At 63.5% G+C, this 227,119-nt stretch carries 210 protein-coding genes, 1 tRNA gene, 1 other RNA gene and 8 pseudogenes (1 of these 220 only partly in view); 82 read left to right on the forward strand and 138 right to left on the reverse strand.

Annotated elements, in window-relative coordinates:
- The 9 genes and pseudogenes from V5B44_RS06425 to V5B44_RS06465 form a co-directional block, all read right to left on the reverse strand.
- Positions 1 to 53: the 5' end (the start) of a site-specific DNA-methyltransferase gene (locus V5B44_RS06425; protein WP_332358259.1), read on the reverse strand. 1,606 nt of this gene lie to the left of the window's left edge; 53 of the gene's 1,659 nt are visible here — the first part of the coding sequence; its start codon is at positions 51 to 53; its stop codon lies beyond the left edge, outside the window.
- 44 nt (positions 54 to 97) lie between these two features.
- Positions 98 to 1,840, reverse strand: a complete 1,743-nt coding sequence (locus V5B44_RS06430; protein ID WP_332358260.1) for an AAA family ATPase — start codon at positions 1,838 to 1,840, stop codon at positions 98 to 100.
- Positions 1,841 to 2,829, reverse strand: a pseudogene (locus V5B44_RS06435) (DUF2130 domain-containing protein).
- Positions 2,826 to 3,179, reverse strand: coding sequence for a HepT-like ribonuclease domain-containing protein (locus tag V5B44_RS06440; protein WP_332358261.1), 354 nt, complete (start codon positions 3,177 to 3,179; stop codon positions 2,826 to 2,828). Before V5B44_RS06440 ends, V5B44_RS06435 begins: the two are co-directional and overlap by 4 nt.
- Positions 3,172 to 3,462 carry a nucleotidyltransferase family protein gene (locus V5B44_RS06445; protein WP_332358262.1) on the reverse strand — a complete coding sequence of 97 codons (291 nt, stop codon included), beginning with the start codon at positions 3,460 to 3,462 and terminating at the stop codon, positions 3,172 to 3,174. The genes V5B44_RS06440 and V5B44_RS06445 overlap by 8 nt, the downstream gene beginning before the upstream one ends.
- A gap of 19 nt (positions 3,463 to 3,481) precedes the next feature.
- Complete coding sequence (locus tag V5B44_RS06450) at positions 3,482 to 6,475, reverse strand: SNF2-related protein (RefSeq protein WP_434735410.1); 2,994 nt, start codon at positions 6,473 to 6,475, stop codon at positions 3,482 to 3,484.
- A gap of 47 nt (positions 6,476 to 6,522) precedes the next feature.
- The gene (locus tag V5B44_RS06455; RefSeq protein WP_332358263.1) at positions 6,523 to 6,912 is read right to left on the reverse strand and encodes a type II toxin-antitoxin system RelE/ParE family toxin; all 390 of its coding nucleotides are present in this window, start codon (positions 6,910 to 6,912) and stop codon (positions 6,523 to 6,525) included.
- Positions 6,913 to 7,080: 168 nt separating this feature from the next.
- A complete protein-coding gene (locus tag V5B44_RS06460) occupies positions 7,081 to 7,371 on the reverse strand; it encodes a type II toxin-antitoxin system Phd/YefM family antitoxin (RefSeq protein WP_332358264.1) in 291 nt (96 codons plus the stop codon).
- A 98-nt stretch (positions 7,372 to 7,469) separates the two neighbouring features.
- On the reverse strand, positions 7,470 to 7,760 hold the full coding sequence (locus tag V5B44_RS06465; RefSeq protein ID WP_332358265.1) for a hypothetical protein: 291 nt from the start codon (positions 7,758 to 7,760) through the stop codon (positions 7,470 to 7,472).
- Between the two features lie 160 nt (positions 7,761 to 7,920).
- Here V5B44_RS06465 and V5B44_RS06470 point away from each other — a divergent pair, with 160 nt between their 5' ends.
- Positions 7,921 to 9,360: a hypothetical protein gene (locus V5B44_RS06470; RefSeq protein WP_332358266.1), complete on the forward strand. Its 1,440-nt coding sequence runs from the start codon at positions 7,921 to 7,923 to the stop codon at positions 9,358 to 9,360.
- Positions 9,361 to 9,498: 138 nt separating this feature from the next.
- Here V5B44_RS06470 and ggt read toward each other — a convergent pair whose 3' ends face one another.
- On the reverse strand, positions 9,499 to 11,295 hold the full coding sequence (gene ggt / locus V5B44_RS06475) for a gamma-glutamyltransferase (protein WP_332358267.1): 1,797 nt from the start codon (positions 11,293 to 11,295) through the stop codon (positions 9,499 to 9,501).
- Positions 11,296 to 11,473: 178 nt separating this feature from the next.
- Here ggt and V5B44_RS06480 point away from each other — a divergent pair, with 178 nt between their 5' ends.
- The 4 genes from V5B44_RS06480 to V5B44_RS06495 all read left to right on the forward strand — a co-directional run bounded on the left by V5B44_RS06480 (position 11,474) and on the right by V5B44_RS06495 (position 17,418).
- On the forward strand, positions 11,474 to 12,454 hold the full coding sequence (locus V5B44_RS06480) for an efflux RND transporter periplasmic adaptor subunit (protein WP_332358268.1): 981 nt from the start codon (positions 11,474 to 11,476) through the stop codon (positions 12,452 to 12,454).
- 4 nt (positions 12,455 to 12,458) lie between these two features.
- Positions 12,459 to 15,680, forward strand: coding sequence for an efflux RND transporter permease subunit (locus V5B44_RS06485; RefSeq protein WP_332358269.1), 3,222 nt, complete (start codon positions 12,459 to 12,461; stop codon positions 15,678 to 15,680).
- Positions 15,681 to 15,785: 105 nt separating this feature from the next.
- A complete protein-coding gene (locus tag V5B44_RS06490) occupies positions 15,786 to 17,138 on the forward strand; it encodes an IS701 family transposase (RefSeq protein WP_332357861.1) in 1,353 nt (450 codons plus the stop codon).
- A 52-nt stretch (positions 17,139 to 17,190) separates the two neighbouring features.
- Complete coding sequence (locus V5B44_RS06495; protein WP_332358270.1) at positions 17,191 to 17,418, forward strand: YgaP family membrane protein; 228 nt, start codon at positions 17,191 to 17,193, stop codon at positions 17,416 to 17,418.
- Between the two features lie 180 nt (positions 17,419 to 17,598).
- On the opposite strand, the gene V5B44_RS06500 is transcribed toward V5B44_RS06495, so the two are convergent.
- The 4 genes from V5B44_RS06500 to V5B44_RS06515 all read right to left on the reverse strand — a co-directional run bounded on the left by V5B44_RS06500 (position 17,599) and on the right by V5B44_RS06515 (position 22,869).
- Positions 17,599 to 18,231 (reverse strand): LysE family translocator, encoded by a 633-nt coding sequence (locus V5B44_RS06500; protein WP_332358271.1) that lies wholly within the window; start codon positions 18,229 to 18,231, stop codon positions 17,599 to 17,601.
- Between the two features lie 32 nt (positions 18,232 to 18,263).
- Complete coding sequence (locus tag V5B44_RS06505) at positions 18,264 to 20,567, reverse strand: nitric oxide reductase activation protein NorD (RefSeq protein ID WP_332358272.1); 2,304 nt, start codon at positions 20,565 to 20,567, stop codon at positions 18,264 to 18,266.
- Positions 20,568 to 20,583: 16 nt separating this feature from the next.
- Positions 20,584 to 21,387 carry a CbbQ/NirQ/NorQ/GpvN family protein gene (locus tag V5B44_RS06510; RefSeq protein WP_332358273.1) on the reverse strand — a complete coding sequence of 268 codons (804 nt, stop codon included), beginning with the start codon at positions 21,385 to 21,387 and terminating at the stop codon, positions 20,584 to 20,586.
- A 102-nt stretch (positions 21,388 to 21,489) separates the two neighbouring features.
- On the reverse strand, positions 21,490 to 22,869 hold the full coding sequence (locus tag V5B44_RS06515; protein WP_332358274.1) for a ribulose-bisphosphate carboxylase: 1,380 nt from the start codon (positions 22,867 to 22,869) through the stop codon (positions 21,490 to 21,492).
- Positions 22,870 to 23,205: 336 nt separating this feature from the next.
- On the opposite strand from V5B44_RS06515, the gene tkt reads away from it, so the two are divergent.
- From tkt to V5B44_RS06560, 9 genes are all read left to right on the forward strand, one after another.
- Positions 23,206 to 25,191, forward strand: coding sequence for a transketolase (gene tkt, locus V5B44_RS06520; protein ID WP_332358275.1), 1,986 nt, complete (start codon positions 23,206 to 23,208; stop codon positions 25,189 to 25,191).
- A gap of 20 nt (positions 25,192 to 25,211) precedes the next feature.
- On the forward strand, positions 25,212 to 26,210 hold the full coding sequence (gene gap, locus V5B44_RS06525) for a type I glyceraldehyde-3-phosphate dehydrogenase (protein WP_332358276.1): 999 nt from the start codon (positions 25,212 to 25,214) through the stop codon (positions 26,208 to 26,210).
- A gap of 267 nt (positions 26,211 to 26,477) precedes the next feature.
- A complete protein-coding gene (gene pyk, locus V5B44_RS06530) occupies positions 26,478 to 27,917 on the forward strand; it encodes a pyruvate kinase (protein WP_332358277.1) in 1,440 nt (479 codons plus the stop codon).
- Positions 27,918 to 28,036: 119 nt separating this feature from the next.
- Entirely contained in the window at positions 28,037 to 29,101 is a 1,065-nt protein-coding gene (gene fba / locus V5B44_RS06535) for a class II fructose-bisphosphate aldolase (protein WP_332358278.1), read from the forward strand.
- Between the two features lie 55 nt (positions 29,102 to 29,156).
- On the forward strand, positions 29,157 to 30,479 hold the full coding sequence (locus tag V5B44_RS06540; protein ID WP_332358279.1) for a DUF3422 family protein: 1,323 nt from the start codon (positions 29,157 to 29,159) through the stop codon (positions 30,477 to 30,479).
- A 110-nt stretch (positions 30,480 to 30,589) separates the two neighbouring features.
- Positions 30,590 to 31,528, forward strand: a complete 939-nt coding sequence (locus V5B44_RS06545) for a phosphoribosylaminoimidazolesuccinocarboxamide synthase (RefSeq protein ID WP_332358280.1) — start codon at positions 30,590 to 30,592, stop codon at positions 31,526 to 31,528.
- 60 nt (positions 31,529 to 31,588) lie between these two features.
- A complete protein-coding gene (locus tag V5B44_RS06550) occupies positions 31,589 to 32,362 on the forward strand; it encodes a DUF2189 domain-containing protein (RefSeq protein ID WP_332358281.1) in 774 nt (257 codons plus the stop codon).
- 43 nt (positions 32,363 to 32,405) lie between these two features.
- Positions 32,406 to 34,511, forward strand: coding sequence for a M3 family metallopeptidase (locus V5B44_RS06555; RefSeq protein ID WP_332358282.1), 2,106 nt, complete (start codon positions 32,406 to 32,408; stop codon positions 34,509 to 34,511).
- A gap of 18 nt (positions 34,512 to 34,529) precedes the next feature.
- The gene (locus tag V5B44_RS06560) at positions 34,530 to 35,057 is read left to right on the forward strand and encodes a glutaredoxin family protein (protein WP_332358283.1); all 528 of its coding nucleotides are present in this window, start codon (positions 34,530 to 34,532) and stop codon (positions 35,055 to 35,057) included.
- A gap of 210 nt (positions 35,058 to 35,267) precedes the next feature.
- Here the strand turns inward: V5B44_RS06560 and V5B44_RS06565 are convergent, their stop codons facing one another.
- The 11 genes from V5B44_RS06565 to V5B44_RS06615 form a co-directional block, all read right to left on the reverse strand.
- The gene (locus V5B44_RS06565) at positions 35,268 to 36,995 is read right to left on the reverse strand and encodes a cation acetate symporter (RefSeq protein ID WP_332358284.1); all 1,728 of its coding nucleotides are present in this window, start codon (positions 36,993 to 36,995) and stop codon (positions 35,268 to 35,270) included.
- Complete coding sequence (locus V5B44_RS06570; RefSeq protein ID WP_332358285.1) at positions 36,992 to 37,309, reverse strand: DUF485 domain-containing protein; 318 nt, start codon at positions 37,307 to 37,309, stop codon at positions 36,992 to 36,994. Before V5B44_RS06570 ends, V5B44_RS06565 begins: the two co-directional genes overlap by 4 nt.
- 152 nt (positions 37,310 to 37,461) lie before the next feature.
- Complete coding sequence (locus V5B44_RS06575) at positions 37,462 to 38,358, reverse strand: hypothetical protein (protein ID WP_332358286.1); 897 nt, start codon at positions 38,356 to 38,358, stop codon at positions 37,462 to 37,464.
- A 19-nt stretch (positions 38,359 to 38,377) separates the two neighbouring features.
- Positions 38,378 to 39,490, reverse strand: coding sequence for a cell division protein ZapE (gene zapE, locus V5B44_RS06580; protein WP_332358287.1), 1,113 nt, complete (start codon positions 39,488 to 39,490; stop codon positions 38,378 to 38,380).
- A gap of 122 nt (positions 39,491 to 39,612) precedes the next feature.
- The gene (locus V5B44_RS06585; RefSeq protein ID WP_332358288.1) at positions 39,613 to 40,422 is read right to left on the reverse strand and encodes a LamB/YcsF family protein; all 810 of its coding nucleotides are present in this window, start codon (positions 40,420 to 40,422) and stop codon (positions 39,613 to 39,615) included.
- Positions 40,422 to 41,492: a biotin-dependent carboxyltransferase family protein gene (locus tag V5B44_RS06590; RefSeq protein WP_332358289.1), complete on the reverse strand. Its 1,071-nt coding sequence runs from the start codon at positions 41,490 to 41,492 to the stop codon at positions 40,422 to 40,424. Before V5B44_RS06590 ends, V5B44_RS06585 begins: the two co-directional genes overlap by 1 nt.
- Positions 41,489 to 42,256: a 5-oxoprolinase subunit PxpB gene (gene pxpB / locus V5B44_RS06595; RefSeq protein ID WP_332358290.1), complete on the reverse strand. Its 768-nt coding sequence runs from the start codon at positions 42,254 to 42,256 to the stop codon at positions 41,489 to 41,491. The genes V5B44_RS06590 and pxpB overlap by 4 nt, the downstream gene beginning before the upstream one ends.
- A gap of 102 nt (positions 42,257 to 42,358) precedes the next feature.
- A complete protein-coding gene (queD, locus tag V5B44_RS06600; RefSeq protein WP_332358291.1) occupies positions 42,359 to 42,802 on the reverse strand; it encodes a 6-carboxytetrahydropterin synthase QueD in 444 nt (147 codons plus the stop codon).
- 117 nt (positions 42,803 to 42,919) lie between these two features.
- The gene (locus tag V5B44_RS06605) at positions 42,920 to 43,618 is read right to left on the reverse strand and encodes a hypothetical protein (protein ID WP_332358292.1); all 699 of its coding nucleotides are present in this window, start codon (positions 43,616 to 43,618) and stop codon (positions 42,920 to 42,922) included.
- A gap of 72 nt (positions 43,619 to 43,690) precedes the next feature.
- Positions 43,691 to 45,115, reverse strand: a complete 1,425-nt coding sequence (locus V5B44_RS06610) for a pyridoxal phosphate-dependent decarboxylase family protein (protein ID WP_332358293.1) — start codon at positions 45,113 to 45,115, stop codon at positions 43,691 to 43,693.
- Positions 45,116 to 45,161: 46 nt separating this feature from the next.
- Positions 45,162 to 45,680, reverse strand: a complete 519-nt coding sequence (locus tag V5B44_RS06615) for a hypothetical protein (protein ID WP_332358294.1) — start codon at positions 45,678 to 45,680, stop codon at positions 45,162 to 45,164.
- A 181-nt stretch (positions 45,681 to 45,861) separates the two neighbouring features.
- On the opposite strand from V5B44_RS06615, the gene V5B44_RS06620 reads away from it, so the two are divergent.
- The 3 genes from V5B44_RS06620 to V5B44_RS06630 all read left to right on the forward strand — a co-directional run bounded on the left by V5B44_RS06620 (position 45,862) and on the right by V5B44_RS06630 (position 47,430).
- Positions 45,862 to 46,473 (forward strand): NUDIX domain-containing protein, encoded by a 612-nt coding sequence (locus V5B44_RS06620; protein ID WP_332358295.1) that lies wholly within the window; start codon positions 45,862 to 45,864, stop codon positions 46,471 to 46,473.
- A gap of 307 nt (positions 46,474 to 46,780) precedes the next feature.
- Positions 46,781 to 47,011, forward strand: coding sequence for a type II toxin-antitoxin system Phd/YefM family antitoxin (locus tag V5B44_RS06625; RefSeq protein WP_332358296.1), 231 nt, complete (start codon positions 46,781 to 46,783; stop codon positions 47,009 to 47,011).
- Positions 47,008 to 47,430, forward strand: a complete 423-nt coding sequence (locus tag V5B44_RS06630) for a type II toxin-antitoxin system VapC family toxin (RefSeq protein WP_332358297.1) — start codon at positions 47,008 to 47,010, stop codon at positions 47,428 to 47,430. The genes V5B44_RS06625 and V5B44_RS06630 overlap by 4 nt, the downstream gene beginning before the upstream one ends.
- Before the next feature lie 105 nt (positions 47,431 to 47,535).
- Here V5B44_RS06630 and V5B44_RS06635 read toward each other — a convergent pair whose 3' ends face one another.
- The 10 genes from V5B44_RS06635 to V5B44_RS06680 form a co-directional block, all read right to left on the reverse strand.
- Complete coding sequence (locus V5B44_RS06635; RefSeq protein ID WP_332358298.1) at positions 47,536 to 47,886, reverse strand: hypothetical protein; 351 nt, start codon at positions 47,884 to 47,886, stop codon at positions 47,536 to 47,538.
- A gap of 69 nt (positions 47,887 to 47,955) precedes the next feature.
- Positions 47,956 to 48,696: an SDR family NAD(P)-dependent oxidoreductase gene (locus V5B44_RS06640; RefSeq protein ID WP_332358299.1), complete on the reverse strand. Its 741-nt coding sequence runs from the start codon at positions 48,694 to 48,696 to the stop codon at positions 47,956 to 47,958.
- 664 nt (positions 48,697 to 49,360) lie between these two features.
- Complete coding sequence (locus V5B44_RS06645) at positions 49,361 to 49,915, reverse strand: hypothetical protein (protein WP_332358300.1); 555 nt, start codon at positions 49,913 to 49,915, stop codon at positions 49,361 to 49,363.
- Positions 49,912 to 51,333 carry a serine/threonine-protein kinase gene (locus V5B44_RS06650; protein ID WP_332358301.1) on the reverse strand — a complete coding sequence of 474 codons (1,422 nt, stop codon included), beginning with the start codon at positions 51,331 to 51,333 and terminating at the stop codon, positions 49,912 to 49,914. The genes V5B44_RS06645 and V5B44_RS06650 overlap by 4 nt, the downstream gene beginning before the upstream one ends.
- Positions 51,330 to 52,163 carry a Stp1/IreP family PP2C-type Ser/Thr phosphatase gene (locus tag V5B44_RS06655; RefSeq protein ID WP_332358302.1) on the reverse strand — a complete coding sequence of 278 codons (834 nt, stop codon included), beginning with the start codon at positions 52,161 to 52,163 and terminating at the stop codon, positions 51,330 to 51,332. The genes V5B44_RS06650 and V5B44_RS06655 overlap by 4 nt, the downstream gene beginning before the upstream one ends.
- Before the next feature lie 7 nt (positions 52,164 to 52,170).
- Positions 52,171 to 53,427, reverse strand: a complete 1,257-nt coding sequence (locus tag V5B44_RS06660) for a serine/threonine-protein kinase (protein ID WP_332358303.1) — start codon at positions 53,425 to 53,427, stop codon at positions 52,171 to 52,173.
- 29 nt (positions 53,428 to 53,456) lie between these two features.
- Positions 53,457 to 55,571, reverse strand: a complete 2,115-nt coding sequence (locus V5B44_RS06665) for an FHA domain-containing protein (protein ID WP_332358304.1) — start codon at positions 55,569 to 55,571, stop codon at positions 53,457 to 53,459.
- A gap of 315 nt (positions 55,572 to 55,886) precedes the next feature.
- Entirely contained in the window at positions 55,887 to 56,522 is a 636-nt protein-coding gene (locus V5B44_RS06670) for an ankyrin repeat domain-containing protein (protein WP_332358305.1), read from the reverse strand.
- A gap of 160 nt (positions 56,523 to 56,682) precedes the next feature.
- On the reverse strand, positions 56,683 to 57,252 hold the full coding sequence (locus V5B44_RS06675) for a tetratricopeptide repeat protein (protein ID WP_332358306.1): 570 nt from the start codon (positions 57,250 to 57,252) through the stop codon (positions 56,683 to 56,685).
- A gap of 349 nt (positions 57,253 to 57,601) precedes the next feature.
- Positions 57,602 to 59,671: a putative bifunctional diguanylate cyclase/phosphodiesterase gene (locus V5B44_RS06680; RefSeq protein WP_332358307.1), complete on the reverse strand. Its 2,070-nt coding sequence runs from the start codon at positions 59,669 to 59,671 to the stop codon at positions 57,602 to 57,604.
- 481 nt (positions 59,672 to 60,152) lie between these two features.
- Here V5B44_RS06680 and V5B44_RS06685 point away from each other — a divergent pair, with 481 nt between their 5' ends.
- Positions 60,153 to 62,006 (forward strand): PAS domain S-box protein, encoded by a 1,854-nt coding sequence (locus V5B44_RS06685; RefSeq protein WP_332358308.1) that lies wholly within the window; start codon positions 60,153 to 60,155, stop codon positions 62,004 to 62,006.
- Here V5B44_RS06685 and V5B44_RS06690 read toward each other — a convergent pair.
- The 6 genes from V5B44_RS06690 to V5B44_RS06715 form a co-directional block, all read right to left on the reverse strand.
- A complete protein-coding gene (locus V5B44_RS06690) occupies positions 61,993 to 62,658 on the reverse strand; it encodes a response regulator transcription factor (protein ID WP_332358309.1) in 666 nt (221 codons plus the stop codon). The two genes, V5B44_RS06685 and V5B44_RS06690, sit on opposite strands and share 14 nt — an antisense overlap.
- A gap of 159 nt (positions 62,659 to 62,817) precedes the next feature.
- Positions 62,818 to 64,833 carry a fused MFS/spermidine synthase gene (locus V5B44_RS06695; RefSeq protein ID WP_332358310.1) on the reverse strand — a complete coding sequence of 672 codons (2,016 nt, stop codon included), beginning with the start codon at positions 64,831 to 64,833 and terminating at the stop codon, positions 62,818 to 62,820.
- 124 nt (positions 64,834 to 64,957) lie between these two features.
- Positions 64,958 to 66,742, reverse strand: coding sequence for a mechanosensitive ion channel family protein (locus V5B44_RS06700; RefSeq protein WP_332358311.1), 1,785 nt, complete (start codon positions 66,740 to 66,742; stop codon positions 64,958 to 64,960).
- Positions 66,743 to 66,754: 12 nt separating this feature from the next.
- On the reverse strand, positions 66,755 to 68,206 hold the full coding sequence (gene tldD / locus V5B44_RS06705) for a metalloprotease TldD (protein WP_332358312.1): 1,452 nt from the start codon (positions 68,204 to 68,206) through the stop codon (positions 66,755 to 66,757).
- Positions 68,207 to 68,244: 38 nt separating this feature from the next.
- Positions 68,245 to 69,090 (reverse strand): carbon-nitrogen hydrolase family protein, encoded by an 846-nt coding sequence (locus tag V5B44_RS06710; RefSeq protein ID WP_332358313.1) that lies wholly within the window; start codon positions 69,088 to 69,090, stop codon positions 68,245 to 68,247.
- Entirely contained in the window at positions 69,071 to 73,075 is a 4,005-nt protein-coding gene (locus V5B44_RS06715; RefSeq protein ID WP_332358314.1) for a YhdP family protein, read from the reverse strand. Before V5B44_RS06715 ends, V5B44_RS06710 begins: the two co-directional genes overlap by 20 nt.
- A gap of 132 nt (positions 73,076 to 73,207) precedes the next feature.
- Between V5B44_RS06715 and glnE the strand changes: the two genes are divergently transcribed.
- On the forward strand, positions 73,208 to 75,952 hold the full coding sequence (glnE, locus tag V5B44_RS06720; protein ID WP_332358315.1) for a bifunctional [glutamate--ammonia ligase]-adenylyl-L-tyrosine phosphorylase/[glutamate--ammonia-ligase] adenylyltransferase: 2,745 nt from the start codon (positions 73,208 to 73,210) through the stop codon (positions 75,950 to 75,952).
- A gap of 70 nt (positions 75,953 to 76,022) precedes the next feature.
- On the opposite strand, the gene V5B44_RS06725 is transcribed toward glnE, so the two are convergent.
- The gene (locus V5B44_RS06725) at positions 76,023 to 76,571 is read right to left on the reverse strand and encodes a YaeQ family protein (protein ID WP_332358316.1); all 549 of its coding nucleotides are present in this window, start codon (positions 76,569 to 76,571) and stop codon (positions 76,023 to 76,025) included.
- Between the two features lie 219 nt (positions 76,572 to 76,790).
- Between V5B44_RS06725 and V5B44_RS06730 the strand changes: the two genes are divergently transcribed.
- The 4 genes from V5B44_RS06730 to V5B44_RS06745 all read left to right on the forward strand — a co-directional run bounded on the left by V5B44_RS06730 (position 76,791) and on the right by V5B44_RS06745 (position 81,854).
- Complete coding sequence (locus tag V5B44_RS06730) at positions 76,791 to 78,014, forward strand: diguanylate cyclase (protein WP_332358317.1); 1,224 nt, start codon at positions 76,791 to 76,793, stop codon at positions 78,012 to 78,014.
- Positions 78,015 to 78,221: 207 nt separating this feature from the next.
- Complete coding sequence (locus tag V5B44_RS06735) at positions 78,222 to 78,341, forward strand: hypothetical protein (protein WP_332358567.1); 120 nt, start codon at positions 78,222 to 78,224, stop codon at positions 78,339 to 78,341.
- A gap of 76 nt (positions 78,342 to 78,417) precedes the next feature.
- A complete protein-coding gene (locus V5B44_RS06740; RefSeq protein WP_332358318.1) occupies positions 78,418 to 79,485 on the forward strand; it encodes a GGDEF domain-containing protein in 1,068 nt (355 codons plus the stop codon).
- Positions 79,486 to 80,087: 602 nt separating this feature from the next.
- The gene (locus V5B44_RS06745) at positions 80,088 to 81,854 is read left to right on the forward strand and encodes a hypothetical protein (protein ID WP_332358319.1); all 1,767 of its coding nucleotides are present in this window, start codon (positions 80,088 to 80,090) and stop codon (positions 81,852 to 81,854) included.
- A 285-nt stretch (positions 81,855 to 82,139) separates the two neighbouring features.
- On the opposite strand, the gene V5B44_RS06750 is transcribed toward V5B44_RS06745, so the two are convergent.
- On the reverse strand, positions 82,140 to 82,385 hold the full coding sequence (locus V5B44_RS06750) for a hypothetical protein (protein ID WP_332358320.1): 246 nt from the start codon (positions 82,383 to 82,385) through the stop codon (positions 82,140 to 82,142).
- A 718-nt stretch (positions 82,386 to 83,103) separates the two neighbouring features.
- Between V5B44_RS06750 and V5B44_RS06755 the strand changes: the two genes are divergently transcribed.
- Genes V5B44_RS06755 through rarD form a run of 3 tightly spaced genes read left to right on the forward strand, consistent with a single transcriptional unit; the run spans position 83,104 to position 85,711 of the window.
- Positions 83,104 to 84,108 (forward strand): cytochrome-c peroxidase, encoded by a 1,005-nt coding sequence (locus V5B44_RS06755; RefSeq protein WP_332358321.1) that lies wholly within the window; start codon positions 83,104 to 83,106, stop codon positions 84,106 to 84,108.
- 29 nt (positions 84,109 to 84,137) lie between these two features.
- Positions 84,138 to 84,824: a DUF599 domain-containing protein gene (locus V5B44_RS06760; protein WP_332358322.1), complete on the forward strand. Its 687-nt coding sequence runs from the start codon at positions 84,138 to 84,140 to the stop codon at positions 84,822 to 84,824.
- On the forward strand, positions 84,821 to 85,711 hold the full coding sequence (gene rarD / locus V5B44_RS06765) for an EamA family transporter RarD (protein WP_332358323.1): 891 nt from the start codon (positions 84,821 to 84,823) through the stop codon (positions 85,709 to 85,711). The genes V5B44_RS06760 and rarD overlap by 4 nt, the downstream gene beginning before the upstream one ends.
- 33 nt (positions 85,712 to 85,744) lie before the next feature.
- Here the strand turns inward: rarD and V5B44_RS06770 are convergent, their stop codons facing one another.
- A complete protein-coding gene (locus tag V5B44_RS06770) occupies positions 85,745 to 86,482 on the reverse strand; it encodes a class I SAM-dependent methyltransferase (RefSeq protein ID WP_332358568.1) in 738 nt (245 codons plus the stop codon).
- Here V5B44_RS06770 and V5B44_RS06775 point away from each other — a divergent pair.
- Entirely contained in the window at positions 86,398 to 86,691 is a 294-nt protein-coding gene (locus V5B44_RS06775; protein ID WP_332358324.1) for a hypothetical protein, read from the forward strand. The two genes, V5B44_RS06770 and V5B44_RS06775, sit on opposite strands and share 85 nt — an antisense overlap.
- A 59-nt stretch (positions 86,692 to 86,750) precedes the next feature.
- Here V5B44_RS06775 and V5B44_RS26590 read toward each other — a convergent pair.
- A pseudogene (locus V5B44_RS26590) lies at positions 86,751 to 86,963 on the reverse strand (hypothetical protein); the annotation flags it as partial.
- Between the two features lie 733 nt (positions 86,964 to 87,696).
- Positions 87,697 to 88,404, reverse strand: a complete 708-nt coding sequence (locus V5B44_RS06785) for a glycosyltransferase family 9 protein (RefSeq protein ID WP_332358326.1) — start codon at positions 88,402 to 88,404, stop codon at positions 87,697 to 87,699.
- Positions 88,405 to 88,418: 14 nt separating this feature from the next.
- Between V5B44_RS06785 and V5B44_RS06790 the strand changes: the two genes are divergently transcribed.
- On the forward strand, positions 88,419 to 88,847 hold the full coding sequence (locus tag V5B44_RS06790; RefSeq protein WP_332358327.1) for a hypothetical protein: 429 nt from the start codon (positions 88,419 to 88,421) through the stop codon (positions 88,845 to 88,847).
- Between the two features lie 27 nt (positions 88,848 to 88,874).
- On the opposite strand, the gene V5B44_RS06795 is transcribed toward V5B44_RS06790, so the two are convergent.
- The 24 genes and pseudogenes from V5B44_RS06795 to V5B44_RS06910 all read right to left on the reverse strand — a co-directional run bounded on the left by V5B44_RS06795 (position 88,875) and on the right by V5B44_RS06910 (position 119,332).
- The gene (locus V5B44_RS06795) at positions 88,875 to 89,300 is read right to left on the reverse strand and encodes a glycosyltransferase family 2 protein (protein WP_332358328.1); all 426 of its coding nucleotides are present in this window, start codon (positions 89,298 to 89,300) and stop codon (positions 88,875 to 88,877) included.
- Positions 89,301 to 89,333: 33 nt separating this feature from the next.
- On the reverse strand, positions 89,334 to 90,926 hold the full coding sequence (locus V5B44_RS06800; RefSeq protein WP_332358329.1) for a hypothetical protein: 1,593 nt from the start codon (positions 90,924 to 90,926) through the stop codon (positions 89,334 to 89,336).
- Positions 90,902 to 92,695 (reverse strand): hypothetical protein, encoded by a 1,794-nt coding sequence (locus tag V5B44_RS06805; protein WP_332358330.1) that lies wholly within the window; start codon positions 92,693 to 92,695, stop codon positions 90,902 to 90,904. Before V5B44_RS06805 ends, V5B44_RS06800 begins: the two co-directional genes overlap by 25 nt.
- Before the next feature lie 2 nt (positions 92,696 to 92,697).
- The gene (locus V5B44_RS06810; RefSeq protein WP_332358331.1) at positions 92,698 to 94,671 is read right to left on the reverse strand and encodes an ATP-binding protein; all 1,974 of its coding nucleotides are present in this window, start codon (positions 94,669 to 94,671) and stop codon (positions 92,698 to 92,700) included.
- A gap of 13 nt (positions 94,672 to 94,684) precedes the next feature.
- A complete protein-coding gene (locus V5B44_RS06815) occupies positions 94,685 to 96,634 on the reverse strand; it encodes a hypothetical protein (protein ID WP_332358332.1) in 1,950 nt (649 codons plus the stop codon).
- A gap of 18 nt (positions 96,635 to 96,652) precedes the next feature.
- Positions 96,653 to 97,837 carry a hypothetical protein gene (locus V5B44_RS06820; protein WP_332358333.1) on the reverse strand — a complete coding sequence of 395 codons (1,185 nt, stop codon included), beginning with the start codon at positions 97,835 to 97,837 and terminating at the stop codon, positions 96,653 to 96,655.
- A gap of 1 nt (position 97,838) precedes the next feature.
- A complete protein-coding gene (locus V5B44_RS06825) occupies positions 97,839 to 100,481 on the reverse strand; it encodes a hypothetical protein (RefSeq protein ID WP_332358334.1) in 2,643 nt (880 codons plus the stop codon).
- Complete coding sequence (locus tag V5B44_RS06830; protein WP_332358335.1) at positions 100,478 to 103,513, reverse strand: phage tail protein; 3,036 nt, start codon at positions 103,511 to 103,513, stop codon at positions 100,478 to 100,480. The genes V5B44_RS06825 and V5B44_RS06830 overlap by 4 nt, the downstream gene beginning before the upstream one ends.
- Before the next feature lies 1 nt (position 103,514).
- Positions 103,515 to 105,773 (reverse strand): baseplate J/gp47 family protein, encoded by a 2,259-nt coding sequence (locus tag V5B44_RS06835; RefSeq protein WP_332358336.1) that lies wholly within the window; start codon positions 105,771 to 105,773, stop codon positions 103,515 to 103,517.
- A gap of 9 nt (positions 105,774 to 105,782) precedes the next feature.
- The gene (locus V5B44_RS06840; protein WP_332358337.1) at positions 105,783 to 106,178 is read right to left on the reverse strand and encodes a GPW/gp25 family protein; all 396 of its coding nucleotides are present in this window, start codon (positions 106,176 to 106,178) and stop codon (positions 105,783 to 105,785) included.
- Complete coding sequence (locus tag V5B44_RS06845) at positions 106,175 to 108,292, reverse strand: hypothetical protein (RefSeq protein WP_332358338.1); 2,118 nt, start codon at positions 108,290 to 108,292, stop codon at positions 106,175 to 106,177. Before V5B44_RS06845 ends, V5B44_RS06840 begins: the two co-directional genes overlap by 4 nt.
- Entirely contained in the window at positions 108,289 to 108,810 is a 522-nt protein-coding gene (locus tag V5B44_RS06850; protein ID WP_332358339.1) for a phage baseplate assembly protein V, read from the reverse strand. The genes V5B44_RS06845 and V5B44_RS06850 overlap by 4 nt, the downstream gene beginning before the upstream one ends.
- Before the next feature lie 203 nt (positions 108,811 to 109,013).
- Complete coding sequence (locus tag V5B44_RS06855; protein ID WP_332358569.1) at positions 109,014 to 109,934, reverse strand: phage late control D family protein; 921 nt, start codon at positions 109,932 to 109,934, stop codon at positions 109,014 to 109,016.
- A gap of 171 nt (positions 109,935 to 110,105) precedes the next feature.
- Positions 110,106 to 110,279: a hypothetical protein gene (locus V5B44_RS06860; protein WP_332358340.1), complete on the reverse strand. Its 174-nt coding sequence runs from the start codon at positions 110,277 to 110,279 to the stop codon at positions 110,106 to 110,108.
- A gap of 10 nt (positions 110,280 to 110,289) precedes the next feature.
- Positions 110,290 to 111,237, reverse strand: coding sequence for a peptidoglycan-binding protein (locus tag V5B44_RS06865; RefSeq protein ID WP_332358341.1), 948 nt, complete (start codon positions 111,235 to 111,237; stop codon positions 110,290 to 110,292).
- Positions 111,230 to 111,718: a phage tail protein gene (locus tag V5B44_RS06870; protein WP_332358342.1), complete on the reverse strand. Its 489-nt coding sequence runs from the start codon at positions 111,716 to 111,718 to the stop codon at positions 111,230 to 111,232. The genes V5B44_RS06865 and V5B44_RS06870 overlap by 8 nt, the downstream gene beginning before the upstream one ends.
- Positions 111,719 to 111,722: 4 nt before the next feature.
- Entirely contained in the window at positions 111,723 to 112,040 is a 318-nt protein-coding gene (locus tag V5B44_RS06875) for a hypothetical protein (RefSeq protein ID WP_332358343.1), read from the reverse strand.
- Positions 111,971 to 114,394 (reverse strand): hypothetical protein, encoded by a 2,424-nt coding sequence (locus V5B44_RS06880; protein WP_332358344.1) that lies wholly within the window; start codon positions 114,392 to 114,394, stop codon positions 111,971 to 111,973. The genes V5B44_RS06875 and V5B44_RS06880 overlap by 70 nt, the downstream gene beginning before the upstream one ends.
- 3 nt (positions 114,395 to 114,397) lie before the next feature.
- Positions 114,398 to 114,607: a phage tail protein gene (locus V5B44_RS06885; protein ID WP_332358345.1), complete on the reverse strand. Its 210-nt coding sequence runs from the start codon at positions 114,605 to 114,607 to the stop codon at positions 114,398 to 114,400.
- On the reverse strand, positions 114,559 to 114,849 hold the full coding sequence (locus V5B44_RS06890; protein ID WP_332358346.1) for a phage tail protein: 291 nt from the start codon (positions 114,847 to 114,849) through the stop codon (positions 114,559 to 114,561). The genes V5B44_RS06885 and V5B44_RS06890 overlap by 49 nt, the downstream gene beginning before the upstream one ends.
- A 34-nt stretch (positions 114,850 to 114,883) precedes the next feature.
- Positions 114,884 to 116,919: pseudogene (locus V5B44_RS06895) on the reverse strand (phage tail sheath family protein).
- Between the two features lie 17 nt (positions 116,920 to 116,936).
- The gene (locus V5B44_RS06900) at positions 116,937 to 117,776 is read right to left on the reverse strand and encodes a hypothetical protein (protein WP_332358347.1); all 840 of its coding nucleotides are present in this window, start codon (positions 117,774 to 117,776) and stop codon (positions 116,937 to 116,939) included.
- Positions 117,773 to 118,384, reverse strand: coding sequence for a Pvc16 family protein (locus tag V5B44_RS06905; RefSeq protein ID WP_332358348.1), 612 nt, complete (start codon positions 118,382 to 118,384; stop codon positions 117,773 to 117,775). The genes V5B44_RS06900 and V5B44_RS06905 overlap by 4 nt, the downstream gene beginning before the upstream one ends.
- 606 nt (positions 118,385 to 118,990) lie before the next feature.
- Positions 118,991 to 119,332, reverse strand: coding sequence for a Fic family protein (locus tag V5B44_RS06910; RefSeq protein ID WP_332358349.1), 342 nt, complete (start codon positions 119,330 to 119,332; stop codon positions 118,991 to 118,993).
- Positions 119,333 to 119,857: 525 nt separating this feature from the next.
- Here V5B44_RS06910 and V5B44_RS06915 point away from each other — a divergent pair.
- The 3 genes from V5B44_RS06915 to V5B44_RS06925 all read left to right on the forward strand — a co-directional run bounded on the left by V5B44_RS06915 (position 119,858) and on the right by V5B44_RS06925 (position 121,160).
- Positions 119,858 to 120,160 carry a type II toxin-antitoxin system HigB family toxin gene (locus tag V5B44_RS06915; protein ID WP_332358350.1) on the forward strand — a complete coding sequence of 101 codons (303 nt, stop codon included), beginning with the start codon at positions 119,858 to 119,860 and terminating at the stop codon, positions 120,158 to 120,160.
- A gap of 18 nt (positions 120,161 to 120,178) precedes the next feature.
- Positions 120,179 to 120,550 carry a helix-turn-helix domain-containing protein gene (locus V5B44_RS06920; RefSeq protein WP_332358351.1) on the forward strand — a complete coding sequence of 124 codons (372 nt, stop codon included), beginning with the start codon at positions 120,179 to 120,181 and terminating at the stop codon, positions 120,548 to 120,550.
- Between the two features lie 169 nt (positions 120,551 to 120,719).
- The gene (locus V5B44_RS06925; protein WP_332358352.1) at positions 120,720 to 121,160 is read left to right on the forward strand and encodes a hypothetical protein; all 441 of its coding nucleotides are present in this window, start codon (positions 120,720 to 120,722) and stop codon (positions 121,158 to 121,160) included.
- 226 nt (positions 121,161 to 121,386) lie between these two features.
- Here the strand turns inward: V5B44_RS06925 and V5B44_RS06930 are convergent, their stop codons facing one another.
- Positions 121,387 to 121,917: a Fic family protein gene (locus tag V5B44_RS06930; RefSeq protein WP_332358353.1), complete on the reverse strand. Its 531-nt coding sequence runs from the start codon at positions 121,915 to 121,917 to the stop codon at positions 121,387 to 121,389.
- A 287-nt stretch (positions 121,918 to 122,204) separates the two neighbouring features.
- Here V5B44_RS06930 and V5B44_RS06935 point away from each other — a divergent pair, with 287 nt between their 5' ends.
- From V5B44_RS06935 to V5B44_RS06950, 4 genes are all read left to right on the forward strand, one after another.
- Entirely contained in the window at positions 122,205 to 123,338 is a 1,134-nt protein-coding gene (locus V5B44_RS06935) for a cyanophycinase (protein WP_332358354.1), read from the forward strand.
- Positions 123,339 to 123,402: 64 nt separating this feature from the next.
- Positions 123,403 to 124,782, forward strand: a complete 1,380-nt coding sequence (locus V5B44_RS06940; RefSeq protein ID WP_332358355.1) for a recombinase family protein — start codon at positions 123,403 to 123,405, stop codon at positions 124,780 to 124,782.
- A 191-nt stretch (positions 124,783 to 124,973) separates the two neighbouring features.
- On the forward strand, positions 124,974 to 125,144 hold the full coding sequence (locus V5B44_RS06945; protein ID WP_332358356.1) for a hypothetical protein: 171 nt from the start codon (positions 124,974 to 124,976) through the stop codon (positions 125,142 to 125,144).
- 9 nt (positions 125,145 to 125,153) lie between these two features.
- Positions 125,154 to 125,546: a hypothetical protein gene (locus V5B44_RS06950; protein ID WP_332358357.1), complete on the forward strand. Its 393-nt coding sequence runs from the start codon at positions 125,154 to 125,156 to the stop codon at positions 125,544 to 125,546.
- Positions 125,547 to 125,570: 24 nt separating this feature from the next.
- Here V5B44_RS06950 and V5B44_RS06955 read toward each other — a convergent pair whose 3' ends face one another.
- The 4 genes and pseudogenes from V5B44_RS06955 to V5B44_RS06970 all read right to left on the reverse strand — a co-directional run bounded on the left by V5B44_RS06955 (position 125,571) and on the right by V5B44_RS06970 (position 130,155).
- Positions 125,571 to 126,611 (reverse strand): DMT family transporter, encoded by a 1,041-nt coding sequence (locus V5B44_RS06955; protein WP_332358358.1) that lies wholly within the window; start codon positions 126,609 to 126,611, stop codon positions 125,571 to 125,573.
- Positions 126,612 to 127,200: 589 nt separating this feature from the next.
- Positions 127,201 to 127,824, reverse strand: a complete 624-nt coding sequence (locus tag V5B44_RS06960) for a CsgG/HfaB family protein (protein ID WP_332358359.1) — start codon at positions 127,822 to 127,824, stop codon at positions 127,201 to 127,203.
- A gap of 595 nt (positions 127,825 to 128,419) precedes the next feature.
- Positions 128,420 to 129,592 (reverse strand): hypothetical protein, encoded by a 1,173-nt coding sequence (locus V5B44_RS06965; protein WP_332358360.1) that lies wholly within the window; start codon positions 129,590 to 129,592, stop codon positions 128,420 to 128,422.
- 298 nt (positions 129,593 to 129,890) lie between these two features.
- A pseudogene (locus tag V5B44_RS06970) lies at positions 129,891 to 130,155 on the reverse strand (DUF6127 family protein).
- A 241-nt stretch (positions 130,156 to 130,396) separates the two neighbouring features.
- Between V5B44_RS06970 and V5B44_RS06975 the strand changes: the two are divergent.
- Genes V5B44_RS06975 through V5B44_RS06985 form a run of 3 tightly spaced genes read left to right on the forward strand, consistent with a single transcriptional unit; the run spans position 130,397 to position 132,547 of the window.
- Positions 130,397 to 131,779: an IS4 family transposase gene (locus V5B44_RS06975; RefSeq protein WP_332358361.1), complete on the forward strand. Its 1,383-nt coding sequence runs from the start codon at positions 130,397 to 130,399 to the stop codon at positions 131,777 to 131,779.
- Between the two features lie 34 nt (positions 131,780 to 131,813).
- Positions 131,814 to 132,275 carry a transposase gene (locus tag V5B44_RS06980; RefSeq protein WP_332358362.1) on the forward strand — a complete coding sequence of 154 codons (462 nt, stop codon included), beginning with the start codon at positions 131,814 to 131,816 and terminating at the stop codon, positions 132,273 to 132,275.
- A complete protein-coding gene (locus V5B44_RS06985) occupies positions 132,269 to 132,547 on the forward strand; it encodes a transposase (protein WP_332358363.1) in 279 nt (92 codons plus the stop codon). Before V5B44_RS06980 ends, V5B44_RS06985 begins: the two co-directional genes overlap by 7 nt.
- A gap of 123 nt (positions 132,548 to 132,670) precedes the next feature.
- Here the strand turns inward: V5B44_RS06985 and V5B44_RS06990 are convergent, their stop codons facing one another.
- The 20 genes from V5B44_RS06990 to V5B44_RS07085 all read right to left on the reverse strand — a co-directional run bounded on the left by V5B44_RS06990 (position 132,671) and on the right by V5B44_RS07085 (position 149,648).
- Positions 132,671 to 133,165 (reverse strand): hypothetical protein, encoded by a 495-nt coding sequence (locus tag V5B44_RS06990; protein ID WP_332358364.1) that lies wholly within the window; start codon positions 133,163 to 133,165, stop codon positions 132,671 to 132,673.
- A 503-nt stretch (positions 133,166 to 133,668) separates the two neighbouring features.
- Complete coding sequence (locus V5B44_RS06995; RefSeq protein WP_434735420.1) at positions 133,669 to 133,932, reverse strand: DUF6127 family protein; 264 nt, start codon at positions 133,930 to 133,932, stop codon at positions 133,669 to 133,671.
- A gap of 423 nt (positions 133,933 to 134,355) precedes the next feature.
- Positions 134,356 to 134,706: a DUF2793 domain-containing protein gene (locus V5B44_RS07000; protein WP_332358365.1), complete on the reverse strand. Its 351-nt coding sequence runs from the start codon at positions 134,704 to 134,706 to the stop codon at positions 134,356 to 134,358.
- Positions 134,706 to 136,910: a phage tail protein gene (locus tag V5B44_RS07005; RefSeq protein ID WP_332358366.1), complete on the reverse strand. Its 2,205-nt coding sequence runs from the start codon at positions 136,908 to 136,910 to the stop codon at positions 134,706 to 134,708. The genes V5B44_RS07000 and V5B44_RS07005 overlap by 1 nt, the downstream gene beginning before the upstream one ends.
- Positions 136,907 to 137,113 (reverse strand): hypothetical protein, encoded by a 207-nt coding sequence (locus V5B44_RS07010; protein ID WP_332358367.1) that lies wholly within the window; start codon positions 137,111 to 137,113, stop codon positions 136,907 to 136,909. The genes V5B44_RS07005 and V5B44_RS07010 overlap by 4 nt, the downstream gene beginning before the upstream one ends.
- Entirely contained in the window at positions 137,110 to 137,352 is a 243-nt protein-coding gene (locus V5B44_RS07015; RefSeq protein WP_332358368.1) for a hypothetical protein, read from the reverse strand. Before V5B44_RS07015 ends, V5B44_RS07010 begins: the two co-directional genes overlap by 4 nt.
- Before the next feature lie 12 nt (positions 137,353 to 137,364).
- Positions 137,365 to 138,162: a DUF2163 domain-containing protein gene (locus V5B44_RS07020; protein WP_332358369.1), complete on the reverse strand. Its 798-nt coding sequence runs from the start codon at positions 138,160 to 138,162 to the stop codon at positions 137,365 to 137,367.
- A gap of 4 nt (positions 138,163 to 138,166) precedes the next feature.
- Positions 138,167 to 139,849 (reverse strand): hypothetical protein, encoded by a 1,683-nt coding sequence (locus V5B44_RS07025; RefSeq protein WP_332358370.1) that lies wholly within the window; start codon positions 139,847 to 139,849, stop codon positions 138,167 to 138,169.
- 3 nt (positions 139,850 to 139,852) lie between these two features.
- Positions 139,853 to 140,653, reverse strand: a complete 801-nt coding sequence (locus V5B44_RS07030; protein ID WP_332358371.1) for a hypothetical protein — start codon at positions 140,651 to 140,653, stop codon at positions 139,853 to 139,855.
- Positions 140,654 to 140,694: 41 nt separating this feature from the next.
- Complete coding sequence (locus tag V5B44_RS07035; RefSeq protein WP_332358372.1) at positions 140,695 to 141,501, reverse strand: hypothetical protein; 807 nt, start codon at positions 141,499 to 141,501, stop codon at positions 140,695 to 140,697.
- Positions 141,501 to 144,011, reverse strand: a complete 2,511-nt coding sequence (locus V5B44_RS07040; RefSeq protein ID WP_332358373.1) for a phage tail protein — start codon at positions 144,009 to 144,011, stop codon at positions 141,501 to 141,503. Before V5B44_RS07040 ends, V5B44_RS07035 begins: the two co-directional genes overlap by 1 nt.
- Positions 144,012 to 144,051: 40 nt before the next feature.
- Positions 144,052 to 144,699 carry a DUF6441 family protein gene (locus V5B44_RS07045; RefSeq protein ID WP_332358374.1) on the reverse strand — a complete coding sequence of 216 codons (648 nt, stop codon included), beginning with the start codon at positions 144,697 to 144,699 and terminating at the stop codon, positions 144,052 to 144,054.
- 144 nt (positions 144,700 to 144,843) lie between these two features.
- Positions 144,844 to 145,296, reverse strand: a complete 453-nt coding sequence (locus V5B44_RS07050; RefSeq protein WP_332358375.1) for a hypothetical protein — start codon at positions 145,294 to 145,296, stop codon at positions 144,844 to 144,846.
- Positions 145,296 to 146,042, reverse strand: coding sequence for a hypothetical protein (locus V5B44_RS07055; RefSeq protein ID WP_332358376.1), 747 nt, complete (start codon positions 146,040 to 146,042; stop codon positions 145,296 to 145,298). Before V5B44_RS07055 ends, V5B44_RS07050 begins: the two co-directional genes overlap by 1 nt.
- Entirely contained in the window at positions 146,039 to 146,212 is a 174-nt protein-coding gene (locus V5B44_RS07060; protein WP_332358377.1) for a DUF7210 family protein, read from the reverse strand. The genes V5B44_RS07055 and V5B44_RS07060 overlap by 4 nt, the downstream gene beginning before the upstream one ends.
- Before the next feature lie 3 nt (positions 146,213 to 146,215).
- Positions 146,216 to 146,659, reverse strand: coding sequence for a hypothetical protein (locus V5B44_RS07065; RefSeq protein ID WP_332358378.1), 444 nt, complete (start codon positions 146,657 to 146,659; stop codon positions 146,216 to 146,218).
- Between the two features lie 9 nt (positions 146,660 to 146,668).
- Complete coding sequence (locus V5B44_RS07070; protein ID WP_332358379.1) at positions 146,669 to 146,953, reverse strand: head-tail joining protein; 285 nt, start codon at positions 146,951 to 146,953, stop codon at positions 146,669 to 146,671.
- Complete coding sequence (locus tag V5B44_RS07075; RefSeq protein WP_332358571.1) at positions 146,950 to 147,954, reverse strand: major capsid protein; 1,005 nt, start codon at positions 147,952 to 147,954, stop codon at positions 146,950 to 146,952. Before V5B44_RS07075 ends, V5B44_RS07070 begins: the two co-directional genes overlap by 4 nt.
- A gap of 17 nt (positions 147,955 to 147,971) precedes the next feature.
- Positions 147,972 to 148,349: a head decoration protein gene (locus V5B44_RS07080; protein ID WP_332358380.1), complete on the reverse strand. Its 378-nt coding sequence runs from the start codon at positions 148,347 to 148,349 to the stop codon at positions 147,972 to 147,974.
- A gap of 3 nt (positions 148,350 to 148,352) precedes the next feature.
- Complete coding sequence (locus V5B44_RS07085) at positions 148,353 to 149,648, reverse strand: S49 family peptidase (protein WP_332358381.1); 1,296 nt, start codon at positions 149,646 to 149,648, stop codon at positions 148,353 to 148,355.
- An 82-nt stretch (positions 149,649 to 149,730) separates the two neighbouring features.
- Between V5B44_RS07085 and V5B44_RS07090 the strand changes: the two genes are divergently transcribed.
- Positions 149,731 to 149,964: a TA system antitoxin ParD family protein gene (locus V5B44_RS07090; protein WP_332358382.1), complete on the forward strand. Its 234-nt coding sequence runs from the start codon at positions 149,731 to 149,733 to the stop codon at positions 149,962 to 149,964.
- Positions 149,961 to 150,242 carry a type II toxin-antitoxin system RelE/ParE family toxin gene (locus tag V5B44_RS07095; protein WP_332358383.1) on the forward strand — a complete coding sequence of 94 codons (282 nt, stop codon included), beginning with the start codon at positions 149,961 to 149,963 and terminating at the stop codon, positions 150,240 to 150,242. The genes V5B44_RS07090 and V5B44_RS07095 overlap by 4 nt, the downstream gene beginning before the upstream one ends.
- Here V5B44_RS07095 and V5B44_RS07100 read toward each other — a convergent pair.
- From V5B44_RS07100 to V5B44_RS07115, 4 genes are read right to left on the reverse strand one after another with little or no spacing between them, the layout of a single operon-like run.
- Positions 150,229 to 151,728 carry a phage portal protein gene (locus V5B44_RS07100; RefSeq protein WP_332358384.1) on the reverse strand — a complete coding sequence of 500 codons (1,500 nt, stop codon included), beginning with the start codon at positions 151,726 to 151,728 and terminating at the stop codon, positions 150,229 to 150,231. The two genes, V5B44_RS07095 and V5B44_RS07100, sit on opposite strands and share 14 nt — an antisense overlap.
- On the reverse strand, positions 151,728 to 151,934 hold the full coding sequence (locus V5B44_RS07105) for a phage head-tail joining protein (RefSeq protein WP_332358385.1): 207 nt from the start codon (positions 151,932 to 151,934) through the stop codon (positions 151,728 to 151,730). Before V5B44_RS07105 ends, V5B44_RS07100 begins: the two co-directional genes overlap by 1 nt.
- A gap of 11 nt (positions 151,935 to 151,945) precedes the next feature.
- On the reverse strand, positions 151,946 to 154,381 hold the full coding sequence (locus V5B44_RS07110) for a terminase gpA endonuclease subunit (RefSeq protein ID WP_332358386.1): 2,436 nt from the start codon (positions 154,379 to 154,381) through the stop codon (positions 151,946 to 151,948).
- Entirely contained in the window at positions 154,381 to 154,911 is a 531-nt protein-coding gene (locus V5B44_RS07115; RefSeq protein ID WP_332358387.1) for an elements of external origin, read from the reverse strand. The genes V5B44_RS07110 and V5B44_RS07115 overlap by 1 nt, the downstream gene beginning before the upstream one ends.
- Positions 154,912 to 155,019: 108 nt before the next feature.
- Here V5B44_RS07115 and V5B44_RS07120 point away from each other — a divergent pair, with 108 nt between their 5' ends.
- From V5B44_RS07120 to V5B44_RS07170, 11 genes are all read left to right on the forward strand, one after another.
- On the forward strand, positions 155,020 to 156,009 hold the full coding sequence (locus V5B44_RS07120; protein ID WP_332358388.1) for a DUF932 domain-containing protein: 990 nt from the start codon (positions 155,020 to 155,022) through the stop codon (positions 156,007 to 156,009).
- A gap of 91 nt (positions 156,010 to 156,100) precedes the next feature.
- Positions 156,101 to 156,643 carry a DUF3489 domain-containing protein gene (locus V5B44_RS07125; protein WP_332358389.1) on the forward strand — a complete coding sequence of 181 codons (543 nt, stop codon included), beginning with the start codon at positions 156,101 to 156,103 and terminating at the stop codon, positions 156,641 to 156,643.
- A gap of 15 nt (positions 156,644 to 156,658) precedes the next feature.
- Positions 156,659 to 156,889, forward strand: coding sequence for a hypothetical protein (locus V5B44_RS07130; RefSeq protein WP_332358390.1), 231 nt, complete (start codon positions 156,659 to 156,661; stop codon positions 156,887 to 156,889).
- Between the two features lie 66 nt (positions 156,890 to 156,955).
- Positions 156,956 to 157,168 carry a hypothetical protein gene (locus V5B44_RS07135; RefSeq protein ID WP_332358391.1) on the forward strand — a complete coding sequence of 71 codons (213 nt, stop codon included), beginning with the start codon at positions 156,956 to 156,958 and terminating at the stop codon, positions 157,166 to 157,168.
- Between the two features lie 166 nt (positions 157,169 to 157,334).
- Positions 157,335 to 157,550: a hypothetical protein gene (locus V5B44_RS07140; RefSeq protein WP_332358392.1), complete on the forward strand. Its 216-nt coding sequence runs from the start codon at positions 157,335 to 157,337 to the stop codon at positions 157,548 to 157,550.
- Between the two features lie 195 nt (positions 157,551 to 157,745).
- Positions 157,746 to 157,898, forward strand: coding sequence for a hypothetical protein (locus V5B44_RS07145; RefSeq protein WP_332358393.1), 153 nt, complete (start codon positions 157,746 to 157,748; stop codon positions 157,896 to 157,898).
- A 292-nt stretch (positions 157,899 to 158,190) separates the two neighbouring features.
- On the forward strand, positions 158,191 to 158,463 hold the full coding sequence (locus V5B44_RS07150) for a hypothetical protein (protein WP_332358394.1): 273 nt from the start codon (positions 158,191 to 158,193) through the stop codon (positions 158,461 to 158,463).
- A 159-nt stretch (positions 158,464 to 158,622) separates the two neighbouring features.
- Positions 158,623 to 158,943: an amine oxidase gene (locus tag V5B44_RS07155; RefSeq protein WP_332358395.1), complete on the forward strand. Its 321-nt coding sequence runs from the start codon at positions 158,623 to 158,625 to the stop codon at positions 158,941 to 158,943.
- 384 nt (positions 158,944 to 159,327) lie between these two features.
- Positions 159,328 to 159,525, forward strand: coding sequence for a hypothetical protein (locus tag V5B44_RS07160; protein WP_332358396.1), 198 nt, complete (start codon positions 159,328 to 159,330; stop codon positions 159,523 to 159,525).
- 100 nt (positions 159,526 to 159,625) lie between these two features.
- Positions 159,626 to 159,991, forward strand: a complete 366-nt coding sequence (locus tag V5B44_RS07165) for a hypothetical protein (protein WP_332358397.1) — start codon at positions 159,626 to 159,628, stop codon at positions 159,989 to 159,991.
- Positions 159,992 to 160,029: 38 nt separating this feature from the next.
- Complete coding sequence (locus tag V5B44_RS07170; RefSeq protein ID WP_332358398.1) at positions 160,030 to 160,356, forward strand: hypothetical protein; 327 nt, start codon at positions 160,030 to 160,032, stop codon at positions 160,354 to 160,356.
- Here V5B44_RS07170 and V5B44_RS07175 read toward each other — a convergent pair.
- The 16 genes and pseudogenes from V5B44_RS07175 to V5B44_RS07250 all read right to left on the reverse strand — a co-directional run bounded on the left by V5B44_RS07175 (position 160,249) and on the right by V5B44_RS07250 (position 175,734).
- Positions 160,249 to 161,595 carry a site-specific DNA-methyltransferase gene (locus V5B44_RS07175; RefSeq protein WP_332358399.1) on the reverse strand — a complete coding sequence of 449 codons (1,347 nt, stop codon included), beginning with the start codon at positions 161,593 to 161,595 and terminating at the stop codon, positions 160,249 to 160,251. The two genes, V5B44_RS07170 and V5B44_RS07175, sit on opposite strands and share 108 nt — an antisense overlap.
- Positions 161,592 to 163,013 (reverse strand): DNA modification methylase, encoded by a 1,422-nt coding sequence (locus V5B44_RS07180; protein WP_332358400.1) that lies wholly within the window; start codon positions 163,011 to 163,013, stop codon positions 161,592 to 161,594. The genes V5B44_RS07175 and V5B44_RS07180 overlap by 4 nt, the downstream gene beginning before the upstream one ends.
- A gap of 204 nt (positions 163,014 to 163,217) precedes the next feature.
- On the reverse strand, positions 163,218 to 164,759 hold the full coding sequence (locus V5B44_RS07185) for a sensor domain-containing diguanylate cyclase (protein WP_332358401.1): 1,542 nt from the start codon (positions 164,757 to 164,759) through the stop codon (positions 163,218 to 163,220).
- 694 nt (positions 164,760 to 165,453) lie between these two features.
- A complete protein-coding gene (locus V5B44_RS07190; protein ID WP_332358402.1) occupies positions 165,454 to 165,846 on the reverse strand; it encodes a DUF6362 family protein in 393 nt (130 codons plus the stop codon).
- Positions 165,839 to 166,048 (reverse strand): hypothetical protein, encoded by a 210-nt coding sequence (locus V5B44_RS07195; RefSeq protein ID WP_332358403.1) that lies wholly within the window; start codon positions 166,046 to 166,048, stop codon positions 165,839 to 165,841. Before V5B44_RS07195 ends, V5B44_RS07190 begins: the two co-directional genes overlap by 8 nt.
- Positions 166,045 to 166,542 carry a crossover junction endodeoxyribonuclease RuvC gene (locus tag V5B44_RS07200; RefSeq protein WP_332358404.1) on the reverse strand — a complete coding sequence of 166 codons (498 nt, stop codon included), beginning with the start codon at positions 166,540 to 166,542 and terminating at the stop codon, positions 166,045 to 166,047. The genes V5B44_RS07195 and V5B44_RS07200 overlap by 4 nt, the downstream gene beginning before the upstream one ends.
- A gap of 433 nt (positions 166,543 to 166,975) precedes the next feature.
- On the reverse strand, positions 166,976 to 169,132 hold the full coding sequence (locus V5B44_RS07205; protein WP_332358405.1) for an AAA family ATPase: 2,157 nt from the start codon (positions 169,130 to 169,132) through the stop codon (positions 166,976 to 166,978).
- A 39-nt stretch (positions 169,133 to 169,171) separates the two neighbouring features.
- Complete coding sequence (locus V5B44_RS07210) at positions 169,172 to 169,936, reverse strand: hypothetical protein (protein ID WP_332358407.1); 765 nt, start codon at positions 169,934 to 169,936, stop codon at positions 169,172 to 169,174.
- Positions 169,936 to 170,328, reverse strand: a complete 393-nt coding sequence (locus V5B44_RS07215) for a DUF6511 domain-containing protein (protein ID WP_332358408.1) — start codon at positions 170,326 to 170,328, stop codon at positions 169,936 to 169,938. The genes V5B44_RS07210 and V5B44_RS07215 overlap by 1 nt, the downstream gene beginning before the upstream one ends.
- Before the next feature lie 32 nt (positions 170,329 to 170,360).
- Positions 170,361 to 172,031 (reverse strand): DEAD/DEAH box helicase family protein, encoded by a 1,671-nt coding sequence (locus V5B44_RS07220; protein ID WP_332358409.1) that lies wholly within the window; start codon positions 172,029 to 172,031, stop codon positions 170,361 to 170,363.
- Between the two features lie 12 nt (positions 172,032 to 172,043).
- Positions 172,044 to 172,670, reverse strand: coding sequence for a hypothetical protein (locus tag V5B44_RS07225; protein ID WP_332358410.1), 627 nt, complete (start codon positions 172,668 to 172,670; stop codon positions 172,044 to 172,046).
- Positions 172,671 to 172,672: 2 nt separating this feature from the next.
- Positions 172,673 to 173,538: pseudogene (locus V5B44_RS07230) on the reverse strand (ATP-binding protein).
- Position 173,539: 1 nt separating this feature from the next.
- A complete protein-coding gene (locus V5B44_RS07235) occupies positions 173,540 to 173,824 on the reverse strand; it encodes a hypothetical protein (RefSeq protein ID WP_332358411.1) in 285 nt (94 codons plus the stop codon).
- The gene (locus V5B44_RS07240) at positions 173,818 to 174,300 is read right to left on the reverse strand and encodes a hypothetical protein (RefSeq protein WP_332358412.1); all 483 of its coding nucleotides are present in this window, start codon (positions 174,298 to 174,300) and stop codon (positions 173,818 to 173,820) included. The genes V5B44_RS07235 and V5B44_RS07240 overlap by 7 nt, the downstream gene beginning before the upstream one ends.
- Positions 174,297 to 174,578, reverse strand: coding sequence for a hypothetical protein (locus tag V5B44_RS07245; protein ID WP_332358413.1), 282 nt, complete (start codon positions 174,576 to 174,578; stop codon positions 174,297 to 174,299). The genes V5B44_RS07240 and V5B44_RS07245 overlap by 4 nt, the downstream gene beginning before the upstream one ends.
- Positions 174,579 to 174,786: 208 nt before the next feature.
- Positions 174,787 to 175,734 (reverse strand): hypothetical protein, encoded by a 948-nt coding sequence (locus V5B44_RS07250; RefSeq protein WP_332358414.1) that lies wholly within the window; start codon positions 175,732 to 175,734, stop codon positions 174,787 to 174,789.
- Positions 175,735 to 176,037: 303 nt separating this feature from the next.
- On the opposite strand from V5B44_RS07250, the gene V5B44_RS07255 reads away from it, so the two are divergent.
- The 4 genes from V5B44_RS07255 (at position 176,038) to V5B44_RS07270 (ending at position 178,723) form a co-directional block, all read left to right on the forward strand.
- The gene (locus V5B44_RS07255) at positions 176,038 to 176,265 is read left to right on the forward strand and encodes a hypothetical protein (RefSeq protein ID WP_332358415.1); all 228 of its coding nucleotides are present in this window, start codon (positions 176,038 to 176,040) and stop codon (positions 176,263 to 176,265) included.
- A 91-nt stretch (positions 176,266 to 176,356) separates the two neighbouring features.
- A complete protein-coding gene (locus V5B44_RS07260; protein ID WP_332358416.1) occupies positions 176,357 to 176,602 on the forward strand; it encodes a hypothetical protein in 246 nt (81 codons plus the stop codon).
- A 493-nt stretch (positions 176,603 to 177,095) separates the two neighbouring features.
- On the forward strand, positions 177,096 to 177,692 hold the full coding sequence (locus V5B44_RS07265) for a hypothetical protein (RefSeq protein WP_332358417.1): 597 nt from the start codon (positions 177,096 to 177,098) through the stop codon (positions 177,690 to 177,692).
- Entirely contained in the window at positions 177,689 to 178,723 is a 1,035-nt protein-coding gene (locus tag V5B44_RS07270) for a DUF262 domain-containing protein (protein ID WP_332358418.1), read from the forward strand. The genes V5B44_RS07265 and V5B44_RS07270 overlap by 4 nt, the downstream gene beginning before the upstream one ends.
- A gap of 396 nt (positions 178,724 to 179,119) precedes the next feature.
- Here V5B44_RS07270 and V5B44_RS07275 read toward each other — a convergent pair whose 3' ends face one another.
- Positions 179,120 to 179,995, reverse strand: coding sequence for a restriction endonuclease (locus tag V5B44_RS07275; RefSeq protein WP_332358419.1), 876 nt, complete (start codon positions 179,993 to 179,995; stop codon positions 179,120 to 179,122).
- Between the two features lie 1,556 nt (positions 179,996 to 181,551).
- On the opposite strand from V5B44_RS07275, the gene V5B44_RS07280 reads away from it, so the two are divergent.
- The 8 genes and pseudogenes from V5B44_RS07280 to V5B44_RS07320 all read left to right on the forward strand — a co-directional run bounded on the left by V5B44_RS07280 (position 181,552) and on the right by V5B44_RS07320 (position 187,835).
- Positions 181,552 to 182,262, forward strand: coding sequence for a response regulator transcription factor (locus tag V5B44_RS07280; protein ID WP_332358420.1), 711 nt, complete (start codon positions 181,552 to 181,554; stop codon positions 182,260 to 182,262).
- The gene (locus tag V5B44_RS07285; protein WP_332358421.1) at positions 182,259 to 183,905 is read left to right on the forward strand and encodes a sensor histidine kinase; all 1,647 of its coding nucleotides are present in this window, start codon (positions 182,259 to 182,261) and stop codon (positions 183,903 to 183,905) included. The genes V5B44_RS07280 and V5B44_RS07285 overlap by 4 nt, the downstream gene beginning before the upstream one ends.
- Positions 183,906 to 184,153: 248 nt before the next feature.
- Positions 184,154 to 184,357, forward strand: coding sequence for a hypothetical protein (locus V5B44_RS07290; protein WP_332358422.1), 204 nt, complete (start codon positions 184,154 to 184,156; stop codon positions 184,355 to 184,357).
- Between the two features lie 221 nt (positions 184,358 to 184,578).
- Positions 184,579 to 184,851 (forward strand): hypothetical protein, encoded by a 273-nt coding sequence (locus V5B44_RS07295; protein ID WP_332358423.1) that lies wholly within the window; start codon positions 184,579 to 184,581, stop codon positions 184,849 to 184,851.
- Between the two features lie 648 nt (positions 184,852 to 185,499).
- Positions 185,500 to 185,676, forward strand: a complete 177-nt coding sequence (locus V5B44_RS07300; RefSeq protein WP_332358424.1) for a hypothetical protein — start codon at positions 185,500 to 185,502, stop codon at positions 185,674 to 185,676.
- Between the two features lie 336 nt (positions 185,677 to 186,012).
- Positions 186,013 to 186,441, forward strand: coding sequence for a hypothetical protein (locus tag V5B44_RS07305; protein WP_332358425.1), 429 nt, complete (start codon positions 186,013 to 186,015; stop codon positions 186,439 to 186,441).
- A pseudogene (gene istB / locus V5B44_RS07310) lies at positions 186,438 to 187,182 on the forward strand (IS21-like element helper ATPase IstB). Before V5B44_RS07305 ends, istB (V5B44_RS07310) begins: the two are co-directional and overlap by 4 nt.
- A 347-nt stretch (positions 187,183 to 187,529) precedes the next feature.
- On the forward strand, positions 187,530 to 187,835 hold the full coding sequence (locus tag V5B44_RS07320; protein ID WP_332358426.1) for a hypothetical protein: 306 nt from the start codon (positions 187,530 to 187,532) through the stop codon (positions 187,833 to 187,835).
- A gap of 1,650 nt (positions 187,836 to 189,485) precedes the next feature.
- Here the strand turns inward: V5B44_RS07320 and V5B44_RS07325 are convergent.
- The 3 genes from V5B44_RS07325 to V5B44_RS07330 form a co-directional block, all read right to left on the reverse strand.
- Positions 189,486 to 189,785 carry a hypothetical protein gene (locus V5B44_RS07325; RefSeq protein ID WP_332358427.1) on the reverse strand — a complete coding sequence of 100 codons (300 nt, stop codon included), beginning with the start codon at positions 189,783 to 189,785 and terminating at the stop codon, positions 189,486 to 189,488.
- 695 nt (positions 189,786 to 190,480) lie between these two features.
- Complete coding sequence (locus V5B44_RS26595; RefSeq protein WP_434735421.1) at positions 190,481 to 190,729, reverse strand: DUF6794 domain-containing protein; 249 nt, start codon at positions 190,727 to 190,729, stop codon at positions 190,481 to 190,483.
- On the reverse strand, positions 190,693 to 190,860 hold the full coding sequence (locus V5B44_RS07330) for a hypothetical protein (RefSeq protein ID WP_332358428.1): 168 nt from the start codon (positions 190,858 to 190,860) through the stop codon (positions 190,693 to 190,695). Before V5B44_RS07330 ends, V5B44_RS26595 begins: the two co-directional genes overlap by 37 nt.
- Before the next feature lie 886 nt (positions 190,861 to 191,746).
- Between V5B44_RS07330 and istA the strand changes: the two genes are divergently transcribed.
- From istA to V5B44_RS07370, 8 genes and pseudogenes are all read left to right on the forward strand, one after another.
- Positions 191,747 to 193,246 carry an IS21 family transposase gene (istA, locus tag V5B44_RS07335; RefSeq protein WP_332358429.1) on the forward strand — a complete coding sequence of 500 codons (1,500 nt, stop codon included), beginning with the start codon at positions 191,747 to 191,749 and terminating at the stop codon, positions 193,244 to 193,246.
- Positions 193,236 to 193,989, forward strand: a pseudogene (istB, locus tag V5B44_RS07340) (IS21-like element helper ATPase IstB). Before istA ends, istB (V5B44_RS07340) begins: the two are co-directional and overlap by 11 nt.
- Positions 193,986 to 194,198 (forward strand): hypothetical protein, encoded by a 213-nt coding sequence (locus V5B44_RS07345; protein WP_332358430.1) that lies wholly within the window; start codon positions 193,986 to 193,988, stop codon positions 194,196 to 194,198. Before istB (V5B44_RS07340) ends, V5B44_RS07345 begins: the two are co-directional and overlap by 4 nt.
- A gap of 293 nt (positions 194,199 to 194,491) precedes the next feature.
- Positions 194,492 to 194,863 (forward strand): DUF2924 domain-containing protein, encoded by a 372-nt coding sequence (locus tag V5B44_RS07350; protein WP_332358431.1) that lies wholly within the window; start codon positions 194,492 to 194,494, stop codon positions 194,861 to 194,863.
- Positions 194,860 to 196,240, forward strand: a pseudogene (locus V5B44_RS07355) (recombinase family protein). The gene V5B44_RS07350 and the pseudogene V5B44_RS07355 overlap by 4 nt, the downstream one beginning before the upstream one ends.
- Entirely contained in the window at positions 196,240 to 196,602 is a 363-nt protein-coding gene (locus V5B44_RS07360) for a site-specific recombinase resolvase (protein ID WP_332358432.1), read from the forward strand. The pseudogene V5B44_RS07355 and the gene V5B44_RS07360 overlap by 1 nt, the downstream one beginning before the upstream one ends.
- Positions 196,603 to 196,611: 9 nt before the next feature.
- Positions 196,612 to 197,094 (forward strand): LacI family transcriptional regulator, encoded by a 483-nt coding sequence (locus tag V5B44_RS07365; protein ID WP_332358433.1) that lies wholly within the window; start codon positions 196,612 to 196,614, stop codon positions 197,092 to 197,094.
- Between the two features lie 797 nt (positions 197,095 to 197,891).
- Positions 197,892 to 198,557, forward strand: a complete 666-nt coding sequence (locus V5B44_RS07370) for a DUF2971 domain-containing protein (RefSeq protein WP_332358434.1) — start codon at positions 197,892 to 197,894, stop codon at positions 198,555 to 198,557.
- Between the two features lie 456 nt (positions 198,558 to 199,013).
- On the opposite strand, the gene V5B44_RS07375 is transcribed toward V5B44_RS07370, so the two are convergent.
- The 10 genes from V5B44_RS07375 to ffs form a co-directional block, all read right to left on the reverse strand.
- Positions 199,014 to 199,089, reverse strand: a tRNA-Phe gene (locus V5B44_RS07375).
- Between the two features lie 57 nt (positions 199,090 to 199,146).
- Entirely contained in the window at positions 199,147 to 199,575 is a 429-nt protein-coding gene (locus tag V5B44_RS07380; RefSeq protein WP_332358435.1) for a ClpXP protease specificity-enhancing factor, read from the reverse strand.
- 73 nt (positions 199,576 to 199,648) lie between these two features.
- Complete coding sequence (locus V5B44_RS07385) at positions 199,649 to 200,245, reverse strand: glutathione S-transferase N-terminal domain-containing protein (protein ID WP_287633798.1); 597 nt, start codon at positions 200,243 to 200,245, stop codon at positions 199,649 to 199,651.
- 102 nt (positions 200,246 to 200,347) lie between these two features.
- On the reverse strand, positions 200,348 to 201,058 hold the full coding sequence (locus V5B44_RS07390; RefSeq protein WP_332358436.1) for a cytochrome c1: 711 nt from the start codon (positions 201,056 to 201,058) through the stop codon (positions 200,348 to 200,350).
- Between the two features lie 13 nt (positions 201,059 to 201,071).
- Positions 201,072 to 202,391: a cytochrome b gene (locus tag V5B44_RS07395; protein ID WP_332358437.1), complete on the reverse strand. Its 1,320-nt coding sequence runs from the start codon at positions 202,389 to 202,391 to the stop codon at positions 201,072 to 201,074.
- A 3-nt stretch (positions 202,392 to 202,394) separates the two neighbouring features.
- The gene (petA, locus tag V5B44_RS07400; protein WP_332358438.1) at positions 202,395 to 202,991 is read right to left on the reverse strand and encodes a ubiquinol-cytochrome c reductase iron-sulfur subunit; all 597 of its coding nucleotides are present in this window, start codon (positions 202,989 to 202,991) and stop codon (positions 202,395 to 202,397) included.
- A 100-nt stretch (positions 202,992 to 203,091) separates the two neighbouring features.
- Positions 203,092 to 203,694 carry a recombination mediator RecR gene (recR, locus tag V5B44_RS07405; RefSeq protein WP_332358439.1) on the reverse strand — a complete coding sequence of 201 codons (603 nt, stop codon included), beginning with the start codon at positions 203,692 to 203,694 and terminating at the stop codon, positions 203,092 to 203,094.
- Positions 203,694 to 204,017 (reverse strand): YbaB/EbfC family nucleoid-associated protein, encoded by a 324-nt coding sequence (locus V5B44_RS07410; protein WP_287633803.1) that lies wholly within the window; start codon positions 204,015 to 204,017, stop codon positions 203,694 to 203,696. Before V5B44_RS07410 ends, recR begins: the two co-directional genes overlap by 1 nt.
- Before the next feature lie 28 nt (positions 204,018 to 204,045).
- Positions 204,046 to 205,671 (reverse strand): DNA polymerase III subunit gamma/tau, encoded by a 1,626-nt coding sequence (gene dnaX / locus V5B44_RS07415; RefSeq protein ID WP_332358440.1) that lies wholly within the window; start codon positions 205,669 to 205,671, stop codon positions 204,046 to 204,048.
- Positions 205,672 to 205,814: 143 nt separating this feature from the next.
- Positions 205,815 to 205,913, reverse strand: an RNA gene (gene ffs, locus V5B44_RS07420) — signal recognition particle sRNA small type.
- Between the two features lie 198 nt (positions 205,914 to 206,111).
- Between ffs and V5B44_RS07425 the strand changes: the two genes are divergently transcribed.
- From V5B44_RS07425 to ilvN, 3 genes are all read left to right on the forward strand, one after another.
- Positions 206,112 to 206,750: a histidine phosphatase family protein gene (locus V5B44_RS07425; RefSeq protein WP_332358441.1), complete on the forward strand. Its 639-nt coding sequence runs from the start codon at positions 206,112 to 206,114 to the stop codon at positions 206,748 to 206,750.
- 378 nt (positions 206,751 to 207,128) lie between these two features.
- Entirely contained in the window at positions 207,129 to 208,811 is a 1,683-nt protein-coding gene (gene ilvB / locus V5B44_RS07430) for an acetolactate synthase large subunit (protein ID WP_332358442.1), read from the forward strand.
- Between the two features lie 3 nt (positions 208,812 to 208,814).
- Positions 208,815 to 209,123, forward strand: a complete 309-nt coding sequence (gene ilvN, locus V5B44_RS07435; protein ID WP_332358443.1) for an acetolactate synthase small subunit — start codon at positions 208,815 to 208,817, stop codon at positions 209,121 to 209,123.
- Positions 209,124 to 209,176: 53 nt separating this feature from the next.
- Here ilvN and bioC read toward each other — a convergent pair whose 3' ends face one another.
- Entirely contained in the window at positions 209,177 to 210,064 is an 888-nt protein-coding gene (gene bioC / locus V5B44_RS07440) for a malonyl-ACP O-methyltransferase BioC (RefSeq protein WP_332358572.1), read from the reverse strand.
- A gap of 6 nt (positions 210,065 to 210,070) precedes the next feature.
- A complete protein-coding gene (gene bioB, locus V5B44_RS07445; RefSeq protein ID WP_332358444.1) occupies positions 210,071 to 211,060 on the reverse strand; it encodes a biotin synthase BioB in 990 nt (329 codons plus the stop codon).
- Positions 211,061 to 211,183: 123 nt separating this feature from the next.
- Between bioB and V5B44_RS07450 the strand changes: the two genes are divergently transcribed.
- Entirely contained in the window at positions 211,184 to 211,837 is a 654-nt protein-coding gene (locus V5B44_RS07450; RefSeq protein WP_332358445.1) for a ComF family protein, read from the forward strand.
- Between the two features lie 50 nt (positions 211,838 to 211,887).
- Here the strand turns inward: V5B44_RS07450 and V5B44_RS07455 are convergent, their stop codons facing one another.
- From V5B44_RS07455 to V5B44_RS07465, 3 genes are read right to left on the reverse strand one after another with little or no spacing between them, the layout of a single operon-like run.
- Complete coding sequence (locus V5B44_RS07455) at positions 211,888 to 212,784, reverse strand: adenylate/guanylate cyclase domain-containing protein (protein WP_332358446.1); 897 nt, start codon at positions 212,782 to 212,784, stop codon at positions 211,888 to 211,890.
- Positions 212,781 to 213,587 (reverse strand): tRNA 2-thiocytidine(32) synthetase TtcA, encoded by an 807-nt coding sequence (ttcA, locus tag V5B44_RS07460; protein WP_332358447.1) that lies wholly within the window; start codon positions 213,585 to 213,587, stop codon positions 212,781 to 212,783. Before ttcA ends, V5B44_RS07455 begins: the two co-directional genes overlap by 4 nt.
- A gap of 26 nt (positions 213,588 to 213,613) precedes the next feature.
- On the reverse strand, positions 213,614 to 214,351 hold the full coding sequence (locus V5B44_RS07465; RefSeq protein ID WP_332358448.1) for a pteridine reductase: 738 nt from the start codon (positions 214,349 to 214,351) through the stop codon (positions 213,614 to 213,616).
- Positions 214,352 to 214,479: 128 nt separating this feature from the next.
- On the opposite strand from V5B44_RS07465, the gene V5B44_RS07470 reads away from it, so the two are divergent.
- Together V5B44_RS07470 and V5B44_RS07475 are read left to right on the forward strand one after the other, a co-directional pair.
- Entirely contained in the window at positions 214,480 to 215,328 is an 849-nt protein-coding gene (locus tag V5B44_RS07470) for a hypothetical protein (protein WP_332358449.1), read from the forward strand.
- Positions 215,329 to 215,503: 175 nt separating this feature from the next.
- Positions 215,504 to 216,688, forward strand: coding sequence for a class I SAM-dependent methyltransferase (locus tag V5B44_RS07475; RefSeq protein WP_332358450.1), 1,185 nt, complete (start codon positions 215,504 to 215,506; stop codon positions 216,686 to 216,688).
- Positions 216,689 to 216,795: 107 nt separating this feature from the next.
- On the opposite strand, the gene V5B44_RS07480 is transcribed toward V5B44_RS07475, so the two are convergent.
- A complete protein-coding gene (locus V5B44_RS07480) occupies positions 216,796 to 218,034 on the reverse strand; it encodes an HD-GYP domain-containing protein (protein ID WP_332358451.1) in 1,239 nt (412 codons plus the stop codon).
- Positions 218,035 to 218,150: 116 nt separating this feature from the next.
- Positions 218,151 to 219,317, reverse strand: a complete 1,167-nt coding sequence (gene metK / locus V5B44_RS07485) for a methionine adenosyltransferase (protein WP_332358452.1) — start codon at positions 219,315 to 219,317, stop codon at positions 218,151 to 218,153.
- A gap of 219 nt (positions 219,318 to 219,536) precedes the next feature.
- On the opposite strand from metK, the gene V5B44_RS07490 reads away from it, so the two are divergent.
- Genes V5B44_RS07490 through V5B44_RS07510 form a run of 5 tightly spaced genes read left to right on the forward strand, consistent with a single transcriptional unit; the run spans position 219,537 to position 224,637 of the window.
- On the forward strand, positions 219,537 to 220,400 hold the full coding sequence (locus V5B44_RS07490; protein ID WP_332358453.1) for a lysophospholipid acyltransferase family protein: 864 nt from the start codon (positions 219,537 to 219,539) through the stop codon (positions 220,398 to 220,400).
- A gap of 52 nt (positions 220,401 to 220,452) precedes the next feature.
- Entirely contained in the window at positions 220,453 to 221,574 is a 1,122-nt protein-coding gene (locus V5B44_RS07495; RefSeq protein WP_332358454.1) for a glycosyltransferase family 4 protein, read from the forward strand.
- The gene (rfaP, locus tag V5B44_RS07500) at positions 221,571 to 222,395 is read left to right on the forward strand and encodes a lipopolysaccharide core heptose(I) kinase RfaP (protein ID WP_332358455.1); all 825 of its coding nucleotides are present in this window, start codon (positions 221,571 to 221,573) and stop codon (positions 222,393 to 222,395) included. The genes V5B44_RS07495 and rfaP overlap by 4 nt, the downstream gene beginning before the upstream one ends.
- Entirely contained in the window at positions 222,392 to 223,159 is a 768-nt protein-coding gene (locus V5B44_RS07505) for a lipopolysaccharide kinase InaA family protein (RefSeq protein ID WP_332358456.1), read from the forward strand. Before rfaP ends, V5B44_RS07505 begins: the two co-directional genes overlap by 4 nt.
- Before the next feature lie 41 nt (positions 223,160 to 223,200).
- On the forward strand, positions 223,201 to 224,637 hold the full coding sequence (locus V5B44_RS07510; RefSeq protein WP_332358457.1) for a lipopolysaccharide kinase InaA family protein: 1,437 nt from the start codon (positions 223,201 to 223,203) through the stop codon (positions 224,635 to 224,637).
- A 41-nt stretch (positions 224,638 to 224,678) separates the two neighbouring features.
- Here the strand turns inward: V5B44_RS07510 and msbA are convergent, their stop codons facing one another.
- Together msbA and V5B44_RS07520 are read right to left on the reverse strand one after the other, a co-directional pair.
- Complete coding sequence (msbA, locus tag V5B44_RS07515) at positions 224,679 to 226,490, reverse strand: lipid A export permease/ATP-binding protein MsbA (protein ID WP_332358458.1); 1,812 nt, start codon at positions 226,488 to 226,490, stop codon at positions 224,679 to 224,681.
- A gap of 288 nt (positions 226,491 to 226,778) precedes the next feature.
- The gene (locus tag V5B44_RS07520; protein WP_332358459.1) at positions 226,779 to 226,979 is read right to left on the reverse strand and encodes a hypothetical protein; all 201 of its coding nucleotides are present in this window, start codon (positions 226,977 to 226,979) and stop codon (positions 226,779 to 226,781) included.
- Positions 226,980 to 227,119 lie beyond the last annotated feature (140 nt).

Here is a 227,119-nt window from a genome sequence, read left to right on the forward strand (position 1 = left end):
TTCGGACGCACATCCTTGCCAATCCAAGTCAGTTCTAGCTTTTGTTTTTTCACGCGCTCTGATCCTTGCCGCCATACCCTACACGCAAGGCCATTCGTCACATCCCCACCGGTTTAGCGCGGGCAGCAACAGCGGCTATCGCATCAAGTTTTTCAATCACTTCTGGATCAATTTGTAGCTTCGACAAAAACCCAGCTAGCAGGTGATAGTCACGCTTTCGGAACGACAAAGGCAAACCGATTTCCTTGAAAAAAACTCGGAAAATGCGATCCAGAACCTCGTCCGTGGCTTTTACATCAGGAGACCAAGGTGATTTTTCGTCGATCTCCAACAGGTGCGTGACTTCGGCAATGGCCTTTTCCATTGCCTTCTGCCGGGTGACCCGTTCGGCAACACCAAACAGGTCATCCGCCACATCATGGACCGCCCAGGCAGTCAGTACCTGTCGAGTGCAGAAATAATTCTCGATTTCCCGCTTGACCCACATGACTTCATTCAGATTTTCGTTGGGCTGAAGTGCGCGGTCGAGGTGGTCAAACAGGGCAATGCCGACCAAATCGCTCTTGGCTTCACGCAGCCCGTTAAAGTGATCGCGGGATTTCTGCGGCAAGTTGGTTGCGACATAGTGGACAAAAGGCATGTCCAGCAGGGCCTGAGCGGGATGCTCCAGAATTCTGGCGAATGTCTTGAGAATGGCTAGGTCCGTTGAGTCTTCGACATACAACACCCAGCCGGTCTGTTCTGCCTGATAGTACTGATCCCAGCCCAAGTCCGTTAGCGCCTTCATCACTTGGCTGCCACGGTCATTCAATAAGTGTGGTCTGCCAACGAACGCGACTACCGTGCCGCGATTCGCCGCTTCGGTGAGCACAACCTCAGAATGGCTGGCAGCGACGATCTGTGAGCCTTTTTCTTCGGCAAGATCGTTGATGAGTTGGTAGGTTTGACGCTGTCGTAGCACTTCAAGATGTGCGTCAGGCTCGTCCAGCAACAACACCGTCCGCGGATTGGCATACAGGTGCGCAAGGATCAGCAAGGTTTGCTGCAAGCCTCTGCCGGAAGAGGATATGTCCAGACGTGTGCCGGATTTTTCTTCGTATTCCATAACAATTTCGCTGCGCTCGGCAACAAACTTTGGGTTAAGCAGTTTCACTCCGAACAGGCGGAATAACTGCGCCGTCAGCGTAATCCAGTCGCCAGACGGTTTGCCCGCTTTGTCGTCTGACCAGCAGACCCGGTAGCATAGATTGCGTAACACCTGTGCGGTTTGGCCTTGCCCGATCAACACGCCAATTTCCCCTGGCTGTTTGATGAACTCGCGATCCGTCAACCCGGACATCGGCGGCAGCAATGCCACTCTGACTTGGGTCGCCGGTTCCGGAATCGGCATGCGCTCGGGTTGTTTACCCTCCTCAAGCCGGAGTGGCCGGCAATAAAAGGATTCTTCGTTTGCATAATCGAATTCAAGTCCGCACGACCACGCTTGGTCATCGGTAATACCCTCAACCAGAATGTCGACGCGAATATTTTGCGTTTTTGGCGCTCCTGCTTGCCGGTCAATGTTACGTACATGCAGGTCGCGCCAAAGAAGATTGGCAACGGGGACTGGAAGCGCCACCAGATCGCGCCGATTGATGGCCACACCTTGTCTTTGGAGTGCAGTGGACTTACCTGTTCGCTTTTCAGTCCACCGGCGCAAACCAAGCTCCCAGAGGGCCAGCGCCTGAAGCGCCGTGGTCTTCCCTGAGTTGTTCGGTCCGATGAGAACGACTGACTTGCCCAGAACAACCTCAACCCCATCAAACCGCTTGAAGTTCTTGATGGTCAATTTAGTTAGCATTCATATCCCCTTAGGACTCAGAGCAAGCAAATCCAGCCCTTCCATTTCCTGCAAGGATTTTCCCGCAATCCCTTGCAGATCACCATACATGCCGACAGTGGACCCCATCACGCGCTCGATTTGTTCGTCGCGCTTGGCCCTCTGCTTCATGATCGCCTTGCGCTCCTTGTCGAGGTCTTCCTGCGTTGTCGAGAACGCTTCGACGATGGCCTCGACGCGATTCCGGAATCGTGGCCCGGTCAGGTCTTGGTAAATCATTTCGGTCTTGGTCTGCTAGCCTTCCGAAACCTGCCGCGCCATGCCGACCTTTGGCAGCGTGTGACGCAAGACAGTCGCCACCGGCAACGCCGCACGCGGGCTGGTCACCCATACGCCGTCAACGACATCGAAGGCTTCGACGCCTTTGGGAAGCACCTGGCTGACGAGGACGGAAATCTCGGCTTTGGCAGTACGCTGGTCCTCGCGGAACTTGACGAGCCAGCCGTCGCTCCAATCTTGGTGCGTTTACATTCCCAAAGGATCGTGCCAGCCTGCTGGCTGCTCTGGCTGACAACCCGTTGCAGGACATCGCCGCCGAATTCGCCCTTGGGGACCGGTTCGATGGAGTCAAACGGGTACTTGGAGCCCAGCAGGTTTTCAAGCTCAAGCTCCTGAACTTTACCCTGTAGCTGCTGGGAGCCTTGTTCGGCCTTCTGTTTGAGTTCTTCGATTGTTTGCTGCATTGAGGCGATGGTCTGGTCCTTTTCCATGACCTTCAGCTTCAGCTCTTTTTCTGCTTCGCACTTCGCCTGCTCGCGGACATCGCCGAGACCTTCCTGCACGCGCTTTTCAACGGTCAGTTCCAGCTCGCGCTTGGCGATCTCTTCATCCTTCTGCGATGGCTGTTGTTCGAACTGTTTTCTGGTTGCCGCAATCAGCGGAGCTGCCAGCGATTCGGTCAGCCGGATTTCGGTCTTGCAGTTTGGCCAGATGATGGTCGGTTCGGTCATGTCGTCCGATCCCGGAGTTCGCGCAGTTGTGGCAACAGGGCTGGAATGTCGCTTTGGATAATGCTCCACAAAATATCGTTGTCGATCCCCAGGTAGCCGTGGATCAGCCGGTTACGGGTGGCGATGACGAGCCGCCAAGGTAGCTGGGGGTTGGCGGCTCGGACAGCATCCGGGATGCGCGTTGCGGTCTCGCCGAACAGTTCGAGATTGCGCACGGTGGCGTCGTAATTCAGCCCGCTGGCAACGAATCGAGCCTGATCGAGTCCGTCGGTGTAAGCGATGACCTTTTCGGCGAAGCCGATCATGTCGTCGAGGTAGAAGCGCCATTCACGCGCTGCATGGTCAGACATGGACGGCCTCCTTTTCGACGAACGGACGCAGCTCGGGACGCAACGCTTTATCGGTCACGAGATCAATCGGCGCACCGAAGAGGTCTTCGAGGTAGAACTGAACGCCGAAGTAACGCTCGGATGTTGCCGGGCCATCAAAAGCGACGAGGATATCGACGTCGCTATCGCTCCGGGCGGCGTCGCGGACGGTTGATCCGAACAGTGCGAGATCCGTCACCCCGAAGCGAGCTGCCAGTTCGGGCTTGCTGCGGGTAAGCAGTTCGATGGCGGTTGTTCTGTTCATTACTGCCTCCAATCTATCATCACAGCAGCTCCCATTCCACGGCAAAGAGCCGGGTAGCCGTTACTTGCTGCCCCAACTGCTGCTCCAGTTCGTCGATCAGGCTGTCTCGCCGGGCCTGAACCTGATCCTGCCGGTCGAATAGTTCGCGCCGCTTCTTGTCTCGCTGCCTCTCAAGATCGCGTTGTTCCTTCGGCGCTTGCAGCTTGTCGGCCAGGGTAGCCGCGCGCTTGCTCCTGGTGCGCGCTTCCTTGATTTGCCGGTCAAGGTCTTTGATCTCCCGCTCAAGGCCGACCTTCAGATCGTCAGCCCACGCATCGAGTTTTTCCGTCTCCTGCGAGAAGAACAACAGGTTGCGCGACTCAAGGTCGCCAATCACCAGTGCCTGTTGCTGGTTGATCCGCTGTTGCAGCGCTGGCGGAATCGGCACATTGGCAGCGCCGAAATCGAGCATGTTCTGCTGCGCCGGGGCGAGATCGTCCGAGAGCGATTGCTGAAGCGGAGCACCGTCAACACGTGGCAACGGAACGGGAGACCCAGGCATGCCGAGCAGGCGGTCGGTTACCTCGGCATCGAAGACATTTCCATCGGCGTCAATGGCAGCAGCCAACAGATGCTCTTCGGTCGCGCCCAGGGAATGGATGCGCAGGTGCTGAACCATCAGCGTGCCAGTCTGGCCCCGCAAGGCCTCGATGACCGAGACCTTCGCCCCGTAGGCGTCGTAGTCGAGCACCAGCTTGCTGGGGGTCAGCGGCGCGCGCTGGGCATGGTCGATCAAGCCCTGTGCGAGAGGGTGCGCCATGCGGTAGATATGCGCGAGAACTTCCCATTGCGCGCTCCGGCGCGGTAACTCGTAACGCCCCAGGGGGATCGCGGTCGCGTTTCCATCCCGCAGGCCATTGGGCAGGCTGCTCAGCAGGAAGCCGCTATCGTCTTCGTCAAAAGTTGCATGCCCGTTGAGCGCGGCGCGGGTGAAGCGCATCAACAGGCGCTCCAGCCTGCCGAGGGAGGCACGGGCATCGCTGTTGCGCAGGCGCAGTCGCTCTTGCACGTCTTCGTCGAAGTTTTCCAGTAGCGCCCTGCGGGCATTGAGCATGGCGTCGGAGATCTCGCCCGCCAGGTCGAGTTGCAGTTGCTCGAAGGCCGTATGAATGGCCTCGGGGTGGCGGCAGGTCTGGTATATCTCGGCGATGCGGCGTTCGAAATCGACACCGGACTCCACCGCCCCCAGCACTTCATCACTGGCGCCGAAGAGGCCATCGAACAACTGGAACTTCTGGGCCAGCAACTCATAGACGCGCCGGTCGGCGTCGTTGTCGCGATTCAGGAAGTTGACGACAACCACATCGTGCTTCTGCCCGTAGCGGTGGCAACGCCCGATGCGCTGTTCGATCCGTTGCGGGTTCCATGGCAGGTCATAGTTGATGACCATCGAGCAGAACTGGAGGTTTATCCCTTCGGCACCGGCCTCCGTGGCGATCATTATGCTGCCGCCTTTGCCAGCATGGTCGCGGAAGTAGTCGACCAGCGCGGCGCGGGTATCGGCACTGCGTGAGCCGGATACCCGGTCGGTGCCGGTATGCCGGGCGATCCACTCCGCGTAGATTTCCCTGGCCCTGGCATCCGTGTTACTGCCATTGAAGAGGACCACGCCGGGGCCGTGATCGGTGCCTGCGAGCAGTCTCAGCAGGTAGTCCTGCGTGCGGCGGGATTCGGTAAAGACGATAGCCTTCTTCGCGGCGCCGAGTTCGTCCAGTTTTTTGAACGCAACATTGAGGGCTTGCAGCAATGCAGTGCCCTTGGCGTTTTCGGTAATGGAAATAGCCAGATTGCGGAACGATTCGAGTTCGCCGACTTCGGCCTGGATGGCGGCGATTTCGGCTGCGGTTGATACCTTGGTGCTGCCATCGGCGACGGCATCGAGTTCGTCTGCCAGTTCGTCGAGGGCTTCGTAATCCTGGTCAAGTTCGTCTGCAAGGTCGGTAGTCGCCGCCTTTTCGTCGAGGGTCTGGCCTAGTCGCTTGATGAGGGTTTCCAGCGCCCCAGCGATGGCGAAGGTGGAGGACGCCAGCAGCTTGCGCAGGACCAGTGTGATCAGTTGTCGCTGGCTGTTCGGCAGGGCATACAGTGATGGCCGTTGCAGGAATTCCGAGACGTAGTTGTAGAGCCTGGTTTCGTCGGCACCGGGTACGAATTCTTGCAGCATCGGAATGCGCCGGGTGTATTTGACGTAGGCCTCGACCTGTCGGCGCAGCGTGCGCTTGCAGATCGGTGCAATGCGGTTCTTCAACGCATCGAAACTGGCGGTGTCCTTGAGTTGCCCGAATTGGGCGCGGAAGCTATCCAGATCGCCGAATACGCGCTCGTCGACAAAGCTGACCAGTCCGTAGAGTTCCAGCAAGGAATTCTGGAGCGGCGTTGCCGTCAGCAAGACCTTGTGCGGCAGCGTCAGTGCATCGCGCAGGATGCGGGCGGTCTTGTTCTCCGGCTTATAGACGTTGCGCAGGCGATGGGCTTCGTCGATGACCACCAGGTCCCACGATACGGACTGTATGTCCTTGGCTTTGCCTGCCGCGAATTGATAGGAGCAGATGAGTACGGTGGCGCTGTTGCCTGCAAGGTCGAACGGATTTGTCGCACCGTCCTTGACGGCTTGCCGGTAGGACCTGGCTTCAAGGAGCGCGGCAGCGATACCGAACTTGTCTGCCAGTTCCTGGTGCCACTGCTTGCGCAGGTTGGCGGGGGTGATGACGAGAATGCGGCGTTTGCGCTCGGCCCATTTCTGAGCGATCAACAAGCCTGCTTCGATGGTTTTGCCGAGACCGACTTCGTCGGCAAGGATGGCACCCCTGGACAGCGGGTTGCTCGTCGCGAACAGGGCGGCGTCGATCTGGTGGGGATTCAAGTCGACTTGAGCATCCAGTAGCGCACCGGCCATGCGGTCCATGGAATTTGACGCGGGACGGCGGGTCAGTTGATACGCGAAATACGCTAGCTGGTGCGGGCTGTAGGTCATCGTTTGTTTTCTTTTACTGCTATGACGGATAGTACTCTGGCGTTGGCCTATCGTCGCCAATGTCCCTCGAAGTCAAACGATAGCTGCCGCTGGTGCCGGATCGCGAGCAGGCAAATCGTTTCGCCAATCAGCGCGTAGAGCAGCAGGTAGTCCTTGAGGACGTATTCGCGCAGGGCGTCCATGTCCTGCGTCAGCGCAGACAACTTTGTGCGGAGGCTTGCGAGTGCGTTGGTGGTCTCGACAGACCGCGGTTGGCGGGCCAAAAACGGCCTGCCCATTTCAGGGAAGCGCTCAAGGTTGGGGATCACCGTTTCGAGCAATTCATCCAGCAAGCCGTCGAGGGCCTGCGGTGCTTCCACTTCGGTCAGGAAAAGTTCGATTCCTTCGAGGTTGCGCTCGAAACTTGCAGTGAATTTGACGACAGGTTTTTTCGCCATGCTTATTGCCGGTCCTCGTCAGTATCCCAAGTTGTTCGGTAGGCATCGACGTACAACGCCGTCGCTGCCGGGTCAATGTCCCAGCTGCGCGATGCTCTCGGGTATCGGATCAACTGCCACGCCAACGGCCCATGAATACGGTTCCGCGAACCCGGTGATCTCGACCAGTTACGCGCTACGCCGACGCTTGAGGGCGGTAATGGCGCTGCGGGCGTCCTTCACCTTGCCAGCGGCCACATCGTCAAGTCCCTTGGAAGCGTCGTCGATCAGCAGCAAATGAATGCGCTCGCGCTCCAGCTGGTGGTAGTAGTCCAGACGGTTGGCGTCGATCAGGGCGATGTAGCTTTCACCGTTCTTGGTGATGATCTTCTCGGCGCCGCCCTTGACCTCTTCAGCCAGTTCGGAGAAGTTCGCTCGGGCGTGCGAGAGAGGAATTACGTCGCTTGCGGAAATACCCATGATGGCCTCCTGAGCCGCACAAGATGTGCAGTATTTTGTACATCATACGCTTTGGCAGTCACGGGCAAAAGTGGAGCCTGCGCGACTCCTTGGAGTGTCTAGCCGGGAAATGACGGCATGCAGCTGTGTCGCGATATGGCGATCCAGCGCGTCGAAGACATCAAACAGGCTGCGCGTGCGGCGTTGACTCGGCCTCCTGCACCGCACGGCGCGAGCATCTGCGTCTTGATCGGCGTCAGCGCTTCGTGTTTGAATGTCGGAGGCGCGTCGTCCGCTGCGTAACCCGCATGAACCTCGCGCTCCTTGGCGGGCCGAATGAAAATGTCCCCGGCGTCGGTGAGCCGCAAGAACAGTTGACCGCCGGGACGCAGCCCGGTGCGCTCAATCACGTACTGCGGCAGGAGTGAGCGAGTTGTGGCAGGAGGCGCAGTTCCACCCGCCGGTGGCGCCCTCGAGCCAGAGTCGTCCCGAAGCCGTTGGGCCGGGTGTTCACCGCGAACTGCGGCGCAAGGGGGTCACGCTCGACCGGCCGAATCGTAAGGAGATCCGATGACCAATCAGACCGCCGCCGAGCTTGTCGATTTCAAGTTGCTCGATGAGGCTTCCAGGAAGCTGCTGGGGTATTACGTCCATCGCAAGTTCAACATCCATCTCTCTTCAATTCTGGCCGCGCTGAACCGGCAATACCAGGACGGCATGAGCGAGGGCCTGACGCGGCCGACGCCGCTTGGCCGCCAGATGCTGCTCGATTTTCGCGCACTCGACTACAACGCTCTGATCGAGGTCGTTGGCGTCTGCATGTATGTACTTCTGTGCCACACGATCGCAAACTCGCGACTCCGGCATCGCGACGATGCGAAGCACGTGCTCTATCTGCGGGGCTACGACTTCGAGGCGGCCTTCACGACTGGCGTCGGCGTGGCGACGGGTATTTCGACCTGGGATACCACGGGTTTCACGCTGGATCTGCCGGCGCTGCTGGAGCGGCCGCTCTTGAAGGTGCTCAGTCCGAAGGAGGTCGATTCGGAGACGGTGACCGCAGAGCGGTACTACGCCAACCTGGACAAGATGATCCGGTGGATCCGCCAGCGCCCGGCGGCCATCTACCTCAACGCGCTGCACTGGCAACGCGGGGTCCTCGAACTGATTCCGCGGATGGACCATTTCATCGTCTACGTGTCATCGATCACCGAAAGTGCCCTGTGGGAGCTCGAACAACTGCACGACGAGCGATACCGCGACCGGGTGACGGTCGTGTTCGATGAAAAAGCGATCGAAAAGAAGGCATCGCAACTGGCCCTTCAGCAAGCCATGGACGGGAAGCTGGGTCGGACGATCTGGAGCAAGCAGGGAACGGCACCCTCGTTGACCGCCGCACAGGTCCGAGCGGGCCTTGCCGAGGTGTTCATGGTGATGAGTCCCGACGAGTTCAAGGCGAACATCGAAGACGTCAGGCGGCGCATCGACAACAACCATTCCGAACTCAAACCCGGGGAACGGGAGACCGAGCTCGATTTCGAGTTCTACCCGGCGGTCGAGGATAGCGATCTCAGGCGGCTGCAGGCGATGTCGCAGGCGCTGGCCAAGCTCGTCGAGGCCGGCCAGACCGGCTCGATCGACTGCCTGTCACTTTACGTCGCGCAGATTCAGCTCCTGATCCACGTGACCTTGCTTCTCGGCGACCATGAGGCGACGGGTCGTGCTCTATGCGCTTATTCGGCAGTGATGTGGAGCTCATCCAATCACTACGAGCCGACGGGTGAGCGGGCGGATGACTTGCCAGAGGAAAGTCGGGCGCAGTTGCTCGGGATGCTCGACAGCAACGGCGGATTTGCCGAGTACGCAGGCCGTCGACTGTTGGCCTACGGTCGAAACCACGAGCTCTCGGACCAAACCGGGCAAGTGGACGCGACCTGGAGCGCGATCTTCGAGGCCACCCGGAAGTCCGTCGACAACGTCTTCGCGGGTCGCCAACGGGCGACTGAATGAGCCTAACCCCGCTTAACCTTCAACCGAACCGGTCGTGCGTCTTGATTGGAACGTGCAGGTCCCAGGTGCTGGACATCCCGACAGGGGAGGGGAACAGGTCGCCGGCACCTGGCTGGCCCGGACCTCGTCGCTGGCGGCTTACTCACCCAGCACGCTGCCCTCTCTGCGCGGGTCGGCACCACCGGTGTACCCGTCGCGGTCTCTTGCGATGGCCTGGAGTCCGCTGCTCATCCCGACTTCCTTGACCTCATGGCCCCTGGCCCTGAGCGCTTCGATGAAAGACGGGGCAAAGCGACCCTCCTCGAGTAGCGTCGGGCCGTTCAGCGAGCCGAAGTTGGGCAGATCGATCGCCGGTTGCGGCGCGAAGCCCCAGTTCAGGGTCGCGTAGAGCAGTTTGGTCGTGTAGTGGATGATCAGGGCACCCCCGGGCGAGCCGGCGCTGATCACCAGTTCGCCAGTTTCCTGGTCGAAGACCAGCGTCGGGTTCATCGACGAGCGTGGGCGCTTGCCGGGTTCGACGCGGTTGGCGACCGGTACGCCCCGCTCGTCGGTCGGGGTGAAGGAAAAATCGCTGAGTTGGTTGTTGAGCAGAAACCCCCTGACCATCTGGCGCGCGCCGAAGGCATCCTCGATGGTGCTGGTCATCGCCAAGGCGTTGCCGTCGCCGTCCACGATGCTGAGGTGTGAAGTGCCGTACTCGACCTGTTCGGGCATCGGCGACTGCGCTGCAGCCTTGGGCGATGGCCTGCCCGGGCTCGCTACCTGCATGCTCTGCGGGCCGATCAGCCGTGCTCTCGCTGCCAGGTAGTCCGGCCCGATCAGCGACTTCCAGCTGCCTGCCGGGGCGGCAACAAAGTCGGGGTCGGCGACATACTGGGCGCGGTCGGCGAAAGCCAGGCGCGAGGCTTCGGTGTAATAGTGCATCCAGAGGGGATCCGAAAACGGCAGCGACGCGGCCTCGGTCTCATTCATGATGCCGAGAATCTGGGCAGTGGCGATCGCCCCCGAGCTGGGCGGGGGAAAGCCGCAGATCAGGTACGCCCGTCGGGGTACCACTTTTTCCGGGAGATAGGTGCTGCACAGCGGAGTGCGCCGTTGCGGCCGGTAGGCTGCCATGTCGGCCATGCTCAGCTGGCCGGGGTTGCCCGGATGCCGCTGCACCTTGTCGACGATTGCCTGCGCGATCTCGCCGGTGTACAAGGCCTGTGATCCTTCCCTGGCAATCCGGCGCAGGACGCTGGCCAGCTCGGGGTTGCGCAGGATGTGACCGACAGCCAGTGGCTGACCGTCCTGGTTGTAGAAATAGGCCGCGGCCGGCGCGTCTTTCCGCAGGTGTGGATCGGTGCTGAGCAAGGTGTGCAATCGCTGGCCGACCGGGAAGCCGTCCTCGGCCAGCCGGATCGCCGGCTGGAAGAGGCTCGCCCAGGGCAGTCGGCCATACTCGGCATGCGCCACCTCGAGCATCCGCACGACGCCGGGTACACCCACGGCGCGGCCACCGACGACGGCTTCATGAAACGCCATTGTCTTGCCGTCCGCCTTGATGAACAATCGCTCGTCGACCGACGCCGGTGCCGTCTCGCGACCGTCTAAGGCGACCGTTTCGCGGCCATCGTGGTAGAGCAGGAAGGCGCCGCCGCCAATGCCGCTCGACTGCGGCTCGACCAGTCCGAGCACCATCTGGGCGCCGATTGCCGCGTCGATCGCCGTCCCGCCGGCTCGGAGCAAGGCCACACCGGCTTCGCTGGCCAGCGGGTGCGCCGTCGCCACGGCAAACTTCCGCCCCTGCCAGCCAGTCTGAACCGTGTGCTCCGAGGTACCTTCCGGCTGGCGCGTGTCGGTGGCGCCGGGGGCGAGCGCTCGGGTGGTAGACGGGGAGTGACCGCAGCTGGTGACCAGCAGTGCCGTGACCAGGGCAAGGCAGAGGACTTTCATGGCTGGACTCCGATGGGCAGACCCCGGCTTTGTCTCATTCAGGTTGCCCGTGCGTCAAGAGGAATTGCCCGCGCAGTCCCCGATTGGCGCTGGCTGGTGCTTGTATTCGCACGTATATCAGTATATTCTTATACACATGTCAATTAATCCACAGGCGCGATCGATCAGGTGGCCGGCGATGGTTGCCGGCCTGGCTGCCGCCGCTTCCCTTGCCGTGCAGGCGCAGACTCTGCCGGACAGGGTGGTGCAGTCGCGTCCCGTCGATCTGACGCTGCCGGTGGAAGCGCTGGTCGAGGCGGTCAATCAGGCGACGCTGGCGGCGCAGGTCTCGGGCCGGGTAGTCGAAGTGCATGTCGACGCCGGGCAGGCAGTGAACAAAGGTGATCTGCTGATGAAGATCGACGCCCGTGAAGCGAGCGAGGTGGCGGCCGGCGCGTCGGCACAGTATGTCAATGCCCGCGCCCATTACCAGCGAATGCTCAGCCTGCGTCAGCAAGGCTTCGTCAGTCCGGCAGCGGTGGACAAGGCGAAAGCGGATCTCGATGCGGCGCAGGCGACGCAGGGGCAGACGACGGTCGGCGTCGGCCACGCGACAGTGCGCGCACCCGTGTCCGGTATCGTCGCGGAGCGCTTCACCGAGCTTGGTGAAATGGCGGTTCCCGGCAAGCCGCTGCTGTCGATCTACGAACCTGGTGGCCTGCGGGTCACCGGCAGCATCCCGCAGTACCGGCTGGCGCAAATGCGCTCGGTACGGCAGGCCAGGGTCGAGTTTCCGGAACTGGGAAGATGGGTCGACGCAACCACCGTCAGTGTTCTGCCGACCGCCGATGCGGCGACACATGTCTCGTCGGTACGCGTCGGTCTGCCGGCCGGAATCGCCGGGGTTGTTCCCGGCATGCATGCGCGGGCGCACTTCGTGATCGGTCGCGCCAACAAGCTGACGGTACCGCAGACAGCCGTCGTCCGACGTGGCGAGGTCGCTGCGGTCTATGTGCAGAACGAGCAGGGGGTGCTGAGCCTGCGCCAGTTGCGTCTCGGCGAAGTGGTCGCGGCCGGCGAGGTTGAGGTGCTGGCCGGGCTGCAGGCTGGCGAGCGTGTGGTTCTCGACCCGGTGAAAGCTGCAATCCAGATCAAATCCGCGCGGCAGCAGGGCAAGTAGCGCGATGGGCATTTCCGGCCGCATTGCCCGCTTCTTCGCCAGTTCGCAAATGACCCCGCTGCTGGCGCTCGTGGCGCTGTTGCTGGGCGTCTTCGCGACGCTGGTCACACCGCGTGAGGAAGAGCCGCAGATCGACGTGACCATGGCCGACGTGCTGATTCCCTTTCCCGGCGCGTCGGTGCGCGATGTCGAGAACCTGGTCGCGACGCCGGCTGAGCAGGTGCTGTCGCGCATGTCGGGAATCGAGCATGTCTATTCGGTGTCACGGCCGGGGCTGGCGGTGGTGACCGTGCAGTTCGCCGTTGGCGTCAAGTATGCCGATGCCGTCGTTCGCCTCTACGATACGGTGCATTCGCATCGCGACTGGCTGGCGCCGAACCTCGGCGTGCTCGAGCCAACGGTCAAGCCGAGAGGCATCGACGACGTGCCGATCGTCTCGCTGACCTTCTGGACGGCCGATCCGGCACGCTCCGCCTTCGACCTCCAGCAGGTAGCGCGTGCCGCCGAGACCGAATTGAAGCGGGTCAAAGGAACCCGTGATGTGTCTACCCTGGGTGGCCCCGATCACGTCGTGCGGGTGTTGATGGACAGCGAACGGATGAACGCCTACGGCGTTACGCCGCAGGATCTGGCGGCAGCGCTGCGCGTCGGCAACGTACTGCAGTCCTCTGGCAGCCTGGTCGCCGGCAACCGCGAAGTACTCGTCCAGACCGGTACCTACCTGGAATCAGCGGCCGACGTCAGGCAACTCGTGGTCGCGGTGCGCGGCAACCCCGGCGCGCGGAAGCTGGTGTTCATGGGCGATGTCGCGCGCGTCGAGGATGGGCCCGATCAGCCAGGCCGCTACGTCTGGCTGGGCAACCGTGATGGCGAGTTTCCGGCAGTGACCGTGCAGATCTCCAAAAAGCCGGGGGTCAACGCCGCCGACGTCGCCACCGCGGTGATCGAGCGCGTCGAATCGCTCAAGGGCACCCTGATTCCCGAGGGAATCGAGGTCACGGTGACCCGTAACTACGGCCAGACGGCGACCGACAAGGCGCAGAAGCTGATCGGCAAGCTGGTCTTCGCCACTGCTTTTGTCGTTGTGCTGGTGTTCTTTGCGCTCGGACGGCGCGAGGCGCTGATCGTCGGCGTCGCGGTCAGCCTGACGCTCGCGGCGACTCTGTTTGCCTCCTGGGCCTGGGGATTCACGCTCAATCGCGTCTCGCTATTCGCGCTGATCTTCTCGATCGGCATCCTGGTCGACGACGCCATCGTGGTCGTCGAAAACATTCACCGCTGGCAGATGCTGCAGCCCGGCAAGCCGTTGCTCGAGATCATCCCGCTGGCGGTCGACGAAGTGGGCGGGCCGACGATTCTTGCCACCTTCACCGTGATCGCCGCACTGTTGCCGATGGCTTTCGTGACCGGCCTGATGGGGCCGTACATGAGCCCGATCCCGATCAACTCGTCATTGGGAATGTTCATCTCGCTGGCCGTCGCCTTCGTCATCACGCCGTGGCTGGCGGCACGCCTGCTGGCCAGCCCGGCGCACGCGGCTGCGCATGATGCCGCCGCTGGCTCGCCGGCCGCTGGCCGGCTCGACCGCCTGTTCCGTCGCCTGCTGTCGCCCTTCCTCGACCCGCAGCACGGCCAGAAGGCGCGCCGCTGGCTGCTGCTTGCCATTCTGCTGTTGATCCTTGGCTCCGTATCGCTCGCCGCGTGGAAGCTGGTCGTGCTCAAGATGCTGCCCTTCGACAACAAGAGCGAGTTCCAGATCGTTCTCGACATGCCGGTGGGTACGCCGCTCGAGGAAACCGCGCGCGTGTTGCGGGAAATCGGCAGCGAGGTGGTGAAGGTCCCGGAAGTGAGCGATTACCAGGCTTACGCCGGTACCGCCAGCCCGATCAACTTCAATGGCCTGGTGCGCCAGTACTACCTGCGGGCGGCCCCGGAACTTGGCGACCTGCAGGTAAACCTGGTGGACCACAAGCAGCGCTCGCGGCAGAGTCACGAAATTGCCACGTCGGTGCGCGATGCGGTCGAGGCGATTGGTCGCCGCGCCGGCGGCAACGCGAAGGTGGTTGAAGTGCCGCCCGGGCCGCCGGTTCTGTCGCCGATCGTCGCCGAGGTCTATGGGCCGGACTACCGCGGCCAGATCGCCGTCGCCAGGGAAGTGCGCCGGTTGTTCGAGGCGGATCCGGATCTGGTGGCGATCGACGATTCGGTCACCGCCGACGGCAGCAAGACGATTCTGCATGTCTTGCAGAACAAGGCGGCGCTGCTCGACGTCGCACAGAGCGACATCGTCGACGTGGTCCGCATGGGCTTGGCCGGCGAAGACGTCACGCCGGTGCATAACACCGATTCGAAGTTCGAAATTCCGGTACGGTTGACCTTGCCCGCCGAGCAGCAGAGTTCGCTCGACGCGTTGCTGAAGCTGCGCGTCCGCTCGCGTGGCGGCCACCTGGTCCCGGTCTCGGAGTTGGTCGAAGTGCGCGAGCTGCCGCGCGAGAAAGCGGTCTACCACAAGGACCTGCTGCCGGTCGTCTACGTTGTCGCCGACATGGGTGGCAAGCTTGATTCACCGCTGTACGGCATGTTTGCTGCGCGCGGAGACATCGTCGGCCGGTCGCTCGACGGCCTCGAAGGCGGTGCCGGTACGCTTGGCGAATACTTCATCCGCCAGCCGGCCGCCCCCGACGCCGGCTACAGCATCAAGTGGGACGGCGAATGGCAGATCACCTACGAGACCTTCCGCGACATGGGCATTGCCTACGGCGTCGGGCTGATCCTGATCTACCTGCTGGTCGTCGCCCACTTCAAGAGCTATCTGGTGCCGCTGATCATCATGGCGCCGATCCCGCTGACCATCATCGGCGTCATGCCGGGGCATGCGCTGCTTGGCAGTCAATACACCGCGACCTCGATGATCGGCATGATCGCACTCGCCGGAATCATCGTCCGCAACTCGATCCTGCTGGTCGATTTCATACGCCAGCAACTCGCCGATGGAGTCGACCTGCGCGAAGCGATCATCCAGTCCGCCGCCGTGCGCGCCAAGCCGATCGCGCTGACCGCGCTGGCGGCGATGCTCGGCGCGCTGTTCATCCTCGACGACCCGATCTTCAACGGGCTGGCGATCAGCCTGATCTTCGGCATTTTCGTCTCCACCCTGCTGACGCTGGTGGTGATCCCGGTGTTGTACTACTTCTACTTTGTCAGATTCGTATTCGCCTTCCTGTGATCTGCGTTTGTCATGTGCTAGAATGCCATACGTCGTGATTGTTTAATCTATTCATGGAGTTGTAAATGACAATGTCAACTCCATTACGTCGATAGCATATCTTCGCTGGTCGCTTCGGCACTCGAGCACTTCGATTCGCACTTCGCGCCCTATCTCCATTGCTTTCGAAGCCGGACCCGTTCGGTAGAAGACACCGCGCGCCGGTATCTGCACGGGCTGTTCCAGAGTTCGCGCCGTAACCTGGAGTGCATGGCGGAAACCGTATCCGACAGCCGCTATCAGCCACTGCATCATATGCTTAGCGAATCCAATTGGGATCGGCGCGCGGTGCGTCGGCAACTGGTGGTCGATGCCAACGCCCACTTCGGCTATCCCAGCGCTCTACTCCTGGACGAGAGCGCGTTCGGGAAGAAGGGAAACATGTCCGCGGGCGTGGCGCGGCAGTGGAACGGTCGCTTGGGGAAGGTCGATAACTGTCAGGTGGGCGTCTTCGCGGCGGTGACGCGCGATGGCGTAGCAAGCGTGGTGGATGCCGACTTGTATCTGCCGGAGAAGTGGGCCAAAGATACGACACGTTGCGAGGCGGTGGGGGTGCCTGAGGAGGCGCAGACGTTCCGCACCAAGGGCGAGATCGCTCTGGACATGGTAATTCGCCTGAGGCGGGAAGGCTTGCACTTCTCTTTCGTCGCCTTTGATGGCGGCTACGGGCACTTGCCCTGGCTGCTCGGGGAACTGGATGTCGAGGGAGAGATCTTCTTCGCTGAGGTGCATTCGGATCAGGCGATCTATCTCCAGGATCCCGCACCCGCGGTGGCGGCTCGTCGTTCGTCGAAGGGTCGAGCGCCCCGTCGGCTGCGGACCACGGCGGTGCCCATGACGGTGGCCGCGTGGGCAGCCACGCAGTCGGCATCCGCCTGGGGGCGTCTGTCGATCCGTGACGGCGAGAAGGGCGAGGTGATGGCCGACTATCTCACCCAGCGGGTGTGGGTCTGGGACGGCGAGGCGCCGTTGGCGAGCCGTTGGCATCTCCTGGTACGACGGGAACTCGATGGGACGAAACTCAAATTCGGCCTGTCCAATGCCAAGCCCAGGGCGTCTTTGCGCCGCTTGGCGGAAATGCAGGGAGCGCGCCATTTCGTCGAGCAGTCCTTCCGAGAGGCCAAGAGCGCCTGCGGCATGGCCGAGTATCAGGTCCGCCGCTGGCAGGCGTGGCACCATCACATGGCCCTGGTCATGATCGCCACCATGTTCCTGGCCAAGGAGCGCCTGGCCCATCGCGAGACGGCTGAACTGCTCTCCTGCCGTGACTTGATAGAGATCATGCGCCATCGGCTGCCTACCAAGATCGTCACCGACGAAGACCTCGCGGCATCCATCATCGATAGGCATCGACGGCGGCACAAAGCCATGGAATCCGCCTACAGAAAGCAAGCCGCCATGCTCTCAGCATTAGATTGAAAGACAATCTGACAAAGTAGAACTACGCAGCCTTCAGAAAGGAGTACCCAGCATGACGACCGATCGTGCCGTACGCATCATGGCCGGCAGTTTCATCCTGATTTCACTCGCCCTCGGCGTGCCGGAGAGTCCGCTTTTCGTTTCGAAGTACTTCCTGTGGTTTACCGCCTTCGTCGGGGCGAACCTGTTCCAGAGCGGCTTCACCCGGTTTTGCCCGGCCGAGAGCATCATGGTCAAACTTGGCATCAAGCGCCTCGACGAATCGTCCTGCGGGCGCTGACGCGCCAGCCAGACTCGGTCCAGCAGGACTGGGTTGCAGACCGCGTGGTCGGGGGTGTTCCGAACACCGTTTCCCAGGGTGTTGAACCGGGCTTGGTCCGGCCGATCACGGGGCGCGTTCCCGACCGGCTCGGTCGAGAACTGTTCGCCGACGCAAGGCGCAAGACTCGGTAACACGGGCTCAGCGATTGCTCACCGTGCTCAGGGCAATACCCGCAGCCATGAACGATCCGCCCGCAAGCCGGTTGAGCAGGCGCTGTCGCCGCGGGCTGGTCAGCCATAGCCGGAGCGCGGCGCCCCCGTAGACGTAGGCCAGTTGCCAGCTGCTCTCGATGACGTAGAAAGTGACGGCCAGAGCCAGCCATTGCGGCAGTTGCGGCATGTCGGCACGGGTGAACTGCGGAAACAGGGCGGCAAAAAACACAAAGGCTTTCGGGTTACTCATCGCCACCAGAAAGCCCGTCCGAAAGCGCTGCCCGCCGCTGATCGGTGCATCCACGATGGCAGCGGGGGTGCAAGCGGTTTCCCCGACCGGCGCGCACCAGGCTTGATAGCCCAGCCATACCAGGTATCCGGCGCCGGCGTATTTCACCAGAGTAAACACCGTCTCCGACGCCGCCAGCAAGGCGCCCAGCCCGGCAACCGAGGCGGCCATGATCAGGCCCAGCGCGCACAACAGACCGGCCATCGTCGGCAAGGCGCCACGCACGCCAAAACGTATGCCATGGCTCATCGCCAGCAGCATGTTCGGGCCGGGGGTGGCGGAGACAAAAAATACGGTGACGACGAACAGCAGCCAGGTATTCAGATGCACGCACTTCTCCTTGCTATGGCGCAGGAAGCAGTCTAGCGCGTCAGCGCCATGAACAGCTCGGGCAGCTTCTCCGGCAGCCGCTCGATGTTGTCGATCACCGCGTATCGCCCGCCGAAGATATCATGCACGTACTCGTCGGCCTTGCGGTCGAGGCTGATGCAGTAGGTGAATATTCCCTGCTGTTCGAGTTCCCCGACAGACTTGCGGGCGTCTTCGATCAGCAGGCGTTCGTCCTGAACATCGACGTCCGAAGGTTGCCCGTCGGTCAGGATCAGCATCAGCTTCTTCTCGGCTGGCTGCGCCGCGAGATAATGCGCGGCGTGACGCATGGCAGCGCCCATTCGCGTCGAATAGCCCGCCTGCATCGCCGCCAGGCGGCGCTTGACGGGGTCGCCCCAGCCCTCGCTGAAGCCCTTGAGATGCAGGTAACGCACGTCGTGCCGGGTGTCCGAATGAAAACCCGCAATTGCCAACGGATCGCCAAGTTGTTCTATGGCCCAGGCCAGCAGGGACACCGCCTCCTGACTCAGTTCGAGCACCGTCTGCTCGCCGTTGCCAACCCTGACCTTGTCGCTCAGCGACTCGGAGAGGTCGAGCAACAGCAGCACGGCGAGGTTACGCCCGTTCGTACGATGGCTCATGTTGATCCGCGGGTCGGGCGTGGCGCCGCTCTTGAAGTCGATCAACGAGCGGATGGCAATGTCCAGATCCAGTTCGCTGCCATCCTCCTGGTAGCGGACGCGCAGCCTGTCCTGCGGGCGCAGCAGATCGAGCAGGCGTTTCAGGCGCCGCGCCAGCGCCGCGTGCTTGTCGAACAGGCGATCGATCAGCGCGGCCTCCCCCGACGGATGGAGCGATTCGTAAAGGCTGACCCAGTCGGGTCGGTAGGTCTGGCTCTGATAGTCCCACTCGGGGTAGTGGCGCGGCGGCAGCCGGTCGACTTCGGCCGCAGCGGTCGTTGGTCGCGGCTCGAACATCTCCTCGTCGTCGCTGAGTTCGTGGAATCGCCAGAGGTGACGGTTATCGTCGCGGTAGGTGATCACCGTGTCGGCGAAATGGACGTTCGCCAGCTGGTCGCTCTGCCGGCGGGTGCGCGCGACATAGGCGAGCGCGAGCGTGGCGACCGCCTCGCTGCTTGCTTCGCCGCTGGCCATCGTCTGCGCGAAGCGCTCGACAAACTCGCGCAGCGCCGCGTCCTGGTAGCCGTGCGCGGGGTCGAGGAGCGCGCGCGAGAGCATCGCCAGTCGATGGCGCAGGCAGGAATGCGTTGCGGCGTTACAGGCGCCTTCAACGGGTGTGGGGTGCAGGGCGAGAAAAATGCGGTGCAGCCCCGGGTATTGCCGCAGGATCAGCCTTTCGATGCGGCTGTCTTCGAACATCTCGATCGCCATGCGCTGCATCGGGCTGAAGTTGTCCGCGAACAGCGGTGTGCTCCAGCGGCGGTGACCAGCGATGTGCGCCAGGCTCGCCCGGTAGCGGTCGATCCCGCTCACGCCCAGGGCGTCGTCGAGGACGTCAGGCAGGCGAATTCCGGACGCGTCGTAGTAGGGGAGCAAAGGCGCAGACGCATCCGCCTGCGCTGAATGTCCGGTCGGGTCAGCGCTGCTGGCGTACGGTACCAGCTGGGCGCTGTCACCCCAGAGTCCCCGCAGGCAGAGGTCGAGCAGGTGTTCGTGATCGACCAGCAAGGTACCGTGCCGTTCGCGCTGGAAGACCGCGCGGCTGTCGGCTGACTGCAGGCTGAAGTAGGCGCGCTGGCGGTCGGGGTGGTTGCCGTAGTTGCGGATGCCGTAGTCGACCCAGTTCTGCAGTCCACCGATCGCCAGGCCGTTGAGCAGGATCGGTGCCTGCGCAAGGAAGTCGGGCAGGCCGTGGCTGGCGAAACTCTTGTGGATGCCGTGGATCGAGCCGCTGGTGCGCTCCATCAGATCAAGCGTGAGATCGAGGTAGTGCTGCATCTGCTCGCGCGAGGGAAGCCGGCGGGCGACCGCGGCCAGCGTCTGGAGGAAGGGGGTGATCGCCTTGCCGTTTGGCGATTTCCAGATCAGCTGGAGGGTGTGATTGATCGCCGGCAGCGCGTCTTCGCCAAGGATGCCGGCGGTCGACGGCCATTCTTCGAGGAAGGTGAGTAGCGGTTCGACACCACGCCCCATGCGGCCGAGGAAGCGCCCGCACTCGAGGTAGGCGCTGACGCCGGCGGGCGAGAGGACACGCAGCGCGTCGAGCAGGCAGGCTTCGAAGACTTCACCGACCTGCGGGAAACGGCAGTCGAGTTGCGCGCGGTATGCCGCCAGGCGTTCGGGCCAGGCGGCATCCGGGCTCTCGGGGGAGGGCATGGCAGCCGTTTGCGGCTCAGGCGAACGTGGCGTCGATCGCGTGATCGAGAGTGTCGCGGATGTCGCGGTCGTCGGTGATCGGTCGTACCAGTGCCATCCGGCAGGCGTCGTGCGGGGTAACGCCGCCCTTGATCAGCGTCGCCGCGTAGACCAGGAGGCGTGTCGAGATGCCTTCGTCGAGGCCGTGCCCCCGCAGGCGGCGGGCGACAGCGCCGATGCTTACGAGTTGCGCAGCGGTGGTCGCATCGATGCCGCTTTCGCTGACCAGGATCGTTGTTTCGAGGGCAGCATCGGGGTAGTCGAACTCGAAGGCGGCGAAGCGCTGCTTGGTCGACTGCTTGAGGTCCTTCATCAGGCTCTGGTAGCCCGGGTTGTACGAGATGACCAGCTGAAAATCGGCGTGGGCGTGGATCAGTTCGCCCTTTTTGTCGAGCGGCAGCGTCCGTCGGTGGTCGGTCAGCGGGTGAATCACCACCGTCGTGTCCTGACGCGCTTCGACGATTTCGTCCAGGTAGCAGATCGCGCCGATACGCGCAGCGGTGGTCAGAGGGCCGTCGAGCCAGCGTGTGCCGTTGGCTTCGAGCAGGTAGCGGCCGACGAGGTCCGAGGCGGTCATGTCTTCGTTGCAGGCAACCGTGATCAGCGGCTTGCCGAGTTTCCAGGCCATGTATTCGATGAAGCGCGATTTGCCGCAGCCGGTCGGTCCCTTGACCATCACGGGCAACCGCGCCGCGTAAGCGGCCTCATAGAGCGCCACCTCATTCCGCTGCGGCTGGTAGAAAGGTGCTTGAAAAACCTTGAACTGCTCCCTGTCGGTCATTGCCTGTCCCCTGTCTGCAGCGCTGCTAGGGAGCGTGCTCCCGACCGCTGTTCCCGGCCAACCACCCCTTGCTGTGCCCTTGAACCTGAAGCCTGGCCGCTTCTAGCGATGGACGCCGAGCTTCTCGCGCCAGCCCGGATAAAGCATGTCGGCGTCGCCCGGGAAGGACTCGAAAGCACGGGCAAATTCCTTGTGCTGCCTGGCCCACTCGATCGGGTCGGCACCCGCCTTCCAGCACTCGTAGGCCTGACGCAGCGAAATGGCCCCTGCCGCCGGGCTGTCGATGTGACCGTAAGAGCCGCCGCCGGAAGTGTTGATGACGTTGCCGTGGCCAAGATTGGCAAAGAAGCCGGGCAGACGCAGCGCGTTCATGCCGCCGGAGATGATCGGTGTGGTCGGCTTCATGCCGTACCATTTCTGATGATAGGCCGGACCCTGGTACTCGTCGCGCTCGATGACGTAAGCGATCGCGCGATCATCGGCGCTGCCCTCCATCTTGCCGTAACCCATCGTGCCGACGTGAATTCCCGAGGCACCCTGCAGACGCGACATCTTGGCCAGCACGTAGGCATCATAACCGCGCTTGGAACTCGGCGAGGTGACCGCGCCGTGGCCGGCACGGTGGTAATGCAGGTACTGGTTGGGATATTGCCGGCGCGCAGTGGTCACCATGCCGGGGCCGCCGACGTAGCCGTCAACCAGGAAGGCGACCTTGTCGGCATCGGGGCCAAAGGTCTCGAGAATATAGTCGGCACGCGCGCACATCTCGTAGTGGTCGTCGGCGGTGATGTTGGCCGAGAACAACTTGGCTTGTCCCGTCTCATCCTGTGCCCGCTTCATGGCGTCGTACACCAGGGGCATGACCTTTTTCATCGGGGCAAACACCTGGTTGCCTTGCGGTTCGTCATTCTTGATGAAGTCGCCGCCGAGCCAGAACTGGTAGGCAGCCTTGGCAAAGGGCTCCGGCCGCAGGCCAAGCTTTGGTTTGATGATCGTGCCGGCGATATAACCGCCGTCCTTGATCGGGCGACCAAGAATCCGCCACATGTCGGAGATATCCTTGGCCGGGCCGTCGAAGAGCTGGATGGCGCGTTCGGGCATGTAGAAATCGTAGATCTTCGCGTGCTCGATGTCGCCCATACCCTGATTGTTGCCGATGACCAGCGTCAGGAAGGAAACGATCATCATCCGCCCGTCGGTGACATTGCGGTCGAAGAGATCGAGCGGATAGGCGATGCGCATCTCTTCGCTCGGTTCGTCGATCAGATAGACCAGTGCGTCGACCCCGCGGGTGAAATCGTCGGTGGTGCATACCTCGACGTTTGTCCCGGTGGACGACTCGGCGGCAAAGTGGGCGGCGGCCTGCAGATAGTCATAGCCAGCTTTCGGCTTCATCTTGTAAGCCACCAGGATGTGCTTGCCACCCTTGATCAGGTCTTCTTCCCTGAGGCTGAGGTCGGCGTAACGATTCGATTGATCCATGCTTGTCTCCGAGTTAATGAGGGTGAAGAGGCTGCCTTGCCGGGTCGTGCGACAAGTTGCCCTTCTGAAGTCATCCCGTTCGCGTTGCAAGTTCAGTTGAGACAAGTGTAGGCAGCGTTATAGATTATTAAAAGTTAAACTTTTTTCTGCAGACCGTTAGCTTTGGTTTGTGTTATCAGTGGTCAAGGACAGGCGGGCCGGGATCCTGCTCGCTGCGGCCTGGCGCTGCTCGGTAGCCACCTCGACGGCACGGTAACGGGGAGTGGCAAACCGCCCTGTTTTAGCGGATAATTTGGCCATGCGACCAAACTTCCTTCCACGGACTGGCGAATCATCGTGCCCGCTACGTTTACCCCCCTGACCAGCGTCATTCGCGCCCTTGCCATGGACGCGGTCCAGCAAGCCAACTCCGGCCACCCCGGTATGCCGATGGGGATGGCTGAGATCGCAGAAGTTCTCTGGCGCCGCCATCTGCGCCACAACCCTGGGAATCCCTTCTGGCCAGACCGTGACCGTTTCGTACTCTCGAACGGTCATGGCTCGATGCTGATCTACACCCTGCTGCATCTCACGGGTTACGATGTCGCGATCGATGACCTGAAGAATTTCCGTCAGTTTCGCTCGAAGACTCCCGGTCACCCCGAAGTCGGTCACACCCCCGGCGTCGAAACCACCACTGGCCCGCTCGGCCAGGGCCTCGCCAACGCGGTCGGTATGGCGATTGCCGAAAAGGTGATGGCTGCCGAATTCAACCGCCCAGAACACGAGATCGTCAACCACTGGACGTATGTCTTCCTCGGTGACGGCTGTCTGATGGAAGGCGTTTCGCATGAAGCCTGCTCGCTGGCGGGGACCCTCGGACTCGGCAAGCTGATCGCTCTCTACGACGATAATGGCATCTCGATCGACGGTCATGTCGAGGGGTGGTTCACCGACGACACTCCAAAGCGTTTCGAGGCCTACGGCTGGCAGGTCATCGCAGACATCGACGGGCACGACAGCCAGGCCATCGACAAAGCGCTGCTCGACGCTCGCGCTGACAAAGGCCGGCCAACGCTGATCTGCTGCAAGACGCGGATCGGCCTCGGCTCACCGAACAAGGTCGGGACCCACGATGTCCACGGTGCGCCGCTCGGGGCGGCGGAGATCGCCGAGGCACGCAGCCACATCGGCTGGCAACATGCCCCCTTCGAGATCCCCGACGAGGTTTACGCGCAGTGGGACGGTCGCATGCGCGGCAACGTGTTCGAAAGCAACTGGAACGTCCGCTTCGCCAGCTATCGGGCCGCTTTTCCCGAGCTTGCCGCCGAGTTTTCCCGTCGCATGCGCGCTGAGCTGCCGGCTGACTGGACGGCGTACGCCGCACGGACGCTGGCCGAGATCGCCGCGAGGGGCGACAACATCGCGACCCGCAAGGCTTCGCAGAATGCGATTGAGGTTTTCGCACCGCACTTGCCAGAGCTGATTGGTGGCTCGGCCGATCTTGCCGGCTCCAACCTCACGCTCTGGAAGGGCTCGAAGGGGGTCAGCCGAAGTGAAGGTGGCAACTATCTCTATTATGGCGTCCGCGAATTCGCGATGACGGCGATTGCCAACGGCCTTGCATTGCACGGCGGCCTGATTCCCTACACCGCAACCTTCCTCGTTTTCTCCGACTACGCACGTAGTGCCATCCGCATGGCCGCGCTGATGAAGCTGCGCCAGATCATGGTCTATACCCATGATTCCATCGGTCTCGGCGAAGATGGTCCGACCCATCAGCCGATCGAACACGTGGCCTGCCTGCGTCTGATTCCCAATGTGGACGTCTGGCGTCCGGCCGACGCCAGCGAAACGGCCGTCGCCTGGGTGGCCGCGATTGAGCGCGCCGATGGTCCGACGATTCTCGCACTCTCGCGGCAGAACCTGCCGACGATCACCACCGGTGTGACACCCGAGCGTATGCGTTGCGGCGCCTACGTGCTCACCGACTGCGCAACGCCGCAGGTGGTGCTGATCGCAACCGGATCCGAGGTCAAGCTGGCCCTTGACGCCCGCCAGGCACTTGTTGCTGATGGCATGGCTGTGCGCGTGGTTTCGATGCCCTGCGCCGAAGTGTTCGACCGCCAGGACGCCGCATACCAGGAATCCGTCCTGCCGCGAGCGGTACCGCGTGTCGCCATTGAGGCCGGAGTGAGCAGTTTCTGGTCTAAGTATGTTGGACTCGACGGTGCCGTTGTCGGCATCGATCGTTTTGGAGAGTCGGCACCCGCCGGCCAGTTGTTTGACTTTTTCGGTTTCACGGTGGCCAACGTGGTCAAGACCGTGAAATCCCTGTTGTAATTTTTCAAGGAGACCGTTTCATGACAATCAAGGTTGGAATCAATGGCTTTGGCCGTATAGGCCGGATGGTATTTCGCGCGGCAGTTCAGGACTTCCCGGATATCGAGATTGTCGGTATCAACGACTTGCTCGAACCCGATTACCTGGCGTACATGCTCAAGTATGATTCGGTACATCGCCGCTTCCAGGGCACCATCTCGGTCGACGGCAACACGCTGGTCGTCAATGGCAAGAAAATCCGCCTGACCGCCGTCAAGGACCCGGCAGAACTGAAATGGAATGAAGTCGGTGCGGACGTCGTCGTCGACTCGACCGGCCTCTTCCTTACCACCGAATCGTGCCAGAAGCATATCGCCGCCGGTGCCAAGAAGGTCATCCAGAGCGCTCCGAGCAAGGACGATACGCCAATGTTCGTCTTCGGCGTCAATTCCGATAGCTATGCCGGTCAGACGATCATCTCGAATGCGTCGTGCACCACCAACTGCCTGGCCCCTGTCGCCAAGGTGCTGCATGACAACTGGGGCATCAAGCGTGGCCTGATGACCACGGTACACGCTGCGACGGCCACCCAGAAGACCGTCGATGGCCCGTCCAACAAGGACTGGCGCGGTGGCCGCGGTATCCTCGAGAACATCATCCCGTCCTCGACCGGTGCCGCCAAGGCTGTCGGCAAGGTCATCCCCGAGCTGAACAAGAAGCTCACCGGCATGGCCTTCCGCGTGCCCACTTCCGACGTATCGGTCGTCGACCTGACGGTCGAGCTGAGCAAGGAAGCCACTTACGAGCAAATCTGCGCCGCCATGAAGGCAGCCTCGGAAGGTCCGATGAAGGGCGTTCTCGGGTACACGAACGAAAAAGTGGTGGCCACCGATTTCCGTGGCGAGAGCTGCACGTCGGTGTTTGACGCAGAAGCCGGGATGGCCCTCGACGGAACTTTCGTCAAGGTTGTCTCGTGGTATGACAACGAGTGGGGCTACTCCTGCAAGGTGCTGGAGATGGTCCGCGTAATGACCAAGTAGCCAGCCAGGGGCGCCTTCGGGCGCCCCTGATGCGCTCGCTTCCCGATCGCGCGTTGGCCACGTCGCATCGTTGGCAGATTCTTCCGGTATTTTCTGCGTTGATGGAAACTACCGTACTTGCGCCCCTCCGGTTGGGCTCATAGAATCCGAAACCCACTCAAGCATTGCCGCAGAAGCAGACCGTGCACTCCCCGCTTTTTCGCGCTGATCAGGGCCGTGGCCACCCCCACCGCCCGCTCGAGGGAGTTCTGCAGGAATAGGAAACCCATGTATCGAGATACCAAGATCGTTGCCACCCTCGGTCCGGCGTCATCCAGCGCCGAAGTGCTGGAGCGCATGTTTCGCGCCGGCGTCGATGTCGTTCGCCTCAACTTTTCTCATGGCAAGCCGGAGGAGCATGTCGCGCGAGCACGACTCGTACGTGAGGTGGCCGCACGTATCGGGCGGCCGGTTGGCATTCTCGCCGATCTCCAGGGGCCCAAGATCCGCGTCGGGAAATTCGCCGACGGCAAGACCTGGCTTGAGCAAGGCGCTCACTTCATTCTCGATGCCCGATGCGATCTGGGCAATAACGAGCGCGTCGGTCTCGACTACAAGGACCTGACCCGTGACGTCTCGGCCGGCAGCGTCCTGCTGCTTGACGATGGTCGCATCGTGCTTGATGTGCAGCGAGTCGTCGGCTCGGAGATCTTCACCGTCGTTCGCCACGGTGGTGAACTCTCGGACAACAAGGGCATCAATCGCCAGGGAGGTGGCCTCTCGGCACCGGCGCTGACCGCCAAGGACATGGAAGACATCCGCACGGCAGCCAGCATCGAGGTTGATTTTGTCGCTGTCTCCTTCCCCAAGAGTGCGGCCGACATGTACATGGCCAAGCAACTGATCCATGCCGCCGGGGGGCAGGCGCAGACCATTGCCAAGATCGAGCGCGTCGAAGCCGTGGCGGCTCTCGAAGAGATCATTGCTTCCTCGGACGGCATCATGGTGGCGCGTGGGGACCTCGCGGTCGAAGTCGGTGATGCCGCCGTGCCCGCTCTACAGAAGCGCATGATTCACCTGGCGCGCGAAAAGAACAAGCTGGCGATCACGGCAACCCAGATGATGGAGTCGATGATTCTCTCGCCGGCCCCGACGCGAGCCGAAGTCTCGGATGTTGCCAACGCCGTGCTCGACGGAACGGACGCAGTCATGCTCTCCGCCGAAACGGCTTCCGGCAGGTATCCCGTTGAAACGGTCGAAGCGATGGCGCGGATCTGCCAGGCGGCAGAGCGGTCGGCTGAAGTGACGCTCGACAGCGCGTTTCTCAATCAGGTGTTCACGCGCATCGACCAGACCATCTCCCTGGCAGCGATCTGGACCGCGCATCACCTCAAGGTCAAGGCCATCGCTGCGCTCACCGAGTCGGGTGCGACCGCCCTGTGGATGAGCCGTCTCAACTGTGGCGTTCCGGTTTACGCACTGACCCCGCGATCTGATGCAGTGACCAGGATGAGCCTTTATCGGGCGGTGTTCCCCTTGTTCATGACCCAGCGTCCGACCACCCGCGATGAACTGCTGCACGACGCGGAGCAACTGCTGATGAATGCGGGAATCGTCGAAAAGGGAGATTTCATCGTGCTCACCGCCGGGGATCCGATGGGCACCAGCGGCGGCACCAATACGCTCAAGATCGTTCGCGTTGGCGATCAACAGCCCTACAAGGTCTAGGCCGAAAGCAGGGCGAGCGACCTGATCGCCCGGCTGTTGGCCAGAAATGCAGTTTTTGGGAAGAAGCGCCAGCCGCTTCCCGCGCTCGGGCAACCGGGCAATCACTGGAGAAAACACTCATGCCAATCGTATCGATGCGTCAATTGCTGGACCACGCCGCCGAGAACGGCTATGGTCTGCCCGCTTTCAACGTCAACAACATGGAACAGGTATGGGCCATCATGGAAGCCGCCGCTGAAGTCGACGCGCCGGTGATCATGCAGGCTTCCGCCGGTGCCCGCAAGTACGCCGGCGAGCCCTTCCTGCGCCACCAGATCTTGGCCGCGCTCGAAGCCTACCCTCAGATCCCGATCGTCATGCACCAGGATCATGGCCAGTCGCCCGCGGTTTGCATGAGCGCGATCCGCTCCGGCTTCTCGTCAGTGATGATGGATGGATCCCTCATGGCTGACGGCAAGAGCGTCGCCTCTTATGAATACAACGTCGACGTCACCCGCAAGGTGGTCGAATTCGCGCACGCCATCGGCGTCTCCGTCGAAGGTGAACTGGGGGTCCTTGGTTCGCTGGAAACCATGCGCGGGGACAAGGAAGATGGTCACGGCGCCGAAGGTCACATGACGCGTGAGCAACTGCTGACCGATGTCGAGCAGGCAGCAGACTTTGTCAAACTGACGCAGTGCGACGCGCTGGCAATCGCCATCGGCACCTCGCATGGCGCCTACAAGTTCACCAAGAAGCCGACCGGCGATATCCTCGCCATCGACCGCATCAAGGAGATTCACCAGCGTATCCCGAATTGCCACCTGGTGATGCACGGATCTTCATCGGTGCCGCAGGAACTGCTCGCCGAGATTCGCGAGTTTGGCGGCGACATGAAGGAGACCTACGGCGTCCCGGTCGAAGAGATCGTCACCGGCATCAAGCACGGTGTGCGCAAGGTGAACATCGACACCGACATCCGTCTGGCAATGACCGGTGCCATCCGCCGTTACTTCGCCGAGAACCCGTCGAAGTTCGATCCGCGCGACTACCTCAAGCCGGCTCGCGAGGCAGCCAAGAAGATCTGCCGCGCCCGGTTCGAGGCTTTCGGTACGGCCGGCCAGGCCAGCAAGATCAAGGTGATCCCGCTCGACAAGATGGCCGAGCGTTACAACAGCGGCGAGCTGAAGCAGACCGTTCGCTGATCGTTTGCCAGAGGCCGCGGCGCGCCAGCCGGGTGTCGCAGCCACTCCTGGATTCATGGTGAGCAACGCCGTCCACCCGAGAGTCGAACTCGCCGCACATCCACTGCGCGAGCTACTGAACGACGAGTTTCACGCCCGCCCGCCATTGCCGCTGACCAGTCCGGTGCTGGTTTCGCACCTGGTGTTAACGCAGGACTCGGCGGTATTGGCGGGCGAGCGGAACCGGCTCTGCCGACTCGCCCAGACCCATGCCGGCAAGCTGCTCACCAGTTCCGACACCTGCCTGGTTTTCGATGGCGGACCTTTCCTGCTCCGCTGGGAGTTGCACACCGAGTTTTCAAGCTACACTGTTTTTCGTTCGCTGCCGTCTGGCGAGCCGCGGAATGCCGAAGCAACCGCGCTCGACGTGCTGCCGACCGAGTGGCTGCGGACACTGCCGGGGCAGATGATCGTCGCTACCCATGTCGAGTTGCGTTCGAGCGGTGAGTTGTCCCCGCACTCGGTCACCGCCTCCCTGACGCCGACAGGACGCCAGATGGTCGCCGCGCAGGTGGCTGACCGAGCCGCCTGGGTGTTCACCGACTTTATTTTCGACCAGGGCTTTTCGCGCTTCGTCGTGCTCGATGTTTCACTGACGCAAAGGCAGGCCGGTCGGACGGTGCAGCGGCTGCTGGAAATCGAGACCTATCGCTTGCTGGCCCTGCTCGCGCTGCCAGTCGCCAAGGAAGTCGGCGGTTGGCTGACGGGCGCTGAGAAGCAGCTGGCTGAAATGGTTGATCATATCGGCCAGGCCAACTCGCCGGCCGATGAACGCGAGGTACTCGCCGATCTGACCCGACTCGCCGCCGAGGTCGAGCACTCGGTCGCCCGGACCACCTTCCGCTTTGGCGCGGCACGCGCCTACCATGATCTGGTGATGCAGCGCATCGACGAACTGCGCGAGATTCGTGTTGTCGGCTGCCCGACCTTTCACGAAATCATGCAGCGCCGCCTGCTGCCGGCGATGCACACCTGCATCGCGATGGCCAACCGCCAGGACGACCTGTCCGACCGTCTGGCGCGCACCAGCCAGCTCTTGCGAACCCGGGTCGATGTTGAACTCGAACGTCAGAATCAGGAGCAGCTGACGCAGATGAACCGGCGTGCCAGACTGCAGTTGCGCCTGCAGGAGACCGTCGAGGGTCTGTCCGTGGTCGCCATCACTTACTATGCTTCGCAACTCGTGCACTATCTTGCCAAGGGCGGCAAGATGCTGTTCCCGGAGATCTCGCCGGAAATCGCCGCCGCCGTCTCGATCCCGCTGATTGCCGGTTTTTTGATGCTCGGTATCCGGCGGATGCGCAGGAGACTGCGCCAAGCGGAAGACAGCGAACACTGAGCACTGGCGGCCAACGGGGTCAAGGCCCTCCGACCGGGCAGCGATCTGCCCTATAATCGCAGCGCTCCCGCCCCCTGTCTGAATTTCCTTTCTCTCAACGGATCAAGCACGTGACCGCAGCCCTCTTTGAATCGACGATCGCCAGTCTGCCTCTGCTCGGCCGCGGCAAGGTGCGAGATATCTATGCGATCGGCACCGACCGGCTGCTGATCGTGACCAGCGACCGCATTTCGGCCTTTGACGTCATTCTGCCGGACCCGGTGCCGGGCAAGGGCAAGGTGCTGACCCGGCTGGCCAGCTTCTGGTTCAGCAAGCTTGCCGCGATCGTCCCCAACCAGCTGACCGGCATCGATCCGGAAACGGTGGTCGCTGCCAGCGAGCGTGAGCAGGTTCGTGGCCGGGCTCTGGTCGTCAAGCGACTGCGGCCGCTGCCGATCGAGGCGGTGGTTCGTGGCTATCTGATCGGCTCGGGGTGGAAGGACTACCAGGCCAGCGGCAGCGTTTGCGGAATCCCTCTGCCGGCAGGACTCCGCCTGGCGAGCCGGCTGCCGCAACCGATCTTCACCCCGGCGACCAAGGCGGCAATCGGCGATCACGATGAAAACATCTCTTTCGCGCGCGCGCAGGCCGACTGCGCGGCTGTGCTCGCCGACCTTCTGGCGGCCAGTGGCAAGAGCGGCGAGGCGGTCGCCACGCAGGCGCGCGACGCCGCCATCGCACTGTACACTGCTGCCGCCGGGCATGCCGCTGCGCGCGGAATCATCATCGCCGACACCAAGTTCGAGTTCGGCCTCGACGCTGCCGGTACGCTGCACCTGATCGATGAAGCGCTGACCCCGGATTCGTCGCGTTTCTGGCCAGCCGACGACTATCACGAAGGCAGCAATCCGCCGTCCTACGACAAGCAGTACCTGCGCGACTATCTGGAGACGCTTGACTGGAACAAGCAGGTGCCAGGTCCCCGGCTGCCGCCCGCGGTGCTTGCCGGAACCCGTGCCAGGTATGTCGAGGCCTGCGAGCGCCTGACTGGCGAAACCTTCGTCGATTGAACGGCTTGCCAGTGCCACCACCACGAGACGTCCATCCACACCCCTCAGCAAGGAGAACGCATGGGTCTGGAGCCAACTCCCCCTGACCGCGGTCACGCGCCGCCCAAAGTCCGCAGCGTCTCGGTGGGTCGACCATTTGTCTGGTTGGCGGCCGGCTGGCGTGATCTTCGCGCCAACCCGATTGCCAGTCTGGCCTACGGCCTGCTGTTCGCGATTGCCGGCGACCTGATCACGATTTTCGCCTGGCGCAATGGACATTTGTTCATTGTCGCAACGTCGGGCTTTTTCCTGATTGCCCCGCTGCTGGCCGGCGGACTTTACGAGATCAGCCGGAGACTCGAAGCTGGGCAGTCGTCGACCTTCTTCGTCTCCCTGGCCGGTGGCCGGCGAAACAGCGTGGAGCTGGCCAAGCTAGGGCTGCTGTTGGGGGTCATTGGCTTCGCCTGGGAACGCATCTCGACGATGCTGTTCGCTTTCCTCGCACCGAACATTGCCCCCGATCTGCTCGCACTGCTGGCCGAGGTCCACCTGTCCACGGACCACCGCGACCTGCTGTTGATCTGGATCCTGACCGGCGGCACGCTGGCGCTGATGGTCTTTGCCATCACGGTGGTCTCGGTACCCCTGCTGCTCGATCGCAAGACCGACTTCATCACCGCCATGCGCACCAGTCTGCGCACCGTTGATGCCAACGTTCTGGTCATGATTTTGTGGGGTGCGATCGTGGTCACGCTGACCGCAATCGGTTTTCTCACCCTCTTCTTCGGACTGATCGTTCTCATGCCGCTGATCGGCCACGCTTCATGGCACGCCTATCGCGACCTTGTAGAATAGGCGCAAAGCCGTGCTCCGCTCTTCTCAAACCACGGACTCCCCGATGACCGTCAACCAACTGCAAGAAACCCCACTGCTGAACCCGCTGCTCGACTTCGCCGGCCTGCCTCGCTTCGACGCGATTGTCCCGAGCGACGTGCAACCGGCGATCAGCCAGTTGCTCGATCACTGCCGCGCCCTTGTGGCTCGCCTGAGCTCCGACGCCGTTGCTGCGACCTGGGCTGATTTCGCCGCGCCACTGGGCGATGGCTTTGAGCAATTGTCGCGCGCCTGGGGAATCGTCGGTCATGTTCACTCGGTTAACGACGTCCCGGCGTGGCGCGACGCCTACAACGGCATGCTGCCCGAGGTGTCCCGCTTCTACGCCGAGGTCGGCCAGAACGTCAAGCTCTTCGCGAAGTACAAGGCGATCGCCGGGAGCGCGGAATACGCTGGTCTGTCGGCCGCCCAGCGTCGGGTCATCGAAAACGAGCTGCGCGATTTTCGCCTCAGCGGAGCGGAGCTGGCCGAGGACAGCAAGCCGCGCTTTCAGGCGATTTCCGAGGAGCTGGCGCAGCTTTCGGCCAAGTTCTCCGAGAACCTGCTCGACACCACCAACGCCTTTGCCGAGCTGGTGACCGACGAGGCCGAACTCGCAGGCTTGCCTGACGATGCTCGGCAAGCCGCCCGCGAGGCCGCAGAACAGGAGGGCAAGAGTGGCTGGAAGTTCACCCTGCACATGCCTTCCTACCTGCCGGTGATGCAATACGCCGACAGTCGACGCCTGCGCGCTGCGATGTACCGGGCGTACGCGACACGCGCCGCCGAATTCGGCGCCGTCGAACTCGACAATACGCCGCTGATCCGCCGGATTCTTGAACTGCGCCGGGAGCAGGCGCAGATGCTCGGCTACGCCAACTTTGCCGAAGTCTCGCTGGTACCGAAGATGGCCGAATCGGTACCGCAGGTGCTGTGTTTCCTGCGCGATCTGGCGGTTAGGGCGAGGCCCTTTGCCGAGAAGGACGTTGCCGACCTGCGTGCCTTCGCCCGAGACCAGCTCGCTCTCGCGACGATGGAGCCTTGGGATATCGGCTACGTTTCCGAAAAGTTGCTGCAGGCACGTTATGCCTTCTCCGAGCAGGAAGTGAAGCAGTACTTCACTGAGGACAAGGTTCTCGCCGGATTATTCAGCGTCATCGAAAGCCTGTTCGGCGTTCACCTCAAGCCTGACTGCGCGCCGGTATGGCACGAAGACGTCCGCTTCTTCCGCATCGAAACGCCAGCCGGTGAGCTGGTCGGACAGTTTTACCTCGACCTTTATGCCCGTCCAACGAAGCGTGGCGGTGCCTGGATGGACGAGGCCATTGGTCGCCGCAGAATCAGACAAGAGTCGCTCGCTACCAGCAGTAAAGGCATTCAAAGGCCGGTCGCCTATCTCAATTGCAACTTCTCGCGACCAATCGGCGAGAGGGATGGCAAGGCGCGGCCTGCAATCTTCACACACGACGAAGTCAGTACGCTCTTCCACGAGACCGGGCATGGCCTGCACCACCTGTTGACGCAGGTCGACGAACTGGGCGTCGCCGGCATCCATGGCGTCGAGTGGGATGCCGTCGAGTTGCCATCGCAATTCATGGAGAACTACTGCTGGGAGTGGCGTGTTCTGGAGGGCATGACCGGCCATATCGATACCGGCCAGCCGCTGCCACGCGCCCTGTTCGACAAGATGCTTGCGGCGAAGAACTTCCAGAGCGGCCTGCAGACGCTCCGCCAGGTGGAGTTTTCGCTCTTCGACCTGCTGTTGCACAGCGACTACGATCCGGCAGGCGAACGCAGCGTGCTCGAACTGCTGGCCGACGTCCGGCGCGAAGTGGCCGTCCTGGTACCACCCGAATGGCACCGCTTCCCGAACAGCTTCGCGCACATCTTCGCCGGGGGTTACGGCGCCGGCTACTACAGCTACAAGTGGGCCGAGGTCCTTTCGGCCGACTGCTACGGCGCTTTTGAGGACGCCGGTAACCCGTTCGATCAGGCCACCGGACGGCGCTTCCTGAGCGAGATACTTTCGGTCGGCGGCAGCCGTTCGGCGATCGACAGCTTTCGTGCCTTCCGCGGCCGCGAGCCCCAGGTCGACGCCTTGCTCCGACACAGCGGCATGATCACTGCCTGATTATCGAGGACCTGCAGCATGTTCACTTCAGCTCCCACGCGCGTCGCCGGAATGGCCGCACTTGCCGCTCTCCTGCTGGCCAGCCCGGCCGTCAGCGCAGAGACCACTTACCGCTGGACCGACCCAAACACGGGCCGCACAGTGATCTCCGACCTGCCGCCGCCGCCGGGAGTCAGGCAGGTCACCAAGTACACGACGACCATCGGCGGTGGCGAGCGGCAACCCTCGTATGCCGTTCGCCAGGCGAGCGAGAAGTTCCCGGTGGTGCTCTATACCAGTGCCGGTTGCGGCGATCCGTGCAAGCAGGCGCGTGCCCTGCTCAATGCCCGTGGCGTTCCTTTCGCCGAGAAAGTACTGGAGAGCGAGGAGGATCTGACGGAACTCGGCCGGCAACTCGGCGGGGAAGCCCAGCTACCCAGCATCAGCGTCGGCCGGCAAAGCGCTCGGGGCTTCGAACCCACGAAATGGAACGATCTCCTTGACGCGGCCACCTATCCGGCCACTGCTCCCTATCGCGCCAGGACCCCGGAAAAGCGTCCTGAGTGATTTTCTCCCCTGAGACATGAGGCAACACGATTGAATCAGGGCGGAGAAGGCGCGCGATCCCGCGCTGCAACTGTACGCGGCAGCTGAGCGGTCTCAAACGTGGTTTCTAGCGCTCGGCGCCACTGCAAGAGCCCTGGCAGAAAATGAAACGGCCCGGAAGCATGCGCTCCCGGGCCGTTTGCCGATCAGGCCGTCGGAAGTAACTGTTGCTTAGTGACCCGATGCCGAGGAAGAGCCAACGCCCGTTTCCGAACGAACCTTCTGCGCCGGATAGAGCGAGCGCTCAAGCTGCGCCTGCTTGCTGTTGTCCATCTTGGAAACCAGATAGATCACCAGGAAAGCTGCCGTCATCGAGAACAGGGCCGGTGAAGAGTAGGGGAACAGCGCGCTGCCCTTCGGGTTGTGGAGGACCGCTTCCCAAACCGAGGCGGAAAGGATGGTCAGTACCACCGAAGCCACCAGGCCGACGATGCCACCCGCTACCGCACCCTTGGTCGTGCAATCCTTCCAGAGGACTGACATGAACAGGACCGGGAAGTTGGCCGAGCAGGCAATCGCAAAGGCCAGCATCACCATGTAGGCGACGTTTTCCTTTTCGAACGCGATGCCGAGGAACACCGCGACGATGCCGAGGCACACCGTGGTGATCTTGGAAACGCGCAGTTCGGAAGCCGAGTCCGCCTTGCCGTGCTTGAATACCGTGGCGTACAGGTCGTGCGACACGGCCGAGGCGCCGGACAGCGTCAGGCCGGCCACCACGGCCAGGATGGTCGCGAAGGCCACCGCCGAGATGAAGCCGAGGAAGACGTTGCCACCGACCGCATTTGCCAGGTGGATGGCGGCCATGTTGCCACCGCCCTTGAGGCCATCCCAAACCAGCTTCCCGTCAGCGCCGACGGCTTGGACACCATCAACCATCTTCGGCACGTAGTAGGCCTCCGGGCTCTGCGTCAGCATGACGATGGCGCCAAACCCGATGATGAAGGTCAGAATGTAGAAGTAGCCGATCCAGGTCGTTGCCCAGCCGACCGACTTGCGGGCTTCCTTCGCACTCGGTACGGTGAAGAAGCGCATCAGGATGTGCGGCAGACCGGCAGTACCGAACATCAAGGCCATGCCGACCGAGATCGCCGAAACCGGATCCTTGATCAGAGCACCCGGGGACATGATTGCCAGATGCTTGGGATGGACCTCGACCGCCTTGGCGAACAGCGCGTTGGGGTTGAAGCCGAACTGCCAGAGCACGGCCAGCGCCATGAAGGTCGCACCGGTAAGCAGCATGATCGCCTTGATGATCTGCACCCAGGTGGTGGCCGTCATGCCGCCGAAGAGCACATAACACATCATCAGCACGCCGACGATGATCACCGCGTAGATGTACTCCATGCCGAACAGCACCTTGATCAACTGACCGGCACCGACCATCTGGGCGATCATGTAGAAAGCAACCACAACCAGCGAGCCGGTGGCGGCAAAGCTTCGCATCGGCGTCTGTGAAAAACGGTAGGCAGCGACGTCAGCAAAGGTGAACTTGCCCAGGTTGCGCAGACGCTCGGCCATCAGGAAGGTGATCACCGGCCAGCCAACCAGCCAGCCGATCGAGAAGATCAGTCCGTCAAAGCCGTTGGCAAACACTAGACCCGAGATCCCGAGGAAGGAGGCTGCGGACATGTAGTCGCCGGCAATCGCCAGACCGTTCTGAAACCCGGTGATGCCGCCGCCGGCAGTATAGAAGTCGGCGGCTGACTTCGTCTTTGCCGCAGCCCACTTGGTGATCCCCAGGGTGATCGCGACGAAGATGGCGAACATCGCGATCGCCACCCAGTTGGTCGCCTGTTTCGTCGTATTCCCCAGGTCGGCACCGGCAGCGAGGACGCCACCGGCAGCGAGCAGGCCGAGAGTCAGGCCAATAATGTTACGCGTGGATTTGCTGATCATTTCTTGCTGGCCTCCCTGATGACCTCGGCACTCATGTCGTCGAACTCGGTATTGGCCTTGCGGACATAGACGTTGGTAATGACGATCGTGAAGATGATGACACCGACCCCCAGCGGAATGCCGATCGTCGTCACCACATCTGGCGTGAGCGGCGTACCCAGCCACTCCTTGTTGAAGGCAATCAACAGGATGTAGCCGTAATAGGCGATGATCATCAGGATGGACATGATGATGCTGTAAGTGGAGCGCTTGCGGACCAGTTCGTGGTACTTGGGATTGGCCTCAATCCGTGCAACGATGTCTTCGTTAGCCATCTCTTTCCTCTCAAATGGATCGATATTGAGTCACTTATCATGACTAGCCGCCGATCATAATGGCAATTACTTACTTGTCACTTACGGGGGGCAACCAGCTCGTGCGGCGAGCCAGTTGGCAACGGCCTGCCTGTGGCGGGCGCTGTCTCGCCTCAGGGCAGCTCCTCAACCTGTAACCAGACGCTGCGTCGGTCGCTGGCCTGGCTGCTCCCGCCGTGCAGATTGCCGCGCTCGCCGAAGTTGGCCTGCTGGCTGCTGCCGCCCAGTTCGAGCCACTCGCCCAGGCGACCCGACACGGTGGTTGACAGTCGCTGGGTCTCGATACTGCCGTAGCTCTGTTTGCCGGGCGAATCGAACTGCGGGCTGATCTCCAGTGTCACCCGATCACCGATCACCCGGGGTGCGGCGTAAAAACCCTGACCGAGATCACGGTAGACGATGCCTTCACTGACCACCACGCCGCGCGGCCCGAATGCCACCTGCCGCAGCGGGATCGGCAGCGACTGCCCGACATGGATCAGGGCGCGCCCGCCTTCGACCACCTGCACCATCTGTGTGCTGCCGCTGCTCTCCGTGCCCTGCCGGTCGTGGGCCTGAGCCGTGATGTTTGAAGCCCCGCGCCGGACCTCTATGCGCGTGTTTTCCTGGGTGCCAGACGACGGCTGGGTGATCCGCCCCCACTGGTCAATGACGATTTGCCCGGCCACCTCAGAGCCCTGCTGCCGGCTCTGTGCGTCACGGTTCTGGCTGACGCGGATCAGCAGGCGTCGCGCCGGGGTATCGATCGCCGCGAGCGCCTGTTTGATCTGTTCCCGGTTACGCCGCGAGGCACGCAGGATCAACTGGTCGTTCATCCCGGAAAGGCTGCCACCGGCTTCGAGCAGCGGCTGCAGGGCGGGCAGCACCTGGTCGAGCGTGCGATGCCGGAGGGCGATGATCTCCATCTCCTGCTGCGCAAGAGCGGACGCCGGCAGACAGGCGAAAAGCAGGGTCAGCAGGCAGCGCCTGATGGCCGCGGTGTTGAAGCAGGCCCTGCTTCTGCCGATCATCGACGGAGCGACGCGTCGCTCATGACAGGTGCGGCAGGCCGAGATACTCGCGCGAGCGCATCTCGGTCAGGCGGCTGGCCGTACGAAAGAACTCGCTGGCCTGCGTGCCCTGCGTGTACAGGCCGTCCGGGCCGCAGTCGGCGGTGGCGATCAGCTTGACCTTGTGGTCGTAGAAGATGTCGACCAGCCAGGTGAAACGCCTCGCCTCGGAGGACATGCTCGCCGACATCCGGGGAATCGCCGAGAGCAGCACGGTGTGATAGCCGCGCGCCAGCTCCAGGTAGTCGTTCTGCGAACGCGGCCCACCACACAGCGCCTTGAAGTCGAACCAGATGACGCCGTGACCGCGACGCTGCGTCGGAATCTCGCGCCCGAGGATCTCGATGCTGCCGCCCTGCATACCCTCGCCACCGTCCATGGCGCTGAAGTACTCGGCCATCTTGAGTTCGGCTGCGGCATCCGCCGGGAAATGAAAAATCTCCACCTGCTCGAGCGTGCGCAAGCGATAGTCGATGCCGGCGTCGATCTCCAGCACATCCAGCCGCGACTTGATCAAAGCAATCGTCGGCAGGAAGTTCTCGCGCTGCAGACCGTTCGGGTAGAGTCTCTCAGGCGGGTAATTCGAGGTCATCACGAACACCACGCCGCGCGCGAAGAGCGCTTCGAGCAGGCGACCGAGGATCATCGCGTCGGCGATGTCGGAGACGTGAAATTCGTCAAAACAGAGCAGCCGCACTTCGCTGGCCAGGCGTTCGGCCACCTTCAGGAGTGGATCGCTCTCGCCCTTGAGTTCGTTCAACTGGCGATGGACACCATGCATGAAGGCGTGAAAGTGGATGCGCCGCTTGCGACGGTAGGGCACCGCGTCGAAGAAGCAGTCCATCAGGAAACTCTTGCCGCGCCCGACGCCGCCCCAGAAATAAACACCACGCGGCACTTCCGGCGCCGCAAAAATACGCCGCAGGGCACTGCGACGCCCGACCTTGAACGACAGCAGATCGTAGTAAAGGCGCTGCAGACGGTCGGCAGCCGCCCGCTGCGCTGCGTCAGCGTTGAAATTTCGTGCCGCGAGCAGGCCCTCGTAGGCATCGATCATGCCCCGCTCGGGGACTTTGAGAATTCTATGAGGCATCAGCGTCTTTCCGCCATTCGGGCACAATTCCGCGTCCTGCGGTGGTTGGCCGGTGAGGCCGGCTGACCAGAACTGCTGCCTGGGCCGCGCCACCCGCCGCTCACCGCAGCGACGCCGGTATTCTAGACGATCGGCGGCAAAACGTCAGAATCGACCGGCGGCTGCAGCACTTGCGGCAGCGGCAGCAGGCTGATTCCCGAGGCAAGCAGCGCAGCACGAATCGCGGTCGCCGCGGCCACCGCTTGCGGTCCATCACCATGCACGCAGATGCTGTGAAACTCGGTCGGGATGACCTGCCCATCGACGCTGACGAGGCCGCCCGCGTCGAGCATGCGCTGCACGTGCGCGACGCATTCGTCGGCGGTAGGCAGAACCGCGCCGGGCTGACCGCGCGGGACCAGATTGCCGGCGTTGGTGTAGGCCCGGTCAGCAAAGATCTCGGCCGCCACGCGCAGTCCGGCTGCCGTCCCGGCCAACGCCAGCTCCGACAGCGCCGGCGCGAGCAGGATCAGCGATCGATCGAAGCGGCGGATGGCTGCCACCACGCTCCTCGCCAGTACCGCATCCTCGCAGGCCATGTTGTTCAGCGCGCCGTGCGGTTTGACGTGCGTCAGCCGACCGCCTTCGGCCTGCGCAATCCCGGCCAGGGCGCCGATCTGGTAGATCAGCAGCGCTTCCAGCTCGGCGGCGGGAAAATGCATCGCCCGCCGGCCGAAACCCTGCAGATCGGGAAATGAGGGATGCGCCCCCAGGCTGACGCCGGCGGCCAGCGCCTGCACCACCGTACGGCGCATCAGCAGCGGGTCGCCGGCATGAAAGCCGCAGGCGATGTTGGCCGCGCCGACAATCCGCAATAGCTCGTTGTCGCTGCCCGTTTGCCAGGCGCCGGAGCTTTCGCCGAGATCGGCGTTGAGATTGATCCTGCGCACCATCAGTTTCTCTCCCATGAGTAAGGCGCTGACGAGACCGGCGGCTCCTCGCCGCGCGCATCAACCACGCCACTGACCAGATTGGCGGCGTAGATCGCCTGCAGATCGAGCGTCCCCGCTTCCGCCAGCGGCCCGATGTCGGCGATCAGCGCGCGCAGTGTCGCTGCACGCGCCCGCGCTGCCTGCTCGGCAGCCACCACTGACATTGCCGCAAAGCGAACGATCTGCCCCGGCGCCATGACTGCCAGGCGCGGCAGATCGGCCGAGATAACCGTCGCGATCTTTGGATACCCGCCGGCGGTCTGGCCGTCGGCAAGCAGCACGATCGGCTGGCCCTGGCCCGGCACCTGGATCGAGCCCGGCACGGTCGCATCCGAAATGATCTCGCTGCCCTTCTCGGGGCGATGCCTGAGCAGCGGGCCGTCAAGGCGCATGCCCATGCGGTCGGCGGCGGCGAGAACGCGGTAAGGCTCGCTCAGGAGGCGGGCGATCGAGCCGGCGTCGAAGTAATCATCCTGCGGTCCGAGGACGACGCGAATTGCTGCCTTGGCATCAACCGGCGGTGTCCGCAGCCTCTTCTCGCCATTGCTGCCCGCGGTCGCGAGCAGCTGCGCTGCCGGTGTCAGCAGCCGGCCGTCGAGACCACCGAGGCGTGCGCGCGCATAGGTCGAAGCGCTGCCGAGCTGCTGCGGCACGCGGATCCCGGCCAGCGCGACATAGCCGACCCGGCCAGCCGACAGCATGCCACAGCGCAGCGTCTCGCCGGGCGCCAGGGTGACGCTGCGCCATGAGTCCACGCGGCGCTGCCCATCCGCGCCTGTCAGTACCGCCGAAAAATGACCCGCAAGAGCGATCTGCACCGGCAACTCCCGCGCCCGCAGCACCAGGCCGCCGGCCAGGAATTCGATCGCCGGCGCATCTTCGGCATTGCCCAGCAGGGCGTTGGCCAGCCGCAGCCAGCCGGGCTCCAGCGCGCCGGCGTGGGGGACGCCGATCCGGCGCAGTCCTGGCCGGCCGAGATCCTGGATCGAAGCCATCGCGCCCGGGCTGACGACTTCCAGGACGGCGCTCATCGCGGCGCCTCGTCAGTCAGTAGGAAAGCGCCAGGCGGCAGCGGCGAAGCGCTCATCGCCGGCATCTCGTCGCTCAGCGAGTGATACTCGGCGGCGTCAATTGCTCGCCAGCACACCCGGTCACCGGGCAGGAGCAGTGCCGCCTGCGGCCAGGCGACCGAAAACAGCGGCACTGGGCAGGCGCCGATCAGGTGCCAGCCGCCGGGGCTTTCCCACGGATAGATCGCGGTAAGCGTCCCGGCCGTCGCCACACTGCCCGCCGGCACGCGCGTCCGCGGCTCGCTGCGACGCACACGCGCGAGCACCTCCGGCAGATCGCCCATGAACGGAAAGCCGGGCAGGAAGCCGAGCATGTAGACCTCGTAGGTGCCGGTCGAATGCAGGCGAACCACTTCCGCCGGTGTCAAGTCACAGGCTTCCGCCAGCGCTTCGAGATCAGGTCCGCAGGTGGCGATCTGGTCGCCGTAACACACGGGCAGCTGCCACAGTCGCCCACGACGTACACTCACCGCAACAGCGGCGGCAACTGCCGCCCGGATGCCTCGCTCGATCTCGGCCCGACTGGTCAACAGGGGATCATAGATGACGGTCAGCGAGCGGAAGGTCGGCACCGTTTCGACGATGCCTGGCAGGTCACCGCCGGCGATTGCCTTTGCCAGCGCCTCATCGACTGCCGCCACTGCTGCCAGCAGGCGGCGGTCGAGACGATCGCCAAGCTCGATGGTCAGCGCCGTATCGCCGGCGTCGAGGATGCGAAAGTTCATGCCACCATCCCATCCAGTTCAGATTTCCGCGCCTACAGCCCGGCCGGGCGTCCGCCTGCCAGGCCACTGACGACCATCATGCGCAGCGGAACTCACGCGACGCTATTCGCGCATCGCCTCCGCCCAGCAGTTGGGCGTTTCGTAGAGACGCAGACGTTCGAGACGCAGGTGATTGCCGTAGGTATCACGATACGCCGCGTCGAGAATCGCGAACGCCTTCCGGGCAAGGTTTTCGGCGGTCGGCACACAATCGAGCAACACCGTTTTGTGATCCGGCAAGGACTGCAGGAAGTTTACCACCGGCAGATCACCGGCATAGGCCAGGAAGGCATGATCCCAGGCATCGACCAGATGCGCCATGGCCAGCGCTTTGACGTCCGAAAAATCCATGACCATGCCGTTGGCCGGGTCGCCATCCTGCCGGATGATGTCCCCTGCCAGCGTGATCTCGATCGCATAGCGATGCCCGTGCAGGTGACGACATTGACTCCCGTGGTCGGGAATGCGGTGACCAGCGTCGAACTCGAGGCGGCGGGTAATGAGCATCGGCAGGGCAGGGGCGAAAGAGGCGCGATTATATCATCGCGGCTCACGGCTCCTCCGGCCGCGCCGAATCCGCCCTGGGGGATGTCAGGAAACGTTCGATGGTCCAGCGCAAGCCGTTCACTTGAGAACGCTGACCGGCAGAAAGACGCTGGTGGCCACCGCATGGGCCAGCCGTGAGGCCCCGCGACCGTTACGATCGGCGACGACCACCGCCATGAAGTCGAGCAGGCCCATCAGCCGGCCAAATTGGCGCTCGAAGGAAAGATTGCGATTCTCCGGGTCGAGCTCGTTGGAAAATAGATAGAGCTCGCCGGCGGCGTTGCGGTCGTGGCCAAGCTTCCAGACCGCAATATCCATGTTCCTGGCGCAGTTGAAGAGTTTTCTTTCGTCGAGGCTGTCGAGAACGTAGAACTCTTCCTTGTGCTCAAAGGCGGCGTCAACCATCGTCAGCAAGCCGAAGATCAACGCTGCGACACGATCGCCAGTGTAGGTCTCGCTGAAAGCCAACGCCGCTGCCGTCCCTTCACGCCGATCGCCCAGTTCTGGCGGGCTGCGCCGGCTCCGCAGCCCCTCCAGCGCCCGCTCGCGGCTGGCCAGGCCGGCCTTCTTCCACTCGTTCGGATTACGCTTGTAGAGCTTGTCAGCAATCAGTAGCAAGCCGTCAACCACCTCGGCGCGATTGGTATCGGCAATGCGGTCCACATCGGATTTGGCCAGGTACTTGAGGTCGAAAGTCGTTTCCGTGCGGCCATCCCGGCTCAGTCGGGTGGTGCACGCAGCGAGCGCCAGCACCAGTACCACGGCCAGCCAGCGCATCAGCCGGCCTGGCCTGCGCGGCTGCCGGTCCCGGCGCAAAGGCAGCAAGCTGGCGTGCTGTCGGTCAAAGGATCACTCCAGGCCGCTGATGTGCTCGACGGCGGCCTGCAATCGGCCAACGTCGTCGGGCGTGGTTTGCCAGTTGTCGAATGCGGCGCGGATGGCGGCGCGGCCATTCCAGATCGTTCCGGTCACGAAGGCGCGGCCATCGGCCTGGATTGCGCCAACCACCATGCGGTTCAGTGCGTCGGTCGCAGCGTCGTCCAAGCCCTTGCGAACAACGCGAAAGCAGACGATGTTGAGCGGTGCCGGGTTCATCAACTCGAGGCCGGGTGTCACCTCGATCCAGCGGGCAAAGGTGGCAGCGTTGTCGGTGCAGCGCTCGACGATCGTTCGATAACCCTCCCGGCCGAAGGCCTTGAGCGTGCACCAGGCGGCGAGCCCGCGAAAGCGACGAGACATCTCCGGTACGTGGGTGTAGGGATCCCAGCCGGCGCTGCCGAGGACGTAGGCGCCGCCGGCAGCAAATGCCTCGCGCAGGATGGTGCCGTCGCGAACGAAGGCGAAACCGCTGTCGTAGGGTACGTTCAGCCACTTGTGCGCGTCCGACGCGACCGAGTCGGCCCGTTCGATGCCGCGATTCAGATGCGCCAGCCGGGGTGACACCGAGGCGAAGAGACCGAACGCAGCATCCACATGCAGCCAGGCGCCGCCTGGATGGGAATCACGCAGATCGGCCAGCGACGCCAGGTCGTCGAAGTGCCCGCTGTTTACCTCGCCGGCGTTGCCCACAATGATCACCGGTCCCGGGATCTCTCGCAGCAGTCGCGCCAGTGCCGCAACGTCAACCGAGCCACCCGGCGCCGGAGCCTTGCGTACCTGATTGCGGCCAAAGCCGAGTGTGCCCAGACACTTGAGGGCGCTGAGGTGGATCTCGGTGCTTGACGCCACCAGGATCGCCGGATGACCGGCCAGACCATCAGCCGACGCGTCGAAGCCTAGTCGTCGGCCGGCCCACTGCCGCGCTGCAATCAGGCCGACGAGATTGGCCATCGTTGCGCCGCTGGTCAGGGCGCCGGACCATGCCGTCGGCAGTCCGAAGAGCTCCTTCAGCCAGCGCAGGACGACCAGTTCGGTCTGCGCCGCCGCCGGACTGCTTGCCCACAGCCCCGCGTTCTGGTCAATTGCCGATGCCAGCCAATCCCCGGCGAGGGCGGCCGGCGTGACGCCGCCGGTGACGAAGCCGAAGAAGCGGGGTCCCGGCGATGCGGTAATCCCGCGTTCGGCGCGAGTGAACCAGTCATCAAGGACGCCGGCTGGATCGCTGCCGGTCTCCGGCAGCGCTTCGTCGAGCGCCGCCGCCATCTCCTCGGGCGATGGAACATGACTGACCGGGCGCTCCGGCAGCGACGCCAGAAAAGCGCTGGTCAGCGCGTGCGCGCGTGCGAGGGCACGTTCGGTCATGGCGATGGTGGTCGAGTCGATTGCCTGGTTCATGATCGAGAAGTCACCCGTTCAAGAGCCCGAAGGATTTCGGGCAGGCTTACCAGGCGTCGCGAGTCGATGATCCGCCAGGTTGCCGGTAGTCATCGCTGATCCAGGCGTTGACAGTGGAGGCGCTGAACCTGAATCCCGCATCGACGCGCACCCGGGCCAGTGCTTCGCCATTGCCATCGTAGGCTGTCAGGAGAGCGTGGGGATCGTCTTCGTCGGCCACGATGTCGAAGGTCACCTTGATCCGACCCGACTGCCCGTTCACGCTGAGCGTCTTGTGGTGCGTCGCATACAACTGCTGTTCGTGACGCCGCCGGACCTCCGCGGCGGTCTTGACCAGTGTGTTGAAGGCGGCTGCGTCCAGCGGCTTCGGGTTCTTCTTGTCACGGCCCATCGTCCAGGGGCCGACCAGCGCAGGTTCTGATTCGCCGTCCTTGATCATCTCCACGGCCCATCCGTCGTCGTCTTCGTTCTTGACGACGCGGGCCCGCCAGCCCTTGTTGATCCAGAGGCGAGGCTCAGTCACTGCGGTCGGCGGATCGGCCTCGTTCGCTACGTTCAATGTCATGCCGAATTTTACATTCCGCCGAGGCGCTGTCGTGCGACATTTTCAAACGCTGTCAGAATGAACACCTCGGCGCTCGGACCGAGCAGCTAGAGCGGGTTGCCGGACAGGCCGCTGAGAGACCAGTCCCGGCCGAGAAAATGCCCCGGGGCTACACTGAACACGCGACCGGAAGGAGATGCGCATGAGCAAAAAAGATGTCGAGATCCTCGATCGCGAGGTGTGCTACCAGGGCTTCTATCGGCTGGAGAGATTGCGCTTGCGTCACCGCTTGTTCGCCGGCGACATGAGCCCACCGATCGTGCGCGAGGTGATCGAGAAGGGAGACGTCGCAGCGGTGCTGCTTTATGACCCCGGGCGTGACGAAGTGGTGATGATCGAGCAGTTTCGCATCGGTGCCCGCGACGACCCGCGCGGGCCATGGCTGCTGGAGATCGTCGCCGGCCTGATCGAACCCGGCGAGACCCCGGAGCAGGTGGCGCGGCGAGAGGCCATGGAGGAGGCCGGTTGCACGGTGACCGATCTGCTGCCGATCAGCACCTTCTACACCAGCCCGGCGAAGACCTCGCAGCGCACCCATCTTTACCTGGGTCGAGTGGACAGCGCCAGTGCTGGCGGGATTCACGGCCTGCCCGACGAAGGCGAGGATATCCGCGTCGTCTGCCTGGCCGCCGAACAGGCGGTCAAGCTGGCGGAGGAGGGGCGGACCGACTCGACCTGGCCACTGCTCGCGCTCTTCTGGTTCGCCCGCCACCGCGATCAGGTGCGCGACCGCTGGCTGACAGGGGCCGTGTAATTGCCTGGACGCGTTGCGCCATCACGCGTCCGGAACAAGTACGGCTATCCGCCCGTCTTGCAGGAGGCGTCGGTAAAGAAAGTGCTCGCGCAAGCAAGGTTGCTGTCAGCGGAATGAGCAGAAGAATAGGCGGCGTCTCGCTGGATGGAACGACAGTCCCGGCCAACAAGCGCCGGTCCCTTGACACGCCACTGAACAATGTACTCGGCACCTTCAGCGGAAAAGAGACGTTGGGCTCAGGCATTTACAAAATGACCAACAAGCGCAAAAATAGGACTTTAGTTGACCACTTGAAAGGATTCGCATCATGAAAACGGCGACGATTGCCGACACCAAGTCGCATTTGTCGGCGCTGCTGGCGGAGATCGCGGCCGGGGGGGAGATCGTCATCACTCGCCGGGGAAAGCCCGTCGCCCGTCTGGTTGCCGAGCCGCAAGCGACCACTTTCGAGTGGTCTGACCTGCATGAATGGGTTGCTGCAGCGCCTCCAGCCGGTGGGCTGACCGTAGCCGAGATGCGCGAGCAGGATCTGCTGTGATCTATCTCGACACCTCACTATTGGCGGCGATCTTCTTCCGCGAAGCCAACGCCGTCGAGCTCGTTGCGCGGATCGAGCACATGCGGCAGCAGAGGCTGATGATCTCCGCCTGGACCTTGACCGAAATGGCCAGCGTTGGCGGCATTAAAGAGCGAACCGGTGTGGTCGATGCCGTCACACGCCGAACGGCGCTGGCCACCTTTCAACGTTTCGTCTCGGCCAAACTCGGGTTGGTGGAGATCGAGCCGGGAGATTTTCGCACCGCGGCCGTTCTCATTGACACGCCCGTTGCGCTGCGAGCCGGAGACGCGTTGCACCTGGCTGTTATCCGCCGTCTGAACGCCCGGCTGGCCAGCCTTGATCGTCGGCTATGCGAAGCGACAGACCGCCTGGGTATCGGTCGCGTCGAACTGGCATAGGCACTTCGCAATTCTGGGGACAGTATATGTAATTCCTCGTTCGGCGGACTGACGCCGACAGGCATCAGGACTGACGGGCGCAGCAAGCAGGGCGCACGCCCACGCCTACTTCGTTCGCGACGCTGGCGCTGCCGGGGTGTCCGCATCGTCGAGTGCATAAGCATCTGCGACGTAAGCCGGCCCTTTCATCACCATCACGATGAAGGCACCGATCCCCACGGTGAACACCACCGTCCAGTGCAGGACGAGGACACTGATCGCATAGATGTCCACCAGGGTAATGCTCGCGGCGACTTCGGCTGTGGCACTGTCCCAGAACACCAGTCGGGCGAGCAGCGGCGGTACGGCCATCAGCAGCGTGCCGAGCAGCAACAAGCGCGGCAGCAGGCGGAGAATGGTCCGTTCGAGCCCGGGCGGGGTTTCCACGAAACCGGGCAATCTATTGAAGAGGTTCATTTTCACTCCTTCCTTTCGCCAACAGGCGATGCTTATCCTGCGGGACTGACAAGCGCTAACTGATTACGTTCATTTGATCAGGGGCCGAATCGAGGAGAAGCCGCCGTCGATTGACCACACCTGGCTGGTCACACGGGCGGCGTGCTGTGAGAGCAGCCAGACGATCAGTTCCGCCAGTTCATCAGGCGAGCCGATGCCGGGCAGCGGATACTGGCGTGCCGCCGCTTCCCGGCCGCTGGCCGTGGCGAGGATGGCAGCCGCGGCAGGCGTCTCCATGATGCCGGGGGCGACGGCGTTGACCCGGATCCCGGCGGCCGCATAGGTGGCAGCGGCACCGCGCACCAGCCCTTCGACGCCGGCCTTGGCAGCCGCCACGGCCTCGTGGTTGGGGGTGCCGATGCGCGCGGCGGCCGACGATACCAGTACTGCAGCGCCGCCGCAGCGAGCTTCGCGCAGGCCTGCGACAAAGGCGGCCAGGGTGTGGAAGGCGCTGATCAGGTTGGCGCTCAGGCACTCGCTGAAGTCGGCCTCCGGCATGCGATGCAGAGCGCCGAGGCGGATGTTGCCGACGCAATGGGCGAGCGCGCTGGGTAGCAGTTCATGCGCTTTGGCGATTTCGATGATCTGCCGTGCTCCGGCAACGGTCGAGCAGTCGGCTGTCACCTGCAGGTGGTCGTCACCGTAGACGTGGGCCAGCCGATCACTGTACCGGCTGACCACGATGAGTTGCCAGCCGGTTTCGGCCAACCGCTTGGCGACCGATCGGCCGAGACCTCCGGCCGCGCCGGTGATCAGAGCTACCTTTTCCATGACCTCTCCTGTCTCACTGCTTGTGGGCATAATTGACAGCACGCCTGGAATGTGAGACGTACGCTCTGTTATAGACAATCACGTATGAGCAATCGTTTCGCAGATCAAGCGCCGGTACCGAAAAAAGCCTGGCAAGCGCGTCGCGGTCTTTTCGGCTTGCGTGGAAAGCCTCGTTCCTGCCTCATGTTCGTGCTTTTCTGGCATCTGCCGAAGCCGATGAGCGGGTATGGCCTATTCAGGTTTTCGATCGCGTCAGCACGTCTGTGATGCCACCCCTGCGAGCGATGTGTGTCCAGGACAAATAGACGCGCAAGCGAACGTTTCCGGCGCAGCAGGACTAACTGTGGAGGCCACTCTCCCGGCGGCTTCACGGGCTCGGCAAGCCAACTCACAGCTTGCCGTGATCGGCGCTGACAGCGTCGCTGAAACTCTGCTGCAAGCCTTCACACAACTGGGCGGCAGACCGCTGGCGCCATGCCGACACCGAATTGCCCCGCAGCGCGGGCTGCACCTGGGATGCGCAGTTCGGCCGGGGCCTCTGTCGCAACTGGATCAATGGCGGAAAGGTGCAGGGCACCTGGCTCAGCGGCCGGCAACTGGCGCTCCAGTAGTCGCAGGCAGAAGTGCTCCGTTTAGATCAGCGGGCCCTCACCCGAAAGCCTGATCATTTCTGATTGATGACCACCAGACTCGCGCTGCGCTGAAACTGCACCGTGCCACCTGAAAAGGCGACTTCCACTGCATAGACACCGGGGGGTGCCGCAGCCGGGATGCCGATGAACGCGTCCAGCTGCCACTTGCCGGGCTTCAGCTCGAAACGACGTGAAACGTCCTCGAAGACTGTATTACCCTTCAACGTGATGCGGCGGGAAAGGTCACCGATCACCACTTCTCCTGTGCGCAGGGGACACATCGAATAGACCATGCGGTGACTGAACTCGTCGCCAGCGGTGACCCGCGGTGGTAGTACCTCGTTCAAGTCAATGTCGACGAAGGGACGTTGCAGCTTGGCGCACTGGCGCTCCTTCCAGACTACGTCGGGATGGCTGACAAGCTTCTCACCGGGCTTGCGCATCCCCTTTTCCATGCGCCAGAGCCAGGACTGGACAGTGTCAGCCGGGCCAAGGCCCTGTCCAGTGGCACAGGCGGCGAGCAGTACGGCGCTGGAACTGACCAGCAGAGTACGCCATGGCGAGTTGGTTGCGGAAGCGCTGTTCATTTTCGTATGGTCCATCCTCCCGCCGAACCGGACTCGTCACGCTTGACCACCGGCGGGTTTGGGTCGTTGCGGACACTGGGCTGTTGCGGAGGTGCGGCCTTTGCTCGTGACTTTGCCGCCACCTTTTCTTGCGAAACAGAACTGGCGCGCTCGGTCACTCGCTCGCGAGCCGCGGGCGCCGGGGGCGGCAAGGGGATCGCGGCCGGCACCGACAGGGGGGCGCTGGCCGGTGGAATCGGATCGCCCACCGCTGGCCCACTGAGGGCAGTGGCCGGTGAAGGTTCGGATCGGGGCGACGGGGGCGCGGGCGGGACGCTCGCCTGAGGCTGATGCGCCGGGCTGGCACGCACTTCTGCCGGTGGGGCCGGAGTCTTGCTACCGCTCCACCAGGCCAGACCACCGAGCACCAGCAGCGCGCAAACCAGCGCAACGACGCCTGGGTATTTCTTCCAGATCGCCTGTCCGGGCAAAGCGCCGAGGGCTTCCGTTGCTGCCGCCGGCGGCACAACGCTGCCGTTTGTCGCGGTGACCGTTCCGCTCGGCGGGGTGATCATTCGTGTCGCTGGGACGGCACGGGGAGCCACGTCACCCACCGGCGCAGCGTTGGCGAGCACTCCTTCGAGCGCACTGCGAAACGCGCTGGCGTCCGGGTAGCGTTGCGCGGGATCCTTCGCCAGCGCTCGCGACAGGATATTCTCAAGCACTGGCGGAACGTCACCCACGAGCTGGCGCAGCGGTGGCGGTGGCGCCTCGATCTGCGCTTTCATGATTTCAAAGTCGGTCCCCTCGGCGAAGGGGACTCGCCCGGTCACCAGTTCGAAAAGCACGACGGCCAGCGAGTAAAGGTCCGAGCGGGCGTCGACATCCCGGCCCTGAACCTGTTCAGGCGACATGTACTCCAGCGTCCCGATCAGGTGCCCGCTGCGTGTCAGGCGCATCTTCTCGAGAATTCGCGCGATGCCGAAATCCATCAACTTCAGCGATCCGTCCACTGCCACCATCATGTTTGCGGGCTTGATGTCGCGGTGTACGACGCTGGCGTGGTGCGCGTGTTCAAGCCCGCTCAATGCCGCGATTCCGTAGCGTATGGCTTCCTGCCACGGCAGCGCGCCGCGGCGGGTGACGAGCTGGTCAAGCGTTTCGCCGGCGACAAATTCCATCACCATGTAGTACTGGTCGCCGTGGCGGAAGAAACGATAGACACCAGCGATGTTCGGATGGTTGAGGCGAGCCAGAGCGACGGCCTCAGTTCGAAACCGCTCGAGGATATCTGCGCGCGCAGCAAGTTCCGGGCGCAGTGACTTGATCGCGACATCTCGCTCCAGCATCGAGTCGCGGCCCTTGAAGACCTCGCCCATGCCGCCCTCGCCAATCTTGGCAACAAGTTCGAAATCACCGATCACCTGATTGCCCATCATTTGCCCTCCATCTGGCCAGCGAGCATCTCCCGTGTCACCGGCACCGGCTTCTCCCCTGCATTGGCGGGTCGAACGGCAACGACGCCGACGGAAATGTTGTCGCTGCCGTCCCGCTCGCGCGCAAGCTCGATCAGCCGCCGACAGGCAGTCTGGGGGTCAGAGGATTCCACCACCTGGGCAATCTCGCTCGGCTCGATACTGTCGTACAGGCCATCGGAGCAGAGCACGAAGCAGTCGCCGACATCCGGCCGGTCGCTGCTCTGGGCGGTGACAATCAGATCGGGGCGGGTGCCCAGGGAACGCAGCAGCACACTGCGCTCCGGGTGATGGCGTGCCTGCTCAGCCGTGATCAGCCCATCGCTCACCATCTGTTGCACGAGCGAGTCATCCCTGGTCAGTTGCGTTACCCGGCCATGAGAAAGCCGGTAAAGGCGGCTGTCACCCACATGCACAAACAACACCCGCTGCCCGACCAGAACCAGGACCGTGACCGTGGTCCCCATCCCCATAAGCGTCTCGTTCGCCTCAGCCGCGCGAAAAACCGCCGCATTGGCTTTGCGAAGCGCTCCTTCGATCGCCCGCTGAGGATCGTCATCCGGCGTGGCGAAGTATTGACGGCAGATCGTCTCCACCGCCAGTCTGCTCGCCACCTCGCCGCCGTTATGCCCGCCCATGCCATCCGCCACCACCGCCAGCACGCCTCGCCGATGACGTTCGTCGTGATTGCCGGGGGAAACGAAAGCGATCGCGTCCTGGTTGCCGGTTCGCACGCAGCCGATGTCCGTGGCCATGCAGGTCTCGACAGTGTAATACGCCGGTGCCTCCGTCATCGACGGCTCACTGTCGCCCTGTCGGTCGGAGCTGCCAGGCCAGAAACTCATTACCGATCTGGCGAACCTCGAACTCCACGTGTTCATCTTCATGCCCCTCTCGCTTGAGGATCAATGCAACATGGGCGCCTACCGGATACCGTTTTTCGAATACGGTCGCCGTCGTGCCAAGCAGTTTTCCATCTTCGTAGATATCTGCCGGGCCGTCGATGGTACCGATCCGCACCAGTCTCAGCGAGGCGCCCTGGGGCTCGGCAGGGAGCGCTTGCTCGGCGTTTGTCCTGGGCGGGGAGTCCGTCGGGGGAGCCGGACGCATCTTCCAGACGAACCCGGCCAGCACCACGCCGGCCAGCAGCAGTCCGGCGCCAAGCAGAGGCCAGTTTTCCGGCAAGGCCGACTGCCAGTCTGCTCGAGGCCGACTCGCCACCGGGGTACAGGCCGGCGGTGACCGACCCGATGTCGGGAGGTCGTCGAGCAGTGCACGGGCGTCAGCATAGCGCTCGGCAGCATCGCGGCGCAGGCAGCGCCCGACAATGCGCATGAGATCGCTCGATAGCGGCGACGACAGAGTTGGGGTGCGGTACTCTGCCCGGGTGATGCGATCGCAGAGTACACCCACCGAGTCGGCTGCGAACGGCATGTTCGCAGTCAGCATCTCGTAGAACAGCACGCCCAGCGACCAGACATCCGCCCGCGCATCCGCCGACTTGCCCCTGATCTGTTCGGGAGCCAGGTAATCCATCGTGCCGACGCAGCCGCCGACCATCGTCAGCTGCCTGCTGCTGGGATCCTTGGCAATGCCAAAGTCAAGCAGCTTGACCTGTCCACTCGCACCCAGCTTGATATTCGCGGACTTGATGTCCCGATGGAAAATGCCGCGCCCGTGGAGATAGGCAATCGCCTCGACCACGGAACGAAAGACGGCGACCGCTTCGTCCCCCGGCAAGCCGCCACGAGAACGCTGTATGCGATCATGGAGGGAGATGCCGTCAACATACTCCATGATGATGCACGGACGCCCTTCAAACTCGACAAAATCATATAGTTCGGCAATATTGGGATGATGCAGCCCGGCCTGGATTCGCGCCTCGTTGACGAAGCGCTCGGAGAGGCGCAGCCCGGGCTCGGCACGCGAGAGTATCTTGATGGCAACAACACGCCCGATCCTCGAGTGAACCGCACGGTATACCTCGCCCATGCCACCTGCCCCGAGCGATTCGAGTAGACGGTACTCGCCGATCACGGCGTTGGCGAGAGTCGTCATGAGCCGTCGGCGCTCGCGCAGTCAATTGCTTACTGGATCACGGCCTTGACTTCCATCAGATCCTTGGCGAACTTGATGGGTACCGCAAAGGTGATGGTCGGGTTACCGGCATAAAAGATCCCGACCACCCGACCGCGTTCGTCAAAAACCGGACCGCCGCTGTTGCCCGGACCGGTGGCGTTGGCAGTCAGCTGATAGGAATCGGACTCGCTGTAGTAATCACCTGTTGCACCGCCAGTCCGGGTCACCGTGCCGCGTATCACCTTGCCGATCGCCCCTGGCGTGACGGTCGGTACCGGTATGTCCACGATGGTCACGCCCGGATCGAGCATGTCCCTCGATTTGCCGGCAAAGAAAACCTTGGGGGACACCCCCGGGTAGCCGAGTACGGTGATCGGGTCGCCCGGTTTGACGCCACCATCGCCGCCCGACTCGGGTGCCAGCGGCGTGGGTTTGACCGCCGCCGGCGTGTCCACCTTGATCAGGGCCACGTCGTGCTCGTCCGAGACCCTGGCGAGTTTGGCAGGGATGCGCAGCTTGTTGTTGGCGAAAGTGACCTCCAGCCGGTCATGCCGTCCGGCAACCGGCTTCTGCTCACCGAGGGGCGTTTGCGACCAGACGCTTTGTTCCGGATACCAGCGGTGCTCGGGAACCTTCTCGACGGCGACCAGTTCCTTCTTCTGGTTGAATTCGAGCCGCACGCCCGCCGGTAGCACATGGGCGGTCTTCCACGGGGCAGCGACATGCCGATTGGTCAGGATGAAGCCATTCTCGGTCACGGCGAATCCCGAGCCGGAGTGGCTGCCGCCGATCGGCACGCTGTTCTTCTGCGTCTGGGGTGTCAATATCGGCTCCAGGTCACCTTTCGGCGTTCGCACGTAGGCCGGCTTGCCTTGCCAGGATTGGTGATACAGCGGTTGTCCCGACGTAAGATCTATCAGCTTCCAGCTCACTTCGATGTATACCGTCGACCCTGAATAGGCCGCGGCAATTTCCTTCGGCGTCATGACATCCTGCATTGCCTTGACTGTCGACGCGGTCGCCTCCGATTGCGTTTTTGCGGCCTGGACCTGCGAACTGGTCGCCTCGATCTTTTTGTCCGTCTCGCGGCCGATGAAGATGAAAGCGCCGACCACGACGGCTACCAGCGCCAGCACTCCTGCCACGATGTTGACCATCGACTTGCGCGACTCCACCTTGGTCTCGGTGATCAGCCGTTCAACCGTCTCCTTGCCCACTCCGCGCACGCCGGGCGTCATCGCCGAGGCACCGGCTGTCTCGCTGCCGGTGTTTGCAGCCGCGGCCGGGGCGACCGTCGCCTCCCGCGTCTTCGCTGCCTCGCGCAGATCGAACTGACGCGTTGCCCGCAGCGCGTCGGCAGGCGGCGGATCGAGCTGGAACGTGAGCTCTGGCCCACCAGCGCCGAACTGAATGAGGTCACCATGGTGCAGTGTGAGACTGTCGCGGATCCGCGCGCCGTTGACGAATACGCCGTTTCGACTGTTGAGGTCGACGAGCGTAAACCCCTTCTGCTGCGAATCGCGCTTGATCGTCGCATGGTTGCGGCTCACCGTATCGTCGCGCTCGGCGTCGTAGGAGACGCTGGCAGCAGGGTCGCGTCCGAAGGTGATCTCGGTTGTCGGCGCAACCGGGAAGCTCACCTCCTGGTTCGCTTTCGAGCCGGTCATGTGCCGGAGTACCACGCGTTGCGGCCGTACATCGGCGCTCGCCGCCGTCCCCAGCGAAATCTCCCGGGTGGGTGTTCCCTGCTTGAGATCAATCTGGCGTGTCGCCTTCGGCGTCAGAGCAGGCGGCGGGTCCATCTGGAAGCTGAATTCCGGGCCCCCGGCTCCCAGCTGAACGACGTCGCCGTGATGCAGCGCTGTGCTGCCGGTTATCCGCGACTGGTTGACGAAGACCCCGTTGCGGCTGCCCAGGTCGGTGAGGATGAAGGCCGTGTTCTGTGCAGGATCACGAGTGATTCTGGCATGGTTGCGACTGACCGCATCGTCGCGCTCCATGTCGTAGGCGACGGTCGATGCCGCGTCTCGACCGAGCGAGATCTCCTGCACCTGGTCGAGGGGAAAACTGACCTCCTGGTTTGCTTTCGAGCCCGAAAGGTGCTTGATGACGACACGTTCCATCTGACCATCCTCCCTGTGAGTGCCATTGAAAGTCGTTGACTACGGATACCCCACCCGCGAGCGAGTGTAACCCAAGGTTCATCGACCTTCAACTGTACGCCAAGAGCGGTCGGCACGCGTGTCGACACAGAGAGGGAGCGCGCGAATCCACTGATTTGATGCCTGTTTGCCGGTAGTGCGACGGCAGTTCTCCGAACTCGCCTGGCATCGTGTCTTCCCGATCAGCACTGACGACCATGACGAACGTATGCGACCTGGCGAGACGTTACAGGCGCGGCCTGCTTGTACGCCAGGCGGAGGGAGATTCAAAGGATGTCAATCAAACGATTCCTCTCCTGACAACGCCGGCCTTACCGAACTCGTGACGCTGTGCGGCTTGCCTTGGCTGCGTCCCCGGCGCAGCTCAACACGGTTGGGCGAACGCCGGCCCGGCCTGGCGCGCGTACTGCTTGCGTCGCTGCTCTGCTGCCATTCGGAAATCGACAGTGCGCCGCGCTCGCGTAACAGTCGCAGATGGTCCGGTCGCCGCCTGCCGTACTTCACGGCCAGGCGGTCAAGGTAGCGGAGCCCGGCGTCGATCGAGGCCCGGTCTGCCACTGTCGCTTCCTCGGGCAGCTTGACATTCCAGACCTCGTGCCGGTAAACGAAGTCAGCCCAGTCGTATAGCAACTCGTCCCTGGCGCGCATTCCGACTGTATTGGGATCGGCGCCGGCATCCAATAGAAGGCGCACCATCTCGGCGTCCATGTTCAGGACGGCAATGAGAAGTGGGCTTGAACCATCCTCACTGCGACCTTGCGGATCAGCGCCAAGGCGCAACATCTCGCGGATCACTTCGTACTTGGGCGTAGTCGGGAAGAACTCCAGGTCGTTGATGACCCGCTCGAGGATCGTGTCGCCGAAGCGGTCCTTGCCATTCAGGTCAAAGCCGGCCATGACCTGGGCCCGCATCGCCTCGATGTCTCCCCCACAAGCGCTCGATAAGAAGATTTGAGTCCGCTCCTCGACGTCAGGGTACGGCCGCCTGTTTTCCTCCATCCGAAACTCCTTTGTCAATATTCGCCAGGGCTCGAAGCCGCCTTGATCAGGCCTCTGCCGTTGTGCCATCCGGTCAGTGTGTTGCGAACGCCGCCCGCCTGAGCCCGGAAGGCTGGGCCGCGTTTCGTCCCTGGCCGGAAGGATGGTCTGCGCTGAGGCTTCTCCCGGCAGCAGGCAATTTACGGTTCGCGCTGGGGGAACTCTGGCGACAGGAAGATGCTGACAGGCGAGCGATTGCACGCTGCGCTGCCCGGAAATCAGGCCGTCCTGAAAGCGCGGACTGGAATGCGCTGATGGCCTGCTGATGACGGCGCAGGCGGAGCAGGACCAGCCCGAGGTCATACCAGGCGGTAGCCACGGCCGATCCGGGGACACGTGCTGCGCGCAGGCACTGGGCCGAGGCGCGCAGGCGGCTGTCGACGCGGAGGTGAGTGCCGTCGTCGAGGCCGCCGCATGCCGCCGCGTTGAATGCCTCAATAGCCTCTTCGCGGCGCCCGGTGCGGTAGTAAACCAGACCGATAAACTGCAGCGATACGAGATCATCGGGGATTGCCTGCAGGATATTGCGGGCAATCCGTTCGGCCTGCAGGAAATTCCCTGCCTGATAGAATGTGCCGAAAAGGTCGAACAGGGCGTCGATCATCGGCAGGCCTCCGGGGAGGCGAAAGACCGCCGCCGTGCCGCTGCCGCCTGGCTTGAAGTTGAGTCGACAGGTGCTGGCAATGCAATCGCCGGATGTGCACGGCGCGCCGGGCGAACCGCCGCAGGCGCCGGGGTGACCATCGGCAATGGACCAGCATCCCTGTCGGGCACCGTCAGGGCCATGGAGCGCTGCGTTGCGAGCCAGGCTGGACGCGCGGAACGGGTTGTCAGGGTAAAGCGGTTTGCTGTTGCGCTGGCTGTCCTGCCTGACATGATCATACCTCCATATATCAATGAACTGCCTGGATTCTGCTATGCAGGTCACAAGGTGGCCAGTGGAAAGTCTCCCGTTATGGGCGGGAAATTTTCCCGCCCATAACGGGCGAACCGCTGCCGCGGCAGACGAGCGAGTGACCCCATGTCTCGAAGGAAGGTACCCCGTGTTGATGTCCTGCCGCGGTCAAAACCGCCGAATCGTGGTAGGACAGGCGTTCGTGCCGCGCGGTCCAGGCCGCTGCCGGCTGCCATGAGCCGACCCAGCGGGGCAGCTCCGCGGCCGGCATCGGACAGGCAATGCCGTAGCCCTGCGCCAGCTCGCAGCCGAGCCGAAGCAACAATTCACCGTGGGCGACGGTTTCGACGCCTTCGGCGATCACCTGACGGCCAAAGGCCCTGGCCAGGCGTACTCCCGCTTCGACGATGGCCAGTCCATCCGGGTCGTTGAGGATGTCGCGCACAAGGCTCCGGTCGAGCTTCAGCAAGTCCACTGGCAGGCCCCGGAGCGAGGTGAACGAGTAGAAGCCGCTGCCGAAGCCGTCCAGAGCCCAGCGTACGCGCATCGCGTGGCAGGCATGCATGAGCCGGGAGATGTGTGCCAAGGTGCCGAGCGTGCTTGTCTCGGGGACCTCCAGCTCCAGGCAGCAGGGGTCAACATCGGGGTGGACGGCGAGCAACGCGAACAGGCGCTGCGCGAAGTCGTCCTGCTGCAGCTGGCAGGCGCCAACGTTCACACTGACCGGTACGCTCAGCCCCGCACTACGCCATTCGGCCATCTGCGTCAGCGCCGTGGCGATTACCCATTCGCCCAGTTCGATGCTGAGCGCCTGGTCCTCGATGATGGGCAGGAAGGCGGCGGGTAGCAGCAGGCCTCGTGCAGGGTTCTGCCAGCGGATCAGCGCTTCGGCGCCAATGACCTGGCCGGTTTTCATGTTCACCTTGGGCTGGTAGTACAGGACGAACTCGCGTCGGTCGAGGGCACGGCGAACCGCTTCCAGTTTTTCGCGCCGGGTCTCGCGCCGGGATGTCACCACCGCCTCCTGTCTGGCCTCGAACAGGCAGCAACGGTTCTTGCCCGCCTGTTTGGCCCGATACATGGCCTGGTCGGCATGGCGCAGAAGCAGCTCGACCTCGTTCCCGTCCTGCGGATAGATCGCCACGCCGATGCTGGAGGAAACCTGCAAGATCTGGTGCTCTGCCGTTACTGGTTCCGCAGCGGCCTGCAACAAGCGTTCGAGTACCGGCTCCCCGTCGTCGGGCCATTCCAGATCGACCAGCACGGCAACAAACTCGTCGCCGCCGATGCGGGCCAGGGTGTCACCCTCCCGCAGGGCTTTTTTCATGCGTTGCGCAACGGCGACCAGCAGTGCGTCGCCGACATCATGCCCGTGGAGGTCGTTGACCACCTTGAAGCCGTCGAGGTCAATATAGACCACCGCCAGGGAGCGGGCGCGCCGCTGGTTCTGGGCCAGGGCCTGACGCAGACGGTCGGTCAGAAGCAGGCGGTTGGGCAGGCTGGTCAATCCATCGTAGTAGGCTGCGCGTTCAAGCTGTTGCTCACGTACCTTCATGGGCGTGATGTCGCTCAACAGGGCAACATGGTTCCGCACCGTTCCGTCAGCATTGCGCAGAGCCGTGACGGTCAGCATTTCCGCGTACACCTCGCCGTTCTTGCGCTGCTTCCAGACTTCGCCGGACCAGTGCCCGGAGGCGACGAGTGCCAGTGACATCTCGCTGAGGCAATCCGGATGCCAACCGGACTGGAGCATGAGCGGCTGCCGGCCGACGGCTTCTTCGCGGCTGTAGCCGGTAATGCGGGTAAACGCTTCGTTCACGGCGACGATGGTGTTGGCAGCATCGGTGATCATGATGCCCTCGCGGGCATGCGTGAACACGCTGGCGGCAAATTGCCGGTGATTTGCTGCCATCCAGGGCAGGGGCTCCTGCCCCTGCTCGCCCGTTTCGGGCACTCCCTGCGCGTCGCCAACCTCCCCCTGTTTCGGCCGTGCCATCGAGTGGTCCAGCCATTCCAGGAGCAGTTGCCGTGCTTCGTTCTCGTCGGGCCGGGCACGGCGAGGAGGCTGCTGTCGCTTTGCTGCGGACCAGCACAGCCGGCAGATCGATCTCGATGCGTCAGCTTTCATGTCTTTCTCCATGGTTTCCCGATTCAAGCACTCGGGTGGCTTTAGGCGATCGGATTTCCTGTTGAGCCGCGCATGGCGCCCGCCAATGTGCCGTCGTCGACGCCATCTGCGCAATCAGTACCTGGTTATGGAACGGGCATGCCTGCCTGCCGAGGACTGCGATTCGCCCTGTACAGCGGAACCCGCTGCGCCGATTCTGTCGCGCCGCGAACGCGGTGGATAGCGGAAAACCTCCCGCTGGCGGTGGGAAAGTTTCCCGGCCGAGGTCACGTGGAAGCGCCCTCTGTTTGTCAGGCGGCCTGAACTTTCCGCGCCATTCAGTGGCTGGCTGCCGGTGTTTGCGCAATAATGCGCCTGTGACGCCGCCGCCTACCAGACACCTTGGACACCTGCTGTTCACTCTCACTCTGTCGGCACTTGGCGATGACAGCGACAGCGGCCCCTGCGGGGGCGCCGGGAGGTTCGCAACCGGAATGGCCAGATGAACGCAGTAATGGACTCGTCCTGCGATTCGATCGCCGTGCTCGACGAGCATGGCGTCATCGTCAGCGTTAACCAGGTTTGGCGGGCCTTCGCTGAAAGCAACGGCGGCAGCGCTGCGCTGGCGACCGGCATCGGCATCGACTACCTGGCGGCGGTGCGACGTGCAGCGGCGACCGATGCACTGGCCGCTGCGGCCCTGCAAGGCTGCGAAGAGATCCTCGCCGGACGGCAGACGCTGTTTTCGCTTGAGTATCCCTGCAACTCGCCGGATTGCGAACGCTGGTTCGAAGTGCACGCCACGCCGTTGGCAGGAGCTGTCAAAGGGATGGTCGTTGGTCATCGGGACGTCACCGCGCGCAAGGTGGTCGAGCGTGCGCTCGATCAGTGCGCCGTCGAACTGCGCGATCACGAGCATCAGCTGACGGCGGTGCTGAACAGCGTTTCGTCGATGATTGGCTACTGGGATCGCAATCTGCGCAACCGCTTTGCGAACCATGCCTATCGCGACTGGTTCGGGGTCGATCCGGCAACGATGCCGGGCAAGCATATTCGCGAGGTCATCGGCGAGGAACGTTACCGGCTCAACCTGCCCTACATCGAGGCTGTGCTGCGGGGTGCGCCACAGCAGTTCGAGCGTGCGATTCCGTCACCGGATGGGCGTTCGGTGCGCCATGCGCTGGCCCGTTACATTCCTGATGTCGTCGACGGCGAGGTGCAGGGTTTCTTTGTCGAGATCATGGACGTCACCTCGATCAAGCGCAGCGAGCAGGCCTTGCAGCGTGCGCAGGAGGTCGGCAGGGTCGGCAGCTACATCACCGACCTGCCGTCAGGGAACTGGGTTGGCAGCCCCATGCTGGATCGGATCATGGGCATCAGCCCGGCGTATGAACATACCTCCGAGGGCTGGGGGCGTTTGCTGCATCCGGCTGATCGTCAGGCAGCGCTGGCCTACGCCAGCCAGGTGCGCGCCGAGGGTGGTAAGTTCGACAGGCAATACCGGATCGTGCGGCCGAGCGATGGCGCAGTGCGCTGGATGCACGGCCTCGGTGAGACCGAGTATGGCGAGCAGGGAGTCCCCCGGCGCATCGTCGGCACGGTACAGGACATCACCGAGCGCAAGCTGGCCGAGGAGGAGCTGCAGGCACTGCTGGGCGAGAACACCCGCCTGGTGCGACAGCTGATTGCCGTACAGGAGCGCGAGCGGGCTGATCTGGCACGCGAGCTGCACGACGAACTGTCGCAGCATCTGACGGCCATCCGCGCCTTCGCCGGGGCCATGCAGCGCGATGGCGCGTCAGATCGCGAACGCGTCAGGGCTAACGCCCAGGCCATTGAGGATTCCGCGCGCGCCATCTACGAGGTGTCGCACCGCCTGATGGAGGGCTTGCATCCGAGCATCCTCGACGCCGCCGGTATCGTCGAAGCGGTGGGCAACCTGCTTGAGGTCTGGGGGCAACAGCATCCGGAAATCGAGTGGCGAGCCTCACTGGATCGCGATCTGGTGTGCAACGAGGACCAGGTACGGGTGGCCGTCTATCGCATCGTGCAGGAATGCCTGAGCAATGTCGCTAGTCATGCGAGCGCCCACCGGCTCCGGTTGATCCTCACCAGATGGCAGTGGCCGGACACCGAAACCCTGCGCCTGGTCGTCCGCGACGACGGCATCGGCATCGACGTTGGCACGCAGCACGCCGGCTTCGGCTTGCTCGGGATGCGAGAACGCGTCCTGAGCCTGGGCGGCTCGCTGCAAATCAGCCGCCCACGCGGCGGTGGCACCCGTGTGCGGGTGTTTCTCCCGAACGACGGAGTTGCGCCGCGAACAGGCGTCGACGGATCGCTCAGGGTTCGATGAGACCCTGCCGGATAGCCATCCTTGCCATTTCTGCAGGGCTGGAGACACCCAGCTTGGCCCTGATCTGGGTGAAGTGATTGCTGACAGTCTTGGGACTCAAGTTGAGGATGGTCGCGCACTCTGGCAGGGCGTGGCCCTCGCTGAGCAGCTTGAAGACCTGAAACTCGCGCTGGCTCAGCTGGTTGAACTGGGATATGCCTGACGGGCGGTGGCGCTCCAGCAGCGCCGGCACCATGTCGGAGCTGACGAAGGACTCTCCACTCGCCACCTTCTTCAGTCCCCGTAACAGGGCATCGACGTCGCTGCCCTTGGTGACAAAGCCAAGGGCGCCGGCCTCGAACGCCCGCTCGAGCAGTACCTGGGAATTGTGCACGCTATAGACCAGAATGGCTGCCCGCGGGTCGATCTCACGGATACGCCGGATGGCTTCGATGCCGCCGAAGCCTTCCATGCTGAGATCCATGACCACGGCGTCCGGACGTTGGCTGCGATACGCGGCGTGGGCCTCCTCGCCACTGGCCGCTTGCTGCAATACGCGCAGGGCGGGATCCGAGCCGATCAGGCTGCACAGACCGGCGCGCAGGGCAGGGTGGTCGTCCACCACCATCACCGTGAGTGGCTGCAGCTTGCCATTGAACGTGCTGCCCGGCATGCCGAGATACCCCCTTGTTTCTACGATGGGCGCTGAAGGATTGCACTGGCTGCCATTGCCGAACTGCCGGACTCCCGTACGCGCAGCCTCAGTCGCACCTTCCGCGGATACGGCATTATATCGGTTGCCGCAGACGCATGACAGATCAATCGGTCGCGCTCACTTCAAAATTCCCAGGAGATTCGAAAAGCCATCGGTCCATACCGCGAAGCCGGGGCGCGGAGCGAGCCTTTCGGCCTTCTTGATCTGCTTCAGCAGCCGGGTCGCAGGCTCCGGTTGGGCAATGAGTGCCCAGACCGAATGGCGGCAGAAGGCATCACCTTCGTCGGGATCGAGGTCGACGATCAGCGCGGTCATGCCAAGCTGCTGCGCGGCTGCCGCCACGACCGGTCGTAAATCGAGATAGCGGTTGGTAATGTGGACGGCGAGAACGCCGTCGCTCTTGAGGTGACGCAGGTAGGCCCGCATGGCTTCGATGGTCAGCAGATGTGTCGGGATCGAGTCACCGGAGAAGGCGTCGATTGCTAGCAGGTCAAAGTTCTGGACCGCTTCGCTTTCGAGCATCAGTCGGCCATCGCCGAGTACCGGCACGATGCGCGCTGCGCTGTCCCCCAGGTAGCTGAAGTCGTTGCGCGCCAGGTCGAGGACCTGTTCATTGATTTCATACATCCGCATCTCGTCCCCGGCCTGGCCATAGGTGGCCAGCGTGCCGGCGCCAAGACCCAGCACGCCGATCTTTCGCGGCGGGTTGCTGGCGAGGCCGAGCAGGGCCTGGCCGATGCCTGACTGCTCGCAATAGTAAGCCGTTGGTCGCCGGCGATAATCTGCCGAGATGAACTGCTCGCCGTGATTGATGCGACCGTGCAGTATCGTGCGCTTGATGCCCAGCTTTTCGTCGGCGACATCGTGGACCCGCAGTTGCCCGTAGAAATTCCTCAACACCCGCCGGTAATCCTCGACGTAGTCGATCGAGATGCCCGTCAGGCGGTAGCCGTAGGCGAGCAGGGCGACAACCAGCAGCCAGCGCCAGACCGGTTTGACTTCGCGCCAGAGGACGATGACCACCAGCAGGGCGCAGAGGAAGAGACCGATCGGCAGTTCGAAATAGGCATTGAACACCGCCGGGGCGAGCAGGCCGACCAGGCTGCCGCCGAGAGCACCGCCGATCGAGAGCATGAGGTAGAACAGGGTCAGATGGCGAACCGGCGGTCGCCGCCTGACCAGCTCACCGTGACAGACCATGCAGAAAACGAACAGGGACACCGACAGCAGGGTGACGAGTACTGGCACAGGCATGCCAACCCCGTCGACCACCCGGTCGAGGGCGAGAAAGGCGACCGGCAGCGCGACGAGGAATCCGGGCCGGTAGTAGTAGCGCGGTGCATCGAAGCAGAGGATGAAGCTCAGCAGGTAGATGCTCAGCGGCAACACCCACAGGAAGGGGACCGGCGCGACGTCCTGCGTCAGATGCCGCGTCAGCGCCAGCAGCAGGATCGAGGCGGTCATCGCCAGGCCAACCCACAACAGACACTCGCTCAATGGCGGCCGTGGCGTCGCCTCGGCGCTGCTGGTCGTCCGCTCAAGCTCGCTCGATACCCCTTGCCACGACTGCCGGGCGCTGGCGAAACAGGCCAGCACGAACAGCGCATAGGCCGCTGACCAGGCCCAGGCTTGCTCGAGTACCGGAAAAAAGGGTTCGACGAGCACCGGATAACTCAGCAGCGCGAGCATGGATGCGAGGTTCGAGAGGGCGTAAAGCCGATAGGGCACCATGCTATTGAACGAGCGCGCATACCACGCCTGCATCAGCGGCCCGGTGGTCGACAGCAGCAGGTAGGGCATGCCGACAGCCAGGGCCAGCACGACGAGCACGTTCCAGGTCGGGTGCTCGAATGCCGCTTCTTTCCATGCCGGATCGGCAACCACCGGCAGGGTCGCCAGGCTCAACGCCAGCAACACGCAATGGACCACGTTCTGGCGGCGGGGCGGGAGCCACTCGTGCAGCAGGTGAACATAGAGATAGCCGAGCAGGAGGGTGGCCTGGAAGAAGACCAGGCAGGTACTCCACACCGAAGAAGAACCGCCGAACCACGGCAGGATCATCTTGGCAATGATCGGCTGGATCTGAAACAACAGAAACGCCGAAAGGAAGACGGTCACGGCAAAGCTGATCATCGAGACTTTCTACGAAGACATGAAAAGGTGTCAGTGCTCGTGCCGACTATCCGGAATTTCCGGTTGGTCGGGCGATCAAACCAGGCGCTCAGCACTGGGGAGGCAGGCGGACCATCCCCCGGGGTCAGGCCTGTGGCGGAGCTACGTCCGCAGCTGCCGGTGGCGCGTGCCAGTGCTCGCGCGGTACAACCACGTTGTTGCCCGGCTGCATGACGAAGTGCGGCGACATGATCTGTACCCCGTAGGTGTTGAACTGATCCTGAATGTTGGCGTGCAGTGCCGACAATACCGGCACCCGCTCGAGTGGTTTGTCCATGTGTGCGAAGAGTTCGTATTCGACGTACCAGTCGCCCAGGCCGCGCTGGTAAACGAAGGGCTTCGGAATGGCCCGCAGGCCCGGTGTCTGCTCGGCAGCGGCGATCAGCATGGCATGCACCTGGCGCCACGGCGTGTCGTAACCGATGGTCACCTGGGTGGACACCAGGGTGCCGCGCGCGCCAGCCAGCCGGGAGTAGTTCTTGATCGGGCTGCCGACAAGAACCGCGTTGGGAATCGTCACTTCCTCGTTGCGCATGTTGATGATCTTGGTCGACAGGGCGCCGACCTCGCTGACCACGCCGACGGTCTCGCCGAGATCGACGAAGTCGCCGACCGAAAGCGCTCGTGAATAGACCAGTACCAGACCGCTCATCAACTGGTTGACGATTCCCGCCGAGCCGAGCGTCAGCATGAAGCCGAACATCACCGACAGGCCCCTGAAGGCGTCGCTGTCGGACATCGGAATGAACGGGTAGGCGACGGCGATACCGAGTCCCCAGACGATGATGGTAACGATCCGGTGGGTGGCGTTTACCGTCTCCGGATGCAGCCCGGGTACCTGTACCCGCCCGGCGCGGGCGGCTTTGAAGAAATTGCCGATCGCGTCGTTGAAGGCCTTGGTCATGAACAGGATGACGATGGCCGTGGTCAGTGCCGGGATGGCGCTGACGATGCCCGAGCCGAGGGTATCGAGCAAGCCGAAAAGGAAGTCGCTGAGGCGGTCGCCCAGGGGTTCGGTGAGCGGAAAGCGCGCCAGCACGAAGGTCAGCCAGAGGTAGGCGACGCTCAACCAGAGAAAACCCATCAGCAGTTGCGCGACACGTTGCACCAGCAACCAGGCGTGACGCGCCCAGCGGAAGGCGCTCGACTCGGGATGGGCCTCGATGGCCTGCTGAAAGTGACCGACCATCCATGCGGTTGCCCGACGAATCAGCCAGAGAAGGACCAGCGCGATCGCGGTCGCCAGCAGCGAGAGTCCGACCCCCTTCAACAACACCATCGGACGCCGCTGCGCGCTGGCTGCCTGCAGGGCTGTGCCCAGTTCGTCGGCAGTGCGCCGGGCCAACTCCTCGAGCGCGATCTTCTCCTCCGGGTCGAGATCGCCTTCAAGGATGTTGAAGAGAGCCGACTCGCCAATGTGCAGATTGATCCCGCGGCGGCCCTCGACGGTGAACGGCGTTTGCTCGATCGCCAGATTCATCGCGCCGGGTGGCAGGGCATCGATCCGGCTCAGAGCCCGCCGCACGCGGTATTCGGGTGTTGCGCCGGCCACGGTCGTGCGGAAAGTGACGATCGGCCGGAAGTGGTAATGCAGGGTCGCCTCCGGCGGCCGTGCTTCGTCGGCCGCCAGGGCGGGTGCGCCCGTGCCGGCCAGGAACAGACAGACTGCGAGCAACAGCCATGCGAGTGGCGCGGAGAATTTCGGGAAGCGACGGGTCAGGATCATGGCGAGTGTGAATTGAAGGTGAACCAGCGCTGGATTATAGTCTTCGCACCGCTTGGCATCCCCTGCCGGCGAGCGCTTCTCCAGCGATCGTGTTCCCCAGAATCCCGATGATCGATCAACGACCAGTCCATCCTGCCGGATCACGATGACGGCCTGCTAGGCTGTTCCGCCGACCGTCAATCCGTCGATGCGCAGGGTCGGCTGGCCAACGCCGACCGGTACGCTCTGGCCATCCTTGCCACAGGTGCCGACGCCCGGGTCCAGGCGCATGTCGTTGCCGATCATCGAAACCTGGTTCATTGCGTCCGGCCCGCTGCCGATCAGGGTTGCGCCCTTGACCGGCGTGGTCACCTTGCCGTCCTCGATCAGGTAGGCCTCGGACATCGAGAAGACGAACTTGCCGTTGGTGATATCGACCTGGCCGCCGCCGAAATTGACGGCGTAAATCCCCTTCCTGACCGACTTGATGATCTCTTCGACGCTCTTGTCGCCGTTCAGCATCGTCGTATTGGTCATGCGTGGCAGCGGCAGATGCGCAAAGGATTCGCGGCGGCCATTGCCGGTCGGGGCGACACCCATCAGACGGGCATTGAGACTGTCCTGCATGTAGCCCTTCAGGATGCCGTCCTCGATCAGGACCGTACGCTGCGTCGGATTGCCCTCGTCGTCGATGTTCAGCGAACCACGTCGCTCGGCGAGGGTGCCGTCATCGATGACCGTGACGCCTCTGGCCGCGACGCGGCTGCCGACGCGACCGGCAAAGGTCGAACTTCCCTTGCGGTTGAAATCGCCCTCGAGTCCATGACCCACCGCCTCGTGCAACAGGATGCCAGGCCAGCCGGCACCGAGAACGACGGTCATCGTACCCGCCGGCGCCGGCCGGGCCACCAGGTTGGTCACCGCCTGATGGACCGCCTCGCGGGCGTAGCCGTGCAGCAGGTCGTCAGTGAAGAAACTGTAATCGGTGCGTCCACCGCCACCCGCAGACCCCTGTTCTCGCTGCCCACCCGCCTCGACGATCACCGTCAGCGAGACCCGCACCAGTGGCCGGATGTCGGCCGCCAGCCGACCGTCGCTGCCGGCCACCAGGACAACCTCGTACTCGCCGGCGAGGTGAGCCATCACCTGCGTCACCCGCGAGTCCTCCGCACGTGCCAGTGCTTCCAGCCGTTCGAGCAGTTTGACCTTGCCGGCAGCGTCGAGTGAAGCGAGGGGATCGTGCGGCACGTAGAGCCGATGTCCGCCAGTTCCTTTCTTCAGCGCCGGCACGCGCCGCTCCTGCCCGGCCGCGGCAATTGCCCGTACCGCCGCTGCCGCGTCGCCCAGCGCCTTGGCGCTGATGTCGTCCGAGTAGGCAAAGGCGGTTTTTTCACCTGACAGCGCGCGCACGCCGACACCCTCGTCGATGCTGAAACTGCCCGCTTTGACAATGCCCTCTTCCAGGCTCCAGGCCTCGGAACGGCTGTACTGGAAATAGAGATCGGCATAGTCGACCTGATGCGCCATGATCTTGCCAAACACCGGCGTCAGGTCGGCAACATCGAGGCCATAGGGTGTGAGCAGGGTCTTGCGGGCCTGTGCGAGAAGGGTTTGAGCTCTTGCGTTCATTGACTTTCCATGGTTGATGCGGTGGTGTGGGCTGTGGCTCACATGACGCGGTGTCTGAGTGCCGGCAGGCTGGCCCGGGTTTCGGCCAGGCGACCTTGATCGAGGTCGCCGATGACGACGCCTCGTCCCTTCAGCTTGCGGTCGACGATCGTCCCCCAGGGATCGATGAGCATGCTGTTGCCATGCGTTTCACGGCCGTTTTCGTGCCGGCCACCCTGGGCGACGGCCAGCACGTAACATTGATTCTCGATCGCCCGCGCACGCAGCAGGATCTCCCAGTGTGCCCGCCCGGTGGTCTCGGTAAAGGCGGCCGGAATCACCAGCAACTCTGTGACACCGAGCGCACGATAAAGCTCCGGAAACCGGAGGTCGTAGCAGATCGACAGGCCGACGCGGCCAAAAGGCATGCTGAAGGCGACCGGCTCCCGGCCGGCCTCGATGGTCGCACTCTCGTCGTAGGCCTCGGCCCCCTGGCGGAAGCCGAACAGGTGAATCTTGTCGTAGCGCGCCACGCACTGACCGTGGGGATCGTATACCAGGCTTGAATTGAGAACCTTGTCGGGACTGTCCGCCCACAGGGGAAGCGAGCCGCCGATCAGCCACACGCCGTGTTCGCGGGCGCTCGCTGCCAGGAAATCCTGGATCGGGCCATGGCCCACGTGCTCGCGCACGCGGACCTTGTCCCGGTCACTCATGCCCATGATCGCGAAGTATTCCGGCAGCGCAAGCAACTCTGCACCCTGCGCCACGGCTTCGCTCATCAGGGCTGCGGCGGTCCGCAGGTTCTCTTCGACGCGCGGCGTTGAAACCATCTGCAGGGCAGCCACCCGCAACGTGCGGACAGGCGGCGACGGGGCTGTCAGCTCACTGGTGGACGGGGGCATGGCTTGCTCCGGTGGGGTTGGTGGCGTTGATCTCGGGCGCAGATCCCGGGATGGCCGAGCGAGCGATCCTCTCGACCTTGGGGTCGTCCCACTTGCCGGTGACCAGATACTCGAAACTGAAAACCTTGTTGAGCGGGCCCTGCAGGATCTTGTCCGCCAGCAGGGTGGCAATGCCGGCCAGCGGATTGATGATGGCGACACCCAAAGCGGCACTGGCCCCCAGATCGGGCTGCACGGTTACATTGAGATGCTGGGTTTCATTCTTCAGGTCGGCTTCGCCACGCATCACCACACGCGCCGAGGGGCCGTCAATCTGCAGGCGATCGGTACGCATGACGCCGCTCTTCACCGTCATGCTGCCGCTGATGCTGTCGAAAGCAAAACCCTGGCTGAAGACATCGCCGAAATCAAGCGTGAAGCGACGTGGCAGGCTCTGCAGGCTGATCAGGCCGAGCAGCTTGCCCGCCCCGGGGTCAATCTTCAGAAATTGCCCCTTGCTCGCTTCGAGCTTCATGTCGCCACTCAGCGTCGCGTAGTCCAGTCGACTCGGCGGCCCGTTCCAGCCGATCTTTCCCTGCAGGGTCGCGCGGCCGGCACGCACGGCACCGACGTAGCCTAGCCGCTCCAGCAGCTTGCCGACATCGCTGCTGTCAAGCGTGAAATCAAGTTGCGTGCGGTTGGCCGCGCTGATCTGCCACTGACCACTGCCGGACAGGTTGCCATAGGGGTTGCGCAGGTCGACCCGGTCGATGCGCCAGATACCGCCATCGTTATGGGCCTGCACGTCCAGACGCCCGAAGCGATGATCGCCGACCGAAAAATCGTCGACCACGATGTCGAGCGCCGGCAGCTCCTTGAGCGCTTCGGCGGGCCCCACTTCCTCGCCCGCCGCCTCCGGACGGCGCCATTTCCTGAACTGCGCCTTCAGCTTGCCGGCCCCCGAGCCATCCCAGAGAAAGCTGCCCACCGCCTGATCCGACTGCACGGTGCCCCGCCACAGCGAAGTCGCGCCCGAAGCGCCGATGCTGACGCCAGTGTAGGAGCCGCCGAGCAGGACGACTTCGTCGGCCTTGAGATCGACCGAGACCGGAACGTCGGAGGCGGATCCAGCGCTGCCTTCCTTGCCACGGCTGCCGACTATTTTCTGCCAGTAGTCAGCATTCAGCTTCCTGGCGGTGACCCCGACTGTGATGCCACGTTCCGGCAATGGCGCCAGCGGCCGACCAATCATGATCGCACCACGTTCGGGATAAGCGTCCTTTCCCTGCTTTCGCCGGATCACTTGCATGCTCAATACATTGCCGAGAGTGGCGCGCAACTGGTCGCGAACGATCGCCTGGCTGCCACGCGGCGCTGGCGTTGGCAGCAGTGAGCTCTCGAAACGCAGCGGCATCGCTTCGCCGGCATTCTTGCCCAGCGGCTCCGGCAGGGTTGAAGCGACGCCAACCAGAGTCGAGTCCAGCAACAGTTCAACGTCGCGCTTCTGTACCCGCACCTCGGCACGATAGGGCGTCGTCCCCGAGAGATTGTCGAGCAGCGGCATTTCCAGGCGTCGCCGCAAGTCGTCGATGGCCAGCGTACCGTTGGCGGTGATCAGCACCTTGCCACCCTGCGTTGCCCCCTTGATCCTGACCGGGCCGCCAAACAGCAGCGCGTTGATCTCCGGTACGCGCAGATCCTTCTCGGAGAACTGCAGACTGCCCTTGACCTGCCGCAGCGGCGGCAGCGCCGGATCGACGGTCACCTCGTTGGCCAGAAAGGTATAGGTGCCATCGATCCTGGAATCGCCAAGCCGTGCCTCCTCAAGCGGAATCACCAGCGCAATATCGAGGTGACCCTTGCCGCTGGCGCGCATGTTTTCGGTGAAGTGGTCAATCTGGGCCGCGACCGGGCTCTGTTCAATGAACTTGAGGAACTCCGAAGTTTCACCCTCGGCGCGGCCCTTGACCTTCAGAGTGGATACCGGGGCATCGAAGTCGGGAATCTCGGCGCTGGTCTGTGACAGCGTGGCGCCCAGAATCGATCCGCGCCTCGCCTGCACCACCATGCCCACCCCCTCGAAACGCAGATCGGCGTCGAGGTCGCTGATCACCGGCCAGCCGGTGCCGTAGTCCAGGGTGACGCCCTGTGCCTTGACGGTGACGAGGAACTGGCCCTGTTTTCGGTCGAGAAAGGGAAAGTTCGCCAGATCCCCCTTCAGGATCAGTCTGGCCTCGCTGGCTGTTCCTCCCTTGAGTGCGTCACGAACCCAATGCCGGGCATCGGTGTTGATTGCCGCCGGCAGGTAGCGCCAGACGCCACGCGCGTCGGCGCGGGTGAGCGACGCCGTCAGATCGATGCGGCCTGGTCCTTCGCCGTCGTTGCGGTAGGTGCCCTGTGCCGAGCCGGCCGCGTCGGGGCCGGCGAACTCGGCGCGCGATAGCTCGGCGGCCAGCGCTCCCTCGCTGATCTTCCACTTGGCCTGCGCATTCAAGGTGTCGAGTGCGATCGAGGACTCGGGAAAAACGTCGGGCAGGTCGATGCTCACCTGCTGCGAGCGCAACTGCGCAGCACCCCCCTGCTCGCTGGCCTCAAGTGAGCCGGACAAGCCCGTGACACCCGGGAAACGCCCGTCGGGCTTGAACGCCAGGTCCTCGAAACGGCTCCTCAGCGAATAGGTCTGCAGGGCTTCTGAGTCGCCCTGCCAACTGGCCCGCAGTTCACTGACTCGCCCGCGCGGTGCGTAGTCGTTCAGCAACTGGCGCGAACCCGCATCGAGCGGCAGGTAGGCAGCAAGGCTCGCCAGTGCGCCAAGTTCCACGGCGCTGGCGGTGGCACTGCCGCGTACCGACTTGCTGCCAGCCGTCTGGGGCTGCCACTCCAGGTGAAAATCAGTTGGCTCAATGCGGATGCTCTGCACTGGGACCGCGGTACTCCGCCCAAGCCGCCGCGTCACCAGTTCGACGCGACGTCCGTCAACCCGCACCCCCGAAGGCGAAAAGCGCGCGCCAATGCGGCCGGACAGGTGGTCCAGCCCAAGCGCCGGCAGGTTTTTCGCCAGACGAAGGTTGACGTCGTCGAGCGAGACGTCAGCCGTCAGCTCGTGCAAGCCACCATCCGCAAACCCGAGCCAGGCCCGCACCGCGCCTCGACCATGGGGCAAGGCCACCGGGTAATCGATCCAGGCGCGCCAGACGGCCAGATCGGCATAGTCGATCTGGGCGAAGGCCTGCCCCTTCCAGGAGGCCGCGTCCGCGATCGACCGGCCGTGAAAATCACCCCGCAGGTCCAGCTTCGAGGCGAGTTCGGCCGGTGGCAGGGCAGTCAGGCCGAAACGGTGCTTGCGGCCATCGTTGTCGAGGGCCAGGTTCAGATCCTCGAGGATCAGTGGCGGCGCATTTCGTTTGGCGTCCTCCCAGACCACCGTTGCGCCGTTGATGCGAATGCGTTTCTGGGCCAGCACCCAGTCGGCAGCACCGTTGTCGCTGCCCTGCCGGTTGACCGCGATCCCCGCGACATAGAGCTGGCCGTCGACGTCGCGGCGCAGGTGCAGTGTGGGTTCGTCGAGGCGCAGCAGACTCAGCCGCAGTTGCAGGCGCGGCAGTGACGACCATGAAAGGACGCTCTCGACGCGGCTGAAGGCCAGTGCCGGCTGCCCTTGCGCGTCGGCGATCCGGACATCGGACAGAATCAGGTCAGGATTGAGTCCCTGCCAACTGGCCTGGATGCCCCCGATGCTGACCGACAGCCCGAGTGCCTGACTGACCTGGCGCTCGATCTCGGGCCGATAGTTCTCGATGTTCGGCAGGATCAGATAGCGCAACGCCAGAATCAGCAGCACGAAAGCAAAATAGAGCAGCAGCAGGCCACGCAGCGCAAGGCGCCCGATCAAACGCGCCGTCGGATGCGAAATCACCGGCACCAGATAGTGCAAGCGATGGTAGAGCGCCGGGCGCAGTTCCTCGTTGCGCATCAGATTGGGCCAGCGCAGCGAGACTTTTGCCAACAGTCGGTGAGCGTCACTAGAATGTCGGGATACCCGGTCGGACGATTGAACCACGCATTGTAACGGCTTTGCTGTGGGTCTTCAGTTCCGGCAGCACAGGCCCGATCCAGCAGATCACCCGACGAGACACTCATGGAACCCCACATCGATCCCCGCGGTGCCGATCCCGGCGCGCTCCATTTACCCTGGCAGACCGCCCAGACTCACAGCCGCTACCTGCGCCAGTTGCTTGCGGCCCGCCCGCAGATCGCGAACTGGCTTGGCGAGCACGCCGCGCAGCCGGTCACCGCGGCGCAGATGAGCGACTTTCTCGCGCAGGCAGCGCCAGCCAGCGACGAGAGCCTGAAGCGCGCCCTGCGGCAGTTGCGCCAGCGGGTGATGGCCACCCTGATCGTGCGTGATCTCGGCAACCTGGCGCCGTTGAGCGAAGTTGTCGAAAGCATGACCCAGCTCGCTGATGTGACTACCAACTTCGCGCTCGACTTCTTCCATCGGCAGCTGAGCGAGCTGTTCGGCGAACCGCTCGACAGCCGCGGCCAGCCGCAGCGGCTGCTGGTCATCGGCATGGGCAAGCTCGGTGGCCGCGAACTGAACGTCTCGTCCGACGTTGATTACATTTTCGTCTATCCCGAGGAGGGGCAGACTGGCGGCAGTGGTCGTCGGCTCGACAACTACGATTTCTTCCTGCGCCTCGGCAAGCGCCTGATCAGCGCCCTGGGTGATATCAGCGAAGACGGTCAGGTTTTCCGGGTCGACATGCGTCTGCGACCAAACGGCGACTCCGGAGCGCTGGTCGGCTCGCTCGGCTCGCTGGAAAACTATTTCATCACGCAAGGCCGCGAGTGGGAACGTTACGCCTGGATAAAGGCCCGGGTGATGAACGAAGGCGTCAATCTGCAGCCGGAATGGGTGAACGCCCTGCAGAGCATCGCCCGCCCGTTTGTCTTCCGCAAGTATCTCGATTTTGGCGCGATCAATGCCATGCGCGGTCTGCATGCCCAGATTCGCCGCGAGGTCGCGCGCAAGGACATGGCCGAGCACATCAAGCTCGGTCCGGGCGGCATTCGCGAAATCGAGTTCATCGCCCAGGTCTTCCAGTTGATCCGCGGCGGCCGCGAGCCGGCATTGCAGATCCGGCCGACACTGCAGGTCCTCGCCCTGCTCGCCGAACGTCGCCTGCTGCCGGTGGAGACCGAGCGCGAGCTGGCAGCAGCCTATGAGTTCCTGCGCCGCCTCGAACACCGGCTGCAATACGTCAACGACGCCCAGACACATCGCCTGCCGGGCGCTGACGAAGAGCGCCGGCAGATTGCCGCTTCGCTGGGCTTTGCCGACTGGCATGGGTTTCTGCTCGTTCTCGACGCCCACCGGGCGACCGTTGCCCGCCATTTCGAGCAGGTCTTCTCGGAGCCGGAGGAGGGTCGGCATCCGCTGGCCGGAATCTGGGACGACCCAGTGGCCGGCGACGATTCGCTCGAGCGCTTGTCCACGCTGGGTTTCCGCCAGCCCCAGGTGATGCTCGAAGGTCTGCAGAGCTTCCGCCAGAGCGGCCGCTACCTGCAGTTGCCGGCGAGCAACCGCGAGCGCCTCGATGCCCTTGGGCCACGCCTGATCGACGCCGCTGCGGCCACCGGCACCGCCGACGCGACCTGGCAGCGCGGCCTCGCTTTCCTCGATACGATCAGCCGGCGTGGCGCCTATCTGGCGCTACTGCAGCAGTATCCGCAGGCGCTGATGAAGCTGGCCGAACTGATCGGCAGCTCGTCGTGGGCCGCCGACTACCTGACCCGGCACCCGATTCTGCTCGACGAACTGCTCGATTCGCGCATCTTTGATGTCACCACCGACTGGCAGCGATTCCGTCAGGATCTGCACGCGCGCCTGGCCCTGCACGTCGACGACATCGAGCGCGAAATGGACATTCTGCGCGAAACGCACCACGCGCAGGTTTTCCACTTCCTGGCGCAGGACATCGCCGGCATGCACACCGTCGAGCACCTCGCCGACCGCCTCAGCGAACTCGCCGACATCATGGTGCAGACGACGATGGATCTCTGCTGGCATAAACTGAAGCACCGCCATCCCCATCCCGAATGTCCGCCGCGCTTCGCGGTCATCGCGTATGGCAAACTCGGCGGCAAGGAACTCGGTTTCGCTTCGGACCTCGACCTGGTCTACCTGCACAATGACCCGGAGCCCGATGCCGGCGAACTCTATGCCCGTCTCGGGCAGCGGATGAGCACCTGGATGTCAACCCAGACGGCGGCCGGCATGCTCTTCGAGGTCGACCTGCGCCTGCGCCCGAACGGCGATTCCGGCATGCTCGTCTCGCCGATCGAAGCTTTTCGCGACTATCAGTTGCAGCACGCCTGGGTCTGGGAACACCAGGCACTGACGCGGGCCCGCTTCTGCGCCGGCGACCCGGCTGTCGGCGAGCAATTCGAGGCCATCCGCATCGAGATCCTGAGCCAGGCGCGCGATCTGGCCACGTTGCGCGATGAAGTGCTGGCGATGCGCCAGCGCATGCTCGATCAACACGCTTCAGGAAGCGAGGAGTCGTTCGACATCAAGCATGACCGTGGCGGCCTGATCGACGTCGAATTCATCGTCCAGTACCTGGTCCTCGGCCATGCGCACAGGCATCCCCGGCTTTGCGGCAACCTCGGCAACATCGCCCTGCTCGGGATAGCTGCCGAACTGGGCCTGATTCCGGCCGACCTGGCCGAACCGGTGCGCAGCGCCTACCGCGAGTTTCGCCGCATGCAACACGTCCTGCGGCTCAACGCCGGCCGTCGCGCCCGCGTCGAACGCACCTCGGTCAGCCACCGTATTGAAGCCGTTCGCGCACTCTGGGAGGCGGTATTCGGTGTGGCGTGAGCCGAGCGGGACGGGTTGCCGGGAGAAGAAAGTTGCTCCCGGGGGCGAACGAAGGCCTGGGGGAGGATCTCTACGGATTCGACGAGAACAGGATTTTCGGTGCCAGTTCGAGCTGTTGCCTTTGGTTGCCCAGCCAGATCAGCCCGTCCTGAACGGTGCATTGCAGGCGCATGCTGCGTTCGGCCAGGCCGGCCAGGGCCTGGCTCTCACGCGGGCTCAACGAGAGTACGTGCAGATTGGGCTGAGTCACCAGCTTCTCCGAATTCTGTCGCCACCAGATGTCCGCTGCTCTGCCGCCATAGCTGACGACAATCACCCTGCGCGAACGACCACAGGCGCGGCGAATGGCCTTCTCGGCCGGTAATCCGACATCAATCCAGCGCTCGACGCTGCCTGCTGCGTCGATGTCCTGGAGATCCGCTTCGTCCTCGGTCGACAGGCCGCGTCCGAAGACCAGTGTTGGCGAGGCGTAGAGCGTGAAGGCCAGCAGCCGAATCATCATCCGCTCGTCGGTCTCCGACGGATGGCGGGCGATCGTCAGGCCGTAGTCTGAAAAGTGCCCTCGATCAAGATCGGCAAGCTGGAGCTCAACCTTGAAGATGGTGGACTTGATGGCCATGTGGCACCCCGAAAAAGCTAGAGTATCCCACGGCGGGTCGGTTGGAGCAGGATGTGACATGGTGTGCTGCACACAACGGCGCGACCGCCGTGCGCCTGGCCCGGAAAGAAGAAGCCGCGCGAGCGGGCAGGATATTCGGTGAAGTCGTTGTAGTATTGACCCTTGAGCTAGGTTGCGCGTCGATCAGGGCTGCCACCGAGTGGTGCAGGATTCTGCAGGGTGTGCCCAGCGCGCAAGGCGCTGACCGCCGTGCTGCTCGAGGTAAAGTACTTCGCTTCTGCAAGGGTCAAGGGAAGCGCCACCAACTCAACTTGGGATGCCAAGGCAATGCGTCGCCCTGCGTTCGTGAGTCAGTACCTTGGTGACCTGTTGTTGGGCACCGACCGAGCCATGCGCTTGCGCCTGGCGCAGACAGGCTTGGCCCTCTTGCTGATGCTGATGGGCATGGCGGTCGTGCTTTGGGCTGCCTGGGTGCTGGACCGGCCGCGTGGTCCGCTGTACGTTTGGACGGTGAGTTCGCTGTTCGTCATCGTCATGGTCTATATGGCCATTCGCTGCGGCTGGTCACGGCGCTTCAAGGACCCATCACTGACTTTGCCGCAGATGGCGATTGCGATTGTCTGCAGCGCGACCGGCTATGCGTTGATGGGTCCGGTACGTGCAATCGCATTCCCCAATTTGCTGATTATCCTGATGTTTGGCATGTTCGGTCTAGGCACCATCAGCGCCTTGGGCATCAGCATCTATGCTCTGCTCGCGTTTGGCCTGAGTATGGCTTTGATGGCTTCGATCAGCCCCGATGTCTACCCGCCGACGGTTGAACTGGCGCATTTCATGATGCTGGTGATTGTCGTTCCAGCGGTCTCGGTTCTGGCCGGGCGTTTGAGCCGCATTCGCCGCCGATTGGGCGAGCAAAAGCAAGAGCTGACCGTGGCGCTCGAACAGATTCAACTCATGGCCGCGCATGATGATCTGACCGGCTTGTTGAATCGCCGTCACATGGTGGTCCTGCTGGAGCAGGAAACGCAACGCAGCCAGCGCTCGGGACAGGGATTTTGCCTGGCGCTGATCGATATGGACCATTTCAAGCGCGTCAATGACCGGTATGGCCATGCTGCGGGTGACGAGGTACTGCGCGCCTTTTCCGACACCGCGCAGGTAGTCTTGCGCCGGTCGGATGTGCTGGCGCGCTGGGGTGGTGAGGAGTTTGTCCTGATGCAATCGGCGACCGGCATGTCGCTTGCCGGAGCCACCATGGAGCGCCTGCGCGAGCAGGTGGCGAAGCTGGCGCCCGCGTTTGGCGAGGACGTCCTGCAGATCAGCTTTTCGGCCGGGCTGACTGAACACCGTCCAGGTGAATGTGTGACCCAGACGCTGGAGCGTGCCGACCGCTTGCTCTACGATGCAAAGGCGCAGGGTCGCAACCGGGTAGTGACAGGCTGATCAAGCCGGCAGGCCAGCTGCAAAGCCTCAGTCGGTCACCGACAGTTCCTGACCGATTCATCGACTCGGGCGCTGTGCCCGTCGTCCGGCTGACCGAAGTGTTCTGTCAGGCAGCTACCGCAGGCATCGTCCGCAGTGCGTACCAGATCAACCGCGGAGTACACTGTCGATAAGTTTGGCAACCACTGCAGCGTCGGGGGCAAGGTGATGCAGATCGAGAACAACCATGGCCGAGACATCTTCAACGGCCATATTGGCTTCGTCGCCGGCATTGATCGGGATGAAGAGGAACTCGCCGTGACGTTCGATGGCCGGGTGGTCAGCTAATCCACTGTGCGCTCTATACTCTTCAAGGTCGGCGCCGCCGTGGCAGCCGGAGTCGGCGGTTGAACGCGAGGGGGTGATGATGAGCAAGGGCACGGCACGGACAGTGGCGACCCATCTGGCCGGGCCGGGCGGCAGGATTCTCGCGGGCGGTTTTTCGCCGCGGCTGTGCCGGCGGCTGAAGGCGTGTGTCGCCGCCATGGCGGCCCTGGAGAAGATTTCCTCGCCGATCATCCCCTATATCGCCGCCTGGCGCGAACACGAGAAGATCATCTGGTATGAACATGTCGGAGCACGGTTTCTTGCCCTTCTCGGCTGCGAGCGGGGGGAAGTCGACGAGGTCTTTCGGCAGAGTATCGTCGATCGGCGTCTCTACCGGTACGCGGAGCGGGAGAGCAAGGTGGAGGAGGAGATCGTCACCCGGGCCGAGTTGCGGGGCGATCAGGCCGGCTTGCGCGCGGAGGTGAAAAAGGCGGGGACGGTGGAGTTCGTCTATCAACTGGCCTTGCCGGCGGGGAAGACGATCTGGCTGAAGGACCAGGCCAACATCGAGGTCTTTGTCGAGGACCAGATCTGTCTCTCGATTGGCTGCCTGACCGAGGTCACCAAGGAGATGGAGCAAAAGGATCTGCTGGAAAAAATCGGCTATTTCGACGAACTGACCAAGTTGCCGAAACGCACCATCCTGCAACGGATTCTCGAGATGAATATCGGCAATCTCCGCCGCGGCCACATCAACGATTTTGTCTTTCTGTTGTTGGACCTGGATCATTTCAAGGCGGTGAACGACATCCATGGCCATCAGGCCGGGGACCAGGTCCTGGTTGGTTTCGCGGACGTGATGCGCGCCACCAAACGGCATGAGGACGAGATCGGCCGCTATGGCGGCGAGGAGTTTTACGGATTCTCCATCGGCGGCCTGCAGAACGGCATCCAGTTTGCCGAGCGCTTGCGGCTGGCGGTGGCCAACACCGACTTTATCTTCAATCGGGAGCGGATCCCGGTCACCGTCTCTGTCGGCCTGGTCGCGGCGAGCCAACTCGCGGAGGTGGGCGAAATCAGTGTCGAGGAGTTGGTGCGGGTCGCAGATCGGCGGTTGTATGTAGCCAAGGGAGAAGGGCGAAATCGGGTGGTTTTTCGGGGCTGATACATCAGGACTGCGGGGTTTGCACCCGACCATCACCGATGCCAGACCTCACATTCTCGCCGGACCTCTCCAGCGGAAAAGCTGCCATCAAGTTCTTCAAGGCCAGGCTCGCAGCTTGCTTGCCCCCAAGAATTGCCTCCACGATGCGGTCTTTCGGGTTTTGTTTGGCGATTTCAAATGCCCGCTGCCCCGATCACTTCATCGGAAACAGCGTCAGCAAGCCCTGCAACTGCAGGGGTGCTTACGACTCTCAGTTGCCGTACGCGGTGTCAGGGGTTCGATGGCCGTTGACGGAGTGGAGCCGCCGTTCGCGACAACTGATCACCGACAAGTCCTCGGCCAAAGCGGACGGTGAACTGCATATCCGCGAACGACCGCTGAGGAGCGTATAGCGGTCTCTCCCATATGACGACCCGTGAGCCGCTGCCGGCCAAAGGCTGGCGCTCGTCCGTGACTGCTCTCTGGTACTCGCTCCCCCCCCCAATTTGTACCGATGCAGCGCTGGCCTCCCCACCTGCGATCGGCGAACAGCCCCCACGTAACTCGGGCGCGGGTTGCTGGATTAAAGTAGAGGTTGCTGACATCACCTAGAGAACCGATCCATGAACGAAGCTTGGATTCTTCAAACCTCTGAAATTCGGCGTCCGTTCTCTCGGGCGACCTGGGTCTCTCTCCGGGCATCACTCAATGACGAGAAGGGCAACGTGAAGGAAGTTGGGTATATCGGCGACATATTCGCTTGCGGCTCCGTCGCCTTTCCTAACAAGCATCGCGAACTTGCCGAGCGCTTGAGCTGGAGCGACATCGGCATCGGGCATACCGTGGCACCGTATGCATACTCGGACGGACACTACTCGCCGATCGACGAGTACCAGTACAACGACAAGGAGCCCATCGGGATCAACCTTGTTTTCGAGCACCCACAGCCCGTGGTCGGCGGCCGACAGTGGATTCTGAATCCTGACCTGGTGGTCTCGCTTCGACTGATTAAGGAAGGGCCGAACTGGGTCAGGCCGGAAGAGGACTTTGTCGTGGTTGCCAGGGAGACGATGGAAAGCGATGGCAGCCATCGCCTGATAGAGATCAAGCGCGAGTTCCTAATGGACTATCTGGCAGCGCGCGGCCTGTCCCTTCGTCTGTCCTATTACCGCCAGCGCGTCGAGAACGTGGCCGACCTCAAGGACAGTCCCTATGCGGACCTAAACGAGGTCCAGGAGCAGCGTGAAGGCGGAAGGTACGAGCTGCGCATCAAAGAACTGAACGCCGTGTTCGGCGGGAGCTGGGCATCGTTTCGTATGTGGCGCACCGACGTCGACGAGGAGGAAGACGCTCTGGTCATGGGTCCTGAGACGAACGAAAACACCGCCTCCGAGAGCGCCAAGGGCCATCGAAGCGGCTACCCCGGTGTGCGCGTCGAAGGTGAGTTCTGGCGGGACGAGTGGATCGAACATCAGGGAAAGAGCACGCGTGTGCGCGGGGACGAGGATCAGAATCTGCCGTACTTCATCGTCGACACTGACGGTTCGCGCAAGTTCTCGGCGGAGCTCAACAACGAAGACATCGGACGGTGGCTCTGGTTCCGCCCGTCCGTGGTCAACGAGCTCCTAAGCCATCGAGGCTTCTCCCTGGAGTGGTACACGGCTGAAACCGGTGCAATCAAATCCACTTCGGGGTACTCAACTCATTTCGGTATCAACGCCTCGGAACTCATCACCGTCTATGCCTACGACATCGCTAAGCTGCCCGCCTGGGAGCAGTTCCTCTGGGCCGCGAGCAATGTTGCTCCGGAGGGCAAGGTCAGTGCGGAGCTCCTCGCCTCGCAGGTCAAGGCGCAGCCAGCGGACACCGTTGCCGTGGAGGAGATTCTGTTTGGGTGCATGCGATTACTGGAGACCAACTTTCGCAAGACATTCGGTGTGTCGCTGTTTTCACATGAAATTGATGATGCGGCGTCGATGCAGCACGTCTCTCGCTTCTCGAGCAAGGACCAGGCGTCACTTTTGCGGTTGGCCAAGGACCTAGTTCGCATTTTCACTGACCGACTCGACGAGCGCTCTCTTCGAAAGCTCTCCGAGCATCCAGATAAGGACAATCTGAAGTCGAACAAGTTGCTGCAGAGCATCCTGGCCCAGAAGGTCGGGGAGGCGCACGCACGAGAGGTCTTCGCTGCCATCGTCGGCGTCTACGATATGCGCCTTGGCGACGCACACCCGACAAGCTCGAAGATCGGCGAAGCCCTCAAGCTCGCCGGCATCGACACTGCAGCGTCGTATCTGCGGCAAGGCGAGCAGTTAATCCGCAACTTCGGTCACGCCATTTGGTGCACCGGGAGTCTACTTTTCGGCGGCCACGAGAAGAACGAGGAATAAGCCGTTCGCTGTCGGACGGCCCAATCACTGCCGATCGGCGGATCGGCAATCAGCCTTGAGCGGACATCATCGGTCACTTCTTTGGCCGACCGCTTAGGCCGAGAAGTGTGAATTGGCCTTCCGACAGCTTTCGAAGTACAGCAGTCGTCCAGATGACTGCAACCAAGGGCTGGCTACCGGCCGCAACTGGCCGTGAGCCGAGCCACATCGCTCGTTTTGCAGAGGCTCCTCTCGCTGTTCTATGAGCCGAATCCAGGCTTTGTCGTCACCGGTGACCGAGAGCTTTCATGCAACAGGAGCTAACGCGATCTTGATGCGCTCCAGGCCGTTGCCCACCGTCTCCGCCATTTTCACGACCTCGGGATCGTCAGGCACCTTCTCAATCGCCCATTCGCAGAACGAAGCCATGAGCGCGGCTCGTTCCACGGAGAACTTCGAGTCGGCCAAGCCAGACTCAATGATGGGGATCAGGGCTGCAGCGGCTCTGAGACGGTTGATTTCCGGGGTTGCCGGAGGAATCTGCTTCGACATTTTTATATTCTATCGAGGGCTCGGCGGAACACAGAGGAACTATGCAACACCGGCTATCGATCACCCATCACCCATCCCAAATCGCAACCTCTTCCCCGACCACTTGACAGGCAGCGGTCGCGTCAGCTCCTTCAGCATCAGGTGTGCTGGTTGCTTGCCCGCCAGCACGCCGTCCATGACGTGCGCCGCCAGCAGCGCCAGCCAAATCGCCCCCGACGAATGACGGGCCTGTGGATCGCTTTGCACCCGACGTCCCGACCCTGGCAATGGCTCGGTGACGGGCCGCTTTCGCAAGTCAGTTCATCCCTCCGGTTCCGGCTGCTCCGCGGGAATGAACGGAATCAGACCTTTCTCAAAGGCCATCCGCCGGATGTGGAGAAGAGGCTTCTCATCGCTCTTCGTTTACAGGGAGGCAAATGTCCGCACATACCTCAGCTTTTCGTCCGACAGACCAGTGAGATCCTGCTCGTCAATACGACTCTCTCGTCTTCCTTGTGTGCCAGCCGGCAGTACGTTCACACCCTGCGTCCACCACGCTTCTCGACCGCCGCTGAGAGCAGATCGTCAGAAGCGACGTCAGCAGCCATCCTGCCGCCTTCCACTCGCGCATGACCGACACTTCCTCCCATACTCCGGAATTCTGCGATGCTTGAGATCGCAGAGCTCTTGCTCGTAGTGTTACTCTATTTCCGTGATCAACCCAGGAGGAGACAAAGAGATGAAAAAGTCACTGCGTGTGTGCTTGCTTGCCGCCGGTGTTGCCGTCGTCGGGCTGGGCTGTGTGACGGTGTCGCAAGACGGCGCCGGCTACGTCCGCTCTTCCGCCCTGCCGGCACCGCCTGATCCGGCCGACAACCCGACGACGCCGGAAAAGGCTGCGCTCGGCAAGCAGCTGTTCTTTGACCCACGCCTTTCGGGCGATGGCAGCATGGCCTGTCAGGGCTGCCACTACCGGCACCTTGGCTGGACCGACGGCCTGCCGTTGTCGCGCAAGGTCGGCGGCGGCATGAACACGCGTCACACGCCCAGCGTCTATAACACCGGCTACTACACCTCATGGTACTGGGATGGTCGCGCCAAAACGCTGGAAGGTCAGATCACCGCCGCCTGGAAGGCTCAGATCGGTGCCGACCCGGTCAAGGCCGCCGCCGTGATCGCTGCCGTGCCCGGCTACCAGGCCACGTTCCAGAAGGTCTTCGGCGCCGCGCCGGACGCGGACAACATTCCCAAGGCGCTCGCCGCCTTCCTGCGCACGCTCAACAGTGGCGAGGCACCCTGGGATCGCCATGTCGCCGGCGACACGACGGCCGTGTCGGCCGATGCGGTGGCCGGTCACGAGTTGTTCGTCGGCAAGGCCGGCTGCGCCGCCTGCCACCGGCCGCCGCTTTACAGTGACAGTCTGTTCTACAACATTGGCCTCGAAGCCGGCAAGACCAACCCGGATCCCGGCCGCCAGGCGGTGACCAAGGAGGCGAAGGACCTGTCGGCTTTCAAGACGCCATCGCTGCGTTCGGTCGCCATCGCCGGTCCCTACTTCCATGATGGCAGCGTCAGCAGCCTCGACGGGGCCGTGCGCTATATGGCGTCGGGCGGCAAGGCGGATCCGAACAAGAGCGCTCTGCTGATCGACCGCAAGCTCTCCGAGCGGGAGATCAGCCAGCTCGTCGCCTTTCTCGACACGCTGACCAGCGACGAGCGTTTCCAGGCGCCGACCCTGCCGTAGGCAGGGTTGTTCTGTGGCAGGATGGGCTGATGCAGGCACTCCACCGTCTCGCGCTGGCCGACTGGCTGGCCCTTCTTGCCTTTCTTGCCTGCTGGGCTGGCTATGCCTGGTTTTCCGAGCATAGCCGCTGGGCCTCCGGCGGGCTGATCCGCCGCACCCAGGACTTCCGGCTCGAGTGGGCCTACCAGATGCTGGCGCGGGAGGTGCGGGTCACCGACTCGACGCTGATCGGCAACCTGGTGACCAGCGTCACCTTTTACGCGAACACCACCATCTACATCATCGCCGGTCTGGTCGCCGCCCTCGGCGCTGCCGACAGGCTGTTGAACTTTACCGCCGACCTGGCCTTTGCCGGCGCCGGCAACCGGGAAATGCTGGAGATCAAGCTGATGCTGGTGCTCGGCAGTTTCGTCTATGCTTATTTCAAGTTCACCTGGTCGCTGCGTCAGTTCAATCTGCTGTCGATTCTGGTCGGCGCGGCACCACTCGGTGAGCGGTCGGAGCCGGGCATCGAGCGCTATGCGCAGCGGCTGGCCGGCGCCAACAGCCTGGCCGGCGACGACTTCAATCGCGGCATCCGGGCCTACTACTTTGGTCTTGCTGCGTCTGGCTGGCTGTTCAGTCCGCTGCTGCTCGCCGTCCTCGCGCTGCTGATTCTGCTGGTGCTCTATCGACGCGACTATCGCTCGGCGGCGCTCGACATCCTGCGCCATTGAACACCAGCCGCCAACTGGCCGGCGTCGGTTTCGGCCTGCTCGCCTATGGCATGTGGGGATTCTTTCCCCTGTTCTTCCGCCAGCTCGCGCACGTTTCGCCGATGGACGTCCTGAGCAACCGCGCCGTCTGGGCCTGCCTGTTTGTCGGCGGGCTGCTCTCGCTGCGTCGGCAGTGGCACAAGGTCGCGGCGGTTTTCGGGAGCTGGCGGCAGCTGCTGATGCTGGTCATTGCCGCTTCGCTGATCGGCACCAACTGGCTGGTGTTCCTGTGGGCCGTCGCCAACCAGCAGGTGGTCGCCTCCAGCCTGGGCTATTTCCTGACGCCGCTGGTCAACGTGGTGCTGGGCCTGGCGGTGCTCAAGGAGCGGCTGAACCGGCTGGAATGGCTTTCGGTTGCCCTCGCGCTGGCGGCGATCGCCAACGAGGTCATCGCCATCGGCAGCCTGCCCTGGGTTTCGCTGATCCTGGCCGGGACGTTCGGTACCTACGGCCTGGTGCGCAAGCGGTTGCCGGTTGATGCCGTCTCCGGTCTCTGGCTGGAAACCCTGGCCATGCTGCCGGTGTGTGCGCTCTACGCCTGCTGGCAGGCGCAGAACGGGCAGACACTGTGGTTTGCCGGCCATGATCTGACGACCACTGCCTTGCTGGTCGCTGCCGGTGCGCTCACCGCCCTGCCGTTGTTGGCCTTTGCTGCCGCTACCCAGCGCCTCGATCTGGCAACCGTCGGCATGCTGATGTACATCAACCCGACGCTGCAGTTCGTGACCGCCATCTGGCTCTTCGGCGAGCCGATGCAGGTCGCCCAACTGCGCAGTTTCGGCCTGATCTGGCTGGGCCTTCTCGTCTTCAGCTGGAGCGCGTGGCGGAAGTACCGGCTGCCAGCCTAGCGCAGCGCTGCCAGCGCTGGTGATCGCTGCGCATCAAGCCGGCTTCACCAGGCATATCCCGCCCACCGTAAGGCCGTCTGGCATGCCGGCGACGCCAGCCGACTGCAGTTCGCTGGCCGACTGCCGAATGGCCGGCGGGCTCAGCGCGAGGGCGGTTTCGGGGAGACCCAGCCAGGTGGCGAGGCGGGCAGGACTGGCGATCGAGCGGCGATGCTGGCGGTCTTCGAAGTTCGCCGGCTCGCAGGCGAGATCGAAGCTCAGCACCAGCCGGCCGCCGGGTCTCAGGATGCGGCTGGCTTCGCGGATGGCCAGTGCCGGTTGTGCGAGGTGCTGCAGGACCGAGATCATCAACACGGCGTCGAAGCCCTGGTCGGTGTCGCCGTCGGGGGCCGGCAGCGCGTGGAGGGTGGCGGCCGCGTGCCGCGAAGCCCGTGCTCGGTGCCCAGTTGAGGAAACGCCGGCTGGCGTCGGTATTGCCATCGTCGGCGAAGTTGCGGTCGTAGCCGGTGACGGCGTGGCCTTGTGCGCCAGCCAGGGGCCGAGGGCGCCGCGACCGCAACCGAGGTCGGCGATGCGCAGCCGCGGGCCGCTGCCGTTGGCTGGGCTGATGGCCAGTGCGTCGAGGGCGAAGGCGTATTCCCAGCGCTTGTGGCGTGCAGGTAGCAGCCGGTGGTCGGGCTGCGGGCGTGGCCGTCGCTGTCGTCGACCAGTTCGCCATTCGCCTGGATCGCGCCAAGCAGCGCCGTGCCGGCGCTCGGCACGCGCGACCAGACCGCGCTGCTGGTCGGGTGAAGGGCCTTGGCCGGCAATTGTCTGCCGCGATCGAGACCGCCAGAACGGCGTCGTTGACGCTGCCCGGGCTGATCGCGGCCATGCAGACCGGCTGCGCGAGGCCGCTCGGGCAGCGCCCCAGCCAGTCCGGCGTGCTCCACCAGCAAGGCGTGCAGACCCCGGCGTTCAGGTTGACGTTGTCGCGGTAGCCAAAGAAGCCGACATCGGTGGGGCCGAACAGGACCACCGAAGGCGTGCCCAGCGCATGCGCGGCGTGCACCAGTCCGGATTCGCCGTCGATGTGCAATGCCGCGCCCTGTAGCAGCCACAGGGCTTCGCCGAGCCGGAGCGGCCGATCAGGCAGTCGTCCACGCCGGCGATCGGCCGGCTGCTGGCGCCGCCGATCTGCACGATGCGCAGCGACGGGTGCAGCGCCTTGAGCTTGCTGACGAGTTCCGCCCAGTGTTCGAGCGGCCAGCATTTCACCGCCTGGCCGGGACGCACGTGCGCGCTGGTGTCGAAGCCGTCGTGCAGCGTGATCCACTGCCGGCCCGCGCTGGCGAGGCGCAGGCGTGACCCGGCGTCGGCCTCGTCCAGTGTCAGGCAGAGCGGCGCCTGCTGACCCGCGCGCTCGTCGACGCTGCCTGGCGTGCGATGGTCGCGACCGTGGCCGACGTCGAAGCCGGCGCTCCAGGCCAGCGATTCGGCGCGTTGCCTCCCGGCCGCCAGGTTGAGGCGCGCCCAGAAGCCGTCGAGCTGAGGGTGCCGCTCGACCAGTCCGCGCACGCTGGCGATGCGGCTGTTCGAGCGGGCGATCAGGTCAGCGAGTGCGGGGTGTGTTTTCTGCCATCGCTCGGGGGCATCGAAGAAGCGGACGAACTGGGTGATTTCGACGCGGACGCCGCTGGCCAGCGACCACTCGCGCAGCGAGCGCGTGGCACCGACCAGGCCGCGACCGCCGAGCGCCTGTTGTGCGAGTTCGGGCCGATCGTTGTAGGTAATGACCGTGCCGTAGCCGGCGAGTGGCCAGAGCAGGTCGATCAGGCGCCCGGCGAGCAGCAGGTCGCCGAAGCCGCCGCCGAGCCTGATCGCGAGGTCCAGCGCCGCAGGCGCGCTCGCGCTATGGGCGTCGCTACCGGCTGGCGCCTGCGTCAGGGTCGCGTACGTGATGGTCGCCTACCTCGCGGCCCGCCTTGCTGTCGGTCGCGGTGTGCTCAGGCGGGGCCGAGGCTCGGGGCGATCTCGCGCAGGCGCGCCGCAACCCGTTCCGGATCCAGGGTCCCTTGCAGGCATTGCAGGTGATGCTGGCAATCGCGTCGGCCCCAGGGTTCGCTGCGGCACGCCGGTTCGCAGGCGAGGCCGCCGCTGAGGGGGTGCAGCGCGGGCCAGGGCATCGCCTCCCGCGCCGGGCTGGTGAGACCAAAAATGCCCAGGGTGGGTACGCCGAGCGCGGCGGCGAGGTGCATCAGGCCGGAATCGTTGGCCACCATTGCGCTGCACTGGGCAATCAGGCCTGCGGTCTCGGCCAGTGCGCGCGGCGTGGTGGCATCCTGGACGTGTGCCGGCCAGCGGATCGGGGTAGCGAAATAGGTGCCGCTGGCGTCTTCGTCGGCCGGTGTGCCGACGCGCAGCACGCGGCCAAAATGTTGCGCCAGCTCGCCGTGGCCATGCCACTTCTTCCACGGCCAGCCGGTCTTGCAGCCGGCGTGGATGGCCAGGGTTCCGGCGGCGACGGTGGGCTTTCCCGCGCGCAGCGCCGGTGCCAGCGGCGGCACCGGCAGCGGCCCGCTCCAGCCGAGTTCGCGGGCAATGGCCGTGGCGCAGCCGGGGTCGCCTTTGTCTTGCCAGCGCTGCCGGTCGGCGCAGATCTGGCGGCTGGCCGGTATCCGGTCGGCAAAGCGCGTCGCCCAGTAGGCGAACACGGCCAGCGCCGGCGGTGCTTCGTCGGTCGGCAGCCACCGTCGCCGGCCGGGTCGGCGAGCCGCACACGACTGACGCCCGGCGCGCCGTCGAACAACGCCGCGCTGTCCGGGTAATCGGCAACGAGGAGCAAGTCCACGTCATGACCGGCGGCAGCGAGTACCGGCACCAGCGAGGCCCAGCGCAGCAGGTCGCCGATGCCGCCGGCCAGTACCAGAACGGCGCGCGGGCGGGGTGGCATCGGCGCAACGCTGGCTCTTGGATGTTCGGCCATCAGGGCGTCGATCCGCCTGCGCGGGACGGCTGTCCACCAGGCGTTGCCGGTGTCCTTGCGACTGGAGTTGCCGGCATGCACCCCGGCGATGCACAGCGCCGGGTCGTCCAGGTCGATGCCTCGGCGGCGTGTGCCGACCAGACGAAATGGTTGTCCTCGCCGATCGATTGATCACGAAACGGGTGCGTGCGCCAGAAGTCACGCCGATAGAGCAGCGTCGCCCCGCACAGCCATGGCCGGCGACTGCCCTGGTAGCGGTACTCCCAGGCCCGTGCGCCTTCCGAGTTCGCGGAAATAGACGCGGCTCGATCCGCACAGGGCCATGCCCGGCTGCGCCAGCAGCGCGTGCATCTGGCGGCTGAGGCGGTCGGCGGCGTACCAGTCGTCGTCGTCGCAATGGGCGATGTATTCGCGTGCCGCGGCGCAGGCGAAGTTGCGCTTGGCGCCAAGGCTCAGCCCCGGTGGGCAGGCGATGTGACGGACGCGGCCGCCGGCGAGCGCTGCACCCAGGCTGTCCGGCACGCCGTCTTCGCTGACGATCAGCAGTTCGGCATCGGCAAAGTCCTGGGCCAGGAAGTTGGCGACCGCTGCGGGCAACATCGCGTGCCGGTTGCGGGTGGGCATCAGGCAGGAGACGCGCGGTCGGACGGGCGCCGCTCACGGTTCTTCAGATAAATGTCCCATGTCTTGGCTTGTCGCGATCAGCGGCGTCCGCCAGCCGTCGTCCTTGCCGAGTGCCGCGTTGACGCCGGTCAGTCCCCCGGCCAGCAGGCCGTTCCACTGTGCCTTGAACAGCGCCGATGCGCGCACGTTGAGCTTCTCGGCCTCGGCGGCGTTGGTCGCCTTGGCCTTGGCAATCTGCTGCGCGGTGGCGCGTCGCTTGCCGCTCGACGAACGGCCGAAGCCGACGCCGGTGCCGCCCTGCCGAGCGTGCTGCCGATGGCAGCGAACAGGTGCCGGCGCTGGACATGCACGTTGGCTTCGCTCACCTTGCCGCTGTCGGGTGTTCTGCCGACCACCGAGACATTGGCCGGCAGCGTCGTCGCCGGTGCCTTGACGCCCTTGTCGACGGCGACGCCGCCGCCGATCGTCCCTTCGCCAACGACCGTCGTGTCGAGCAGTTTGCCCTCGGTCTTCGAGTTTCTTCGCCTGCTGTTCGACGTCCTTCAGCGGTTGCGGCTGGTGTGCCGCCTTGTGTACCTTCTTCCTCAGCCAGATCGCCGACAGCCCGATTCCGTCCTTCTTGTACAGATCGAGGCGTTTCTTGCCCTCCTTGCGCATTCTGTCGGCCAGCGGCTTGTCGACCTTGGCGATCGGCGTCGCGATTGCCTGATAGAACTCGCCCATCGATGCCAGCATGATCTTCTGCGGCACGTGGTGTGACTCGCCCTTGGCTTTTTTGACGCGTCCGGGCGTGGCACCTCGTGCGTGCCGACCGCCCATTCCTTGCCCTGCTTGGCGACTATCCCCTTCTTGCCCGAGCCGGTGTAGAACCAGTACACCTCTCCGTTCTCGACCTTCGAGCCGATCGTCTTGAAGACCGGGTGCGCGCGCTTGACGCCGGCGAGTTCGGTGTCGAGATCGGCACGCTCTTCGACCCCCTGGCGGTACTTGCCGACGACGGCCATGATCGCCTTTTCGCCGGCTCGAGCTTCTTCTGCTTGTCGGCGTCGCCGTCCTTCTTGCCGCCCTTGCCGAACAGCTTCTTGACCATCGCGACGATCTTGGCGATCGCCTTGTCGATCGCCGCGTCCACCTTGCCCTGGACCTTTTTGATGAACTCCTGGATCTTCTGCTGATGCCGCCGAGGCCGAGCAACTGGGCGAGGAAGCCGATGACCAGCGGCATGGCGTTGGCCAGTGATTTCTCGATCCAGGCGATCGCGCTGCCGATCGCGCCGCTGGCGATCGCCGCCACCGAGTTCACCACCGCTTCGACCAGGGTCATGATCTGCTGTGCCTTTTCGATGACGAAGACGACGACGTTGTAGATTGCCAGCACCGCCTGGACGATCGCCCCGGCCGGATTGAACATCGACACGATCTTCGTCACCGCCTGCTTGATGATCGTCGTGATCAGCCAGTCCTGGATTGCGTCGATGACCATCTGCTTGAGGTTGCCGAGGTCTTCCTTGACCTTTTCCCAGAGCTTGGCCGGCCCGCCGGTGATCAGTTCTCTGACGTATTCGACGACCTTCTCGATCGCGCCGACCGCGCGTTCGCCGATCAGCCTGACTGCCTTGGCGCGCATCCGTCGTAGGTGATGCCGAGCACGTCGAGCACCAGCTTGAGGATCGACGGCAGGCTGAGATCGCTCGGCAGGGTGATGCCCATCGCGGCCAGCGAACCGAACAGCCACTTCATGAAACCGGCCTTGAGGTGCGTCCAGATGTTGCCGACGAAAGCCTGGAAACCACCTTTGACGGCGGCGATCAGGTTGCCGAGGAAGGCGATTGGATCGTCGAGGATGCGCTGGATCGCATCCTGGCCCTTCTTCAGGATGGCCATCAGCTTGGCCTTGAATTCGAGCAGTGCCTTGACCACTTCGCCGAGCTTTTCGGCGAACTGCTGCAGCAGGCCCTTGTTCTCGTCCTGCATCGTCTTCAACGCTTCGTCGGCCTTGTCGAAGGCCTCCTTGTATTTCTGTGCCAGGCTCGCGGCGAGTTCTTCCTTCTTGGCGTCGATGCTCTGCGAGAGTTCGTTGAAGCGCTCGCCGACCGCCTTCGCCGCGGCGTCGCCGGCCGCCCTCAGGTTGGCCGGCAGGCTGGCGACGTAGGCCTTGATCTTCGCCTGTCCCGAGTCGACTTCGGCCTTGGCCTGTGCCAGCCGCGTCTCGACGAGGTTGGCGACACGGTCGATCAGGCGATCCATTGCCGCCTGGAAGACCTGCCGCCCCTGGACGTAGAACGCGTTGACCTCTTCCGGCAGGCCGAGCGCCTGGTCGCGAAGCCAGCGCGCGAGGCCCAGCCCGGGAATCGTCAGGTAACGTTCGAGCTTGTAGCGGAAGATGCGATCGTCGACGAACTGCTTCATTCTCGCCAGTGCCGCGTCGACGCCGGGGTCGAAGATCGCCGCGACTTGCTGGTCGAGCGATGCCAGGCGCGCTTCAACGCGCTGTTTGGTCTGCGCGAAGATTCCCTCGATGTGCGTCGCGACCTTCTGCCGTTCGGCGGCTTCCTTCGCTGCCTGTTGCTGCTGCCGCGAAAGGACCAGCGCGTTGCCGCGGCCACGCGTACCGGCAAGCAGCAGCGCGCCACGGCCGGCGACGCCACCGGCCTGTGCGCGGGCGCCGGCGAGCACCGCCGCCTCCCTGGTGCGGAAGGTGGCCGGCGCCTTGTCGGCCTGCACCGCGACCTTGGCCTGCGCGCTGGCGACGGCGCTGAACCGCGGATCGTTGGCCCGCGCCAGGCTCTCGGGCTTGACCTTTTCGTCCTTCAGTGCCTGCGCGGTGTCCTGTTTCGATTGCTCGAGCGACGCTTCGGCCGGCGTAGCCGGCGGCGGCATGCCGCTCGCGCCGGCAACTGCCGGCGGCGTCGGTGCTGCTTCGGCGGGCAATGCCGTCGACGGCTGTGCCGGCACGCTGCCTGGATCCGGCGCCTGTCTTGTCGCCTGGTCGACCGGGCCCGTGGCAGCGGCTTTCTGGTTGCCGACGTTGCCGGCGAGCGACCCCTTCATCGCCCCCGCCTGACCACCGTCCATGAATTTCTCGGTGTCGCCGAGCGTTTTCGGCATCGCCTTTTCGATCTCGGCGCGCAGCAGCGCCTTGAACGAATTCGGTTGCGGCTTCGGTGTCGGCGCCTGTTTGACCTGGTCGACGACCTTGGCCTTGGCCCCGGCCAGCCGCTCGTTGGCCGGCGCCGGTGCCGAGCGCGACGCCTCGCGTGCCTTTTGCGCGGCCGGTACGTGCTTCTGGAGTTTCGCCGCGCCAGCCTTGATCTGCTGGGTGACGGCGACGAAGCGCGGGTCGGCCTTGGGGTTGGCGACCCGCCGCGGGGGCGCGCGCAGTGCGAGCATCGCCATGCTCAGTGCGCCAGCGGGAAGAGTTGGCCGCCGCGCCGGTACTCGCGGCGCAGTGCGTCGAAAAGCAACTGGTCGTCGACCGGGCGGGCGAGCGCCAGCGCCAACGACGCGGCAGCCAGGACGACGTTGCGGATCTGCCCGCCGGACAGCGCGCACGACTCGGCGACGCGAGCCAGCGTTGCGGCAGTGACCCGATGATCGGCGGGCAGGTGCGCGCGCCACAGGTCAAGCCTTTCGTCGGACTCGGGCAGGCGGAAGTTGAGCAGCACGTCGAAGCGGCGCAGGAAGGCATGGTCGATGCGGTCGAGCGCGTTGGTCGTGACCAGCACCAGGCCGCGGTGACTTTCAAGCCGCTGCAGCAGGAAGTTGGTTTCGAGATTGGCGTAGCGGTCGTGGGCGTTGCCAACCGACGTCCGGCGAGCGAGCAGCGCGTCGCCCTCGTCGAGCAGCAGCAGCACGTCGAGTGCCTCGGCGGCGGCGAGCAGCCGATGCAGGTTGCGTTCGGTTTCGCCGATGTACTTGCTGACCACCGACGAGAGGTCGAGTCGGTAGAGCGGTACACCGAGGCGGGCGGCGAGGACCAACGCGGCGAACGTCTTGCCGGTTCCCGACGGGCCGGCAAGCAGCGCCCGCACGCCGGCGTTGAGGCGGGCGGCGAACGCTGGTGGCAGTGTCGCGCGCAGGCGGTCGCGTTGGCGGCAGCGCGCTTCGAGGTTGTCGAGGTCGCGCCGCAGATCGCCGTCAAGGACCAGAGCGTGCCAGTCAGCACCGCTCGTGGGTAGGCGCCGGGCAAGGCCGTCGAGTTCGGCCGAACCGCCGGCCAGCGCGACTTCGCGCAGCGTTGCCGCCAGCTCGGGCGCCGGGGCGACCGGGTCGCCCCCCTGTGCCAGCGCACGTCGCAGATGTCCGGTCGACAGGTGGAGCAGTCCGGCGAGCTGGCCGCGGGTCTCGCCGGCGAGCGCCGGCGCGTAGGCGGCGAGCAGCCGCTCGCGCAGGGTCGCGTCGGGCAGCGGCAGCGTCAGTTGCCACGCCGGCAGCGGTGGCTCGTCGATCGCATCTTCGTCGCCGCAGACGACGCCGAGCCAGCCGTGGTAGCCGGTCAGGCGCGGCAGCCGCAGCCGTTCGCCGGGCGTCACGCGCAGGCGGAAGAGCGGACGGGCGCCGGTCAGCGTGGCGAACGCGCCAAGCCAGGGTGGCGCTTCGCCGCCGGCCGGCAAGGGCCAGTCGATGGCCAGCACTGGCCTACCCTCGGCCCGCGCCAGCGCGGCAAGGAGCGCGCCGCGGCCATTGTGTTCGGGTCCACGGACGATCAGCGTGCCACCGGTCGTCGCGAGTTGCGGCGCCAGCCGATCGACCGCCAGCCGGACGTCGTCAGGCAACAGCAGTTCGTCGAGCCGCGGCGCGTCTGCCGCTGGTCGGAGCTGAACGCCCGAACAGGGCTCGCGCGGTGCTTCGCCGCGCGCTGCTGCCCAGCAGTTCTCCTCGACCTCGAACGAGGCGTCGCTGCCGGTCGTGCCGCCAGGGCGGTGCAGCAGGCCGCAGTCGAGCAGCGCACGCAACGCCGGGCGCAAGCCTTCCCGCGGCAGCGTTCCCCACCACGACTGCATCAACGTCAGGCTCGGTCGCCGCTCGCTGGCGTCCGGGTCGAGCGCCTGAAATACCGCGCCGAAGCGGGCGTCTTCTTCGACCAGGCCGTGCGCGAGCCAGACCTCGATCGCGTTCGCCGGCCAGCCGCTGCTGACCGCCAGCCAACGCAGAGGATGGTCGGCGAGTTCGCCGCCAGAAGCCTCGAAAGCGGCCGCGTACTCGGCGAGAAAGGGAAAACGCTCGTCGGCTTCGTCGCCGAGCAGATCGCGCGCGTTGGTTGCTATTCGCCAGGCGGCACCAAGCAGCAGAGGCCGGAAGCATTCGCCGCAGTCAGTGCCGGCGTCGGCATCGCTGTCGAAAAGCAGCTGGCGCAGGTCGTCGGGTTTCATCGTCGTCGGTCTCTTACTCGAAGACGAAACGCAGTGTCCGTCCGGCACTTGGCAGATAGCCGGGATCGCGGTCGAGTCCGGCCAGCCGCCATGCCACCGGGTGTTCGTCGAGCGGGTATACGACGACGATCTCGGCCGCCGACAGCCAGACGCAGGCATTGCCGTGCGCCTGCCAGAGCTGCCGGCCGACCAGCGCCGGCGCTATTGCCAGAGCAGCGGCCAGGCGCCGGCGCAGTGACAGGCAATAGCGCGCGAACCAGCGTGCGAAAGCGGCTTTCGGCTGCCGGCGCAGGCTGCGCGCGCGCAGCCGCCGCCCGCCAGGCGCAGCGGGGATCGGCCAGCGGCGATCGAGATCGGTCTGATCGCTGGCCGCGACCTCGCTGGCCAATGTTTCGAGCGCGGCGTGCAGCGGATCGCGGCGAAACCCGGGGCCGGCGAGCGCGATGCCGAGCAGCGCCAGCAGCTGCCACAGCGGAACCGGAAAGCCGCGCTCGGCGGGGCGTGTGAAGTCCGGATAGAGGCCGTCACCGAGCAGCAGATTCACCAGGAACAGCAGGCGTGCGCAGCGGGTGAACACCGGCTGTGGGGTCACCGCGAGCGGCCACGCCTCGCCTGCCGTTGTCGGGTCGTTGGCCACGGCCATCGCCTGCACCGGTGCTTGCTCGGTGGGTGCCGGCACGTCGCTTCCGCGGCGCACGGCCGGTGTGGTGGCGCGGCCGGCAAACGCCGGCGGGTGCACACTCCAGCCTGCGGCGCCAGCGACTGCTGGCGGTCCCGCGTTGGTTTGCCGGGTGTCGCCGCGTGCGGCGACCGTCTTGCCGGCGGTCGTTCGCGGCGCAAGGGCAATAGGCGGCGCTACCGCTGGCACTGGCGCCGACATGATCGCGCGGTGGCTCGCCGGCGGTGGCCAAGAGCCGCGCGCCGCTGGCGGCGCCGTCGCTTCGTCTTCGCGCACCACGCTGTCGCTGGCCGCCGGGCTCCTGGCCGTGTCGGTGGCAGGACTCGCCGGCCTTTGCAGGCTGGCGTCTGCGGCCGGGGTGTCCGGCAGCATCGCCGACGTCCGGGCGTGACCGGCGGCGCGCCCGGGAAACGCCGCTGGCCTCGCTGCGGGCGTTCGTGGCAGGGTGGCTGTCGTCGGCTCGTCGGGCAATGACGGCCGCTCACTTGCCGGCATCGCTCTGGCCGGGCGGGCGACGGTTGCCGCTTGCTTCGCGTCAGGGTCGGTGGCAGCCGCCGTTTGTACGTTAGCGGCAAGTGGCGGACCGCTGCTGGATCGAACGTCGGCGCCGCGGTTGCCGACGACGATGGCCGGCCGTCCAGCGGCGGGCGTCGCCGGTGGCGCAGCTGGCGGCATCATGACCAGGTCGGCGGTGCTGGCTGGTGGCTGGGCGGCGCGAACGGCTGGCGCTGGCGACGGTCCGGTGACGGTTGGTGGCAGGGCAAGGCCCAGCGTGCCGGCGACGGCTTCGGCCAGCCCGGCGCGGGCGAGCAGCCGCAGTGCCGCGGTACCGGCCGTCGGCCGCTCCTGCCAGGCGCTGGTCCAGTCGGGGTAGTGGCGGCCGAGAACGCTTCGCCACCACCAGGTGTCGAGCCGGCCGTTGAGCGCGTCGCGCGCCAGGCAGGCGAGCAGTTCGGCCTCGTCGGCAAAGAACACGGCGATGGCATGGTCGTCGACCGCCTGCCTGGCCGGGCGGGCGGCCTGATCACGGGCGGCGGTGAGCATGTGCCGGCTGGTCTGGGCGGCTAACTGCCGCAGGCGGGCGTCGGGAATGCGGTCGACGTCGAGGCCGGGAAGCGCCAGCGTGATACGGCGAACGAGCAGCAGCGACTGGGGTGGCAGCGCAGGCAGCGATTCGGCGACCTCGGCGGCCAGTGCCTCTGCCGCCAGCCGGGCGACCACCGGCTGGCGCGGCGCCGTGCCGCTGTGCCAGCGTTCGATGGTCAGGTGGGCTGCGGCGGGCATGACGGCAGTCGCGCGCCGCTACTTGTTCGGCGCCTGTGGCGCGGATTCGAAGCACAGCAGGCAAAGGTCGCTGCCGGCAAGCGAGTAGGCGTTGCCGGTTGCCGACCTGGTGATCGGTAGCGACGAATCGCGGAGGCCATGCTGCAGCAGCTCGGCAAAGCGGGCGCGGCTGACCGGCGTCGGGTTGTGCGTTACGTTCAGGCCCGCCAGGCGGAAGCCCTTGACCAACAGTTCCAGCCACTGCCGGGTGACCAGTGCGACCGGCGGCAGGAAAGCGTAGACGCCGGCGATGTCCTCGACCGCTGCAGCCTGCTGGTCGCTGAACTGGGCAACGAACTGGCGGGCAAACGCTTCCATTTCGATGGTGTGCGACTCGCGCCAGAAGCGGTCACCGGCAAGCCCCGGTGGCGGCGCCAGGCGCCTCTGCGCCGCGTCACCATCGCACCAGTCGATGGTCGCGCTGGCACTCAGGTATACCACGGCCAGCGGCAGGTCGTCGGCAGTGAGTGCCGGAACTCTGCCCTCGGGTAACCAGCCGACCATCCTGGTTGCCGCGCCAGACCCGCCGGTGGTGGCCGTCGTCTGGAGGATGATTGTCTCCGGATCTTCCGGCGCGAGCAGGGAATGCGCGGCGCGGTTGCGCAAGGTGTCCCGTGCCTTCCCGGCTTCTTCTGTCTCGCCGGGCTTGCCTGACGCACCGGGAACGTCAGCCGGTTCCTTCATTGCCAACAGGCGGGCGCGAACGGCCGGTTGTTCGAGCTTGCGGTTGCAGGCGCCAACTTCGCCGAGCGTCGTCGTCGCGCGGCCGCTGGCCAGCCAGGTCGGGGTGAGTACCAGCAGGTAGAGCCCCCCGGCGACCTGCGATAGCGCCGACATCGCAGCAAGGCAGTCGCTGAAACCGCCGCTGCGGTTGCGCTGGCCGATAGCAGCGAGATCGAGCTCGATCGTGTCGATCGCGATCACCCCTCCGGACGGCGTGATGCCGACGCCAGTGCCGATGGTCAGCACCGTTTCGCCACGTTTGCCGGTGATCTCGAGGCCGCTGGCGATGCCGCAGCCAAGCAGTCTCGCCAGTTGGCTCTGACCGCTCTCGCGCGCCGTCTGCTCGCGCTGCAGGTCTTCGGCCGAGAGCAAGCGACCGTTGAAAAAGAATGTTCGCGGCGAAGTGCTGCCGGCGACGGGCTGGTTGAGCGCGGTGGCCATTTCAGAATCTCCCGACCAGCAGCCATAGCTTGAGCGCAGACGAGGCGACCAGAGTCAATGCGCGGCCGGCGTCGAGGCGGATCGAGCCCCCCTCGATCAGGCCGCTGTCGAGTGTCAGGTTGCCGGCTCCGGCCAGTGACTTGAGCGTCAGCCACTGGCCATCGTTGCCCGGAGGCGGCGCCTTGGCGGAGGAAAACGGCTTGTCCGAACGGTAGACGACGACGACATCTCTGCCGGCGAAGTCGTCGAAGCGTTCGAGCAGTTTGCCGAACTCGTCCGGGGTCTCGGCAACGACCACCTGGCGACTGCTGACGCCGGCCAGCGGGCCGATCACCACTTCGCCCTTTTCGTCGTTCCAGCCGAGGTTGTGCGTTGCACGTCGGTCGCTCGGCTTGGTCAGCTGCAGCGCGGCAAAGGTCGGGGCCGATTCCTGGTCGATGTTCTGCGCCGTGTTCAGCATCACCCCTGCGGCGCTGGCGGACACCGTCAGGTTTCGCGCGGCGTCGGCGGCGGCTATCTGGCCGAGCACGAAGCTGCTGCCGTCGCCGACCAGGATCTGGCCGGTCTGTGGTGCCGCCGTCTGGCCGGTACCGCCCTGCGCGGCGGTCAACGGCAGCGTCAGATCGCTGCCGCCGCTGGCATCGATCTGCAGGTTCCAGACCTGCCGCAGCTTGCCGGCTGGCAGTCTGTCGAGGGGCAAGCCAAGGTCCACGCGGTCGCCGAGCGGCAAACGGTCGCCGACATTGAGCACGTTGCCCGGTGGCTGCAGCGGGGTGTCGGGCAAGCGCTCCTGAACCAGCGTCAGGCTGACGTTCTTGCCGGCGACCAGGTTGGCCAGCACGTACGCTGGCGGCGCTGCGCCGTTGTGGCCGACCAGTACCTGCAAGGGCTGCGGGCGGGCGCTGAGGCCGCTGCCACCCTCCTCGATGCGCACCGGTTCGCCCTGTCCGGGGGCGTAGTAGTAGATCGCCCCGCTGGCGAGGTCCTCGGCGTTGCCGTCCCAGTGCCGGGCCTTGATCAGGCGCCCGTCGGCGTCGCTGGCAATGACGGCCGAGTCGAGGGCGGTGACGGTCAGTGTGCCGTCGCCGTCGCCGCCGCCCGCGTCGGCGGCGATGCGCAGGCTGCGCGCGGTGATCGCTCCGTCGACGGTCAGGCCGGCGAAGGCCGGAGAGGCGTCGGGGTCAATGTCCTGGATCGTGTCGAGCACGATGTCGGGCGCCTGCGACGTTGGATCGATCGCGAGGTTGGCAAGCAGGGTCTCGCCCTCGCCGTGCTGTGCCGCGCGCAGCGTGCCGAGGGTGAACGCCGGCAGGCCGGCTGGACTGCTTTCCGGTGCGCCGACCAGCAGCTGGCCGGGAGCCGGCGCGGCGCTCTGGCCGGTCCCGCCGTCGGCGACCGGGATCGGTGCGTCCATTACCGGGCCGTAGTAGTCGGCGGGGGCTTCGGCCGTTCCCGGCCAGATGACCGCCGGACGAACGATGCCGTCGCCGTCGACCGGATCGACTCTTGCCAGCCGGTGCGCCGCCTCGGCAAACGAGGCGTTGAGATCCTGCGCTGCTGGCAGACGCGGATCGCTGCGGCCAAGCACGTAGTGCGCGTCGCGTGGCGCGTCGTCGGGTTTGTTGAGCAGCCACTCCTGCAGCAGCCGCAGGTGTACGACCTGCGGTCGGCCGCGCAGGATTGCCACCGGCTGGTCGCCGGTCAGGTCAATCCCGGCAAGCAGCAGTCGAGTTTCGCTGGTTGCCGGCAGGTCGTAGTGCGTCTTGAGGTACTGCCAGCGCAGCGTGTCAATCCACAGCGCGAAGGCGGCCTGCATGTATTCGGCGTATTCACCGTAGGGGATTGCCAGATCTTTCACCGGCTCGGCAAGCGGCACTTCGCTGGTCGGACGCAGGATCTTCTCCGGCCAGCCTCTGGCGATGGCGTTGCTGATCGTTTTCTCCACCGCCCGCAGGAAGGCGTCGAGCTGGCCGCGATCGATGCCTATCTTGCCGACCAGCTCGCGGTCGCGGGCCGCCTTTTCGATCTCCAGCCGGCCGGGGTTCAGGCGGCCATCTTCGGCTGCTGCCGCTGGCCCGCCGACGACTTCGACCGTGCGCAGCCAGGCGGCAAAGCTGCGCAGCGCGTCGTCCTCGCGGGTGTCCGGTGGCTCCGGTGAGAAGTCGAGCCGGAAGCCGTCACTGATCCGCGAGTCGGCCTGCAGCTCGCCTTCGGCGCGACACGGCTCGCCGGGGATCGGTACCGGCGTGCCGCTGGTGGCGTCAAAACGGAGAACGACGTAGACGCGATCGGGGAGGTTCTTCTGGCTGGTCAGCCAGTCGGCCAGCCACTCGTCGAGCGACGCGCATTGCGCGCTGCTGACAGCGACCAGATGTCCGTCGGGCAGCAGCGCGAGGCCGGGCTCGACGCGCACCGACGTCTTGCCGGCTATCTTGTCCGTGAGACAGGCGACGTCGAGTCCGGCGACGATGCCGTAGCCAACCGTAGCGGCCAGCGCGCGCTGATCACGGGCAGCGAGGTAGAGGTGCTCCTGGCGAAAATCGTCGACGCCGAGCACCATGCCGAAGGTGAAATTGACGCGCTGGCTCGGATCGAGCGTGGCATCGGGAGCAGGAACGAAGGACGATCCATTGCAGCAGGTCATGTGGGTCTCCGAAGGGAAAGTCCGCCACGGTCCAGACCGACGCGGTCGGCAGGCGGTTGGGGTCGGGTGGTTGCCAGGCGTCCGCCACCGAGATCGCTGCGCCCGAGCACGAGCGAACCGGCGGTGCCGCCGGCCAGCGCGGCAAGTTCCGGATAGCGTGCGAGGCCATTCTCGAGCCGGCTGTCGAGGCCGAGGCGGGCATCGCCGACGCGGAACAGGTCGAAGCCGAAGCGTACCTCGGCCGTCGTATGGGCGGGTTTCTCGCGCTCGATGACGCGCAACACCGAGGCACGCCGCCGCGTCAGCTCGTCGAGGTCAAGGGTGCCGGCGGGCAGTGGCAGGACGATGCGGAAGCGGTGGGCATGGCCGAGCGCACGCAGTACCTGTGCCTCGAAGCGATGCCAGTCGGCGAGGGCTGCCTCGCTGGCCGGCAGCACGATCGGTGACGGGATGCGGCTGAAACTGCGCCAGCGGGTTCCCCAGGCGGCATTCAGTTCCGAGACTCGTTGCCAGCGGCGCGCGAGGAAATCCTGCCAGCGCTGGCGCAGCGGCGCACACGGCCGGCTGCTGTCGAGATAGGCGCGCCAGTCGGCGGCGTCCACCGGCGCAAGCGGTTGGTCACCCGGCGGGCTGCGCTGGTCATCCTGCGCGTCGAGCCAGGCCGACCACAGTCGTTCCTCTTCGATCGCCGCGCGCGGGATGAAACCGAAAGCGCGCTGCAACTGCTGCCGGCGCTCCGGGTTGGCGGCCGCCAGTGCGGCCGCCCCGGTGATGCCGAGCGCCGCCAGTTCAGCCGGATCGGCGAGCGACGGATCGCCCGCCAGGCGGTCGGCGTGCAGCAGCCAGGCGCGTCCAAGCGCTGGCCGCCAGGCGTTGCCGGCCAGCGCCGTCTGCCACCCGAACAGCTCCTGCAGGCGGACGCCGTGCGCTCGCTCGGTGAGTTTCTCGGGTGCCCGCAGCCAGTCTTCGTCCACCTCGGTCTCCCAGGCCAGCGTCGCGCCGAGCAGCAGGCCGGGGACGGTGCCGCGGCGCGCATGGCCGAGCAGCGCGTGGCGAATCAGCAGGCGGCGGCGCCTTTCGTCCCACGCCGGGTCGAAAGCGACACCGAGCCAGCTGGCAAGCCAGTCAAGTGTCGCCGCCGGTGCCGTTCGCGCGTCGAACAGCCACTGCGCAGCGGCGATGCGGTCCTCCCAGCGGGTGAATTCGCCTTCGAACAGCGCCAGCAGCCGGTCGAGGAAGTCGGCACTGCCGGCATCGGCACGGAACATCGGCGGCAGGTACTGGCTGGCGTACGAGAAGCGCGGGTACCAGACGCGCAGGGCCTGCAGCGATGGTGTCTGGCGGCCATCGCCGGTGATCGTCAGCCGCAACTGCAGGTGGCGGCCGCGCGCCGCCTGCAGCAGGAGTTCCCAGGTGCCGGCGGGCGATTGGCCGGTATCGCGCCACGGCAGCTCGCTGCCGCGGCTGGCGCGCAACAAGGCTGGCTCGCTGCGCCATTCGGCGGCGGCAAGATCGTCGAGATTCTCGACACAGCGGCTATCGACGCTGACCGAAGTGCCCGGCGGCAGGCGCTGGTCGAGCAGCAGCCGGTGCCAGACGCAGGCGGGCTGGCCGCTGTCCCACGCCAGCTCCGGTGCCGGGACGAGCAGGGTTGCCTGGCGCGCGTAGCGTGGTTGCGGCAGGGCGAGCAGGGGCGACCACTGCTTCTCGCCAGCGTAGAAGACGCGCGCATCGGGGTAGCCGTGCAAGGTCATGCCGGCGGCGAGGGCGGCCAGCCCCATGCCGTGATAGCGGCGCAACGGCAGGTATTCCCCGACCACTCCGACGACCAGTGTCTGCGCTTGCCAGCCGGCTGCGAAGCGGTAGGCCTGGTCGCCGGCCGCATCGACGACGATCAGCGAAAACGTGCCAGCGGACGCCACAGCGCCAGCCGCCGCCTGGCCCCAGTCGATCGCCAGCGTCCGTCCGGCCAGAGCGGGCGCGTGCGCGCCGGTGGTGATGCGGGCGAGCAGCAGGTCGAGCCGGATCGCCTTGGCCGGGAGGGCGTCGGGATCGACGGGTGGTGGTCGATCGGCATCGACCACCGGTTGTCCGGCGACCAGGGGACTCGGCGTCCCGTCGAGTCCGATGACGCTCAGCCAGGTGGCGCCGGGCCTGGTCGCCGAATGGCTGAGGATCAGCAGTCGGTTGCCGGGCAAGGCCGCGATCGCGGTCGCGGTCGTGCGGTCGCCGGTGTCGTCAGCCGGCAGCGCCGGCTCGAGGTTGAGGTCGCAGGGCTCGCCGGCGAGAGGATTCGACGTATTGTCCGCGGCTGGTGGCGACGCCTCGGCTGCCGGAGGTGACGACTGCTGCGTTTCCCGCCAGGTGCCTTCGGGTGTAAACCACGGTGGCTGGCGGTCGGCGCGGAAGCGTGGCTTGAGATCGGGTCCGCTGCGCAGCAGGTGGTTGTCGCTGAGCACGCCGACGCCGCCGTCGGCCAGCGCGACCAGTGCCAGCGCGACCGGCAGCTCCGGCCAGACCTGAAACAGCGGCGGTCCGCCGCCGTAGAGGTCGAAGATCAGCAGGCCGCCAGCCTCGGTCGAGGCAACGACCAGATAGTGCGCAGCGGTGATGGTCAGCGCGTCGAGTTCCGGCAGCGGCGGCGTGTCCGTGGCCGCGGACAGCGGCTGGAAGCGGCTGTCGCTCGGCGTCTGGCTGCCGGCGCGATAGCCGGCGATGGCGCCGGCCCGGTCGTGTGCCGGCGTGCCACCGGCGACCGGCCAGAAGCGGCTGCTGTCGCCGCTGCCGACCGAGCGCACCATGATCGTATGACGGTCTGACGACAGCCAGTAGAGGTTGCCGTAGGCATCGAAAACACCGCCGCGCCCGTACTCCTCGGGCAGGGCTTCGGCGCGTCCCGGTCTGAACTCGAAGAGCAGTGCCTGCAGGCGCAAGGCGCCGTCCCGCCATTCGACCGCTGCCGCCGGCGGCGCCGACCGCTGCCAGTCGCTGGCGCCGATCAGGGTGTGGTAGCGGCTGCCGTTGGCGTCCATATCAGCACTCCCGTGGTACCTTGGGGACCGGCAGGCGGACCAAGCGGCCGCTCGTTCCACTGCCGGCGGTGCCCGTGCCGTCGTCCTCCCCGTCTTCACCCGCGGCACCAATGCCACGGCCGAGCAACTGGTCAAGCGGCAGCGGGTCACCCAGGCCGATCGACAGTCCGGCGATGTACGGCAGTTGCAGACCGACCATCGGCACGCTGTCGCGGCGGCTGCCGCCGGCGTCGGCGAGCAGCAGGCCGTTGACCCCGGCGACGCCGTCACAGCGCGCGACGATCGTCGCCAGTTCGAGTGCCGCGACGGCGCGGAACAGCGGCCAGCCGTTGTCGAAACCGGGCAGTCCGCTGGCGGCCGCACCAGTGACCGACGGCGGTAGTGGCGCGAGATGGCCAAGCAGGGCGCGACGGACGTTCTCGCGTACGTTGGCGACCGACTGGCCGGCGACGATTTCGATGCCGACGCTGATCCAGATGCCGGTGTAGAGTGGTGGCCGCAGCAGCACTTCGCAGGTCACCAGCCGGCGCGGGGTCAGGTGGCGGCACAGCGTGTCAATGAAGTCGGCGTCCGGGCGCGGGGTCTCGGGATGACGCGGGTCGCGGCGTGGGATGACGAGGACGGTGACGACGCCCGGCTGGTCGCCGGGCAAGGCTGGCGACAGCTCGGGATGCCACGCCGAGAGCACCTCGATGCGGCCGACGTCGGCACCTGGCGCGGCCTTGAGGACTTCACTGAAGTCGTCGGCACTGACCGCGCGTTCCCGGTGACGAAGCACCAGCGGGATGCGCTTCTCGCCGTCGGCGGCGCTCTCGGCGTCGGTCCCGCCGATGCAGGCGAGCGGGTTGGCTAGCTTGAATCCCGGCGGCAGGTCGGGGCCGAGGCGGATTGCGCCGGCGGTGACGTTGCCGGCGCCGCCGGCCGACCAGTCGAAGGCGACGGCGATTTCGGCGCCCAGCGGCGGCCGGGCACCGTGCATGCCGTCACCGAACGACAAACTGCCCGCTTCGGCGTCGAGGGCGAAGACTTCGGCGCCCGCCTGGCCTTCGGCTGGCGCGGCCTCGAGTTCGTCGGTCAGGGTCCAGCGCCGGCCGGCGACAGTGACGGCGATCGAGCTGGCAAGGACCTGGCGCTGACTCAGTGACCGCCTTTGTTCGGGCTCGCCGTCGCCGGGCGCCAGCAGTTCGCGCGCGACGTGGGCGCGCTGCGTCACCGGCACGCAGTGCAGGCCGGCCCATTGCAGCACGACACCGGCGCTCGCCAGGCCGTCGATCCTCAGCCAGGTGAGCACCCGGGTGGCGATCTCTTCGTCGTTGAGCGGCGGCGGCCGGTCGCCGACGCCGGCTTCCAGAGGCTCTTCCTCGCTCCAGGTCCACAGCGCATCGGCGTCGCTTGGCAGCGTGACCTGCAACACGCCGGCAAGGTCGGGGAAACCCGCGGGTGGCACTGCCGAGAGGCGTGCGTAACGGGTGCCGTTGCCATCGCGCTGCGGCAGCCAGGCGCTCAATGCCGGCGGCCGCGTCGCGGCGCTGCCGGCGATCAGGCGTGCGGCGGGGTCGCCGCGGCCAGGAATCAGTCCGATCGACAGGGTTCTTCCGGCGAGCTGCGCGCGCACCTGCGCGCGGTCGACCGGGCGTGACCTGGCCGGCGCCAGCAGCGCGATCCACAACGCGCCGTCGACGGTCTCGCTGCCAACGTCGAGCAGTCCCGGATGGTCGGCGAGGGCGACCGTTTCGTAAAGCACCGGCAGGATACTGGCACCCTCGGCGTTGCCCGAACTGAAGGCAGCAAAGTCGCGCTCCGTCGCCTCGTAGAGTTGCGCGTAATAGTCGATCAGCGCCTGGTCCGGGTTGAGCACTGTCTGCTTGAACACCGCCAGCCCCTCGACGGGCGGCACGTCGAGGCCGCTGTCGCTGACGAAAGGCAGGGCGCCGGCGAAAAAGGTCTGCCCGGGCGACAGCGTGACGGTGACGCGTTCGCCGTTCTCGTTGCGCAACTGCACCAGTCCGTGCGCCGGGCTCGCCGGGCGCAGCGGGATGCCGAGCAGTTGCAGGAACTTCAGCCGGTTGCGTTCGGGGATCAGGTTGGCGCGGTAGAGCAGGCTCTCGGCCATGAAGGCGAACAGTTCGACAAGCGTGACGCCGGGATCGCTCGGGCCGGTGTGCGTCCATTCGGGGGTGTGGATCGGTACGCGAGCCAGCGCATCGCGCACCAGTTGCGCGTAGTCGCGGTCGTCGATGGCAGGCAGTTGAATCGGCATGACGGACTCCTATCGGCCACGAACCGGGATGGCCAGCGTGCTGCGACCGGCTTCGCCGCTGGCGACGAGGGTGAAGGTCAGCGTTGCCAGCGCTGCTTCGGCATCGTCGGGATCAGCCCGCACCTCGACGCGCTCGACGCGCAGGCGGGTCTCCCAGCGCTCGAGACTCTTGCGGATGCGCTCCTCGATCGCGCGCCAGGTGGCCGGGGTATTCGGTTCGAACAGGAAGCGCTCGAGCCCGGCGCCGAAATCAGGCCGGCGCAGGCGCTCACCCTGGCCGGTAAGCAGCACGAGGTGCAGCGATTCGCGTACGTTCGCTTCCCCGGCCGACCAGGCGAGCCGTCCGTCGGCAGCGACACGGATCGGGAAGGCCAGCCCGCGGCCGTAGAGGTCGGCATCGTTCATTTGTTCTTTCCTTTCAGCCCCGGCACCGGGAAGCAGGCGATCAGGAATGGCAACCAGCGGAAGATCAGGTCGAGCAGCGTCGCGATGACGATCAGCAGAACGAAGGCGACGATGGTGATGATCGGGATCGACAGCGAGCAGATGGTGCCGAAACGACCACCGGGGTCGCTGCACGGGCCGCTGGCGGCGACGTCGAGGTCCTTGTGGAACGGCCATGGCAGCACCGACAGCACGAGGTCGCCAAAGCCCAGTCGCCGGATGCGTTTCATTTGCCCGCAGAGGACGTCGGACATGATGAAGGCGCTGTTCTTGCCGAACTTGCGCAGCCCGCCAGGGGTGGTGTCAAAAGGTAGCGCGATGCGGATCGGCCGCATCGGCGCCTCGCTGTCGAAAAAGCCGGCGAGCTCGAATACCTCCGACGGCGCCGAAATCACTGGCGGGTGCAGCGGTCCGCAGTCGCAGCGGCGATGGACGAAGCGAACCAGGTAGCGCGGCGGGCCGGGTTCGTCGACCAGACTGGCAGCAATCTCGCTTGCCAGTTGCGCTGCCGATGGCGCCTGCGCGTCGGCGCGCAGCTCGCTGGGTTCAGTCTCGCCGGCTTCGGCGATCGCTGCGGCCAGCCTGTCGAAGAGCAGTTCAAGGTGGCGGTTGTCGGCGTCCTGCCGGCTTTCCGGAACGATGGTTCCGTCCGGCAAGGTCAACTCGGGGAGGGTCCAGTCGCGGAACGGGCCGCTCAGCCGGGGAACGTTGCGCACGATGACGGTATCCATCTCCGGCAGGCCGCCGAGCAGGTAGACCAGCGGAAACGCCCAGCCCGGCCAGCCCGTGCCGGCCGGGAACGCCTGCTCGAAGCCGTCGAGCTTCTGCGACGTGTCCTCGTCGAGAGCGGCCAGCGCGGCCAGCAACGAGGCGTGTGCGTAGGGGTCGGCGAGGTCAAGCACGTCGTCGCTGAGTTGTGGCCGGTCTTCGTCCGGGGCCTCCGCGGGTGGCGCTGTCCAGGTAGTCTGGCCGAGGAAGTCGAGCAGCGCCTGCAACTGGGGCCGATCGTGACGTTCGAGGTTGCCCGACGTGAGGACTTCGCCGGTCAGCGCCGTGAAGCTTGCGAGCAGGAACTCGCGCATGTCCTGCAGCAGCCGCCACGATGCTTCGACGAGCTGGTCGTTCGTGGTCTTCAGCGTGTTCGCCGTCGCGCTGGGCGGTGGCTCGTCGTCCTGCCACGGCGTGTCTGCCGTCAGTCCGATGCTCGCGCCGCCGCTCTGGTAGGCCCTTTCGATCAGTGACTGCCAGGGGGCGATCACCTTCATGCGGGCGAGCGCCCTGGCGTTATTGATCGCCCGCGCATTCTTGTGCTCAGCCGCTTGCCCCGCCGCGCTGGCACGCCCGGCAAAGCAGTATTCGTCGTGTCGGGCGACCGGGATCGTTCCGGCGAGCAGCCGCCGTGGCGGGCCGGCGGGTGGCGTGTAGGCGAGCGGGAAAAGCGGTAGCAGTTCTTCGCCGGGAACCGTGTCGGCGTCGGGATGTCTGGCCTCCAGCCAGCGGCCATGGCCGCTGGCATCCTTGACGAAGCCGTATTCGCGGCGGGACTGTGCCCGTCCGGACGGTCCGACCAGCCGGCGGATGACGAAGCCGCTTCGGTCGCCGGTAGCGGTGACCCGTGGCGGCAGGCCGGGCAGTTCGCAGACCAGGTGTGCGGCGGCCAGATAGTAGCGCTGGTGCACGGGCTGGAACAGCTTGAGCGGCCTGGCCTCGGTGAGTGCCCGGTCGATGGCCTGCGGCGTCATCAGCGGGCTTCGCGGGGGCCGGTTGCGACGCCGGAAGGCGACCAGCTCACGTGCCCGTGCCAGTGCACGCGCGGGGCGGGAGAGCGGCTTGTCAGTGGGCGCCAGCGACGGGGGCAGCGGCGTCGGATCGCCGATCTCCTGCCAGTTTTCGGCTTTGGCGACCAGTTCGGGCAGATTCTGCGGTTGTTCGGCGAGCAGCGCCAGCATGCGATCCATGAAATCATCGCCGTCGAAGCGCAGCAGCGCCGGCCCCGACCGGATGTCGCCGGGTTGCCCGCCACCGGCGACGAAAGCCTCGGCGCCAACCCAGCGCAGGACGTGTTTCGTGCTCACAGGATGTTCCCCGCGCCAGGGGTGTAGGTCGCGGCGATGATCGTGTTGGTGATCACCGTGTCCGCCTGAACAACTCCCGAGAAGCGCGACATGCCGGCGCTGACCGAAACCATGCCGGCCGAAACCTCGACCTGGCTGGCGCTGACGCTGACCTTGGCCGCCGCATTGACCGTGATGCCGGCGGCTTCGAGCTTGACGCTGTTGCCGTTGCTGTCCTGCACCTCGATCGACCCGGGACCGTCCTTGAGCGTCACCGAGCAGCCGCCCGGTGTTTCGAGGCGCAGCTTTTCCTGCCCGTCCTGGTCTTCGATGGTGATCAGGACGCCGTTGCGGCTCTTGATGATCTTCTTCACGTTGCGCTGGTCGGCGCTGGTCGGCGGCTGGTCGCGGCCATTCCACAGGGCACCGACGACGAATGGCCGCCGCACGTCGCCGCCTTCGAAGATGACCAGCACCTCGTCGTCGACTTCGGGCATGAACCAGCTTCCGCGGTCATTGCCGGCGAACAGCGTGGCCATGCGAGCCCATGCTTCGTAGCGGCTGCCATCCCGTCGGGGCTCCATGGCAGGGTGACGCGAATCCGGCCGGCGCCGTCGGGGTCGACGAGGTCGGTGACGATCGCCGGGTAGCAGCCGTACCAGCGGCCACCCCAGCCAAGTGGCAGGCGGTCGCTGTACAGTGCTTCGCTGGGGGTGGGGTCGAACATTTCTCTTCCGTTCGGTCAGGGGCGGCCGATTGCCGGCCGCTCGACGGTGAATTCGCTGCGCAGCCCTTCGGCCAGGTCGAAGCGGTGGCACACTTCGCTGACCGTGTAGCTGCCGTTGAACAGCGGGCCGAGTCCCGACAGTTCGACGCGCGCACCGGGCTTCAGCCGCGCATCGGGCGACGCCTTGCCGCGACCGACGACGAAACGGCGGCCGATCTGGCGTAGCCAGTTTTCGGCGACGGCGCGTGCCTCGCTGGCATCGCTTGGGTTGAGGTGCGCGACGGTGTCGGCACGGGCTCCAAGCGCCGTCTCGACCAGCGCCGCGCCGCTGTCGCCAGCGCCCGCTTCGCCGCTCAGCACCGACGCTGTTGCCGACTCGCTGATCGCCTGCTTGTCGGCCGGGCTCCAGCCGCTGACCGTCAGCCGGCTGCGCTGCAGTGCGAGGTCGGCACGCACCTCGAAGCCGAGCAGGGTGCTGCCATAGGCGAGTTCGATCGTCGCGCCGGCGCGCGCCGGCCGGCGCACCACATGCAGCGTGTCGTCTTCGAGCCACAGATCGCCGCCAGCGGCGAGTGCCCGCTGGCGCAGGAAAGCGAGGTCGCTCTGATTGACCTGGGCGAGCAGCGCATGCGTTGGGCCGGGCAGGTCGATGGTCGCTTGCAGGCCGTGTTCGCCGGCGAGCTGGCGGGCGACGTCGGCGTCGCTCTGCTGCTCAAAAATGCGGCTGCGCCGCTTCATGCGCAGATCCTGCAGCCGGTCTTCGGCGAAGACCGCGAACTCGGGGATGCCACCGTGCGGGAAACGGCCTTCGAGTGCCATGATCCGGCCGGCGAAGACGCGCTGGCCCGACAGACTGACCTCGATCCGCTTGCCGAACTCGAGCCGGTCGCGGGTGAACAGCGTGTAGTCGTTGACTGGCCGTTGCGCAGGCCCCAGTTACCGAAGGTGAGTTCGCTGTGCGCGAGCCCGTCGCTGCGGTTCTCGACGCGCAAGTCGTTGAGCGCGGCAGCGAGGTCGTCGGCCGGGCGACCGTCGATTGCCAGCGCCGGGCGGGCGCTGTGGAGGGGAATCGCGACTTCAGGCATGGCGGCGTTTCCGTCGTCGGGGTCAGTGAGCAAACAGCCGCAAGGCGCGTTGTCGCCGTTCGAACTCGAGGCGCTGCACTTCGGACGGTCGCGCCGGCGGCGGGTTGCCGGTGGTTTCGGCGGCAGCGGCCGGCGCTGGTGCGGCGGCCGGGCTGGCTGCCGGCAAGACTTCGAATTCCTGGATCACGACGCCCATGGACGGCCTCTCAACCGGTGACGATGCGCGGCTTGCTCGCGCCGAGGTCAAGCAACTGGCCTGGCGCCAAGGCGCGTGGGTTCTCGATGCCGTTGGCCAGAGCGACTTTCTGCCAGCCGCCGGACTGGAAGGCGGCGCCACCGACCGGCGTGCTGCCCCCGGGTCCGATGCCGGCGCCGAAGGGCGCCGCTGCGCCGCCCGACGGGCTGCCGCCACCAGCGCCACCAGCGCCGCCCGCCGCCGCCCGCCCGCCCGCCCCGCCAGGGCCGCCCACCCCGCCCGCACCGCTGCCGCTACCGCCGGTGGCCGGTGAACCACCGCCACCGCCTGGCTGCGCGTCGTTCATCTGCTGCAGCGGCTGGCCGCCGCCAGCTGGCCAGAGCGGCCTGGTTCCCGGTATGCGGCCGTCGCCCGCCTGGCTGAAGTCGGGAACCAGGATATCCTGCTGGATCAGGTTGAGCGTCATGCTGGCGCGCAAGGCCTTGCCGGTGCTGGCGAAGAATTCGACGTTTTCCTCGATCGACTCGACGATACCGTCGAACAGGAAGTCGCCCCAGGAGAAGCGAATACCGGGTGGTGTGCGCTGCGCGGCGTCGCGCGCGCCGGCGGCCGGCGGTTTGGGCTTCATGAAATAGAGGACCTGCCCGGTCAGCCGGCGGACGTCGTCGACCATGAATGGCGCGCTGGTGGCGGCGCTGACGTCGAACCACAACTGCACGGCGAGCTTGCTCGTGCCGGTGCCGACGAACTGGCGTGCCGGCGTGCCCTGCGACTGGTTGCCGGTCGGCGGCCGAGCGTTCGACGACCCATTGGCCTGCGTCTGGATCTGGTTGGCATACGACAGCTTCAGCGACTCGGGGTTGAACTGGACCTCGACCACCTTGCCCGATGGCTTGACGTCGGACAGGTCGTCCTTGAGTTCGATCAGCCGCGCGTGCTGGACGTCGACTTCAGGCATTGCTCTTGTCCTCCCAGCGGAAGGTTTCGTAGGCGATCTGCAGTTCCTCGACGGCGACGTTGCCGTCGCGGGCGTTGAGCGTCGGCGCCTTGAGGCGGACCGGCAGGCAGCGGCTGAGGACGAAACGGCCCCACTCGCGGCGGTCGCTCTGCAGCACGCTGATCGTCACGCCGGCGCGCAGCGCCGGATTGGCGAGGCTGTCGGAGAACCATTGCCAGAGGTCGAAGCCGTGGGTCACGCCGCGTTTGAGCGTCAGTTGGCCGAACGCCACCGGACCGGCGAGACGATGCACCCGGTTCGGGTTGCCGCCTTCGCGCAGGGTCTTGACTTCCTGCGACACCTCGATGCCGTCGCAGTCGGAAAAGGCGCCGCCGGCGAGTGCTTTGCTCTGGTCGTCGCGGACGATCTCGACGACGAAGTTGAACGCCGGAAACGGCTGCCACTGGCGGCGATCGTTATCGTTGGGGCTGGCAGCGTTCATCGATTCACCGCTCCTCGAACGACAACTGGTCGCCGCTGCGCAGCACGCGCAGGGTCAGGAAACGCAGCGGCAGCGACGGCGCGACGCGAATCTCGAGGCTGCATTCACCGCGGTCGACCTCCTGGTCGAAAGTACTGCCGCTGGCAGTGTGCAGCCGGTACGCTTCAGCGGCATTGTCGCCGCGGAAGGCGCCACGCTGCAGGAGGCGCTGCAGCAGGGCGTCGAAGCGGTGTTCAAGGCTACGCCGCAGGGTCAGATCGTTGGCCTCGAAGGCGTAGCGTTCGCCCTCCCGCCGGGCGAGGCGGCGCAGGAGAATGAACAAGCGGCGGACGCCGATCGACCGCCAGTCGGCGTCGTCCGACAGCGTTCGCGCGCCGGTCGCGGCGATGCCGGTGGGGCGTCGCTCGACCGGATTGACGCCAACCGTCTCGATGGCTTCGGCGTCGGTCGTCTGGCCTGCCAGCGCGACGACTTCGGCAGCGCGTCGAGTCCGGCGGCGGCCCAGGCGCCGCGCTGCCGGCTGCGCCGCGTCAGGATGCCGAGCACTGCGCCCTCCGGGGGTTGCGCGCACAGGTCGCCGTTGCCTTTTTGCGCTGCGGGCGCCAGATCCTGGCGCAGCAGCCACGGGTGGTACAGCGCGACGAAGCTGTCGGACCTGGCCGCGGCGAAATCGCTCGCCGCATGCCGGCGCAGCGCGTTGGCATGGCTGCCGAGCTGGCCGGCGGTCCAGTCGGCGGGCAGCGCGAGCAGCGCGAAATGCTCGCGCGTCGCGGCACACAGGTCGAGCAGCGCGCAATGGACGGCGTAAAGCGGCGAGCGGCCATCCTCGGGCGTTGCTGGTCGGCTGCGCCAGCCGATGGCGCGCGCCAGCACTTCGGCGGTCCCGGACCAGTCACTGTAACGACCGGCCCGCCAGCTCCGGGCGCGCAGGAAATAACAGCCGGCTGACAGACACAGCCGGTAACGGCTGGGCGCGTAGTGGCGCGGGCCGGCGACGACGGTCGGCTGGACGTACGCCAGGCAACCGTCGTCGGGATGCCAGGGCGGGCTGTCGTCGGCCTCGCCATCGCTCGCCGTAAGTGCCCGCGCGTCGGCGAAGTCGGGCCGCCGGGCGATCTGCAGCTCGAACGAGACGCGCGCGGCGCCAGGCGGCGACGAGTCGGCGTCGCTGTCGATGCTGACGATCGTCCACTCGCTGTCGGCCGGGGCGATCGCCAGGCTTTCTGGCGTTGCCCGCAGCGCATCGAGCTGCAGTCGCGGTGCCTGCGGAATACGCGGTGGCGGTGGCCGGCAGTCGGCGAAAGCGCTGTCCGACGAGTGGCCGCACGGCGCGTCGGGTGTTGCCAGCAGCTGGCCGCTGCGTACCGGCGTCGCTTGCTCGCGCTGCCAGCCGGGATGGACGGCGTCGGGGACGGCAATCCAGGTCGCGTCGCGGCTGACCGCATCGTCGCGGCCGAGCGCGCCGTGCAGGCCGAGCAGCCGGCGTGGTGTCGTGGCGAAGAAGCGGATGTCGTCGGCCCAGCGGCGCAGTTCGCTGCCGCGTGGCATGCGTTGCAGCGCAGCGGCGAGGATGGCGGCGTCGTTCGTGTCGGGCAGCTGGTCGCTCCATAGCGGGTCGGTGAACAAGTGCGGTCGATAGTCGGCCAGCCCGTTGCGGCTGAGTGCGTCGCGACCGTCACTGACCGCTGGTGTCCAGGGCCCGAAAAACGCGTCCACTCCGACTGGCAGCAACAGCCAGGGAGCCTCGTCGTCGGTGATGTCCACTGGTGCCGTCGCGCCGGCCAGTGGCCAATCAGCCGCGGGCAATGCTTCGCCGGCGTCGTGACGACCGGCGGCATCGGCTTCGAACCACGGCAGGTTGCTGGCGCCAGCAGCGAGGCCGCAGTCTTCGCGGCGAATTTCGCCGTGCTGCGGATGGCGTAGTGCCAGGTCGACGCGGATTCGTTCGAACTGCCAGTCCGCCGCATCGATCGGCGCTGGCGGCGAAGCCGGTGGGGCAGGCGGTGGCGAGAAGTCGCCGTCGGCTTCGCCGCTGGCCGCTGTCCACAACCAGTCCGGCGGGCCGGCGCCGGCGAGGGTTTGCTGCAGGGTTTCCGGGCGCGGTCGCCGCGCCACGCGTAGCCAGCCGGTGATCTGCGCGTGGCGCGGCGACCGCGCCCGCAGCAGGTCACCACTGGCCAGGCAGTCTTCGGCATGCACCGGCGTGCTGCGCAGCCGGACCGCGACTTCGTACGGGTCGGCCCAGCTGCCGGGGCTGGCGGCAGTCAGCGCGAAGTCATCGTCGGCGAGCCGCCAGGTCGATGCTCCGGCCGGGCGCGTGGCCAGCCGCATTCCGTCGAGCGGGAAGCGCGCGCAGGCGGCCTGTTCGCGGTCGGCGACGCGAATCACGTAGCAGCGCCGGCCGCCACCAGCGAAGAAGCTGGCGACCGCCGCCGGCAGGTGGGCGCGCATCATCGGCGGCTGGCCGCTGCCGCTTTCCTCGGCTTCGGCGGCCAGCACGAGGTCGAGCGAGCCACCGAAGACGGCCGTGTAGTGCGCCGGGTCTTCGAGCGCGACCGGCCGGTCGAGCGGGCCACGCTCGGCGAAGCCGACGAACACCGGTACGTCCATCACTGGCAGGCCGTCGTCCAGCGGTGCCGGCAGATCGACGATACGCACTCCGGGGAACAGCCGCACGTGCTACTCCATTTCAAGCCGCTCGTAAGAGACGGTCAGCTCTTCCATTGCGACGTCGGTTCCCTTGGCGCTCAGCGGGCCGCTCTGGTGCTTCATGATCACGGCGTTGATCAACCGCCAGGTCTGCACCGTGGTGCTGCGGTCTTCGCTCTTCAGCTCGACGGTCAGCGTGCGCGGCCGTTGTTGATGCCGTTGCGCACGTCGTCGAGCCATTTGTAGAGGTCGAGCGAGCCGATGACGCCGCGCTTCATCGTGACGTCGGTCGCCTTGTTGAGGCCGGGGGTCTTGATCACGTTGTTGAAGGCGTAGTTGCCGGGCCGGTATTCGGTGATTGTCACTTCCATGCCGATGCCGCTGATTTCCTGAAAGCCGGCCTGTGGTGTGTTGGTTACGCCGTCACCGAGGTTGACGTGGAAATTGAACTGCACATAGGGTCGATCGCGTAGGACTGCCATGTTGGTCTCCGGGATTCTTTAGGGTTGGGTGCGCTTAGCCCTGGCGGTCAGCCGTCCACTGGCCGATGCGGAAAATCACGAACTCGGCCGGCTTCAGCGGCGCGACGCCGATCAGGCAGACCAGGCGGCCGTTGTCGAGGTCGTTCTGGGTCATCGTCGAGCGGTCGCAGCGCACGAAGAAGGCTTTCTCGGGCTTGTCGCCGAGCAGCGCACCGTTCGCCCATTCATTGATCAGGAAGTCGCGGATGGTCGCACGGACGTTGGCCCACAGCGCTTCGCCGTTGGGCTCGAACACCGCCCACTGCGTGCCCTTGTCGATCGACCGTTCGAGGTAGGCGAAATAGCGGCGCAGGTTGACGTACTTCCATTCCGGGTCGGAACTGATCGTGCGTGCCCCCAGAGCCGGTAGCCGCGGCCTTCGAAGAAGCGGAAGCAGTTGATTCCCTCGGGGTTGAGCACTTCCTGCTGGGCGGTGTTGATCAGCGTCTCGAAGCCGATCGCGCCGCGCACCACTTCGTTGGCCGGCGCCTTGTAGACCGCGCGTTCGCTGTCGTTGCGCGCATAGATGCCGGCGACGAAGCCTGACGGGGGCAGGTTGATCGCCTGCCGGGTGATGGGGTCGAAGATGCGGACCCAGGGGTAGTAGAGGGCCGCGTACTTGCTGTCGAGCTTGGCCTTCAGTTTGCGCACGTCGGCGATTTTCTGCGCCTCGGGCGGGTCGATGACCGCGATCCGGTAGCGCATGTATTCGGCGTGCGCGATCAGCAGGTTGGTGATCGCGTTGACGTCGTCGACGCGCGCCGCGTAGTGCCAGGTCGATCCCGGCGCGGCGACGATCGAGATGTCCTCGATCGATTCGAACTGCTTGAAGCCGGTGCTGTAATCCTGCGTCGGGTCGGCGCGTCCCTGGTACTCGGTGCGGCCCGGCAGCAGGCCGTCGTTGCCGCCGTCGAGGATCGCCAGTCCGCTGAGGCCCCGCTCGAGTTTCTTGCGCAGCGCATCGAGTTCACCGCTATGCCCGGCGTCGTCCCATTCGGCCGGATTGAGTTTGAAGTCGACCCCGGGCAGGGTGTCGAGGGCTTCGAGCAGGTCGCGGCCACTCGCGATGCTGTCCTTCACCAGCACGATGGGCAGGTTGCGGTTGCCGGTACCGCTGAACAGATCAAAGATCGAATCCGGCACACCCGCCGTCCTGTGGTCGGGATCGAGCGGCAGGCCGCTCCAGGCACCGAGGCTGCGGCCGCCGTCGTCCGACAGCACGTCCAGGGACAGCGTCAGGGGACGGATTGAATCGCCCGAGCCGGGCGATGAGTCGAGCCGGAAATCATCGAGGGTCAGGTCGACGGCGGGATTTGCCGGGGGCGGGCTGGGGAGCAGACCGCCGGCTGAAAAACGCCAGGCGCCGGCGGCGTTCTTTCTGGCGACGTAGATCGGCAGTTGGTCGACGCCGCGCTCGCCCGGTGGCGAGGCATCAGGCAGCACGGCGGCGAAGGCCTGGGCGGAAGCGATCCAGACCACGTCGCCCTCCTGCAGGTTACTGATGGTCGGGATGAACTGGTTGGTCAGCGTCGGATCGGGCAGCGCGCCGAGCACATTCGGCCCGAGCTTGAGACCGAAGCGCAGGCGCAGGTTGCCGGCAGCGCCCGGATGACTGGCGATGATCCGGAATCGGGGCGAGTTGCCGACCGAAATGCGCCCATGGCCGTCGGCGTAAGGTTTGGCGCCAGGCGTCGTGGTTGCCAGGTCGGCCGGCGGGTAGCTGCCAGACAGGGGCCGGAAGACGCGGCTGACGTATACTCGTTTGCCACCCTCTTCAAAGAAGGCACGTGCGGCGTGCCACATGAAGTTGTGACTTTCCAGGGCGCCATCGGCGTTGAAGGCGAGCCGCCGGCCGTCGCCGTAGCTACGTTCGAACTCGCTGAGGCTGGTGATGACGTCTGGCGGCTCGGTGACCGGTCCGTAGCGTACGGGTCCGATGAAGCCGGTCGTGGTGGTGCTCACGCCCTCGATGGTTTTTGAGCGGAACGAGACCTCTTCGACAAAGACGCCTGGGGCCAGGTATTCGGGCATCGCAATCTCCTTGCAAATCAAAGCGGCGTCAGCCGCAATTCCGAACGGTTAGGGGGCAAGCCTTCGGTGACAGGCACGCTGGGCCGGTCGGGTTCGAGGCGCAAGGGACCAAAGGGGTCGGTTGCGCCGAGGCGCGCGAGCGCGCGGACTTCTGGTTGGGCGGTCCAGCCCGGCAGTAAAGGAGCCGTCAGGAACGGGTTGCCTTGTGCTGCGGCAGCCAGGGCTTCGGCACCGATGTCCGGATCATGGAACATCCGCAAGGTAATCGTTGCAGCCATCGTCGGCGCTGCCGGCGGCGAGTCCGGCGGGCTCTTCGGCGTCCGGCGCTCAGGCCGCGGGAAGGGCAGATGCAAGGTCAGTCGCCCCGTATCGTCGCTCATGCCGACGGTGGTCCGCGACTGCGTGTCGGTCGCGAGAACGCGCACCCACGCGGCGGGGAAGCCTGACTCGTCGGTGAGCAGGCCGTGCACAGTGCCGGCGCCGGACGGGGCATTGCGTTGTGGTGCCGAGGAGAGCATCACGCTGGTGATATGTTCTGAAGCGCTGTCCGGCTCGGGCGGCCATGGCAGGCGCAGCGGCAGGTAGCGGTCGAAGCGGTCTTCCACGATCACCTCGCTGTGGCTGGTCTGTGGTGGCGCCGGTGGGGAGGCAAGCTCGTGGCGCCAGGGGGCTGCGAGTTCGGGCCAGTGATGGACGCCCGACGGGGTGACCACTCCGACACCAAGCGCGCGCCGGTCGCGCCGACGGTAAAGGGTGCAACGCAGACCATCGATGATCGCCCGGCCCGAATAGGCGTCGAGGAAACGGAGACCAGTCTGGGCAGGAAGCAACAGCCTGTCGAGCAGGGCGTCGCTCATCGCCGTGTTTCCACCTGCCGCAGCCCGAATTCGCGCTCGGTGACCAGGCGCCCCTGGACTTCCGGCCGGTCGGAGTCGATCAGCACCATCCGGGCGACGTAGGTCATGCCGGCCTGGAAGCCTGTCTTCACGCGGTCCCACAGGGCAAGATAATCGGCAGTGGCTAGCGGGTCAGCGATGAGCTCGACCGATTCGTCAGGGTCGAAGACGGCCGGTTCGCCCTTGGTGTAGCGGTTGATGGTCTCACCGGAGAGGACCGGCAGGTCATTCATGAAGCCCAGGGCCCAACCGAGCATCAAGGCCTGTTTGTCGGCACTGCTGGCAACCGGCAGGAGCAGGAAATAGAGGTCCACGGGTAGCGATGGCTTGAATACCTGGCCGGCGCGGTCGCGGCGTGGTGGCAACCGGCGTGGCGTGCCGCCGATCCCGACGCGCCACAGGCAGAAGTAAAAGCCTTCCGCTGGTGGTGTGTCGGCGACGAGGGTATTGAAGAAGGCAAATTCAAACTTGGCGTCGGGGCCCAGTTGCAGTGCGGTGAAGGGGCAGCCCTCACGCATCATCGAGAGAACGCTTTCGCCGACCGCACGGATTGCCTGATGGCCGGCCATGGTCGCTAGCCGGAAGCCAAGTGCGAGGCAAAGGAAGGGCGCGGCATGCGGTACGCCAGAGGCAGGCACGAGAAGTCGCTCAACACCGTCCAGACCACTTTGCCGTTCTCCCCAAGCCCCTGAGTCCCTGAGCCTAGCGTATACGCAGCAATTAAATCAATATCGCTGTGGCAGCAAAGCGTCGCAGCGACCATTCACGCCGTCGAGCAGAGTGATGGCGCGACCGTCAGGCCGGCCGGGGCTGTGACTGCCGGCGCGGTAACTTCGCTGGCCGCATTGATTGCCGTCAATGTGATGTTGTGCACGCAACCTTGCGCCGCTCGGGGGTATCTTGTGCTCACCATCCAGGACCTGTCAGCAATTCAATTCCAATGAAACCCGACAAAGGCGAGCACAAGTTGCGCAGCGGCTGTGACAGGCGCGAGAGCGATGTCGGCCCGCTCGGGCGACTGCCAGACCGTCGCCGTCAGCCTGAGCGTCGACTGCCAGAGCTTGTCGAGATATCTCTCGACGAGTTCCAGTTCCAGTTGCGGCTGGCCGAATTCTATAGAAGGGCTTCCAGGAGGCGGTCAGGTTCCACGAGCTGTTAGGCGGTAGCGCGGGTAGCTACTGCGTGGTTTGTCGGGCAGGGTCAGCTATTACCCCAAGGGTCAAAGCCGGTTTCAGGTAAGCATTGCGGAAATGATCCTCGTGCTTGAGAGCCAGCGCCTCCTGAATCTGCCGGCGCGACATCTCGCCATCCATCGCCCGAAGTAGCCGCTCAACTTCCCCGGTGACTTCCGCGGTAGCTCGGTCGGTGGGCGTGATTCCGCCCATGGCCAGCGGATGACTGGGCAAGCGGATCACAAACGACAGTCGGTCATCATCCGATTCAAACAGCGGTGCAGGCGAGCCATCAGCGGCCATCACCTTGAGAATTTCCGGGCCCGCTGCCGCTGCGACCGTCACCTGCGTGCCGCTGATGCCGGCGATAGATCGTGACGCTGACGATCCCCTCGGGGGGGCGCGGCGAGAAACAGCGTCCCCAGCGGGTCGTCACGCGGCAGCGTGATCTCGATATGGTCTCGCGAACGCTCGCGAGACCACCAGAAAAACGGAGAACAGGGAGGCCCAGGACGGGGTGAGAACGGCGGGTTGGAGGGGGTGGCGCTCGCGAGGCCAAGCCCGGAAACCGCGCCAACACTGGGGGAAACAGGCGAAAAGACAACCAACCGAGAAGGGTTGGTTTTCTAAATACTGGTGGTGGAACACGGAACCGAACCCGCGTCCGTCATCTGAACCAGATACCAAAGCGTGGCCATTGTAGGTGCCCACCTGTACGAAAGGAGCATTTCGGGAATCCAGCTGACCAACGCTGCGCCAGATCGAGAGACCATAAACACACCCATTCACACCCATTTGTTGACGCCTTGATCACCCGCATGGCCTGGATGCCACTTGCCTTGGTCCCATTTTGGGACTACAATTCGACCCATGCGAGTGATTGCCGTGTCTACCCTTCGGGCCTTCTGGGAGCGCTATCCCGACGCCGAGCAGCCGCTGAAGGCTTGGTACGAGGAAGCCACGAGTGCGACCTGGACCCAGCCCGCTGACATCAAGGCGCAGTACCGCAGCGCCAGCGTGCTGAAGAACCGTCGTGTGGTCTTCAACATCAAAGGCAATGACTATCGGCTGATCGTGGCCATTGCGTACAAGTTGCAGATCGTCTACGTGAAGTTTGTCGGCACCCACAAGGAGTACGACGCCGTCGACGCAGAAACCGTTGAAATGGCCTGACCGGCCACGGAGGAAAACATGGACATCCGCCCTATCCACACCGAAGCAGACTACAAGGCCACTCTCAAAGAGATTTCGGCCTTGATGGACACCGACCCTGATCTGGGCACGCCAGAGGGGGATCGCCTGGACATCCTGGCCACGCTGGTGCAAGCCTATGAAGCCAAGCACGTACCCATCACCGCGCCAGATCCGGTGGAAGCCATCAAATTCCGGATGGATCAGAGCGGTCTGTCCGTCAAAGACCTTGAGCCGATCATTGGCAAGAGCAACCGCGTCTACGAAGTCCTGAACCGCAAGCGCCCGCTGACGCTGGCCATGATTCGGAGACTGCACCATAGCCTGGGCATCCCGGCCGAGGTGCTGATTGCGGAGACGGCTGCAGGGTGATCAGCGAACGCTGAGCTTGGCTTCTACGATGAACAGCGTTGTCATGGGGTCATCTGTTCAGGAGAAAAGGATGCACTACCCCGTGATGACGAAAAGCATGTGGCCGACCGCTGGCAGGTAAGTCTCAAGACGCTGGCGGCTCGATGGTGAAGGGCCGGTCTGGCACAAGTTGTTCCGCCACGTTCGTTACCACGAGGCCGAAGTCCTTGAGTTCGAGCACAGCGGTTCACAACATCTGATGACGCTGCTCGACATCAAACGAAAGTTCAAGCCGGAAGTTCCAGAAGCGGCGCAGGGTCTCGATGCTAAGGCTGAAGAAAACGACTTCACCGCCAAAGAAATTGCCGAAGCATCATCGCTACCCATCCACCTATTCCGCGATCAGGCCGAGCGCAATCGCAAATGTGTTCCACACCTGATGCTGGTGGGCAACCTCCGGCTTTCACTGCCAGCGATCCTGGAATGGGAGATGGCCAACAGCGTGGTGGGCAGCGCGGCCGCAGCGGTAACGGAAGAAGCGGAGAGCCCGGCAAAACCTTCAAAGCCAGCCAAGCGCTGGTATGAACGTGTCAGGCAGCAGGACGGAGAACGGTTCGATTCCACGCTATAGCCTGAACAGATGTCCTTGCTTTTGGCCGAAAGTCCACCGTTTCGGCCATTTGTCCCAGAGGGTGCAATCGCACCCTGGATCACAACTCGCTATTGGGGCTTGGGAGCACTGCTGAGGAACGCTGGGGGTAAGAGCGGGTGGCCCCCAATGATTTCAGCCCGTGCCGGGGCTGGGATGTGTTTCCAACCAGCGTTGCCCGAGGGTAGTTAGGCGGTAGCGCGGGTAGCTACTGCGTGGTTCGTCGGGCAGGGTCAGCTATTACCCCAAGGGTCAAAGCCGGTTTCAGGTAAGCATTGCGGAAATGATCCTCGTGCTTGAGAGCCAGCGCCTCCTGAATCTGCTGGCGCGACATCGCGCCATCCATCGCCCGAAGTAGCCGCGCAACTTCCCCGGTGACTTCCCCGGTAGCTTGGTCGGTGGGTGTGATTCCGGCCATGGCCAGCGGATGACTGGGCAAGCGGATCACAAACGACAGTCGGTCATCATCCGATTCAAACAGTGGTGCAGGCGAGCCATTCGCGGCCATCACCTTGAGAATTTTTGGTATGCCCGTCGAGCGGCCTTCCGTCAGGTCAAGCTCCTTCAAGAATTCACCGATCCGCCGGTTGCGGTAGCGGCGGCTGACCGCGCGACCGGCCTGAAGGTCTTCCAGCCGGATGGAACGATCCGGGCCGGGAAAGCTGACGACGACGAACTCGTCATGGCTGATGCGCACCTCGATAGTTTGCCGCCGTGATGGCAGCTTAGAAATCGACAAGCCTATCAGCAGCGTTTCCAGTGGAGTGGTCGGAGGCAGCGAGGGCAGTTTGGGATGATCAGAGCTGGGCGGTGACCTGCGGTGCTGTCAATGCTGCATGCGGGAGGATCAAGAGTTCTTCAACAGTGCTTACCTACGATTCTGGTGCCCACAGAAAAGCCAAACATGTCACTGTCCCTAACCTGGTTTGTTGCACTAGACTGTCATTTGCAACCACCTCTGTGCATGTCCTCTAAGAAATTACTGTCCGCGTTCAATCTTCAAGGGAGATCAAGATGGAGCATCTTATGGAACTGTTTGCTCGTGAGCTAAAAAACAAGATCGTCGGGATAGCGCGTGGTTTGTTGGCATCTGGCATCATCGGCGTCTTTTTCGTTGCCTTTGTCGCGCCCGCCCAAGCTGCCAACAAGTCCAAACTGGGGGTCTATCAACACGGCAAGCCAGTCGAGTACCTGCCCTGTGACACGATTCCACTGCCCAAGCGAACGGCCGTATTGATGGGTGGTGGTCTCGACGTCAAGGATGCTTTCAGCTGGATGATCACAAACATGGCCCAATGCCGTGGTGGCAACCCCGGCAAACCAGGGAATTTCGTGGTGATCCGTGCTGGTGGCAACCCGTCTTATGACAGTTTTATCTTCAAGCTCGGTCCCGTAGCCTCTGTACAAACTTTGGTTGTTCCAACCATAGAGACCGCCAACGACCCTGCGCTTGAACCATACATTCGCAATGCTGGCGCGATCTGGCTCACAGGTGGGGATCAGGGCGATTACTACAACTTCTGGAAAGGCACGCTCTTGGAGCGTCTGGTTTCAGAGCAAGTTGACAACTACGGCATCCCGATTGGCGGGACCAGCGCCGGAATGATGATTTTGAGCGAGTTCAACTACATCGCCGACCCATACACGATAAGTTCGTACGATGCGCTGCATGACCCCTACCTGGATGGTGCGGTGACGTTGAAACGGGATTTCTGGAGCGACACGACACCATTCGCGCCCCTATTATCAACCGTCACCGACTCTCATTTTTACACTCGTGATCGAATGGGACGGTTGGTTACCTTTCTGGCCCGTGTCATCGAGGACAGATGGGCTAGCGTTACCAGTGCTCGCGCCATAGGTGTGGACCAGCAAACCGCATTGCTTATGGAGTACTACGACAAGTCCTCCTCGCCCTCGAATATTGCATTTTCCACAGCCACAGTGGTCGCCAATCCCGGCATATTTGGTGCTGCCTACTTTCTCAGCGCCGGTTCAGGTAGCCGATTGATCGTGGATCCACGTCAGCCACTGACCTTTACCAACATTGATGTGAAGAAGTGTCCGGTGACTAGTCCGACAATCTATTGCCAGCCAGTCCATTACCAGCTCAATGTCATTCGAGGTGACTTGACGTCGACTATTCGTACCATTTATTGAGGCACATCACCGGCACGCATTGGAGTGGGTCCCTGTCCTTCGGTCTGGGGAAGGGAGGTACGCGATGAGCGAGATCGCAGCCCGCAAGGCCCGCAAGGGCTGCGCTGTCTACTGCCGCGTGTCCTCGGACGAACGCCTCGACCAGGAGTTCAACTCCATCGATGCGCAGAAGGAGGCAGGCCACGCCTATATCGCCAGCCAACGTACCGAGGGTTGGATTTCGGTCGCCGACGACTACGATGACCCCGGCTTCTCCGGCGGGAACACCGAGCGCCCGGCGCTCAAGCGCCTGACGGCCGATATCGAGCGCGGCCAGATCGACATCGTGGTGGTCTACAAGATCGACCGCCTCACGCGCAGCCTCGCCGACTTCTCCAAGATGGTCGAGGTGTTCGAGCGTCACAGCGTCTCCTTCGTGTCGGCCACACAGCAGTTCAACACCACTACCTCGATGGGGCGCCTGATGCTGAATGTCCTGCTGTCGTTCGCGCAGTTCGAACGCGAGGTCACCGGCGAGCGCATCCGCGACAAGATCGCGGCTGCCAAGCGCAAGGGCCTGTGGATGGGCGGGGTGCCGTCCCTGGGCGACGACGTCGAAAACCGCCTGCTGGTCATCAACGAGGCCGAGGCGGCCGTCGTGCGGCGCATCTTCGAGGAGATGGTGACCATTGGCTCGCCGACGCAGATCGCCACCAACCTCAACTTGGAGGACGTCACGACCAAGGCGTGGACCACGCAGGAGGGCCAGACCCGTAGCGGTGAACGCATGGACAAGAAGTACCTGCACAAACTGCTGCGCAACCGCATCTACCTGGGCGAGTTGTCGCACAAGGGAAACTGGTACCCTGGCGCACACCCACCGATCATCGACCGGGAGCTTTGGGACAAGGTTCACGTGATTCTGGCCAAGGACGGCCACACGCGATCGGTGGAGACCAAGATCCGGTTGCGCACCGACGCCTTGCTGCGGGGACTGCTGTACGCCCCATCGGGTGAGCGGATGTACCCGACCTACGCGCGCAAGAACGGGCGCAAGTACCTCTACTACGTGTCCAAGTCGGAAAGCCGCTTTGGCGCGCCGGGCAAGAGCTACGAGCGCCTGACCGCGCCGGAGATCGAGGTGGCAGTGGTCGCCCAGATCCGTACGGTTCTGACCAGCCCGGAGTTCATCGCATCGGTGGTACGCCACATCCAGAGCAACGGCGCGCAGATCGACGAAGCAAGCACGGTGATGGCGATGGGACGGCTCAACGACGTGTGGGATCAGTTGTTCCCGGTCGAGCGGTATCGAATCGCCAACCTGATGATCGAACGGATTGACCTCGTCCACGTTGGTGAGGTGCAAGGCATCAAGGTGAAATGGCGAGAATTGGGTTGGGACGAGTTGATCGGTGAATTCGCGCCGAGGGAGATCGGTGCAGAACTGCTGGAGGTCGAAGCCTGATGGAGACCTCGCTCGAAACCTTTGTGCCTCTGCAGTTCAAGCGGAAGAAAGGGTAGCGGCTGGCCGACTCGGGGACGTCTGCCCACGACGTTCACATCATCGAAGCCGTTGCTCGGGCACAGTACGGGCACTCCCTGCTCGACTCAGGGGCCTTCAAGGGGGTAGTCGAAATCGCTCGGGCCGAGGGACTGATGCCGACGACCGTTGGCAGATTGCTGCGATTGGCGCGGCTGGCCCCCGACATCGTCGAGCAGTTCATGATGGGTCGCCAGCCACGAAAGCTGACGCTGCTCTGGCTGATGAGAAATGACATCCCGGCACTCTGGCCCGAGCAGCGCCAGATGCTGGAACAGTTCAAGTAAGGAGGCGAGATGTCCAAAAAGCACCACGGCAAGCAGACAGGCCGCCCTGTCACCCATGAGATCCCAATACCCGCCGGCGGCGTGCGACTGGAAACCTTTGTACCGTGGAGGCTGGTGCAGCGAGGGTCCAAGAAGCAGATCATCACGCCATTGGACTCGCCGCAGGAATTCCTGTCTGAGGCCGCTCGGGAACGGGAGGCGCGGGCGGCTTTCGTGGCCGACATCGCCAACGCTGAGGGCATGGATGTGACGCAGGTGCGCCGGGTCATGCGGGTGACCCTGTTGGCGCCAGAGGTCATCGAACGGTTGGTGGGTGCGCCCGACATGGTGCTGGAGCAGGTGATGCGCCGCCCTTGGCCTAGTGGTTGGGAAGATCAATCAAAGTTGGTGAACTCCCTCTGACCGCAAAGCCGGGGCAACAGTCCGTCAGTGCGCATGCCGATGATGAACATCGGGGAAATGCGGGTGCTTGTGGGTCACCAAAGCGTGGGAGTGCGGGTGCGAATGCGGCTCCTGACCGTGCCAAGCGAATTCGTGATCATGTTGGTGATGTTCGTCGTGGCGATGGTGGTGACTGTGCTCGAGTAGCTCGTGCGAGTGCTCGTGCTCGTGCTTTTCAGTGAGGTGTAGCCAGACGCCCCAGCCCATTAGCGCACTGGCCAGCCAGAACACGGAACTGGCAGACTCGCCGAGAACCGTCAGAGCAATAAAAGCACCGATGAATGGGGCTGTCGAAAAATAGGCCCCCGTTCGCGCCGTACCGAGTCCACGAAGGGCCAGCACGAACAGTACCAAACTCACGCCGTAGCCCATCAGCCCAAGGGTCATAATCGTTGCGGTCGTTACCGGGGCGGGGAACTTCCCTCCCATGGTCAGTGCAAGGGTGCAGTTGACCACGCCTGCGATCAAGCCTTTGCTGCTAGCGATGAACAAAGCGTCCGACGCAGATACCTTGCGCGTCAGGTTGTTGTCGATTGCCCAGCACACGCAGGCCAATGAAATCGCGAGTGGGCCGAGCCAGCTGTCGCCGCCAGACTCTCCGAGTGGCCAGGACAAGATCACCCCGCCAGCGACGATGGCGACCATACCCAGGACGATGCGCCGGTCGGCGTTCTCTTTGAAGACGAACCAGGCAATCAGCGCGGTCAGTACCGCTTCAAGGTTCAGCAGCAGCGATGCGGTAGATCCGCTGGTGTGCGTCAGTCCGAACATGAGGGCGACGGGACCTAACATGCCACCGAAGAAGATAGCGCCCAACAGCCAAGGCCATTCTTGACCCGCGATGCCCGAGGAAAGCCATCCCCGGTCACGGATCGCCCGGGCAACACCAAGGCCGATGCCGCTGCCCAAGTACAGCAGGCCGCCCAACAGTAAAGGTGACGTTTCCCCAATCAGCAGCTTGGCCAGGGGTGTACTGGCACCAAACAGAACGGCAGCTACTAAGGCGTAGAGAGCACTTCTATTCATAGGGTGGAATTGTCCTCGCTTTTACCGCCAATAGACACTACGCTCGCTGTGCTCAGCGTGTCTTGGTCGCTTCCGCCCAGGAGTTGCCGACAACAACCGATTGCCTCCAAACCCGCGCCAATACAGGGAGGGGCCTCGCGCACGCTCGCGAGACCACTAGATAAAAACGGAGAACAGAGAGGCCGTGAAGGGCCAGAAACGCGGGGATGGGAGGAGTGGCGCTCGCGAGGCAAATCCGCGAAGCCCCGCCAGGACTGGCATTGCGGGCGGATACGAAAAAGCCCGGAGCGAGTCCGGGCTTTAGAATATGGTGGTGCAATCGCACCCTGGATCACAACTCGCTATCGGGGCATGTGAGTACTGCTGAGTACTGCATGGGGTGTTTGTCCGTGTAATGAAGGTGTTGGTCTAGGGCTGTTCAGTTCGATGCACTGCTCCGCAAGCGAACCCGCGTCAGCATCGCCAGGTGCTGCTGTACCGTTGGGATACTCAAACGGGCGGCCCGGTTCTATGGTTGCTCGCTAGCGTCGGTGAATCTGGCGACCGACAGTTTGTTCCACACGAAACGACATGGAGCCCTAGTATTCCACTAAATTCTTGAAGGAAAGCCGTTCACAAATTCTCTTGCAGCGACCCCAAGTGCCGTTGGGAAATCATCCTTCCTTCGAACATTTACTTCACGAATATAGTTAGCTTGCCCGACAATCTCGGCCTCCTCAACGCTAACTATGCGACCACTCATAGAAACCTTTGCGCTAAGTCCATCCAAATAGCCCGCGCCAGCAATATACGCGTAATTCCTAGCGTCAAGTTGCACCTTGTAATCAACAATCGTGATTATGACAACGCAAGAGACATTTAGCATTTTTCCTAGTCGCGCAGCATTGCCCTCGGTCCATCCGGAGCTTTGTTGGTACCTTATCTCTTTCTGCATCTTTTCGATATCGGATCGGGCAGAGATCCTATAACCCTTGCTGAGCAAGACTTCAGTAACTGCGCCCTCCACTTGTCTTGCAACTGCTGTACTATTTGCATGTTTGCCAAATTTATCAACTTCGACGATTAAAGCGAGCTTGACATGCTTGTTTGGGTTGAATAATGGTGCCACCCACGCAGGCGATGATGCCTCTGACCGAGGAATTGGTGTGCATCCGCTGCCAATTACAGCAAGGAAAAAAACAAAAAACAGCCATATTGCAATTCGCTCGAGCATAAAACCCCCTGAATTAATGGCTATTCGCGTAAAACAGACGTTCGCAATTAGAATTTTCACTAGCGTTGACGACTGCAGAACTAGCCAAGCCCGCAACAGACTGTGATTCTGACTGCCTGGATACTGCGATTGCGAAGTAAGTTTGCCGCGCTTGAATGCGGTCGACAAAGACATCGGCAACCCTACCCGGGTTGGCCTCCGTGATATAGTCTTGAAGCACTGCGGGGAGCAACATACTTCGCGTCCAGCTTTCGCCCTCGAGGAAGCCCCTCATCTTCGATTACGGCGTATCCACCGAACTGCCTTTGCGACGTAAACAAACACCACGAGCAGTGCAGATAAAACTCCAAGTATCTCAAGAAGAATCGCTGCTTTATTCATGACTTCCCCATCGTCTAACAGGCTGCTGCAATACCGCCCCGCAAACGGGAAGGGCAGCGCTTAAGCAAGCTGTTTCTCAAAATGCGCATGATATTCGCTGTCCCTCGCACGTATTTTCTGGGGATTTCGAGGTGCTTCTTTCTTGTCAGATAATTTCTAAAATGATCAAACCAGAAATTTCGTCGACAGGATGCCGAGAAATTTCAGCAGCCTGCTAAAGGAACCGCTTAATTGATGCAAACTTATTAGCCAAATCCTCCCGTAGCGCCTCTTGGGCATATTGCTCTGTAAATCCGACACCTTCTCCAACAATAAGAGAGGAGTCAATCGTTGCACCAGTCCCTGCCTGAATCACCACAATTCTTACCGTCTGAGTAATCTTCTGAGCACCCTTCGGATTCGACACCTGGATTCTCTTAGGATTGTCTGATGTCACCAAAACAATTTGACGTATTGTTTCTGGTAAGCCGAGATTTGCTATAGCTTCGGGGTCTCCATTCAAAGCGCGGTCAAATAAGCCATCTGCGATAAAGTTTGGCTTAAAAACGCCCAGTCGTAAGCGGTTTGGCATACCATTGACTATTGCTTTTTCCAATTCAAGATTTCCCCTTGTTACAATAGGAATGACCTCACCTTGGGCTTCAATTGTTGATTGATTTATATACTTTGCGTAAGCGGGTACAGAAAGAAGGGGGGAAGGCGTTGAAGCAGTTTCTATTTGAGGCGGCGGGCTGGGAGGGTATGATCTAACAGTTTTTTCGCACTTTTGTTGTAATTTAGCTACGACGTCCTGCGTTATTGGCTTCAGGCGTACGCCATATGTGGGATGTACGTCTTCCTCGTCGAACAAATCAATTTGATCATTGCGCTCGAAGTACCAAATAATTGGTCCTGTTTCATCAAAAAAAAATTTGATGGAGCAAGGTTCTTGAATAGGGGAAGGTAGCGGCATTATAATTCGCGTCGATGTACCACGCTGTCGTGCATCCCATAATAAGCGCTCTTTTTTTGTTGAAGGTCGCATTTGATCTTGGGTGATCGGGTCAAAACCGCAGGTTGCGTTCTTTTCTATAACACGACAATATAGTTCCCTCTTGGGGCGCTTATTGCAACACAAAACATTTGTTCCATTTATTATGGGCTTGCCAAAATACAAGTCTAAGCCCCATGGAATTAATATTGGTAAAACTGCTGAGAGATATAGTGCCGGATTCTTGCTTCCAAATAGGAGTATGCGGGCCGCGGCAACGACGCCGCCACCTGTAAATAAAAGCATTCCAATCCACGCAAGAAGATTTGCAGTTTTTGTATCCCAGGCTAGGTTATTGGTGACAAAGTCCTTAAAATGAGAGTGAACGGCTGCAGCAAGTAGGAATGCTGTTAACATGTAGATTACTGCAAGACCAAAGGCGAGGAGACCAAACTTTTTTATCTGTGCGTACGGCACCATCGCGCCAACCCCTTTCTTTGTAATGCTTGGTCATTAATCAATTTGGAGAGGCATTGGTGAACTATTGGTATTTCCTAATATCCCATAATACAGGATTTATCATTTGCGGCATGAACTCCTCCTATCCCCGCTCTTCGTCATGCAGTAGGCGCAATTTCCCCTACCCGGGCAGATTGTGGCATGCCCAAGTAGGTGAACGTGTTGATGATCGCCGCCCGATTTCCCGTCTGCTCCCTCACTGCCCACCCCCGAACACCTTCAGCTTCACGAACGCCCCGGCGAGCAGCGCCAACACCAGCCCGGTGACCAGCATCCGGACGATGGTCAGCCCCAGCCGTCTTCTTCGCCTCGTTGAACGCATCGAGCAGACTGCGCAGTTCGCTGATGTCGCGTGCGGCTTCGGGCCCATCGAGGCCCACTTCCGACAGGGCATGGCGAGCCCCGCGCTCGGCCGCTCGCTCCAGGATCGCTTCGAATTCTTCCTGCGGCACCGTCACCATCTTGCGCCGCTCGATTTGCGGTTCTTCCATCGTTTCGTTCTCCAGAAAGCAGAAACCCGCCAGGCGGCGGGCTCCAAAAGCCTCTTGATCCGTTCAGGGGCCCGGTCCTTAACCGAGAGCCCCACCACTGCCCCCAGCCGCTCATGGCGCTACGTTAGCCTATTGTCATTACCGAATTGATGGATGTACGCTCCTGCCACGAGGTTTTTTGGTAGGACATCCGTTGAGGAGGTGGATCAGAGTGAAAGCGGCGAGTGCGCAACAGGAAAGCCTGAGGCGAGAGGCGGTCAAGCTGAGACATCAGTTTGCGCAGGGAAGTAGGGGAATCTTCTCCGGGGTGTTGCCGGCATCGAAGGTGGCGGAGGTGATCAGGGAAGAGTGCGAAGCCTGGCGGGATCGTGTGTATTCGCCGGCGACGACGCTGCGCCTGTTCATCGGTCAAGTACTGGGCGAAGATCAAGCGTGTCAGGATGTCCTCTCGCGCTTCTTGGCGGAGCGAACAGCCGAGGGCGTGGCGGCGATTGGTTTGAATACGGGCGCCTATTGCCAAGCGCGGCAGCGTTTGCGATTGGAAGTCCCCGATCGACTGTACCGGGAAGTTGCCCGCGCATTGGAAGAGAAACTGCCGAAGGAGTGGTCGTGGCGTAGTCGGCGAGTGAAGGTGTTTGACGGGACGACAGTGTCGATGCCAGATACATCGCAGAATTCCGAGCAGCAAGAGGGGCTGGGTTTTCCCATCGCGCGCCTGGGCGCGGTAATTAGTCTGGGTAGCGGTGCGGTGATCGGTCACACCGTAGTGGCCTGCGAAGGGAAAGGTACCGGCGAACAAACGCTTCTGCGCGGCTTGCTGCCGGTGCTGCAGCCTGGGGATATCTTGCTGGCGGATGCGCTGTTGGCCACGTGGTGGGTCATTGCCGAGGCACGGGCAACGGGGGTCGACGTTGTGATGCCGCAGCACGGGCGAAGGTTGACGGATTTTTCCCGCGGGGAGTCCCTGGGGAAGAGGGATCATCTCGCGGTTTGGCGTCGGCCCCAGCGTCCGGGCTGGATGAGCGTCGAGGCCTACAAACGCTATCCGGTCGAGATGGTCATGCGGGAATGCGAAGTCGACGGTCGGGTCTTGGTCACCACCCTGCTCGACCCTGCTTTTGTTTCCCCGAGGGAACTCGACGACCTCTATTCCTTGCGCTGGACAATTGAAGTCGACTGGCGCACGATCAAAGCGACTATGGAAATGGACGTCCTGCGCTGTTATTCGCCGGCGATGGTCCGCAAGGAGATCGCCGTGTGTCTTCTCGCTTACAACCTTGTACGCTGGGCCATGGCAACGGCCGCGGCGCTGGCTCACCTTCTCCCGCGGGTTCTTGGTTTCACCGGTGCCAAACGCGTCCCCCTGGCTTTCGCCGAGCAATTGCGCCGCTCGCCCGGACAACGGCTAGCGGTCCTGTTTTCGACCGTGCTCGCGGCTATTTCGACCCTCGTGCTGCCGCATCGCCCTGGCCGAGTCGAACCTCGCGCCAAGAAACGACGATCTTCGCTTCCCATCCTGACCGTGCCCAGGAAAGTTGCTCGTCAGCGGCAACTGGCCAAACGGGAAGCTAGACGGCTTAGCGTAGCGCCATGAGGGACAGGCTCGAATTGATGTTAAACTCCACATCATGCCACGCCGCACCCGCATCCACCTCTCCGGCTTGCCGCTGCACATCGTGCAGCGTGGCCATAACCGGGACGCCTGTTTCTTCGGTGAGGACGACTACTTGGCCTACCGCCACTGGCTTGGCGAGGCGCTCAAGTCAACCGGTGTCCGCTTGCACTCCCATGTGCTGATGACCAATCATGTCCATCTGTTGCTCACCCCGCTGAGCCCCGAAACGGTCGCCCGCATGGTGATCTCGCTGGCGCGGCGCTACGTGCAGCACATCAACCGAACCTATCGGCGTACCGGGACGTTGTGGGATGGCCGCTACAAGTCATCGGTGGTGGAGGCGGACAGTTACTTGTTGCTCTGCCAGCGCCACATCGAGCTCAATCCGGTACGCGCCGGCATGGTGGCAGACCCGGCCCATTATCGTTGGAGCAGCTACCGGGCAACGGCCTGGGACAGCTTGATTCGTTGCTGACACCGCATCGGGTCTATCTCGGACTTGGGGCGACCGACGACGCACGGCACGGGGCCTATCGCGCCTTGTTTCGCTCGGAGCTCGACGGCAAGGCGGTCGCCGATATCCGCATGGCCCTGAACCAAGGCCAGCCGCTCGGCGAGTCGGGCTTCATCGCCGGCATCGAAAGGGCCATAGGGCAGCGGCGTGAGGTGAGACCAAGAGGCAGACCGCGCAAGCCTGTGGAGGAAACAGCTTCATCTCCGGCAGAGCAATTGTGGATGGATATTTGACCCTGCCCCTTTACCCTTCTTTTTACCCTTAACTTTACCCTTCAAGGTGGTGCAACGAGACAATCCCTGCAAAGATGACGATTGGATTCAGGAGGATTTTAAACAACCCGCTAGCGTCAAGTTCTACCTAAATAGCCTGTAAAACCACAACCATATCGAGAAGCGAATATCACTGACAATGGACGGTTTCGGGCGCTGCTGGCGCTGCTCCGCAATCTGCATTTCTTTGGGCACCGAGTGGCTTGTGTCAAAATACCTCACGCATGCAGCGATTGCCGTAAGCATATCATCATTCGTCAGAATATTTTGTCGCTCGGTTTGCAACTCCTCTGATTCAAGTCCGTGATTAAACACTCGCCATACCGACCAACTGCCAGCGACTTCATCATAACCAATACAGCAGACACGTGCCTCTTGCACCCCGCCGTTTTCATAGGTACGACGACTGAGCCACAAAGAACCACCATTTTCACAAATATTGATATCAGCACACAAGTAAACTAATCTTAGCTCCTCATCTAGTTCAGCCAACTTAGAAGAATATATCTCGCGGAGCTTTTCCTTTTTATCTCTTGACTCTTGATTAAGTTCTTCGATTCTGCTCAGTATCTTGGACATAGCGTGCAGCCTCTTTGAAGGTCGATGGATCTGCGGGCGAAAAGCGAAGAACTAAGACTCTTTCTGATGATATCGGGACGGCTTTAGACGGTCCACGCTACATGCGATCGGTGATCTCCCAGCAGCGTTGACTCGACGGATAGCAGCGCATGCGCGGTTCCGAGGTTGAAGAGGTGCCTTTTGCCTAAGCGCTCCTGCTAGGGCGTCCACGCGTCCATCCCGTTGGTCACCTCGCAGCCTGCGGAGTGAGACTTCCACTTCCGTCTAAGGATAAGAAATCCAACGAGACCGGCGGGAGTATAAGGGCCTTCACCAAGCAGCGTCAATGTCGAATTTCGACCCGAGAGCCCCTGAAGAGTTATCCGAATCCCGCCCCGCTCAGTGCCTGTAGTCATCCACCCGGTCGGCCCTAGGAAGTGTCGCGCCTCCTTCACTTCCCTGGCGACCTCATCAATGTTCATCACCAGTACCGCACTCGACACATGGATCTCCCGTCTGCTCCCTCACTGCCCACCCCCAAACACCTTCAACTTCACAAACGCCCCGGCGAGCAATGCGAGCACCAGCCCGGTGACCAGCATCCGAACGATCGTCAGCCCCGCCGTCTTCTTCGCCTCATTGAAGGCGTCGAGCAGACTCCGCAGTTCGCTGATGTCGCGTGCTGCCTCGGGCCCATCGAGTCCGACTTCCGACAGCGCATGGCGAGCCCCGCGCTCGGCCGCCCGCTCCAGCATCGCTTCGAATTCTTCCTGCGGCACCGTCACCATCTGGCGCCGCTCCACTTGCTGTTCTTCCATCGTTTCGTTCTCCAGAAAGCAGAAACCCGCCAGATGGCGGATTTCATGGGTAGATTCGTGACGGGAATCACGCAACAGATCACTGACTCCGCGGGCCTCCCGTTGGCAGTCGGTCAATACACACTATCTGTGCATAGCGTTGGGGATAAACTTGTGGATAGGCGCCCCTTTCTCATCCTGCGGTGAGGTCGGGGAGGTGTGCTTACGAAATGGGCAAGCCATTCACCATTCCGATCGCTGCGTCCCATCGCGATCAGCCTTTGTGCAGTCGCTGAGGAGCTTCTGCTTTGCTTCAGACAAGCACCCGATCGGCCACACGGAGTTGCGACCACCGTAAGTCCAGCCGTGCGCCAAGCGGCGGGCTTCGACACAAATTTGCGCGGTCCAGGTCGGTCAGATCGTGACGCCAGCACTCCATCCCGCCGCTTTGTACACCGACAGCACCGCCTCGTCTTCGATGAAGCACAGCCAGCCGACCCTGGGTACGTAAAACTCCCACGCGCCAGCGGTGCGCACCGCGATCTGCCCAGCACGCCCCGACCAGACGCCGGTCGCGCCCGCCGGGATCAGGTAACGGTCGCCTTCACTCGGACTCGCCGGCGGCGCCCCAAGATCCCGGTCTTTCACCGAGAGACCCACCACTGCGCCGAGGCGCTTGAGGTTGGCGTCCATGCCGTCCTTCCAACCAGACTCCCCCAGCGTCCAGCCATAGCTGAGCCCCAGATTCGGATCCACCTTCGCCATCAGATGCCTCCGTAGTATTTGCCGTAAGTGAGTCCGTAGCCCGCCCGGTCGAACTCGATGACCTGCTTCTGCCACGACACGTGCCCACCCCGCTCGGCCTCGATCTCGTGGCGCAAACGACCGTTGATCCGCGACAGCCCCGAGTCGCTCTCCTCTTCCGCGAGCGTCCAGGTGACACTGGAGCCGGTCAGCCCGGCGAGCGTTCTGACGAGCACGCCCTTCTCGTTGAACAGCCGCACGGTCGTCGTCTGCCCGGCCTCCGGCGTGATCGACCCCTCGGTCTGCGGCACCAGGTAGGCGGTCTGGCTCTGGCGGTTGCGCGTCGCCCACGAAACCGAGAGTTCACCAGTGATCACCGCCGGATAGCGCAGCCCGTTCACCCGCAGGTTGCCCGGACAGTACGGGCGAATGAAACGCTTCGCCAGCGTCAGGTTCAACTCCGTCGCCGCCGCCTCCGGGAAGGTTCCCTTCGGTGTGCGCGGCAAGAGTTTCACTCGCGCGACCTCGGTCTGCACATACTCCGGCGTCAGATAAAACCGCCAGCCGTCGACGAACCACAACCGGGCACCGACCGCATGCGTTACCGGCACCGTGTCGAGCAGGCCGCGCTCCAGCGTCACCGTCTGCGCGACGAGGTTGATTGCCGTCACCTGCATCCACTCGCCGTCGACCACCGCCAGCGTGTTCGGCTCCACCTCCTCGAGGTCGATCCCGCCGGCGATACCCACCGTGCCGTTGATCGCCGACTGCGGCAAGGCCTCGGTGAGCACCGCTGTCGGCGTGAAGGCCCCGAAGCCCTTCGACTGAAACGCCCCGACGCTGTACGCCCGTGCCTCGAATCCGTAGGCATCCGAGTTCGAGCGCGCCCCGCAGGCCGCCACCAGCCCGTCGAGTTCGCCGATGTCGGCGATCAGGCTCTGCGACTCGCCGGTAAAATCCGCGATCACCGACCAGTACGGCACCTCGTAGAGCATTTGCACCGGGCAGGCACGCGGAACGCTCAGCGGCTCGCTCCAGCCGGTCGGCGGCGGGACGGCATAGACCGACTGCGGCAGGCCGAAGACGTCCTGCACGCACTCGACCCGCACCGCCCCGTCGGCGAGTTCGCCATAGGAGAGCCGCGCCACCCGCATGGCGATCTCGGTGATCCCGTAGGGCGACCACGCAAAACGGATCACATCGCCGATGTTCAGGAGCGACGCCTGACGATTGGCGACGAAGACGCCCTTCGCTAGTCCCGACGACAACTGTTTCAGCTCGCGCATCGCGACCCGGTTGGCGAGCTCGGCCTTCGAGATGCCGGGGAAGTTCACGCTGGTCGCGACGACACTGCCGGTCATCTGCACGCCGGCGAGGTCCTGCACCGTCACCGAGGTGTCCTTGTCGGTCTCGCGATCGCGGTAGATCACCGTCACCTGGTTGGTCACCTCGCCCCAGGACGGTCGCGAGAATTCTTCGAGGCGCAGGATGTTCGACGGATCGAAGACCGGCTGATTGGCCAGCGTGTAATCGGCCCGGGCGAGGCGCAGGGTAAAGAGTCCGCTGCGCGGATGGACGTACAGCACCCCGTCGATGTGCTTCAGGATCGCCAGCACGAAGGACTCGATCGTCTCCTCACGGTTCCACAGCAGCGACAGGCCGAAGCCTTCGCCGTAGAGTGTGACAGCCGCCGCCGAGAAACTCGCGTCGTCGAGGTCGCTCTCGGGATAACCCATCCCCCAATCGCCATTCGTCAGACACTCGCGGATGATGTGCGCCGGATTGGCGTCGCCGTCGATCTCGGCGTAAGAGCCGTACCATTGCCGAGGGATGCGTTTCGCGCGCACCGACCACGGCTTGATGTACGGATTCATCGCCGCCACCCACACCCGTTGCAGGACCAGCGAGAAGACGCCGCGGAAGGCGGGAATCGCGCTGCCGAGAACGCCCTGCAGATAAGTGTTCTTCCCCTGACTGGCCTCGCCCATCAGCACATCGACTGCCCCCTGCACACCACCCTCGCGCTCCTCGCCACCGAAGAGCGTCGGGTTGTCGATGGTAATCGTCGTGCTGGCCGTGACATTCCCCGACCACGCCACCCGTTCGCCGACCCGGATCTCGGTCACCGCGTCGACGGGACCGTGACAGAGCGCGAGATGGGCCCCGAGCCCATACCAGTAGCCGACCGTATAGCTCTGCTTGCCCTTGCCGCCCCCCCGGCTCATGACCCTTCCTCCGTCGGCATCCTACCCTCCGCCCGATCCGCGAGACGGATCGCCATCGCATCGCCGGTCGCGCGCAGCCAGTCGCTGTCGACGCCGTGCTCAACGAACGCCTCCCAGCTCCGCTCCCGGCCGTCGAACCAGCGGCGGACGCCCTTGACGCAATAACCGAGTTCCCGCGCGTGCGCGACCGTCACCCGAGTCATTTCTTCCCTCCCGACGACTTGCGAATCGCCCGCACCTGCACATCGCCATACCACACCACGTTCGGCCCCGACAGCAAGCGGGTACCAAAGAGCACCGGGATTGGCGCGTCCTGCGAGGCGATCGGCACGTCCTTGTCGCCGATCTGGCCGGGTTGCGCGTTCTCCGGCGCCTTCGGCCGGGGCGCCAGGAGCGCCGAGAGGACGGTCGTGATGACCCAGACGAGGATCTGTTGCCACATGATGGGCTCCGATCAGACGATCGCGTCGCCAGTGAAGGGGTTCTTCTCCGGGATGAACGGGAAGCCGCCGAACTGATCGAGGTTGTCGAAGCGACTCGCGCACTGCCCCATCGAGTGATCGCAGCCGGCGAACAGCGACACCGCGTCGCCGACCGCGAGGCCGATCAAGGGCGCAGCGAGCGTCAGGCTCGACCCGCTGTGCGCCGTGATTAGCCGCAGCCCCACGCCCGCCGAGAGCATCCCGGCGGTGAAGTAGCCACTGGCCATCCCGGCAGCCGCCGCGACCGTCACCTGCGTGCCGCCGACACTGGCGACGAGCCCATCGACCCGAAACCGCTCGCGCAGCGCCCCGCAGCTCGCTGAGTACAGCACGTGCCGGCAGAGGAGCTGATAGCGGGCGCGCAGACCGACGCGCTTCAACGACGTGGCGATCGGCTCGCATTTCAACTGTACCGTCGCTCCCGAGAAGCGCGCCGCACTGACACGGCCTTTCCAGTAGGTGATGAACTCGGGGTCGGCCCGGTGCCGCCGATAGAGCGTGACGCTGACGATCCCCTCGGGGGGCGCGGCTAGAAACAGCGTCCCCAGCGGGTCGTCCCGCGGCAGCGTGATCTCAAGGCCGGTGCGATGGATCTCGTTCGCCTGCTCGATCGCCCCGCGGGTCAGCGTCCGTGGCGCATAGGTCTCGGACAGATGGTCCACCGGCCGCTGGCTCGAGGTGTAGCACCAGCGGCGGGTCCCCTGCGCGAAGCGGTAGAGCTCGATCGGGCTGCCATCCGCCACCGAACGCTCGACGGTCGTATAGGTCACGGCCTCACTCCTTCACCGTCCGTACTTCCAACACCACCTGGACGATCCCGTCCGTCTCCCAGAACAGTTCCTGCGCGTCGGCGTCCAGCCGCACGAGGTCGAGAAACGAGATCCGGAGCACGTCCTGCAAGGCCAGCGTCACGCCCAGGGACGAATCGAGCGTCAGCAGTTCCTCGTCCGCCGAGATCTCGGTCCCGCCCGTGATGCGCCGGTAATCCGCCCGACCGCCGGTTGCGTGGATCACCACGTCGCGCCGGATCGTCGGACTCGCGAGGTAACGCGCGTAACCGATATTCTTCACCGCCAGGTGCTGGTCGGCGGCGTTGATCTGCCGGGTCACCTCGACATCCGACTGCCCTGACGACAGCCAGAACGGCACGGCCCGCCCTAGGCGCGCGTGCAACCAGGCGCGGAAGGCCTGGATCGTCGCGCGATTGCCGAAGGTGAACCGCAGCCGCTTCCCCACCACCGGGTGGCCGCTGAGGTCGTCGAGGGTCACCGGCCCGGTCCCGTAGTCAAGGAGGGCGAGCTTGCGACGCCAGGTGTCGGTGAGATCCTCGATCCGGTTCGGACGCCACGCCAGCACGCGATAACCCTGGTAGGTGCTCGGGCCATCGATCGCCGGCACGGGGCTCGGATCCTCGACCTCAAAGCGGACCCGCGCGCTCGCCAGCGCATCGGTCGGATGCGCGACCACCACATCGCCATCGAGCCGAGCGAAGCGCGCCGGAAAGACGCGGGTTCCCGCTGGCCAACCGCGCGACAGCGGCTGCTTCAGGGTCAGCGCGTTGCCCGCCAGCGACAGAATCTCGCCGACCTCGTGGTGCTGGTTGTCCGACCAGAAGGCGACCAGGCCGCCGGCATGGTAGTCGGCATTCGCCGCATCGGCTACGCGCACCGCCGTCGCGCCAGCCGATAGCGGGGCGGTGAGCACCGTGCGGTCGGTCCACACCGGCACGGCAAAGACCCGCGCCGCCCAGGCGTGCAACAGCGTCTCCAGCAGCCGCACGTCGTGCCCGGCGAGATCAAGCTGGAATTCGAAGCTGCGACGGGGAATGCTGCGCAGCCGGATGCGCTGCTCGCTGCCGTCGTACGACTCCAGGACATCGGTCAGCCACGCCAGCCGCTCGGTGATGCCGCCCGCCCAGTTCGGCGCCAAGCCGAAGACCACCACACGCCGGCCGCTGACCGTAAGCTTTGAGCTCGCCCCGTTGCTGAAGCGAAAGACGTAGCGCGCCGACAGAACTGGGCTCCCTTGCGTCGACGCCGCCACGGTATAGACACGCGACGCCAGCCCGCCATAGACCAGCGGCGGCGGGGGCTGACCGGTCAGCGAAACCCCATCGGCGCCGGCGACCTCCATCGCTGCCAGGGAAATCGGCGAGAAGAACGCATTCCAGACCTCGATGGGGTGGCTCACCGGGCTCACGATATTGCCGAAGTCAATGGCCGCCGGTAGCACGTGGATGCGGTGATACCAGTCGTCGCGGAAGGTCCGGTCAGCCGCTCCCGTCCAACCCGCCCGCGGCAGCACGCCCGCCAAGGTGAAGCGCCGGCTCCCGGCACGATCCAGCCCGGCGATCGAAGGCACGCGCGCCAGGCTGACCGTCCGCAGGTTGGCCGAGACCGTGTAGTGACTCGCGAGATGGAGGACGGAAAGGCTCGATACGCCGATGAGGGTGGTCATCGATCACTTCCGGAGCGCCAGGCCGACACCGCCAGCCGACCGGTCACTGCGGAAGAAGACCAGCCACTCGTCGGCGCCGATCGTGAAGCCATCGCCATTGTTGAAGTGCTGCATATGGACGCAGCGCAGGTGCGGCAGGAACCCGAGCAGGACGCCGTACCCCGCCGACTGGACCATCACCCGGATCGGCATCAGCGGGGCGAGTCCGTTGAACTGGTTGGTCATCTCGGGCGCACCGTCGCGCCAGAGGGCGAGCGCGCTGCCGGCGCCCAGCCATTGAGCGCCTTCCACCTCGGCGCGCAGCGCGAGATTGTGCGCGTAGTAGATGCTAACCGCCGGCGCCCAGAACTGGTGGCCGCCGTAGAACGCGCCGGTCTCATAGAGCCCGGTCTTGATCAGCTGGCCGACAGCGAAGTGCGTGTTGGCCTGGGCCGGGGAGACGAAGACCCCGGCGAGGAGATCTGGATTCGTCTGCGCAAAGAGATGCCAGGTACACGGAAACAGCGAGGTGCTCTGCGTGCCGACCTGGTTCGGACAGGTGAACGGGTAGGGAATCGCGTTCGGCTGGGCGTCCCAGGCACTTGCGCCGCTGTACCCGGTCGAGCCTTTGAGCGAGAGGGCGTCACTGCCTGGGGTGTGGTTGGTCGAGAAGTCCGCCCAGACGTCACCGCGGTTCAAGTGCAGACGGTAGCCCGCCCCATCCGCGGCGTAGCCGTTGACGGTCCAGCCGTTCGCCGAGGCGAAGGTGTGGATCGCATCGATCAACTGGTTGGCCGTCGCGGCGACGCCGGTCGCGTAAGTCATCGGATCCTCCAGAGAGCCGGGGCAGGCAGGCCCATCCTTGTTTACTGCAGGCGCAGCGCCACGTAATTGCCGATGCCGGTCGAGGCGACGTCCTGCAGCACCAGGTGGTTCACTCCGCCGACGGTGATCAGGTTCTCGGCGGCGTTACCGAAACCCGAGACGTGATACAGCCCGTCGATCTCGCCATAGATCGCCGTGGCGTCGTAGAGCACCAGGCTGGTCAGCGGATAGATATCGCCCGGCGAGTGTTTGTAGGTCTGCCCCGCGGGGTAACGCGAAGGCGTCGCCCACACCCCGGCGAGGTTGCGCATCTGGCAGTTCCAGATCGTCGAGACTTCCGACCAGCGGCGCCCACCGAAATAGTAGGAGTCCGTGCCGGAAACGAAGAACGGGTAGGGAAACTGCGCGGGTGTGGCATAGGGCGTCAGGAAGCCCAGGTGCATGAGCATGTAGCGACTGCTCACCTTGACCGCGAGGATCGCGCGCCGGCCGTTGGCGACCAGCCAGTAGGTCATCGGGCTGTTCCACAGCGACAGGTAATGCGCCGAGCTCACCCCTGGCTGGCCGGTGAAGTTCGCGCCGGAGAGATAGCCGGTGTAACCCAGCGCCTGCCACTGGTAGAGATCCGAGGCAGCGGTTTCCTGCGAGTACAGCCCGGCATAGATCTCGTCAGTGCCGCTGAGGCCAGGCGCTTTCAGAATCAGCTCCTGCGTCGTCGCCTGTTCGACCCAGCGCAGTTCCTGCCAGGCCTGGCCGGCGGCGACGAGACTCGGGTGGCCGGTGACAAAGGCCCGGAAGCGGACCAGGAGATCCCGATGGTCGGCAGCGACTCCTGTTGCGTAGGCCATTACGTCAGCACCTGTTTCACCGCACCCGCATTGCGGGCGAGGACGTTGAGAATCGTCCGCTCGCCGGCGGACGAGTTGAGGTAATCGTGCGCGACGGACGGGTCGACGACGTTCACGATCCGCACGCCCGGCGGCGCGGCGCCAGCCGGGGCAGAGGGCTTCAGCTGCTCGACCAGACCGCCTTCGGCCAGGGCCAGGCGGCCCGCGGTCACCCGTGGCCCGTGAGCGATCCCGTTCAGCGCGTCGAGGAACGACACCCCGACGCTGCGCACAGCCGCGGCATTGAGCACGTATTCGCCGGCCGACAGGCGCGCCGGGATCGAGTCGGAGGTGGACGTGCCGGGACCGGTGACATAGCCGCCGTTCGCGAAGCCGCTGCGGAACAGCCCGGCGATCCAGCCCCCGAGACTCGCACCGCCCGAGCCCTTGCCGAGGCTGCCGAACAGGCTCTCGGCGAGCTTCTGGGCTGCGATCTTCTGGATCGCGAGCAGCACCGAGCGCGCAAAATCGGCAAACGCCTCCTTGGCCGACTTCGCGCCCGAGCCGATGGATTCGAACAGTTGCACGAAGCCGTCCTCGATCGCGCCGTCGATGCGCCGGGCGACGTCGTCGGACTCGGTCGCGAGCCCCTGCACTTCGACCCGCAGGCGCGCGACGCGGTTAATCGCCTCCTCTGACGCGGTCGCTTCAGCCAGTGCTTCCATCCGGGGAATGAGGCCGTCGACTTCCTGCGCGGTCTGCTGGTGCAGGGTCAGAAGGTCCTGGCGCATCTGCGATTCGGTGAGCATCCCGGCGTCGCGCTGCACCTCAAGTTCGGCTTCGGCGATGCGCATCCGCTCCATCACGGTGTTGAACTGCGATTCCAGCCGCCCGAGTTCGGCGAGATCCGCCTCGACGTCGATCAGACGGGTGACCTCGGCTTCGCCCACCTCATCCCCGGCCGCGCGAAGCTGGTCGAGCAGCGGCTGGTACTCCCGCGCCAGTTTCTCGCGCGTGATCTCGCCGCCGGCACCGCCGCGGATCTCGGCGAGGCGTTGCCGGACCTGGGCGATTTCTTTCGCGAGATCGGCCTCGGCCTTCGCCGCCTTGCGGGCGTGATCGATCTCGACGTCGGCACGCTCGCGGTTCAGCACGATCAGCTCGGCTTCGAGCTTCCGGACTTCGGCCTTGGCGCGCAGACGGGCACCCTCGTCCTTGCCCGTACTCGCCGCCTTCGTTTGCTCGGCGAGTTCCTGCTGCCTGGCCGCGATTTCGGCGTCGAGCGCGGCCTGGGCGATCTGCGCCTTCGCCGTATGGAAATCACGGATTGACACCAGGTGGTCTTCGAAGGCCCGGTCGTAGGCTTCCTGAGCCCGCTTGAGGCTGTCCTGCAGGAGGCGGAGCTCAGCTTCGGCGTTCGCCTTGATGAGCGCCAGACGCGCGCCGCTGGTGTCCTGGCTGCCAGCCGACCGGGCGAGCCGCCCGACCACCGACTCCCCGGTGGGTTTGACTTCCGGCGTCTTGGCTTCGACCGGCTTCGGGTTGAAGAGACTGTCGTGGAACTGGATCACCCGGTCGCGCCGTGCAGCGAGGCTCGTTTCGAGTTCGCCGAGAATCGCTTGCGCCTGGGCGACGTTGCCCTTCAGTCCCGCAACGCCGGCGGCGAGACCTGCGCCCATCGCTTCGCCCAGGGCGAGGAAGCCGTTGCCAGTGACCGCAGCACCCAGCGCCAGGGTCTTCAACACCCAGACGACGCCATCGAGGATCGCGCGCAAGCTGCCACCGGTCTTCGCCGATTCCACCAGTCCGCGGGCGAGGTCGCCCAGCGCCGGCAGGACACTCGCGGCGACGCGATTGGCGACACCCTGCAGCGCCGCGCGCAAGAGATTGAGGTCGTCGTTGAATTCCGCCGCCCGGGTCGCCGTCTCGCCGGAAATCTCGCTGCCGAGTTCGCGAAACTGCGCGGTCAACTCCTGAATCCCTTCGGCGCCGCGGTTGAGGAACGGAATCATATCGGTCCCGGCCTTGCCGAAGAGTTTCACGGCCAGGGCCGACTTCTCGGGGCCATCCGGCATCGCCTGGAAACGGGTCGCGAGATCCCGCAGCACCTGGTCGGTCGCGCGCAGATCGCCGTTGGTCTCGCGGAAGGTGATGCCGAGCGCGGCAAAGAGGCGCTGGTTCTCGCCCGATCCGGCGGCCGCTTCGAACATCGCCGTCGACAGTTTCTTGAGCGAGGTGGCAAAGGCCTCGGCGCCGACGTTCTCGTGCTGCGCGGCGAGTTTCAGCGTAGACAGGGCTTCGACGCTGATGCCGGCCTTCTGCGACAGCTCGTCGAGCTCGTCGGCGGCGTCGATACTGCCTTTCACCAGGGCGGCGAAGCTCGCGCCGCTCAGGGCGACGCCAAGGTTACCGAGCAGGCCGTTGACCGACCGGGCGTGGTCGGTGAGTGCCCGCAGGTTGCCCTGGATCGACGCAAAGGCCGAGCGCGTCTGGTCAACGGCGGTGACGAGGATTTGGGCGCGGTTGGTCATGGACAGGTGAGAGTTACTTCAGGGTGGATCCAGGGTAGGTTTACTTTCTGTTGAGTTCCCGCCGAATGGCGTCGGCGATGCGCGGCAGGTTCCGGCGCACGGTGCCTTCGAGGTCGAGGCGTTTCTTGAGCGACACGCGCTGCACGAGCACGGCGACCGGGATCTCCTGGCCACGCTGCAGGCGCTTCGCCCCCGTGCGGCCCCGCTCGGCGCGTTTGAAACGGGCGAGCTCGCGATCGTTTTCCTGGATGTTCTCGGCCATCAGGATCGCCTGACCGCCTCTCTGGATGAAGAAGGCGTTGCCCGAGCGCATCAGTCCGTCGATGATCGCCCGGAAGCGCTTCCGGCCGATGCGCTGGTGTTCGGGCAGCAGGGGAATCAGCAGGGGGCCCGAGATCACGCCGCCCCGCTCGTGGATGCCGAGCCACGGCACCCGACTGCCGATGCGCAACGCCGGCAGGCGATCCGGACGCTGGTCCCACACCGTCGCGCGCAGGGATTTGACGAAGCTGGGCCGCTTGATCTGCAACGCCGATTGCATCTGCGCCCGGGCCTGCGTCACCACCTCGCGCCCCGACTCCCGGAATCCCCGCGCGACCGCCGCATGAATGTCCCGCTGCCGCTCGGCGGTCCAGGCGCGGAATTCCCGCGGATCGAAGAGCCCGGCAATGGTGAGACTAAGCTTCACGGTTGAGCGTCCTTTGCAGACGGGCGATGGCCTCGGACTCGCCCTGGCCGCCAATGGCGACGACGAGCAGCAGATCGGCGAGACGCTGTCGTTCCGCGCGTTCGGCGGCGCGCAGGAAGGCGTCGACCTGCGCCAGCGTGTAGTTCAGGAGGTCGGGGTAGCGGTGGCCCGCTGCGAGGAGCCGCTGGACGGCGTCGCCCCAACGGTCGCATGCGTCCGGGCGGCGAGCCGGCTGGCAACCCGGTCGATCTCCGGGCTCACGCGCCGGATAAAAAAATCGGCATTGACCTCCAGCAGGGCCTCGCCCAGGCGGATCGCCTCGTCCAGGGACAGACCCTCGATCCACAGTCGGTGGCAGCGGCTGGCGATCGCCAGCGCTTCGAGCAGCGCTTCGCCATGGTCGGCGAAGATCCCGAGCCAGTCGACCGCCGTCGTCAGCTGCTCGGCGAACGGGCGGATCGCCCGCACGAAGGCGGGCAACTGGCCGATGCGCAGTGGGGTGAGATCCAGCACCTCGCCGTGGATCTCGATCGAGACTGGCAGCGGCGGCAGGGCGGCAAACTCGTCCGCTACCGGAGAAGAGAAAGGCGCGTCCATCAGCTGATCTGAATGATCTTGCCGAACTGACCGAGCGTCGCGTCGATCGGCTTGGTCGAATCGGCCAGCAACGACCCCTCCAGTTCGAACTTGTTGTACTCGTTCGAGATGAAGGAGATCTCCTTCAGCGGATCGAAGGCGATGCGGTACAGTTCGACCAGCGTCTTGGCATTGCCCTGCGCGGTGTTGAGTCCCTCCAGGCGCAGGAAGCGCTCGGGCAGGGGCTGCGTGAAGATGCCGATCTCGGTCACCGCGCCGTAGCTGTAGGTCGCCAGGAAGGGCTGCACGAAGTTCGCGAGATTGAGGATCTGGATCGCGCCGAAGTCGGTGTCGGCCGTGTAATGGGTGCCGAGCGTCAGCGACGCGCTGGCGTTGTCCTTGACGATCAGCGCCGACACCTTCGGATGCGCGAGCGCATAGCGATCGCCGACTACCAGGCCGGTGGGCAGCGGCTCGTCGGTGACGGTGCCGGTGGTGCCGGTGGTGTAGTTGCCGTACAGGGCGAGCGCCAGGTTGTCCTTGGTGAACTCCTCGATGGTCAGCGTCACCGTCGCGGACTTCTGCTTGATCATCCGGTGATCGAGCGAACGACTGCCCGATTGGGACTCGTAGTGCTCGATGACTTCGGTCTTCAGGGCGAGTTTCAACTCGGCGACGTTGCCCGGCGTGCGCAGTTCAATGGGGTTGCCGTTGGCGTCGCGTTGGCCGAGATAGACGCGACCCTGGAAAGAGGCGTAGTAACTCATCTGGATTTCTCCGCAGGGGGAAGGGTGTGCTGGACTGGTGTGGCACGCGCCGGGCGGGCGGCAGCCAGATCGATCAGCCAGCGCGCGAGATCGTCATCGAGTTCGATGACTGCGCCCGGAGCAAGATCGACACCGGCGTGGGTGTGGGGTTTCAGGAGTTCAAGTTGCATGGGTCATCCCTGGCTCGCGAGGTCGTGGACATGCGTGCGGTAGGTGATCTGGTAGCGGGCCGGAATGGCCGCGGCGCCGGCATCGGCGTCTTCCACGTCCCATTCGCAGTCGAGTTCGCGGAGCCCGAGCGCGAGGCCGCCGAAGTTCGCGTGGGCAAAGAGCGCCGCATGCGCGGCGACGAGGATCTGGTCGGCCAGCGCCTCGGGAGGCCCGGCGCCAGTCTCCCGGGCGAGCGCGACGAGCCGAACGATCAGTTGCCGCCCCACCCGGTCGTTGGGTCGTTCAACGATGGTGTCCGACTCGGGGAACAGCAATAGAGCGGGCGATGCCTCACGTGGCACGCCGTGCACCGGCGAACGCAGCAGGGTCGCGCCCAGCGCGGTGGCGACCGGCGCCAGGGTGATCGTCAGCGCCTGCAGGATTTGTTCGCGGATCGATTGGGACATGGCAGAGCCCTACAGGCGGGTGAGGGTCGCGCGGCATTCCGAACCATCGCCGAGCTGTCGCACCTCGCGAACCCGGTAGCGCTGGCCGTCGATCGTCAAGTCATCGCCAGTGGCCAGCAACAGACGGCGCGCTGGGTACCGGATCGTGTAGCCGCGGCTGACACCGAGGCCGTCGAGGATGTCCTCGTCCGGCGCACGGAAGTCGACCCAGATGACCACGCCTGCGAACTCCGCCGCGGTGAGCAGAGCGGCGTTGGCGGCCGCATCGTAGAGCGCCTCAATGAAGGTGCTCACTGCATGACGAGCTTTACGAGCACCCCCGGCCGGTGACACATCGGCAACGGGTTCGACTGCGTGTGCAGATCGGTGCCGCGGTCGAACTTCCGCGGTTCCTGCTTGGCGTACAGCGGCTGCCCCAGGGTGTTCACCGTCTCGTTGAAATCGGCCGGTGCGACGTAGGTGCCGAAGGTGTCCACCGTGCCTTGCGGGAAGCAATGGCCTTCGCCACCCTCGATGAAGCGACGGGAGACACCGTTGGCGTCGGTCGCCTGACCACGGTACTCCTCGAAGGTCAGGCCGCCAAACGTGAATCCCGCGCGCATGTCGTTGATCAGCACCGCGCCTTGCTGCCAGTTCTCGTACGCCTTCTCGACCTTCGGATGGCTGGTCAGCTTCTCGAAGAACTCCGGCGAGACGAGACAGTGGATGCCGCTCATGAACTCACCCAGCAGGTTGTCCTCGACGTGACGTAGCACCTCAGCGCACTTCGCCTTGACGTTCGTCGTGTCGACGTTGAGCGCGAAGTTCACGGTCTTCGGCGCGATGGCGAACTCGCTGAAGAGATCGACCAGCGTCGAGCCATCGGCGTCGAGGATCACGCCCTTGAGCGCCCCCATGCGCAGGTGCTCCAGCGTGATCGCGTGCTTGTTGCGCATCGTCTCCAGATGCCGGGCCATCACCCCGGCGATCGTCTCGACCTCCGACTCGCTGCCGAAGGCGCGCACGCCCTGGACTTCCTCGGGTAACACGACGTCGTCGTGCGGGATATGCGGCACGACGAAGGAGCGCAGGGTGCGCTTGCCGCGCCGCCCGACGGTGCCGGGAGAACCGGGTGGCAGCGTCGGCAGGAGGTTCAGCACGCCGTTGCGCTCTTCGACGATGATCTGCCGCTGGCGCACCGGTTTGATCGGGAAGAGGTTCAACGCTTCGAGGCGCCCGTAACGGTTCGGCAGCAGGTTGATCGCCGCGGTCAACGCGGCCATCGAGAAGGCCGGCGTGTGGAAGGGATTGTTCATGGGCATGGATGGCTCCTTTAAACAGAGGGACGAGCCAGGATCCCCAGGCTCTTCAGGGTGGCGAGGGCAGCAGCCTTCTCCGCGCCGGTGATGCCGGCCGGCCAGACCAGGGCGGTGTCGGCCACGACGGCATGCCGGGCGACGATCAGACCGTCGGGACGATCGGCGAGACGCGCATCGATGGGATCAAGCAGGACCCCGGTCGGCACCTTGGTCCCGTCGCTGGCGGACGGATCGAGTCCCTTGACCTTGCCGGTCGCGGTCACCGACCCGACGACGGTTCCCAGCGCCAGGTTCTGGCCCGAGGCGACGGTGACGCGATCGCGGGAGTAGAGATTGGGCGCCTCGTACTTCAGGAGGTCGCCGAGGTTCTTGGCTTCGGTGAGGGCGGGCATGGTTCAGTCCTTTGCGATGAGTTTCTTGACCGCCTGGATCAGCGGGCTGTGGCCGGGAGACGCTTCGCGAGTTGGCGCATCCGGGGCAAGGCGAGAGGCGATCTCGGGGCTTTCCGCACGAGTTGCCAGCAAGTCCCGACGCACCTCCGAGGCGCTCGCGCCCTGGGCGAGGAAGGTCACGATACGCTGCGGATAACCTGCCAATTGGCACAGTTCGGCGATCGCCAGGGCGTCCGCGCGGGTAGCGGCGATCGCCGACTGGACGGGGTCGTCCGCTGGGGTCGACGTCTCGGGATCGGCGTCGGATGCCGGTCTGTCGAGGGACGTAGCCGGCTCGGCAGGGGCCACGGGCTCCGGCGTGACGCGGGAAGTAACGTCTGGGGTGATGCGGTCGGTCATGGTTGAAATCTCCTGGGAGAGAAGGGAAGAGGCAAGGAGCGATCGGCCTGCCGTGAGAGAGAGCCCTGGGGAACGACGAGTGGCCAGAAACACACCCAAGTCCGTGACGGCGTCGTCGAAGCTGCCCTGGGCATCGGCCAGGCCGGCGGCCAGCGCTTCGGGACCGAAGTACAGCCCGGCCTGGGTCGAGCGCACGAAGCGTGGTTCGAGGTCGCGCATCATCGCGACGTGGTCGATGAAGATGCCGTAGAGCCGATCCACTTCGGCCTGAAGGCGAGCATGCGCAGCGGGGTCGAGCGGTTCGTGCGGCGAGAAATCGTTCTTCTGTTCGCCGGCGGTGATCGCCGTGTAGCGGTAGCCCTGCTGGGCATCGCGCGCCGACTGATCGACGTGCAGTGCGATGACGCCGATCGAGCCGACGCCGCCGGTCTGGGTGACATAGACCCGGGAGGCGGCCGATGCGAGAACGTAAGCCGCCGAGAAGGCCGAGTCGGCGGCGATCGCCCAGACGGGCTTGACGCGATCCGCCGCGCGAATCCGTTGGGCCAGTTCGAAGACGCCACCGGCCTCGCCACCGGGGGAATCGACATCGAGCAGGATGCCGGTGACCCTGGGATCGGCCAACGCGCCGTCCAGAAGGGCGCCAATCGCACTGTAGGACGTCAGACCCGACGCCGCTTCGAGCCCCAGCGCGCGCCGCACCAGTGTGCCGTAAACCGGAATCACGGCGAGGCCAGCCGGTGCGTCGGGCAGCGCTCGCGGCGTCGGCAACGCGACGGCCGCATGCGGTTCGGGCCAGCCGATGCGCTCTCCGAGAACGGCGAGCAGAATGTCGAGCTTGGCCCGGGCGAGCAGAAGCGGCGTCCCATAGAGACGGGACGCCAGATGGGGAAATGGCATCAGTTGAAGTCCTCGAGAGGCGTGACTACAATTGTGGTAAGCTGTTGCGGATGCCTTGAGCACCCTTTCCTGGAGAACGCCGATGGCGACCTCGACATCCATTCGCATCGATCAGACGCTTTACGATCAGGCCCGCGCCGAAGCGGCGGCTGAACATCGCACCATCGCTGGTCAGGTCGAGTACTGGGCCAAGGTGGGGCGTGCGGCGCTGGACAATCCCGACCTGCCGGTCAGCTTCATTGCCGAATCGCTGGCGTCGATGGCGGAGCCGCGCGAAGAGGCCACTGCCTTTGAAGCCCGATCTCGCCGGGCATGAGCTATGCGCTCCGGCAGACCCGACGCTTCGCCCGCGCGTACAAGAAGCTGCACGACAACGTGGCCGCCGATGTCGATGCGGCGACCGAGGTCGTTGCCGAGAATCCGGCCATCGGTGAGCAGAAGCGGGGCGATCTGGCCGATCTCTTCGTCTACAAGTTCCGCAGCCAGAACCAGTTGTACCTTCTGGGCTATACCGTCGACGAGGAGGTTCGCCTGGTGTATCTCGAAGCCGTCGGCCCCCACGAGAATTTCTATCGGGATCTCAAGCGCTCGTAGTCGCTTCGCTGGCATCCTCTGACGGCTCGCTTCGCCCTGCATCGGTTGCGGGAGCAGCGGCCCGGTCGTACCGCGGGTCGGAGTCGAACCGCAGTCCCAGCGCATCCGCCCGGGCGTTGTCGGCGGCGATCTCGCGGTCGATGTCCTCGGCGTCGTAGCCGAACGACGAGATCGCTTCCGAGCGACTCGTGAGCCCCGCCCGGATGGCGAGCTTCAGGGCGTTGAACTCTTTCTGCGGATCGACCCACTGCCAGCCTTGCGGAATCCACTTCGCCGTGAGGTACGCACGGGGATCCCGCACAAACCCTGGCGCTTCGATTCGCCCGGCCAACACCGTCTGCTCCAGCCACGCCCGCCAGACCGGCCGGCAGAGCTGATGCACGATCACGCCGTGCTGGAGCATCTCGCAGCGGCGGCGAAACTCGAGGAGCCCGGCGCGAATGCTGGAGTAGTTCACCCCGGTGAGATCACCGGTCAGTTGCTCGTAGGTGATGCCGATTGCGGCAGCCACCGCGCGGAACTGATTGCGCAGGAACTCGCTGTAGCTCCCGCCGAGATCGGCCGGGTCGGAGAACTTGATGTCTTCGCCGGGCTCCAGGATCTGCAGCGTGCCGGGTTCGAGCCCGGCGAGCGCCACCCCAGCAGCGTCGGCCAGTCCTTCGCCCACCAGGTTGTCCTCGGGACTCTGGCGGGTGATGAAGCCGGCAAACATCGCGGCGGTCTTCTTGCGCACCAGTTCGGCATCGTCGTACTGGTCGAGTTCGTGGAGCTTCACCAGCGCCCGCGCGAGCCAGGGCTCGCCGCGGATCTGGCCGGGTCGCAGCGGCCGGTAGAGATGGATGATCTCGCCCGCCGGCACGCGCACGGTGTCGAGTCCACCGGCACCCGACATCGGCGAGAGCGCCCCGTCTTCGGGGTGCGAGCGGTACAGGTGGTACGCCACGCGTTGCCCGAGCCGGTTGAACTCGATTCCGGCGCGCACGACGTTGCCGTTCTCGGCGACGGTGTTCAGATGCACCGGCAGATGCTCGGGTTCCAGCACCTGCAGTTGCAGCGGCACCACCAGCCCGTCCTCGATGCGGCGGTGGCGCAAACGGACCAGCGCTTCGCCGCCTTCGAGCATCGCCCGGCAGGCGAGCGCCTGCAGGCCGTAGAAATCGGTGAGCCCTGCGGCATCCGCTTCCTCGGTCCAGTCCCGGAAGAGTGCCTGCAGCCGCTCGCGCAGAACGACGTCGGCGACCATCGACTGCGGCTTGATGCCGGTGCCGATGGCGTTGGCGACGAAGGCATCGAGTGCTGCCGCCGCCCAGGGATTACGGCGCACCAGATCACGACTCTTGGCGCGCAGCTCGGTCTGGGTTGTCAGGAGTGCAGCGATCGCACCCGGGTTGCCGGGCATCCAGGCGAGCGTGCGCCGCCCCGTGCCGGTGCCGTCGTAGATCGGTAGGCTCGCGAAGCTCGCCTTGATCCGCGTCCAGAAGCTCATCAGAAACCCTTGCCGGTGGTGACCCGGATCTGGCGCGTGCGCCGGCTGCCCGCTGCACGGGCGAGAGACGCTTCGACCTCGCGAATCGCTGCCTGGATCTCGTCGACGCTGCGGTACTCGACGGTCTTGTCTCCGAAGGTGACGCGCTTCTCGCCGGTCGCCAGCGCCTTCTGCAGCGCGAGCAGTTGTTCGTTGCTGTAGGGCATTCTCTTGGGTCTCAATTGAGCCAGCGGCTGCGGATCACTCGCCGGGGGGTCCGTCGGGTGCCGGAAGCGACGAGACCACCGCGTCGGGTGGCCTCGGGATCCGGGGTCGGCAAAGTCGTCAGTGGCTCGTCGGGCGGTGGCGCCAGCCCCAACTGCCGTTCCAGTTCGCGCCAGTGCCGTTCCTCGAAGCGGTCGAGGCCGGCGGCCGCGGCGGCGGCGCGAGCGTATTGGTAACAGTCGACGCCCTCGTTCCTCTCGCGCATCTTCTGCCACTCACGAATCGCAAAACCCCTGCGGTCGCGACGGGTCACCAGTTGCTCGGCGCACAGTTGCTGCAGGTACTCGGCGTCGATCTTCGGCAGATGGACGTAGCCAGCCGGGTAGCGGACGCTGGTCCCGTCTTCGGCGACCTCGGGCGTCTTCTTCAGGTTGTTGTAGAGCTCCAGCTTGGCGATGCCGCCGACGACAGAGAAGAGCTTGATGCCCCGGCGCAGGCGCTTGCCACCCAAAGACACTTCGACCGCCGTCGGCGTGCCAATCAGCGCCGCACCGCGGGCGACGCCCTTGACCGCCATCAGCCGCGGATCGTGGCAGGCGCGAACGAAGGCATAGGCTTCCTGCGTGGCAAAACCAGTATCAAGCGCAAAACGGGCGAGCGGCACCTGCGCGCCCGAGGCATGCGTCCAGGTCTCGCTGATCAGCGCGCCGAGCTGCTTCCAGACGCTGTCGCGGGCGGTGTCGCCCATCAGCACGCGGTGCTCGACGAGCCAGGACTCCTTGCCACGGCCGAAGGCCCAGATCGAGGCTTCGATGCGATCCTTCTGCACGTCGGCGCCACCAACCAGCAGCAGGCCACCGGCCGGGATGCGTCCGATCGGATAGTCCTCTCGACGTTCCAGCAAGCGCTGCCAGTCGGGCGCTTCGCCTTCTTCGACCCAGGTCTCCCCGAGTTCGGTGTTCTTGAAGGTCTTGATCGCCGCCGAGGAACCCGATTCCTGGCGCACCGCGCTCTCCCAGGCGGCGGCGATTTCCCGCCAGCTGCGCCAGCCGATCGGGCTGTAGAGACTGGAGAGGTGAAAGCCGGCGGTCTTGCCGTTTCCGGGCGCGGTCGGCCGCCAATCGCCTTGCTCCAGCATGCGCGTCTTGTGATGCTCGGCGATCGGCATCTCGCAGGACTCGCAGACGTACGCCGCGGTTTCGGGACGCCCCTTCTCCCAGCGCAGTTGCTCGAAGCGCAGCCACTGCCAGCCACCGCAATGCGGGCACGGCAGGAAGTAGCGGCGCTGGTCGCTCGCTTCGAACTCTCGTTCGATCGCGCTGGCGCCGGCAATCGTCGGCGTCGAGACGATGAAGATCTTCCGGCGCGCAAAGGTGCGGGTGCGGGCCTCGGCCAGCGAGATCGCATCGCCTTCGCCATCGACGTCGCTCGGATAGCCATCGACCTCGTCGAGAAACAGGTAGCGGACCGGCATCGAGCGCAGACCCACCGCGCTGTTGGCGCCGGTCATCACCAGCACGCCACCGCGGAATTCCTTTGCCAGGATCGTGTTGCCGGCATCCCGACTGCGGGCCGGTGCGATCAACTCGGCCAGAACCGGCGACTCCTCGATCAGCGGGTCAATACGCTGCTTCGAGTTGCGCTTCGCCATGTCCACGGTTGGCGACACGGCCATCATCGGACCGGGTGCGTGGTGGATGACGTAGCCGATCCAGTTGTTGCCCATCTCGGTGTTGTGGGTCGGGATCCCGCCGCGACCGCACAGGTACAAGTGACTCGGTGAATCGACCGCGATGCAGCGTACCGGAACCGAATCGACCGGCCGGATGGCGGTGATCGCGCGTCTCTGCCCATTGCCCGCGCGGCCATTCACACTCGGGGCACGTGCGACCACCGAGAACCGCCAACCTGTGCCCTCGGCAAGTCGTTCGCGACCAACCATCTCGGCCGTCGTGACGGTGCGTGGTTGGAGGCCGTCAGATCCTTCCTCGAAGATCGGCCAACGGTGCGCTGCATCGCAGACAATCGTCTCGCCATCTCCGAACGCAATCTCGAAGCACTGACGATCCAGCAGCACCGGCGAGACACCGGTGACGCGGCAAAGGCGACCGTCCTCGGCGAACACGAGGTCGCCGGGGACCAGGTCGCCCATCGTGGTCCAGCCGCTCGGCGTCGGGATGGGCGTCGTCAGTGCCAGCGGTGCGCCCAGCTGCGCGCCCTTCATGAACACGATCCGCTCGACCGGCGAGGTCGGCGACAGGCAATCCATAATCGCCTTCAGATACGGCGTGCGACTCGTGCGCCAGCGACCCGGTTCGGCCGAAGCCTTGCTCGACAGCATCCGGTGGCGGTCGGCCCACTCGGAAACGGTGAGTAGCGGATCGGGCATCAAGCCTTCTCGCCAGGCCCGTTCAATGTCGAGTGCGCCGTCGTAGTCGAATTCAACCATCAATCCACCCGCGGGCGCACCTCGCCCAGTTCCTGCAAGTGTTCCCGCACGGCGGCTTCCAGCGCGACGTGCAACGTGTGGGCATCTACGCCGAGTTGCGACGCCAGTTGCGCCGAGACTCGTGCCGGCCAGTTGAGCCAGGCGTCGCGTTCGGAACGGGCCAGCTTGAAGACCTGGGCGATGGCCTGCGCGCGGTCGACCAGATCGCCCTTGAGCTGGGCCAGGCGCACCTTGTTGGTCTGGGCCTTGACCACCTCGTTGACGGTCCGCGCCTGCAGCAGGGACGTACCGCCGGTGTGGAATGTCGGGGCCGCCGGTTCGCTGGCAGGTTCCTTCACGGCGACCGTCTCGGCGCGTCGTGCGGTGCCCTCGCGGGGCGAGTCGGAATTCTTCGCCCAATCCCGGTCGGCACGCTGCGGGTCAATGGTGCCGTCGGCCTCCGGCGTGATCCGGCCCGTGCGGATGGCCTTGTGCACGGCGGTGTCGGAGACGCCGCGGTGCCGGGCATAGGCGCGAATCGACAACCCCATGATCGTCCTCAAGCGTTGGCGCGCTTCTCCATCAAATAACGCTTGGCTTCTGTTTCGAACAGCGCGTTCATGTGTTCGTCATCAACCACCACACGAAGGAGAAACACCATGGCACACCAGATCGACTTCACCACCGGCCAGGCCGCCATTGCCTACGCCACCGGCACCGAAACCCCCTGGCATGGCCTGGGACAGACCGTCGATCCACACGCTCCCGTCGAGGTCTGGCAGAAAGCCGCCCAACTCGAATGGCAGGCGCTACGCGCCGAAGTCCAGTTCGACAGCACCCTCACCGGCGCCCGCGAGACCTACGCCGACAAGCACGTGCTGTACCGCAGCGACTGCGGCGCGCCGTTGTCGGTGGTCTCGTCGGACTACCGGGTGGTCCAGCCCGCGGACATCCTCCACTTCTTTGGCGAGCTGGCGGAAGCGAAGCAGTTCAGCATCGAGACGGTCGGCTCTTTGATGGCTGGCCGGCGCATCTGGGCCCTGGGACGCGTCGGCGACAACGCCCGCATCCTCGACGACGAGGTCGCCCCCTACCTGCTGCTCGCCACCTCCTACGACGGCACCATGGCCACCGTCGCCCGGTTCACGACGGTCCGCGTCGTCTGCAACAACACGCTCCAGGCCTGCCTGCGCAACGCTTCGTCGGAGAAGCAGGTGACCATCTCGCATCAGGCGATCTTCGATCCGAAGGAAGTCCGTGCAGACCTCGGCATTGCCCTCGACGCCTGGGAGGAGTTCCAGCACAAGGCCGGGCTGATGGCCCAGCGGAAACTGACTGACCTCGAAACGGATGCCTGGCTGCAGGAGCTCTTCCAGCCCTTCATGCCCTACGGGCAGACCTACTCGCCGGAGCAGGTCCGGAAGTCCAAGGGCTACCGCCGCATCCTCGACCTCTTCGCTGGCGAGATGATCGGCGGCACCCAGGACGCCACCGACCAGACGCTCTGGGGTCTGCTGAACGCCACCACCGAGTACATCGACCACGAGAAGGGCCGCATGCGCGACAACCGCCTGAACGCCGCCTGGTTTGGCCCGGGCGCCCGGTTCAAGGATCACGCCTTCGCCCTCGCCGAGAAGCTGGTCGCGTAGCCCCCGACCAGAAGCCAAGCAGAAGATGCTTGGCTTCTGCCGCGAACAGCGCGTTCATACGCATGTCATCAACCACAGCGAGGAGCACCACATGAGCACCCTGACCCCGACCCAGATCGAAGTCCTCACCGCCGCCGCCGACCGGCCCAATGGCAGCATTCATCCCTTGCCCGCCCGGTTGCCCAGCGGCGCCAAGAACAAGGTGGTTGCTAGCCTTCTCGCGCGGGGTCTGGTCTTCGATGGCAAAGACTCGCTCGAATATCGCCTGACCGCCGAAGGCTACGCCGCCGTGGGGCGCGAGTGCGAGCGGCCGGCGCCCCTTGCGCCAGACCCGGAAATCGAGGCCGCCGTCGTCGCCGTCGAGGCAGAATGGGTGCCAGACTACGCCGAGCCGGATCCGCCGCCGGTCGCCGTAGAGCGCAAGCCGCGAACCCGCGAGACCAGCAAGCAGGCGGCAGTGGTCGCCATGCTCCAGCGGCCCGAGGGCGCAACAATTGCGCAAATTTGCGCATTTACCGGTTGGCAAGTCCACACGGTACGCGGCACCTTTGCCGGCGCCTTCAAGAAGAAACTCGGGCTGACCATCACGTCCGAGAAACACCCCGGCAACGAACGCGTTTATCGCGCGGCCTGATCGGGAGAATCCGCCATGTTGAAACTCATCACGATCCTGGAAAGCCTCAAACAGCAGCCGCGCCAACTCACCGAAGAGGAGGACCTCTATCTCAACGCATTGGGCGACGAGCTGCGCCGGGCGAACAGCGATGCCGCGCGCTGGCGCATCCTCGAACGGGAGGGGCTCACCCGGCTTGACGGGTTTGCGTTCAGCGACGATGTCCTCGCCAAGCTCAGCGACGTGCGCCGTGCCGCGATGAACTGAAACGCTTGGCTTCGGCACCAAACAGCGCGTTCATACGATCGTCATCCACGCCACCAGGAGCCCAACATGAACCACCTCAGCGCGCAAACCATCCAGCACCTGATGCGCAAGCATCACAAGACGATCCGCGGCATCGCCCAGGAGTGGAACCTCACCCTCAAGCGCGTTCGCTACGTGCGCCTGCATGGCGTGGAAGGCGAGGTGTTCGTCATGGACTGGCTCGAAATCCTGACGGGCGACCCCGGTCCGATGCCCTCGTGGGCGTCGCGTCGTGACTGAACGGCGCTGTCCACAACCACCACCACACGCCCGGGCCACCGGACGTTTTTGCTTCTGGATGCCCGGTGGCGCAAGCCGACGAAAGATGAACAAGACGCTTGGCTTCTGTTTTGACAAGCGCAATCATGTCTCTGTCATCAACGCAGCGCCAACCAGGAGAACCAACATGAACAACGATTTCCGTATCTTGACCGCCAACCGGGTCGCACGCACCAGAGCCGCCGCTGAGTACGTGGTGAGGTCGATCACCAAGGCAGGCGCCTTCAGCAAGATGGCACCGAGCCAGTTCGATTACTGCAAGACACGCGAAGCCGCAGAAGAACGCGTCGCCTACCTCGAAAGCCTGAATCCTGGTCGCAAGTTTGGCATCGACGAACGTTGATGTGGGCAACGACTCGACCGGCGTCGTCGAAGCGCTACACGGCGCGACGGTGCAAGCCCAAGGGCCAACGTCGAAAGGGTGGCGACTGTCGGGTCGCGCCAGGCGCCAACAGAAGAAGATTGACCAAGGCCTTGCGTTCCCCATCGGGAAGCGCGTTAATTGAACCACGATCAACAACAACCCGGGAGCACGACGATGACCGAATACGGCACCCTCAAGGTGGCACTCAAGGCCATGCGCGAAAACTTCATGGATGGCGACCTCAGCGGGTTCGCATCCCACGCCGAACTGGTCGCTACGATCCGGGCCATGGAGCGGAGGATGTTCGAAATCATCCGGGACGCCTGACCCAATCCGGAGCAGAGAAGCTTGTAGTCTAGCCGCCAATCAACCCACCAGACGCCCGGACGACCGGGCGTTGTTGCGTCTGGACGGCCGAACGTGCGTGGTTGGCCAAGTGCTCACCCGTCGTCCGACGACGCCACACGGCGCCACCGTGCCAGCCCCCGGGCCAACACCGAAGAGCTGGCGAGTATCACGCTACGCCAGGCGCCGAAGAAAGCTTGAGAATCCGCTTGGCTTCGGCAGCGAAGAGCGCGTTCATGTGCTCGTCATCAACCACGCTACCAGGAGAACCGCCATGACCCCGACCCAAGCCAGCAATCTCGAGACCCTCGGCAACCAGCTCGGCACCGCCGCCCTTACGACGCTGATCCGGCTTTGCCCGGAGATCAGGACCGCCAGCGCGGCCACGCTCGACGCAGTGTGCGCGGCCATGCGGGCCAAGTCGGGGGAGGCCATCGACGAGCTGCTCGAAGACGGCAAGGCCTGCCCCTGGATGGCCGAGACGATCTTCGCCAGCGCCGTGATGACTCTGGTCAACGCGGGCATCAAGGTCCTGAGCGGCAACTGATCGCCCGACAGCGGGGCGGTATTCCGTCAAGGTCACAGCCCGATACACGGGCTTACACGACCACTGACATCTCGTGGCGACCGACCGCGTTATTCGCTTCAAGGCGCTGCAATACCGCAGCGCCGAAAACGAAAACGCACCTACTCAAGGAGATTCCAAATGTTGAAGACCGTGATTGCTCTTGTTGCTGCCGCTGGTTTTGCTTCCACCTCTTTTGCTCAGACGGGCACCCCGGTTGCCGCCCCCGCTGCCAAGGTCACGGCTCCGGCCGCCGCGAGTGCCGAGAAGAAGATGGAGGCACCGAAGGCGGTCGAACCGATGAAGGCTGAAACACCGAAGGCCGCAGCGCCGGCTGCGATGGAAACAGCGAAGAGCGAAACCCCGAAAGCGGCAACGCATCATGCCAAGACCAAGGAGCATGCCACGAAGGCCGTAAAGACCGAGACGAAGGCGGAAGCGGCCACACCCGCGGTCAAGTAATCGAGATCGTTTCCTTGTAGCAAGACGGCCCTCAGGCGAAAACCTGAGGGTTTTTGTTGTTGGAAGTGCCGAAGTTGGTGGTCGGGATGCTCCGCCAGTCGGCAAGTTTCACCGATCGGCGAACGCCACGCCTACAGCGCGCCTGACCACTGGTGTCTGGTGGCTCTGCCGATCGCCGATCTTCCGCGGAAGCAGGACCTGTGGTGGGTCCCGTCAACGCAGGTGGTCTACACGATCCATCTGCGGTTCGCCGACGAGTAACCCACCACTAACCATCTCCCGCCGCCCAGATGCCCGCGAAGCCGATCCAGAAAACGCTTGGCTTACCGCGGGAATAGCGCGTTCATACGGGTGTCGCCACCCACCACGCCAAGGAGACCCGCCATGAACCACGCCACCGACGCCATCCTGAACCACCGCAACTACGACGCTGACGACCATGCCTACCTCGTCGCCAAGGGCTGGACTGACGCCGAGATTCTGGTCCGCTGGGACGCCGAAGCCAAGACCGGCAACGGCCCTTGTCGTTGGCAGAGCGTGTCCGCGCGCAGCAAGCTGGCCGCCGTCACCGGTCGCCACTGAATATGGCGAGCTATCCCCAAAGAATGTCCGAATTCCGCTTGGCTTCGGTTGGGTGAAGCGCGACGATGCAGTTGTCGCCACCACCCACCAGGAGAGAATCATGAAAGCCAACAGCATCCCCGCCAGCAAAAACGAGAGTTGGGGCTTCGCCGGCACCCTCGGGGCACAGGCCGAAGCCGCCTGGCCGATCGCCATGACCACCATCGCCGCCGCTACAGGGCAGCCTCTCGAATCGGTCAAGGTCTTCCTCGACAGTCGGCATGGCCGCCACTTTGCTGACGACGTGCTGAACGAGAGGCTCCAGGGCAAGAACCTCGAGCAAGCGATCTACGCCGCCGTCGCGCGGTGGATGGTCTGGACCATTGGCCGCCAGACCTCCCGCGACTATGGCATCCCCTGCGGTCTGCCCTACTTGACCGGGTTCGTGATGCACTGCGAGATTGCTGAAGAGATGGCCGCTGCCTGATGCCCCACAGCGCGAAGGTTCGAGCCGTGGCGCCGGTCGTGAGCGTCTGGTATTTGCGCGCGACCGAGCCGCGTGGAACCATGCTTCAAGAAGCGCTTGGCTTCGGTTGGGTGAAGCGCGACGATGCAGTTATCGCCACCACCCGCCCCAAGGAGACCGCCATGACCAGACCGACCACCGCAGCGACCGAAGCCAACTACGATCGATTCGTCGCCGAACTGACCCAACTCACGCGCAAATACGGCGTGGCCATTAAGTCAGTCGGTGGCGTCATTCTCGCCAACAGCGCCGGCGAATTCTGCAACGTCACTTACGACGCTGATATCGCCAGTGGCGACATCTACCCGCTGTTCGCCGACGACTGACAGATCGTCGAACGCCACGCCATCCGACTCACGGGTGGCTTTCTTTCCGCTGTGGTCCTGCCAGCGGCGAACGATGGTGTCGACGTACTTCGGGTCGAGTTCCATCAGCCGCGCCTGGCGCCCTGACTTCTCGGCGGCGATCATCGTGGTACCCGAGCCACCGAAGCAGTCGAGCACCGTATCGCCCGGCCGGCTGGAATTGCGGATCGCGCGCTCCACCAGTTCGACCGGCTTCATCGTCGCGTGCAGATCGTTCTTGACCGGCTTCTTGATCTGCCACACATCGCCCTGGTCGCGATCGCCGCACCAGTGGCGCTTGCTTCCCTCTCGCCAGCCGTACAGGATCGGCTCGTACTGGCGCTGGTAGTCGGCGCGGCCCATCGTGAAGGTGTTCTTGGCCCAGATGATGAAGGTCGACCAGTGACCGCCGGCGGCGCGGAACGCGGCTTGCAGCACGTCGAGTTCGCTGGAGGACATCGCGATGTAGACCGCGCCGTCGCACCGCGCCAACGCCGGAGTCAGGGCTGCCACCAAGAAGTCGGAGAACCCGTCGCCGAGGTTGTCGTTCAGGATCGGGCGGTCTTTGCCGCGCAGCTTGTCCTTCGCGCTGTTGGCGTAGTCGACGTTGTACGGGGGGTCTTGCCAAAGCATCGACACGTGATCGGTGCCGAGGAGCGCCTGGTAGCTCGCCTCTTGAGTCGCGTCGCCGCAGAGCACTCGGTGCTTGCCGCAGATCCACACATCGCCCAACCGCGACACCGGCGTCTCGGGCACGTCCGGCACGGCGTCGTCATCGGTGTTGCCTTCGGTGCTGGTTTCCTCGCCGGACAGGATCTCCAGCAACTCGTCGGCATCGAAGCCGGTCAGCGCCAAGTCGAAGTCGTTGCTCTGGAGATCCGCCAACTCGACGCGCAACATCGCGTCGTCCCAGCCAGCGTTCTCAGCAATGCGGTTGTCGGCGATCACCAAGGCTCGACGCTGGGTCGGCGTCAGATGGTCCAGCACCACGACGGGCACCACATCCAGACCCAGCTTGTGGGCCGCCGCCAGTCGGCCATGGCCGGCGACGATCACGCCATCGCTGCCAGACAGGATTGGGTTGGTGAAGCCAAACTCGGCGATCGACGCGGCGATCTGCGCCACCTGTTGATCGCTGTGCGTCCGGGCATTTCGGGCGTAGGGCAGCAGCTTGGCCGTCGGCCACTGCTCGATCTTGTCGGCCAGCCAAGAGACGTTCATGCCGCCACCCGTTGGGGAGACAGCCGCTCGGCGGCGATCGCGGCAAAGGTCTGGCCGGTCGCGAGCAGCGTCACCGACACGTCCGGGAAGTTCTGCTGGAAGCGCTTGATCGCCACATCGACGTACTCGGGAGCGATCTCGACCGCCCGCGCGATCCGGCCGGTGCGCTGCGCCGCCAGCAGCGTCGTGCCCGAGCCGCCGAACGGTTCGAAGACGATCTCTCCGGGATCCGTGAAGGCCTCGAGGAGGAACTCCGGCAGGGCCACTGGGAACACGGCGGGGTGGTCGATGCCTTCACCGATCGATCCGCGCTGGCGGGTGACGGTCACGACCGAGTCGGGAATCCGGAATGCCTGCGTGGGTTGATTGAAGTGCGTCCATTTGCCAAAGCCCCCATCCTGGTTGCGCAGCCCGTTGTCGGCCGTGCCATCACTGCGCAGGTGCAACTTCTCGCCGGCGAACTTGCATGGCACCGTCTTGTTCGGCTTCCTCGCCTCGCGGTTGAAGTGGAACAGAAACTCGTGCCGCGGCGCGAGCCGCCCGGCCCAGTCACCGGGGACGGTGACGCCCTGGTCCCAGACGTACCAGCCGAAGAACCGCCAACCCTGGCGAGGCATCCAGGTCAGCCACTCGTCCCAGTAGCGCACCACAGTGCCGTCGCGATGAACGAGTCCGAGGTTCACCAGCATCTGCGCCGCTGCCGCCATCACCGCCATCGCGGCGGCGAAGACGCCCTGCATCAGCCGATCCCAGTCAGCGATGCCGCCCGTCGTGTAGGCGCGCTGGTTGGCGTACGGCGGGCTGGTGAACAGCAGGATGGCTTGCTCGCCGGCCATCAGCGTACTGACCACGGCCGCGTCGCTCGCATCGCCACAGGCCAGGCGGTGCGCACCGAGTGCCCAGACGTCGCCGGTGCGAGATATCGGGTTCGAGGGTGCCTCGGGAACGTCGTCAGCCGCATCGGGCTCGTCGGTGGTCTGCTCGTGGTCGCCGTCGCTGGCGGCTTGGTCGTCACCCAGCAGGCGCGAAATCTCCTCGTCGTCGAAGCCCGTCAACGCCAGATCGAAGTCGGCCAGCTTCAGGTCTTCGAGTTCGAGCGCCAGCAGCGCCTCATCCCACTGCGCCCAGGAAGCGGATCGGTTGGCCAGCAAACGGAAGGCCTTGATCTGCGCATCCGTCAGCTCGTCGGCCAGGACGACCGGCACCGTCGTCAGCCCAAGCTTGCGCGCCGCCTTGAGGCGCAGATGGCCATCGACCAGTTCGCCGGTGCTCTTGGCCACCACCGGAATCCGAAATCCGAACTCGGTGATGACCGAGGCCATCTGCTCCACGGCGTGGTCGTTCTTGCGCGGATTCCGGGCGTAGTCGATCAGTCGGTCGACAGGCCACTGCTCCAGCTTCAATTCGGATGGGGCCAAGGCTTACCTCTAGAAATGGAAACGGCCCGGACGGGTGAGGTCACGGGCCGCAAGGGACGCTGAAACAAAAAACCCGCCAGAGGGGCGGGTGGATGGGGGTGGTGCAGATTACTGGGGAAACTTGGCTGCTAACCGAGCAACAAAGCAAGGCCCGTTCTGCGGTCTGACGCTAGTTTGTTCATTTCTTGAGCATATCTCATACGGTTAGAAAGACCGAGCCGCATTACGGCCATCTTCCTTGGCCTGGTAGAGGGCGGTATCTGCCCGGCGTACCGCGCCTTCCTCGTTTTTGTCCTCGCCCAGCGCCATCGCGACCCCGATACTGACGGTCACTTGCTTTACCACAGGGAAAGATTGGTCGGCAACGGTGCGCCGGACGATCTCGGCAGTCGTCAAAGCTCCGTCGGCACTCGTCTCCGAGAGGATCGCCAGGAACTCTTCTCCGCCATAGCGGGCGATGAAATCCGTTTCCCGCAATGAGCCTTTGAGCACAGTCGCCAGGTGCCGCAGCACTTGATCGCCCGTGTTGTGGCCATAGGTATCGTTAATCTCCTTGAAGCAATCGATATCCATGAACAGAACAGCATAAGGATGCCCCGACCGCTTCAAGCGCAGAAATTCCAAATGCAGCCTCTCATTGGCCGACTTGCGGTTTTGCAGGCCGGTGAGCGTGTCCACCCGGGCAAGTTGTTCAAGCTCCCGATTGGCAGCCTCCAAGGCGGCAGTGCGTGCTGCCAACAATTCTCCGGTCTGCTGGAGCGCGACAGCGACCTCGGCCGATTCGTGGATAGACACGTCGGGAATTGGCACTGACTGCCCCTTGCCCAAGGCGATTGCCGGCTCGGTCAGTGCGCGGACCGAGCCGGCGATTCTCCGTCCGGCCAACCACGCCAAACTGAGCCCAACGACGAGCAAAGTGGCCAAGCCCGAAGCCAGCCAGATCATGGTGTGCATCAGATCGCGTTCGAGGATTTCTCGAGGAATGCCGATACCGACACTCCAGCCAGTGACCGATGAGCGGCTCCAGACCGACAAGGTCGGAATTCCTTCACGGGTAACGGTTTCCATCGATCCTTCCAGCGATTCGCTGATGCGCTGGATATACTCGGCCGTTCCCTTCTGGCCGACGAACTCTTCCGGAGCGTGAGTCCGCGCGGCAATGGTTCCCGTGTGGTCGAATATTGCGGATACCCAACCGGGCGGGAAGTTTTGCGCGGCGAGGATCGCGTTGAAATCGTTCGGCAACAGGCCGATGCTGAGGACATAGGCCACCTTACCGGCAAGACTCACCGGTAGATCGATGCTCACCACGGGCTTACGCAGTACCCCACCGACGTAGATCTCAGAAATGACCGGCTGTCCGGTCTCGAAGACACGACCGAGAATTTCCGGATGGCCGTGCTGCGGCAAAGTTTCGCCAAATTCCCGCAGCGTGTTGACGAGCTGCTGGCCGCTCTCATCGCTGAGCACGACGTTCATGCCCACGTTCGTCGTGGCGATGACCTCACGCGCCCGTCGATGGAATCCCGCCAGATCATGCGGGACAAGCGCACCAGACGTGGAGAGGACCTGGCCAACGGTCTTGGCTCGGAACAATTGGCTATCAACCGACTGAACCATCGCACGCGCCGTTGCGATCATGTCCCTTTCGAGTTGGGCCCGGCCGTTCAGGTACTCCCGCGAGAACAAGACCGCGACACCAACTATTCCCGGCAGCAGGCAGGCGAGAACCAGCCACAGGAGCACTGTGCCGATTCGCCACCCGGAAGTAAAACCGAATGACCGAAGGTTCTTCAAGTGTTGTCAGCGGTGATGCCGAAAGGGTGTAAGGCAGGAGTCTCCATAACTCTTGACACGACTCTTGGCATTGTGCGGCTTTTTCTGTATCCGCACCATTGCCTGATCCCGATCATTGTCACCTCTTCCGCCAAGGCGGCGGTGGTTGAGGTAGAGAGCCACGGGGCGCTGAAAGCAAAAACCCGCCAGAGGGGCGGGTGGATAGTGGGGGTGGTGCAGACTACTGGGGGCGGGCGCCAGGTGCAAACTGCAAACCCTGCAAACCTCAATTCTCACTCTGACGCTATAAATAAACCGATCGCGCCCCTCCCGTATGGCATAATTTGCCGGAAGGACCCATTTAAAATCAGTGACTTACGCGCTTCAGAATTTTTCCTTAAATCATATTTGCATATCCTATTTCAATATCTCTATGATATTTGCAACACCACATCAGCATAACTGCGGGAACGGCATTGGCGCGGGCGCATCGTCCATCCTGCCAAGCAGCAAGATGTCTGTGCTCCCGCACCTTTCCCAACCATAGCCGTTACTGTAGGCCAAAACCGCCCAAGATGCGACACCCCCGTCAAGCCGCGAAGGCCGCAGGAGCCCGCACGCTTGCGCGCCAATCCGCAGACACCCTCGGAGATACTCGGACCTCTCACGACGCCATGACCCTCGCCTGGTTGAGGCGATCGACCACGGTCTGGATCGCCCGCTGCCAGTGACGCTGGGAGGTCCGTGTGCAGCCGCCGCACCGGCGAGCGATGTCCTTCCACTCCCAGTGCTGAGCCCGCATCCAGACGAGGTGGCGCTGCTCGACCTGCAGCCACTGCATCCAGCGCATCGTCTCCAGCATCCGCTCGACGGCGTGCGGGCTGGGCGGCAACGGCCGGTACTCGGGTGTCTCCTCGGGGTACGCTTCCCAGGCGTCCCGTGCCAGCTCTGGCCAGACGTTGAAGTAGCCCTGCACCCGGACGCGGGGCAGGCGTCGTCCGGTGTCAGCCGCTTCGGCGAAGCGTGCCGCCACGTCTTCGATGGACCAATCAGCCATGGCGCCGTCCTCCCGATCCATACAACCGTTCGCCCAACCGTCGGACGAACTCACGTTCAACGAAATCCAGTCGCTCGTCGGTGTCAGACACCACCAGGATGCGCTGCTCGCGCCAGCCGGTTTCCTTCACCGCTTCGACATCGGGAACGTTGGGCTGAAACCGCTCCAGCGGGCAGCGATAGCGTTGCACGGGGATCTTCATGCCACGTCCTCCTGAGCGGTCGCCCACGCCAGCAGGGCGAGTGCGTCGGCTTCGTTGTCGTCCTGTGGATCGAACCCGCGCGCTCGGGCGGCGCCGATCATGGCGGCCTTGCCGGCGTTGCCCTTGCCGGTGGCGTGTTTCTTGATCGTGCCCACGGGCACGCCCTGGTACGGGATCTGGTGGTGCTCGCACCACGCGGTCAGGTGCGCCAGGAAGCCGCCGTAGGCGTGTGCCGCATCGACCCCGGCGTGCCGACGGACTTCCTCGAAGTACACCGCATCGATGCCGTCGGCCGAGTATTTGACTTCGCTGAGCCAGCGCTTGAAGCGCAGGTAGCGCATGCCGCCGCCCTCGAAACGCCGGGGTGAGAAAGCTTCGCTACCGCTGGTGGTGGTGCCGTCCGGGTGGCGCAGCGCCCAGCCGGTGGTCGTGCCCAGGTCGAGGGCTAGAAGACAGCGGGGCGATTCCGCCTGCAGTACCACGGTTCGGTTCATACCGCCCCTCCCTTCTCGATCGTCAGCACCGCCCCAAGAGACGGCACCACTACAACAAATCGGTTGCTTCTTCATCGTAGGCCCTCCTCGACCTTGGCATGACAAGTGGGTTTGGCACGAGGTTGGCAATGCCGCGTCAGCGGGCATTGCCAAGCTATCTCGTAGAGATAGGTGAACGCGCGCCAACTTCTCTGCGATGTAACCCAATGATTACAAATCGTTTTTGAGGTTGGTAGGAGGTTGGCATGACATATACATGCCAACCTCTCTTTTTCAGGCAAGTGATTGATTGGTAGGCGATTTCTAGCCTCAGAAGTTGGCAGAGCTTGGCAAGTTGGCAGCCAACTTCCGAAGTTGGCAGACCCGTTGTCCCATTTGTCATGCGCTTTCCGCGCGGTATCGGTCAGACGGGTCGGGGTTTGCTTTGCATTCGTCATACCTCTTCCTCCTCCTGGTAGACCCACTCCTGGGGATTCTCGACCGGCAAATAGATGCCCGTCTGCGGACACAGGTAGTGCGTCGGCAGGACTGGAACCTCCTCCTCCGGAAGCTCTCCGGTTTCCTGATCCGGCTCCCCGGTGATCCGTCGCAGGCGCATATCCTCGACGCAGAGATAGCCTTTCCGACTACCCTGGCATCGGGGAAGGCCATACGCCGCGGGATTGCGGAAGAACTTGATGTAGCCCTTCGTGGCCAGCACCGCGATCCGTTCGCGTATCGTCCGGTCGGCGCCGAGCCCACCTTGATTCTCGAAGGTCATCGAGAACTGGGTGGCCACGTAACAGCGCCCCTTGGCCGCTTCGTCGTAGATGATTTGCAGGATCACGTCCCGCTTGCGGCGGCGCTCGGCATCCAGCTTGGCGCCGTATTCCCGCCGAACCAGCCGCTCGCCGGCGGTCACTTCGCGCCAGGTCCCCTGGAGCTTGTCGATGTGCTTGGTGGGAATCGCCGGTCCATTGCGCAACTCGAAGAGCAACTGCCGTGGGGACTGGGTTTCGTCGGAACGAAACAGCAGCATTCCCGTCGTGTAGTAGCCGCGCAGGCTGCTCGCGCCGGAGAGCGCCTGGAACGGTTCTTCCTCAAACTGCCGCTTGCCGAGCTTCTTGGTGTGGTGCACGAGTACGATCCCGGCGTCGGGATTGACCGCCTCCCGGAGGCGTTCAACCCGTTGCGACAGGAAGAACAGCATTGCCGCGTTGTCGTTCTCGCCGGCACTGCCCTCGCCGCCGTCGAAGACGTTTCGGATCGGATCGACGGCGATGATGTCGGCCGTTTCCCGGCCGAAGGCCTGAGTAATCGCCGGAATCACCTGCGCCAGGCCGGCATCGTTGAGAAGCAGACGCAACTGCGGGGTGGCGACGAAATTGACCCGCGCTGCGGGCAGGCGATCGACCGGGAGTTTGATCGCCTTCACCCGTTCGCGCAGGTAGTGATACTGCACTTCGGCCTGCAGGTAGAAGACGCGCAGCGGCCGGGGCGGATCCATCCCCAGGAACGGGATACCGGCCGCCATGTGGGTGAGCCAAGCGAGCAGAAAGTCGCTCTTGCCGACCTTGGGTGCGCCACCGAAGACCAACAGGCCCGCCGGCGTCAGCACCCGGGGCGCGATGAGGTCCAGAGGTGCCGGCGAATCGTCGTCCAGCAGTGCGCCCAGCGTATAGGTCGGCAGCAAGGCTGCGGCGGTCTTGATCACCCGCCGTTCACCTTCTGCGAGGAAGGCCGCGACATCGAAACCTTCGTCGGCCGCGTCAGCTGCGTCCCATTTCTCGGGCTTGTCGGTCGGCGGCACGAGGATGGCCACCGATCGGCTGCCGCCGACGACGCAAGCCCGCGCGGCGGCTTCGGCGTAATCCCACCCTGGCGCATCGCGATCGGGCCAGATCACGATGTCTTTCCCGGCGAGCGGCGTCCAGTCGGTCTTGTCCACCGGCGCCTTGGCGCCATTCATCGCCGTGGTGGCGACGATGCCTTGGCGAATCAGGGCATCGGCACACTTCTCGCCCTCGACCAGCACGACCGCGTCGGTCTGCGCGACGGCCGGCAGGTTGTAGAGCGGCCGCGGGTCGGGTGCCCGGCACATCCGCGCGCGCACGTCCCAGGGACGAAACTCCTTGCGTCCCGGCGCCGGGTCGTAGCGATAGACGCAGGCGATCAACTCGCCGGTGGCGCTGAGATAATCCCACCTGGCGGTGTGTGGCCCGAGTTCGTCGAGAGGCGCCTCATGTCTCGCCGGTGCGGGATGGATCAGAGCCCGACCCAGCAGACCGGCGGCGGCCTCCATCACCGCGGGGAACGCGGTGCGGGTATCCAGTCCGTCGTGCTGGGCAATGAGCTCGAACACATCGCCGCCTTCGCCGGTCGCACGATCGGTCCACAGCCCGGCTTTCTCGCCGGTGAGCACGGTCTCCAGGCTGTCGCCCGGGGTGCCGTCGATGTCACCGATCACGAAGGTCTTGCCACGGACCTTTCCAGCCGGAAAGAGCGCCATCAGCACCGACGGCAGGCGTGCCAACAGTTCGGCACGCAAGTCGTCACGTTGCCCCGCCAGATCGACCCGGGGGCCGGTGGGCGCGTCGTTGAAGTCAAGCATCGGCGACCTCCTGCGCGATGATTCCCAGGAAGCGCGTATTCATCGACCGCCTCCCACTCGCTGGCAGCGCTCCTGCCAGTCGCACCATTTGCACTCGAAGTGGTTCGGATCGACGAAGCCACGCGGCAGCAGTTCTCCCGCTTCGGTGGCCTGAATCACTCGCACCGCGCGATCGGACATCCGCTGCGCCAGTCCGCCGTCGAACGGGACGAGTTCGAACCACAGTTCCTGCGTATCCTTGTTGATCGCGGTGAACAGCGCCGGGTGGTCGGAAATGCCGGGAATCGACGGTTCCATGTACGCCTGGTAGATCGCCATCTGTGCCGCATAGACCGGCTTCGCGACCGCGACGCCTTTCTTGACCGTCTCCCGCCAATTCTTGTCGTTCATCGTCTTGCACTCCCAGAGCATCGGGAACGAAAGACCGAGATCGGCTGGACCGCCACTGAAGATGCCGTCGACGTGTCCCCGGACTCGCCCACCGGCGACTGAGAAGCCAAACTGCCCGCCATCCTTGCGGCGGGTGTAGAGATCAAAGCCGGCCAGACGCAGCCACCGGATGGCCACTTCTTCCAGGGCATGCCCGACTTCGAAGATGCGCAGGGTCCGCCCCGAGAAACCCTTACCGGGATCCACCGGCGCGCCGGCGTACTCGAACTGCAAGGCGCGCTCGCAACTCACGCCGAGGCGCGAGGCCCCGAGATACTGGCGCGGGGTCTGCTGGGCACGTTCGGTGTCGAGCGCCTGATCGATCACCTGGGTGAACCGCTCGTGGAGTCTGGGTTGATGATTGAAGTCGAGCATCACCGCAGCCCTCCCGATGAGCTGGGCTGACTGCTCAGCCGCGCCTCAAAGTACGCGCGCTCCTTCGCCGCCAAGCGTTCGTGCTCTTCGATCATGTGCGCCTGATAGGCGTCGACGACGACCTCGATCAAGCGCAGAACTTCCTCCTTGCGGTAGTCGGCCAGTGGGCGGTCCAGGCCGACGGAGACGACGAAGTCCCCGAGCGGCGCCAGCGCGGCATGCATGGCGGCGATTTCCATTTCGGTCGGGTCAACCACGGCGTCCTCCTGAAGTCCGGTCAGCCGCGCCATGACTCTGGAAAACGTGTCCAGACAGCGCATGGAGCAGAACACCCAACGATCGGCCGTTCGCTGCGGATCGCTGCGACTTCGCGCGGGATTGAAATAGCCCAAGCCGCGTGCTTGGCGAGAACAGACGGCGCATCTCACGCGGCCTCCAGATAGCGCTCGTTCTCCGCATAGACGAGCTGCTGGATCGCGCGCTTGTTGAACTGGAAGGTGATCAGCGCCGAAGCCTGATAACGGGTCAATCCGTAGTTCGCGCGTAGTGCCGGCGGCAGGCGGCATAGTTGGGCCTCGGTCGGTGCTTCCGTCAGCCACCGCTGGCTCTTGTGTGCGGCGTCTTGGGTTTCGTGTTCGTTCAGCCAGTCGTCCGACTGCGCGAGGCACACCGTCCGTTCGCCGACACCGAGCAGCTTCGCCGGAAGGCCGCCCCGTCCGCCGACGGCGTACCAACGGCCGTCCAGGAAGAAGACGCCAGCCCAGGCGGTAAAGCCCGTGGCGAGCAACGCGCAGTCGTCGCCGAAGAGATCGCACCACGAGAAATTCGAGCGGGCGAGGAGATCGATCTCGCTCATCACGAAGTCCTCGAGCGCACTCTTCTCGTCATGCCTCTGCGGTTGGAAGACGTGCCCGCACAAGGGACATTCCCGCGAGGCTCGGGGAATCTCCGCATCGCACTCGGGGCAGCTCTTCGTCGGCGCCTGATCGTCGGTCTCGAAACCGTCGAGATCGACTTCCTGCTCGAGGCTGCCGTGTTTGAGCGAGGCGGTGCCAAAGTCGAGGACGATGCAGTCGGTCTTGATCAGGCCGGGGTATTCGGTCGGATCGACGACGCGCAGCCCACGTCCGACCATCTGGATCAGCGTCGACTTGTACGAACTCGGGCGCAGCAGGACGATGCACGACGTCGGCGTATAGTCGTAACCCTCGGTCAACACCGCGACATTGACGAGGACGGTGACATCCCCGTTTTCGAAGGCGTCGAGGGTGGCCTTGCGCTCGCCATCCGACATCTCGCCGTGTACCACAGCGGAAGCGACGCCACCGACGATGAAGGCATTACGAACGGCCACGGCGTGTCCCACCGTGGCGGCAAAGGTGATTGTCTTTCGACCGGCCGCCTTCTCCTTCCAGTGCCGCACGACGGCGTCGTTCACCGGCGCGTGGTTCATGATCGAGGCGACGGCGTTCATGTCGTAGTCCTCGGCGAGCTTCTTCACCCCGTCCAGGGCGTCGCGCGTGCCGACGTCGATGACGAAGGTACGCGGGGGTACCAGGTGGCCGGAGCGAATCAGTTCCCCGATCCGGATCTGGTCGGCGACGTTCGAGAACACTTCGCGCAGGCCTTTGCCGTCTCCCCGGTTCGGAGTCGCCGTGACGCCGTAGATCAGAGCCCTCGGGTTGCGGGCGAGTGTCGTGTCGATCACCTGGCGGTAGGTCGGCGCCGCGCAGTGATGCGCCTCGTCGATTACCAGCAGGTCCAAGGTCGGCAACCGATCCAGGTTGCGCACCAGTGTCTGGACCATCGCAAAGGTCGCTTGGCCGGCCCAGGATTTCTGGCGAGAATCGAACACCGACGTCGAGATACCCGGATTCATGCGCGAGAACTTGCTCTGGTTCTGCGTGGTGAGTTCGTCGCGGTGGGCCAGCACGCAGGCCTTGGCGTCGGGATGGGTGAGAAACTCTCCGGCAGTGCCGGAAAGGCAGATCGTCTTGCCGCTACCGGTTGGAGCCACCCCGAGCGTGTTGCCGTGGGTGCGCAAGGCTTCGATGGAACGAGTGACGAACTCGCGTTGGCGTGGTCGGAGCATCATGGCCGTGCCTCCTTACTGTGCCCACGGAGGAGGAGACGGGAGGCGGGAGGCCGCAGCTGGCGTGGATGCGACGGGTGCCGCAGGCGCTGCCGGCATCGCGCTGCCAAAGCCCTTCGGCCGCACCGCTGCGCGTGGGGTCGCTCCCATCAGCCGGGCGTAGTCCTTGTGATCCGGCGTGACAGCCGACTTGACGACGCTCTTGTCCTGACCGTGCTGGTCCTTCTCCCAATCGACTTTCGCCAGGAACTCGATGCCATCGAGTTCGGCGAAACCGCTAATTCGCCGGGCGGTCTGTGCCGCAGGACTGCTGTCGTCCGGGTGGATGCCTCTTGCCGAGTTCAGGATCGCCTTCATGAAGCTGCGGCCCATGTTCGCCCACTCCGGCCCTTTGGGGCTGGAGAGGCCGATCAGCGACCACATCTTGCGCCGAGCAAATTCGCCTTCCAGGACGACGAATTCGCAGTTGAGATACACCGATCCGGTTTGCGCGTTGCGCGTGGCATAGCCGCCGGTCCAGCCCTGGCTCGGATCATCGAAGCCGCCCGGGCGTACGGTCATCCGAACGCGGACGAAGGAGCCCTTCGGAATAAGGTCGAAGGAGGATGGGTCGGCAGCCGAGTTGAAATCGAAGTAGGTCATGGTCAGGACTCCTGAATCGGAAGGGAGGGGGCGAGGCGGCGAGCGAAGTCGAGTCGCTCGGGTGCGGGTTGGCTGGGGCCGGCGATCTTGGCCATCAGGCGGCCAAGGTGAGGTTCTTCGACGGCATCGAGTCGTCCGGAGCGATCCTTGGCGGGATAGCCCCAGGCATTCAGCGTGTGGCAGATGAAAGCGCGGTAGCTGGTGCCGTCATCGGCTTTCAGTTCGGCGAGGGTGATCACCTCATCGACGATGCCGGGCAGTTCGAGGCCAGTCTTGGAGCCGTCGATCTGCAGCGAGAAGACGCGGCGATTGAAGTCATCGAGCTTCTCGTCGAGGATGCCGACGAACCAGACGTTCTTGCCGCGCGTGTGCTGGAGATGGGTGAGCCAGGCGATCATTTCCTGGCCCATCAGGCCGTAGGCGCCGCGGGTGTCGGGCTTGCCGGTCTTCTCGGAGAAGGCCTGCGGCTGCCCTTTGCACCATTGCAGGCAGAGCCGCCCGGCGACGGTGATCGAGTCGACGAAGAGGGTGTCGTACCGGTCGAGCACCGATGGCCGGATCGCCGAAGCGCGCATACCGCATCGAAGTGCGCTTGGCTGAACGGCTGGTCGTCGCGCAGCGCCGGGTTCGGCCCGCCGATGAACACCGCGAAGTCGCGGCATTCCTGCCAGGTGCGTGGGCGCAGCGTGTCACCCGCCCAGCCCTCGACCGCCAGGTCGCCGGCCTCGAGATCGAAGAACAGGGTGGCCGTGGGTTGGAGTGTCCACAGTTGCGAGGTCTTGCCGATGCCGCTCTTGCCGACGAGGACGCCCTTGACGCCGCGGCGCTCGGCCAGGCGCTGGTCAGCCGTGATGATGGGGAGTGTCATGTCAAGCCTCCCGACCGAAGATCGCGCCGACCGTATCGCTGTCGACGGCGCCACGAATTCGAGCTTGATCGCGCAGGCGTTTGAGGGCCAAAGCCTGTTGGCGGGCTGCCGTGATCTTGTTGTCGAGATCCTGGAGAGCGAAGTCCAGGTCATTGACGCTGGCTTCCTCCAGGGGCAGAGCGTCGATGGCGGGATGGCCTCCCTGACCCGGTACGCGAAGCGAGTCCGGCAGGTCAGCGAACAGCATGGACTTCTGGCGAAGCGATTCGAGAAGCTGGTTCAGCATGATGCGTTCTCCTTGAGCAGGGCGAGACGGAATGCCGGCTTGCCGGTCTTGAGGGTGCGTGCCGGAACGAAGGCGTTTCTCAGCGACTCGGGCCAGGCGTTGAACTTGGTTTCGGAGACGCGGTAGCTGATCTCCAGGTACTGGGTCGGGTCATCGCCGCTGGCAACGATGCGGCGCGCGATGTCGGCGAGCTTGGGCTGGTCCCAGTCGACGCGCTTCGGCAGGTCAGCCGTCACCCGCACGGTGCCGTCGTCGAAGTGGACGACGCCGGTGTCCTTGCCGGCGGCCAGTCGCAACTGCCGGGCGCGGTCGGCATACTTGAGATCCACCGCCCGGTCGATGTGCTCGACGACGGCCTTGACTGCGGCCAGTAGATCGCCCGCATCGAGCTGGAGGCGATGCAGGGCCTCGCCCGGCTGTTGCGCCAGCTCGGCGACGGGAGTCGCCAGGGTCTCGTGGAGGATGGAGGCAGTCATTCCCGGCCTCCCGGTGCGACGCGCTCGCTGGTACTCCGGTACCGGCTGCGCTGCTCCAGGTCCAGAATGCCGCCGGGGCCCTGGAGCGGATAGGCGACGCGGCGCGAGAACTTGACGAAGACCGGTCCGACGCCTTCGCCGCGCCAGCGTTGAAGCGTCTTCGGCGAGAGGCCCCAGCGACGGGCGAGTTCGCCCTCGTTGAGGTAGTGCTGCTCCGTCGCAGCCAGCGGGGCGGGTTGGAGGGCCGCCTGGGGAGTTCCGGTTCTCGCGGCCGACACAGCCGACGCGACAGACGGCGGCGGTACCGATGCGGGCCCTGGATTACGCGGTGCCTGGGGCGACCGCCGGTCTCGTGGGTGGGCTTCCATGATGATGACTCCTGTGTGTTGAGGCAGGGTCATCATCGGTATCGCGGAAAAGAAAAGAAATACGAGAGCTGCGCTCTCTGTACGCTCAGCTGCAGGTCAGGCGGGGTTGAACAGGCGCTCATCGGCTCTGTTCCAGGCTCTTCTCGTGCGCGGCGATCCACGCGGCGACCGTCCGCGGCTCGAAGAACTCGAGGTCCTGTCGCGCCAGCCACTGGGACAGCCGCAGTCCGGCTTTCGCGTGACTCAGTTGCTGCAGGACGCGGTCTCGGTCCCACTCGGCCAATACCGCCTCCCGGGACGCATTGCGGCGGCGCAGGCTTCGTGCGGCCATATGCCGGGCGTGCTCGGTTCTCTGCCGGGCCTCGTCCGCGCGCCGCGTGGCCCTTGGGGGATCCTGGGCGATTGGAACCTCGGTACTGGTCTGGGTCTTCACGGACTTGAGGCGCCCCTCGAACAGCGCCTGCAGGTGCCTGACTTCGAGCAGACGCTCGGCGCGACCCACGGCCTCGATCGCCGAGAGGGCCGCTTGTCCCGCCAGGATGAAATCGTAGGGCTGCAGCGTCTTGGGCCTCCGTCGGACGTATTCAAGCGTCTGGAAGTCGTACTGGTAATGCAGTCGATGGACCGCATCGCCCACTTGGCACAAGGCGAGGGTGGCGAGGCACTCGCAGAGATCCGGGGCAGCGGCCCCTTCGCCGAAGACCTGCGGCCAACCGCCGATGGCCGCCTCCAAAGCGTCGAGCTCGCTGGTGTTCTCCGGTTTCGGGAAATCGAGTTCGTCGATTCGGTCGAGGTTGATTCCCAGGATGCCACCAAACGCGCCGACCTCCAGGAACTCCTCCAAGCCCGCCGCGGCGAGCCGGCACATCTCGGTTTGCCGGGCCTGCGCAAAGTACTCCGCGATGAGGTCGTGGATATGGTTGGCAAGATCATGGATCTGGTCGCTGCTGCGTCCACTCAAGATCCGGCGAGCACGCCACACCACGCTGCTTAGCTCGGGAAAGGGCCAGTAGGGCACTTCGCCCGTCAGCGGATCAAAATGTTTGAACTTCCGGCAAGTACGCATGATCGGTCTCCCAAGGTTTGCTTCGATCCACGAATCCAGTTGGAGTCGATGGTCATGGAAGTGCCGCGGAAGATTCAATGCCGACGCGGGGTGTCTTTGTTCACACGCTGTGAGTATTTCTTCCGGCGTGTGTACGTTTGCTCACAGGCGTGAACAAATCTTCACAGCTCCGGATGCCGGTCGGTCTGGACGTGGGGCGGAGCCACCGGATGCGGCCGGTCAAGCGCTTCTCGGTTCGCAATGGCTGGCGGCAAACGCCAGCGAGTTCCTGGCGGTCGTCGTCGAAAGCCGTAAGGCGGCACGATGGCGACCGAGGCCGTTTTGCGTCTGGATGCCGATGACTTCTGCGCTTGGGTGCGCGGGAATGCGAACTACGAGTGGCTGGAGTCGATAGCCGGGGAAGAGCGGACTTGTGCGTCTTTTGTCAGCTGGGCCATCCCGCTCGCGTTGCGGGCGCTAGGCATCGTGGCGGGCAAGCAACCGGCGTCGCTGATGTTGAAGGACTTGCTGGTGCCGTTTCCGGTGGAGTGATCGGGGCCGTGACTGCGGTTTGGGATAGGCGCCAGCGGTGACCCCGTGCCCTGCCGTATTCCGGGAGGCTGGTTCTCGCTAAAATGGGGGCATGTCGAAGCAGATTCCTCCCTCAAGCCCTGAAATCAACCGACTCCGAGCCGCGGCAGCCCTGATTCCCATCATCGAGTCTGGCTTGGCCGACTCACGACTCTCCATTGAGCGAGCGGCGCTCATGGCCTCGTTCTGCGAATGGACAACCGAGAACTTACCGGACGATCCGGACTTGGAGAAATTGGCGCAGACCGTGCATGATGGCCTGAAGCGCGTCAAGATCGCGTTGTCCGCCGTCGCATGACAGACCAGATCGATGCCATCTCCTGCCCGAAAGCGTGGACGCCGTGGCCGACTTGGGGCAGCCGAATGAGATTGCCCAGGTGTTCAGTGTGGTGTTGGGTAGGTTCCACAAGTGCCTCTACCGGGAGCCCGCGTGAGCGCTGGCGGGCTGAGGGGCACCGTGTAGTCGGGCGGGCCCGGAACCTGATCTTGACAGTCGTGGCGCACCAGTGGGACGGACGGGGAGAGATGCCGAGCGGCGGCAACCGGCCAAGAAGAGACGGTGAAGAAGCCTGCCGAAAGCAGTCATTGGAACAGTCTGGGAGTATGCTTTTGCCCGAGCTTGCGAGATGCCGCTATACACGACTTCTGATGCTTTGTGCAATCAACAAGCATGCGGCGCAAAGCTCGCGCCCAAGTGGCTTTCGGCGCGCCAAACCGCGCAAAGTCAGGGCGCAGGCGCCTGAGTTATGGCGCAACCCTGCCTTCTGATAACAGAGTTAGCGATCGCAAGAATGGATATCGAAGAGCTAAAATACCTAATTCTATCCAACGATCCACGTGATTTTGTTGAGCAGCACGTGATCGGCAGGCCATGTGCACATATTACACCAGATCAAATCGCGCGTATTCAGCACAACATAACACGGGCGACCGGTGTGACCATAGAAACTGCCGAGATTCAGATTGTGGGGTCTGCGAAGTTGGGGTTCGGTCTTTTTGAGAAAAAGAGACAAGAACAACCCACGTTGCCGGCGTTTCGTCGATTTGGAGGTGACTCCGACATTGACATTGCTTTTACCTCGCCAGCATTATTCGATGCTATTTGGGGTGAGCTAGCAGCGTATGCGCACGGAAAGCCATGGATGCCACACCGGATGAATAAGCTCGGTGACTACTTTGTGTATGGATGGATTAGGCCAGATCATATTCCGAGAGAAGCGCGCCTAAGAACATATGATGGTTGGCGAGACGAAATTCGACAGCTAACAGCCTCACGACACTTTGATCGCAGAAAGCTGAGTGGTGCGCTTTATCGTAATGTGGAATTTCTTATCAAGTACCAAGCACGCAGCATAGCTAACTGCAGAGCAAATTTGGAGTCACCATGAAAACAGCGCCAACCAATAAGAAAGTGAGAGAACTGATCACTCTTATAAAAGAGGGCAAGCTAATACCAAGACCAGAGTTTCAGCGGAGGCTTGTCTGGTCACGAGATGACAAAAATCATTTTCTTGATAGCGTCTTGAAAGGTTATCCGTTCCCGGAGATATATTTTGCTGATGGAGATGTGAATCTTGACACCGGAGCGGGGACACAGCTGTTAGTCGATGGCCTGCAAAGGGTCAGTACGCTTATTCAATATTTCGATGGCGACCCGGATCTTAAGCTCACCGTTGCGGAAGGCTACAAGGAATTAGGCGAAGACCAAAAGAAGGCGTTTCTTCAGTATGACGTGGCCGTTCGCGATCTTGGCACACTGTCGAAAGACGAGGTGGTCGAAGTATTCCGGAGGCTAAATGCAACTAAATACTCGCTTCTAGATATTGAAGTGAATAATGCCGTCTATGCTGGACAATTCAAGCTGTTTTGCGAAACTTTTGCCCAGTATCAATTTTTTGAAGAACATAGAGTGTTTAATGCCCGTGACTATAAGCGCATGGGTGATCTTCGCTTTTCCGTTTCGATTGTTACAACAATGCTGCAAGGCTACTTCAATCGCGACGATGCCTTTGAAGAATTGTTAAGCCGCTACAATGACGATTTTTCGGAATCGGCATCGATTAAGAATAGAATCGACAAAGTGGTCGACTATATAGATGAATGTAATTTTGATCCAAAGTCTAGGGCTTGGAAGAAAGCCGATCTTTTCACGCTATTCGTGGAGCTTGATCGTGCAATGCAAGATGACGCTTTCGACGTTCAACCTCACGAGGTTGTGGAGTCGCTTGACGCCTTCTATCGGCGCGTCGAAAACGTAGGTTTGGGCGACTATACTATTCACGGCATCTATTACAAAGCAGCGCTTCAAGCTTCGAACGATAGAATAAATAGGGTTCGTCGTGGCGTTATTATTGACTTGTTGCTACACCGACTTGATCAACAACGGATTTTGGAGGAGCTTCAACGCCAAGGCCTATAAATGCTAACAATCTGCTGTACAACGACGCCAAAATCTTCGCTGCGCCGCGAGTTTGCCGCCGGGGAGCTGTGCTTTGATGCTGCGAAAAAGAAGGCCACTTCGACCGGCCTCTTTCCCGGCAGCAGTGCGTCGCCTTTGGGTCGGTGGCAGCCGGTGGCCCAAAAAACTGTGAACGACTGCTTCCAGTTTGATCCGGCCGGTGATGCTCGGCCTCGGCGGTTTCCCATTGAGCTGGCCGTTCCAGGACCACAAGCGGCCACTGAGCTTTCGTGGCTTGCTGTCGGCAACCGAACCCAAAGGCGACCTTCAAGATTCGAGAAGCAGACCGTCAATGTTTGAATTAACCGGCTGGCCGATAAAGCTGCGGCAGCCTGTGCTGAAAGATGGGTAGATTTTTCAACGCGCCAAAATTAACTCCTCCAGCCGATTCAGCGATACCTGGTCAAGCAGCAATACTCCTAGTTTCTTCGCAAGGAGAGAGCCGCTTGGCGTGTAACTCGACAGCGATACTGCGACTGCGACATCGGCTTCATAGAACGATTTGCCGGCATAAACTTCTTGAATCGCAGCATTCCCTACGGGCGCGCGATGATTTTTACACTGAATCGCAACCGATACGCCATTCTTCTTTGCCAGAATATCTACGCCTTGGTCGCCCGTCGGCGGAGTCAGCCTCGCTGACCAACCCGATTTCTGGAGTACGAGCAGACATGCATGTTCGAACGCAACCCCGTCCGCCGGTTCAACATCGAGTAAGGCTGTTGCGGGTGCGATTTGCTCGTTTATGTGCTCGGCGACTGCTGATCTCCAGTTGACATTAAGCTCGGCTTCTTTGGTGGCCACCTCCAGACTTCTTACAGCTTGATCAACGGTGGGATTTCGCTGGATAAAGCGGATGATTTCTTTGATCCACTTCTCATTGTCGACGTTACCATAGTCGCCTAGAAACTCAGTTTGTCGACGCTTGATCGATAGTACTTCTCGATACTTGGCTATCGCATCATCGATTTCTGAGAGTCTGGCAATGAAAAACTGAGTGTCAAGAGGAGCAATACTTGCCTTGTCAGGTAATGCGTCCAAACGTGCAGCCAAGTTAGATATTCTTTCGTCTTGACTTTCGTAGCCACACGGTCTGCCCGTGTAATTCTTCCAAGCGCGAATAGATGTGGTCAACTCCGACCGCGACCTTTCAAGTCTGGCTTGTTTGGTGCTCGCAAGATGGCTGTGTTGCTCTTGGAGAATATCGACGATTATCTGCTGGAAGTCTGTCATGGGTGAAGAACCTGACGGAGCAAAAGCTAACTAGCGCTGCACTGATTATTGCACAGCGCCCAGAGAGGGAGGCGAACGGGCTGGCGGGCCAGCTTCGACCGGTTTGACGGTGAGCGAGAAATATTCATACATGGTCTCTATAGCGTGCTGAGCATCTTCTTCTAGCACAGATTTGGGATGCATTTTCCGGACACGAGAACGCGTGCTCATATTTTGTGAATGGGCATCATGCTTGCGATGAGCAAACGGGTTCCGAATCTGTCGAAGATCGTCAGTTGCAGCGAGTAATTTAACAGGAAATAGTCCTGCCTTTCTGGCAGTCTCGGTTGCCTTGGCAAGTGTCTCGCGGGGCCCAATAATGGCTAGAGCTTCGAGTTCCTCGACTAGAGTTTGCTCAATGAATGCGGTAGCTGTTAGCAGGACAGCTATGTAGTTCCCATTGACGTAGCAAACCCGCGCTTCCTCAAGGAGATTTAACAATTCAAGACGACAAGAAATGATTTATGACTGCTGCTTAAACCGTGAAAGCCACACGAGTTTGTTCGCTCGCTCGCTTCGACTCTCCGCGTCGCTGTGTACGAGCGCGACTAACGACCGGTCTATTAAAACGTCAGTGGCCTCAATCAGCGGAACCGCCTAGCTTTGTTATCAGGAGCCGGTTTGCTGCATAACTCCGGCACCGGCTCCTTAAGTCGTTATCCCTGAAACCGACTCTTCCAAATATCTCACGCTGTATGTTTAGTACTCTTGAAATACAAAAAGCGCGAAAAACAGCACTTCGCAAAGTAGGCGAATAGGATACACTCAGATCACTTCAATGACTACTTTGGTCAAACTTCTTCAGCGTCCGTTCCTGACCGGATGCCGACGGACCCCATCGCGCACACACCGGCCGCTCCTGCTTCAAAGCTGCCGATCGCGCAAGAGTAGCACTCCTGAGTAACGAACGGCGGCTTTCGCCTTGTCGGTGGTTGCGATGAATGGCCGCTTTCAGACGCCCCCACCGGCGGCTATGGGTCGGAAGCGGACCCACACGCTGAAGAACTTGCTGCTGCCGTTTCGAATGAAGTGATCGGGGCAGACGATCCGACGCCGACTAGCAATTAGCAAAACGGGAAACACGCTTCGCTTCATCGCTTGTCCCGCGCGGAGAGTGGACAAGGCGTTGCAGACGCCCAAGCGTCGCCAGCATCTCCGCGATGTAGTGCGCCTGGTGACGATACTGATTAGCCTCTCTGTCGACTTCGATCACAAGTCCACCAGCCGATCCGACATGCTCGGCTCCCTTCAGCTGACGACCTTCCGGTTCCGGATCCCCGCCCTCGTTGCCAATAGCCGGAAACCCGATCGGCCTACCCATTGCCCACGGAGCCCATCGTGCCGGAGATGCCGAGGAAGATTCAATGCCGACGCGGGGTCTGTTTGTTCACGCGCCGTGAGTATTTCTTCCGACGTGTGTACGTTTGCTCACAGGTGTGAACAAAGACTCACACGGCGTGAGTGTTTGCTCCGGAGAAATCGGGGATACTTGCGTCAAGCAGTCCTGGAGAGCGCCCATGTTCCAAGTCGCGATCATCGAAGACGATCCGCCCACCAGCCATCAACTCAAGCAATGGATCCTCTCGGCCAAGCCGGGAATCACCGTCGAGCAGTGGTTCTCCCGCGACGACGCCGAAGCGGCCATAGCTCGCGAGGACTACGACCTGGTGGTGCTCGATATCGAACTCGGTCGCGAGCGCCACGCCGGCGTCGCGATCATCAACGCCATCAACAAGAGCGCCCGCGGCACGCCGGTGCTGGTCGTCTCGGCGATGCCGGCGACGATCTACCGCAGCATCATGAAGGCGCTCGATGCCTGGGATTACCTGCAGAAAACCACCTTCTCCGAGGCCGACTTCACCGACACCTTCCTGGAGATCCTGCGCACCGCGGGTGATCGCAGTCCCGGCAAACCCTGCCTGCCAGTCGGCGAAGAACTTTCCCTCGACCCGCTGCGCCAGGGTGCCCCCCGGTGGCGCGGCCAGCGGGTCAATCTGCCGCTCACCGCACAACGCATCCTCGCCACCCTCTACGAGAAGCGCGGCCAGGTGGTCTCCTACGACGAACTCTTCCAGGTCGTCAAGAGCGGTCGCAACCGGGACAACATCCGCAAGCACATCAGCACCATTCGTGACGCCTTCCGCGAACTCGATGAAGCCTTCGACGGCATCGAGAACATCCCCATGCGCGGCTTCCGCTGGTCGGATCGGTCGGCCCGCCACCAATGAAAGCCGCGCTGGCCTGGCTGGCGTCCTTCCGCCTGCGCATCGTCTTCCGCACGTCGTTCCTGTTCCTCGCCCTGGCCGTAGTGGCAATGGCCGTCACCGTCCTGCAGGAGGAGAAGCAGCGCAGTTACGACCACTATCAGGAAAGCTTCGCCAAGACCAAGGAACAGATCGTTGCCCGCCTGCGTCACCCGTCGGGGCAACTCGCGCTGCTCAACCCGCCCCGCGCTGGCGGGGTGACGCCTTTGCGGCCGATGATCCTGCCCTTCTCCAGTCTCGATTTCGATCACCTGTACGACGTTCGCCACGCCGTGGAAATGGCGGGCTGCCTGGTCCACTACCGGAACCACGGCAGCCTGTGCGTCGCCATCGGCCACAGTCTCTGGTCGGCCGGCTTCGTCTATCTGGCCGGCACCTTCGCCAGCGGAACGCTGGTCGCCCACCACATCAGCGACGTGACCCTCGACGACACTCACCGCGTGCAAGTGGAGGTGAGCCTGCAGGGCAAGACCTACCGCTTGCTGGCGCCTTTCGAACGCCTGGCTGGCGAAGACCGTCTGGAGGGCCGTGTGACCGCCTACCAGGAAGTGGACGACCCCGAAAACCCCGAGGCCTTCCAGGACCCCGCCCCGACGCCGGTGAAGGACTTCCGCGGCTGGCTATGGCAGGAAACCCTGTGCCTGGAGGCCCACCAGCCGAACTGCACGAAGAAATCCTTTTTCTCGCTCCGCCTGTCCCTCAACGCGCTTCGCGACGCCCTGGCCGAAGGCAGGAAAATCCAGTGGCCACCCCCCGATCTCGACCAGTTCCTGGTTCGCGTCCAGGTGCTGCCGCCCGGCAATGGCCCGGCCCTGTTCGACAGCAACGAGGAAGGCGCCATCCCGCCCTTTTCCCTCAACGACCTGGGCGCGCTCCTCCTTCCCGGCGAAACACTAACCCTTCGCAAGAAGGACGAGGGCCCCAGGAGCGACTGGGTGCGGCGCGGCGAGGAGGAGGCGCCGACACCAACGTCGCCGCGACTCACCCGCCTGATTCACTGGCTGCCGGTGCATGGCTACGACGCCCCGCTCGAACTCGTCGACGAAGTGGTGACCCCGCTGGGCAGTTTCCAGGTTCTGCTCAGGGGCGACATCGGCAGCGTCAATCAGACCCTGGGCGCCGTCGCCGGCCGCGTCTCCTGGTTCGTCGGCGCGATGCTGCTGGCCATCGGGTGCGCGTGGCTGGTCATTGAACTGGGGATCATCCATCCCATTGGCCGCCTCACCGAACGCGCCAAAGCCTTGTCCCGGACCGTACAGGCCGCCGACGGCCTGCGGATCGTTCGCCGCAGCAGCGGGCTATCCTGGATCGTGGAGACCTTGAGCCAACGGCAAATCTTCCGCCACCTGGTTCAGCGCATTCGATCCGGCGAGGCCGCCCGCAGCGCGCCCGGTGGCACGCTGGAGCATTTCGACCTGGCCGACCTGCGCGGCCGCGACGAGTTGGGCATCCTGGCCAACTGCCTCGATGATCTCCTGCAGCGGGTGAAGGAGGACGCCGTGCGGGAAAGGATCCGGGCCGAACAGGAGAAGGAACTGTGGCACGCCGTCGGTCACGAGATCATGTCGCCGCTGCAATCCCTGCTGGTGCTGTCGCCGCCGACCTGAAAGTGGTCTGAACCTGACGATTTGAATCTGGTGAAGAAGCGCCCTGTTGCCGTGCATCTTCTTCCTGCTTTTCTTATCGCCGCTGTCGCTTCTTCCGCTCCCTCCGTCTTCTTCGGTTTTCTTCGTTATTGCTTGGCAACGCCGCACCATAGCCGGGATGAATTCCTGTCGCGAGGTTCGGGATGGGTCGAGAAGCGGAGCGTAAGTGCCTGAATTGCGGTAAGTCGTTCAAACCGGACGCGCGGAACGTGCGGCACCAGCAGTATTGCTCGGCCACCTTGTGCCAAGGGGCGAGCAAGCGGGCCAGCCAGGCGCGTTGGCTGGCCAAAGCCGAGAATCGGGGCTATTTCATGGGCGCGCAAGCCGTCGCCCGGGTACAGGTGTGGCGTGCGGCACACCCGGGCTACAGCCGGCGAGGGCCGACGGGGGAGCAACCCGCCCCCGAGCTCTGAAGCGTTACAAGAAGTCTTGCCGGCCCAACCCTCTGAATCCTCGATGATTTCTTGTAACGCCCCGGAACCCGTCACAGCACCGTTACAAGATGTCTTGAGCCGGCAACCGACTGTAATCATTGGGCTTATTGCCCATTTGTGGGATAGCCCGTTGCAAGAGGACATCGCGGCGATCCTCCATCGTCTGCTACAACTAGGCGAGGATATCGAAGGAGGACGCCATGAACATTCGCAAACGCTTGCTGGTTCCGGAACGTCGGCGGGAGTTGCCGGCACATTTCAGCTGGCTCGACCACCGGCTGGTGCAGGAGCATCACATCGAGCGGGCTGAGGTCAGCGCCTGGGCGCTGTATCTCTTCCTGGTCACTGTCGGTGATGCCGACGGCCTGAGCTACTACTCGGACGCCGCACTGGCGCGACGGCTGGGCCTGGATCTTTCGCGTCTGGTGCGCGCGCGCAAGGCGCTGCTTGGGACTCGACCTGATCGCGTTTGAGCCGCCGCTGGTTCAGGTCCTGAGCCTGGAAACGCCGGTGCCGATCGCTGACCGCTTCGCGCATCTGCGGGCGGTACTGCAGGGATCGACGGGAGCGCAGCCATGATCGATTACGCCACCTGGTGTGCCATCCGCGACGGTGCGGCCCGTCATCTCACCCCCGCGCAACTGGCCCGAGGAACTGGGTCTCGATATCAAGACTGTCCCGGCGCTGGATCGACCGGCCGTATGCCCCTCGGCAAACCGCCAGACGTGCAAGTCAGCTCGATCCGTTCAAGGGCCGCATCGTGCGCTGGCTGGAAGCGCACCCCTTATCCGCCCAGCAGGTCTTTCAGCGCTTGGGCGAGGAAGGGTTCGCCGGCGGGATCAGCATCGTCAAGGGACTACGTGCGCCTGGTTCGCCCCGCGTCCACGCGAAGCGTTTCTGACGCTCTCCTTCGCCCCCGGCGAATGTGCACAAGCCGATTGGGGGCGAGTTCGGCACCTTGGCAGTGGGTTCGGCCCAGCGTCGCCTGTCGTTCTTTGTCATGGTCCTCGCCTATAGCCGACAGTTGTACGTCGAGTTCAGCCTGGCGCAGACGATGGAGTTCTTCCTCGGGGCGCAGATCAATGCCTTCAACGCCTTTGGCGGTGTCCCCGAAGAAAGTGATGATCGACAACCTGCGCTGCGGGGTTGTGCAGCACCGGCGCGGCGAGCCGCCGGTGTTCAACCCGCGCTATCTGGATTTCGCCCGCCACTACGGCTTCGAGATCGTTGCCTGCAATGTTTGCCGAGGCAATGAGAAGGGGCGTGCCGAACGCGGCGTGGGGGTACGTCAAGCATAATTTCCTGCAAGGCCGCGAACTGCCCGAGTTCGCGGCGCTCAACTCGGGCGGCGGCGCTGTGGCTGGAGACGGTGGCGAATGTGCGCGTGCATGGGGGAGACGCATCGCCGTCCGGTCGATCTGTGGACCGAGGAACGCGCCTTCCTGCAGGCGGTGAATCCGCGTCCCCTTTGATGTCGGAAGGGTGATGACGGCGCGCGCCGATCGCCAGTTCCGGGTGACCTTCGAGGGCAATCGTTATTCGGTGCCGGGCGCGCTTTGCCGGTTGTCCCGTGGTGCTCAAGGCGTATCCGGATCGACTCTGCGTTTATCGCGAGGAGCAGTTGATCGCACGGCATGCCCGCTGCTTCGATCGCCATCAGGGAGCAGGCGGACCCGGATCATGCCAAGCCCCTGCTTGCGCAGCGCCGACATGCGCGGGCGCAACACGCGCTGACGCGCTTTCTGGCGCTATCCGCCGAAGCCAGGGCGTATCACGCCGGTTTGCTCGAACGGCGGGCTCATGCCGACGCGCACGTGCAGAAGATTCTGGCGCTGCTCGAGATCCACGGGGAAGCACCGGTGCTGCGGGCAATCGCCGATGCGCTGGCTTTCCAGGCGTTTAGCAGCGAGTACATCGCGCACCTGGTCGAGGCTCGCCAGCGCCAGTTGCCGGAAGCGAGCCCACTGCACTTGACACGCCGGCAGGACTTGCTGGACCTTGAATTGCCACCGCCCGACTTGTCGCGCTATCCGGTCCCGCCGCTCGATGGAAGTCCCTCATGAAATCCGAGATCCTGCTGGAGCAGGGCCTGGCGCGCCTGCAGTTGCCGTTCTTCGCCAAACATCATGCCGCGATCAGTAGCGAGGCGGCGCAGGCAGCCTGGAGCCATGCCCGCTTTCTGGAAACGTTGGTCGTCGGGGAAGTCGCTCGTCGCGATGAGGCGCTGATCCAGCGCCGGGTGAAGGCGGCTCGCTTGCCGGGGATCAAGACGCTCGATCAGTTCGACTGGAGTTTCCCGCACAAGATCAACCGCGCCCAGATTCAGCACCTCTTTCGCTTGGGCTTCCTGAAGGAACACACCAATGTGATCCTGCTCGGCGGCGTCGGTGTCGGCAAAACGCATCTGGCAACCGCCCTGGCGCACACGGCGTGCCTGCATGGCCAGACGACGCTGTTTACCAGCGCGGTCGATATCGTCAATTCGCTGGCCGCCGTTCAACTCGCGGGGGGCATCAAGCGCGAGATGGCGCGGCTCGCGAAGCCTTCTCTCCTCGTCATCGACGAACTGGGCTACCTGCCAATCGACAAGTTCGGTGCCGATGCGCTCTTTCAGGTGATCAGTCAACGCTATGAGCGAGGCTCCATGGTCTTGACTACGAATCGAGCCTTCAAGTCCTGGCCGGAGATCTTCAATAACGACAGCTCGCTGACCTCCGCTCCTCCTCGATCGCCTCCTCCATCACGCCGAAACCGTCGTCATCGAGGGGCCGAGCTATCGGATGCGTGAGCCGCTCGAACACTGAAACCCGCCAGCTGCCCGGCTTGCGGTCTCCAGGCATCCGGGCATCAAGGCTCCCAGGCCTCCAGGCATCCGGGCATCAAGGCTCCCAGGCCTCCGTGTAGCCCGCCCACCCGGATGTCTCCTCCCGCGTCGTCACCAGTTCGCCCTAATCACCCCCCCTCCACCAATACAACCGCAGCCGCTTTCGTATCGTCAGTTTCGCACCACTTTCACGCCGGCGGCGACAGGTGCTGCATGGCGACCCGGAAGACCCCAGTCATCGCTACATCAGCCGCATGCAGCAGGCCGTGCGTGTCCTCTACGGCAGCGCCAGCCCGAGCGAGGCCTTCCAGTCGACGGCCGTTTCAGGTGCAGGCCATCGATCTCGCCGAGTTCCTGCCGAATGTCGCCGAGCACGCCGGGATTGCCGACGTACGCTGCGCCCTGGTCGATGGCCCGGTGCCGGTGCACGCCGACGAGTATCCCCTGGAGGACGTCTTCTCCCATGTGCTGAAGAACGCCGATCGCTATCGCCGCCCGGGGACGCCGATCACCCTCGTCCTGGAGACCACCGAAAGGACCGCGACCATCACCCTTCGAGCGCGTGCTGTCGCTGCTGATCGTTCCCAAGTTCTATCCGCGCTGGGCGCTCGATGGGGAAGAGGGCGAGGATGACACCTACGACCGGTTCATCGGGGGCGGGCGGTAGGTGGTGGGGAAGTGGCATAGGTTAACCCCCATTCCCGGAATGGCGAGTGCCGACTGAATTGCCTGTGTGGGATCATTTATCTTGCTGATTGTGCCCCTCAATTGCCAGAACAAGGTTTACCTCCCCCAGTCGATCGTCAAACTTTTGAAGAACACCATTCTGGCTTCCGCCCCCACTGAATCATTTCGCGTATGAGATATAGGGAGGATGTCCGGCTTGACTTGCAGTTTTCCCTTAACCACGAAAAGCGCTTTTCAAGACTTAAGATCCACTCAAACTGACTGAAGGTATCCGAAGGATAGCCGTATAGTGCATGCTTGCCGTTCCATTCGTACGAGATAAAGTATTCAGGAAAAAGCTCTTATGTCTGGCATGAGGACCTCCTCCTTTAGCCACCACGCTCGCGTTCAGGGGGCCGGCTCGGGCTCTATGAGGTAGCTCCCTTGGAAGGGTGGTTATCCGTTGACTATAGCGTCGACGAGCTGTCGATATACGCCCGCCGGTAGATTCGATTCCGTGAAATAGGTGCTCTGTGGATTGTTTAGTGTGAAGACCTTGTTGTTTAAGCGGTCCTGGAGTTCTGGGATAGCTGCTAGCCAGAGCCGAACGTTGCGAGTTACGATGAAAAGCGCGCCACGCTCGATGCCAGAGCGAACCAATGAAAACGTATATGTCTGGGATGGGAGCCCTGATGCACCCATGGAGAACCGTCGGGATCGGTATGGGAAAAACTCAATGGAGCAGATCCTATTGGCGAGCAGTGGTCCCGAGCCTACATCGTTGGCTAATTGTCGCAGACGAGGTGTCCACCAGGCGTCCGGCCGGCTCACGCCAAGATGCTCCCGATCCTCGTTTTTGATGCTTGCAAGGTTTCTCTCTGCGCGCTCTCGGTCAGTTTGCGGTAGAGCCTCGCTCTTCGAATAACTCGGATTCAACTGAAGCACGATGACTGGTGCACTGATCGGACCGAGCCGTGGCTCAGGGGTTTGATCGAGGTTGATCCAGTAATCGCTCGCAGTCTTGGCCAGAGCACGGTTGAAGGCGCAGACATAGGCTTTGTCCTGAGGCAAGACATATGGTGGCCTGTCCGGGAGTGCTAACCATGGATTCGTCACAACAAACTTACCCATTCAAAACAAATAGCCGTTGGCTTGAAGCACCTCGACGGGGGGAATGATGGATTGTAAAGGGGGGGTCGCCCAAAGGCAAACGCTACGCTTGGCAAGCAGCCGCACGTCGGATCGGCACTCGCCGATGGGCAAGAACGCCGGTAAGCCGATGGGCCCTAGCGCTCCCATAGACGTCAGTTGTCCCTCTTTAGGGCGCCGTTGCGGGGTTCTGCCAGCCCGAGACCGCGCCTCGTCTACACATCAGCAAGAGCAGTACCGCAGGAACACGGTACCCCACCAGCGGAAGCGCTCAGACATGGCAGGCCCGCGGCAGTGATGGTGCCAGCCCCTAACAGGCAGTAACGACACTCACGGCGTCCCCTGTAGACAGCGCGCCACAGGGATTGCCGTAACCGCCGCCTCCGCCACGGCGATCCATATCAGCCGCAAGTGGTGCTTCTCGCCCGGCGTTCGCTGATCTGTCCATGACCTCATCCTTTGCCCCCGCTACCGGTACGCATCCCCCTCGATCCGCTCCACCGCCGAATTCCGGAACATGCCGATGATACCCTCGGCGACGTCCTCGCACAGATCCTCCGGCAAGCCCAGCGCCTCGCGCAGCCGGTGCATCGCTGTGAAGTGCCGCGCCAGCGAGCGCTCGAGCTGCTCCGGGTCTACGGACGTTACGCCTGGCACCACCTCGATGGTGTCGCACAGGCAGCTCTCCGGCAGCTTGACCGACTCGTCGTGTCCGCGCCGGCGCGAAAATGGTTGAAAGCGGCCGGTTAATTCTTGGACGCGTACCATTAAACCTGAGGAGAAAGAAAAGCTCTGCATATTCCGTTCGTTACGCCTCTAGAGCATCCTGGGCAGCTGATCTTCTCTGCGGCTCCACCGGATGTTCCACGGCGCCGAGAAGAGCGCCGAAGAAGCGCCAAACTGCGAAGAGAGAGCCAGTTTTTCCAATTTTGCATAATCGAATGAAGTCCAGTTTCACGTCGTCAGTCTTGATACAGTTCCCAAAGGGTCGCGATAAGAGATTTTGACTTTGGGTCCGACTTTCCGGAGTGGTAGATAATAGACTCCAACGAGTCTTTATGGGGCGGATATCTTGGCCACATTGAACCTTTGAACATCCAGTCCATAAAAGCGAACTTCCAGTGTCTTCGGGGAGTGGGCTTCGGTTTTCGAAACTTAACATACTCGATAGCATTAATAAGGACCCAATCAGACACGGTTTCTTTGGGCATGTCCTCAATGATATCAGCGAGGACACGTAACGCTTCATACACTTCGCCTTCAGACCTGATCTCAACCCAGAGCCAATGCATATAATTACCAGAGACATGAGAGAAATCTTCCATAGGATCACGCTCGTAGGGACAAGCACAAAGAGCCTTTGCCTTATTAATGACATACGTTTGGGAATAATTCATCTTGGAAGTTTCTGGGAAAAGTCGGAATTCAATAAGCGCTCGACGCCACGCCCGGTCTACAACGGTCTAGGGGAGCTTGTCAGTGAAGGATCGTTCGTGGCCGACAGTCCCCCCACTCAATGCACTTTCGGCACCAGCTCCCGCACTCGCCGCCACACTGCCGCCCATCGACGCGTCATTCGCATCTGCACCGCCTGCCGCCTCCAGCAGCGCCCCGTTCCCCTTCCACAGCCCCGGGTTGTTCCGAATCCACGCTCCCGACCCGAAGTGTAGTCCGATCAGCTCGGACTTCGCCATGGCCGCGATCGTCGCCATTTGTCCTCGTCCGACAGCGTCGCGATCACCACGCCGACCGCCTCGTCGATCATCGCCGGCCACCGCTTCGGCTCCATCAGCGTTCGCCCTTCCGCCACTCCCACGGCGGCACCGGATGACCATCTGCCCATAGCCCGGTCTGCTTGGTCTTCGCTGTTAACGGTGTCGCTTTTCCGTAGAAATCTGGCGTCGACGGCCTGACGAGGTGAGAAAGCCAGTCGGTTTGCTTTCGCTTTTGACTTTCAGCCAAGCATGAATATGCCGGTTTTCCGGTTTGCCGCCGGCCAGGCTCCCGGCGGACGGGTTGCGCAGCAAACCGTCGTCTGGCAAGCGAAGCGCGGCAGGAATGGGCGACCAGGATCAGTGAGCGCCGTCGGCTATCGACTCACGGGGTTTGAACGGGAAGTGATCTGCGGCCCGGCATGACCCGCGTGGCAGTAGCGTTCGCGTGGCCGATGCGGTAGAAAGCCGGGCGGCCGGTGGAAAGGCAGGCGCGACACCGGTCCCAACCGCGAAGCCAGACCCGATGCCGCGCCCCGTAGCCTCCACAGCGGCGACGTTGCCTGCCTAGTATTTCACGAAGCGCACCTCGCCGTCAGATTCCCATTGGCCGGGACGGCCAATGGATCTCCCTGGAAGACGTTACCTGTGCGCCGCTTGCCGCACGGCGGTGCTCATTTGCAGCCACTGTGATCGTGGCCAGCGCTACTGCACCGCGCACTGTGCCGACCAGGCACGCCGACAGGCCCGGGTGCTTCGGGTCGCCGCTATCAAGACAGCCGGCGCGGCCGTCACGCCCACGCCGAACGCCAGCGCCGTTACCGGGCCCGGCAGCAGAAAGTGACGCATCAGGGTTCCCCACCCAGGGTCGCCCTGATCAACTCCCCTTTGAACCGACGTTGCCGGTCGCACCCCTGCCAGGGCACTGCTGTCGTTGTCATCGTCCCTTGCCGGACGGGGTGCGCCAGGACTTTCTGCAGCGTCGGATTCGCCGTCACCCACCCGACCGGAGAAGACATGGCTCTCAGCCCCGAGATTGAAGCGCAGATCCTGCGTTATTACCACGCCGAACGCTGGCGTATCGGCACCATCGCGACCCAACTGCACGTGCATCGCGACAGCGTCGCCCGCGTGCTCGCCCAAGCCGGCTTGCCGGCACTCGGGCCCGTTCGCCGTCCGTCGGCGATCGATCCCTACCTGCCGTTCATCCTCGATACCTTGACGCAGTTTCCGCGCCTACGCGCCTCCCGCGTGTACGACATGGTCAAGGGTCGCGGGTATCCGGGACGCCCGGATCACTTCCGGCACCTGATCGCCCGCCACCGACCGCGCCCGAAAGCCGAAGCTTATCTGCGCCTGCGCACCCTGCCGGGCGAACAGATGCAGGTCGACTGGGGTCACTTCGGCCACCTGGAAATCGGTCGGGCACGCCGGCCGTTGATGGCCTTCGTCGCTGTCCTCTCCTGGTCGCGGCAGATCTTCCTGCGCTTCTATCTCGGCGCCTACATGGAGAATTTCCTGCGTGGCCATGTCGGCGCGCTGACCGCCTGGGGCGGCTGCCCGCGGGTCGCCCTGTACGACAATCTCAAGAGCGCGGTCCTTGAGCGCCAGGGCTCGGTCATCCGCTTTCATCCGACACTGCTGGCCCTGGCGGGTCACTACCGCTTCGAGCCGCGCCCCGTGGCGGTGGCGCGGGGGAATGAGAAGGGCCGCGTCGAGCGGGCCGTGCGTTTTATCCGCGATGCCTTCTTCGCCGGCCGCCGCTTCACGGATGTGGACGATTTGAATGCCCAGGCCGACGCCTGGGTCAGCGGGCCTGCCGGGGAGCGGCGCTGCCCGGAGGACGAGGCGCTGACGGTGCATGAGGCTTTCGAGCAGGAGCGAACACGCCTGCTGACGCTACCGGGGAACGCCTTCCCGACCGACGAGGTCAAGGCCGTCTGCGCCGGCAAGACGCCGTACGTGCGCTTCGACCTGAATGACTACTCGATCCCGCATACCTGCGTGGCGCGCACGCTGAGCGTCGCTGCCAGCCTGGATCAGGTACGCATCCTCGATGGCCAGACCGTGGTCGCGACGCATCGGCGCAGTTATGACCGCCGGCAACAGATCGAAGTCCCCGAACACATCGCGACCCTGGTCGCGCATAAGCATCAAGCCGCCGCGCATCGCGGCACCGATCATCTGGTGCAGGCGGTGCCGACGAGCCGCGAGCTGCTGACGCAAGCGGTCGAACGGGGCGAACCGCTGGGACGCACGGTGCGCGCGCTGACTGAGCTGCTGGAAGCTTACGGCGTGGCCGAACTGACGGCGGCGATTGCCGACGCCCTGGGGCGCGGCGTGCCGCATCCGAATGCGGTTCGCCTGGCCCTGGAGAAGCGCCGGCAGGCGAAGGCGGAACCGCCGCCGTTGGCGGTGCCTTTGCCGGAGCATGTGAAGCGGCGGGATGTCCCGGTGCGCCCGCACAAGCTCGATGACTACGATCAGTTGATGGGAGGTTCGCCGGATGACGAATGATGCCCGCCGCCAACGGGCGGCCGCTTTGCAGTTGCACGGCCTCCTCGCGCATTGGGCCGAGTGTGCCGAGCAGCCCTGGCTGGATCCTTTGCTGTCCTGGGAAGAAAGCGAACGTGCCCGCCGCTCGCTCGAACGGCGGCTGCGCTGCGCCCATATCGGGCGCTTCAAGCCGCTGGCCGATTTCGACTGGGCCTGGCCGCAGCAGTGTGATCAGCGGGCGATCGCCGAACTGATGACGCTGGACTTCCTGCCGGCGGCGACCAACGTCCTCCTGGTCGGCAGCAGCGGCCTGGGCAAGACGATGATCGCTCAGAACATTGCGCATCAGGCAATCCTGGAGGGGCACACGGTGTTGTTTGCGACCGCCGGGCAGCTGCTCGGTGATCTGGCCGGCCTGGACAGTGACTCGGCGCTGCGCTACCGCTTGCGTCGCTATGCGGCGCCTGATTTACTGGTCATCGACGAGGTCGGCTATCTCTCTTACTCGAACCGCCACGCGGACTTGCTCTTCGAGCTGATCAACCGGCGTCACGAGAAGAAGAGCACCTTGATCACGACCAACAAATCATTCTCCGAATGGCCGGAGGTCTTTCCCAACGCCGAGCTGCGTGGTGGCGATGATCGACCGCCTGGTCCATCACGCCGAGATACTCGCCATCAAGGGGGAGTCCTACCGGCGCAAGGAGGCCCAGGAACAGGCCGCCGCCAGATCCAGGAAGCGCTCGGCGAAGGCGGCGACGTGAAGCTCTATCATCAACCGTCCGGCCTGCATGACGGTCTCGACTTGCTCATCGATTCTCGCTGGTCGCCGGATCAGGCGCTGGCGGTCATCGATTTGCTTGATGATCTGCGCGATCGGATCTGGGCGCACTACGAGGTCGCTCTGCAGGCCAAGTTCCGCGAGGATCGCGTGACACGCCGCGATGTCCGGACTACCGATCCGCCGTTCTAACCAACTCAACACCATCAAGACTCAGGGGCCCGCCGGGCCCCTGTTTCGTTCACGTCACACCGCTCACGTCGCCGCCAAATTGAAATCACCGACCATCCTTGCGGCCGCCATCGTCCGCACCCGCTCGTCGCAGGCCGCCAAAACAGAGAGAAGTTGGCCTTGGCTTCCTGCCCGACCAGCGCGTTCATACAACCCCCTATCAACAGGAGAAGTTGTGATGAACGAAAAACAAGCATCCGTCGCCGCGCGGATTGCCGAACTGGCCTGCCTGCCGATGCCGAACTCTGGCCAGTGTGGGATCGGTATTTTCCAGCGCCGCCCGGACTACCCCAACCGCGACGCACGTCGAGTCGCGCATCGCCTACAAGCTGCAGGAGGAAGCCTTCGGCGGCCTCGCGCCAGAGACAAGCAGCGACTGGAGGCCATCGGTGCGAAGCACTCCAAGATCAAGCTGCGCGCCAAGCCGCGTGACATCAATTTCGCGCCGGGCACGTGCTGCTGCGCGAATGGGGCGAGCGCGAGCACAGGGGACGGTCACCGCCGAGGGTCTGTTCGAGTACGAGGGCAGCACCTTCAAGAGCCTGACGGCCGTGGCCCGGCACATCACCGGCACGCACTGGGTGGGCCCCTGTTCTTCGGCCTGCGGCAAGGGAGGTGCGCAATGAGCGAGATCGCAGCTCCCAAGGCCCGCAAGCGCTGCGCCGTCTACTGCCGGGTGTCCACGGACGAACGCCTCGACCAGGAGTTCAACTCCATCGACGCGCAGAAGGAGGCAGGCCACGCCTACATCGCCAGCCAGCGCGCCGAGGGCTGGATTCCGGTCGCCGACGACTACGACGACCCCGGCTTCTCCGGCGGCAACATGGAGCGCCCGGCGCTCAAGCGCCTGATGGCCGACATCGAGCGCGGCCAGATCGACATCGTGGTGGTCTACAAGATCGACCGCCTGACGCGCAGCCTCGCCGACTTCTCCAAGATGGTCGAGGTGTTCGAGCGCCACGGCGTGTCCTTCGTGTCGGTCACGCAGCAGTTCAACACCACCACCTCGATGGGGCGGCTGATGCTCAACGTCCTGCTGTCCTTCGCGCAGTTCGAGCGCGAGGTCACCGGCGAGCGCATCCGCGACAAGATCGCGGCAGCCAAGCGCAAGGGCATGTGGATGGGCGGCGTGCCGCCCCTGGGCTACGACGTCGAGAACCGCCTGCTGGTCATCAACGAGGCCGAGGCGGCCGTGGTGCGGCGCATCTTCGAGGAGATGCTGACCATCGGCTCGCCGACCCAGATCGCCGCCAACCTGACTTGGAGGGCATCACCACCAAGGCGTGGACGACGCAGGAGGGCCAGACCCGTAGCGGCACACGCATCGACAAGAAGTACCTGCACAAGCTGCTGCGCAACCGCATCTACCTGGGCGAGTTGTCGCACAAGGGGAACTGGTACCCCGGCGCGCACCCAGCCGATCATCGACCGGGATCTGTGGGACAAGGTTCACGCGGTGCTGGCCAAGGACGGCCACACGCGGTCGGTGGAGACCAAGATCCGGTCGCGCACCGACGCCTTGCTGCGCGGCCTGCTGTACGCCCCATCGGGCGAGCGGATGTACCCGACCTACTCGCGCAAGAACGGGCGCAAGTACCACTACTACGTGTCCAAGTCGGAAAGCCGCTTTCGGCGCGCCGGGCAAGAGCTACGAGCGCCTGCCCGCGCCGGAGATCGAGGTGGCGGTGGTCGCCCAGATCCGCACGGTGCTGACCAGCCCGGAGTCCATCGCATCGGTGGTGCGCCACATCCAGCGCAACGGCGCTCAGATCGACGAAGCCAGTACGGTGATGGCGATGGGGCGGCTCAACGACGTGTGGGATCAGTTGTTCCCGGTCGAGCGCCACCGCATCGCCAACCTGATGATCGAACGGATCGACCTCGTCCACGTTGGTGAGGTGCAGGGCATCAAGGTGAAGTGGCGGGAGTTGGGTTGGGACAAGCTTATCGGTGAGTTCGCGCCGAGGGGCATTGGTGCGGAACTGCTGGAGGTCGAGGCCTGATGGACAACTCGCTGGAAACCTTCGTGCCCCTGCAGTTCAAGCGGAAGAAAGGGCAGTGGCTGGCCGACTCGGGGACGTCTGCCCACGACGTTCTCATCATCGAAGCCGTTGCTCGGGCACAGTACTGGCACTCCCTGCTCGACTCAGGGGCCTTCAAGGGGGTGGTCGAAATCGCTCGGGCCGAGGGACTGATGCCGACGACGGTTGGCAGATTGCTGCGATTGGCGCGGCTGGCCCCGGACATCGTCGAGCACCTGATGAAAGGGAGCCAGCCTCGGCAACTCACCCTGCGGTGGCTGATGCGTAACGACATCCCGGCACTCTGGCCCGAGCAGCGCCAGATGCTGGAACAGTTCAAGTAAGGAGGCGAGATGTCCAAAAAGCACTACGGCAAGCAGACAGGCCACCCTGTCACCCATGAGATCCCAACACCCGCCGGCGGCGTGCGACTGGAAACCTTTGTACCCTGGAGGCTGATCAAGCGCGGGGTGAAGCGGCAGATCCTCACGCCTCTGGATGCGCCGGAGGAGTTTCGGGTCGAGGCCGGGGTAGAGCAGCGGGAACGGGCAGCAGCGCAGCACACGCCTCTGATTCGGGCGTTGGGGCTGGCCCACTACTGGCAGCGTTTGCTGGACGAAGGCAAGTACCGGACGATCACCGAGATCGCTGCCATCGAGGGGCTCGACCGCGGGCAGGCCAGTCGGATCGCGCGGCTGGCGCAATTGGCCCCCGAGATCGTAGAGATCGGTTTGTCGGGGCAGGACGATGGACTGGTCTTGGAGACTCTGGTTCGGCGAGCGTTTCCTGCTGACTGGGAAGCGCAGCGAGTGAAGTTACTCGTGTCGCCTTCGTGACCGGATTCTGAACGCTGTGGTCAGAATGTCATGTGGAAATTGACTGTCTGCTGACCCATAGCGGTCATTGAACTTCACCAACTTCCGACGACCGGTACCGCCCCTACTCCGCACATTCGATTTGCATGGAGGCGACGCTTGCTTCGTTGGTGAGCCAACATCGCCACCACGCCTGATGGGAGCCCGTGCGCCCCCGCTCTGGGAGATGCAGGGCGCCACCATGGGCGAGGACGAAGCGCAGCCCTAACCGGTGCCGGACTACGAATTCGACCAGCGCATTGCCTGGTAGGTGCCAATGCGCAAGGGTCCAGACTGAAGCAAGACGAGTTGTCATCGCCCGTCTTGGGAGGGCTCGCGCCTGTGGTCATCCGCCTGGCCGGACCAGCCAGGCGGATGACCACAGGCACTAAGCGGGGCGGGGTTCGTATGACTCTTCACGGGTTCCCGGGCCCAAATGCGAGATTGACGGCCCTTGATGGAGGCTCATATACTCTTGATGGTGTCGTTGGATTTCCTATCCTTCAGTCCACTCCATTTCGCTCTCACCTCGGGCATCTCAACCTTTGACACACCAATCTGCCTGCGCCGGTGGGGCTGGAGTTGCTATCCTTCAGCAGATGGACACTACGTGCGTCTTTCCTGACCGTGCAGCAGACCTTCCGTCAGAGAATGCGTATCGGTACCTGCACTATCGTATCGAGGAATTGCGCCCCTTGCTAAGAACCGGGGAAATGCGATTCTCCGCCCCGCGGAGGTTTAATGATCCTTGGGATTGCAGACCCCTGTTCGATGCACAGTTGGGCGACGTTACAGCAAGAGTTGCAATCGTCATCCTCTGGATGGGGCTTTGTTCACAGCATGTGGATGAGGGAGATGCAGAAAAACAATCGGCTGTTCTCGCTAAGGCGTTCGAGATTGCCCGTGACCCATCACAGTTCGACGCTGTGGCCACGGAGTTATCGGACACCTGGCAGGAGCAACTGCGTCGTCGCTACCGCCTGCTTTGCCTTTCCGCGCTACCCGATGTTCCGTTGATGTGGAGCCACTACGCAAACGCGCATCGCGGCGTCTGTCTGGTCTTCGGCGCCAAGAACCCAGTAATTGGCTCGGCCTGGAGAGTGGAATATCGAGATCACTATCCTACCCTGCCCGAAACGCTCCACGAGAAGGATTTGGTGCCGCTCTCATTTCTCCAAAAGGCCAAATATTGGGGGTATGAGCATGAATATCGCGCAATCGCATGCGGCCAACCCAAAGACGATGCGGACTTTGTTCAATGCGACAAGCTTGGGTATGTGCATGGCGGCGCGCAGTTGGTGACGGGGATCATAATGGGCTGCAACATGCCCCCTGAAGATCGTTGGGAAATCGAACAGTTGCTAAACGAGACGCCGCGACAGATCGATTGTTTCCAGGCACGCCGAAGGCACAGTGATTGCGGGCTAGATATTGTGAAGTTGTAAGCGTCATGTGCAGTCCGCGTTCACCGGGGGGGTCGTGTGAGTGAGCACTTCCACTGCCTCGTCATCGAGGGTGAGTATGGCCTCACGATCCCGAGTATCCTTGACCGACACGCATCGGTCAATGCGAGGCATCTGGGACAACGACCTCGAACGAACAACCTGGGCACTTCAGCGCGATCGGCTCCCACATACCAAGCATCTTTCCAACTCTCGGTCGCCTGCGCCCGACCAATTCACAACCACAACCCATCGGCCGGAAACCCCCGCCAATGCTGACTTTGGCCTGGTGAACGCTCACCAGGCCAACAGAGAACAGAGAGGGAAATTCGGTGTAAGGGAGGCCCGAAACGAGGTCGGCGGCAGGGTGACGCTCACCAGCACGAAACGCGGAAGTCCGCCAACACTGGCGTTGCGGGCAAAAAAATCCCAGCGGATAAGGGCTGGGATTTTTGTAAATGGTGGCCAAGCGCGGAATTGAACCACGGACACGCGGATTTTCAGTCCGCTGCTCTACCAACTGAGCTACTTGGCCAACGAGGTCGAGAGTATATCGAATCGGTCCCGTGTCGTCAAAGAAAGAAAGGAACCATCACTTGACGCGCTGCAAGGAGGGGCGGCCCCTGGGTGGTGCTGGCTTGGGGGGCTCGGGCCCATCGTCCTGGCTGGCCTCGGAGGCGGGGCTCTCCGCTGCCGTGGAAGTCGCTTCGCTCTCCGGTTCGAAGGCCATGCCGGCCCCGTTTTCGCGCGCATAGATGGCCGACACATTGCCCATCGGGACCGAGATGTCGCGTGCGACACCACCGAAACGAGCCTGAAAACTGATGCTGTCGTTGTCCATGCTGAGATGGGCGGTGGCCTCGTAGCCGACGTTGAGGACGATCTGGCCGTCACGGACATGTTCGCGCGGTACGCGCGTGCGGGCATCGACAGCGACGGCGAGGTAGGGGGTGAAACCGTTGTCGCAGCACCATTGGTGAATGGCGCGAATCAGGTAGGGTTTGGTCGACGGCAGGTCCACGTTAACTCCCCTCAAGACGTCATGGCGCAGGGCATGGGCCCTGTCATCAACGAGTGACGGCCATGGCCGATATCTACTTGCGCATCGCCTTTTCTGAGGGCGTCAGCGCATCGATGAAGCCCTGGCGGCTGAAAATTCGCTCGCCATACTTCATCAAGGGTGCCGCCACTCTCGACAGCTCGATACCGTAGTGGTCGAGCCGCCAGAGTAGCGGGGCGATGGCGACATCGAGCATGGAAAACTCTTCGCCGAGCATGTGCTTCTGCTTGACGAATACAGGTGCCATTTCGGTCAGCCGGTCACGAATCTGTTGACGCGAGCGATCGGCCGCCTTGCTGTTCTTCTCGAGGGCTTCGATATAAGAGAAAACCTCACGTTCCATGGTGATCAGCAGCTGGCGCGCGCGCGCGCGCATGATCGGATCAGCCGGCATCAACTGCGGATGCGGGAAGCGTTCGTCGATATACTCGTTGATGATGTTCGGCTCGTAGAGAATGAGGTCACGTTCGACGAGTACCGGGACCCGGCCATAGGGGTTGATGATGGCGATGTCTTCAGGCTTGGCGAAGAGATCGACATCGATCACCTGGAAATCCATCCCTTTTTCGTAAAGCACGATACGGCAACGGTGGCTGAACGGGCAGGTAGTTCCCGAATAGAGATTCATCATGATCAATACCCTCAAAAACGAATCGGCATCGCGGCGGCTGCGGGCGCATTTCGCGCCCTCACCGGCGATGCCGCGGCTTGAAACCCGGCGTTTGTGCTGCGGCTACTTGATGTCTTTCCAGAACTGCTTCTTCATCGCGTAGGCGAAGCCAAAGAGAACAACGAGGAAAGCCAGAACGCCAAAACCGACCCGCTTGCGGAATCCGGCATCGGGCTCGGCGAGCCAGACCATGAACCCGACCAGGTCACCCACGACCTTGTCGTACTCGGCAGGCGAAAGCGCTCCCGGGACGGCCAGTTCCAGTTTGTGCTCGTTGTTGAGTACCTGCTGCCCCTGCAACTGCCACAAGACATGCGGCATGCCGACGTTGGCGAAAAGGGTGTTGTTCCAGCCAGTGGGGCGCTTTTCGTCGACGTAGAAGGAGCGCAGGTAAGTGTACAGCCAGTCGGCACCACTGCCGTCCGCCGACGCGCGTGCGCGCGCAACCAGCGACAGGTCGGGTGGCGCCGCCCCGAACCACACCTTCTGCTCCTCTGGACGAGCGGCAACCCGCATCGTCTCGCCAATCTTGTCCGCGGTAAACATCAGGTTTTCCTTGACCTGGTGCTCAGTGAGGCCAAGCTCGGTCAGGCGGTTGTAGCGGACGAAACTGGCGCCATGGCAATTGAGGCAATAGTTGACGAAGGTTCTGGCGCCGCTTTGCAGGGCAGCTTTGTCGTTCTGCACATCCGGTGCCTTGTCGAGATGAACAGCGGCGCCTGCGGCCAGGGCGACAGCCGGAGCAAAGAGCAATGCTGTAAGCAGTTTTTTCATTTTGTGCATTCCTTTACATCGTCACGCGATCAGGTTCCGGCTTGTACTTGTCGATTCTCGACCACCAGGGCATGGTCAAAAAGTAGAGGAAGTAGTACGCGCTCAGTACCTGCGCCACGGGTGCGCTCGGGATGACGCCGAAGAAGGCGTAAGACGGCGGCTGTGTGCCAAGGAAGCCAAGGAGGAAGAACGAGATCACGAACAGGGTCAGGAGGGTCTTGAAGATCGGGCCGCGATAACGGATCGATTTGACGGGGCTGCGGTCCAGCCAGGGCAGAAAGGCCAGAATCACGACTCCGGCACCCATCGCCACCACGCCCCAGAACTTGGCGTCGATTCCGAACAGCGGCCAGACCATGGCGCGCAGCAGGGAGTAGTAGGGCGTGAAGTACCAGACTGGCGCGATATGTGCCGGCGTCTTCAGCGGATCCGCTGGCAGGAAGTTGTTGTACTCGAGGAAATAGCCGCCGCCTTCGGGCGCGAAGAAGACGATGATCGAGAAGACCATCAGGAACACCACCACGCCGACGATGTCCTTTACGGAGTAGTACGGGTGGAAGGGGATGCCGTCCAGCGGATTGCCGTGGACGTCCTTGCGCTTCTTGATCTCGACGCCGTCCGGGTTGTTCGAGCCGACTTCGTGCAGCGCCAGGATGTGTGCGGCGACGAGGCCGAGCAGTACCAGCGGCACGGCGATGACGTGGAAGGCGAAGAAGCGGTTGAGCGTCGCGTCACCGACGACGAAGTCGCCACGAATCCAGATCGACAGCGGCTCACCGATCAGCGGAATCGCCGAGAACAGGTTGACGATCACCTGCGCGCCCCAGAAGGACATCTGTCCCCAGGGTAGCAGATAGCCCATGAAGGCTTCGGCCATCAGACAGAGGAAGATCAGCGTGCCGAAGATCCAGACCAGTTCCCGCGGCTGTCGATAGGAACCGTACAACATGCCCCGGAACATGTGCAGGTAAACGACGACGAAGAACGCCGAAGCGCCGGTTGAATGCATGTAGCGGATCAACCAGCCCCAGGGCACATCGCGCATGATGTACTCGACGCTGGCAAAGGCGACTGGAATGCCATTCGCGTTGAGCGAGGCATCGGGCTTGTAGTGCATGACGAGGAAGATGCCGGTGAGGATCTGGATGACCAGCACCAGCATCGCCAGGGATCCGAAGAAATACCAGAAGTTGAAGTTCTTCGGAGCATAGTACTCGGACAGGTGCCCGCGCCACATTGAAGTCGCCGGGAAGCGGGCATCAAACCACTCGAGCAGATTGCCCTGAAGGGTACCGTCAGACTTGTACTTTTCGAAATTGGTATTGGACGCCATTGCTTAAGCCCCCTTCTTGTCTTCGCCGATGAGAATACGCTTCTCGGACAGGTACATGTGCGGCGGCACCTCGAGGTTGTCCGGTGCCGGCTTGTTCTTGAAGACTCGGCCGGCGAAGTCGAAAGTGGACCCGTGGCATGGGCACAGGAACCCGCCCAACCAGTTGCTGTCCATGCCTTCGTCGGCCCCGGGCTTGAACTTGGCCGAGGGGGAACAGCCGAGATGGGTGCAGATGCCCACCGCGACCATGATCTCGGGCTTGATCGAGCGCACCTCATTCCTGCAATATTCAGGCTGCATGTTCTTCTCGGACTTCGGATCGGCCATCGAGTCATCGAGCTTGGGCAGGGTTTCCAGCATTTGCGGCGTGCGGCTGATGATCCATACCGGTTTGCCTCGCCACTCGACAGTCATCATCTGGCCGGGTTCGAGGGTGCCGATCTCGACCTCGACCGGCGCGCCGGCTGCCTTGGCCCGCTCGGACGGCAGCATGCTGGAGAGGAAAGGCACGAGCGCAGCTATCGCCCCCACCCCGCCGACCGCAGCAGTGGCGACGACCAATCGCCGCCTTCCGCAGTCCACTTTGCACTCATTGCTCATAGCGCTGATCCCTAGGACGTGATGAAAAGTTGGTACGAACTAAACCCGAGCATTATACGCCAATCTCAATACAGATAGAATCTGGAACCTCCCGAAACGCTTATACAGCAAGCGGTCGACGCTCACGCAGCGCCTGCGCCAGAGTTCCCGCATCGACGTATTCAAGTTCGCCGCCGACCGGTACGCCGCGCGCGATACGCGATACGGTGACGCCACGGCTTCGCAGCATTTCGGACAGGTAATGCGCGGTTGCTTCCCCTTCATTGGTGTAGTTGGTGGCGATGATTACCTCACGCACCACACCGTCACAGGCGCGAGCCAGCAGGCGCTCAAGGTGAAGCTCGCCTGGCCCGATGCCGTCGAGGGGCGACACCCGACCCATCAGCACGTAGTACAGGCCCGAGTAGGCATGGGTTTGCTCGAGCATGTTCATGTCGACCGGTGTCTCGACGACGCACAGCAGACTGGGGTCGCGCTTGGCCGACAGGCAGCGGGCGCAGATATCGGATTCGGTAAAGGTGTTACAGCGTTGACAATGGCGCAGGGCGGCGAGCGCGAGCCCCAGCGCGTCGGCCAGACGCTGGGCGCCTGGCCGATTGTGCTGCATCAGGTGGTAAGCCATCCGCTGGGCCGATTTTGGCCCAACCCCCGGCAGGCAGCGCAAAGCCTCGATCAATGCCTCGAGGCTTGACGGGGTGCTCATCAGAACGGCATCTTGAATCCAGCTGGCAGGTTAAGCCCTGCGGAAAAGCCGGCCATGCGTTCCTGGGACGCTTCCTCGGCTCGGCGCATGGCATCGTTCAGGGCGGCTGCGACCAGATCCTCGAGCATCTCCCTGTCGTCCATCACCGAAGGGTCGATGGTCACTCGGCGCACGCTGTGGGCGCAGGTCATCAGCACCTTGACCATGCCGGCACCCGATTGCCCCTCGACTTCGAGCTGTGCGAGCTGCTCCTGGGCCTTTTTCATGTTTTCCTGCATCTGCTGGGCCTGTTTCATCAGGCCGGCGATTCCGCCTTTCATCATCTTGCTTGCCTCGAACTGAACTAAAGAACTACACGGGTTTTATGGAAGATTCGACCAGGGTGGCGTCGAACATTTCGATGACTTCACGTACGAAGCCATCCTGTTCTACCGATGCGATGGCGCGATCCATACGCTCACGGCGGTCCCTCTGTGCAGCGGCGGCCGGTGTGTCTCCGGTGCCCGCTTCGAGCGCGATCGCGAGCTGCAGTGGCCTGGCAAAATGCTCGGCCAGTGCCTGCTGCAGCTTGTCCTGCGCGGGTTTCATCAGCAGGTGGCGATGCGTCGGGGACAGTCGCAGGACGATCCGTGCTCCGGCCAGATCACGCAACTCGCAGTGCTGCGCCAGCTCCCGTGCCATGCCGCTGATCTTGAGAGCAGCCAGAATGTCATTCCAATCGGTCGGCAGCGAGCCAATGTCGGCTTCGTCCGGCTCTACGCCTGCGGCACGCGCCGCTGGCTGAGCTGCGGCGGTCGCCGCAGGCGCCGGTGCCGCCTGGCCGGCAGAGGGTGCGGGCGCTGTCCGTCGCGTCGCAGTGGCTGGTGGCTCCCGCGACGCGGAATCGTCGTCCAGGGCCGGGCGGAAGGCGTACAGGCGCAGCAGCGTCATGATGAAGCCGGCTTGGTCGTCGGGTGCCAACGGCAGCTCATGGCGGCCATGCACGGCGATCTGGTAGGCCAGTTGAACGAATTCCGGATCGAGTCTGGAGGCCATGTCCAGCAGGCGTTCGCGCTCCGGCAGGTCGTCGGCGATCGCCTGTGGCGCGATCTGAGCGACCTGCAAACGAGTGAACAGGCTGGCCATTTCCTGGAGCGCAGTATCAAACGAAAGGCTGCGCGCTGCCATTTCATCGGCGACCTGCAGCATGGCTGCGGCATTACCGGCGAGCAGGGCGTCGGTGATCGAGAACAGGTGGTCAAGATCGACTGCGCCAAGCATTTCGCGTACCTGCGCCTCCTCGACCTTGCCCGACCCATGGGCGATTGCCTGGTCGAGCAGCGACAGGGCGTCGCGCATGCTTCCGGCCGCCGAGCGCGCCAGCAGATGCAACGCGCCAACCTCGGCGCTGATCGCCTCGACTTCGAGAATGTGCTTGAGATGATTGGCGATCAGCGGTTGCGTCATCTGCTTGAGATTGAACTGCAGGCAGCGCGACAGGACGGTGACCGGGATTTTCTGCGGATCGGTGGTCGCCAGGATGAACTTCACATGCTCCGGGGGTTCCTCGAGGGTCTTCAGCATGGCGTTGAAGGCCGAGTTCGAGAGCATATGTACCTCGTCGATGACGTAGACCTTGAAACGGCCGCGCGTTGGCGCGTAGACAGCATTCTCGAGAAGCTGTCGCATCTCGTCGACCTTGGTGTTGGTCGCTGCGTCAACCTCGAGCAGATCGACAAATCGTCCGGCGTCGATCTCCCGGCAGGCCGAGCAGATGCCGCAGGGAGTGGCGGTGACACCAGCCTCGCAGTTAAGCGCCTTGGCCAGAATACGTGCCAGGGTCGTCTTGCCAACCCCACGCGTGCCGGTGAACAGATAGGCATGGTGCAGGCGCTGTGCCGTCAAGGCATGCGTCAGTGCTCTGACAACGTGTTCCTGACCTACCAGGCTGGCAAACGTTCTCGGGCGCCACTTGCGCGCCAGGACTTGGTAACTCATGAGCGGATTCTAGCAGATGGCGCTACCTGCTTCCCGTGGTTTTGCACGGCTGATCACGGGGGCCAGGAGTGCGAGTGCGTCGACAGGCTGCGTCGGAGACAGGTTGGCCAAACGTGATCTGCCGCCGGGAACGTGCATGCGAAGGTGGCGAGCCTTACCCCCGGCACTCACATCAGACGGCTGTGGCTGCTTCCTTCCGGACCTGACCAGGTTCACCATCCTGCGATGCGGGGAGACCCGCCAGGAAGAATGCTATCACACCAACCATCGCCCCACCTCAGAAAAGAGGAGGAAGTCCTCGATACCGTCGGTGGCGCCGGGATGGCTTAAAATCCACGCTGCACTGACCTGCCACGAGGCTTCGGGTCTGTCTGCCATATTGGCGAGCGGGGGACGTCGCTGGCTCGCTATGGGTCCACTACGTCTATCGAACTGTAGCTATGGAAGCAACCCGAATTTGTCTTGTCCGGCATGGCGAAACAACCTGGAATGCCGAAAAGCGCATCCAGGGACAGATCGACATCGGACTGAATGCCGCTGGTCTGGTGCAGGCGCAGGCAGCGGCAAACTGGCTGGTTGGCCAACCGGTGACCGCCCTGTACAGCAGTGATCTGTTGCGGGCCAGGCAGACTGCCGAGCGTATCGCTGCCCGCCTGAATCTGTTGCCGAAATTCCGGCCGGCGTTCCGTGAGCGGCGCTACGGGTTTTTTGAAGGGCTGACCTACGACGAATCGCGAGCCAGATATCCAGCTGACTACCACTCGTTCGAGACGAGAGACCCGGAGTTCGTCATTCCCTTTGGCGGTGAGAGCCTGCAGCAATTGTCCGAGCGCGTCAGCGACGGGCTGAGCCAGTTGGTCGCCGAACATCGTGGGCAAATGATCGTTGTCGTGACCCACGGGGGGGTCCTCGACATTGTTAACCGTCTGGTCCGCGGCAATCCCCTGTCGACTCCGCGTGATTTCCTGATTCCGAACGCCGGGATCAATTGGGTGAGTGTCTGCGGGGGCTCATGGAGCCTGGATACCTGGGGTGGGACTTCACACCTGAGCATGTTCGGGCTTGATGAACTGCCATAGCAACGCGCCGAAGCAGTTGCTTTCCGTCAGCGCATCATGGGGCTTGCAATTCTCGCTCCTCTCGGTTCTAATCGTGGCTTGCCGGTTTTGACTTTGACTTGACGACGATGCCCTGCTCCTACGACCTTGATGCTCCTCGATTTGCTGTGGCGCAAGCTGCGGTCGTTGGTGCGGGTACTGCCTTGCTGGTCGCTGTAGTGTGCGCGGTAAGCGTAGGACCTGACGCGCCGTCGAGGGTCGAAAGAAGATAAGTCGAAACGCAGCAAACGACAGCAGATTCCAGAAACCCCCGCCGGTGCAAGCCGAGTGGGGGTTTTGCTTTTCTGGACCACCGCCTGGCGACGACGATGGCGGCAGTTCCACTTTTAGGAGACTCCCTTGTCCCAAAAAACCCCCGAAACCCTCACCGGAGCACAGATTGTTGTGCGCCTGCTCGAGCGGCAGGGCGTTCGCACGCTGGCCGGCATTCCCGGCGGCGCGATCCTGCCGATCTACGACGCCCTATCGAAGTCCACTCTGATCCATCATGTGCTGGCCCGGCACGAGCAGGGCGGCGGCTTCATGGCGCAGGGCATGGCGCGCGTCACCGGTGTGCCGGCGGTCTGCATGGCGTCCTCCGGTCCCGGCGCGACCAATCTGCTGACGGCGGTTGCCGATGCCAAGCTGGATTCGATCCCGTTGGTCGCGATCACCGGCCAGGTGCCGAGGGCGATGATCGGTACCGATGCCTTTCAGGAAGTAGACACCTACGGCCTGAGCATCCCGATTACCAAGCACAATTTCCTGGTCAGCTCGGCCGACCAGTTACTGGATATCGTGCCGCGTGCCTTCCGCATTGCCGCCTCGGGTCGGCCCGGCCCGGTGCTGGTTGACATTCCGAAGGACGTGCAAAACCAACTCGTCGAGGTCGACGAATGGCCCGAGCCGGGCTGTGCTGAGCTCATCCCGCCGCCGGATGTCGAACTGGTCGAGCGCGCCGCGGCGATGATCAATCAGGCAGTGAAGCCGATTCTCTACCTCGGTGGCGGTGTGGTGCATTCGGGCGCTTCAAAAGTTGCTGTGGGGCTGGCCGAAAAGGCTGGCCTGCCGACTGTCATGACCTTGATGGCACTCGGCGCGATGGCGGTCGATCACGATTTGTCGCTGGGAATGCTTGGCATGCATGGGGCGCGTTGTACCAACCTCGCGCTCGACGAATGTGATCTGCTGATCGCCGTCGGTGCCCGCTTCGACGACCGCGCGACCGGCAAGGTGGCGGGTTTCTGCCCTCAGGCGAAAATCATCCACATCGACATCGATCCGTCCGAACTCGACAAGATCAAGACTGCGCATGTTGGCATCGCCGGTGACGTGCAGACGGTGCTGGAGATGCTGCTGCCGAAGATCGAGTCGCCGCTGCGCGAGGCCTGGCTGGCGCGAGTAGCCAGTCTGAAGGCGGCGCAGCCGCTACGCATGCCGGGGGTCGATGATCCCCGCACGCCCTACGGACTGATCCGGGCGGTTGCTGATTGCCTGGACGATGAAGCGACGATCACCACCGACGTCGGTCAGCACCAGATGTGGGTCGCGCAGGCCTATCCGCTGCGGCGGCCAAGGCAGTGGCTGACTTCGGGCGGTCTCGGCACGATGGGTTTCGGTATGCCGGCGGCGATCGGCGCAGCGTTGGCCGAACCGGAGCGGACGGTGGTCTGCTTTACCGGTGACGGCAGCATTCTGATGAATGTCCAGGAACTGGTCACCGCTGCCGAGGAGAACGTCAATGTGAAGATAGTGCTGATGAACAACTCGTCGCTGGGGCTGGTGTTTCAGCAACAGACGATGTTCTACGGCGAGCGGATCTATGCCTCGAAATTCAAGGGCATGCCAGACTTCGTCCGGGTTGCCGAGGGCTTTGGTGTGCCTGCCATCGACCTCGATGCGGAGATTGATCCACGGGCTGCACTGGCCGCCGCGTTGTCGACCCGCGGCCCGATGCTGATCCACGTCAGCATTGCCATGCATGAGCAGGTGTTGCCGATGGTGCCGCCAGGTGCGGCGAACAAGGAAATGATCGGGGGCTGAACGATGAACTCGCTTACACGAACGGAAAACCAGGCGCTGGCGCGCACAGTGCTCGAGCTGGATGTCAATAATCACCCGGGCGTCATGTCGCACGTCGTTGGCCTGTTTTCACGCCGGGCGTACAACGTTGAAGGCATTCTGGTTATGCCGGTGGGTAGCGGTGAGACCAGTCGCATCTGGCTGCTGGTCAACGAAGACGAGCGCCTCGACCAGATGGTGAAGCAGGTCGAGAAACTTGAAGATGTGCTGGCGGTACGCCGGCACGGTGCCGAACATGAGGTCTTTGTGCGGCTCGAGGAGTTCTTTCTTTAAGCCGGTTCGAGGGTCGGGCACGGGGTAGGTCGGGCCCGTCCCTTGTGCCTTGCTCAGCGGCTGCGCTGCTTCGGATCGAAACGGACGATTGCCCGCCCATCGGCGGTCTTTGTCGGCCGTCCTCTCCATGCGTGTCCGTAAACGACTTCAATGGTGGCCGGCAAGCGACCTGCGCGCGCGAGCTGCTCATAGGCAGCGCGCGCCTCAGCCCAAGCGGAACGCCCCATCAAGCCATGCCGTCGAGCCCGCATCGCGCAGCCGGAGCCGCTCCGGCGCAGGTCGGCGAGCAGGTCGTCAAAGCTGGCGTAGGTCATGGTCAGGATCTCGGCATCCATTACCGGATCGGCAAAGCCACACCCGACAAGCATGTCGCCGTAGTCATGCATGTCGGTGAAGCGCTGGGTATGGACATAACCATCGGCAAAACTGGTCCGCAGTTCCTTGAGCGTGTCCGGTCCCAAAGTCGAGAACATCAGCAGCCCGTCGTGTTTGAGCAGCCGGTGCGCTTCACGGAAGGCCAGCAGCGGCTCGTCAAGCCAGTGCAGCATCAGGTTCGACCATAGCAGATCGATTGACTGGGAACTGAAGGGCAGGGCGGTCGCGTCAGCCGCCAGCAGCAGTGGCCGCTGGCCGCGGAGAAACGGCAGGACCCAGCGCAAGCGTGAGCGCTGTGCCTGGCCCGCACGCAGCATCGGGTCGCTGAGATCGACCCCGGTAAGGGTCGCCTTTGGGTAACGTTCCTGGAGAGCAGTGAGACTGGCGCCGGTGCCGCAACCGAGATCGAGCACGCGTTGCGGCTCGATGCGCACGTAGTCGAGTCGTTCGAGCATGCGACTGGCGACTTCGCGCTGCAGGACCGACACCTGATCATAGGTTGATGCCGCACGCGCGAAATTCCGTCGGACCTGGCGCTGATCAACGAACTGCGCCGGCGCCTTCATCAAGGTTCAGATTGGTCGCAGCCCGAGCTTGTCGAACAGCGCTTCGTCGCGGTCGGCTTCGGGGTTGCCGGTGGTCAGCAGTTTGTCACCGTAAAAGATCGAATTGGCGCCAGCGAGAAAGCATAGCGCCTGCAGTTCTTCAGACATTGCCTGCCGACCAGCCGACAGCCGCACGAAGCTTTGTGGCATGGTGATGCGTGCGGCAGCAATGGTGCGCACGAACTCGAAACTGTCTATGGGTGCAACATCGGCCAGGGGGGTACCTGGAATCGGTACCAGATTGTTGATTGGCACTGATTCCGGCGGCGGATTGAGGTTGGCGAGCTGAACGATCAGCGCGGCGCGGTTCCTGCGCGACTCTCCCATGCCGATGATTCCGCCGGAGCAGACCTTGATGCCAGCTTCGCGTACCTGGCCGAGGGTGTCGATGCGGTCAGCGTGCTTGTGCGTGGTGATCACCTGCCCATAGAAAGAGGCATCGGTATCGAGGTTGTGGTTGTAGTAGTCCAGCCCGGCTTCCTTGAGCTCGCTGGCTTGGCCATCCTTGAGCATTCCGAGGGTGACGCAGGTTTGCAGACCGAGTCCCTTGACAGCGCGAATCATTTCACTGACTTTCGCCAGGTCTTTGTCCTTGGGGCCACGCCAGGCTGCGCCCATGCAGAAGCGCGAGGCGCCCTTGTCCTTGGCTGCCTGGGCTGCAGCAAGCACTTCATCGAGCGGCAGCAGGGCTTCGCGCTCTGTTTCAGTGTTGTAGCGTGCAGCCTGCGAGCAATAGCCGCAATCTTCGGAACAGCCGCCGGTCTTGACGGAGAGCAGCGTTGAGCGTTGAATCTCGTTGGCGTCGAAGTTTTCGCGGTGCACCTGCTGCGCACGGAAGATCAGATCCATCAGGGGCAGTTGGTAGAGCGCTTCGACTTCGTTGACCGTCCAGCGGGCTGCGCGGGCTGGTTCGGTATCTTTGCGAGTGAGCGTGGTGGCTTGAGGAATTGCGTTCATGAGTTCTAAACCTAGGGGTTGGAGTGATTTGAGGCCCGATGCCATGGATTTTCTACGAGCACTCGCAGGTTGCCAATTCTAACGCAAACTGCCCGACTGGTCCGCAGGTCGTGCGCGCGGCTCTTGACCCAGGACTGCCTGCTGTGCCGGGCAGAAAGCGGTTCTGGTCTCCTCTGCGAGGCCTGTGAGCGCGACCTGCCGCAGCTGCCCGCGCCGCGCTGCCCAGCTTGCGCCCTGCCGACACCACAAGGCGAAGTCTGTGGTCGATGTCTCGCCAAGCCACCACACTACGATGCGACCTTCGCCGCCTTTTGTTATGGTTTTCCAATTGACAAGCTGGTTCAGTCGTTCAAGTATGGGCATCGTCTGGCTCTCGCAAGCTACTTTGGTCGACAACTTGCGCTACTGAGCGCAAGCGCCGAGGCGGACCTGATCATCCCCTTGCCCCTGCACCCGTTGCGTCTTCGGGAAAGAGGCTTCAACCAGGCCCTCGAACTGGCACGTCCGGTTGCCAGCGCGTGGCAGATGCCTATCGACTTTCGCAGTTGCAGTCGGGTCCGTCACACCGTTGCCCAGGCTGATCTGCCTTGGCGCGAACGAGAAAAGAACGTTCGTGGTGCCTTTCACTGCTCGTCAGATTTCACCGGCAAGCGATTGCTCCTGATTGACGACGTGATGACTACCGGTGCCTCGTTGGATGAACTGGCCCGTACCGTCAAGTTGCACGGCGCGGCGCAGGTCTCATTGCTGGTAATTGCTCGCGCCTTGCCGCCGTGAGGTACGGGGCGGGAAATCGGGGCAGTGCGGGCCGGGCTCCTGTCTCTTGCTCACAGATGCTCGAACTCGGCGATGTCTGCCGCCGGACTGCCCGCCGAGGCCGCAAATGAAATGACCCCGCTGCCGCGCAAGATAAACTGGTCATGCCTTAGAAACAGCTCCTGCTCGCCGTTGACGGTGACGAAGGTGCCATTGGTGCTGAGGTCGATGAGTACGAAGTGCCCCCCTCGTCGCTCAATCCGCGCGTGACTGCGTGAGGCGCGCCGATTGTGGACCGCGATCTCGCAGCCCGTATCACGGCCCATGACCACGCTCGTCCGGTGCTTGTCGAGCAGCTTCACAAAATGCCCGTAGCGGATGCAAAGCCGTAGTTCGCGCTCTCGGGTGGGTGCTGGCGATTCAACGACTACTCTGGGCGCTTCCATCTTCGGCTCTGGCCAGAGGATTTCGAAAACCTGCCTTTCCGCAGGCAGATCCTTGGTCAATGCGCTTTCCAGGGGGAGCGTCGACGACTGTAGATGGGACGACAATGAAGCCTGTGTTGTAGCGCTGGTCAAGATCTGCCCGGACTCGGCCAGTCCAGCCAACCACTCGGCGGTGTTGACACAGTCACCGAGGATCTCGCCGCTCTCCTCGATCACGGGGCCATGATGAAAACCGACACGGATTGCCAGTTGGATACCGGAAACCGGCGGCAGGTCAGCAGTACGCCGCTGCATGGCGATAGCTGCCTGACAAGCCTCATTGGCGTTATCAAAGAGCGCCGTCAGGTCATCTCTCCCTGTCCTGACGATGCGGCCGTGAAAGCCGTCGATACCACGCGCCATGCGCTTCATGCAACGGTCAACGGCGTGCAGCGCCTCAGTACCGCGGAGTTTGCCAAATAGTTGCGAACTCCCGGCAACTGCAGCAAACACCACCGACAGCATCTTTTCCTTGCTGCTCATGAGTTCTGCTCTCCGAGATCTGCACCAGGACGCAGACCCCTGAAGTCGAACAATGCATTGTCGGCCAGGTGTGAGGGAATGACCCTCTGTAGCGCAGAAAACACCACTTCAGTGCGTCCCGGGTAGCGCCTGTCCCAGTCAGCCATCATTTCTCGTACCTTCTGGCGCTGCAGATTGTCCTGCGAGCCGCAGAGATTGCACGGGATGATCGGGTACTCCATGCCACGTGCGAACCGCGCGATATCTATTTCATTGCAGTAGGCAAGCGGCCGGATGACGATGTGGGCGCCGTCGTCGGTGACCAGTTTGGGCGGCATCGCCTTGAGTTGACCGCCAAAAAAGAGATTGAGAAAGAGCGTATGGACAATGTCGTCGCGGTGGTGACCAAGGGCTATTTTGTTGGCGCCGACTTCCTTGGCCGTCCGATAGATGACGCCGCGACGCAGGCGGGAACAGAGAGAGCAGGTGGTCTTCCCCGGCGGGATCATGTTCTTGACGACCGAGTAGGTGTCTTGCTCGACGATGCGGTACTCGACCCCGATCTTCGCCAGATAGCCCGGTAGCACATCGGTAGGAAAGCCCGGCTGTTTCTGGTCCAGATTCATCGCTATCAGACGGAAATCGACCGGAGCGCGCTTGCACAAGGCGATCAGCACGGTCAGCAGGGTATAGGAATCCTTACCGCCGGAAATGCAAACCAGAACGGTGTCACCTTCCTCGATCATGTTGTAGTCGGCAATCGCCTTACCGGCACTGTTCTCCAGGCGCTTTCTCAGGCGCAGCAGGGTGTTCGACGGTTCCAACGGGGCCTCTCCAATGGCGCGATGCTTTACAGGTGTGCGGTGCGACCGCCATCGACATTGATCACCTGTCCGGTCACGTACGTTGCATCTTCAAGCAGGTAGTGTACCGCGCGGGCGATGTCCTGCGGACAGCCCGCACGTTCCAGCAAGGTATGCGCGACGATCTTTGTCCGGGCGGCGCGGTCAAAGACGTTGTCCTCCGGCCAAAGAATCGGCCCTGGGGCAACCGCGTTTACCCGTACCAGTGGTGCCAGTTCGATGGCCAGTGCACGCGTCAGGCCCAGCAGGCCTGCTTTCGCCGCACAGTACAGCGGATAGCCGCCGAGCGGTCGTTCGGCATGAATGTCGGTGATGTTGACCACCGCGCCGCGGGCGACGAGCAGGTGGGGCGCGGCCGCCTGGGTGAGAAACAGCGGTGCCTTGAGATTGCTGCCGATGAGGTTATCCCATGCAGCAAGGTCGATTTTACCCAAGGGCGTGGAGAAGAAGCTCGATGCGTTGTTAACCAGGGCATCCAGGCGACCAAAACGATCGATAGTGCGGCTCACGAGGCCTGCCAAGGTCTCGATTTCTAGCAGGTTGGCTTGTAGGCAGGCTGCCGAAGAGGGCCTGACAGAGTTCAGCTCGGCAACCAGAGTCTTGGCGGCGTCAGAGGCCTGATTATAATGCACCATGATATTGGCTCCCGTCGCATGCATCTCGCGTGCGATTGCACTGCCCAGTCGTCTGGCAGCGCCGGTTACCAAGATCGTTTTTCCGCTCATTTCCGAGTCTCGCATGGCAACAACAAGGATCTGATTTTAACGGATTATTGTCCTGGCTTCTGGAAAAACAGTCGTTTCCGCTGGCGCCGCTGTAAACTGTCACCATGCTAACGGGAGGAGAATGAGCGATGGTCAACGAGAATGGTCCGCTCGACGCTGACGATCTGATGATGCTTGCCGAGCGCGCCGCCCAGCTCCCGGCATCCGATGCTGAGTGGGTTGGTATCCTGCTGCATGAGCTCCAGCGTGCGCGCACCCACGAAGCTGAATTGCTGGCCGCTCGGGCGAGCAGCGGTGGGCCGGTCGATCACGGTGACGGTGAACTTGGCGAGCAACTGGCCCAGATTGCTCTTGATACGGCCGAATGGCTGCGAACGCTGTGGAACGTCGGTTACATGGGCGCAGGCAACTTCCGCTCGCTACCACGTTCGGCTTTCCCGTCAATTGACCTGGAAGATATCAGGAAGTCTTCACTTTTTGCCCGCATTCGCCAGGGAAAGTACGCTCTGCCATTTCCGCCGCCTACTCGACACGGCTTGCCCTGGCACGAACTGCTAGAAGGCGCGGAGCAAGTTCACCCGGTCGAGGCCGAGATCGTTTGCGACGAAACCGGTCAGCCCCAGGGCGCGATAATCGAGGCCTGCGCCGAGTGGCTGGTTATCGAGGAAACCGCGGAGAATCAGGCGTATGTCGTTCAGCACCAGGGTCTGGGGCCGGTCTACAGGTTGCGGTTGGCAGGCGGCCAGGCTGCCGAGCTACAGCGTGAGTCGCCCACCTTGAAGCGCAGAATCTGCCTGCAAAGGCGCGGCGGCTTCCATAGCTATACACTCGAATGGTTGGGCGAGAATGGCCGTACGCAGTTGGTGAGCTTGCGGGCTGCAACCTGGGACCGTGCTGAATCGGAAGCTGAGCACTGGCTGGCGACTACACACCCCGAAATGTACGGACAGGTTTGCTTCGAGCGCTGCGAAGAGTAACTGAGTGCTGCCGAGCTATCGATTCGTGAAGAGGCGCCAGTGGCTCACCGCCAGAGCAGGTTAGTCGGGGTCTTTCCCCCGCCAGCTGACTTTCCCGGTTGGTCATTCTCAAACCGAATCTCGGCGTATCGTTGCCGACATGCCCTTGGCACGTATCCATTCAGGTGTCACTGAGATGCTGACCCGATCCCCGCAGGCCGCCGCGTCGTTGCCTTCCCCCACGGCCGATGCGCTTGCCGTCAGCGCGGCGCTGAGCCGCCACATTTCAGCCTCGATCAATGCTGCCGGCGGGTGGATCGGCTTTGACCGCTTCATGGACCTTGCGCTTTACACGCCCGGGATGGGCTACTATGCGGGCGGTGCGCAAAAGTTCGGCGCCGCGGGAGATTTCCTGACTGCTCCGGAACTCTGCCCTGCCTTCGCTCAGACGCTTGCCGGGCAAATCGCGCAGTTGCTCGTGCTGAGTGGTCCGCAGATCATTGAAGTCGGCGCGGGGAGCGGGCAACTCGCCGCGGACCTGCTGCTCGAACTGGAGCTGCGCGGCGTGCTGCCTGAGCGTTACGGGATCCTCGAGCTGTCCGGCGAATTGAGGGCGCGCCAGTGCGAAACCATTGGCCGCCAGGCTTCCCACCTCCTGCCACGAGTGCTCTGGCTCGACCGATTGCCGGCGCACTTCGACGGCCTGGTCTTGGCCAACGAGGTACTCGATGCGATGCCGGCACATCTGGTGCTGTGGAACCGGGAAGCAATTGCAGAGCGCGGAGTCGCTGTCGACAACGGACAGTTTGCCTGGCGCGATCGCCCAGCCAGCGGCCGCTTGCTGGAGCGCGCACAGGCGCTGGCCGCCGAATGCGAGTTCGTCCCAGGTTACCTGAGCGAAATCTCGCTTGCTGCTCCGGCATGGGTTGCTCAGTGGGCGGCGGTTCTCGGACGCGGCGCGTTACTGTTGATCGATTATGGCTTTCCACGCCGCGAGTTTTACCATCCGCAGCGTTGCGCCGGGACGCTGATGTGCCATTATCGCCATCACGCACACGGCGAGCCCTTTTATCTGCCGGGCTTGCAGGACATCACGCTGCATGTCGATTTCACGGCCATCGTCGAAGCCGGATGTGAGGCGGGTCTTGACTTGCTGGGTTACACGACGCAGTCGAGCTTTCTCTTCAACTGTGGGCTGACGGAGATCCTGGCCAGAACGTCGGTGGGCGACTCGCTTTGCTACCTGCCGCTCGCCAACGCCGTGCAAAAGCTGGTTTCTCCGGCTGAAATGGGAGAACTCTTCAAGGTCATTGCCCTCGGCAAAGGCGTCGGCGAACCTCTGCGCGGCTTTGTGAGCGGTGACCGCAGCGCGACGCTCTGAATGGGAGCTCCCTTGGCCGAGCCGGAAGGAAAGGACGATGGCCGGGAATGGGTGGGGATCGGTGCCAAGGGAAGCGTTGGCTGCTGACAACCCAGTCGGCTGAGAAATCAGCCGGGCAGGTCCGGCAGGCCGGACCAGATCTCGTTTAGGTCAGGGAAGCTCCATTTCGCTGGTTCCTCGCGGCTGACAATCTGCTGCTGACAGCCGGGTTGTGCAAGGTCAATGACTTCCGGCCGGATGCGTGCATTGGCTCGCGTTGAGAAGAAGACCTTGACGCGCGGGCTGAGCAGAGACTTGTCGCCCTGCTCCGTGACAACGCCCAGTCGTCCACAACTGAGCAGCACCAGTGAGCCGATCGGGTAGATGCCGACGCTCTTGACAAAGGCCTGAAACACGCGTGGGTCGAAATGCCCCTTGCTCCACTCGGCCATCTTGCGAAGTGATTCGGCCGGGCACCAGCCGGCCTTGTAGGGCCGGTTGGAGGTGATCGCATCGTAGACGTCGCAGACCGCGCCCATCTTGGCAAAGAGGCTGATCTCGTCGCCTTTCAGTCGCTTCGGGTAGCCTGAACCGTCGACCTTCTCGTGGTGGTGGAGGACCACGTCCAGCGCGATGGTGTCGGCACCGCTGCCCTGGAGCAACATCCGATGGCCAGCCCGAGGATGCGACTTGATGATCGCGAACTCCTCGTCGGTCAGTTTGCCCGGCTTGTTGAGGACGTCGATCGGCATAGCCGCCTTACCGAGGTCGTGCAGCAGGCCGGCCATGCCAACCGAGCGCGTCTGCTCTTCGTCGAGGCCCAACTGCCGGGCGAGCGCGACCATCAGTGCGCACACGGCAACCGAATGCATATAAGTGTAATCGTCGGCAGTCTTCAGGCGTGCCAGGCTGATCAGAGCCCCGGGGTTACGGCTCACCGAGTCGGATATTTCTTCCACCAGACGTTGCGCCCCAGTCGCGTCGACGGCTTTGCCCATGCGGGCTTCCTCGAACATCGAGGTGACTGCTCGCCGAGACTTTGCGACAATCTTGGCCGCGCGGGCGAATTCTTCCGAACTCGGAACACGCTCGGTCTCGCGGTCCTGGTGGGCAATGCCGCCCAGCTCAGCATCGACCTGCGCTTCCGATTCGGCAACCGAGACAACCGGGTCGTCGCCTGCCACATCCAGGCCCTTCTCGCAATCAATCCACACTTCCTTGACGCTGCTTGCCCGGACGCTATCGATGTCCCTCGGGTCGGTGATGACAAACGACGAGCGCCAGAAGGGATGCTCCATCCAGGAACCGCAGAACTCTTTGAGGTACATGCCAACAGCAAGCTGTTGAACGCTGATTCGCTTGAGCATCTCGATGTCGTGGCTGATGCGCCTGATTCGGGAAGCACTAGTCTACACCTGTCCCGAGGGTAAGAGAGGGAGCAAGGGGCACAGCGGGTCCCTTCCCCCGTGATACCGGGATGAGCCTAGAGACCGGCGTCTGCCCGCAAGGCCGCTGCCTTGTCAATGGCCTCCCAGGTGAACTCGGGTTCGTCACGGCCGAAATGCCCGTAGGCAGCAGTCTTGCGGTAAATCGGGCGCAGCAGGTCGAGTGACTGAATGATGCCCTTCGGACGGAGATCAAAGTGCTTGCCGATCAGTTCGACGATCACTTCGTCGCTGACGCGACCGGTGCCGAAGGTGTTGACCATCAGCGAGACAGGTCGGGCAACGCCGATAGCGTACGCCACCTGCACTTCACAGCGGTCGGCCAGACCCGCAGCGACGATGTTCTTGGCCACGTAGCGCGCAGCATAGGCAGCCGAGCGGTCGACCTTGGACGGGTCCTTGCCCGAGAAAGCGCCACCACCGTGTCTTGCGGCGCCACCATAGGTATCCACGATGATCTTGCGGCCGGTCAGACCGCAGTCGCCGTGGGGGCCACCGACCACGAAACGCCCGGTCGGGTTGACCAGGTAGCGGGTGTTGGTAGCCAACAGGTCCTTAGGCAGTACGGGCTTGATGACCTCCTCGATGATGGCTTCCGAGATCTGGATGTGTGATACGTCCGGATCATGTTGCGTCGAAACGACGATGGTGTCGATGGACACTGGCTTGCCATCAACATACCTGACGGTGAGCTGGCTTTTCGCGTCCGGGCGCAACCAGGGCAGGCGGCCGTCGCGGCGTACCTCGGCCTGGCGCTGCATGATCCGGTGCGCATAATGAATCGGTAGTGGCATCAGTGCCGGGGTTTCATTGCAGGCGTAGCCGAACATCAGCCCCTGGTCGCCCGCGCCCTGGTCGAGATCGATCCCCTGGCCCTCGTTCACCCCTTGTGCGATATCCGGCGATTGACGGTTGATTGCTGTCAGAATGGCGCAGCTCTTGTAGTCGAAACCGATTTCGGAGTTGTCATAGCCGATGCGACGAACGGCTTCCTGTGCGATTTCGCGATAGTTGATGTGTGCTTTGGTGGTTATTTCGCCCGATATCACCACCAACCCGGTCGAGACCAGGGTTTCGCAGGCGACGCGCGCGGGCGGATCGTCGGCCAGGATGGCGTCGAGAATGGCATCCGATATCTGGTCGGCAACCTTGTCCGGATGGCCCTCGGAAACCGATTCCGAAGTGAATAGGTACTCTTTGCTCACGCTAAGTCTGCTCCAAAAAAAACCCCGAAACGGTCGCGTGGCCGGCTTCGGGGTTCGAGCAGACGACGCTTTAGCAGTATTTGGGGCCGGTCTGTGGCTCCCTCCGCCCTGCAAGTTGTCTTGATTAACTCGGCGGATGGATAATTATAGTTTTTCTTCGTTCGGCTGGTCAAAACTTCTGATCGCCCTTTGCCAACTTTTTCACGAACGGATTGCTGCGTGATCACCCTGTCCCGCATTCTCAGCTGTTTGCCGCTCGCGTGGCTGCATGCGCTTGGCGCACTGCTTGGCTGGCTGGCCTGGCTGCTGTCGGCCACCTACCGCCGGCATATGCGCGAAAACATGCGGTTGGCGCTCGGTGAGGCGGAGGCCAGGCGGGTACGGGCGATGGCTGTCGGTGAAGCGGGCAAGGGCGCACTCGAATTGGTAAAGATCTGGTTGCGGCCGCTTGGCGAAACGGCTGCTCGTGTCGTCGAGGTGTCCGGCTGGGAACTGGTTGAGGCAGCCTCCCGCCATGGCAAGGGAATCCTCTATCTGACGCCGCACCTCGGTTGTTTCGAGATTACGGCACAGTATCTGTCTACGCATGCACCGATCACTGTTCTCTACCGGCAGCCTCGCCAGGCCTGGCTGCAGGCGCTGATCGAAGCTGGCCGGGCGCGACCACAACTCCATTTGGCGGCCGCCGATTTGTCCGGCGTACGCAGCCTGCTCAAGGCACTAAGGAGAGGCGAAGCAGTTGGCATGCTGCCCGACCAGGCACCCAAGGCAGGCGAAGGACGCTGGCTCGATTTTTTTGGCAAACCGGCGTATACGATGACTCTGGCCGCGCGACTGACCGAGAGCGGGGCCGCCGTGATCATGGTCTGGGCGGAGCGCTTGCCCGCTGGCGCGGGTTACCATTTTCGCCTGCAGGAGCCGACGCAGCCGATCCGCGGCAGCATCGAGGAGCGTGCGCAGCAGATCAATCACGAGATCGAGCAACTGGTTCGCCAATGTCCAGCTCAGTATCTTTGGGGTTACAACCGCTACAAGGGGCGTGGCCGGGTGCTGCCTGTCCCGGAAGAGGGTGGTCAGGGGTGAGTGACCTGGCGTATCGGCTCCCGTCGCTTGGCGTCGGTGCTGGATGTCATTGATGCAGACTGCCTTCTGTCTCTACAAGTTCTTTCCCTTCGGCGGCCTGCAGCGGGATTTTCTGCGCATCGCGCTCGCCTGCCAGGCGCGCGGCTGTGCCGTTCGGGTATACACACTGGAATGGCGTGGAGAGATCCCTGAGGGCTTCGACGTCGTGCTGGTGCCGGTCAGGGCGTTGACCAATCAGCGCCGCTATGAGAAGTTCAGTACCTGGGTCAGGAATCATCTGGCAAGAAATCCAGCCGACCGGGTCGTTGGTTTCAACAAGATGCCTGGCCTGGACGTTTATTTTGCTGCGGACCCCTGCTATGAAGACAAGGCGCAGACGCTGCGCGGCCCGCTTTACCGCATGTCCGGGCGCTATCGCCATTTTGCTGCTTACGAGCGTGCAGTTTTCGGGGCGCATAGCCGAACCGGGATCCTGATGATTTCGCCTTTGCAGAAGCCGCTGTTCCAGAAGTACTACCAGACAGCCGACGAGCGTTTTCACCTGCTGCCGCCAGGAATAGCTCTGGACCGCCGGGCGCCGGCCAATGCGCCAGAAATCCGGGTCGCATTCCGCCGGGAGTTCGGTCTGGATGCGACCGATCTACTGCTCTTGCAGATCGGTTCGGGATTCAAGACGAAAGGTCTGGGCCGTAGTCTGAAAGCGATCGCTGCCTTGCCGCCAGATCTTGGCGGTCGTTGCCGACTGATCGCGATCGGTGACGATGATCCGAAGCCGTTCCGTGCCCAGGCGCGAGCTCTGGGGCTTGCCGATCGCGTCAGCATTCTACGCGGACGCAGCGACATACCGCGTTTCCTGCTTGGCGCTGATCTACTGATCCATCCCGCGTACAACGAAAACACTGGCACCGTGCTGCTCGAAGCGGTGGTCGCCGGCTTGCCGGTGCTCACCACCGCCGTCTGCGGCTATGCTCATTACGTTGCCGACGCCGATGCCGGCATGGTTGTCCCCGAGCCCTTCGAGCAAGCGCGTCTTGACGCCTTTCTGGCGCGGATGCTGGCTGACGAGCTGGCACGCCGGCGTTGGCGCGCCAATGGCTTGTCATATGCCGGGCATGCCGACATTTACAGCAATGCCGAGCGTGCAGCAAACGTGATTCTGAGAGAGCGGCAATGAACTCTGACAAGCTTGTTCTCGACGAGCCCTGGCGTTCGTTGTGGGCGGGAAAAGATCCCTTCGTCGCCGTCGAAGCACTCGAAGGCGAGGTGTTCCGAGAGCTGGAGGGGCGCCGCACCTTGCGCACTGAAGTTGCGGGGCGAGGCTATTTCGTGAAGATTCATCACGGCATCGGCTGGGCGGAGATGCTGAAGAATCTCCTCTCGCTGCGTCTGCCCGTCCTCGGCGCTCAGAATGAATGGCGGGCGATCCAGCGGCTGCGCGAACTCGGCGTCGACAGCATGCGCGCTGTTGCCTATGGCCAGCGAGGCCACAATCCGGCGCGACGGCGTTCGTTCCTGGTGACCGAAGAGCTGGCGCCCACCGTGAGTCTGGAGGACTATTCGCTCGACTGGGTAGAACTTCCCCCGCCCGTTCGCCTGAAACGCGTACTGATCACCCGGGTGGCCGAGATGGCGAGGCGAATGCACGCGGGCGGCGTCAATCATCGTGACTTCTACATCTGTCATTTTCTTCTCCATCTCGATCCGCCGCCGACAGCGGAGAGGCTTAGATTGTCGCTGATCGACCTCCATCGGGCGCAGGTCAGAGCCAGAACACCCCGCCGCTGGCGCGACAAGGATCTGGCCGCCCTGTATTTTTCGGCGCTGGACATCGGCCTGACGAGCCGTGACCTGTTGCGCTTCGTGGCGGCGTATTTTGCCCGGCCGCTGCGACATGTTCTCAGCGAGGAGACGGCGTTGCTTTCTGGCCTGGCCAGTGAAGCGCTGCGTTTGCAGGCACGGTTCGCACGCAAGTCCGCCGCCGGTGAAATGACATGATCTATTGGCGCTTGAATCCGGAATTCTCCTCAAGCTTGGCCGCAGTCCTTTTCGGCGACATTGATCGCGTCTTTTCTCTTGATGGCGAGTTGATTGCGCACGATTCACTGAGCCGGGTGCTGCGCGTCACTGCCGGTGGCAAGCGCTATTATGTCAAGCGCTACAGCGGCACCGGGAAAAACCGCATCCGCCGCTGGTTCGGCACGCGCCGCTGGCTTGGCCCGCCGCGGGTGCGTGCGGAATGGCAGAACCTGCAGGCCTTTCGGGACTGGGGAATACCCACCGCGATGGTGGTTGCCTATGGTCTGGAACGTCGCTGCGGTGGTTTCACCCGCGGCGCGCTGGTAACCGAGGAAATCCCCGACACGGTCGATCTGGCGCAGATGGCCCATGCCAACGATCCTCGACTGCGTGACCGTGGTTGGGTTGCGCGCGTCTCGCGACAGATTGCCGACATCACGCGTACGCTGCACGCGGCCCGCTTCGCGCACAATGATCTGAAATGGCGCAACCTGCTGGTCGATGGTGGAGCTTCGCCGACCGTCTACCTGATCGACTGTCCAAGCGGCGGCTACTACCGCGGCGTGGTGCTTGACTACCGGATCGTCAAGGACCTCGCCTGTCTCGACAAGCTGGCCAGACATTGGTTGTCCCGTAGCCAGCGCCTGCGCTTCTATCTGGACTACGCGCGCCACGGCCGCGTGACTGATGAGGACCGCAAGAGGATCGGCAGGATCGTCAGGTTTTTCCATGGACGCGAGTAGATCGGGCTTGCTGTGTTGGCAGCGAGAATACGGCGTGACCGATGATGACCCTGGCTACGTTCACCGTCGCCAATAGCCTGCAGGCAGCTGGCCGCGGTCCGGCCTTGCCTTTCCGGGTAGCGCTCGCCGATGGACGTCAGCTCAGCATGCAGCGATTGCTGCGTGTGCTGCCAGGCAAGCGGTTGGTTGGCGAGGCGGAACTGGAGGGCAGCCGGGTACTCGCCAAGCTTTTCGTTGGACGTCGCTGCAAAAAGCACTGGCAGCAGGAACGGGCGGGTCTTGAGGCACTGGTCCTGGCCGGCGTGCCAACACCCGAACTGGTCGCCGCCATGCCGATGGCCGGTGGAGGATACGCTCTGCTGACGACCTTTCTCGATCCCGCCGAGAGCGTGGTCGAATCCTGGGTGCGCGTCGCTGGTCACCAGCCGGGGGATGGCGAAGCGCTGGCCATAGTGGGTCCGGTAATGACCATGCTTGGGCGTCTGCACGCCGCCGGCCTAGTTCAGGAAGACCTGCACCTTGGCAATTTCCTGTTTCACGAAGGCCAATTGTTCGTCGTCGACGGTGATGCGGTACGCGTCATCAGTCGCGGACAGGCGCTGACGCCATCGCGTGCGAGTGCCAATCTGGCTGTTCTGCTGGCGCAGTTGCCCGCAGAATGGGATGGCCAGGCTGCGCTGCTATCGTCCTACGCAGTTGGAGCCGGCCGTGCCCTACTTGACGTGCCGGCCTTGCACGGACAGATCGCGCGGGTCAGAGCTTGGCGGCTGCAGGATTTTCTCAGCAAGACCGTCCGCGACTGTACGCTTTTCGCAGTCGAGCGCAGTGCGACTCGCTTCAGTGTAGTGCGTCGTCAGGAAGCCGAGCCACTTGCATCGGTGCTGGCTTCTCCGGATGGTGCAATCAGCGCTGGCGTCGCGTTGAAGGATGGTGGGACCTGCACTGTGGTCAGGGCTGTCATCGGCGGTCGCGTGCTGCTGATCAAGCGCTACAATCTCAAGAGCTTGAGCCACGCGCTGGGTCGCGCGTGGCGTCCGAGCCGGGCCTGGCATTCATGGCGCGAAGCACACCGGTTGCAGTTTCTCGGCATCCCGACGCCGGCACCCTTGGCGCTGATCGAGGAACGGCTTGGGCCGCTGCGCCGGCGTGCCTGGCTGGTCAGCGAATTCTGCCCGGGGACGAATCTGCTGAGCCACCTATCTGCCGATCGCGAACCGTCCGAAGAAGTGGGACGGGCAATTCTCAATCTGTTCGAGTCGATGCACAAGGCGCGTATCAGCCATGGTGACATGAAAGCGACAAATCTTCTCTGGTACTCGGGGCGGGTCTTGCTCATTGATCTTGATGCGGTCGTCCAGCATCGGTCGCCCGTGGCGCATGCGCGTGCCTGGCAGCGCGACCGTGCCCGCCTGCTGCGCAACTGGCCCGCCGGGTCCCGGCTCCAGCGTTGGCTTGACGATCGGCTACCAGGGACTTGATTTTTCTGCCAGACGGTCGTGGTCGTCTTGTGCGGCGCTTGTCAGCCCGCCGCGGTTGCCGCGTTGCTCGCTGCTTCGGAGAACTGCATCGCGTGCAGTCGCGTGTAGTGACCGTTGGCGGCGAGCAAACCGGCGTGGGTGCCCCGTTCGACGATGCGTCCCTGATCCATGACCAGGATCAGATCGGCTCTCTCGATGGTCGACAGGCGGTGCGCGATGACCAGCGTCGTCCGGCCGGCCATCACCCGGTCGAGGGCGCTCTGGATGTGGCGTTCGGATTCGCTGTCCAAGGCCGAAGTTGCCTCGTCGAGGATGAGGATGGGCGCATCCTTGAGGAGTGCGCGGGCAATCGCCAGACGCTGGCGCTGCCCACCGGAGAGCATCACCCCGTTCTCACCAACCAGAGTGTCGAAGCCGGCTGGCAGGTGGTCGATGAACTCGCGGGCAAAGGCGGCCTCGGCCGCTGCTACGATCGCTTCCCGCGGCACCGTGGACAGATCACCGTAGGCGATATTGCTGGCGATGGTGTCGTTGAAGAGCACTACCTGCTGCGTGACCAGCGCGATGTGCCGGCGCAGGTTGCGCAAGGTGTAGTCCTCGACGTCAACGCCGTCGATCAGAATCTGGCCGCAGTCGTGGTTGTAGAAGCGGGGAATCAGACTGGCCAGGGTCGACTTGCCGCTGCCGGAACGACCGACGAGGGCAAGCATTTGCCCGGGCTTGACCGAGAAGCTGATCCTGTCCAAGATCGGCTGCGTACTTCCCGGATAGCTGAAGGACAGTTCTTTCACCTGCAGGTGGCCGCTGACACGATCCCGTTCGACCATGCCATGATCTGGCTCCGGCGTTTCATCGAGCTGGGCAAAAATGCTCTCGGCCCCTGCCAACCCCTTCTGAATCGTTGCGCTGACTTCCGAAAGTTGGCGAATCGGCTTCGGAAGCATGCCGGCGGCCGTGATGTACGCGACCAGGTCGCCGGCCGAAGCATCGCCGCGTAGCAGGAGAACGAGGACGAGCAGCACCGCCATCGCGCTGAAGGTGACAAACTGAAGTGCAGGTGTGTAGGTTGCGGCTGTTCTGACCATGCGTAACTGCTTGGCCGTGTTGTCCGCACTTGCCGCCCGAAAGCGCGCTGATTCGTAATCCTCGCCACCAAAACTGCGTACTACCCGGTAGCCCTGGATGGTCTCAGAGGCGACATGGGTGAGGTCGCCCATTGCGACCTGTATCTTCCTGCTTTGCTTGCGAAACTTCCGGCTTGCACTGCTCACCATGAGGCCGATGATGGGCAGGATTGCGACCAGTAACAGGGTGAGCTGCCAGTTCATCCAAAGTAGATAGCCGAACAGGAAGACGATCGTCATCCCCTCCCGGATGACCACCTTGATGGCCTCGGTCGCCGCTCCGGTGACCATGGTCACGTCGTACGTGATGCGTGAGATCAGATGCCCCGAGTTGTGCTGGTCAAAATAGCTATTCGGCAGCCGCAGCAGGCTATCGAAAAGAGCGCGCCGCAAGTCATCGATGAGGCCCAGCGAGACTCTTGCCAGATAGTAGTTTCCAAGGAAGGAGCCAATCCCTTGCCAGGTGACGACAACGACCAGCAGCAGCGGTACCGCGTAGACCAACGGCAGATCGCCAAACAGGGGAGGTGCGTGCGGCATGACGCCGCTGGTGGCGTTCAATCCATCAACGAAGTACTTCAGAATCCCGGCCATCATCGGTTGTGATGAGGCGAACATCAGGTAGCCGAGGAGACTGACCGCGAACAGGCCGAGCAGCGGTCGCAGATAGCTGAGCAGGCGGAAATAGATACTCAGGGAGGGGGCGGCTTGCTTTCTTGCTGTTGGCATTCTTGGGCGCGCGGTGGCGGAAAAGGCTGGGCTTGGAGTGTAACACGCAGCCCGAATGTCGTTCCCGCGCGGGCTGCGAACGGCACGTAGCGGCCCGAGTGCCCGCTATTGTCGATGATTGATCTGCCCTTGCTTCTTCAGAGATACTTCCAGTTACCGTCGCTTCCGCATAGTCGTGAGTCCGCGATCGGCACCCACTTGCCCTTGAGGGAACACCAAACCGTCATTTACCAGCGGGCGTCTATTCGTCCATCTTGACTGCTGTGGGTATCTCATGGCTGAGGGCTTTCAGTCGAGTTCTGCAGGTTCTCCCTCGTAGCTCGCGCAAATCTGCGCCGCTGATACGTTCAGCAGACCGGACGTAGTTCCAAGCTTCGCCTTGAACGTCCCCCTCACGCCGTAGGCCGCCAGCAGCGCCCGCCCTTCCTCGTCCTCCGGTTCGATCTGCAAAGCACAATCGTTGCCTTCCATTACCATCAGAACCTTCATTTCCATCTCCTGTTCACCCGACTCTCGCGCCGACAGACGGATGAGATCGCCCAGCGGCTTGTCAGTCGCCTTGGCGCCCGCTGCTTACGTCAAGGCTGAGGCGCAAATGGCGAAGGCGCAATTGTGACCTCTGTTCGAAG

It is taken from the genome of Candidatus Accumulibacter necessarius (genome assembly GCF_036625085.1).

What these genes read in the sequence shown, in the direction of transcription:
- V5B44_RS06430 (WP_332358260.1), bottom strand. Translation starts at nt 1,840, where the DNA reads ATGCTAACTAAATTGACCATCAAGAACTTCAAGCGGTTTGATGGGGTT.
- V5B44_RS06440 (WP_332358261.1), bottom strand. Translation starts at nt 3,179, where the DNA reads ATGTCTGACCATGCAGCGCGTGAATGGCGCTTCTACCTCGACGACATG.
- V5B44_RS06445 (WP_332358262.1), bottom strand. Translation starts at nt 3,462, where the DNA reads ATGAACAGAACAACCGCCATCGAACTGCTTACCCGCAGCAAGCCCGAA.
- V5B44_RS06450 (WP_434735410.1), bottom strand. Translation starts at nt 6,475, where the DNA reads ATGACCTACAGCCCGCACCAGCTAGCGTATTTCGCGTATCAACTGACC.
- V5B44_RS06455 (WP_332358263.1), bottom strand. Translation starts at nt 6,912, where the DNA reads ATGGCGAAAAAACCTGTCGTCAAATTCACTGCAAGTTTCGAGCGCAAC.
- V5B44_RS06460 (WP_332358264.1), bottom strand. Translation starts at nt 7,371, where the DNA reads ATGGGTATTTCCGCAAGCGACGTAATTCCTCTCTCGCACGCCCGAGCG.
- V5B44_RS06470 (WP_332358266.1), top strand. Translation starts at nt 7,921, where the DNA reads ATGACCAATCAGACCGCCGCCGAGCTTGTCGATTTCAAGTTGCTCGAT.
- ggt (WP_332358267.1), bottom strand. Translation starts at nt 11,295, where the DNA reads ATGAAAGTCCTCTGCCTTGCCCTGGTCACGGCACTGCTGGTCACCAGC.
- V5B44_RS06480 (WP_332358268.1), top strand. Translation starts at nt 11,474, where the DNA reads ATGGTTGCCGGCCTGGCTGCCGCCGCTTCCCTTGCCGTGCAGGCGCAG.
- V5B44_RS06485 (WP_332358269.1), top strand. Translation starts at nt 12,459, where the DNA reads ATGGGCATTTCCGGCCGCATTGCCCGCTTCTTCGCCAGTTCGCAAATG.
- V5B44_RS06495 (WP_332358270.1), top strand. Translation starts at nt 17,191, where the DNA reads ATGACGACCGATCGTGCCGTACGCATCATGGCCGGCAGTTTCATCCTG.
- V5B44_RS06505 (WP_332358272.1), bottom strand. Translation starts at nt 20,567, where the DNA reads ATGCCCTCCCCCGAGAGCCCGGATGCCGCCTGGCCCGAACGCCTGGCG.
- V5B44_RS06510 (WP_332358273.1), bottom strand. Translation starts at nt 21,387, where the DNA reads ATGACCGACAGGGAGCAGTTCAAGGTTTTTCAAGCACCTTTCTACCAG.
- V5B44_RS06515 (WP_332358274.1), bottom strand. Translation starts at nt 22,869, where the DNA reads ATGGATCAATCGAATCGTTACGCCGACCTCAGCCTCAGGGAAGAAGAC.
- gap (WP_332358276.1), top strand. Translation starts at nt 25,212, where the DNA reads ATGACAATCAAGGTTGGAATCAATGGCTTTGGCCGTATAGGCCGGATG.
- pyk (WP_332358277.1), top strand. Translation starts at nt 26,478, where the DNA reads ATGTATCGAGATACCAAGATCGTTGCCACCCTCGGTCCGGCGTCATCC.
- fba (WP_332358278.1), top strand. Translation starts at nt 28,037, where the DNA reads ATGCCAATCGTATCGATGCGTCAATTGCTGGACCACGCCGCCGAGAAC.
- V5B44_RS06540 (WP_332358279.1), top strand. Translation starts at nt 29,157, where the DNA reads ATGGTGAGCAACGCCGTCCACCCGAGAGTCGAACTCGCCGCACATCCA.
- V5B44_RS06550 (WP_332358281.1), top strand. Translation starts at nt 31,589, where the DNA reads ATGGGTCTGGAGCCAACTCCCCCTGACCGCGGTCACGCGCCGCCCAAA.
- V5B44_RS06555 (WP_332358282.1), top strand. Translation starts at nt 32,406, where the DNA reads ATGACCGTCAACCAACTGCAAGAAACCCCACTGCTGAACCCGCTGCTC.
- V5B44_RS06560 (WP_332358283.1), top strand. Translation starts at nt 34,530, where the DNA reads ATGTTCACTTCAGCTCCCACGCGCGTCGCCGGAATGGCCGCACTTGCC.
- V5B44_RS06565 (WP_332358284.1), bottom strand. Translation starts at nt 36,995, where the DNA reads ATGATCAGCAAATCCACGCGTAACATTATTGGCCTGACTCTCGGCCTG.
- V5B44_RS06570 (WP_332358285.1), bottom strand. Translation starts at nt 37,309, where the DNA reads ATGGCTAACGAAGACATCGTTGCACGGATTGAGGCCAATCCCAAGTAC.
- V5B44_RS06575 (WP_332358286.1), bottom strand. Translation starts at nt 38,358, where the DNA reads ATGATCGGCAGAAGCAGGGCCTGCTTCAACACCGCGGCCATCAGGCGC.
- zapE (WP_332358287.1), bottom strand. Translation starts at nt 39,490, where the DNA reads ATGCCTCATAGAATTCTCAAAGTCCCCGAGCGGGGCATGATCGATGCC.
- V5B44_RS06585 (WP_332358288.1), bottom strand. Translation starts at nt 40,422, where the DNA reads ATGGTGCGCAGGATCAATCTCAACGCCGATCTCGGCGAAAGCTCCGGC.
- V5B44_RS06590 (WP_332358289.1), bottom strand. Translation starts at nt 41,492, where the DNA reads ATGAGCGCCGTCCTGGAAGTCGTCAGCCCGGGCGCGATGGCTTCGATC.
- pxpB (WP_332358290.1), bottom strand. Translation starts at nt 42,256, where the DNA reads ATGAACTTTCGCATCCTCGACGCCGGCGATACGGCGCTGACCATCGAG.
- queD (WP_332358291.1), bottom strand. Translation starts at nt 42,802, where the DNA reads ATGCTCATTACCCGCCGCCTCGAGTTCGACGCTGGTCACCGCATTCCC.
- V5B44_RS06605 (WP_332358292.1), bottom strand. Translation starts at nt 43,618, where the DNA reads ATGCGCTGGCTGGCCGTGGTACTGGTGCTGGCGCTCGCTGCGTGCACC.
- V5B44_RS06610 (WP_332358293.1), bottom strand. Translation starts at nt 45,115, where the DNA reads ATGAACCAGGCAATCGACTCGACCACCATCGCCATGACCGAACGTGCC.
- V5B44_RS06615 (WP_332358294.1), bottom strand. Translation starts at nt 45,680, where the DNA reads ATGACATTGAACGTAGCGAACGAGGCCGATCCGCCGACCGCAGTGACT.
- V5B44_RS06620 (WP_332358295.1), top strand. Translation starts at nt 45,862, where the DNA reads ATGAGCAAAAAAGATGTCGAGATCCTCGATCGCGAGGTGTGCTACCAG.
- V5B44_RS06625 (WP_332358296.1), top strand. Translation starts at nt 46,781, where the DNA reads ATGAAAACGGCGACGATTGCCGACACCAAGTCGCATTTGTCGGCGCTG.
- V5B44_RS06635 (WP_332358298.1), bottom strand. Translation starts at nt 47,886, where the DNA reads ATGAACCTCTTCAATAGATTGCCCGGTTTCGTGGAAACCCCGCCCGGG.
- V5B44_RS06640 (WP_332358299.1), bottom strand. Translation starts at nt 48,696, where the DNA reads ATGGAAAAGGTAGCTCTGATCACCGGCGCGGCCGGAGGTCTCGGCCGA.
- V5B44_RS06645 (WP_332358300.1), bottom strand. Translation starts at nt 49,915, where the DNA reads ATGAACAGCGCTTCCGCAACCAACTCGCCATGGCGTACTCTGCTGGTC.
- V5B44_RS06650 (WP_332358301.1), bottom strand. Translation starts at nt 51,333, where the DNA reads ATGATGGGCAATCAGGTGATCGGTGATTTCGAACTTGTTGCCAAGATT.
- V5B44_RS06655 (WP_332358302.1), bottom strand. Translation starts at nt 52,163, where the DNA reads ATGACGGAGGCACCGGCGTATTACACTGTCGAGACCTGCATGGCCACG.
- V5B44_RS06660 (WP_332358303.1), bottom strand. Translation starts at nt 53,427, where the DNA reads ATGACGACTCTCGCCAACGCCGTGATCGGCGAGTACCGTCTACTCGAA.
- V5B44_RS06665 (WP_332358304.1), bottom strand. Translation starts at nt 55,571, where the DNA reads ATGGAACGTGTCGTCATCAAGCACCTTTCGGGCTCGAAAGCAAACCAG.
- V5B44_RS06670 (WP_332358305.1), bottom strand. Translation starts at nt 56,522, where the DNA reads ATGCGGGCCCAGGTCATGGCCGGCTTTGACCTGAATGGCAAGGACCGC.
- V5B44_RS06675 (WP_332358306.1), bottom strand. Translation starts at nt 57,252, where the DNA reads ATGATCGACGCCCTGTTCGACCTTTTCGGCACATTCTATCAGGCAGGG.
- V5B44_RS06680 (WP_332358307.1), bottom strand. Translation starts at nt 59,671, where the DNA reads ATGAAAGCTGACGCATCGAGATCGATCTGCCGGCTGTGCTGGTCCGCA.
- V5B44_RS06685 (WP_332358308.1), top strand. Translation starts at nt 60,153, where the DNA reads ATGAACGCAGTAATGGACTCGTCCTGCGATTCGATCGCCGTGCTCGAC.
- V5B44_RS06690 (WP_332358309.1), bottom strand. Translation starts at nt 62,658, where the DNA reads ATGCCGGGCAGCACGTTCAATGGCAAGCTGCAGCCACTCACGGTGATG.
- V5B44_RS06695 (WP_332358310.1), bottom strand. Translation starts at nt 64,833, where the DNA reads ATGATCAGCTTTGCCGTGACCGTCTTCCTTTCGGCGTTTCTGTTGTTT.
- tldD (WP_332358312.1), bottom strand. Translation starts at nt 68,206, where the DNA reads ATGAACGCAAGAGCTCAAACCCTTCTCGCACAGGCCCGCAAGACCCTG.
- V5B44_RS06710 (WP_332358313.1), bottom strand. Translation starts at nt 69,090, where the DNA reads ATGCCCCCGTCCACCAGTGAGCTGACAGCCCCGTCGCCGCCTGTCCGC.
- glnE (WP_332358315.1), top strand. Translation starts at nt 73,208, where the DNA reads ATGGAACCCCACATCGATCCCCGCGGTGCCGATCCCGGCGCGCTCCAT.
- V5B44_RS06725 (WP_332358316.1), bottom strand. Translation starts at nt 76,571, where the DNA reads ATGGCCATCAAGTCCACCATCTTCAAGGTTGAGCTCCAGCTTGCCGAT.
- V5B44_RS06735 (WP_332358567.1), top strand. Translation starts at nt 78,222, where the DNA reads ATGCAGATCGAGAACAACCATGGCCGAGACATCTTCAACGGCCATATT.
- V5B44_RS06740 (WP_332358318.1), top strand. Translation starts at nt 78,418, where the DNA reads ATGATGAGCAAGGGCACGGCACGGACAGTGGCGACCCATCTGGCCGGG.
- V5B44_RS06745 (WP_332358319.1), top strand. Translation starts at nt 80,088, where the DNA reads ATGAACGAAGCTTGGATTCTTCAAACCTCTGAAATTCGGCGTCCGTTC.
- V5B44_RS06750 (WP_332358320.1), bottom strand. Translation starts at nt 82,385, where the DNA reads ATGTCGAAGCAGATTCCTCCGGCAACCCCGGAAATCAACCGTCTCAGA.
- V5B44_RS06755 (WP_332358321.1), top strand. Translation starts at nt 83,104, where the DNA reads ATGAAAAAGTCACTGCGTGTGTGCTTGCTTGCCGCCGGTGTTGCCGTC.
- V5B44_RS06760 (WP_332358322.1), top strand. Translation starts at nt 84,138, where the DNA reads ATGCAGGCACTCCACCGTCTCGCGCTGGCCGACTGGCTGGCCCTTCTT.
- V5B44_RS06795 (WP_332358328.1), bottom strand. Translation starts at nt 89,300, where the DNA reads ATGCCCACCCGCAACCGGCACGCGATGTTGCCCGCAGCGGTCGCCAAC.
- V5B44_RS06800 (WP_332358329.1), bottom strand. Translation starts at nt 90,926, where the DNA reads ATGCGCGCCAAGGCAGTCAGGCTGATCGGCGAACGCGCGGTCGGCGCG.
- V5B44_RS06805 (WP_332358330.1), bottom strand. Translation starts at nt 92,695, where the DNA reads ATGGCGATGCTCGCACTGCGCGCGCCCCCGCGGCGGGTCGCCAACCCC.
- V5B44_RS06810 (WP_332358331.1), bottom strand. Translation starts at nt 94,671, where the DNA reads ATGAAACCCGACGACCTGCGCCAGCTGCTTTTCGACAGCGATGCCGAC.
- V5B44_RS06815 (WP_332358332.1), bottom strand. Translation starts at nt 96,634, where the DNA reads ATGCCCGCCGCAGCCCACCTGACCATCGAACGCTGGCACAGCGGCACG.
- V5B44_RS06820 (WP_332358333.1), bottom strand. Translation starts at nt 97,837, where the DNA reads ATGGCCACCGCGCTCAACCAGCCCGTCGCCGGCAGCACTTCGCCGCGA.
- V5B44_RS06825 (WP_332358334.1), bottom strand. Translation starts at nt 100,481, where the DNA reads ATGACCTGCTGCAATGGATCGTCCTTCGTTCCTGCTCCCGATGCCACG.
- V5B44_RS06830 (WP_332358335.1), bottom strand. Translation starts at nt 103,513, where the DNA reads ATGGACGCCAACGGCAGCCGCTACCACACCCTGATCGGCGCCAGCGAC.
- V5B44_RS06835 (WP_332358336.1), bottom strand. Translation starts at nt 105,773, where the DNA reads ATGCCGATTCAACTGCCTGCCATCGACGACCGCGACTACGCGCAACTG.
- V5B44_RS06840 (WP_332358337.1), bottom strand. Translation starts at nt 106,178, where the DNA reads ATGAACGATGCCGACCTCTACGGCCGCGGGCTGGCCTTCCCGATCCGT.
- V5B44_RS06850 (WP_332358339.1), bottom strand. Translation starts at nt 108,810, where the DNA reads ATGGCCACGCTGTTCGCCGGCAATGACCGCGGAAGCTGGTTCATGCCC.
- V5B44_RS06860 (WP_332358340.1), bottom strand. Translation starts at nt 110,279, where the DNA reads ATGGGCGTCGTGATCCAGGAATTCGAAGTCTTGCCGGCAGCCAGCCCG.
- V5B44_RS06865 (WP_332358341.1), bottom strand. Translation starts at nt 111,237, where the DNA reads ATGCCTGAAGTCGACGTCCAGCACGCGCGGCTGATCGAACTCAAGGAC.
- V5B44_RS06870 (WP_332358342.1), bottom strand. Translation starts at nt 111,718, where the DNA reads ATGAACGCTGCCAGCCCCAACGATAACGATCGCCGCCAGTGGCAGCCG.
- V5B44_RS06885 (WP_332358345.1), bottom strand. Translation starts at nt 114,607, where the DNA reads ATGGCTCGACGACGTGCGCAACGGCATCAACAACGGCCGCGCACGCTG.
- V5B44_RS06890 (WP_332358346.1), bottom strand. Translation starts at nt 114,849, where the DNA reads ATGGCAGTCCTACGCGATCGACCCTATGTGCAGTTCAATTTCCACGTC.
- V5B44_RS06900 (WP_332358347.1), bottom strand. Translation starts at nt 117,776, where the DNA reads ATGAGCGACGCCCTGCTCGACAGGCTGTTGCTTCCTGCCCAGACTGGT.
- V5B44_RS06905 (WP_332358348.1), bottom strand. Translation starts at nt 118,384, where the DNA reads ATGGCCGGCCATCAGGCAATCCGTGCGGTCGGCGAAAGCGTTCTCTCG.
- V5B44_RS06915 (WP_332358350.1), top strand. Translation starts at nt 119,858, where the DNA reads ATGCGAGTGATTGCCGTGTCTACCCTTCGGGCCTTCTGGGAGCGCTAT.
- V5B44_RS06920 (WP_332358351.1), top strand. Translation starts at nt 120,179, where the DNA reads ATGGACATCCGCCCTATCCACACCGAAGCAGACTACAAGGCCACTCTC.
- V5B44_RS06935 (WP_332358354.1), top strand. Translation starts at nt 122,205, where the DNA reads ATGGAACTGTTTGCTCGTGAGCTAAAAAACAAGATCGTCGGGATAGCG.
- V5B44_RS06940 (WP_332358355.1), top strand. Translation starts at nt 123,403, where the DNA reads ATGAGCGAGATCGCAGCCCGCAAGGCCCGCAAGGGCTGCGCTGTCTAC.
- V5B44_RS06945 (WP_332358356.1), top strand. Translation starts at nt 124,974, where the DNA reads ATGCCGACGACCGTTGGCAGATTGCTGCGATTGGCGCGGCTGGCCCCC.
- V5B44_RS06950 (WP_332358357.1), top strand. Translation starts at nt 125,154, where the DNA reads ATGTCCAAAAAGCACCACGGCAAGCAGACAGGCCGCCCTGTCACCCAT.
- V5B44_RS06955 (WP_332358358.1), bottom strand. Translation starts at nt 126,611, where the DNA reads ATGAATAGAAGTGCTCTCTACGCCTTAGTAGCTGCCGTTCTGTTTGGT.
- V5B44_RS06960 (WP_332358359.1), bottom strand. Translation starts at nt 127,824, where the DNA reads ATGCTCGAGCGAATTGCAATATGGCTGTTTTTTGTTTTTTTCCTTGCT.
- V5B44_RS06965 (WP_332358360.1), bottom strand. Translation starts at nt 129,592, where the DNA reads ATGTTAACAGCATTCCTACTTGCTGCAGCCGTTCACTCTCATTTTAAG.
- V5B44_RS06980 (WP_332358362.1), top strand. Translation starts at nt 131,814, where the DNA reads ATGCCACGCCGCACCCGCATCCACCTCTCCGGCTTGCCGCTGCACATC.
- V5B44_RS06990 (WP_332358364.1), bottom strand. Translation starts at nt 133,165, where the DNA reads ATGTCCAAGATACTGAGCAGAATCGAAGAACTTAATCAAGAGTCAAGA.
- V5B44_RS06995 (WP_434735420.1), bottom strand. Translation starts at nt 133,932, where the DNA reads ATGGTGACGGTGCCGCAGGAAGAATTCGAAGCGATGCTGGAGCGGGCG.
- V5B44_RS07000 (WP_332358365.1), bottom strand. Translation starts at nt 134,706, where the DNA reads ATGGCGAAGGTGGATCCGAATCTGGGGCTCAGCTATGGCTGGACGCTG.
- V5B44_RS07005 (WP_332358366.1), bottom strand. Translation starts at nt 136,910, where the DNA reads ATGAGCCGGGGGGGCGGCAAGGGCAAGCAGAGCTATACGGTCGGCTAC.
- V5B44_RS07010 (WP_332358367.1), bottom strand. Translation starts at nt 137,113, where the DNA reads ATGACTCGGGTGACGGTCGCGCACGCGCGGGAACTCGGTTATTGCGTC.
- V5B44_RS07015 (WP_332358368.1), bottom strand. Translation starts at nt 137,352, where the DNA reads ATGTGGCAACAGATCCTCGTCTGGGTCATCACGACCGTCCTCTCGGCG.
- V5B44_RS07025 (WP_332358370.1), bottom strand. Translation starts at nt 139,849, where the DNA reads ATGACCACCCTCATCGGCGTATCGAGCCTTTCCGTCCTCCATCTCGCG.
- V5B44_RS07030 (WP_332358371.1), bottom strand. Translation starts at nt 140,653, where the DNA reads ATGACTTACGCGACCGGCGTCGCCGCGACGGCCAACCAGTTGATCGAT.
- V5B44_RS07035 (WP_332358372.1), bottom strand. Translation starts at nt 141,501, where the DNA reads ATGGCCTACGCAACAGGAGTCGCTGCCGACCATCGGGATCTCCTGGTC.
- V5B44_RS07040 (WP_332358373.1), bottom strand. Translation starts at nt 144,011, where the DNA reads ATGACCAACCGCGCCCAAATCCTCGTCACCGCCGTTGACCAGACGCGC.
- V5B44_RS07050 (WP_332358375.1), bottom strand. Translation starts at nt 145,296, where the DNA reads ATGGACGCGCCTTTCTCTTCTCCGGTAGCGGACGAGTTTGCCGCCCTG.
- V5B44_RS07055 (WP_332358376.1), bottom strand. Translation starts at nt 146,042, where the DNA reads ATGAGTTACTACGCCTCTTTCCAGGGTCGCGTCTATCTCGGCCAACGC.
- V5B44_RS07060 (WP_332358377.1), bottom strand. Translation starts at nt 146,212, where the DNA reads ATGCAACTTGAACTCCTGAAACCCCACACCCACGCCGGTGTCGATCTT.
- V5B44_RS07065 (WP_332358378.1), bottom strand. Translation starts at nt 146,659, where the DNA reads ATGTCCCAATCGATCCGCGAACAAATCCTGCAGGCGCTGACGATCACC.
- V5B44_RS07075 (WP_332358571.1), bottom strand. Translation starts at nt 147,954, where the DNA reads ATGAACAATCCCTTCCACACGCCGGCCTTCTCGATGGCCGCGTTGACC.
- V5B44_RS07080 (WP_332358380.1), bottom strand. Translation starts at nt 148,349, where the DNA reads ATGCCCGCCCTCACCGAAGCCAAGAACCTCGGCGACCTCCTGAAGTAC.
- V5B44_RS07085 (WP_332358381.1), bottom strand. Translation starts at nt 149,648, where the DNA reads ATGCCATTTCCCCATCTGGCGTCCCGTCTCTATGGGACGCCGCTTCTG.
- V5B44_RS07090 (WP_332358382.1), top strand. Translation starts at nt 149,731, where the DNA reads ATGGCGACCTCGACATCCATTCGCATCGATCAGACGCTTTACGATCAG.
- V5B44_RS07095 (WP_332358383.1), top strand. Translation starts at nt 149,961, where the DNA reads ATGAGCTATGCGCTCCGGCAGACCCGACGCTTCGCCCGCGCGTACAAG.
- V5B44_RS07100 (WP_332358384.1), bottom strand. Translation starts at nt 151,728, where the DNA reads ATGAGCTTCTGGACGCGGATCAAGGCGAGCTTCGCGAGCCTACCGATC.
- V5B44_RS07105 (WP_332358385.1), bottom strand. Translation starts at nt 151,934, where the DNA reads ATGCCCTACAGCAACGAACAACTGCTCGCGCTGCAGAAGGCGCTGGCG.
- V5B44_RS07110 (WP_332358386.1), bottom strand. Translation starts at nt 154,381, where the DNA reads ATGGTTGAATTCGACTACGACGGCGCACTCGACATTGAACGGGCCTGG.
- V5B44_RS07115 (WP_332358387.1), bottom strand. Translation starts at nt 154,911, where the DNA reads ATGGGGTTGTCGATTCGCGCCTATGCCCGGCACCGCGGCGTCTCCGAC.
- V5B44_RS07120 (WP_332358388.1), top strand. Translation starts at nt 155,020, where the DNA reads ATGGCACACCAGATCGACTTCACCACCGGCCAGGCCGCCATTGCCTAC.
- V5B44_RS07125 (WP_332358389.1), top strand. Translation starts at nt 156,101, where the DNA reads ATGAGCACCCTGACCCCGACCCAGATCGAAGTCCTCACCGCCGCCGCC.
- V5B44_RS07130 (WP_332358390.1), top strand. Translation starts at nt 156,659, where the DNA reads ATGTTGAAACTCATCACGATCCTGGAAAGCCTCAAACAGCAGCCGCGC.
- V5B44_RS07135 (WP_332358391.1), top strand. Translation starts at nt 156,956, where the DNA reads ATGAACCACCTCAGCGCGCAAACCATCCAGCACCTGATGCGCAAGCAT.
- V5B44_RS07140 (WP_332358392.1), top strand. Translation starts at nt 157,335, where the DNA reads ATGAACAACGATTTCCGTATCTTGACCGCCAACCGGGTCGCACGCACC.
- V5B44_RS07145 (WP_332358393.1), top strand. Translation starts at nt 157,746, where the DNA reads ATGACCGAATACGGCACCCTCAAGGTGGCACTCAAGGCCATGCGCGAA.
- V5B44_RS07150 (WP_332358394.1), top strand. Translation starts at nt 158,191, where the DNA reads ATGACCCCGACCCAAGCCAGCAATCTCGAGACCCTCGGCAACCAGCTC.
- V5B44_RS07155 (WP_332358395.1), top strand. Translation starts at nt 158,623, where the DNA reads ATGTTGAAGACCGTGATTGCTCTTGTTGCTGCCGCTGGTTTTGCTTCC.
- V5B44_RS07160 (WP_332358396.1), top strand. Translation starts at nt 159,328, where the DNA reads ATGAACCACGCCACCGACGCCATCCTGAACCACCGCAACTACGACGCT.
- V5B44_RS07165 (WP_332358397.1), top strand. Translation starts at nt 159,626, where the DNA reads ATGAAAGCCAACAGCATCCCCGCCAGCAAAAACGAGAGTTGGGGCTTC.
- V5B44_RS07175 (WP_332358399.1), bottom strand. Translation starts at nt 161,595, where the DNA reads ATGAACGTCTCTTGGCTGGCCGACAAGATCGAGCAGTGGCCGACGGCC.
- V5B44_RS07190 (WP_332358402.1), bottom strand. Translation starts at nt 165,846, where the DNA reads ATGGCTGATTGGTCCATCGAAGACGTGGCGGCACGCTTCGCCGAAGCG.
- V5B44_RS07195 (WP_332358403.1), bottom strand. Translation starts at nt 166,048, where the DNA reads ATGAAGATCCCCGTGCAACGCTATCGCTGCCCGCTGGAGCGGTTTCAG.
- V5B44_RS07200 (WP_332358404.1), bottom strand. Translation starts at nt 166,542, where the DNA reads ATGAACCGAACCGTGGTACTGCAGGCGGAATCGCCCCGCTGTCTTCTA.
- V5B44_RS07205 (WP_332358405.1), bottom strand. Translation starts at nt 169,132, where the DNA reads ATGCTTGACTTCAACGACGCGCCCACCGGCCCCCGGGTCGATCTGGCG.
- V5B44_RS07210 (WP_332358407.1), bottom strand. Translation starts at nt 169,936, where the DNA reads ATGCTCGACTTCAATCATCAACCCAGACTCCACGAGCGGTTCACCCAG.
- V5B44_RS07220 (WP_332358409.1), bottom strand. Translation starts at nt 172,031, where the DNA reads ATGATGCTCCGACCACGCCAACGCGAGTTCGTCACTCGTTCCATCGAA.
- V5B44_RS07225 (WP_332358410.1), bottom strand. Translation starts at nt 172,670, where the DNA reads ATGACCTACTTCGATTTCAACTCGGCTGCCGACCCATCCTCCTTCGAC.
- V5B44_RS07235 (WP_332358411.1), bottom strand. Translation starts at nt 173,824, where the DNA reads ATGCTGAACCAGCTTCTCGAATCGCTTCGCCAGAAGTCCATGCTGTTC.
- V5B44_RS07240 (WP_332358412.1), bottom strand. Translation starts at nt 174,300, where the DNA reads ATGACTGCCTCCATCCTCCACGAGACCCTGGCGACTCCCGTCGCCGAG.
- V5B44_RS07250 (WP_332358414.1), bottom strand. Translation starts at nt 175,734, where the DNA reads ATGCGTACTTGCCGGAAGTTCAAACATTTTGATCCGCTGACGGGCGAA.
- V5B44_RS07255 (WP_332358415.1), top strand. Translation starts at nt 176,038, where the DNA reads ATGGCGACCGAGGCCGTTTTGCGTCTGGATGCCGATGACTTCTGCGCT.
- V5B44_RS07260 (WP_332358416.1), top strand. Translation starts at nt 176,357, where the DNA reads ATGTCGAAGCAGATTCCTCCCTCAAGCCCTGAAATCAACCGACTCCGA.
- V5B44_RS07265 (WP_332358417.1), top strand. Translation starts at nt 177,096, where the DNA reads ATGGATATCGAAGAGCTAAAATACCTAATTCTATCCAACGATCCACGT.
- V5B44_RS07270 (WP_332358418.1), top strand. Translation starts at nt 177,689, where the DNA reads ATGAAAACAGCGCCAACCAATAAGAAAGTGAGAGAACTGATCACTCTT.
- V5B44_RS07275 (WP_332358419.1), bottom strand. Translation starts at nt 179,995, where the DNA reads ATGACAGACTTCCAGCAGATAATCGTCGATATTCTCCAAGAGCAACAC.
- V5B44_RS07280 (WP_332358420.1), top strand. Translation starts at nt 181,552, where the DNA reads ATGTTCCAAGTCGCGATCATCGAAGACGATCCGCCCACCAGCCATCAA.
- V5B44_RS07285 (WP_332358421.1), top strand. Translation starts at nt 182,259, where the DNA reads ATGAAAGCCGCGCTGGCCTGGCTGGCGTCCTTCCGCCTGCGCATCGTC.
- V5B44_RS07295 (WP_332358423.1), top strand. Translation starts at nt 184,579, where the DNA reads ATGAACATTCGCAAACGCTTGCTGGTTCCGGAACGTCGGCGGGAGTTG.
- V5B44_RS07300 (WP_332358424.1), top strand. Translation starts at nt 185,500, where the DNA reads ATGATCGACAACCTGCGCTGCGGGGTTGTGCAGCACCGGCGCGGCGAG.
- V5B44_RS07305 (WP_332358425.1), top strand. Translation starts at nt 186,013, where the DNA reads ATGCCCGCTGCTTCGATCGCCATCAGGGAGCAGGCGGACCCGGATCAT.
- V5B44_RS07325 (WP_332358427.1), bottom strand. Translation starts at nt 189,785, where the DNA reads ATGGTACGCGTCCAAGAATTAACCGGCCGCTTTCAACCATTTTCGCGC.
- V5B44_RS26595 (WP_434735421.1), bottom strand. Translation starts at nt 190,729, where the DNA reads ATGGCGACGATCGCGGCCATGGCGAAGTCCGAGCTGATCGGACTACAC.
- V5B44_RS07330 (WP_332358428.1), bottom strand. Translation starts at nt 190,860, where the DNA reads ATGGGCAGATGGTCATCCGGTGCCGCCGTGGGAGTGGCGGAAGGGCGA.
- istA (WP_332358429.1), top strand. Translation starts at nt 191,747, where the DNA reads ATGGCTCTCAGCCCCGAGATTGAAGCGCAGATCCTGCGTTATTACCAC.
- V5B44_RS07360 (WP_332358432.1), top strand. Translation starts at nt 196,240, where the DNA reads ATGGACAACTCGCTGGAAACCTTCGTGCCCCTGCAGTTCAAGCGGAAG.
- V5B44_RS07365 (WP_332358433.1), top strand. Translation starts at nt 196,612, where the DNA reads ATGTCCAAAAAGCACTACGGCAAGCAGACAGGCCACCCTGTCACCCAT.
- V5B44_RS07385 (WP_287633798.1), bottom strand. Translation starts at nt 200,245, where the DNA reads ATGATGAATCTCTATTCGGGAACTACCTGCCCGTTCAGCCACCGTTGC.
- V5B44_RS07390 (WP_332358436.1), bottom strand. Translation starts at nt 201,058, where the DNA reads ATGAAAAAACTGCTTACAGCATTGCTCTTTGCTCCGGCTGTCGCCCTG.
- V5B44_RS07395 (WP_332358437.1), bottom strand. Translation starts at nt 202,391, where the DNA reads ATGGCGTCCAATACCAATTTCGAAAAGTACAAGTCTGACGGTACCCTT.
- petA (WP_332358438.1), bottom strand. Translation starts at nt 202,991, where the DNA reads ATGAGCAATGAGTGCAAAGTGGACTGCGGAAGGCGGCGATTGGTCGTC.
- recR (WP_332358439.1), bottom strand. Translation starts at nt 203,694, where the DNA reads ATGAGCACCCCGTCAAGCCTCGAGGCATTGATCGAGGCTTTGCGCTGC.
- V5B44_RS07410 (WP_287633803.1), bottom strand. Translation starts at nt 204,017, where the DNA reads ATGATGAAAGGCGGAATCGCCGGCCTGATGAAACAGGCCCAGCAGATG.
- dnaX (WP_332358440.1), bottom strand. Translation starts at nt 205,671, where the DNA reads ATGAGTTACCAAGTCCTGGCGCGCAAGTGGCGCCCGAGAACGTTTGCC.
- V5B44_RS07425 (WP_332358441.1), top strand. Translation starts at nt 206,112, where the DNA reads ATGGAAGCAACCCGAATTTGTCTTGTCCGGCATGGCGAAACAACCTGG.
- ilvN (WP_332358443.1), top strand. Translation starts at nt 208,815, where the DNA reads ATGAACTCGCTTACACGAACGGAAAACCAGGCGCTGGCGCGCACAGTG.
- bioC (WP_332358572.1), bottom strand. Translation starts at nt 210,064, where the DNA reads ATGAAGGCGCCGGCGCAGTTCGTTGATCAGCGCCAGGTCCGACGGAAT.
- bioB (WP_332358444.1), bottom strand. Translation starts at nt 211,060, where the DNA reads ATGAACGCAATTCCTCAAGCCACCACGCTCACTCGCAAAGATACCGAA.
- V5B44_RS07455 (WP_332358446.1), bottom strand. Translation starts at nt 212,784, where the DNA reads ATGAGCAGCAAGGAAAAGATGCTGTCGGTGGTGTTTGCTGCAGTTGCC.
- V5B44_RS07465 (WP_332358448.1), bottom strand. Translation starts at nt 214,351, where the DNA reads ATGAGCGGAAAAACGATCTTGGTAACCGGCGCTGCCAGACGACTGGGC.
- V5B44_RS07470 (WP_332358449.1), top strand. Translation starts at nt 214,480, where the DNA reads ATGGTCAACGAGAATGGTCCGCTCGACGCTGACGATCTGATGATGCTT.
- V5B44_RS07475 (WP_332358450.1), top strand. Translation starts at nt 215,504, where the DNA reads ATGCTGACCCGATCCCCGCAGGCCGCCGCGTCGTTGCCTTCCCCCACG.
- V5B44_RS07480 (WP_332358451.1), bottom strand. Translation starts at nt 218,034, where the DNA reads ATGCTCAAGCGAATCAGCGTTCAACAGCTTGCTGTTGGCATGTACCTC.
- V5B44_RS07495 (WP_332358454.1), top strand. Translation starts at nt 220,453, where the DNA reads ATGCAGACTGCCTTCTGTCTCTACAAGTTCTTTCCCTTCGGCGGCCTG.
- rfaP (WP_332358455.1), top strand. Translation starts at nt 221,571, where the DNA reads ATGAACTCTGACAAGCTTGTTCTCGACGAGCCCTGGCGTTCGTTGTGG.
- V5B44_RS07505 (WP_332358456.1), top strand. Translation starts at nt 222,392, where the DNA reads ATGATCTATTGGCGCTTGAATCCGGAATTCTCCTCAAGCTTGGCCGCA.
- V5B44_RS07510 (WP_332358457.1), top strand. Translation starts at nt 223,201, where the DNA reads ATGATGACCCTGGCTACGTTCACCGTCGCCAATAGCCTGCAGGCAGCT.
- msbA (WP_332358458.1), bottom strand. Translation starts at nt 226,490, where the DNA reads ATGCCAACAGCAAGAAAGCAAGCCGCCCCCTCCCTGAGTATCTATTTC.
- V5B44_RS07520 (WP_332358459.1), bottom strand. Translation starts at nt 226,979, where the DNA reads ATGAAGGTTCTGATGGTAATGGAAGGCAACGATTGTGCTTTGCAGATC.